Source organism: uncultured Pseudomonas sp. (assembly GCF_913774235.1).
GTDB lineage: Bacteria > Pseudomonadota > Gammaproteobacteria > Pseudomonadales > Pseudomonadaceae > Chryseomonas.
The window spans coordinates 168820-396983 of the sequence record NZ_CAJYDW010000005.1; the positions used below are offsets into that span (position 1 = coordinate 168820).

196 protein-coding genes and 2 tRNA genes (2 of these 198 only partly in view) are annotated in these 228164 nt (G+C 66.5%); 86 read left to right on the forward strand and 112 right to left on the reverse strand.

Going from position 1 to position 228164, the window contains the following annotated elements; all coding sequences use genetic code 11:
* A protein-coding gene (locus QZ471_RS03275) for a CmpA/NrtA family ABC transporter substrate-binding protein (RefSeq protein ID WP_295460854.1) crosses the window boundary here: on the reverse strand, positions 1-92 show its 5' portion. It extends 1105 nt beyond the left edge of the window; only the first 92 of its 1197 coding nucleotides appear in the window; the start codon lies at positions 90-92; its stop codon lies off the left edge, out of view.
* A 191-nt stretch (positions 93-283) separates the two neighbouring features.
* A complete protein-coding gene (locus QZ471_RS03280) occupies positions 284-2656 on the reverse strand; it encodes a penicillin acylase family protein (protein WP_295460855.1) in 2373 nt (790 codons plus the stop codon).
* A 147-nt stretch (positions 2657-2803) separates the two neighbouring features.
* Between QZ471_RS03280 and QZ471_RS03285 the strand changes: the two genes are divergently transcribed.
* On the forward strand, positions 2804-3181 hold the full coding sequence (locus tag QZ471_RS03285; RefSeq protein ID WP_058761167.1) for a nuclear transport factor 2 family protein: 378 nt from the start codon (positions 2804-2806) through the stop codon (positions 3179-3181).
* 13 nt (positions 3182-3194) lie between these two features.
* Here the strand turns inward: QZ471_RS03285 and QZ471_RS03290 are convergent, their stop codons facing one another.
* Together QZ471_RS03290 and QZ471_RS03295 are read right to left on the reverse strand one after the other, a co-directional pair.
* Complete coding sequence (locus QZ471_RS03290) at positions 3195-3974, reverse strand: hypothetical protein (protein ID WP_295460856.1); 780 nt, start codon at positions 3972-3974, stop codon at positions 3195-3197.
* Positions 3975-4017: 43 nt separating this feature from the next.
* Positions 4018-4986, reverse strand: a complete 969-nt coding sequence (locus tag QZ471_RS03295; RefSeq protein WP_295460857.1) for an alpha/beta fold hydrolase — start codon at positions 4984-4986, stop codon at positions 4018-4020.
* 134 nt (positions 4987-5120) lie between these two features.
* Here QZ471_RS03295 and aroC point away from each other — a divergent pair, with 134 nt between their 5' ends.
* From aroC to QZ471_RS03360, 13 genes are all read left to right on the forward strand, one after another.
* Positions 5121-6212, forward strand: a complete 1092-nt coding sequence (gene aroC / locus QZ471_RS03300) for a chorismate synthase (protein WP_295460858.1) — start codon at positions 5121-5123, stop codon at positions 6210-6212.
* A gap of 228 nt (positions 6213-6440) precedes the next feature.
* The gene (locus QZ471_RS03305; RefSeq protein WP_295460859.1) at positions 6441-7604 is read left to right on the forward strand and encodes an MFS transporter; all 1164 of its coding nucleotides are present in this window, start codon (positions 6441-6443) and stop codon (positions 7602-7604) included.
* 123 nt (positions 7605-7727) lie between these two features.
* Entirely contained in the window at positions 7728-8342 is a 615-nt protein-coding gene (locus tag QZ471_RS03310; protein ID WP_295460860.1) for a methylthioribulose 1-phosphate dehydratase, read from the forward strand.
* A complete protein-coding gene (locus tag QZ471_RS03315; RefSeq protein WP_295460861.1) occupies positions 8339-8890 on the forward strand; it encodes an acireductone dioxygenase in 552 nt (183 codons plus the stop codon). The genes QZ471_RS03310 and QZ471_RS03315 overlap by 4 nt, the downstream gene beginning before the upstream one ends.
* Entirely contained in the window at positions 8887-9573 is a 687-nt protein-coding gene (gene mtnC / locus QZ471_RS03320) for an acireductone synthase (protein WP_295460862.1), read from the forward strand. The genes QZ471_RS03315 and mtnC overlap by 4 nt, the downstream gene beginning before the upstream one ends.
* Before the next feature lie 102 nt (positions 9574-9675).
* On the forward strand, positions 9676-9891 hold the full coding sequence (locus tag QZ471_RS03325) for a PLD nuclease N-terminal domain-containing protein (RefSeq protein WP_132832139.1): 216 nt from the start codon (positions 9676-9678) through the stop codon (positions 9889-9891).
* A gap of 96 nt (positions 9892-9987) precedes the next feature.
* Complete coding sequence (gene speE / locus QZ471_RS03330; RefSeq protein WP_295460863.1) at positions 9988-10839, forward strand: polyamine aminopropyltransferase; 852 nt, start codon at positions 9988-9990, stop codon at positions 10837-10839.
* A 103-nt stretch (positions 10840-10942) separates the two neighbouring features.
* Positions 10943-11284 carry a ribonuclease E inhibitor RraB gene (locus QZ471_RS03335; RefSeq protein ID WP_295460864.1) on the forward strand — a complete coding sequence of 114 codons (342 nt, stop codon included), beginning with the start codon at positions 10943-10945 and terminating at the stop codon, positions 11282-11284.
* 257 nt (positions 11285-11541) lie between these two features.
* Complete coding sequence (locus QZ471_RS03340) at positions 11542-12951, forward strand: circularly permuted type 2 ATP-grasp protein (protein ID WP_295460865.1); 1410 nt, start codon at positions 11542-11544, stop codon at positions 12949-12951.
* Between the two features lie 62 nt (positions 12952-13013).
* Complete coding sequence (locus QZ471_RS03345) at positions 13014-13967, forward strand: alpha-E domain-containing protein (RefSeq protein WP_295460866.1); 954 nt, start codon at positions 13014-13016, stop codon at positions 13965-13967.
* Positions 13964-14767: a transglutaminase family protein gene (locus tag QZ471_RS03350; protein WP_295460867.1), complete on the forward strand. Its 804-nt coding sequence runs from the start codon at positions 13964-13966 to the stop codon at positions 14765-14767. Before QZ471_RS03345 ends, QZ471_RS03350 begins: the two co-directional genes overlap by 4 nt.
* A gap of 113 nt (positions 14768-14880) precedes the next feature.
* The gene (locus QZ471_RS03355) at positions 14881-15618 is read left to right on the forward strand and encodes a proteasome-type protease (RefSeq protein WP_295460868.1); all 738 of its coding nucleotides are present in this window, start codon (positions 14881-14883) and stop codon (positions 15616-15618) included.
* Between the two features lie 535 nt (positions 15619-16153).
* A tRNA-Ser gene (locus QZ471_RS03360) sits at positions 16154-16243 on the forward strand.
* Between the two features lie 71 nt (positions 16244-16314).
* Here QZ471_RS03360 and QZ471_RS03365 read toward each other — a convergent pair.
* The 3 genes from QZ471_RS03365 to QZ471_RS03375 form a co-directional block, all read right to left on the reverse strand.
* The gene (locus tag QZ471_RS03365; protein ID WP_295460869.1) at positions 16315-17127 is read right to left on the reverse strand and encodes an HDOD domain-containing protein; all 813 of its coding nucleotides are present in this window, start codon (positions 17125-17127) and stop codon (positions 16315-16317) included.
* 183 nt (positions 17128-17310) lie between these two features.
* The gene (gene lpxH, locus QZ471_RS03370) at positions 17311-18039 is read right to left on the reverse strand and encodes a UDP-2,3-diacylglucosamine diphosphatase (RefSeq protein ID WP_295460870.1); all 729 of its coding nucleotides are present in this window, start codon (positions 18037-18039) and stop codon (positions 17311-17313) included.
* Complete coding sequence (locus QZ471_RS03375; RefSeq protein WP_058794534.1) at positions 18036-18530, reverse strand: peptidylprolyl isomerase; 495 nt, start codon at positions 18528-18530, stop codon at positions 18036-18038. Before QZ471_RS03375 ends, lpxH begins: the two co-directional genes overlap by 4 nt.
* 148 nt (positions 18531-18678) lie before the next feature.
* Here QZ471_RS03375 and QZ471_RS03380 point away from each other — a divergent pair, with 148 nt between their 5' ends.
* Both QZ471_RS03380 and cysS read left to right on the forward strand, forming a co-directional pair.
* Entirely contained in the window at positions 18679-20367 is a 1689-nt protein-coding gene (locus tag QZ471_RS03380; protein ID WP_295460871.1) for a glutamine--tRNA ligase/YqeY domain fusion protein, read from the forward strand.
* On the forward strand, positions 20367-21752 hold the full coding sequence (gene cysS, locus QZ471_RS03385; RefSeq protein ID WP_295460872.1) for a cysteine--tRNA ligase: 1386 nt from the start codon (positions 20367-20369) through the stop codon (positions 21750-21752). The genes QZ471_RS03380 and cysS overlap by 1 nt, the downstream gene beginning before the upstream one ends.
* A 296-nt stretch (positions 21753-22048) precedes the next feature.
* Here the strand turns inward: cysS and QZ471_RS03390 are convergent, their stop codons facing one another.
* Positions 22049-23365, reverse strand: a complete 1317-nt coding sequence (locus QZ471_RS03390) for a DEAD/DEAH box helicase (RefSeq protein WP_295460873.1) — start codon at positions 23363-23365, stop codon at positions 22049-22051.
* 138 nt (positions 23366-23503) lie between these two features.
* On the opposite strand from QZ471_RS03390, the gene QZ471_RS03395 reads away from it, so the two are divergent.
* Complete coding sequence (locus tag QZ471_RS03395; RefSeq protein WP_295460874.1) at positions 23504-25393, forward strand: alkaline phosphatase family protein; 1890 nt, start codon at positions 23504-23506, stop codon at positions 25391-25393.
* Here QZ471_RS03395 and QZ471_RS03400 read toward each other — a convergent pair.
* On the reverse strand, positions 25390-26622 hold the full coding sequence (locus tag QZ471_RS03400; RefSeq protein ID WP_295460875.1) for a TIGR03862 family flavoprotein: 1233 nt from the start codon (positions 26620-26622) through the stop codon (positions 25390-25392). The two genes, QZ471_RS03395 and QZ471_RS03400, sit on opposite strands and share 4 nt — an antisense overlap.
* 960 nt (positions 26623-27582) lie before the next feature.
* Here QZ471_RS03400 and QZ471_RS03405 point away from each other — a divergent pair.
* Complete coding sequence (locus tag QZ471_RS03405) at positions 27583-31314, forward strand: autotransporter domain-containing protein (protein WP_295460876.1); 3732 nt, start codon at positions 27583-27585, stop codon at positions 31312-31314.
* A 153-nt stretch (positions 31315-31467) separates the two neighbouring features.
* Here QZ471_RS03405 and QZ471_RS03410 read toward each other — a convergent pair whose 3' ends face one another.
* The 5 genes from QZ471_RS03410 to QZ471_RS03430 all read right to left on the reverse strand — a co-directional run bounded on the left by QZ471_RS03410 (position 31468) and on the right by QZ471_RS03430 (position 36821).
* The gene (locus tag QZ471_RS03410) at positions 31468-32709 is read right to left on the reverse strand and encodes a zinc-dependent alcohol dehydrogenase (protein ID WP_295460877.1); all 1242 of its coding nucleotides are present in this window, start codon (positions 32707-32709) and stop codon (positions 31468-31470) included.
* 154 nt (positions 32710-32863) lie between these two features.
* Positions 32864-33637 (reverse strand): NYN domain-containing protein, encoded by a 774-nt coding sequence (locus QZ471_RS03415; RefSeq protein ID WP_295460878.1) that lies wholly within the window; start codon positions 33635-33637, stop codon positions 32864-32866.
* A 12-nt stretch (positions 33638-33649) separates the two neighbouring features.
* Entirely contained in the window at positions 33650-34576 is a 927-nt protein-coding gene (locus tag QZ471_RS03420; RefSeq protein WP_295460879.1) for a histone deacetylase, read from the reverse strand.
* Complete coding sequence (locus QZ471_RS03425; RefSeq protein WP_295460880.1) at positions 34573-35205, reverse strand: exopolysaccharide biosynthesis protein; 633 nt, start codon at positions 35203-35205, stop codon at positions 34573-34575. Before QZ471_RS03425 ends, QZ471_RS03420 begins: the two co-directional genes overlap by 4 nt.
* Positions 35202-36821 (reverse strand): histidine kinase famiy protein, encoded by a 1620-nt coding sequence (locus tag QZ471_RS03430; RefSeq protein ID WP_295460881.1) that lies wholly within the window; start codon positions 36819-36821, stop codon positions 35202-35204. The genes QZ471_RS03425 and QZ471_RS03430 overlap by 4 nt, the downstream gene beginning before the upstream one ends.
* Before the next feature lie 170 nt (positions 36822-36991).
* On the opposite strand from QZ471_RS03430, the gene tesB reads away from it, so the two are divergent.
* The 3 genes from tesB to QZ471_RS03445 all read left to right on the forward strand — a co-directional run bounded on the left by tesB (position 36992) and on the right by QZ471_RS03445 (position 39809).
* The gene (tesB, locus tag QZ471_RS03435; RefSeq protein ID WP_295460882.1) at positions 36992-37852 is read left to right on the forward strand and encodes an acyl-CoA thioesterase II; all 861 of its coding nucleotides are present in this window, start codon (positions 36992-36994) and stop codon (positions 37850-37852) included.
* 114 nt (positions 37853-37966) lie between these two features.
* Positions 37967-39415, forward strand: a complete 1449-nt coding sequence (locus QZ471_RS03440; protein ID WP_295460883.1) for an ATPase domain-containing protein — start codon at positions 37967-37969, stop codon at positions 39413-39415.
* A 25-nt stretch (positions 39416-39440) separates the two neighbouring features.
* Positions 39441-39809, forward strand: coding sequence for a response regulator (locus QZ471_RS03445; RefSeq protein WP_295460884.1), 369 nt, complete (start codon positions 39441-39443; stop codon positions 39807-39809).
* Between the two features lie 79 nt (positions 39810-39888).
* Here QZ471_RS03445 and QZ471_RS03450 read toward each other — a convergent pair whose 3' ends face one another.
* Entirely contained in the window at positions 39889-40140 is a 252-nt protein-coding gene (locus QZ471_RS03450; RefSeq protein WP_295460885.1) for a CsbD family protein, read from the reverse strand.
* Between the two features lie 136 nt (positions 40141-40276).
* On the opposite strand from QZ471_RS03450, the gene QZ471_RS03455 reads away from it, so the two are divergent.
* The 3 genes from QZ471_RS03455 (at position 40277) to cadR (ending at position 42671) form a co-directional block, all read left to right on the forward strand.
* The gene (locus QZ471_RS03455) at positions 40277-41677 is read left to right on the forward strand and encodes a hypothetical protein (protein WP_295460886.1); all 1401 of its coding nucleotides are present in this window, start codon (positions 40277-40279) and stop codon (positions 41675-41677) included.
* Between the two features lie 170 nt (positions 41678-41847).
* Positions 41848-42027, forward strand: coding sequence for a hypothetical protein (locus QZ471_RS03460; protein WP_295460924.1), 180 nt, complete (start codon positions 41848-41850; stop codon positions 42025-42027).
* A 173-nt stretch (positions 42028-42200) separates the two neighbouring features.
* Positions 42201-42671, forward strand: coding sequence for a Cd(II)/Pb(II)-responsive transcriptional regulator (cadR, locus tag QZ471_RS03465; RefSeq protein ID WP_295460925.1), 471 nt, complete (start codon positions 42201-42203; stop codon positions 42669-42671).
* On the opposite strand, the gene rimO is transcribed toward cadR, so the two are convergent.
* A complete protein-coding gene (gene rimO / locus QZ471_RS03470) occupies positions 42668-43993 on the reverse strand; it encodes a 30S ribosomal protein S12 methylthiotransferase RimO (protein ID WP_295461454.1) in 1326 nt (441 codons plus the stop codon). The genes cadR and rimO overlap by 4 nt on opposite strands.
* Positions 43994-44299: 306 nt before the next feature.
* Here rimO and QZ471_RS03475 point away from each other — a divergent pair, with 306 nt between their 5' ends.
* Positions 44300-46141 carry a potassium transporter Kup gene (locus QZ471_RS03475; protein ID WP_295461455.1) on the forward strand — a complete coding sequence of 614 codons (1842 nt, stop codon included), beginning with the start codon at positions 44300-44302 and terminating at the stop codon, positions 46139-46141.
* 164 nt (positions 46142-46305) lie between these two features.
* On the opposite strand, the gene QZ471_RS03480 is transcribed toward QZ471_RS03475, so the two are convergent.
* The 5 genes from QZ471_RS03480 to QZ471_RS03500 all read right to left on the reverse strand — a co-directional run bounded on the left by QZ471_RS03480 (position 46306) and on the right by QZ471_RS03500 (position 51164).
* Entirely contained in the window at positions 46306-46611 is a 306-nt protein-coding gene (locus QZ471_RS03480) for a hypothetical protein (protein WP_295460927.1), read from the reverse strand.
* A 106-nt stretch (positions 46612-46717) separates the two neighbouring features.
* Positions 46718-47992, reverse strand: a complete 1275-nt coding sequence (locus QZ471_RS03485; RefSeq protein ID WP_295460928.1) for an AcvB/VirJ family lysyl-phosphatidylglycerol hydrolase — start codon at positions 47990-47992, stop codon at positions 46718-46720.
* 7 nt (positions 47993-47999) lie between these two features.
* Positions 48000-50657, reverse strand: a complete 2658-nt coding sequence (gene mprF / locus QZ471_RS03490; RefSeq protein WP_295460930.1) for a bifunctional lysylphosphatidylglycerol flippase/synthetase MprF — start codon at positions 50655-50657, stop codon at positions 48000-48002.
* Between the two features lie 193 nt (positions 50658-50850).
* Positions 50851-50927, reverse strand: a tRNA-Met gene (locus QZ471_RS03495).
* 90 nt (positions 50928-51017) lie between these two features.
* Positions 51018-51164, reverse strand: coding sequence for a hypothetical protein (locus tag QZ471_RS03500; RefSeq protein WP_295460932.1), 147 nt, complete (start codon positions 51162-51164; stop codon positions 51018-51020).
* Between the two features lie 172 nt (positions 51165-51336).
* Between QZ471_RS03500 and QZ471_RS03505 the strand changes: the two genes are divergently transcribed.
* From QZ471_RS03505 to dinB, 3 genes are all read left to right on the forward strand, one after another.
* Positions 51337-51654, forward strand: a complete 318-nt coding sequence (locus tag QZ471_RS03505) for a hypothetical protein (RefSeq protein WP_295460934.1) — start codon at positions 51337-51339, stop codon at positions 51652-51654.
* A 33-nt stretch (positions 51655-51687) separates the two neighbouring features.
* Positions 51688-51921: a hypothetical protein gene (locus QZ471_RS03510; protein ID WP_059227509.1), complete on the forward strand. Its 234-nt coding sequence runs from the start codon at positions 51688-51690 to the stop codon at positions 51919-51921.
* Between the two features lie 92 nt (positions 51922-52013).
* Positions 52014-53111, forward strand: coding sequence for a DNA polymerase IV (gene dinB / locus QZ471_RS03515; RefSeq protein ID WP_295460936.1), 1098 nt, complete (start codon positions 52014-52016; stop codon positions 53109-53111).
* 5 nt (positions 53112-53116) lie between these two features.
* On the opposite strand, the gene QZ471_RS03520 is transcribed toward dinB, so the two are convergent.
* Positions 53117-55885, reverse strand: coding sequence for a response regulator (locus QZ471_RS03520; protein WP_295460938.1), 2769 nt, complete (start codon positions 55883-55885; stop codon positions 53117-53119).
* A 209-nt stretch (positions 55886-56094) separates the two neighbouring features.
* Between QZ471_RS03520 and QZ471_RS03525 the strand changes: the two genes are divergently transcribed.
* The 5 genes from QZ471_RS03525 (at position 56095) to mazG (ending at position 62533) form a co-directional block, all read left to right on the forward strand.
* Entirely contained in the window at positions 56095-56985 is an 891-nt protein-coding gene (locus QZ471_RS03525; RefSeq protein ID WP_295460940.1) for an alpha/beta hydrolase-fold protein, read from the forward strand.
* Between the two features lie 80 nt (positions 56986-57065).
* On the forward strand, positions 57066-57965 hold the full coding sequence (gene cysM / locus QZ471_RS03530) for a cysteine synthase CysM (RefSeq protein ID WP_295460941.1): 900 nt from the start codon (positions 57066-57068) through the stop codon (positions 57963-57965).
* Positions 57952-59316, forward strand: coding sequence for a 23S rRNA (uracil(1939)-C(5))-methyltransferase RlmD (gene rlmD / locus QZ471_RS03535; protein WP_295460942.1), 1365 nt, complete (start codon positions 57952-57954; stop codon positions 59314-59316). The genes cysM and rlmD overlap by 14 nt, the downstream gene beginning before the upstream one ends.
* A 63-nt stretch (positions 59317-59379) precedes the next feature.
* Positions 59380-61620 (forward strand): GTP diphosphokinase, encoded by a 2241-nt coding sequence (gene relA / locus QZ471_RS03540; protein WP_295460944.1) that lies wholly within the window; start codon positions 59380-59382, stop codon positions 61618-61620.
* 67 nt (positions 61621-61687) lie between these two features.
* Positions 61688-62533: a nucleoside triphosphate pyrophosphohydrolase gene (mazG, locus tag QZ471_RS03545; protein WP_295460946.1), complete on the forward strand. Its 846-nt coding sequence runs from the start codon at positions 61688-61690 to the stop codon at positions 62531-62533.
* Between the two features lie 148 nt (positions 62534-62681).
* Here mazG and QZ471_RS03550 read toward each other — a convergent pair whose 3' ends face one another.
* Entirely contained in the window at positions 62682-62996 is a 315-nt protein-coding gene (locus QZ471_RS03550; protein ID WP_295460947.1) for an EscU/YscU/HrcU family type III secretion system export apparatus switch protein, read from the reverse strand.
* Complete coding sequence (locus QZ471_RS03555; RefSeq protein ID WP_295460949.1) at positions 62993-64573, reverse strand: flagellar hook-length control protein FliK; 1581 nt, start codon at positions 64571-64573, stop codon at positions 62993-62995. Before QZ471_RS03555 ends, QZ471_RS03550 begins: the two co-directional genes overlap by 4 nt.
* 121 nt (positions 64574-64694) lie before the next feature.
* Between QZ471_RS03555 and ccmA the strand changes: the two genes are divergently transcribed.
* From ccmA to QZ471_RS03605, 10 genes are read left to right on the forward strand one after another with little or no spacing between them, the layout of a single operon-like run.
* Positions 64695-65300: a cytochrome c biogenesis heme-transporting ATPase CcmA gene (gene ccmA, locus QZ471_RS03560; protein ID WP_295460950.1), complete on the forward strand. Its 606-nt coding sequence runs from the start codon at positions 64695-64697 to the stop codon at positions 65298-65300.
* Positions 65297-65968 (forward strand): heme exporter protein CcmB, encoded by a 672-nt coding sequence (ccmB, locus tag QZ471_RS03565; RefSeq protein WP_295460952.1) that lies wholly within the window; start codon positions 65297-65299, stop codon positions 65966-65968. Before ccmA ends, ccmB begins: the two co-directional genes overlap by 4 nt.
* 10 nt (positions 65969-65978) lie before the next feature.
* Entirely contained in the window at positions 65979-66725 is a 747-nt protein-coding gene (locus tag QZ471_RS03570) for a heme ABC transporter permease (RefSeq protein WP_295460953.1), read from the forward strand.
* Positions 66722-66898, forward strand: a complete 177-nt coding sequence (gene ccmD, locus QZ471_RS03575) for a heme exporter protein CcmD (protein WP_295460954.1) — start codon at positions 66722-66724, stop codon at positions 66896-66898. The genes QZ471_RS03570 and ccmD overlap by 4 nt, the downstream gene beginning before the upstream one ends.
* The gene (gene ccmE / locus QZ471_RS03580) at positions 66895-67350 is read left to right on the forward strand and encodes a cytochrome c maturation protein CcmE (RefSeq protein ID WP_295460956.1); all 456 of its coding nucleotides are present in this window, start codon (positions 66895-66897) and stop codon (positions 67348-67350) included. Before ccmD ends, ccmE begins: the two co-directional genes overlap by 4 nt.
* A complete protein-coding gene (locus QZ471_RS03585; RefSeq protein WP_295460957.1) occupies positions 67347-69302 on the forward strand; it encodes a heme lyase CcmF/NrfE family subunit in 1956 nt (651 codons plus the stop codon). Before ccmE ends, QZ471_RS03585 begins: the two co-directional genes overlap by 4 nt.
* Positions 69302-69835: a DsbE family thiol:disulfide interchange protein gene (locus tag QZ471_RS03590; RefSeq protein WP_295460958.1), complete on the forward strand. Its 534-nt coding sequence runs from the start codon at positions 69302-69304 to the stop codon at positions 69833-69835. The genes QZ471_RS03585 and QZ471_RS03590 overlap by 1 nt, the downstream gene beginning before the upstream one ends.
* Entirely contained in the window at positions 69832-70284 is a 453-nt protein-coding gene (locus QZ471_RS03595) for a cytochrome c-type biogenesis protein (protein ID WP_295460959.1), read from the forward strand. Before QZ471_RS03590 ends, QZ471_RS03595 begins: the two co-directional genes overlap by 4 nt.
* Entirely contained in the window at positions 70281-71468 is a 1188-nt protein-coding gene (gene ccmI / locus QZ471_RS03600) for a c-type cytochrome biogenesis protein CcmI (protein WP_295460961.1), read from the forward strand. Before QZ471_RS03595 ends, ccmI begins: the two co-directional genes overlap by 4 nt.
* A 34-nt stretch (positions 71469-71502) precedes the next feature.
* Positions 71503-72417 (forward strand): hypothetical protein, encoded by a 915-nt coding sequence (locus QZ471_RS03605; RefSeq protein WP_295460963.1) that lies wholly within the window; start codon positions 71503-71505, stop codon positions 72415-72417.
* On the opposite strand, the gene QZ471_RS03610 is transcribed toward QZ471_RS03605, so the two are convergent.
* Entirely contained in the window at positions 72343-74454 is a 2112-nt protein-coding gene (locus QZ471_RS03610; RefSeq protein WP_295460965.1) for an NAD(P)-binding protein, read from the reverse strand. The two genes, QZ471_RS03605 and QZ471_RS03610, sit on opposite strands and share 75 nt — an antisense overlap.
* Positions 74455-74701: 247 nt before the next feature.
* On the opposite strand from QZ471_RS03610, the gene QZ471_RS03615 reads away from it, so the two are divergent.
* Both QZ471_RS03615 and QZ471_RS03620 read left to right on the forward strand, forming a co-directional pair.
* The gene (locus QZ471_RS03615) at positions 74702-81301 is read left to right on the forward strand and encodes a response regulator (protein WP_295460966.1); all 6600 of its coding nucleotides are present in this window, start codon (positions 74702-74704) and stop codon (positions 81299-81301) included.
* A 6-nt stretch (positions 81302-81307) separates the two neighbouring features.
* The gene (locus QZ471_RS03620) at positions 81308-82222 is read left to right on the forward strand and encodes a diguanylate cyclase (protein ID WP_295460968.1); all 915 of its coding nucleotides are present in this window, start codon (positions 81308-81310) and stop codon (positions 82220-82222) included.
* A 5-nt stretch (positions 82223-82227) separates the two neighbouring features.
* Here QZ471_RS03620 and QZ471_RS03625 read toward each other — a convergent pair whose 3' ends face one another.
* The 8 genes from QZ471_RS03625 to QZ471_RS03660 form a co-directional block, all read right to left on the reverse strand.
* The gene (locus QZ471_RS03625; RefSeq protein WP_295460969.1) at positions 82228-83250 is read right to left on the reverse strand and encodes a PleD family two-component system response regulator; all 1023 of its coding nucleotides are present in this window, start codon (positions 83248-83250) and stop codon (positions 82228-82230) included.
* Positions 83251-83346: 96 nt separating this feature from the next.
* Positions 83347-84384, reverse strand: a complete 1038-nt coding sequence (gene cheB, locus QZ471_RS03630) for a chemotaxis-specific protein-glutamate methyltransferase CheB (RefSeq protein ID WP_295460970.1) — start codon at positions 84382-84384, stop codon at positions 83347-83349.
* Entirely contained in the window at positions 84381-86570 is a 2190-nt protein-coding gene (locus QZ471_RS03635) for a response regulator (protein WP_295460972.1), read from the reverse strand. Before QZ471_RS03635 ends, cheB begins: the two co-directional genes overlap by 4 nt.
* Positions 86567-87094 carry a chemotaxis protein CheW gene (locus QZ471_RS03640; RefSeq protein ID WP_295460973.1) on the reverse strand — a complete coding sequence of 176 codons (528 nt, stop codon included), beginning with the start codon at positions 87092-87094 and terminating at the stop codon, positions 86567-86569. Before QZ471_RS03640 ends, QZ471_RS03635 begins: the two co-directional genes overlap by 4 nt.
* Entirely contained in the window at positions 87091-88332 is a 1242-nt protein-coding gene (locus QZ471_RS03645) for a CheR family methyltransferase (protein WP_295460975.1), read from the reverse strand. Before QZ471_RS03645 ends, QZ471_RS03640 begins: the two co-directional genes overlap by 4 nt.
* Positions 88329-88790 carry a chemotaxis protein CheW gene (locus tag QZ471_RS03650; RefSeq protein WP_295461457.1) on the reverse strand — a complete coding sequence of 154 codons (462 nt, stop codon included), beginning with the start codon at positions 88788-88790 and terminating at the stop codon, positions 88329-88331. The genes QZ471_RS03645 and QZ471_RS03650 overlap by 4 nt, the downstream gene beginning before the upstream one ends.
* Positions 88791-88792: 2 nt before the next feature.
* Positions 88793-90598 carry a methyl-accepting chemotaxis protein gene (locus QZ471_RS03655; RefSeq protein WP_295460976.1) on the reverse strand — a complete coding sequence of 602 codons (1806 nt, stop codon included), beginning with the start codon at positions 90596-90598 and terminating at the stop codon, positions 88793-88795.
* A 220-nt stretch (positions 90599-90818) separates the two neighbouring features.
* Positions 90819-91019 (reverse strand): general stress protein, encoded by a 201-nt coding sequence (locus tag QZ471_RS03660; protein ID WP_295460978.1) that lies wholly within the window; start codon positions 91017-91019, stop codon positions 90819-90821.
* 635 nt (positions 91020-91654) lie between these two features.
* Between QZ471_RS03660 and QZ471_RS03665 the strand changes: the two genes are divergently transcribed.
* Genes QZ471_RS03665 through cysE form a run of 3 tightly spaced genes read left to right on the forward strand, consistent with a single transcriptional unit; the run spans position 91655 to position 93580 of the window.
* A complete protein-coding gene (locus tag QZ471_RS03665; protein WP_295460979.1) occupies positions 91655-92197 on the forward strand; it encodes an XRE family transcriptional regulator in 543 nt (180 codons plus the stop codon).
* A 10-nt stretch (positions 92198-92207) separates the two neighbouring features.
* A complete protein-coding gene (locus QZ471_RS03670) occupies positions 92208-92777 on the forward strand; it encodes a GNAT family N-acetyltransferase (RefSeq protein ID WP_295460980.1) in 570 nt (189 codons plus the stop codon).
* 14 nt (positions 92778-92791) lie between these two features.
* Positions 92792-93580 (forward strand): serine O-acetyltransferase, encoded by a 789-nt coding sequence (gene cysE, locus QZ471_RS03675; protein WP_295460982.1) that lies wholly within the window; start codon positions 92792-92794, stop codon positions 93578-93580.
* On the opposite strand, the gene QZ471_RS03680 is transcribed toward cysE, so the two are convergent.
* On the reverse strand, positions 93562-94302 hold the full coding sequence (locus QZ471_RS03680) for an NUDIX domain-containing protein (RefSeq protein ID WP_295460983.1): 741 nt from the start codon (positions 94300-94302) through the stop codon (positions 93562-93564). The genes cysE and QZ471_RS03680 overlap by 19 nt on opposite strands.
* A 2-nt stretch (positions 94303-94304) precedes the next feature.
* Positions 94305-96827: a mechanosensitive ion channel domain-containing protein gene (locus QZ471_RS03685; protein WP_295460984.1), complete on the reverse strand. Its 2523-nt coding sequence runs from the start codon at positions 96825-96827 to the stop codon at positions 94305-94307.
* A 471-nt stretch (positions 96828-97298) separates the two neighbouring features.
* On the opposite strand from QZ471_RS03685, the gene QZ471_RS03690 reads away from it, so the two are divergent.
* From QZ471_RS03690 to QZ471_RS03700, 3 genes are read left to right on the forward strand one after another with little or no spacing between them, the layout of a single operon-like run.
* Entirely contained in the window at positions 97299-98384 is a 1086-nt protein-coding gene (locus tag QZ471_RS03690) for an ABC transporter substrate-binding protein (protein WP_295460985.1), read from the forward strand.
* Entirely contained in the window at positions 98365-99357 is a 993-nt protein-coding gene (locus QZ471_RS03695) for an ABC transporter permease subunit (RefSeq protein ID WP_295460986.1), read from the forward strand. Before QZ471_RS03690 ends, QZ471_RS03695 begins: the two co-directional genes overlap by 20 nt.
* Positions 99358-99392: 35 nt before the next feature.
* Entirely contained in the window at positions 99393-100142 is a 750-nt protein-coding gene (locus QZ471_RS03700; RefSeq protein WP_295460987.1) for an ABC transporter ATP-binding protein, read from the forward strand.
* A gap of 17 nt (positions 100143-100159) precedes the next feature.
* On the opposite strand, the gene QZ471_RS03705 is transcribed toward QZ471_RS03700, so the two are convergent.
* Together QZ471_RS03705 and QZ471_RS03710 are read right to left on the reverse strand one after the other, a co-directional pair.
* Positions 100160-101194, reverse strand: coding sequence for an AraC family transcriptional regulator (locus QZ471_RS03705; protein ID WP_295460989.1), 1035 nt, complete (start codon positions 101192-101194; stop codon positions 100160-100162).
* The gene (locus QZ471_RS03710; protein ID WP_295460991.1) at positions 101191-102213 is read right to left on the reverse strand and encodes a carbon-nitrogen hydrolase family protein; all 1023 of its coding nucleotides are present in this window, start codon (positions 102211-102213) and stop codon (positions 101191-101193) included. The genes QZ471_RS03705 and QZ471_RS03710 overlap by 4 nt, the downstream gene beginning before the upstream one ends.
* A gap of 196 nt (positions 102214-102409) precedes the next feature.
* Between QZ471_RS03710 and QZ471_RS03715 the strand changes: the two genes are divergently transcribed.
* The 3 genes from QZ471_RS03715 (at position 102410) to QZ471_RS03725 (ending at position 107043) form a co-directional block, all read left to right on the forward strand.
* Positions 102410-104464, forward strand: coding sequence for an NADPH-dependent 2,4-dienoyl-CoA reductase (locus tag QZ471_RS03715; RefSeq protein ID WP_295460993.1), 2055 nt, complete (start codon positions 102410-102412; stop codon positions 104462-104464).
* 323 nt (positions 104465-104787) lie between these two features.
* Positions 104788-106101 (forward strand): chromosome partitioning protein ParA, encoded by a 1314-nt coding sequence (locus QZ471_RS03720; RefSeq protein ID WP_295460994.1) that lies wholly within the window; start codon positions 104788-104790, stop codon positions 106099-106101.
* A gap of 18 nt (positions 106102-106119) precedes the next feature.
* Positions 106120-107043 (forward strand): pyridoxal-phosphate dependent enzyme, encoded by a 924-nt coding sequence (locus QZ471_RS03725; protein WP_295460995.1) that lies wholly within the window; start codon positions 106120-106122, stop codon positions 107041-107043.
* Here the strand turns inward: QZ471_RS03725 and QZ471_RS03730 are convergent.
* Positions 107016-107900, reverse strand: coding sequence for a DUF1853 family protein (locus QZ471_RS03730; protein ID WP_295460997.1), 885 nt, complete (start codon positions 107898-107900; stop codon positions 107016-107018). The genes QZ471_RS03725 and QZ471_RS03730 overlap by 28 nt on opposite strands.
* Before the next feature lie 135 nt (positions 107901-108035).
* Between QZ471_RS03730 and QZ471_RS03735 the strand changes: the two genes are divergently transcribed.
* Genes QZ471_RS03735 through QZ471_RS03745 form a run of 3 tightly spaced genes read left to right on the forward strand, consistent with a single transcriptional unit; the run spans position 108036 to position 110745 of the window.
* On the forward strand, positions 108036-108920 hold the full coding sequence (locus tag QZ471_RS03735) for an NAD(+) kinase (protein ID WP_059226153.1): 885 nt from the start codon (positions 108036-108038) through the stop codon (positions 108918-108920).
* Positions 108920-109879: a metallophosphoesterase gene (locus QZ471_RS03740; protein WP_295460999.1), complete on the forward strand. Its 960-nt coding sequence runs from the start codon at positions 108920-108922 to the stop codon at positions 109877-109879. Before QZ471_RS03735 ends, QZ471_RS03740 begins: the two co-directional genes overlap by 1 nt.
* Complete coding sequence (locus QZ471_RS03745; RefSeq protein WP_295461001.1) at positions 109876-110745, forward strand: rhomboid family intramembrane serine protease; 870 nt, start codon at positions 109876-109878, stop codon at positions 110743-110745. The genes QZ471_RS03740 and QZ471_RS03745 overlap by 4 nt, the downstream gene beginning before the upstream one ends.
* Here QZ471_RS03745 and QZ471_RS03750 read toward each other — a convergent pair whose 3' ends face one another.
* Positions 110746-111063 carry a hypothetical protein gene (locus tag QZ471_RS03750; RefSeq protein WP_295461003.1) on the reverse strand — a complete coding sequence of 106 codons (318 nt, stop codon included), beginning with the start codon at positions 111061-111063 and terminating at the stop codon, positions 110746-110748.
* 86 nt (positions 111064-111149) lie between these two features.
* Positions 111150-112046, reverse strand: coding sequence for an alpha/beta hydrolase (locus tag QZ471_RS03755; RefSeq protein WP_295461005.1), 897 nt, complete (start codon positions 112044-112046; stop codon positions 111150-111152).
* Positions 112047-112149: 103 nt separating this feature from the next.
* Here QZ471_RS03755 and QZ471_RS03760 point away from each other — a divergent pair, with 103 nt between their 5' ends.
* The gene (locus tag QZ471_RS03760; RefSeq protein WP_295461006.1) at positions 112150-113046 is read left to right on the forward strand and encodes a LysR substrate-binding domain-containing protein; all 897 of its coding nucleotides are present in this window, start codon (positions 112150-112152) and stop codon (positions 113044-113046) included.
* On the opposite strand, the gene QZ471_RS03765 is transcribed toward QZ471_RS03760, so the two are convergent.
* Positions 113015-114781 carry a thiamine pyrophosphate-requiring protein gene (locus QZ471_RS03765; RefSeq protein ID WP_295461008.1) on the reverse strand — a complete coding sequence of 589 codons (1767 nt, stop codon included), beginning with the start codon at positions 114779-114781 and terminating at the stop codon, positions 113015-113017. The two genes, QZ471_RS03760 and QZ471_RS03765, sit on opposite strands and share 32 nt — an antisense overlap.
* Positions 114782-114892: 111 nt before the next feature.
* Between QZ471_RS03765 and prmB the strand changes: the two genes are divergently transcribed.
* Both prmB and QZ471_RS03775 read left to right on the forward strand, forming a co-directional pair.
* Positions 114893-115807, forward strand: a complete 915-nt coding sequence (gene prmB / locus QZ471_RS03770; RefSeq protein ID WP_295461010.1) for a 50S ribosomal protein L3 N(5)-glutamine methyltransferase — start codon at positions 114893-114895, stop codon at positions 115805-115807.
* A 49-nt stretch (positions 115808-115856) separates the two neighbouring features.
* Positions 115857-117170: a DEAD/DEAH box helicase gene (locus tag QZ471_RS03775; RefSeq protein WP_295461011.1), complete on the forward strand. Its 1314-nt coding sequence runs from the start codon at positions 115857-115859 to the stop codon at positions 117168-117170.
* A gap of 13 nt (positions 117171-117183) precedes the next feature.
* Here QZ471_RS03775 and QZ471_RS03780 read toward each other — a convergent pair whose 3' ends face one another.
* The 4 genes from QZ471_RS03780 to QZ471_RS03795 all read right to left on the reverse strand — a co-directional run bounded on the left by QZ471_RS03780 (position 117184) and on the right by QZ471_RS03795 (position 122697).
* A complete protein-coding gene (locus tag QZ471_RS03780) occupies positions 117184-119016 on the reverse strand; it encodes an EAL domain-containing protein (RefSeq protein ID WP_295461012.1) in 1833 nt (610 codons plus the stop codon).
* 103 nt (positions 119017-119119) lie between these two features.
* The gene (egtD, locus tag QZ471_RS03785; RefSeq protein WP_295461014.1) at positions 119120-120082 is read right to left on the reverse strand and encodes an L-histidine N(alpha)-methyltransferase; all 963 of its coding nucleotides are present in this window, start codon (positions 120080-120082) and stop codon (positions 119120-119122) included.
* Between the two features lie 3 nt (positions 120083-120085).
* Positions 120086-121369, reverse strand: a complete 1284-nt coding sequence (egtB, locus tag QZ471_RS03790; protein ID WP_295461016.1) for an ergothioneine biosynthesis protein EgtB — start codon at positions 121367-121369, stop codon at positions 120086-120088.
* A gap of 98 nt (positions 121370-121467) precedes the next feature.
* Positions 121468-122697 carry a carbohydrate porin gene (locus tag QZ471_RS03795; protein WP_295461017.1) on the reverse strand — a complete coding sequence of 410 codons (1230 nt, stop codon included), beginning with the start codon at positions 122695-122697 and terminating at the stop codon, positions 121468-121470.
* 206 nt (positions 122698-122903) lie between these two features.
* On the opposite strand from QZ471_RS03795, the gene QZ471_RS03800 reads away from it, so the two are divergent.
* Both QZ471_RS03800 and QZ471_RS03805 read left to right on the forward strand, forming a co-directional pair.
* Positions 122904-123848, forward strand: coding sequence for an NAD(P)-dependent oxidoreductase (locus tag QZ471_RS03800; RefSeq protein WP_295461018.1), 945 nt, complete (start codon positions 122904-122906; stop codon positions 123846-123848).
* A gap of 53 nt (positions 123849-123901) precedes the next feature.
* Complete coding sequence (locus QZ471_RS03805; RefSeq protein ID WP_295461020.1) at positions 123902-128257, forward strand: DEAD/DEAH box helicase; 4356 nt, start codon at positions 123902-123904, stop codon at positions 128255-128257.
* A gap of 15 nt (positions 128258-128272) precedes the next feature.
* Here the strand turns inward: QZ471_RS03805 and QZ471_RS03810 are convergent, their stop codons facing one another.
* Both QZ471_RS03810 and QZ471_RS03815 read right to left on the reverse strand, forming a co-directional pair.
* Positions 128273-129490, reverse strand: a complete 1218-nt coding sequence (locus QZ471_RS03810; RefSeq protein WP_295461021.1) for an EAL domain-containing protein — start codon at positions 129488-129490, stop codon at positions 128273-128275.
* Between the two features lie 409 nt (positions 129491-129899).
* Positions 129900-130625 (reverse strand): TorF family putative porin, encoded by a 726-nt coding sequence (locus QZ471_RS03815; protein ID WP_295461022.1) that lies wholly within the window; start codon positions 130623-130625, stop codon positions 129900-129902.
* A 473-nt stretch (positions 130626-131098) separates the two neighbouring features.
* Between QZ471_RS03815 and QZ471_RS03820 the strand changes: the two genes are divergently transcribed.
* Positions 131099-131230: a hypothetical protein gene (locus tag QZ471_RS03820; protein ID WP_295461024.1), complete on the forward strand. Its 132-nt coding sequence runs from the start codon at positions 131099-131101 to the stop codon at positions 131228-131230.
* 76 nt (positions 131231-131306) lie between these two features.
* Here the strand turns inward: QZ471_RS03820 and QZ471_RS03825 are convergent, their stop codons facing one another.
* From QZ471_RS03825 to QZ471_RS03845, 5 genes are all read right to left on the reverse strand, one after another.
* Complete coding sequence (locus tag QZ471_RS03825; RefSeq protein WP_295461025.1) at positions 131307-132071, reverse strand: ATP-binding cassette domain-containing protein; 765 nt, start codon at positions 132069-132071, stop codon at positions 131307-131309.
* A gap of 34 nt (positions 132072-132105) precedes the next feature.
* Positions 132106-133218 (reverse strand): succinylglutamate desuccinylase/aspartoacylase family protein, encoded by a 1113-nt coding sequence (locus tag QZ471_RS03830; RefSeq protein WP_295461027.1) that lies wholly within the window; start codon positions 133216-133218, stop codon positions 132106-132108.
* Between the two features lie 36 nt (positions 133219-133254).
* Positions 133255-133965 carry an ABC transporter permease gene (locus tag QZ471_RS03835; RefSeq protein WP_295461028.1) on the reverse strand — a complete coding sequence of 237 codons (711 nt, stop codon included), beginning with the start codon at positions 133963-133965 and terminating at the stop codon, positions 133255-133257.
* Entirely contained in the window at positions 133962-134699 is a 738-nt protein-coding gene (locus tag QZ471_RS03840; RefSeq protein WP_295461030.1) for an ABC transporter permease, read from the reverse strand. The genes QZ471_RS03835 and QZ471_RS03840 overlap by 4 nt, the downstream gene beginning before the upstream one ends.
* A gap of 101 nt (positions 134700-134800) precedes the next feature.
* The gene (locus QZ471_RS03845; RefSeq protein WP_295461031.1) at positions 134801-135580 is read right to left on the reverse strand and encodes a transporter substrate-binding domain-containing protein; all 780 of its coding nucleotides are present in this window, start codon (positions 135578-135580) and stop codon (positions 134801-134803) included.
* 413 nt (positions 135581-135993) lie between these two features.
* On the opposite strand from QZ471_RS03845, the gene QZ471_RS03850 reads away from it, so the two are divergent.
* On the forward strand, positions 135994-136494 hold the full coding sequence (locus QZ471_RS03850) for a hypothetical protein (RefSeq protein ID WP_295461033.1): 501 nt from the start codon (positions 135994-135996) through the stop codon (positions 136492-136494).
* Here the strand turns inward: QZ471_RS03850 and QZ471_RS03855 are convergent.
* The 3 genes from QZ471_RS03855 to QZ471_RS03865 are packed head-to-tail and all read right to left on the reverse strand — an operon-like array spanning position 136434 to position 140269.
* Entirely contained in the window at positions 136434-137528 is a 1095-nt protein-coding gene (locus tag QZ471_RS03855) for an FUSC family protein (protein WP_295461035.1), read from the reverse strand. The two genes, QZ471_RS03850 and QZ471_RS03855, sit on opposite strands and share 61 nt — an antisense overlap.
* Positions 137529-137531: 3 nt before the next feature.
* The gene (locus QZ471_RS03860) at positions 137532-139253 is read right to left on the reverse strand and encodes an ATP-dependent DNA ligase (RefSeq protein ID WP_295461036.1); all 1722 of its coding nucleotides are present in this window, start codon (positions 139251-139253) and stop codon (positions 137532-137534) included.
* The gene (locus QZ471_RS03865; protein ID WP_295461037.1) at positions 139250-140269 is read right to left on the reverse strand and encodes a ligase-associated DNA damage response exonuclease; all 1020 of its coding nucleotides are present in this window, start codon (positions 140267-140269) and stop codon (positions 139250-139252) included. The genes QZ471_RS03860 and QZ471_RS03865 overlap by 4 nt, the downstream gene beginning before the upstream one ends.
* A gap of 274 nt (positions 140270-140543) precedes the next feature.
* Here QZ471_RS03865 and QZ471_RS03870 point away from each other — a divergent pair, with 274 nt between their 5' ends.
* The 11 genes from QZ471_RS03870 (at position 140544) to QZ471_RS03920 (ending at position 154236) form a co-directional block, all read left to right on the forward strand.
* Complete coding sequence (locus tag QZ471_RS03870; RefSeq protein ID WP_295461038.1) at positions 140544-141983, forward strand: undecaprenyl-phosphate glucose phosphotransferase; 1440 nt, start codon at positions 140544-140546, stop codon at positions 141981-141983.
* A 71-nt stretch (positions 141984-142054) separates the two neighbouring features.
* Complete coding sequence (locus QZ471_RS03875; RefSeq protein WP_295461039.1) at positions 142055-142966, forward strand: glycosyltransferase family A protein; 912 nt, start codon at positions 142055-142057, stop codon at positions 142964-142966.
* 6 nt (positions 142967-142972) lie between these two features.
* Positions 142973-143785 carry a polysaccharide biosynthesis/export family protein gene (locus tag QZ471_RS03880; protein WP_295461040.1) on the forward strand — a complete coding sequence of 271 codons (813 nt, stop codon included), beginning with the start codon at positions 142973-142975 and terminating at the stop codon, positions 143783-143785.
* Positions 143782-145785: a lipopolysaccharide biosynthesis protein gene (locus tag QZ471_RS03885; RefSeq protein WP_295461041.1), complete on the forward strand. Its 2004-nt coding sequence runs from the start codon at positions 143782-143784 to the stop codon at positions 145783-145785. The genes QZ471_RS03880 and QZ471_RS03885 overlap by 4 nt, the downstream gene beginning before the upstream one ends.
* 2 nt (positions 145786-145787) lie before the next feature.
* Positions 145788-146978 carry a glycosyltransferase gene (locus QZ471_RS03890; protein WP_295461042.1) on the forward strand — a complete coding sequence of 397 codons (1191 nt, stop codon included), beginning with the start codon at positions 145788-145790 and terminating at the stop codon, positions 146976-146978.
* Complete coding sequence (locus tag QZ471_RS03895) at positions 146965-148278, forward strand: beta-xylosidase (RefSeq protein WP_295461043.1); 1314 nt, start codon at positions 146965-146967, stop codon at positions 148276-148278. Before QZ471_RS03890 ends, QZ471_RS03895 begins: the two co-directional genes overlap by 14 nt.
* A gap of 7 nt (positions 148279-148285) precedes the next feature.
* Positions 148286-149521, forward strand: a complete 1236-nt coding sequence (locus tag QZ471_RS03900) for a glycosyltransferase family 4 protein (RefSeq protein WP_295461045.1) — start codon at positions 148286-148288, stop codon at positions 149519-149521.
* Positions 149512-150600 carry a glycosyltransferase family 1 protein gene (locus tag QZ471_RS03905; protein ID WP_295461047.1) on the forward strand — a complete coding sequence of 363 codons (1089 nt, stop codon included), beginning with the start codon at positions 149512-149514 and terminating at the stop codon, positions 150598-150600. Before QZ471_RS03900 ends, QZ471_RS03905 begins: the two co-directional genes overlap by 10 nt.
* Entirely contained in the window at positions 150597-151997 is a 1401-nt protein-coding gene (locus tag QZ471_RS03910; protein ID WP_295461048.1) for an O-antigen ligase family protein, read from the forward strand. The genes QZ471_RS03905 and QZ471_RS03910 overlap by 4 nt, the downstream gene beginning before the upstream one ends.
* On the forward strand, positions 151994-152815 hold the full coding sequence (locus tag QZ471_RS03915; protein ID WP_295461050.1) for an acyltransferase: 822 nt from the start codon (positions 151994-151996) through the stop codon (positions 152813-152815). The genes QZ471_RS03910 and QZ471_RS03915 overlap by 4 nt, the downstream gene beginning before the upstream one ends.
* Before the next feature lie 8 nt (positions 152816-152823).
* Positions 152824-154236, forward strand: coding sequence for a lipid II flippase MurJ (locus QZ471_RS03920; RefSeq protein ID WP_295461052.1), 1413 nt, complete (start codon positions 152824-152826; stop codon positions 154234-154236).
* A gap of 4 nt (positions 154237-154240) precedes the next feature.
* Here the strand turns inward: QZ471_RS03920 and cobA are convergent, their stop codons facing one another.
* From cobA to QZ471_RS04060, 28 genes are all read right to left on the reverse strand, one after another.
* The gene (gene cobA / locus QZ471_RS03925) at positions 154241-154993 is read right to left on the reverse strand and encodes a uroporphyrinogen-III C-methyltransferase (RefSeq protein ID WP_295461054.1); all 753 of its coding nucleotides are present in this window, start codon (positions 154991-154993) and stop codon (positions 154241-154243) included.
* Between the two features lie 241 nt (positions 154994-155234).
* A complete protein-coding gene (locus QZ471_RS03930) occupies positions 155235-156035 on the reverse strand; it encodes an ABC transporter ATP-binding protein (protein ID WP_295461056.1) in 801 nt (266 codons plus the stop codon).
* Between the two features lie 12 nt (positions 156036-156047).
* On the reverse strand, positions 156048-156893 hold the full coding sequence (ntrB, locus tag QZ471_RS03935) for a nitrate ABC transporter permease (RefSeq protein WP_295461057.1): 846 nt from the start codon (positions 156891-156893) through the stop codon (positions 156048-156050).
* Between the two features lie 27 nt (positions 156894-156920).
* On the reverse strand, positions 156921-158246 hold the full coding sequence (locus QZ471_RS03940) for a CmpA/NrtA family ABC transporter substrate-binding protein (protein ID WP_295461059.1): 1326 nt from the start codon (positions 158244-158246) through the stop codon (positions 156921-156923).
* A 241-nt stretch (positions 158247-158487) separates the two neighbouring features.
* Positions 158488-159732, reverse strand: a complete 1245-nt coding sequence (locus QZ471_RS03945) for a nitrate- and nitrite sensing domain-containing protein (protein WP_295461060.1) — start codon at positions 159730-159732, stop codon at positions 158488-158490.
* Between the two features lie 63 nt (positions 159733-159795).
* Positions 159796-161466, reverse strand: coding sequence for a bifunctional protein-serine/threonine kinase/phosphatase (locus tag QZ471_RS03950; protein ID WP_295461062.1), 1671 nt, complete (start codon positions 161464-161466; stop codon positions 159796-159798).
* A gap of 73 nt (positions 161467-161539) precedes the next feature.
* Positions 161540-163573, reverse strand: coding sequence for a M13 family metallopeptidase (locus tag QZ471_RS03955; RefSeq protein WP_295461063.1), 2034 nt, complete (start codon positions 163571-163573; stop codon positions 161540-161542).
* A gap of 153 nt (positions 163574-163726) precedes the next feature.
* Entirely contained in the window at positions 163727-165178 is a 1452-nt protein-coding gene (nuoN, locus tag QZ471_RS03960; protein ID WP_295461065.1) for an NADH-quinone oxidoreductase subunit NuoN, read from the reverse strand.
* 7 nt (positions 165179-165185) lie between these two features.
* Positions 165186-166718, reverse strand: coding sequence for an NADH-quinone oxidoreductase subunit M (nuoM, locus tag QZ471_RS03965; RefSeq protein ID WP_058793300.1), 1533 nt, complete (start codon positions 166716-166718; stop codon positions 165186-165188).
* A 27-nt stretch (positions 166719-166745) separates the two neighbouring features.
* Entirely contained in the window at positions 166746-168593 is a 1848-nt protein-coding gene (gene nuoL / locus QZ471_RS03970; RefSeq protein ID WP_295461068.1) for an NADH-quinone oxidoreductase subunit L, read from the reverse strand.
* Positions 168590-168898 carry an NADH-quinone oxidoreductase subunit NuoK gene (gene nuoK, locus QZ471_RS03975; protein ID WP_007158894.1) on the reverse strand — a complete coding sequence of 103 codons (309 nt, stop codon included), beginning with the start codon at positions 168896-168898 and terminating at the stop codon, positions 168590-168592. Before nuoK ends, nuoL begins: the two co-directional genes overlap by 4 nt.
* Before the next feature lie 25 nt (positions 168899-168923).
* The gene (nuoJ, locus tag QZ471_RS03980) at positions 168924-169436 is read right to left on the reverse strand and encodes an NADH-quinone oxidoreductase subunit J (protein ID WP_058793298.1); all 513 of its coding nucleotides are present in this window, start codon (positions 169434-169436) and stop codon (positions 168924-168926) included.
* Between the two features lie 9 nt (positions 169437-169445).
* Complete coding sequence (gene nuoI, locus QZ471_RS03985; RefSeq protein WP_058764039.1) at positions 169446-169994, reverse strand: NADH-quinone oxidoreductase subunit NuoI; 549 nt, start codon at positions 169992-169994, stop codon at positions 169446-169448.
* A gap of 10 nt (positions 169995-170004) precedes the next feature.
* A complete protein-coding gene (gene nuoH, locus QZ471_RS03990; RefSeq protein WP_058793296.1) occupies positions 170005-171015 on the reverse strand; it encodes an NADH-quinone oxidoreductase subunit NuoH in 1011 nt (336 codons plus the stop codon).
* Positions 171012-173729 carry an NADH-quinone oxidoreductase subunit NuoG gene (gene nuoG / locus QZ471_RS03995; protein ID WP_295461076.1) on the reverse strand — a complete coding sequence of 906 codons (2718 nt, stop codon included), beginning with the start codon at positions 173727-173729 and terminating at the stop codon, positions 171012-171014. Before nuoG ends, nuoH begins: the two co-directional genes overlap by 4 nt.
* Positions 173730-173866: 137 nt before the next feature.
* Positions 173867-175216, reverse strand: a complete 1350-nt coding sequence (gene nuoF / locus QZ471_RS04000; RefSeq protein WP_295461077.1) for an NADH-quinone oxidoreductase subunit NuoF — start codon at positions 175214-175216, stop codon at positions 173867-173869.
* Entirely contained in the window at positions 175213-175713 is a 501-nt protein-coding gene (gene nuoE, locus QZ471_RS04005; RefSeq protein WP_058793293.1) for an NADH-quinone oxidoreductase subunit NuoE, read from the reverse strand. Before nuoE ends, nuoF begins: the two co-directional genes overlap by 4 nt.
* Before the next feature lie 2 nt (positions 175714-175715).
* Positions 175716-177500: an NADH-quinone oxidoreductase subunit C/D gene (gene nuoC / locus QZ471_RS04010; protein ID WP_288478158.1), complete on the reverse strand. Its 1785-nt coding sequence runs from the start codon at positions 177498-177500 to the stop codon at positions 175716-175718.
* Positions 177501-177550: 50 nt separating this feature from the next.
* The gene (locus tag QZ471_RS04015) at positions 177551-178225 is read right to left on the reverse strand and encodes an NADH-quinone oxidoreductase subunit B (protein WP_059226202.1); all 675 of its coding nucleotides are present in this window, start codon (positions 178223-178225) and stop codon (positions 177551-177553) included.
* A gap of 10 nt (positions 178226-178235) precedes the next feature.
* Positions 178236-178649 (reverse strand): NADH-quinone oxidoreductase subunit A, encoded by a 414-nt coding sequence (locus QZ471_RS04020; RefSeq protein WP_059226203.1) that lies wholly within the window; start codon positions 178647-178649, stop codon positions 178236-178238.
* A gap of 258 nt (positions 178650-178907) precedes the next feature.
* Positions 178908-179669: a secretin N-terminal domain-containing protein gene (locus QZ471_RS04025; RefSeq protein WP_295461083.1), complete on the reverse strand. Its 762-nt coding sequence runs from the start codon at positions 179667-179669 to the stop codon at positions 178908-178910.
* A complete protein-coding gene (locus QZ471_RS04030; protein WP_295461084.1) occupies positions 179666-180196 on the reverse strand; it encodes a histone acetyltransferase HPA2 in 531 nt (176 codons plus the stop codon). Before QZ471_RS04030 ends, QZ471_RS04025 begins: the two co-directional genes overlap by 4 nt.
* 11 nt (positions 180197-180207) lie before the next feature.
* Positions 180208-181386, reverse strand: a complete 1179-nt coding sequence (locus QZ471_RS04035; protein ID WP_295461086.1) for a cupin domain-containing protein — start codon at positions 181384-181386, stop codon at positions 180208-180210.
* 58 nt (positions 181387-181444) lie between these two features.
* Positions 181445-182815 carry an adenylosuccinate lyase gene (gene purB / locus QZ471_RS04040; RefSeq protein ID WP_295461088.1) on the reverse strand — a complete coding sequence of 457 codons (1371 nt, stop codon included), beginning with the start codon at positions 182813-182815 and terminating at the stop codon, positions 181445-181447.
* A gap of 87 nt (positions 182816-182902) precedes the next feature.
* The gene (gene hflD / locus QZ471_RS04045) at positions 182903-183523 is read right to left on the reverse strand and encodes a high frequency lysogenization protein HflD (protein ID WP_295461090.1); all 621 of its coding nucleotides are present in this window, start codon (positions 183521-183523) and stop codon (positions 182903-182905) included.
* The gene (gene mnmA / locus QZ471_RS04050) at positions 183520-184629 is read right to left on the reverse strand and encodes a tRNA 2-thiouridine(34) synthase MnmA (protein WP_295461091.1); all 1110 of its coding nucleotides are present in this window, start codon (positions 184627-184629) and stop codon (positions 183520-183522) included. The genes hflD and mnmA overlap by 4 nt, the downstream gene beginning before the upstream one ends.
* Before the next feature lies 1 nt (position 184630).
* Entirely contained in the window at positions 184631-185083 is a 453-nt protein-coding gene (locus tag QZ471_RS04055) for an NUDIX hydrolase (RefSeq protein ID WP_295461092.1), read from the reverse strand.
* Positions 185084-185212: 129 nt separating this feature from the next.
* On the reverse strand, positions 185213-187444 hold the full coding sequence (locus QZ471_RS04060; RefSeq protein WP_295461094.1) for an NADP-dependent isocitrate dehydrogenase: 2232 nt from the start codon (positions 187442-187444) through the stop codon (positions 185213-185215).
* 423 nt (positions 187445-187867) lie between these two features.
* On the opposite strand from QZ471_RS04060, the gene QZ471_RS04065 reads away from it, so the two are divergent.
* The gene (locus QZ471_RS04065) at positions 187868-188077 is read left to right on the forward strand and encodes a hypothetical protein (protein ID WP_295461095.1); all 210 of its coding nucleotides are present in this window, start codon (positions 187868-187870) and stop codon (positions 188075-188077) included.
* A gap of 432 nt (positions 188078-188509) precedes the next feature.
* On the opposite strand, the gene QZ471_RS04070 is transcribed toward QZ471_RS04065, so the two are convergent.
* The 3 genes from QZ471_RS04070 to QZ471_RS04080 form a co-directional block, all read right to left on the reverse strand.
* Entirely contained in the window at positions 188510-189976 is a 1467-nt protein-coding gene (locus QZ471_RS04070) for an inorganic phosphate transporter (RefSeq protein WP_295461096.1), read from the reverse strand.
* An 82-nt stretch (positions 189977-190058) separates the two neighbouring features.
* Positions 190059-190415 (reverse strand): 6-carboxytetrahydropterin synthase QueD, encoded by a 357-nt coding sequence (queD, locus tag QZ471_RS04075; protein ID WP_295461098.1) that lies wholly within the window; start codon positions 190413-190415, stop codon positions 190059-190061.
* A gap of 106 nt (positions 190416-190521) precedes the next feature.
* Positions 190522-190779 (reverse strand): hypothetical protein, encoded by a 258-nt coding sequence (locus QZ471_RS04080; protein WP_295461099.1) that lies wholly within the window; start codon positions 190777-190779, stop codon positions 190522-190524.
* Between the two features lie 175 nt (positions 190780-190954).
* Between QZ471_RS04080 and QZ471_RS04085 the strand changes: the two genes are divergently transcribed.
* Positions 190955-191512, forward strand: a complete 558-nt coding sequence (locus QZ471_RS04085) for a hypothetical protein (protein WP_295461101.1) — start codon at positions 190955-190957, stop codon at positions 191510-191512.
* Here the strand turns inward: QZ471_RS04085 and QZ471_RS04090 are convergent.
* The 3 genes from QZ471_RS04090 to QZ471_RS04100 all read right to left on the reverse strand — a co-directional run bounded on the left by QZ471_RS04090 (position 191467) and on the right by QZ471_RS04100 (position 194943).
* Complete coding sequence (locus tag QZ471_RS04090; RefSeq protein WP_295461102.1) at positions 191467-193338, reverse strand: ABC transporter ATP-binding protein; 1872 nt, start codon at positions 193336-193338, stop codon at positions 191467-191469. The two genes, QZ471_RS04085 and QZ471_RS04090, sit on opposite strands and share 46 nt — an antisense overlap.
* Positions 193339-193434: 96 nt before the next feature.
* Positions 193435-193986, reverse strand: coding sequence for a peptidylprolyl isomerase (locus QZ471_RS04095; RefSeq protein WP_295461104.1), 552 nt, complete (start codon positions 193984-193986; stop codon positions 193435-193437).
* Between the two features lie 66 nt (positions 193987-194052).
* Positions 194053-194943, reverse strand: coding sequence for a LysR family transcriptional regulator (locus tag QZ471_RS04100; RefSeq protein ID WP_295461106.1), 891 nt, complete (start codon positions 194941-194943; stop codon positions 194053-194055).
* 173 nt (positions 194944-195116) lie between these two features.
* Here QZ471_RS04100 and QZ471_RS04105 point away from each other — a divergent pair, with 173 nt between their 5' ends.
* From QZ471_RS04105 to rarD, 3 genes are all read left to right on the forward strand, one after another.
* A complete protein-coding gene (locus QZ471_RS04105; RefSeq protein WP_295461108.1) occupies positions 195117-195701 on the forward strand; it encodes a DUF3060 domain-containing protein in 585 nt (194 codons plus the stop codon).
* A 73-nt stretch (positions 195702-195774) separates the two neighbouring features.
* Positions 195775-196626, forward strand: coding sequence for an EamA family transporter (locus tag QZ471_RS04110; RefSeq protein ID WP_295461109.1), 852 nt, complete (start codon positions 195775-195777; stop codon positions 196624-196626).
* A complete protein-coding gene (gene rarD / locus QZ471_RS04115) occupies positions 196623-197531 on the forward strand; it encodes an EamA family transporter RarD (RefSeq protein ID WP_295461112.1) in 909 nt (302 codons plus the stop codon). Before QZ471_RS04110 ends, rarD begins: the two co-directional genes overlap by 4 nt.
* On the opposite strand, the gene QZ471_RS04120 is transcribed toward rarD, so the two are convergent.
* From QZ471_RS04120 to puuE, 4 genes are read right to left on the reverse strand one after another with little or no spacing between them, the layout of a single operon-like run.
* Positions 197528-198028, reverse strand: a complete 501-nt coding sequence (locus QZ471_RS04120) for an ureidoglycolate lyase (protein WP_295461114.1) — start codon at positions 198026-198028, stop codon at positions 197528-197530. The genes rarD and QZ471_RS04120 overlap by 4 nt on opposite strands.
* Positions 198025-199032 (reverse strand): allantoicase, encoded by a 1008-nt coding sequence (gene alc / locus QZ471_RS04125; protein WP_295461116.1) that lies wholly within the window; start codon positions 199030-199032, stop codon positions 198025-198027. The genes QZ471_RS04120 and alc overlap by 4 nt, the downstream gene beginning before the upstream one ends.
* Before the next feature lie 25 nt (positions 199033-199057).
* Positions 199058-199570 (reverse strand): 2-oxo-4-hydroxy-4-carboxy-5-ureidoimidazoline decarboxylase, encoded by a 513-nt coding sequence (uraD, locus tag QZ471_RS04130; protein ID WP_295461117.1) that lies wholly within the window; start codon positions 199568-199570, stop codon positions 199058-199060.
* Positions 199567-200475 (reverse strand): allantoinase PuuE, encoded by a 909-nt coding sequence (gene puuE, locus QZ471_RS04135; protein WP_295461119.1) that lies wholly within the window; start codon positions 200473-200475, stop codon positions 199567-199569. Before puuE ends, uraD begins: the two co-directional genes overlap by 4 nt.
* A 218-nt stretch (positions 200476-200693) precedes the next feature.
* Between puuE and uraH the strand changes: the two genes are divergently transcribed.
* On the forward strand, positions 200694-201065 hold the full coding sequence (gene uraH, locus QZ471_RS04140; protein WP_295461121.1) for a hydroxyisourate hydrolase: 372 nt from the start codon (positions 200694-200696) through the stop codon (positions 201063-201065).
* A 60-nt stretch (positions 201066-201125) separates the two neighbouring features.
* On the opposite strand, the gene QZ471_RS04145 is transcribed toward uraH, so the two are convergent.
* Positions 201126-202172, reverse strand: coding sequence for an SGNH/GDSL hydrolase family protein (locus tag QZ471_RS04145; RefSeq protein ID WP_295461122.1), 1047 nt, complete (start codon positions 202170-202172; stop codon positions 201126-201128).
* A 421-nt stretch (positions 202173-202593) separates the two neighbouring features.
* A complete protein-coding gene (locus QZ471_RS04150; protein WP_295461124.1) occupies positions 202594-202917 on the reverse strand; it encodes a helix-turn-helix transcriptional regulator in 324 nt (107 codons plus the stop codon).
* A gap of 92 nt (positions 202918-203009) precedes the next feature.
* Between QZ471_RS04150 and QZ471_RS04155 the strand changes: the two genes are divergently transcribed.
* The gene (locus QZ471_RS04155; protein ID WP_295461126.1) at positions 203010-204107 is read left to right on the forward strand and encodes an NADH:flavin oxidoreductase/NADH oxidase; all 1098 of its coding nucleotides are present in this window, start codon (positions 203010-203012) and stop codon (positions 204105-204107) included.
* Positions 204108-204737: 630 nt separating this feature from the next.
* Here QZ471_RS04155 and QZ471_RS04160 read toward each other — a convergent pair.
* Both QZ471_RS04160 and QZ471_RS04165 read right to left on the reverse strand, forming a co-directional pair.
* On the reverse strand, positions 204738-205790 hold the full coding sequence (locus tag QZ471_RS04160; RefSeq protein WP_295461127.1) for a M48 family metallopeptidase: 1053 nt from the start codon (positions 205788-205790) through the stop codon (positions 204738-204740).
* Positions 205787-207157, reverse strand: a complete 1371-nt coding sequence (locus tag QZ471_RS04165) for a YjgN family protein (protein WP_295461129.1) — start codon at positions 207155-207157, stop codon at positions 205787-205789. The genes QZ471_RS04160 and QZ471_RS04165 overlap by 4 nt, the downstream gene beginning before the upstream one ends.
* Positions 207158-207294: 137 nt before the next feature.
* Here QZ471_RS04165 and QZ471_RS04170 point away from each other — a divergent pair, with 137 nt between their 5' ends.
* Positions 207295-207444: a hypothetical protein gene (locus QZ471_RS04170; protein WP_295461131.1), complete on the forward strand. Its 150-nt coding sequence runs from the start codon at positions 207295-207297 to the stop codon at positions 207442-207444.
* 113 nt (positions 207445-207557) lie between these two features.
* Here QZ471_RS04170 and guaD read toward each other — a convergent pair whose 3' ends face one another.
* The 4 genes from guaD to xdhA are packed head-to-tail and all read right to left on the reverse strand — an operon-like array spanning position 207558 to position 213537.
* Entirely contained in the window at positions 207558-208868 is a 1311-nt protein-coding gene (gene guaD / locus QZ471_RS04175) for a guanine deaminase (protein ID WP_295461459.1), read from the reverse strand.
* A gap of 16 nt (positions 208869-208884) precedes the next feature.
* The gene (gene xdhC / locus QZ471_RS04180; RefSeq protein WP_295461132.1) at positions 208885-209709 is read right to left on the reverse strand and encodes a xanthine dehydrogenase accessory protein XdhC; all 825 of its coding nucleotides are present in this window, start codon (positions 209707-209709) and stop codon (positions 208885-208887) included.
* Complete coding sequence (gene xdhB / locus QZ471_RS04185) at positions 209706-212105, reverse strand: xanthine dehydrogenase molybdopterin binding subunit (protein ID WP_295461134.1); 2400 nt, start codon at positions 212103-212105, stop codon at positions 209706-209708. Before xdhB ends, xdhC begins: the two co-directional genes overlap by 4 nt.
* A complete protein-coding gene (gene xdhA / locus QZ471_RS04190) occupies positions 212098-213537 on the reverse strand; it encodes a xanthine dehydrogenase small subunit (protein ID WP_295461135.1) in 1440 nt (479 codons plus the stop codon). Before xdhA ends, xdhB begins: the two co-directional genes overlap by 8 nt.
* Before the next feature lie 306 nt (positions 213538-213843).
* On the opposite strand from xdhA, the gene QZ471_RS04195 reads away from it, so the two are divergent.
* Complete coding sequence (locus QZ471_RS04195; RefSeq protein ID WP_295461137.1) at positions 213844-216408, forward strand: EAL domain-containing protein; 2565 nt, start codon at positions 213844-213846, stop codon at positions 216406-216408.
* 72 nt (positions 216409-216480) lie between these two features.
* On the forward strand, positions 216481-216948 hold the full coding sequence (locus QZ471_RS04200) for a hypothetical protein (protein ID WP_295461138.1): 468 nt from the start codon (positions 216481-216483) through the stop codon (positions 216946-216948).
* A gap of 87 nt (positions 216949-217035) precedes the next feature.
* On the opposite strand, the gene QZ471_RS04205 is transcribed toward QZ471_RS04200, so the two are convergent.
* The 8 genes from QZ471_RS04205 to QZ471_RS04240 all read right to left on the reverse strand — a co-directional run bounded on the left by QZ471_RS04205 (position 217036) and on the right by QZ471_RS04240 (position 225499).
* A complete protein-coding gene (locus QZ471_RS04205; RefSeq protein ID WP_295461139.1) occupies positions 217036-218481 on the reverse strand; it encodes an aldehyde dehydrogenase family protein in 1446 nt (481 codons plus the stop codon).
* Between the two features lie 65 nt (positions 218482-218546).
* Positions 218547-219734, reverse strand: a complete 1188-nt coding sequence (locus QZ471_RS04210; protein WP_295461141.1) for a hypothetical protein — start codon at positions 219732-219734, stop codon at positions 218547-218549.
* Between the two features lie 22 nt (positions 219735-219756).
* The gene (locus QZ471_RS04215) at positions 219757-220377 is read right to left on the reverse strand and encodes a hypothetical protein (protein WP_295461142.1); all 621 of its coding nucleotides are present in this window, start codon (positions 220375-220377) and stop codon (positions 219757-219759) included.
* An 11-nt stretch (positions 220378-220388) separates the two neighbouring features.
* Positions 220389-221867 (reverse strand): aminotransferase class III-fold pyridoxal phosphate-dependent enzyme, encoded by a 1479-nt coding sequence (locus tag QZ471_RS04220; protein ID WP_295461143.1) that lies wholly within the window; start codon positions 221865-221867, stop codon positions 220389-220391.
* Positions 221868-221875: 8 nt separating this feature from the next.
* Positions 221876-222532, reverse strand: coding sequence for a class II aldolase/adducin family protein (locus QZ471_RS04225; RefSeq protein WP_295461145.1), 657 nt, complete (start codon positions 222530-222532; stop codon positions 221876-221878).
* Positions 222529-224163, reverse strand: coding sequence for an FGGY-family carbohydrate kinase (locus QZ471_RS04230; protein ID WP_295461147.1), 1635 nt, complete (start codon positions 224161-224163; stop codon positions 222529-222531). The genes QZ471_RS04225 and QZ471_RS04230 overlap by 4 nt, the downstream gene beginning before the upstream one ends.
* Before the next feature lie 10 nt (positions 224164-224173).
* Entirely contained in the window at positions 224174-225058 is an 885-nt protein-coding gene (locus QZ471_RS04235; protein WP_295461149.1) for a TorF family putative porin, read from the reverse strand.
* A 21-nt stretch (positions 225059-225079) separates the two neighbouring features.
* Complete coding sequence (locus QZ471_RS04240; RefSeq protein WP_295461150.1) at positions 225080-225499, reverse strand: DUF2147 domain-containing protein; 420 nt, start codon at positions 225497-225499, stop codon at positions 225080-225082.
* 145 nt (positions 225500-225644) lie between these two features.
* Between QZ471_RS04240 and QZ471_RS04245 the strand changes: the two genes are divergently transcribed.
* Positions 225645-226292: a TetR/AcrR family transcriptional regulator gene (locus tag QZ471_RS04245; RefSeq protein WP_295461152.1), complete on the forward strand. Its 648-nt coding sequence runs from the start codon at positions 225645-225647 to the stop codon at positions 226290-226292.
* Between the two features lie 89 nt (positions 226293-226381).
* Here QZ471_RS04245 and QZ471_RS04250 read toward each other — a convergent pair whose 3' ends face one another.
* The 3 genes from QZ471_RS04250 to QZ471_RS04260 form a co-directional block, all read right to left on the reverse strand.
* Entirely contained in the window at positions 226382-226672 is a 291-nt protein-coding gene (locus tag QZ471_RS04250; protein WP_295461153.1) for a hypothetical protein, read from the reverse strand.
* A 138-nt stretch (positions 226673-226810) separates the two neighbouring features.
* Positions 226811-227503: an NYN domain-containing protein gene (locus QZ471_RS04255; protein WP_295461155.1), complete on the reverse strand. Its 693-nt coding sequence runs from the start codon at positions 227501-227503 to the stop codon at positions 226811-226813.
* A gap of 85 nt (positions 227504-227588) precedes the next feature.
* Positions 227589-228164 carry the 3' end of a methyl-accepting chemotaxis protein gene (locus tag QZ471_RS04260; protein ID WP_295461156.1) on the reverse strand. It continues 1386 nt past the right edge of the window, so the window shows 576 of its 1962 coding nt (coding positions 1387-1962); the start codon falls outside the window, past its right edge; it ends in the stop codon at positions 227589-227591.

Consider the following 228164-nt stretch of genomic DNA (forward strand, 5'->3'; position numbering starts at 1 on the left):
GGCAGGAAGCCCAGGTTGAGTTCGGGTTTTTCCGGGGCGTCCGAGCCGGCTACCCAGAGGTGCGCGGCGGACGAGGGGGACGAGGCGGGCATGGGGTCTCCGGCGGCTGACTTGGGCATTCACACGACCTTTCGTGAGCCATTGTGGGGACAGGCACGCGGGCAGCGTCAAGCCTTCCATGCGGGGCGCGTATCCCGCACGGCAGACTACCTGGCTGCAGCGGCTGCCTCGCCCAGGGCCTGCGGCAATGGGACGAACCCGCGATGGGGCTCGTCCCTGGCATTCACTTCTGCGGTATCAGCAGCAGGCGGTCGCGGCCATAGACGCGTTCCAGGTTCTGCGGTTGCAGCGGCAGACTCTGGTATTGGCCCTTGACCCAGCCATTGCCCGGGGTACCGGCCTGGCTAGCCTGCAGCGGCTCGGTCAGGCCGAAGTCCACCACCAGGCGCAGCGCCGGCGCCAGCCAGACCTTCGAGTCACCGCCCCAGTGGCTGGCGGTCAGGTCCAGGGTGGACGCATCGCCGCCGGAGGCAGCACCGGCCAGGCGATGCAGGCGACCCCACTGCCAGGCGGCGCGGTCGCTGCCCAGTTGCGCCACGCAGCGGTCGATGGTGGCGGCCAGCGCGCGGGCGAAGACGGCGGGCTTGCCCGCCTGGGGGCCGTCGCCCCAGTAGGGGCTGTCGTCCCGTGCCAGCAGGTGGTCGACGACGGGGTTGTAGCCGGTATCGCTCAGCGTGGTGAAGGCGTGCCAGGCCGGGCTGTCGGTCCCCCCGAGTGCCTTGGCGAAGGTCTGCTCGGCCAGGACCTGAAGGAAGGTCTCGTAGATCGCCGCATCGGCCGAGCTGGCTGTCAGGCGACCGTCGAAGGCCAGCAGGCGGCTCAGGGCTTCTTCCGCCGCGCGGCGCTGGTCGGCGGGCAGGGCGGCGATGGCCTGGCGCAGCGGGGTGGCAAAGCCGGGGGCGCCGAGTTGGGTCTTCAGCTTGGCGGCCAGGGTAGTGGTCTGGTCCTGCTGCAGGGCCATGGCATCACGGGAGTCCAGGCGTGCGGAGCGGCCGGCCAGTTGCGCCAGGCGCTCCTGACGCTCGGGGCCGGCCCAGCTACTGGAGAGCTGCATGCCGTAGCCACGCGGTACCACCCGGTTATTGGCGGTGCCGAGCCAGCCCTCGGCAGGGTCCTGGTCGTAGGGGTGCAGCATGGGATCGGCGTAGCCGTCCCAGGCGTAGCGCTCGTCCCAGCCGGGCGAGGGCAGCAGGCCAAGGCCGCTGCGCCGGTTGGGGTAGCGGCCGGTCACCTGCCAGCCGATGTGCTCGGCGTCGGCGAACACCAGGTTCCAGTCGCTGGCTCGCAGGTCCCGTGCCAGTTCGAAGGCGCGCTCCACGTCCTTGGCGCGCGAGAGGTCGAAGAGGGCATCCAGACTCTTGTCGGCTTCCAGGCGACTGCTGCGCAGGGCCAGGCCATAGCCATTGGCGTCCGGCGCCAGCGCCAGGTTGAGCAGCGGGCCGCGTGGACTGCTGTAGAGGGTTTCCCGGCGCGGCTTCTCGCCGCGGATGAAGAAGGTTTCCACCCGCTCACTGGCGGGCTGCCACTGGCCGTTGCTCTGTACCTGCAGGCGACCGCCCTGGCGTTGCAGGCGCTCCAGGTAGAGATCCTGGCTATCGCCCATCAGGGTGGCAGCGCCCCAGGCCAGCTTGCCGTTGTAGCCATCCAGCAGCAGCGGCAGACCGGGCAGGGTGGTACCCACCGCCTCGAAGCGCGGCGCTCTCAGGGTCACCAGGGTGAAGGGCGACTGGCCATCGAAGGCGCTGACCTTGTCCACGCCCAGCAGGCTGCGGCCGCTGCGGGTATGGCCGGGCGTCGCCGCCCAGGCGGTGCCGGTGGGGCCGCCGAAGGGTGCGAGCTGGGCCAATTGCCGCTGGACGTCCAGCAGGGCCTCGAGACCGGGTACCTGGCCACGCAGATTAAGGCCACGCAGCTTGGCTGTCTCTTCGTCGGGCAGGGGTTCGTCGGGATAGGTGGGCAGCAGCCAGGCCAGGCGCTCGGGGCCGACCTGGGCCGCCAGGGCCAGGGCCGCGGTTTCCTTGCGCAGGTCCACGGCCTGGGCGAAGTTGAGCAGCTCGAAGAGCAGGGCGCTGTCTTCGGGTTTCCAGTACTCGGTGCGATAGTCGTGCCCGTTCAGTTCGACCCGCTCGCCGGCCCGGTAGAGATAGGCGTTGACGCCGCGGGCATAGACCTCGAAGAAGGTCTTCAGTCGCGGCGAGGCGTTGGCAAAGGCCACCTGGGCGGCCTTGCGCAGGTCCACGGCGCGCATGAAGCGGTCGGTATCCAGCCGGCTGTCGCCATAGGCCTCGGCCAGCCGGCCCTGGGCCAGCAAGCGCAGCTCGATCATCTGCGGCAGCCGTTCGCTGGCGTGGACGTAGCCCAGGGCGAACAGAGCGTCGTGGAAGGTGGTGGTCTCGATCAGCGGCTGGCCTTCGGCGTTGCGCCGCACCGAGGCGGTCTGCGCCAGGCCGCGCAGCGGCAGGCTGCCCTTGAGTTGCGGCTGGCCGCGGGTCGGCGATTCCTCGGCGAAATACTGGCAGCCGGCGAGGGTGACCAGTAGCCCGAGGGCGGCGAGGCGCAGGGGCGCGCGCTGGCGAAGGCGAAGGGACGAGACCATGAAGAACGGGCACTCCGGTGGGTGGATACCAAGGGTGCGCTACGTTAGCAGGGTCCACGTCGGGGGCAAGTCTGCCGACGCTGGTCGGTAGTTACAACCGGCCCGATGAGCGTATCTTTGCCTGATCCCTACCCAAGGATAGATACCATGTCGCGTACGGAAGAACTGGAGCGCTACGAGCAGCGTCTGCGCGAGGCTATGCTCGCTGGCGCTGTGGCTGAGCTAGACGACCTGATCGATGATGACCTGGTGTTCACCGGGCCTACCGGGGAGGTACTGTCCAAGGCGCAGGATCTCGCGGCCCACCGTGACGGAATTCTGCGAATCACGCGACTCGACCTCTTCGAGTCGCGGCTGCACGCCGTGGGTGACCTCGTCATCGCCACCACCCAGGCGAGGCTCGAAGCGACCTATGCCGGCCATCCGGTATCGGGCATCTTCGCCTACACCCGTATGTGGCACGAGACTACCCAGGGCTGGCGGGTCGCCGCCGGCCAGTGTGCCAGGCTCGGAGACTTGGCCTAGGTCACTGCTGACGTCATCGCAACGCCATCCAGATCAGCAGGGCCGCCTGGAACAGGCAGAAGACCGCCAGGCAGCCGATGGCGAATCTCAGGGAGACGTCATCGCGGCGATAGAGGGCGATGCGATCCTCCAGCTGGCGCAGGCTGGCGTCGCGCTCGTCGATCGCCCGGTCGCACTGCTCCAGCAGGGCGGCGCCGTCCAGCACCGACAGCGCCTGCACCTTGTCGGTATTCCAGTCGTCACGCAGTTGGCTGACCCGGGCGGCCCGGCAGAGCAGCTGTCGCTCGTCGTCCGCTGAGTGCTCGACCACGAAGCCCTGGCTGGTAAGAACGTGATCGCGGCGTGTGCGGCTCTCCTCATCGAGGGCATCCCGGCGCGCCAGCAGCAGGTCGCGCACGCCGTAGTGGCCCCAGCGGGGCTTGGCCCAGGCCGCCGCGCGAGCGAGCAGGAAGCGGCCCAGCCCGCGCTCCTCGGGTTCGATCTGCAGGCCGCGCTCCGGGCCTAGGCGGATCTCGCCGAGCCGGTGATCGACCCAGACTTCCAACACGTTCACTTCCCGGTGCAACAGTTGCCCGGGAATCTGCACCGTCAGTCGCAACAGACTCTCGTCCGCGCCATGGCGCTCCACCTGGCCGAGTTGCACGAAGCGCAGGGGGCGGGGCCCGACCCGCCGATCCACCGGCAAGGGCATCAGCCGCAGCAACTGGAAGCGCTCGGGCGGCAGGGTGGCCCAGGGATGGGGCTCTTGGGGGGCGGGCTCGACGGCCGGAGATTCTTGTTCGGGGGCTTCCACAGGCAGGCTCCAGGTAGCGCGCCTTCTGGGCGCCTTTGCCGGCTTATCGGCCGTTGGCTACGGAACCTGAGCGTTCGACGAAATTGGCTACCCGTTCGATGAGTTCGCGCGCCAGCGGCCGATCGGGATCGTCGTAGGTGGGCAACTGCGCCCGGAAGTCCGCCGGGGCGATGCGCAGGACGTGATTCATGCCGGGGATGATGGCCAGTTCGGCGTCCGGCTTGGCGCGCTTGAGCGCCTGGGCATCCTCGACGTCCACCTGGACGTCATGGGTGCCCTGGACGATCAACGCCGGCGCCCGGATGGCCGCGAAGGCTTGGGACGGATGCTGGCGGAACAAGGAGATCAGATAGGGCTGCACGCTGGGACGCAGCAGCACCAGCAGTTCACGCGGTACCTCGGGCACCGGGGTACCGCGCAGCAACTGGTCGATGATCCATTGGGCGCTGGCCAGGGCGGCGGGCGACAGCTTGCCGGCCAGTTGTTCGCGCAGCACCACGTCGATGGGGCGCCCGCTGCCGGCCAGGGTCACCACCCCGGCGACGGGTACCTGATCGGCGGCGAGACTGGCGATCAGGGCGCCCTCGCTGTGGCCGAGCAGGATCACCCGGGAAAAGCGCGGATCGGCGTTCAGCAACCTGATCCAGGCGACCAGGTCGGCGACGTAGCGTTCCACGCTGAGATGGCTTTCGTCCGGCTCGGCCCCACGGCTGGCGGCGACGCCCCGCTTGTCGAAGCGCACGCTGGCGATGCGTCGCTTGCCCAGCGCCTCGGCCAGCCGCTGCAGGGCGGCATTGCGGGCACCGGGCCCATTGCCGTCACGGTCGGTAGGCCCCGAGCCGGAGACGAACAGCACCAGCGGTTGCGGCCGCTCGCTACGCGGCAGGATCAGGCTGCCCTGGAGCACGCCGCTGCCGGTATCGAGCTGAATGGGACGGTACAGCACGGGATCGGCCGCCTTGGCGAGGGAGGGAAGGGCGAAGCTCAGCAGGATCGAAAACAGCAGACGCATGAGGACGAGAGCACCGGAAGCACAGGGCGTGTGGGGCCTATCCCGCACACAATCCGTTTAAAAGACAACGACTCGTGTAAAATCGCCCAATTAAGTTGCATCCATACCTTTCACCCGTAGCGCGGAGCCCTCGCATGTCCGGCAATACCTTCGGCACGCTGTTCACCGTCACCACCGCCGGCGAGAGCCATGGTCCGGCGCTGGTCGCCATTGTCGATGGTTGCCCCCCCGGACTGCCGCTGGATACCGCCGACCTGCAGCGCGACCTGGACCGGCGCAAGCCCGGCACCAGCCGCCACACCACCCAGCGCCAGGAGCCGGACGAGGTGGAGATCCTCTCGGGGGTCTTCGAAGGAGTCACCACCGGTACCCCCATCGGCCTATTGATCCGCAATACCGACCAGAAGTCCAAGGATTACTCGGCGATCAAGGACCTGTTCCGCCCGGCGCACGCCGACTACGCCTACCACCACAAGTACGGCCTGCGCGACTACCGCGGTGGCGGTCGCAGCTCGGCGCGGGAAACCGCCATGCGTGTGGCGGCCGGCGCCATCGCCAAGAAGTACCTGGCCACCCAGGGTATCCGGGTGCGCGGCTACATGAGCCAGCTGGGCCCCATCGAGATCCCCTTCAAGACCTGGGATAGCGTGGAGGAGAATGCCTTCTTCAGCCCCGATCCGAGCAAGGTGCCGGAGCTGGAGGCCTACATGGACCAGCTGCGCCGCGACCAGGATTCGGTGGGCGCGCGCATCAGCGTGGTCGCCGACGGTGTGCCGCCGGGCCTGGGCGAGCCGATCTTCGACCGCCTCGACGCCGAGCTGGCCTATGCGCTGATGAGCGTCAATGCGGTGAAGGGCGTGGAGATCGGTGCCGGCTTCGCCAGTGTCGCCCAGCGCGGCACCGAGCACCGTGACGAACTGACTCCGGAAGGCTTCCTGTCCAACAACGCCGGCGGCGTGCTGGGTGGCATCTCCTCCGGCCAGCCCATCGTCGCTCACCTGGCGCTCAAGCCCACCTCCAGCATCACCACCCCGGGTCGCTCTATCGATGTCCACGGCAATGCCGTCGACGTCATCACCAAGGGGCGTCACGATCCCTGCGTGGGCATTCGCGCCACCCCCATCGCCGAAGCCATGATGGCTCTGGTGCTGATGGATCACCTGCTGCGCCACCGCGCGCAGAACGCCGAGGTGCGGGTCAGGACGCCCGTCCTGCCCCAGCTCTGAGCCCCCTTCATGCTCAGCTGTGCGTCGGCCAGACGGCGTTGAAGATGCCGGCAAAACGCCCGTCTATCCCAAGTAGATTCGAGCGCGAGTCCGATTCGTCGCTCAGGCCTCTGCTTCGCTGGCGCTCACCCTCCAGGCCAGCCGTTGGCTGTTACTTCCGCTGGGCGCTGCGCCTTGTCCGACTCTAGCTCGCAAGATCCTGCACAGGCACCGAGTGCCGGCCGGACGATGGCGGTGCCCTATTGGCGCCTGTCGGGCTTCTACTTCGCCTACTTCGCGCTGCTGGGAGCCACGGCGCCCTACCTGGGGCTCTACTTCCACCACCTGGGCTTTTCCGGCACCGCCATCGGCCAACTGGTGGCCATCCCCATGTTGATGCGGGTGCTGGCACCCAATCTTTGGGGCTGGCTGGCCGATCGCAGCTGGCGCCGCCTGAGCATCGTCCGCCTCGGCGCCGCCTGCACCCTGCTGTGTTTCTCCGGCATCTACCTTGGCCAGGGCTTCGCCTGGCTGGCGCTGATCATGGCCGGTCATGCCTTTTTCTGGCACGCCGTCTTGCCGCAGTTCGAAGCCATCACCCTGGCCCACCTGCGCGACCAGCCACAGCGCTACGCGCGTATCCGCCTCTGGGGCTCCATCGGTTTCATCGCCGCCGTGGCGGGGCTCGGCTGGGCCTTCGAATTCGTCAGTCTGGATCTCTATCCCGCCTACCTGCTGCTGGTGATGGCGATTATCCTGCTGGCGTCCCTCGCGGTGCCGGGGGTGAAGGTGGACCCCGGTCAGCGCCCCGAGGCGCCGGCAGAGCCCTTCCTGACCACCCTGCGCCAGCCGCGGGTGCTGGCCTTCTTCGTGGCGGCCGCGCTGATGCAGCTGTCCCACGGTCCTTACTACACCGTCTTCACCCTGCACCTGGAAGAACTCGGCTATGGCCGCGGCGTCATCGGCCAGCTGTGGTCGCTGGGCGTGATCGCCGAGGTGGTGATCTTCCTGGTCATGCCGCAGTTGCTGGCCCGGATCGCCCTGACCAGACTGCTGGTCGCCGCCTTCCTGATCGCCGCCGGGCGCTGGTTACTGCTGGGCGCCCTGGCCGATCACCTGGCGGTACTGCTGTTCGCCCAGTTGCTGCACGCGGCCACCTTCGGTTGCTTCCATGCGGCCGCCATCCAGTTCGTGCAATCCCATTTCGACCGCCGTCGCCAGGGCCAGGCCCAGTCTCTCTATGCAGCGCTTTCCGGGGCTGGCGGTGCGCTCGGCGCCCTGTATGCTGGCTATGCCTGGCAGGTGTCCGGAGCCCTCGCGGCCTTCGTTGGCGCCAGCCTGGCGGCGTTGGTAGGCGCCTTCCTCATCCTCTTGTCCGTTAGGTCCAGTACGAAAAGTGCCTGCGCTCGGTGATGCTTCGTTGAAAAACCCTTCGGAATGCTCATTTACCAGTCGTAAACTCCGCTTCCTCAGAATTTTTCGCCTCGCCTGACCGTCGCTCGGCGACTTTTCGTACAGAACCTAGGAGAACCCTCCATGATCCAGCAGCGTGAGCAACTGGCCCAGGAAATCATCGACGCCGGTCGCTTCCTCTATGGTCGCGGCTGGTCGCCGGCCACCAGCAGCAACTACTCGGTACGGCTGTCCGACAGTCGTCTGCTGCTGACCGTCTCCGGCAAGCACAAGGGCCAGTTGGAGCTGGACGACGTCCTCGCCACCGACCTCGACGGTACCCCGCTGGAAGCGAAGAAGCCCTCCGCGGAGACGGCGTTGCACACCCAGCTCTATCGCTGGCAACCCGAGATCGGCGCCGTGCTGCACACCCATTCGGTGAACTCCACGGTGCTCTCCCGCGAACTCCAAGGCGACCGCCTGCTGTTGGAAGGCTATGAGTTGCAGAAGGCGTTGCATGGCGTCACCACCCACGAGGTGCGGGTGGAGGTGCCGGTGTTCGACAACGACCAGGACATCCCACGCCTGGCCGACCAGGTACAGACCTGGCTCGACGTGCATCCCGACTGCGTGGGGTACCTGATCCGCGGCCACGGCCTCTATACTTGGGGGCCGCGCATGGCCGATGCCCTGCGTCACGTGGAAGCCTTCGAATTCCTCTTCGAGTGCGAACTCAAGACCCGGAGCCTGCGAGCATGAGCCGACTGACCGTCTATCACGATGCCGAACCCAATCAGCCGCTGAAGGTGATCAGCGACGGCGAGCACATCGCCGCCACCCTGGCCGAGGTCGGGGTGCGTTTCGAGCGCTGGCAGGCCTCCGCCCCGGTGGCGCCCGGCGCCAGCCAGGAGGAGGTGATCGCCGCCTACCGGCCGGAGATCGACCGCCTGATCGAAGAGCGCGGTTACCAGACCGTCGACGTCATCAGCATGCATCCCGAGCATCCGCAGAAGGATGCCTTGCGTGCCAAGTTCCTCGAAGAGCACCGCCACAACGAAGACGAGGTGCGCTTCTTCGTCGCCGGCCAGGGGCTCTTCACCCTGCACATCGATGATCACGTCTACGCCGTGCTCTGCGAGAAGAACGACCTCATCTCGGTGCCGGCCGGTACGCCGCACTGGTTCGATATGAGCGAATCGCCGTCCTTCGTCGCCATCCGCCTGTTCGACAATCCCGACGGCTGGGTCGCCCACTTCACCGGCGTCGACATCGCCCGGCGCTTCCCCCGTCTGGAGGTCGAGGCGTGACCATCAAGGGCATCCTCACCGATATCGAGGGCACCACCAGTGCCGTGAGTTTCGTCTTCGACGTGCTCTTTCCCTATGCCCGCGAACATCTGCCGGCCTATGTCCGCGCCCATGCCGGGGAGCCCGCGGTGGCCGAACAGCTCGATGCCGTGCGCGCCGAAGCCGGCGAGCTGGACGCCGACCTGGAGCGGGTGATCGCCATCCTGCTGGAATGGCTCGCCGCCGATCGCAAGGCCACGCCGCTCAAGGCCCTGCAGGGTCAGGTATGGGAGGAGGGCTATCGCGCCGGGACGCTGAAGGGCCACGTCTACCCCGACGCCGTCCAGGCGTTGCGCCAGTGGCACGCCGCCGGGCTGCCGCTGTACGTCTATTCCTCCGGTTCGGTGCAGGCGCAGAAGCTGATCTTCGGCTGCTCCGAACACGGCGATCTCACGCCGTTGTTTTCCGGATATTTCGATACCCTGACCGGCGGCAAACGCGAGCCTGCGTCCTATGCGCGCATCGCTTCGGCCACCACCCACGCGCCGGCGGAGCTGCTGTTCCTGTCCGACGTGGTGGAAGAGCTGGACGCCGCGCGCCAGGCGGGCCTGCCGACCTGTGGCCTGGTCCGCGCCGGTGGCCAGCTGGGCGACCACCCCTGCGTTGCGTCCTTCGCCGACATCGATCTGGCTCGCTTCGGTTGAGCGCCTGGCCGGCGCCGCTGCCCAAGCGAGCCGGCCGAACTAGCCGCCGTCGTCGCCAGTCCCAAGTGACGAGACCTGTGTCCTCGTAACGGGAGTCGCGACATGATCAATTCCACCATTGGCGGTGTACTGGGCTTCATCGTCTTCCTGCTCGACATCTGGGCCATCGTCAACGTCATCCGCAGCGACAGCACCAACAACGCCAAGATTGGCTGGACGGTGCTCATCATCGTGCTGCCGGTGATCGGCCTGATCGCCTGGGCGGCTGCCGGCCCGCGCGGTAATCGCTCGGCCACCGCGCCCACCCACAAGGGGTAGGCTGCACAGCGCTGGAGCCTGTCACATCCAGCTCTTACAATGCCCGGCTTTTGGCCGGGCATCGTTCGTTTCGGCCTGCCACCTGCGGAGAGCGACATGAGCGACTATCTGGAAACCCTTTACGACGGCTACGGCCAGAGATTCACCGTCGAACGCCTGCTCCACGAGGTGCGCACCGAGCATCAGCACCTGGTGATCTTCCAGAACGCCGTGCTGGGCAAGGTGATGGCCCTGGATGGCGTCATCCAGACCACCGAGGCCGACGAGTTCATCTATCACGAGATGCTCACCCACGTACCCCTGCTGGCCCATCCGGCACCAAAGCGGGTCCTGATCATCGGCGGTGGCGACGGCGGCATCCTGCGCGAAGTGGCCAAGCACCGCGGTGTCGAGCACATCACCATGGTCGAGATCGACGGCTCCGTGGTGGAGATGTGCAAGGAACACTTCCCCGGTCATTCCGCGGGTGCCTTCGACGATCCGCGGCTGAACCTGGTGATCGACGACGGCATGAACTTCGTCGCCAACACCACCGAGCGCTACGACGTCATCATCTCCGACTCCACCGATCCCATCGGCCCGGCCGAGGTGTTGTTCTCGGAGAACTTCTACCAGGCCTGCCATCGCTGCCTGAACGACGGCGGCGTGATGGTCGCCCAGAACGGCACGCCCTTCCTGCAACTGGACGAGGTCAAGACCACCGCCAGTCGCATGGCCGGGCTGTTCGCCGACTGGCACTTTTATCTGTCGGCGGTGCCTACCTACATAGGGGGCGTCATGACCCTCGCCTGGGGCAGCAAGGACACGACCTTGCGTCGGCAGAGTGCCGAAACCCTGGCGCAGCGCTACAGTGATATAGGCATCCAGACCCGTTACTACACCCCGGAGCTGCATGCTGCTGCCTTTGCTCTACCTCGATACGTGCTGGAGGCCATCGGCAAGGCGTAAGCCCTGGCGGTCGCGGCACCCTTCGAGTTCTCAGCCGCGACTCGGCGGGCGTCGGTACGACGTCCCGTCGAGAAGATCATCCGAACCAGAGGAGGGAAGTCCTATGTCCTTGTCGTTTGCCGATGATGTGAGCTTGAACCTGCTGCAGCGGATGAAGGAGGGCGGTTTCGACTTCGCCCGCTTCCACCCGATCGACTTCTTCGCCATCTTCGCCGACGAACGCAGGGCCCGCCTGGCGGCGGACCAGTTCCATGGCGAGTCCCTCAACACCCAGGTGATGCCCCACGAGGACGGTGGTTGGCATCTGCAGGTCAGCAAGGTGATGTTCGCCACCCATGCCACCATCGATGACTTCGAAAGCGATCTCGAAGCCGTGGTATTACCGCTCGGTGGTCAGCTGGACGGCTGGGGTGTCACCCAGGAAGTCACCCGTACCCACGCCTGATCCGTTCTCCTCGCAACCGGGCTGCCGCGAGGCAGTGCCGGTTGCTTTTTGCCGTTCCTCCTCCCACCTGGCACCGCACTTTCCGCGGCGCGCACCGTCTTAGCCACAACACCGGAACGTAACGGTGCACGGGCAATGCAGCGTGCCTGAATCTGGTGCAGGGTCGAACCGCCGGGCTGGCGAAGTCCAGGGTTTGACGGCTTGCGCTCTGGCACGCGGCTTGCGACGCTCGCTAGGCGAGTGATAAGGAGATCGGCATGAGCCGCCCACTGTATAACGAGATGTATGACGTCCAGGCGCAGTGTCGGCCGCATTATGGTCGCTATGCCAAATGGCTGAGTGAAACCCCCCCTGAACTCCTGGCCCAGCGGCGCCGTGAAGCCGACCTGCTGTTCCACCGTGCCGGCATCACCTTCACCCTCTACGGGGACGAGCAGGGCACGGAACGCCTGATTCCCTTCGACGCCCTGCCGCGGGCGATTCCCGCCAGCGAATGGCAGGTCATCGAGCGTGGCTGCATCCAGCGCGTTCAGGCGCTGAACCTGTTCCTCCACGACCTCTATCACGACCAGCGCATCATCAAGGCCGGGGTCATTCCGGCCGAACAGGTGTTGGCCAACGACCAGTACCAGCTGGCGATGCAGGGGCTGGACCTGCCCAATGGCATCTATGCCCACATCGCCGGGGTCGACCTGGTGCGCGATGGCGATGGCGCCTACTACGTGCTCGAAGACAACCTGCGCACCCCGAGCGGGGTGTCCTACATGCTCGAGAACCGCAAGATGATGATGCGGTTGTTCCCCGAGCTGTTCACCCTGGAGCGCATCGCCCCCATCGATCACTATCCCAACCTGCTGCTGGACACCCTGCGCAGCTCCACCCCGGTCAACAACCCGACGGTAGCGGTGCTCACCCCGGGACGCTTCAACAGCGCCTACTTCGAACACGCCTTCCTGGCCCGGGAGATGGGCGTGGAACTGGTCGAAGGCGCCGATCTGCTGGTGCGCGACGAGCAGGTGTTCATGCGTACCACCTCGGGCTTCCAGAAGGTCGACGTCATCTATCGCCGCCTGGACGACGCCTTCCTCGATCCGTTGGCGTTCAACCCGGACTCCATGCTCGGCGTCCCCGGGCTGCTGGCCGCCTACCGGGCGGGCAACGTCATCCTGGCCAACGCCATCGGCACCGGGGTGGCCGACGACAAGTCGATCTATCCCTATGTACCGGAGATGATCCGCTTTTACCTGAGCGAAGAGCCCATCCTCTACAACGTGCCCACCTGGCAGTGCCGCAAGCCGGAGGAGCTGTCACACGTGCTGGCCAACCTGCCCGAGCTGGTGGTCAAGGAGGTCCATGGCTCCGGCGGCTACGGCATGCTGGTCGGTCCCGCGGCCACCGCCGCCGAGATCGAACTCTTCCGCGCCAGGCTCAAGGCCAACCCCAGCGCCTACATCGCCCAGCCGACGCTGTCGCTGTCCACCTGCCCGACCTTCGTCGAGAACGGCATTGCCCCGCGCCACATCGACCTGCGGCCCTTCGTACTGTCCGGTCGCAAGACGCGCCTGGTGCCCGGTGGCCTGACCCGGGTCGCGCTGCGCGAAGGTTCCCTGGTGGTGAACTCGTCCCAAGGCGGCGGCACCAAGGACACCTGGGTGGTCCAGGACTAGACCGCCATGAATCAGTGGCCGCTACGGCGGCCCCGCAAGGACTTTTGAAAGGCGACCCCACCATGTTGAGTCGTACCGCTGCCGATCTGTACTGGATGTCCCGCAACCTGGAGCGCGCCGAGAATCTCGCGCGGATGCTGGACGTCAGCTATTCACTGTCGATGATGCCGCAGAGCGGGCAGGGGGGAGGGCTGGACGAACTGGCCATGCCCCTGCTGATCACCGGTACCCTGGACGACTACCGGGAAAAACACGGCGCCCTGCATCCCGAGCAATTGCTGCACTTCTTCGCCCTCGACGAACGCAATCCCGGCAGCATCTATTGCTGCCTGCAGGCGGCTCGCGCCAACGCCCACGCCGTGCGCGGTCGCATCACCGCCGACATGTGGGAGAACGTCAACGCTACCTGGCTGGAGATGCGCGAGATCGCCGTCACCGGCCTGATCCGCTTCGGTATCAGCCGCTTCTGCGAATGGGTCAAGGAGCGCTCCCACCTGTTCCGTGGTGCCACCGTCGGCACCATCATGAGGAATGATGCCTACCGCTTCATTCGCCTGGGCACCTTCGTCGAACGCGCCGACAACACCTTGCGCATGCTCGATGCGCGCTACCAGGTACTAGGGGAAGAGGAAGCCGAAGCCATCAGTGACTCCTCGGCGCGCGGCTTCTATCAGTGGAGCGCCCTGCTGCGCGCGCTGAGCGCCTTCGAGGCCTACACCGAGCTGTATCGCGATGCCCTCAACGTGCGCAACGGTGCCGAGTTGCTGTTGTTGAAGGAAGACCTGCCGCGCTCGCTGCTGTCCTGCGTGATCGAACTGCACCGCGTCCTGGCCAGCCTGCCGGGCGAGAACGGTCGTGAGGCCAAGCGCCTGGCCGCCGGCCTCGAGGCCCGACTGCGCTATACCAGCATCGACGAGGTGCTGGGAGAAGGCCTGCATCCCTGGATCGGCGATTTCATCGTCCACATCCGCCAGCTTGGCAGCGCCATCAACACCGCTTACCTGGAGACCGTATGAGACTCGCGATCCACCATGAAACGCTGTATCGCTATGCCGACCAAGTCCGGGCGAGCATCCAGTACCTGCGGCTCACGCCCCAGTGTGACGCTCACCAGAAGATTCTGGACTGGGAGCTGTCGCTGCCGCGTCCGGCCCGTGCCCAGCGCGATCCCTTCGGCAACATCCTGCACGTGTTGACCCTGGACACCCCGCACGACGCCATCACCATCACCGCCAGCGGCCAGGTGGAGATCGATGAAGACTTCGAGTCCGAGCCTTGCCAGGCCTCGCCCTTTCCCTTCCTGCGCCAGACCCGGCTGACCGAGGCCGACGAGGCCCTGGCGGACTTCGCCCGCGAGGTCTGTGACGGCAAGCGGGATCGTGCAGCCTTGATCCAGCTCATGGAGCGACTGCACGAGCGCATGGCCTATCTGCCTGGCTCCACCGAGGTGGATGGCAACGCCGCCCAGGCCTTCGCCAAGGGTGCTGGCGTCTGCCAGGACCACGCCCATGCCTTCCTCGCCTGCGCCCGCAGCCTGGGCATCCCGGCGCGCTACGTGTCGGGCTACCTGTGCACCGATGACAGCGAGCACCTGTCCAGCCATGCCTGGGCCGAAGCCTGGCACGACGGCGCCTGGTACAGCTACGACGTCACCAACCGCCTGGCTCGTCCGGAACGGCACCTGCGGCTGGCCATCGGCCTGGATTACCTGGACGCCTGCCCGGTGCGTGGCATGCGCCGCGGCGGCGGGGTGGAGCAGATGGAAGCCAAGGTGCTGGTCGAGCCCCTGCAGCAGGTGCAGCAACAGCAACAATAATCTGCGACAGTTATCCGAGGAGACGAGGCCGCCACTGTGCGGCCTCGTCGTCTGGCGGTGCGGCTCGTGGCCGTCAGAGCTACGGCAATCCGTCTTTTCCGCCCGAGGTTCGCATGACCTATTGCGTCGCCATGAAGCTGCACGACGGCCTGGTGTTCGTCGCCGATTCCCGGACCAACGCCGGCGTCGACAACATCGCCACCTTTCGCAAACTGCATCTGTTCAACGTGCCCGGTGAACGCCTGATCGCCATCCAGTCGGCGGGTAACCTGGCCACCTCCCAGGCGGTGATCAGTCTCTTGCGCCAGCGGCTGGACAGCGAGCACGCCAACCTGCACGACGTACCCACCCTGAACCACGCGGCCGTGCTGCTCGGGCAGACCCTGAGAGAGGTTCTGCAGCGAGAAGCCCAGGACGCTCCCAGTGGCCACGGTCTCGACCTGAGTTGCTCATTCCTGCTGGGGGGCCAGATCAAGGGGGCGGAGCCGGAGCTGTTCAACATCTATCCCCACGGCAACTTCATCAGCGCCACCGAGGACACGCCCTTCTTCCAGATCGGTGAGAGCAAATACGGCAAACCCATCCTGGATCGCGCCCTGACCTTCGATACGCCGCTCGAGGAGGCGCTGCGCTGCGCGCTGCTGTCCTTCGACGCGACGATACGCAGCAATCTGTCCGTCGGCCTGCCGCTGGACCTGGTGGTTCTGCCGCGGGATCGACTCGAGCGGGTGAACAGCCACCGCATTGACGAGCAGGATGACTATTTCCTGGAGCTGCGCCGGGGTTGGGGTGAGGGGCTACGCGATCTGCTCGCGGCCCTGCCAGCACCTCCCGGCGATTACTGGCGCTGAGGGATCAGCCGAAGAACCGCGATAGATTGGGGATGACCAGCACCACGGTGGTGACAATGAGCACGAAACTCGCCTGGCGCCACTTGGGAATGGGATTCTTGAACATGACTTGGGGGCCTTTATTGTTAGCTGTTTGAAGCCTTCACGTCTTCCGGGGAGAGCGCTTGCGCAAGAACGGCATGCAGCTACTGATACCCGCAGGCTTGAGCACTATCCAGTAGCTATAGAACATAAATTTCAGTTTTGTGGCGGTTCCCGACCGGCCGGTTATCAAAAATGTCGCTCCGACTGATTTCTTCCATGATTTCAGTCGATTACAGAATCGCGTGCGACGCTACCGTTGGTCGGGGTCTTGTTCGTCACTGCACCGGGCGGTGGCGACCGACCGGTCATCCCGTGAACGGTCCTTAGGCGACCTCTCTCCAGCTTCCTCGTGCAAATGCATGAATAGATTGAAGAAAAAGCTTGCCATCGAAAACGCCTTTGCCTATAGTTGCGCGCCTCGGTGATGCAGACGCAGATGCCGAGCAAATCTGGTGAGGTGTCCGAGCGGTTGAAGGAGCACGCCTGGAAAGTGTGTATAGGAGAAATCTTATCGAGGGTTCGAATCCCTCCCTCACCGCCAGATTAAGAAAACCCCTGAGGGCTACGCCCCAGGGGTTTTTTGTTGCCCGGCGTTCGCTAGTCTCTTCGGGCTCAGGCGGCCTGGCAGAAGGTCGCCGCGGTGTCCCGGGCGCTGGGCAGCGTCGAAACCAGTTGTTCGAGATCGATACTGGCGAACAGCGGGCCACTCAGGTCCAGCACCCTGCTGTCACCGGCGCTCTCGTGCAGCACCTCGGCCACGGCGACCGCCTGGGCCACGATCAGGGCATAGCCGTTGCCCTCGGGCGCCTGCAGCGGGCGAGCCTGGAAGGCGATTGCATCGCGTAGTACCTGCGGTAGCTGCCAGCGGCGCGCGAGTTCAGCACCTACTTCCGGATAGCCGAAGCCCAGTTGCAGGGTCTCGTCGGCGGCGCGATGGCTGCTGGCGGTGCCCGGTCCGGCCAGGCTTGGCGCCAGTTCCGGCGCGCCGCTCTGGATCAACAGCTCGCCGATGTCATGGAGCATGCCGCAGGTGAAGGCGGTCTCCTGGTCCAGGCCGGCCTGCTTGGCCAGTGGCTTGCACAGGCTGGCGACCAGAAAGCTGTTGTACCAGAAGGCCTGCAGGTCGAAGCCGGGCGCGGCCTTGAAGCCACCGGTGAAGGCCGAGGCCAGGACCAGGGTACGCAGGGTATTGAAGCCCAGGCACAGGGCGGCGTCTTCGATGCTCGTGGATTCGCGGGCGCCGCGGAAGCGCGCCGAGTTGGCCAGGCGCAGCACCTTGGCGGCGATGACCGGGTCGCGGGCCACGGTGCGGGCGAGTTTTTCGATGCTGGTATTGGGGTCGTCGAATTGCTGGATGAGGATCTGCGCCACCTCGGGAACGTTGGGCAGATTGTGCAGCTGGTCAAACAGGGTTTCGAGTTGCATGAACGGTCTCCGAGGAATGGATATATCTCCTTACATCCTCATCATCGGTCGCTCTTGCAGATTTCTGAAATCGCTATGTGACGATCGGTCGCAGGGGCTCTGGGGCGGCGTTTTCGAATATCCGAAAAACCTTTTACTGCCAGAGGGTTAGCGAGGTCGCAAGAACCTCGTCTGGACGTCTGACTACCGTTCGTCGAGGGCGAAGCTCCGTTGCGTCAGGCCGGCGGGAGTGGCTTCCAGCACCCAGCCGCGGCTATCCCAATCACCCAGGACCAGGCGTTGTGCGGCCTGGCCGTTCACCTGCAACTCGTGGGTAGCGGGTCTGTGGGTGTGTCCGTGGATGAGGGTAGTGACCCCGGCAGCACGCATTTCCCGTTCGACTTCGGCTTCGGTGACATCGGTGATGTCCATCGCCTTGGCGCGAGTCTGCTGGCGGCTTTCATTGCGTAACTTGCGCGCCAGCTTCTGGCGGCTGGCCAGCGACAGGTGGCGCAGGACGAAGAGGGTGAGGGGATTGCGCAGGATGCGGCGCAGTTTCTGGTAGCCCTCGTCACGGGTGCACAGGGTATCGCCATGCATCAGCAGCACGCTCCGGCCATGGAAGTCGGCGATGTGGCGATCCGGCAACAAACGGCAGCCGGCCTGGCGACAGAAGGCCTTGCCAATGAGAAAGTCACGATTGCCATGCATCAGGTAGATGGCCGTACCGCTGTCGGCCAACTGGCGCAGGGCGGTGGCGATCTCTCGCTCGAAAGGCCCCATGGCATCGTCGCCGATCCAGGCTTCGAACAGGTCGCCGAGAATATAGAGCGCCTCAGCGCCACGGGCACGCGTCTCAAGAAGATGCAAAAACGCCCGGACGATGTCCGGGCGTTGCGGTTCGAGATGCAGGTCGGAGACCAGTAGGATCACTCGACGATCTCGGCCTTCTCGATGATGACGTCTTCGCTCGGCACGTCCTGGTGACCGGCCTTGCTGGTGGTGGCGACGCCCTTGATAGCGTTGACCACGTCCATGCCCTCGACCACCTTGCCGAACACCGCATAGCCCCAACCCTGGCTGGTGGGCGCGGTGTGGTTGAGGAAGGTGTTGTCGGACACGTTGATGAAGAACTGCGCCGAGGCGGAGTGCGGGTCCATGGTCCGGGCCATGGCAACGGTACCGACCGCGTTGGAAACGCCGTTGTTGGCTTCGTTCTTGATCGGGGCGCGGGTGGGCTTCTGCTTCATGCCCGGCTCGAAACCACCGCCCTGGATCATGAAGTTGCCGATCACGCGGTGGAAGATGGTGCCGTCGTAGTGACCGCTCTTGACGTATTCCTTGAAGTTGGCCGCGGTTTCGGGCGCCTTGTCCTCGAACAGTTCCAGGGTGATGACGCCGTGGTTGGTGTGCAGCTTGATCATGGCAGCGAATCCGTAAGCTTGAGGGAGACAGCATCCAGACCCGGCGAGGGCCTCAAGGGTTTCGCCGGGACTTGACGGGTTGGGCTATGATACGGGTTTACCTTTGCCCGGCCTACCCTGGCCGTGCGCCTGCCCAGTTAAGGATCCCATGAGCAAGCCGACTTCCGACTCGTCCACCGCCGCCAAAGCCGCCCCCGCGCATTTCCTGCGGCAGATCGTCCAGGCCGACCTGGACGCCGGCAAGCAGGCCAAGATCGTCACCCGTTTTCCCCCGGAGCCCAATGGCTACCTGCACATCGGCCATGCCAAGTCGATCTGCGTGAACTTCGGCCTGGCCAAGGAATTCGGCGGCGACTGCCATCTGCGTTTCGACGATACCAACCCGGCCAAGGAAGACCAGGAATACATCGATGCCATCAAGAGCGATGTGCACTGGCTGGGCTTCGATTGGGCCGGTGAGGTGCGCTACGCCTCCAGCTATTTCGACCAGCTCTATGCCTGGGCCGTCAACCTGATCGAGCAGGGTCTGGCCTACGTCTGCGACCTCACCCCCGAGCAGGCCCGCGAATACCGTGGCAGCCTCACCGAGCCGGGTCGCAACAGCCCCTTCCGCGACCGTTCGGTGGCCGAGAACCTGGACTTGTTCGCCCGCATGAAGGCCGGTGAATTCAAGGATGGCGAGAAGGTGCTGCGCGCCAAGATCGACATGGCCTCGCCCAACATGAACCTGCGCGATCCCATCCTCTATCGCATCCGCCATGCCCATCACCACCAGACCGGTGATGCCTGGTGCATCTACCCGAGCTACGATTTCACCCATGGCCAATCCGATGCCATCGAGGGCGTGACCCACTCCATCTGCACCCTGGAGTTCGAGGACCATCGTCCGCTCTACGAGTGGTTCCTGGCCAAGCTGCCGGTGCCGGCCGAGCCTCGCCAGTACGAATTTGCTCGCCTTAACCTGAACTACACCGTCACCAGCAAGCGCAAGCTCAAGCAGCTGGTGGACGAAGGCCATGTGAATGGCTGGGACGACCCGCGCATGTCGACCCTGTCGGGCTATCGCCGTCGCGGCTACACCCCGGCGTCCATCCGCAACTTCTGCGAGATGATCGGCGTGACCCGCTCCAACGGCGTAGTCGATGTAGCCATGCTGGAATTCGCCATCCGCGAGGACCTGGACCAGAACGCCCCCCGCGCCATGTGCGTGCTCAAACCGCTCAAGGTGGTGATCACCAACTACCCCGAGGGCCAGGTGGAGAATCTGGAACTGGCGCGCCATCCCAAGCAGGACTTGGGCGTGCGGCAGCTGCCCTTCACCCGCGAGCTGTACATCGACCAGGGTGACTACGAAGAGAATCCGCCCAAGGGCTACAAGCGTCTGGAGCCGGGTGGTGAAGTACGGTTGCGCGGCAGCTATGTGATCCGTGCCGATGAAGCCATCAAGGACGCCGACGGCAAGGTCGTCGAACTGCGCTGCAGCTACGACCCGGACACCCTGGGCAAGAACCCCGAGGGCCGCAAGGTCAAGGGCGTGATCCACTGGGTGCCAGCCGAGGGCAGCGTGGAGTGCGAGGTGCGCCTCTATGATCGGCTGTTCCGTTCGGCCCAGCCGGAGAAGAGCGAGGAGGGCGGCAGCTTCCTCGACAACATCAATCCCGAGTCCCTGGTCGTGCTCCAGGGCTGCCGCGCCGAGCCGTCGCTGGCCCAGGCGGAGCCGGAAGACCGCTTCCAGTTCGAGCGTGAAGGCTACTTCTGCGTCGATCTCAAGGATTCGACGCCCGGCAAGCCGGTGTTCAACCGCACCGTGACCCTGCGCGATTCCTGGGGGCAATGATGGCGCTGCACCTCTACAACACCCTGACCAAGACCAAGGAAGCCTTCACCCCGCTGGTGCCGGGCCAGGTGCGCATGTACGTCTGCGGCATGACCGTCTATGACTACTGCCACCTGGGTCATGGGCGCAGCATGGTGGCCTTCGACGTCATCACCCGCTGGTTGCGCCATAGCGGCTACGACCTCACCTATGTGCGCAACATCACCGACATCGACGACAAGATCATCAATCGCGCCAATGCCAACGGCGAGCCCTTCACCGACCTGGTAGGCCGGATGATCGAGGCCATGCACGAGGACGAGGCACGGCTGAACATCAAGAAGCCCGATCAGGAGCCGCGCGCCACCGACCATATCGGCGGCATGCACGCCATGATCCAGACCCTGATCGACAAGGGTTACGCCTACGCCCCAGGCAATGGTGACGTCTACTACCGGGTCAATCGTTTCGCCGGCTACGGCAAGCTGTCGCGGCGGCGCATCGAGGACCTGCGCATCGGTGCCCGCATCGAGCCGGGCGAGGCCAAGGAAGACCCGCTGGACTTCGTGCTGTGGAAGGGCGCCAAGCCGGGCGAGCCGAGCTGGGCGTCGCCCTGGGGCGAAGGCCGGCCGGGCTGGCACATCGAGTGCTCGGTGATGTCCACCTGCTGCCTGGGCGAAACCTTCGACATCCATGGCGGTGGCAACGACCTGGAATTCCCGCACCACGAGAACGAGATCGCCCAGAGCGAGGCGGCTACCGGCAAGACCTACGCCAACGCCTGGCTGCACTGCGGGATGATCACCATCAATGGCGAGAAGATGTCCAAGTCGCTGGGCAACTTCTTCACCCTGCGCGAGGTGCTAGAGAAGTACCACCCGGAGGTGGTGCGCTACCTGCTGATCGCCAGCCACTACCGCAGTCCGATCAACTATTCGGAAGACAACCTGCGCGAAGCCAAGGGTGCTCTGGAGCGCTTCTACCATGCGCTCAAGGGCCTGCCCCAGGCGCCGGCCCAGGGTGGTGAGAACTACGCTGAGCGTTTCGCCCAGTGCATGGACGACGACTTCAACACCGCCGGTGCCTGTGGCGTGCTGTTCGAGCTGGCGCGCGAGATCAACCGCCTGCGGGAGAGCGATCCCGCCGCGGCGGCTGGTCTGGCCGGGCGTCTGCGTGAGCTGGGCGAGGTGCTGGGCGTGCTGCAACTGGAGCCGGAAGCCTTCCTGCGCGCCGATGCGGCGGGTCGGGTGGATGCGGCCGAGGTCGAGGCGCTGATCCAGGCTCGTCTTGCGGCTCGTGCGGAAAAGAACTGGGCGGAATCCGACCGCATCCGTGATCAGCTCACCGCCCTGGGCGTGGTGCTGGAAGACGGCAAGGGCGGCACCACCTGGCGCCTGGCGGAGTAAGCGACGCTAGCAGCGGATAACGGCGCAGCCTTTTTCACGCGTCGAAGTTGTATCGCGGCCATGTCGGTCCGCCGATGCGGCCGCTCCTACAGGTACGGATTCTCTTGTAGGAGCGGCCCATGGCCGCGATTAGCAGAACACCAGAGCCCCTAGGCGTAGCCGCATTGGCGAACCGCCATGGCCGCGACCAGCGCGTGGTGTGATCACGGCGCTAGCCTCATCCCATCCCTGCGACAAGTTGCAAGGCCGCCCCCGGAAAACGCTCCGCGGTTTTCCAGACTACGGGGCTCGCTGCCTTACGGCTTCTTGCGCGCCTTGCCGAAACCGGGCGATTTACGCACGGACTTGACCTTGGGCTTGCCGTCTTCGACCCAACGACCCAGCGGCTTGTCCGACACCGGCGCCCCGACCTTGGGCTTTTTCGGCTTCTTGGGCTTCTTCACCACCAGCCCATTGGGCCGGGTTTCCGGGACACGGTGATCGGGGATGAAGTCCGGTTCGTCGCGGCGCTGCAAGACCTGACCGATTAGCGTCTCGATGGCCGCCAGTTGCTCCACTTCATCCGCGCAAACCAGCGAGACCGCTTGGCCCTGGTTGCCGGCGCGCCCGGTCCGGCCAATGCGGTGGACGTAGTCCTCGGCGACGATGGGCAGGTCCAGGTTGACCACCAGCGGCAGGTCCTGGATGTCCAGGCCACGAGCGGCGACGTCGGTGGCCACCAGGATGTCCGCCTCGCCAGCCTTGAAGCGGGCGAGGGCGCGCAACCGCGCGGGCTGGGGCTTGTCGCCATGGATGGATTCCGCCGCCAGGCCCTCGGCCTGCAGCGCCTCCACCAGTTGCTCCACACCCTTGCGGGTCTTGGCGAACACCAGCACCTGGCCATGGCGACCGCTGCGATAGAGGTGCAGAAAGAGCTCGGTCTTGCGCTTCTTGTCGACCGGTACCACCCACTGCTTGACGGTGACGGCGGCCGTGTTGCGCGGACTGACGTCGATCGTCTGGGGATCGCGCAGCACCGGGGCGGCCAGCTGGCGCACGGCGTCGGAGAAGGTCGCCGAGAACAGCAGGGTCTGGCGCTTGCGCGGCAGCATGACGAACAGCTCGCCCAGTTGCCGGGAAAAGCCCAGGTCGAGCATGCGATCGGCTTCGTCCAACACCAGCACCTGCACCTGGTCGAAGCGCACGGCGTTCTGGCTGAACAGGTCGAGCAGGCGCCCTGGTGTTGCCACCAGCACGTCCACGCCCTTGCGCAGCTTCATCATCTGCGGATTGATGCTCACGCCACCGTAGGCCACCGCGGTGCGCAGCGGCAGGTGCTGGGCATAGTCGCGCAGACTGGCATGGACCTGTTCGGCCAGCTCGCGGGTGGGGGTGAGGATCAGCGCACGGATATGGTTGGGCGCCACCGCCGGGCCTTCCTGTACCAGCCGCTGCAGCAGCGGCAGCCCGAAGGCACCGGTCTTGCCGGTACCGGTCTGGGCGGCGGCCAGCAGGTCGCGACCGGCCAGCACCGCCGGGATGGCCTGGCGCTGGATGGGAGTGGGAGAGCTGTGCTCGAGGGCGGTGAGCGCCTGCAGCAGCGGATCTATGAGGCCGAGGTCGGCGAAGGTCATGACGGGCCCGGATGGCGACGAAAAGGGAGCGAATTCTAGGCCGACTGTGAGGCGCGCTCAAACTTTGTAGCCAAGCGGCGGCTGCACGCGGAATCCCGCCACGGCATAGTGGTCTGTCCTGCATCCCTAGGAGAATCCATGATCGCTACGCCTCCCTTGCCTCCGGTGCTGGCTGGCCCGCTGCTGCGGCGTACGGAAGGCTCGCGGTTGCTGCTCTGGCTGGTGACCACCGCGGCCGAGGCGCCTGTCCCGCGGCTCTGGCAAGGGGAGGCCGAGCTGCAGGTGCAAGGCGAGATCCAGTGCCTGCGCCTGGGTGAGCGGGCCTATCTGCAACTGATCGAGGTAAGGCCGGCCGCCGAATTGCCGGTGGATACCTTCCTCCACTATGACCTGCAATTGTCCACAGGTGGAATACGCGACTGGGCGCCGCACCTGCTGACGGAGCAGGGCGCGCTGCCAAGTTTCGTGCTGCGGCGGCGCTACGATCATCTGCTCCACGGCTCCTGTCGCAAGCCTCATCATGCCTCGGCCGATGGCCTGGTGGCGGTCGATCGCCTGCTGCAGGGCTGCACGACGCCCGAGGAGCGGCCGGCAGCCCTGTTGCTGACCGGCGATCAGGTCTATGCCGACGACGTGGCCGGCCCCATGCTGCTGGCCGTGCAGGCGCTGATCCGCCGCCTTGGGCTGTATGGCGAGTTCCTCGAAGGTGCGGTGGTGGCAGACAGTGATGCCCTGATGGCCCATGCCGCCAATCTCTATCATCGCGAGGATCTGCTGCCTGCCTTCAAGTCCAACCGGGCACTGCGCGAGCGTTTCTTCGGCGGAGTGGAGAAGCCCATCTTCACCTCGACCAATGCCCACAATCATCTGGTGACCCTGAGCGAGGTGCTGGCGCTCTATCTGCTCTGCTGGTCGCCGACGCCCTGGACGCTGATCGAGGCAGAGCCTCCCGCGCTCGACGACCAGGACCGCGAGCGTTATGCGCGGGAGTCGCGTTGCATCGAGGGGTTCGTCTCGACCCTGCCTCAAGCGGCGCGGGCCCTGGCCAGCGTGCCGACGTTGATGATCTTCGACGACCACGATGTCACCGACGACTGGAACCTTTCCGCCCGCTGGGAAGAGACCGCCTACGGCCATCCCTTCTCGCGTCGCATCATCGGCAATGCGCTACTGGCCTATCTGCTCTGCCAGGCCTGGGGCAACGCGCCTGAATCAGTGGCCGAGCCGCTGGCGGCTACGGCTCGTCTGCTGGAAACGGCGGGGGATGATGGCAAGCTGGATTGCCCAGTGCAGAACGCCTGCATAGACGAACTGCTGGGCTTCCAGGGCTGGCACTACGTCCTGCCGACCGAGCCGCCGCTGATCGTGTTGGATACCCGCACCCGCCGCTGGCGCAGCGAGCGACGGCTGGAGCACCCCTCGGGTCTGATGGACTGGGAGGCCCTCTGCGAGCTGCAGCAGGATCTGCTGGATCATCCTTCGGCAGTGATCGTCTCGGCCGCGCCCATGTTCGGCGTCAAGCTCATCGAGGCGGTGCAGCGAATCTTCACCTGGTTCGGCCAGCCGCTGATGGTGGATGCCGAGAACTGGATGGCCCATCCCGGCGCGGCCAAGACCATGCTCAACATCTTTCGCCATCGCCGCACCCCAGGCAACTACGTGGTGCTCTCCGGCGACGTGCATTACTCCTTCGTCTACGACATCCGCATCCGCGACAGGCGCGGTGAGCCGCGGCTCTGGCAGATCACCAGCAGCGGCATCAAGAACGAATTTCCGCCACGCCTGCTGGCGACTCTGGACCGGCTCAATCGCTGGCTCTATGCGCCTTGGTCGCCGCTCAACGGCTTCACCAAGAGGCGCAAGCTGGAGCTGCAACCACGCCTGCCGGATCGACGCGATGCCGGCGAACGGCTGTGGAACGGCGCCGGCATCGGCCAGGTGCTGCTGGATGGGGAAGGGCGGCCGGCGGTGATCCGCCAGCACAATGCCGACGGCTCGCCGGCTACCGAATTCGTCGAGCGTTCCTAGCGCTGCTCCAACCAGCGCAGCACGCCTTGTCCCGCCGCACGACCACTGGCGAAGCAGGCCGTGAGCAGATAGCCGCCGGTAGGCGCTTCCCAGTCGAGCATCTCACCGGCGCAGAAGACGCCGGGCAGTTGTTTGAGCATCAGCCCTTCGTCCAGAGCCTCCAACGGCACGCCACCGGCGCTGCTGATGGCTTCGGCCAGCGGTCGCGGCCGGACCACGGTCAAAGGCAAGGCCTTGCAGGCCTGGGCCAGCCGGGCCATGTCTTGGAACGCCTCTGCTGGGGCCAACTCGCGGAGCAGGGCGGCCCGGGCACCCTCGATCCCGGCGTGGCGGCGCAGATGACTGGCGACAGACTGGCTGCCCCTTGGCCTGGCCAGGGCGCGACCGAGATCGGCGAGATCTCGCTGCGGGGCGAGGTCCATGGTCAGGGTCGCCTGGCCATCGCGGGCGATGGCTCCGCGTATCTCTGCCGACAGGGCATAGACCAGACTACCTTCGATCCCCGTTTCGGTCAGCACGAACTCACCCTGGCGCGGCGGCAGTCCGGGTAGGGCGAGCGAAGCGGGCTTGATGGGGGCACCGGCATGGCGCTCTTTTAGGAAGTCGCTCCAGCCGGCGACCTCGAAGCCACAGTTGGCCGGCTCCAGGGCGCGCAGTTCGACGCCGCGTTCCGCCAGCAAGGCCTGCCAGGCACCATCCGAGCCCAGCCGCGGCCAACTGCCACCGCCCAACGCCAAGACGCAAGCTCGGGGCTGGATAGCTCGTTCACCCTCCGGAGTGACCAGGCGTAGGCTGCCGTCGGCATCCCAACCCAGCCAGCGATTGCGGGTATGGATGCGCACGCCCTGGTCACGCAAGCGATGCAACCAGGCGCGCAGCAGGGGCGCGGCTTTCATGTCTGTGGGGAAGACCCGCCCAGAGGTGCCAACGAAGGTGTCGATGCCCAACCCATGGATCCAGGCACGCAGGGCGTCGCTGTCGAAGCTATCGAGCCACTGGCCGACCCCTGTTTCGCGCTCGCGATAGCGTTGGCGAAAAGCGGTCTGGCCCTCGGCATGGGTAATGTTCATGCCCCCGACACCCGCCAGCAGGAACTTGCGGCCCACCGAGGGCATGGCATCGAAGAGATCTACTGGAATGCCCGCAGCGGCCAGGGTCTCGGCCGCCATCAGACCGGCAGGGCCACCTCCGATGACAGCGACGGTGGCGGTGGCAGAGGAGAGAGGCATGGCGGCATCCAGCAGAACGGAAAACCGCCATTGTACGCGAGGCAGTTAGAGTCTGTTCAGCCGCTGTTCCCTTGTTTCAATCTTATTGCTCTACCTAGTCGACCCCCGATGAAAAAGCGCAGTAGAACTTCCAATGGCTTAACAACTGCAGGTGAGATGTCACGCCGTGCCTGTAGGGAGATTTTACTGAGTGCGTACTGGGCTCGTGCTAGATATTATCTGCAAAAGTTTTTTTCTGAGGTTTCGAGTTTTCTTGGGTCATGGCTTTTTGTTCGGGCTTCCTCTATGTTTGAAAGAATTTTCTGATGCGGCGGAGAGGCAGCTAGGTTTGGCTCATAGGTGCTTGTAATTGCTGATGGCTGGCTTGTTGTCTTTGCATTAGTGTTGCTTGTAGATGGGTGGTTCTTGCTCTTTAGCCTCCGAACTATAGGTTTCGAAAGTTTTTCCGGCGCTTATTTTGGGTATTTTGATACTCGCCTGATTGCACACTGATTTCAGAGCGGCTCCGAATATGACCGTTGTGATGGGCGTTACGGCGACCAGAGGAATGAGGTTTCGGGAGGCGATCAATGTACTGGTGCTGGCTGATCGAAGTACCAGAACGCTCATTCGCGCGCAAGCTGTAATGAACAAGCCTGTGCCGCTTTACATTGCCTGGCGGTGTCAGGGCAATGCTCCCACCTATCCATTGAGGTATTCTAAATTACCCTCTGTCGCCTTGGCTTATCGGTGGTAGTAAATTACCTTTTTCTCCTTGATAGACTTCAAGTCTGCCGTTTCGCTGCCGATGACTCATGAAGAAATCATTGGCTTTAAAAGGATTTTCTTGTGAGCTCCTCTTTTGAGCAGTTTGGCCCCTCGTGGCACGCCAGCATCGTTTCGAGTGAAAACACCCTGAGAACAATTAGATTTCTCTGACTTGATAGTGGTTGTGGTTTAAATTCGAACTCTGGGTGATAAATGGCGCGCGCAACCTTCCAGCAACGGCTCTTTCTCGGCCTGGCTACACTTCTTTCGACCGTCTTCTCTGTGCCAGCGGCTTTCGCGCTTTCGAACGGCTGCGCCACGGTTAACAACCTATCGGGCTCGACATCGCTGTCCTATCAGTCCAACCGGTACCCCGCTGCGGATTTTCTACCTGGCGATGCACTGACGCTGACGTTCACCGATAGCGGTGCAGGGGCTGGCATGCCTCCCATGAATACCGACAGTGTCAGCCTGGCCCGCTATGACCTTTCAAATGGTCAGACGTACAACGCGACGAACTCCACGAGTAATACATCCCATACAGTCAGCATCACCGTTCCAACCGGTAGCCTTGAGGCGAACGGCCTGGCCGTTCGCGCCAATACCTCGCATGGCCAAATCAGCAACCTGGTATTCAACTGCACCAGCGTCTCTCAGGTATCCACCGACGCCACGCTGTCGGGTCTGGCACTTTCGGCCGGCACGCTGTCTCCCGGCTTCTCCAGCAACACGACCAGCTACACGACGTCCGTTAGCAACGCGACGACCTCCATTACCGTACGGCCTACTGCGACCGACAGTGGCAGCACCATTACCGTCAACGGGAATGCAGTCGTTTCGGGTAGCAACTCCGCCCCGATCAACCTGGCGGTTGGCTCCAACAGCGTGTCGGTCGTGGTCACGGCAGCCGATGGCCAGACCATCAAGTCCTATGCCATCAGCGTGACCCGTGCCGAAGCCGCGCCGGTGGCCAACAACGTCTCCGCCACGGTCGCCGCCAACAGCTCTAACAATGCCATCACCCTGTCGATCACCGGCACGGCCACGTCCGTCGCTGTCGCCTCCGCGGCGAGTCATGGCACGGCCACTGCGTCGGGAACCAGCATCACCTACACCCCAACGGCGGGCTACTCGGGTAGCGACTCCTTCACCTACACCGCGTCCAACGGCTCCGGTACCTCCGCGGCCGCCACGGTTACCCTGACCGTGTCTCGTCCAACATTGACCGTCACACCCGCTTCCGGGGCGTTGCCAGGTGGCCAGGTCGGTACCGCCTATAGCCAGACGATCACCGGTTCCGGCGGCTCTGCGCCCTATACCTATTCGGCTACGGGGTTGCCTGCGGGCCTTTCGCTGAATACCGCCGCGGGGACGATCAGCGGCACACCGACTGCGTCGGGTAGCTATACGCTTTCAGTCGTCGTCACTGACGCCAATGGGGCAACCGGCTCGGCCAACTACACGCTGTCCATAGCGGTGCAGCCCCCTGTGGCGGGACCTGTCTCGCTGAGTGTGGCCTCCAACAGCCGTAATAATCCCGTGACGCTCAACCTGTCGGGCGGCGCCGCTACCAGCGTTGCAGTGGCTAGCTTGCCGACCCATGGCACGGCAACAGTGTCGGGGCTTTCGATCACCTACACACCTGCCTCGGGCTACGCGGGAGCGGATAGCTTCAGCTATACCGCAACCAACGCCTCGGGTACGTCGGCGGCAGCTACTGTCACCTTGAGCGTCTCCGCGGTCGCACTCACCTTTACTCCGGCCTCGGGGGCGCTACCAGCCGGCCAGGTCGGTAACGGCTACAGCACCTCGCTCCAAGCCAGCGGAGGTACCGCACCTTATCGTTATGCCGCCACCGGCTTACCGGCTGGCCTCAACCTCGATGCCGCGAGCGGGCAGCTCAGTGGCACACCTACCGCTGCGGGTACCTACAGTGTGTCGGTCACGGCGACCGACAATGTCGGCAACACCGGCTCGGCGAGCTATAGCCTGACCATCGGGGTTGCAGCCCCTGTGGCAGCGGCGACTTCCGTGACGGTTGCGGCCAACTCCTCGAACAATGTGGTGACCCTGGCGTTGTCGGGCGGCGCGGCGACGTCGGTCGCCGTCGTGTCCGCTCCGAGCCATGGTGTGGCCGTGGCCAGCGGGACCAGCATTCGCTACACCCCCAACGCGGGTTACGCGGGCAGTGACAGCTTCACCTACAGCGCCAGCAATGCCAGTGGTACCTCGGCTGCCGCCAGTGTCTCGATCACCGTGACTGCCAGCGCGCTCGTGTTGTCGCCGGCTGCCGGCGCCTTGCCTGCTGCCAGCGTTGGTAGCGCCTACCGCCAAGTCTTCAGTGCCAATGGCGGCGTCAGCCCCTACAGCTTCAGCGCCGCTGGGCTACCGGCGGGGCTTAGCCTGGACGCGAGCTCCGGTAGTCTGTCCGGTACACCGACGAGCATGGGCAGCGCGTCTTTCTCGATCGCCGTCACCGATGCCAGCGGTACGCGGGCAAGTGCCAGTTACTCGCTCACCACCAGCGGTGTATCGCCCAAGGCGGCAGACACGACCATCGCGGTCGCCGCGGGTCAGAGTGTCAGCCTGGACCTGAGCGCGGGGGCCACGGGCGGTCCCTTCACGTCGGCGACGCTGCTGGATACGCCAGCACAAGCACTGGGCAGCGCGCGCTTGACTGGCACGGCGCTGGAGTTCACGGCGGCAGCCAGGGCCAGTGGCACAGTGGCTCTGCGTTTCACCCTGACGAACGCCTGGGGTACCTCGCAACCGGCCACTCTGACGTTGCAGATCAATGCGCGCACCGATCCCAGTCGTGATGCGGAGGTCGCTGGGGTCTTGAGCGCTCAGACGCAGAGCGCGCAGCAATTCGCCCGGGCGCAAATCAGCAATTTCACCGACCGTCTGGAGCAGCTGCATAGCCTCGATGGCCATCGCAATGCCTTCAATCTGCGCTTCAACCCCACTCAGGCCCAAGCGCGGACACTGCGGAATCCCACGTATGTCGACGACAACCAGACTGCGCTCGACCCTCTCGCCAATGTCCAGGCGCTGACGGATAACCAGCAGCCGGTAATGCACGCCTCTTCCGCGGAAAGGGGTAGCCAGCCGCTGCCCAACGGTAATCTCTCGCTGTGGACGGGGGGCTATGTAGACTTCGGCAGCACGCGCAATAGCGGTGAAAAAGTCAGCAACACCACCGTTGGCATTAGCAGTGGCATCGACGTTCGCCTGAGCAATGCATTCACGCTTGGCGTGGGTATCGGCCTCGGCAACGACAAGAGCGACATCGGGTCGTCTGGTAGCAACAGCCGTGGGACCTCCTACAGCGTGGCGGCCTATGGCAGCTATCATCCCAATGCGGTGTTCCTAGATGGCATGCTGGGCTACAGCAGGCTGCAATTCGACAGTGAGCGCTTCGTCACCGATAGCGGTCGGTATGCCAAGGGCAGGCGCAATGGCGACCAGCTGTTCGGCTCCCTGAGTTCGGGCTACGAAGTGAAAGGCCCCAACTGGCTGGTCTCGCCCTATGGTCGTGTGGATACCTCCACCACCTGGTTGCGTGGGTACAAGGAATCGAATGCCGACAGCTACAACCTCGACTATGCCGAGCAGCGTTTCTCGCTGGTCTCGGGTGTGGCCGGTGTAAGAGGGCAGTACGGTGTACCCCTGAGCTGGGCCTATCTCACCTTGCGCTCGCGCCTGGAGTTCAGCCACATCTTCAACTCCGACTCCACCGCCCGGATGGGGTATGTCGACGTCGGTGATTCGACCTATTCGATCACTACGGAGGGATTCGGCGATAACAGATTGTCGACCTCGCTCGGCGTCGATCTGTTGTGGTCTTCGGGACTGAGTACGGGGATCGGTTATCAGGGAACACGCGCGATTGGTGAGCAGTCGCGGTCGGATGCGCTTTCATTGCGGGCGGCCTATCGGTTCTAAGAAGCGAAGGCAGCAATATCTTGTGCCGGAAGCCTTCCCAAGACCTCGATTAGTACCGATAGCCAGGATGCTGGTGGTCGGCAAAAAAAGAAGGTGAGCGCCTCGGGGCTTTTCGACCAAGGCCCCCGAGGCGTTGTGGCTTCTAGACCGCTGTCAAACCGCGCCGGCCTGCCCTATCGGCGCTGCCAGAGGTTCTTCCAGCTTCTCTGGAATCAAAGGCTCGGTCCGCCCCGGAGTGAGGATCACCTTGCGGCAGTCCTCCTGCTTCTTGTCGAAGATCTTGTAGCCGTCGACCGCCTGCTCCAGGGACAACCGGTGGGTGATGATGGCCTCTGGCGCCAGGTCGCCGCGCTCGATGTGGTCGAGCAGTTCCGGCAGATAGCGCTGCACGTGGGTCTGGCCCATCTTGAAGGTCAGGCCCTTGTCGAAGGCATCGCCGAACAGGAAGCCGTGGATGAAGCCGGCATAGACCCCCGGCACACTGACACTGCCCCCACGGCGGACCGCCGCGATGCACTGGCGCAGCGCTTTGCCACTGCTGCCTTCCAGCTTCAGGTTGGCGAGGATGGTCTCGGTGGTGCTGCCCTTAGCTTCGAAGCCCACCGCATCCACCACGCCGTCCACGCCACGCTTGCCCGGTGTCTGCTCGATGATGGTGGCGGCCGGATCGTCGTCCTCGTCGAAGTTGATCGGGATGACGCCGTAGGTCTGCTGAGCATAGGCCAGGCGATAGGGGTGGTGATCGACCATGAAGATGCGCTCGGCGCCGAGCATCCTGGCGCAAGCCGCCGATAGCAGGCCTACCGGGCCGGCGCCGTAGATGGCGATGCTCGATCCCTGGCCGATGCCGGCATTGAGCACGGCCTGCCAGGCGGTGGGCAGGATGTCGGAGAGGAACAGCACCTTCTCGTCGGCCAGGGTGCCGGGCACCTTGAAAGGGCCGGTGTTGGCCTTGGGCACCCGTACGTATTCGGCTTGGCCGCCTGGTACGCCGCCATAGAGATGGCTGAAGCCGAACAGCGCCGCGCCCGGCGGGATCTGCTTCTTGTTGAGGATGGCGCCACGCCCCGTATTGGTAGTCTCGCAGGCGGCGTAGAGATCCTGGTTGCAGAAGAAGCAGCTGCCACAGGCGATGACGAAGGGGATCACTACCCGGTCGCCTTTCTGCACGGCGGTAACCGCCGGCCCGGTCTCCTCGACGATACCCATGAATTCGTGGCCGAAGATGTCGCCGTGCTCCACGGTTGGAATCTTGCCGCGATACAGGTGCAGGTCCGAGCCGCAGATGGCCGTAGCGGTCACCCGCAGGATGATGTCATCGGCGTCCTGGATGGTCGGATCGGGTACGGTATCGACGCGGACATCGTGGGCACCGTGGTAGGTCAAGGCTCGCATGGCGGTCTCCGTTAGGTAACTTTCACCTAGGGTGGAGGCCGCCTCGATAGGTGCGGTTCCTATACGTCTGACCGGTGGTATATCGGCAAGATGGTCGCTTTTCGCGATTTTTCGACGCCTTTCCGCAGGCTAGAGCCTGGCAGGCGCAACGGCGTCAACGATTGCGGATATACACCGCCTTGCCGGCGCTGCCATCGGCCGGATCGCGCTCCTGCACCTCGAAACGGTCGCTGTGGGCCTTCACCAGGCCACTGAATTTGCGATGGCCGTAAAGGCGGGCGTCGAAGTCGGGACGGACCTTGCCAAGGTTGGTGCCGACCAGACCGAGGTTGGCCCAGCCGCCCTCGTCGGAGGCATCCTCCACCGCCTGTTCGATCAGCTTGAGGATGGCGCTCAGCTTGGGTTTGCCGCGATTGCTGGTGCTGGCCTTCTCGGTCGGTACCGCTTCGCGATTATCCTCGCGCGGCTTCGACCTAAGGATCTCGGTATAGATGAATCTGTCGCAGGCCGAGACGAAGGGGTCCGGGGTCTTTTCCTCGCCGAAGCCGTAGACCGTCAGCCCTTCCTCGCGCAGTCGCGCCGCCAGGCGGGTGAAGTCGCTGTCGCTGGAGACCAGGCAGAAGCCGTCGAAGCGGCGGGTGTAGAGCAGGTCCATGGCATCGATGATCAGGGCGCTGTCGGTGGCATTCTTGCCCTTGGTGTAGCCGAATTGCTGCACCGGCTGGATGGAATGGTCGAGCAGTACCTTCTTCCAGCTGTTCAGTTGCGGCTGGGTCCAGTCGCCGTAGATGCGCTTGACGCTGGCCACGCCGAAGCGGGCGATCTCGGCCATGAGACCGTCGACGATGGCGGCCGGGGCATTGTCGGCGTCGATCAGCACGGCCAGGCGCGCCTGGCTGGATTCGGAAGGTTTGGCGGTCTTGCTCATGGAAACTCCCGTTCAGTTCAGCCCCAGCTCCTGCCAGACCTGGGTCGCGGTGTGATGGAGGATGCCGTGGCGGCGGGCCAGGGCGGTACGATCGGCCGAATAGCCACCGCCGATCACCCCTACCACCGGTATATCCGCCGCCAGGCAGCGTCGCAAGACCAGGCCGTCGCGGGCGGCGAGGCCGGTATCGGTCAGATCGAGATAGCCCAGAGCATCGTCGCGATGGACGTCCACGCCAGCGTCGTAGAGCACCACGTCCGGCTGGTAGAGCGGCAATAGGTAGTTCAGGGCGTCGTCGAGCACCCTTAGGTAGCCGGCGTCGTCGAGACCGCGGGGCAGGGGAATGTCCCAGTCGCTCGCGGCCTTGCGTGCCGGATAATTGGTGGCGCAGTGCAGGGAGACGGTCACGGCGTCCGGCACCTCGGCAAGGATGCGGGCGGTGCCGTCGCCCTGGTGGACGTCGCAGTCGAGGATCAGCACCCGGCCAGCGCGGCCGCTTTCCAGCAGCGACAGGGCCAGGATCGCCAGATCGTTGAAGATGCAGAAGCCGGCTGAATAGTCGTGATGGGCGTGATGGGTGCCGCCGGCGAGATGACAGGCCAGGCCATGGCGCAGGGCCAATTCCAGGGTCAACAGGGAGCCGCCCACGGCGCGGATGGTCCGGCGCACCAGTGGCTCGCTCCAGGGCAGCCCCAGTTGGCGCTGCAGCGGCGGTGCCAGCTCGCCGGCCTGGAAGGCGCGGATGTAGTCAGGGGCGTGGGCCAGGGCGAGCAGCTCGTCCGGGCAGAGCTCGGGGCGGTGCCAATTGTCCGCGCCCAGGATACCGCTGTCGCTCAGGTGCTCCTGCAGCAGGCGGAATTTTTCCATCGGAAAACGATGGCCGGCAGGGAAGGGCGGACTGTAGTCCTCGTGGTAGACCAGCGGCAGGCGCGTGCTCAAAACACCAGGAGCTCCAGGATGAACCAGAGGATACCGGTGCAGAAGCCCAGCGCCAGCAGGAACAGCAGGCCGTCACGGGCGATGAGCGACAGCGCGAAGGAGGTCAGCGCCAACCCCGCCGTGGTGTTGGCGAAGGGCACCAGGTCCAGCACCGGCATGGTCGCGGCGATCAGGATGCAGAGCAGGGCGGTGACGAAGTGCGCCGGGCGCGAGGTCAGCACCCGCAGGCGCGACTTGACCACCTTGTCGACCCAGCGGGCGGGCTTCTGCAGCAGCCGTAGTGACTTGCGCAGCTTGCGCCGCGAGACGTTGCGTTCCAGCACCCAGCGCGGCAGCCAGAAGTGGTCGCGCCCGAGCAGCAACTGGCCACTCACCAGCATCACGAAGACGGCGATGGCCGTGGCGATCCCCGGAATGCCGGTCAGTGGCGAGATGGCCAGCACACCGGGCAGCAGGATCATGGGGCCGAAGGAGCGACTGCCGATGGCGTCGATCAGATGATGCACCGACACCTGCTCGGGGCTGTTGCCCACCCGCTCCAGGCAGGCGAGGAAGCTCTGGAGGTCGACCGGCCCGTCCTGCCCGGTGTCACAGCTGACCGGCTCGCGCTCCAGGGCCTCGTCCTTCATGGACGGGGGACATCCAGCATGCGGCGGATCGAGCGCGTCAGATCCTGGCGGCCATAGGGCTTGTTGAGGATGGGGAAGCGTTCGCCATTGCCTTCTTCGAGTTCGAGGGCATTGTTGGCGTAGCCAGTGGTGAGCAGGATGCGCAGGTTCGGCTGGCGCCGTTGCGCCTCCTTGGCCAGCATCACCCCGTTCATGCCACCCGGCATGATCAGATCGCTGAACAGCAGGTCGATGGACGTCTCCCGCGCCAGCAGGTCCAGCGCCTGTTGGCCGTTGTGGGCGACGCATACCTGGTAGCCAGCCTCTTCGAGAATGGCCTGGGCCAGGGCCGCCACGTCGGGGCGGTCGTCCACCACCAGGATGGTCTCGGAGCCGCCACTGTCCTCGTGCGGGGTCGGCAGCGGCACCGGATGCTCGCGGGCCTCGTCTTCCGAGACCGGGAAATACAGGCGCACTGAGGTACCGACACCTTCTTCGGAATAGAGCCGGACTAGGCCGCCCGATTGCTTGAGGAAACCATAGACCATGGACAAGCCGAGACCGCTACCCTGGCCTTCTTCACGGGTAGTGAAGAAGGGGTCCAGGGCCCGACCGAGGATATCGGTGGACATCCCGCATCCGGTATCGGTCAGGGCGATGCAGACGTAGTGCCCCTGCGACAGCCCGCCGTGGGCCAAGTCCTGGCCGGTGACCTCCACATTCAGGGTCTCCAGCGTGAGGGTGCCGGTGCCCCGTTCCAGCATCGCCAGCCGGGCGTTGTCGACGATATTGAGCAGTGCCGTTTCCAGCTGGATCGGGTCCAGGCGGCAGTTCCACAGAGCCGGCGCAGGACGGAAGATGAAGCGGAAGGGTGCACCCAGGGCCTGGGCCAGCCGTCCCTGACGCCCGTCGATGAGTTTGTTCAGGTCCACGGCGCGGCCGGTCAGGCGCTGCTTGCGCGCGAAGGCGAGCAATTGCTGCGTCAGGGTCGCGGCGCGATTCACCGCGTCCCGGGTGTTGTCGACGTGGCGCCTGGCCTTATCACGATCCAACTCAGGCCGATCCAGGTTGATGCGGAGAATGTCCAGGTAGCCGACCATCACCTGCAGCAGGTTGTTGAAGTCGTGGGCGATGCCGCCGGTGAGCTGGCCGAGGGCTTCCATCTTCTGCGCCTGGCGCAGGGCATCCTCGGCGTCGCGTCGCCGGGACACGTCCAACTGCGAGGCGAAGTAGTAGATGAGTTCGCCCTGGGGATCGAGCACCGGTGAAATGAACAGCGCATTCCAGAAGGTGGTGCCGTCCTTGCGATAGTTCAGCAGCTCGACGTTACAGTCTCGCTGCTCGTGCAACGCCTGGCGAATCTCGGCGATATGATCCTGGCGGGTGTCGGGACCTTGCAGGAAGCGGCAGTTGCGCCCCAGCACCTCGTCCAGCGCATAGCCGGTGGTGCGCAGGAAGGCCTCGTTGGCGAAGATGATGGGATTGTCCGGCTGATGCGGGTCCGTCACGATCATCGGCATCCGGGTCTTCTTCACCGCAGCGAAGAAGATGTCGTTGTGTCCGAGACCCTTGCCCAATTCCGCGATCAGCGAGGACGCGGATGGGGCGGAAGACGAGGTGGCGGAGGTTTCGGTCATGAAGGGACGCCTGCGATGGGACAGCGGTACCCTCATTGTGACCATTATTCCGCCGACATGCTCCACCAATCGTCGTCATACGATGACCACGTCGCGTCGATCGAGCGCCGGCGCCCTGGGCCTGACCGGTTTTGCGTATGATGACGGCTCTCTGTCAAGGAACCCTCCCCATGAGCAAGGTGCTGGACAACCTGGTCGATCTGCTGACCCTCGAATCCCTGGCTCCCGATCTGTATCGGGGCGGCAGCCAGGACCTCGGCTTTCCCCAGCTCTTCGGTGGCCAGGTCCTGGGCCAGGCGCTGTCGGCGGCCAGCCAGACCGTGGTGGCGGAACGGCGAGTGCATTCCCTGCACGGCTACTTCCTGCGCGCGGGCTCGGCGGTGGAGCCGGTCACCTACCAGGTGGATCGCATCCGTGACGGCGGCAGCTTCTCCACCCGCCGCGTCACCGCCTTCCAGGGTGAGCAGCCGATCTTCTTCTGCAGCGCCTCCTTTCATATAGAAGAGCCGGGCTTCGAGCACCAGACGACCATGCCGGACGTGCCGGCACCTGAGACCCTCCAATCGGAGATCGCCCACGCGCAGAAGTACGCCGAGCTGATTCCTGCGCCCTTGCGGGATAAGCTGCTGGGGCCGCGGCCGATCGAGATGCGGCCGGTGGTCTTTACCGATCCCTTCAAGCCCGAACCGAGCGAACCGGTCCGCCACGTTTGGTTCCGCGCTACCGGTGACCTGCCCGACCAGCCGGCCCTGCACCGCTATCTGCTGGCCTACGCCTCGGACTTCAATCTGTTGCCCAGCTCGCTGCTGCCCCATGGCACCAGCTTCTGGGACCGTTCGCTGCAGATCGCCAGCCTCGATCACGCGGTGTGGTTCCACCGCGATTTCCGCTTGGATGACTGGTTGCTTTACGCCATCGACAGCCCCTGGGCCGGCGGTGCCCGTGGCCTGTGCCGCGGCAGCATCTATGATCGAGCTGGCCGCCTGGTGGCCTCCGTCGCCCAGGAGGGCCTGATTCGCAAGCGTGGTTGAGATCGACCCGTCTAGCTGGCTATTTGGGCGGTACGCTTATAGGCTCTTGCCTGCGAAGGACCGGATGCCCGTCCGCTGGGCGTCCAGACACATTTTATTGTTGAGGCATCGTTCTTGAATCGACTCGAGCGCGTCGTAACCGGTATCCAGGGGCTGGATGAGATCTTGAAAGGAGGCCTGGTCGCAGGTGCCTCCTATGTCATCCAGGGCAGACCGGGCTCCGGCAAATCGATCATGGCCAACCAGATCGCCTTCAACCACGTGCGTAATGGCGGCCGGGTGCTCTTCGCCACCATGCTGTCGGAAACCCACGAGCGGATGTTCCAGTTCTTCTCCACGCTGGATTTCTTCGACCGCTCCTGCATCGGCGACCAGGTCCAGTACCTCAGTGCCTTCGATACCATGGAAGGCGAGGGGCTGGACGAGGTGGTCCGCCTGCTACGCCGGGAAATCAGTCGGCAGAAGGCCAGCCTGCTGGTGGTGGACGGTCTGCTCAATGCCCGTTCGCGCGCCGAGACGCCCATAGATACCAAGAAATTCATCGCCGAACTCCAGGGCCATGCGGCCTTCGCCGGCTGCACGGTGATCTTCCTCACCAGCGCCCGCTTGGAAGATGGCAGCCCCGAACACACCATGGTCGACGGGGTGCTGGATCTGCACGAGGAAGAGATCGGCAGTCGCAGCATTCGCCGCTTGGCGCTGCGCAAGACCCGCGGCAGCGGCGCCCTGCCGGGTTTCCACGAATTCATCATCTCCCAGGCCGGCATTACCGTCTTTCCGCGCCTGGAAACCCTCTATCGCGATCCATCAGCGGGTGCGACCTACAAGGTCAGCAATGCCCGGGTGACCAGCGGCATACCGTCCCTGGACACCATGGTCGACCAGGGCCTGCCGGAGAGTTCGACGACGTTGCTGATAGGGCCCTCGGGCGCGGGCAAGACCTCTCTCTGTCTGAACTTCCTCGCGGCCTCCACTGCCGAGGCGCCTGGGCTGATGTTCGGCTTCTACGAGCCGCCGGAGCGCCTCTATCTCAAGGCCGGCTCCCTCGGACTCGATCTGGCCGGGCGCGTGGGGGAGGGAGCGGTGCATGTGCACTGGCAGCCCACCACGGAGTTGCGCATCGACGACGTCGGCCACCAGCTGCTGGCGCTGATCAAGCAGCATGGCATCAAGCGTCTGGTGATCGACAGCCTCGGCGCCATCGCGCGCTTCGCCATCCCGCAAGGACGGCTCATCGAATACTTCAGCGCCCTACTGAACGAGCTGCGTACCCAAGGCGTCACAGTTCTAGCCACCTGGGAACTGCGCGACGTGTTTGGCGCGGACATCTCGGCGCCGGCGCCCGAACTTTCCAGCATGGTGGACAATCTGATTTTGCTGCGCTTCGTCGAGGCCGAAGCGGAGATCAAGCGGGTCCTGTCCATCCTCAAGGTGCGGGACAGTCTCTACGACCCGTCACTATGCGAACTGGTGATAGGCAACTCAGGAATCGAACTGAAAAAGGCGTTCAAAGACATGGTGAAGGTTCTTTCAGGTTCAGCCATGCCCTCAGCGCAACCATGATCGCGTCGGAGGGGAGAGTTTCCGCATGACGACGATACTGGTAGTCGACGACGAATTTCTGATAGCGGACATCCTGGCCTTCGCCCTCGAGGACGAAGGCTACATGGTGGTCAAGGCGAGCAACGGTCGCCGGGCGCTGGACGTATTCGATCGCGAACTACCGTCACTGGTCATCACCGACTTCATGATGCCGGTCATGAACGGCCGCGAACTGGCCGAAGCGCTGCGCGAGCGGCAAGGTCTGCAGCACCTGCCGATCATCCTTATGAGCGGTGCCCAGGCGCATCTGGCCCAGGAAAGTTCCGAGTTGTTCGACGCCGTCTTCCAGAAGCCCTTCAACATCGGGGAAATCGTCGACACCGTGCGCCGGCACCTGCTGACCGCAAACGAGTGAACGCCCTCAATGCAAAAGGCCTGCACGAGCAGGCCTTTTGCATTGAGGGCTGGCGTGGTTGCCAGCCCTGCGTTCGCTATCAGGAACGCGAAAGCAGTACGCCGAGTACGAAGCCGATGCCACCGGCGACGGCCAGGGCGGTGAAGGGCTTGTCGGCGGTCACGTTGCGTGCGGTGTCGATGGCCTGACCATACTGCTGCTGCAGTTTGCCCTCCAGTTGCCGCGCCTTGCCTTCGGCTTGCCAGTCGGCATTGCCGGTCGCGGCGCCGAAGCTGTCCTGGATCTTGCCGGTGGCGTCTTTGGCATTGCCTATGATTTGATCGGTATTCATGAATGCACCTCGTGTTGTGGAAACGGAAGAGGTCATGCCAAGCGGCATGCTTCCTCTATTGATCCGCGCCAGACGCATTTCGTTCAGGTCAATTTGCTGTTCGCGACCTCCATCGCGGTTCCTGCCGAGAGGATCCATGACCCCGAGCCGTCTTTCCGCCCTCTGTCTGCTCTCCCTGCTGGCCGGCTGTACCACCCAGCAGCCCCCTGAAACCGCCCCCGACGCCGATGGCCTCTTCGCCCGGCCAGTAGTCGCCGGGAGCGCCCTGCGCGACGGCTCCCGTCTGCAGGTGGCGTTGGCCCTACCGGAGGGTGGCAGCGCCCTGGTGGCCCTCGACTGCGCCCGAGACGAGGCGCGCCTGCTCTATCTAGACGGTGCCCAGCGCGTTTATCCCGGGCGGGTGAATGGCTATGCCGCACCGCTGGCCCTGAGCGCCGCGAAGGTCGCGGCACTCAAGGCCAATCCCGAGGTGCAGGCGCTCTGCGCGCAACCGGCCAGTACCGACTGGCGCACTCTGGCCACGGCACCTGGGGGCGATGCGCTGGTACTGGACCGCAACAGCCTCGTCGATGCCGGTGGTGTGCGCCGCTTCTGGGGTGGTCAACAACTGGCCGCGACGATCCAGACACCGCGCTATGGCGCTCCCGTGCGCCTGTGGCGGGAATCCCTCGCCGCGGACTGCACCGCGCGGCGGTACGTCCTGCTCGCCCGTTACGGTCTCGATGAGGGCGGGTTGATCACCGACAGCCAGTCGGCAGATCTGACCCAGGAAGCCTTCGCCGCCGCGCCAGTGGAGCGCCGTACTCTCCTCGAAACCGCCTGCGATCGCCGGGAGGCCCTGCTGGCCGCACCACGGTCGCGCGCTGTCACTGCGCCGGCTGCAGCGCCTGTCGTCGCGTCGCCGCTGGCCGAGCTGCCGGCTGTCCAGCCGCAGCCGATGCAGGCACTGCAGGCCCTGACCCTGCCCGCAGCGCGAAGCGGGGTGCAGCGCTACGTGGAGGAGGGGGAAAGCCGCTACGACGGCCAGACGCATCCCTATCGAGAGGAGGTCCAGGTCAAGGCGGCGGGTACGTCCGGCCTACTGCGGCTGACCGCGGCGGGCAAGCGGGCGCGGGTGGATGCGCTGAACTGGCGCGGTCTGCTGGATCTGGTACGTCGTACCCGGGTCGACAACGGCAGCCTGCCGGTCGAAGAGCTGGCCGTAATCGAGCAACTGAGCTTCACCGGCGACTGGCGTACCCTCGCGGTCGGCAGCCAGGTCGGTTACCAGGCACGGCAGGCGCTGAGCGGCACCCTCAAGCAGGCCGAGCGCCGCGAACTCAAGGTGTCCTGCCAAGTGGTGAGCGAAGGCGATGCACGCCAGGTCCTGGCGTCGTTGAGCGGTCGCGCCAAGCGCCTCGATTGTCGACATGGGGACGCGAGCGACGGGCCCCGCAGTCGCTGGGTATACCTGCAGGACTATGGTTTCTTCCACATGACCAGCGTCGGCGCAGGTGGTCCCATGGGGTTGGAAAAGCACCTGACCGACTTGCAATAGCCCGCGTCAGAGCGGCGGGTGGAGCAGAAGAAGCTGAGGACGGACTTAAAAGTTTCCTGGATATTATTTCCTGGCAGGTAAATATCACTCTCGAAAAGGCCACTTTTTAGCGAATTGGTACCAGTAGTACGCTGTGTCTATCGAAGCAGCACAACCAAGAGGTATTCGCTATGAAAGTCTTAGGTATCCCGGCGCTCGTTGCCATCGTCTTCATGGGCTTACTGTCGGGTACGGCATCCGCCGCCAGCCGTGACGTGTCCAACAAGTCGATCCGCGCCAATGCTCAGGCCCAGTTCCAGTCCGAGCATCCGGCCCGGACCTCCGCGCTCTACCAGAACAACGCCAACTGATACTGGCGCCCGCTACGACGCCCCCTGCGATCCACTCATCGCCGGGGCGTCGCCTTATCCGCTCTCCGCTCCTGTCGACCTCGACTCTACCTCTCCATCGCCACCATCGTCTTGATCCCTGCCGCCGCTCCCGTCAGGCTATCTCCAGTGAAGCTATCGAGTGATATACGGCCATGAGAATCGGCGAGCTGGCCAGTCTTACCGACTGCGCCGTCGAAACCATTCGCTACTACGAGCGGGAAGGCCTGCTGAGCCCGGCAGCGCGCAGCAGCAGTAACTACCGCCGCTACGACCAGAGCCATGTCGAGCGGCTGGTGTTCGTTCGCCACTGCCGATCGTTGGACATGACGCTGGGTGAGATCAAGGCACTGCTGGCGTTGCGCGATAGCGGCGAGCCAGGCTGCGATCAGGTCGACGCCCTGATCGGCGCCCACCTGCATCATGTGGAAGTCCGCATCCGCGAGCTGAACCAGCTGCGCGAGCAACTGGTGACCTTGCGCCACCAGTGCCAGGGCGAGGGGGCCGGTGATCGTTGCGGTATCCTACGCGAGCTCAGCCAGCCGGCAGCGCCGTCACCCATCACTGCCCAGTGCAGCGCGGCCGGGCACGCCCATGTGCCCGGTACGCACCGGCTACAGGATTAGATAGCTTCCGCCCAGAGGTCGTATTCGTCGGCGTCGGTGACGCGCACCCAGACCTTGTCGCCGGGTTGCAGCGGCGTCGCGCTGTCGACATAGACGTTGCCGTCGATTTCCGGCGCATCGGCGTAGGAGCGGCCGATGGCACCCTGTTCGTCCACCTCGTCGATCAGCACCTCGATCTCACGACCGATCTTCAGCTGCAGGCGTGCCGCGGAAATGGCCTGCTGGTGCGCCATGAAGCGCTCCCAGCGGTCCTGCTTGACCTCGTCCGGAACCGGGTCCAGGCCCAGCTCGTTGGCGGGTGCGCCCTCGACCGGCGAATACTGGAAGCAGCCGACGCGATCCAGCTGGGCTTCGGTGAGCCAGTCCAGCAGGTACTGGAAGTCTTCCTCGGTCTCGCCGGGGAAGCCGACGATGAAGGTGGAGCGGATGGTCAGCTCCGGGCAGATTTCCCGCCAGCGCTTGATGCGCGCCAGGGTCTTATCCTCGAACGCCGGGCGTTTCATGGACTTGAGCACCTTGGGGCTGGCGTGCTGGAAGGGGATGTCCAGGTAGGGCAGCAGCTTGCCGGCGGCCATCAGCGGGATGACGTCGTCGACGTTGGGGTAGGGGTAGACGTAGTGCAAACGGACCCAGACGCCCATGCCCGACAGCGCCTCGCACAGCTCCAGCATACGCGTCTTGACCGGCTGGCCGTTCCAGAAGTCCAGCTTGTACTTGAGGTCGACGCCATAGGCGCTGGTGTCTTGCGAGATCACCAGCAGCTCCTTGACGCCGGCCTTGACCAGCCGCTCGGCCTCGGACAGCACGTCGCCCACCGGCCGGCTGACCAGCTTGCCGCGCATGGAGGGGATGATGCAGAAGCTGCAGCTGTGGTTGCAGCCTTCGGAAATCTTCAGGTAGGCGTAGTGACGCGGGGTCAGCTTGATGCCCTGGGGTGGCACCAGGTCGATCAGCGGATTGTGCTCTAGCTGCGGCGGCACCACCTCGTGGACGGCGCTGACCACCTGCTCGTACTGCTGCGGACCGGTCACCGCCAGCACGCTGGGGTGCACGCCGCGGATGTTGCCCTCGTCCACGCCCATGCAACCGGTGACGATCACCTTGCCATTCTCGGCGATGGCCTCGCCGATGGCGTCCAGGGACTCGGCCTTGGCGCTGTCGATGAAACCGCAGGTGTTGACCACCACCACGTCGGCGTCTTCATAGGTCGGTACGATTTCGTAGCCTTCCATGCGCAGCTGGGTGAGGATGCGCTCGGAGTCGACGGTGGCCTTGGGACAACCGAGGCTGACGAACCCGACCTTGGGGGCGGACGTTTGGATGGACATGGGCTAACCTCGGCGGGCGCTCAGGAGGCGCCTTGATCAAAAAACGCGCGATTCTAGCCATCTCTGCCGCTGCTTGGAAGGGGCAGGCGGGCTCTATCGATGGCACAGAGCTTTTTGCCGACCAGAGAGTCTATGGAGCGTGAGGCGCTGCGCTGAGCGGTTGCTCTGGCTGCGTCCCTGGCCTTTTCAACTTGATCCCGGCGCCGCTTCGGCGCAGGATGCGCCGATTTTCGACTCTAGGAGCCCTGCATGAGCCGTCCGGAACACGAGCACGGTGGTAAAGCCCCTTCGGCACTGGGAATGATCGTTCTCGCGACCGGTGTGGTGTATGGCGACATCGGGACCAGTCCTTTATACACCCTCAAGGAAGTCTTCTCGCCGCACTACGGCTTGCCGCTGAACCATGACAGCGTGCTGGGTATCCTGTCGCTGATCTTCTGGTCGCTGATCTGGGTCGTTACCCTCAAGTACATCACCTTCGTGATGCGCGCCGACAACCAAGGCGAGGGTGGCATCATGGCGCTCACCGCGCTGGCTCGCCGTGCCGCCCAGGGCTCACCGCGCCTGGCCACCACCCTGGTACTGCTCGGCCTGTTCGGCGCGGCGCTCTTTTACGGTGACAGCATGATCACTCCGGCGGTCTCGGTGCTTTCGGCGGTGGAGGGGCTGGAATTGGCCTTCGATGGCCTTGAGCCCTGGGTCGTGCCCATCTCGCTGGTCATCCTGGTCGGTCTTTTCGCTATTCAGAAGCGAGGCACCGCGACCATCGGCAAGTTCTTCGGGCCGGTGATGGTGCTCTGGTTCACCTCGCTCGGTGCCCTGGGCGTCTACGGCATCGTCCAGCAGCCCGAGGTGCTCAAGGCGTTCAACCCCTACTGGGCGGTGGAGTTCTTCGCGGCCAACCCGATCAAGGGCTTCATCGTGCTCGGTGCGGCGGTCCTGGCGCTGACCGGTGCCGAGGCGCTCTACGCCGACATGGGCCACTTCGGTCGCAAGCCTATTGCTCGCGCCTGGCTGCTGCTGGTGCTGCCGGGCCTGGTGCTCAACTACTTCGGCCAGGGCGCGCTGCTGCTCGCCGACCCTGCCGCCGTGCGCAATCCCTTCTATCTGCTGGCACCGGAATGGCTGCTGCTGCCGATGATCGGCCTGGCCACCCTGGCGACCGTCATCGCCTCCCAGGCGGTGATCACCGGGGCCTTTTCCATGACCCGCCAGGCCATCCAGCTGGGCTACATCCCGCGCATGCAGATCCAGCACACCTCCAGCCAGGAGCAGGGGCAGATCTATATCCCGCTGATGAACTGGGTATTGATGCTGGGGGTGATCTTCCTGATTCTCACCTTCCAGTCTTCCGCCAACCTGGCCGAGGCCTACGGGGTAGCCGTGACCGGTACCATGCTGATCACCAGCTGTCTGGTGTCGGCAGTGATCCTGCTGCTGTGGAAGTGGCCACGCTGGGCCATGGTGCCGCTGTTGACCGGCTTCGTGTTGGTGGACCTGCTGTACTTCTCCGCCAATGCGCCGAAGATTTTCTCCGGCGGATCCTTCCCGGTGATCGCCGGCATCATCATCTTCATCCTGCTGACCACCTGGAAGCGTGGTCGCCAACTGGTGGTCGATCGCCTGGACGACGGGGCGCTGCCGCTGCCGATCTTCATCAGCAGCATCCGCGCCCAGCCGCCGTTTCGCGCCAAGGGCACCGCGGTTTTCCTCACCGCCCGGACCGACGTGGTGCCCCATGCCATGCTGCACAACCTGCTGCACAATCAGGTGCTGCACGAGCAGGTGGTGCTGCTCACGGTACGCTACGAGGACCGGCCGCGGGTATCGCGTGCGGAGCGCATGGAGGTCGAGGACTTCGGTGATGGCTTCTTCCGGGTGGTGCTGCACTACGGCTTCATGGACGAGCCGGACATTCCCCTGGCGCTCAGCCACTGCCCGCACCAAGGGCTGGACTTCACGCCGATGCGCACCACCTACTTCCTCAGCCGGGAAACGGTGATCGCCTCCAAGCGCCTGGGCATGGCGCCCTGGCGGGAGAATCTGTTCGTCTTCCTGATGAAGAACGCCAACGGCAACCTGAGATTCTTCAAGCTGCCGGTGAACCGGGTGATCGAGCTGGGTACCCAGGTCGAGATCTGATCGCAGGCGACATGAAAAAGGCTCCTTCGGGAGCCTTTTTCATGTCTGCAGATCGGCTTCGGCAGCCAAGTGCTGATGCATCGCGCCGGCTATGCAGGCGGCTGGTTTCGTTCGGTTCAGGTAGAGCGCTTGCGCTCTGGTTCGGGGAACGCCAGGACCAGGCTTCAGTTGAAGACCGGTGGAGGCAGGGCGTCGGGATCGGTGATGAAGGGCATTTGCCAGCTGTCCAGGATCTGGCCACGGCTTTCCAGCTCGGCGCGTACCGTGCCGATGTAGCCCGCCAGCCGCAGGGGATCGCGATAGTCGGTTTCGCTCAGCTGCTCTTCGGTATAGAGCGTCTTGCCCTTGGCATCGACCACACCCAGGGCGAGATCGTGGCCGTCCGCACCGCAGGACACCACGCAGCCCAGGGGTTGAAAGGCGTCCACCAGGATCTTGCTGGCGGCGTCGGCGGAAAGCGGTGTGGTCATGACGGGTCTCCGTGGCTGTTGCAGCCATAGACCGCCAGAGACTGCCTGGTTGTTCCGGCCGTGGGTCCGGGCCCGCAGGCCCGGACGAACGGCCGGACGCTGCACGCTATTGCGGCGTGCGGGCCTCGATGGCCTTGACCATGAAGTCGGCCAGGTTGTCGTAGTTCTCGTCGAAGTGGTGGCCGCCCGGGCGCTCCAGCTTCTCGCCCGCCATGCCAGGCTCGGTGCAACCGCTCTCGTCCTTCTCTTCGGCGCCATAGACGCAGTACAGCTTCGCTGCGGGAATGCGCTTGGCCTCGGGCAGGGTGTCGGCTTCGTCGCCCGGTTTGCCGAGCCAGCCTTCCACGGCGATCTCGAAGTTGCTCTTGCGGCTGTAGGCCAGCAGCAGCAGGGTCGAGATCTGGTCCTGATCAGCCTTCGGCAGGCGGTTGTAGACCGCGGGCAGGATGTCGGCGCCGAAGGAGTAACCGGCCAGCACGAAGTGCTTGGCACCCCATTTCTCGCGATACTCCTGCATCAGGTTGGCGAGGTCGGCGGCGACCTGTTCGGGGCTCTTGTGCTGCCAGAAGTAGCGCAGGGCATCGACACCCACCACCGGGTAGCCGGCCTCGTTCATGGCTTGGGCCGAGAGGCGGTCGATGTCGCGCCAGCCACCGTCACCCGAATAGAAGATGGTGACGATGTCCGGGTGACCGGGCTTGACGTCCGGGTCGGCTGGCATCTCGATGGTCGGGATGTCGTTGTGCTGGCCCAGCAGGCGCGTCTTCAACTGCTCGCGCAGCACTACCGGCAGGGCGGTGCCGTAGTCGGCGATGGTGAGGTCGGCATTGCTCTGCTGGCGCACGAAGATCGCCGATTCATCGGTGGGATGATCGTTCCAGGCGATATGCCACTGGCCCGCAGCGGCCTTGGGCGGCAGGGCGTCCGGGCAATCCAGGGTATCCAGGTTGAAACCGACGCTGAGGGCGGCGGCCTTGGCGTCACTCTGGGTGGCCAGCCAGCGCCAGGCACGGGCCGCGCCCGGGCCGATGCCGCCGACGAAGGTCGGGGCGCCACTGAGCTCCTTGGCCGCACTGGCGAAATCGTCGGCCTGGGCCTGGCAGCTGTTGAGTACCTTGATCTCGTACTGGACGATCTCGGCACCGGTGTTGGTGGCAAGACTCAGCAGATCGGCGTCCGCCAGTTGCAGGTCGGGCGGGGTGGCCAGGACCACCCGGGCATGGGGCTCGCCCTTGGGCGCGGCCATGGTCAGCAGGCGACCATCCGCCTGTGCCTCTACCTTGACTACCGGCGCCGATGGCCAGCGATGGAACCACCACCAGCCGAGGCCCACGGCGATCAGCAGGACGATGAGCAGTACCGCGAGTACGCGTTTCAGCATAGGGATCTCAACGTTTGACCAGGCCGGTATAACCCCCGGCGATAAGGGCTGCAGTGTCGGCGAAGGCGACCAGCGGGTCCAGTCCTGCCGGCACGGCCATGTAGCGCGGCTCCCACTCCGGATCGAACTTGTCCTTGAAGCGCCGCAGTCCCTGGAAGTTGTAGAACTGCTCGCCGCGTCTGAACACCATGGCGCCCAGGCGCTGGGTGATGGGCGCGCCGCGCCGCGGGTGCAGGCCGGCCAGCGGTACCATGCCGAGGGAGAAGCGCGCGTAACCCGCCGCCTTGAAGTGCAGGATCAGCCCGAGCATGAGGAATTCCATGGTCTGCTTGGGTGCATCCGCGGTGACCCTCATGAGGTCGATGCTGGCGAGATCGGTACGCTCGGTCTCCAGCAGGTTGGCGAAGGCCACCGCTCGGTCCTGGAAGCGCACCACGGCGATGCGGAAGTGGCGCAGGTAGTCGGGGTCGAAGCGGCCGAGGGAGAAGCCCTTCTCGCGTACCTGCTTGCTTTCCAGCCAGACGTCGGAGATGGCCTTGAGTTCGTCGAGGGGAGCCTCCCCCGGCGCGTGGAACTCGATGGACAGGCCGTCGCGCTGACCGCGATTCCAGGTGTATCTCAGGTCTTTCTTGCCTTTGCTGTCGAGGTCGAAGGCATGCAGGTCGACCCGTGCTTCTTCGCCGAGCTTGAGCGCGGTGAGGCCAATGTCCATGTAGAACGGCAGGTTCTCGGCACGGACCTGATAGAACACTGGCCGGGCATGGTGCAGGTCGCAGAGATCGCGGAATTTCCAGATCAGCTCGGCGCGTGGCTGGGAGCGGCCGATCGGATCGAAGAGGGCGATCAGGCTGCGGCCGCGACGACCGTACATCAGGAAGGCGGCGTCGCTCTCATGGAAGAGCAGGGCCTTGTCGCCGGTCATCACCAGGCCGCCATCCGGCTGGCTGGATTTACGGACGATGTCGAAGGCGCGCTGCAGGTCTTCGCTGGTGGGCGCCTCGATGGCCGGTGGAGCGGCCCGCAACAGCCAGCCCAGGGCGATGATCAGCAGCAGCACCGAGCTGCCCAAGGCGGCGCGCAGACCGCGGGGCGCATCGGCGTCCAGGGCGAACTGCCACCAGAGGCGCGTCTCGTAGGGGACGTCCTGGTAGGCGAACAGCAGCAGCCAGACCGAAGCCGCCACCACGCAGATGCTGGCGGTGACGTACAGCGGCGAGAAGGGCTGTTCCATCAGGCGGCTGCGCCGATAGAAGGACTTGCGGAAGATGGCCAGCAGGGCGGCCGTCATCGCCAGGATCGAGGCTTCCTCCCAGTCGAAACCTTTCAACAGGGACAGCAGGGAGCCGAGCAACAGCAGGATCAAGGTCACCGCCCAAGCCGCGGACAGGCGCCGACGCAATCCCTGCGCCAGCAATAGACAGACGACACCGATCAGGCTCGCGCCCAGGTGAGAGGCATCGATCAACCGCTGGGGAAGCAGGAAGTCCATGCCTTCCAGACGGGTATCTATTTCAGGGGTGACCCCAGAAAAAAGCAGGACCACCCCAGAGAGAAAAACCAGGATGGCCAGGATGGGCGCGGCGAGGCCCGAGGCCACACGCACCGCCGGACTGTTCGACAGCAGGCGCCGGCCTTCGCTGAACAGCAGTACCAGGCAGGCGATCACGAAGGGCAGCAGGACGTAGAACAGCCGATAGACCACCAGCGCCGCGGCCAGCTGGGCGGCACCCAGCTCGTTGGCGAAGGCTGCCAGCAGCACCGCCTCGAAGACGCCGACACCGCCCGGCACGTGACTGAGGACGCCAGCGGCCAGGGCCAGCAGGTAGACCAGCAGGAAGGCGCCGAAGGGCGGTGCCGTCGGCAACAGCAGATAGAGCACCATCGAGGCGGCGACGACGTCGAGGATGGTGATGGCCAGCTGCAGGACCGACAGTCGCAGCGTCGGCAGACGTAGCGCACGCTTGCCGATGCGGAAGTGCAGTGCGTGAGCGCATGGCTGTTCCGGTGCGCGCCAGCGGCGCAGGGCCAGGATGCCCACGGCGTAGCCCGCCAGGATCAGCCCGGCTACGGTGACGATCACCGACTCAGGCACGCGTAGCGCCTGGGTGGAGGCATCCAGGTTGGTGAGGGCGGCGATGGCGGCCAGGGGCGGCAGCGCGGTGCCCAGCGCCAGGCTGGAGAAGACCGTCATCTGCGCCACTTCCAGGGCGCTCAGCCCCTTGCGCGCATAGAGGCGATAACGCACCGAGCCGCCGGACAGCATGGACAGGCCGACGGCGTTGCCGATGGCGAAGGCCGTGAAGCCACCCAGGGTCCAGGTCTTGGCCGGCAGCTTGACGTCGGCGAAGCGCATGGCCGACCACTCGTAGCCCAGCAGGATGGTGAAGCCGGCGGCCGCAGCGACCAGCGCACCGATCAGCGCCGAGTGCGGGATATCGCGCAGGGCATCGTGCAGGGCCTCGCCGTCGATGCTGCTCAGCAGGTGCCAGCAGACCATCAGGGCGATGGCGAACAGCACCAGGGTGAACCCCAGTTCGAGGGGTTGCCGGTAGGCGGTCAGCTTTTCCAGAAGGCGCCAGGGCAGGGCGGGAGGCGGCGAAACAGGATGCTCCGAAAGGGATGCCGGCTTCGAGGAGACCTCTTTGGCTGGATCAGGTGCAGTCATGCAAACTCCTCTGAACGGGAAACGCGCGTCAGATTACTGGTCGCGTGCGGTTTGCCAAGCCTTGTACAGGTAAAAAAAGCTCTGTTCCAATCTTTGTAGCCGTTCCGGCTACAGAGTTCGCGCCTGTGGTTATGACAGGAGGGCCAAATTCCGCGCAAAAAAAAACCACTCAAGAGAGTGGTTTTTTCGGAATTGGTTGCGGGAGCTGGATTTGAACCAACGACCTTCGGGTTATGAGCCCGACGAGCTACCAGACTGCTCCATCCCGCGTCCGATGGGGCCCAGTATAGGGCCGAAAATTAAATCGTCAAGAAAAATTTAATATTCATCAAGGAGTTATTTCGCGGCGCAGGGGCGAGGTCATTTGTCGCCGTCGTTTTTCTGCATCTGGACCGAGGCCTTTTCACCACTGGAACGGTTCTGCTGGTCCGACTGATCACGGTCGAAGCAGCCACCGAGCACCAGGGCGATGAGTAGGGTGGAACTGAGGAGCAGGGGGCGTTTCATGAGAGGTCTCCTGGTTGTACGTGCTCAGTCGACCGGGTAGGGAGGAAAAGGGTCCGGAAAACCGATGAGAGTCCAACAGCACGCCAAGTGAGACGGTGATAGCAAATTGCCGGGCGGCCTGTGGGGTGAGTGGTGGCCATGTGCTATCTTGGCGCGTGGCACGGAGAACCCTATGACCCCTTCCCAGGAATCGAGCTGTCTGGACCAGCGCATCATGCGCGTGATGGAGCAGGACGTGGCGGCGCTCGTCGCGCACCTGTGCAACCTTTCCCTGGCCCTGACGGGCAGCAGTGCCAAAGGTGCGGGCGACATGGCACTTCAGGTCGTGGAAAAAGTCGAATTACTCGTCGATGACATGAAGACGCTCAGCGCCGCGGCGCAAGAGCTGCTGGATATGACCTCCCGCCCCGTGCGACCGGGCCATCCGGATGAACGTATCGTCGCCGGCAACGACGAGGATGCGCCCTTCGACGATGGGCAGCGCGACTGAGCGGTTCGACCAGGACAGTCCGAAGGGGCCATCATGAATCTCTTGCTGGAAACCTTGCTCGATCATCTCCGGAGCCTGGGGCGGATCGAGTTCCACGAGCGGAGCGAGCATTTCGCTCGACTGATGATCATCACCCCGGATGGCGTCATCGCCGAGCGCGACCTGTACTACGACCAGTTGCACCATGCCCACGATCTCAAGGCGCTGGTGGACGAGCTGCGTGAAGAGGTACTGCATCGCCAGCGGTTGCTGCAGGACGTCGGCTGAGTTCGCTTCGTCGTCCGTCGTGGACAAAATCGTCCAAGCTTGGCTTACTGTACGGATAATCAGCTGCCATGCCCGGCCCGGCATCTCTCTCCATGGCTCCGGACAGTTCTCCCGCCCAGCTTTCGCCCAAGCGTCAGCGCAAGATCGTCCATGTCGACTGTGACTGCTTCTATGCGTCCATCGAAATGCGCGACGATCCGCGCCTGGGCGGCAAGCCGCTGGCGGTCGGCGGCACACCCGATCGGCGTGGGGTGGTCGCTACCTGCAACTATGAGGCGCGGGCCTTCGGCGTACGCTCGGCCATGTCCTCTCACCAGGCGCAGAAGCTGTGTCCCGATCTGATCTTCGTCAAGCCGCGCTTCGACGTCTACAAGGAGGTGTCCCGGCAGATCCACGGCATCTTCCAGGACTACACCGAGCTGATCGAGCCGCTGTCGCTCGATGAGGCCTACCTGGACGTCACCCATTGCGAGCTGTTCAACGGCAGCGCCACCCTCATCGCCCGTGACATCCGCCGGCGCGTGTGGGAGGAGCTGAATATCACGGTGTCCGCCGGGGTCGCGCCCAACAAATTTCTCGCCAAGATCGCCAGTGACTGGAAGAAGCCCAACGGGTTGTTCGTCATTGCGCCACACGAGGTGGCCGACTTCGTCGCCGCCTTGCCGGTGGCCAAGCTGCACGGGGTGGGCAAGGTCACCGCGGACAAGCTCAAGCGGCGCGGCATCGTGTTGTGCCGCGACCTGCAGAGCTGGTCGCGCTTCGACCTGTTGCGCGAGTTCGGTGGCTTCGGCGAACGCCTCTGGTCCCTGGCGCACGGGATCGACGAGCGCCAGGTGAAGGTGGACAGCCAACGGCAGTCGGCCAGCGTGGAGCGTACCTACGATCAGGACCTGCCCGATGCGGCGGCCTGCGTGAAGGAGCTGCCGGAATTGCTGGCCAAGCTCGAGGAGCGACTGACGCGCCTGGCGGATCGCTATCGTCCGGAGCGGCCCTTCATCAAGGTCAAGTTCCATGACTTCACCCAGACTACCTTGGAGCAGCAGGGCGCCGGTCGTGACCTGGACAGCTATCGCCGCCTGCTGGAACAAGCCTATCGCCGTGGCAACCGGCCGGTGCGCCTGCTTGGCGTGGGGGTGCGCCTGCTCGATCTGCGCGAGGCCGCTCTGCAGCTGCGCCTGTTCGAGGATTAGGGCGCCTAGAGCGGACTCTTGGCCTGGGCGGACAGGTTGACGATGGCGGCGTCCAGTTCCTCCAGCGCCGGACTGGAGGTCGGCGCGCCTTGCTTGAGCAGGGTTTCGCTGTGCTGGCAGGCGGCGCGCAGTTGCGGTACGCCGCAATAGCGGGTGGCGCCGTGCAGCCGATGGACGCGCTCGATCAGGGCGATGCGGTCGCCATCCTCGCGGGCCTGGCGGATGGCCTGGCGATCCGCTGCCAGGGAGGCGAGCAGCATGCTCAGCAGGTCCTTGGCCAGGTCCGGCTTGTTAGCGGCCAGGCGCAGGCCTTCGTCCGGGTCCATCACCGGCAGGGTGGAGATGTCCTGGCCGCCGCTGCTGAGGCTGGTCACCTCGGGCGCCGAGCTGTGCAGCAGGCGCAGGCCGGTCCATTTGAGGATGACCTGGGCCAGTTGCCGGTCGCTGATGGGCTTGGTGAGGTAGTCGTCCATGCCGCTCTGCAGCAGGGCGCGCTTCTCGTTGGCCATGGCGTGGGCGGTAAGGGCGACGATGGGTACCGGAGTGCCGCCTTCGCTGGCTTCCCAGTCACGGATGGCCTCGGTGGCCTGGCGGCCGTCCATGCCGGGCATCTGCACGTCCATGAACACCAGGTCGAAGCGCTCCTGCTGCACCGCTTCCACCGCGGCATAGCCGCTGTCGACGGCGGTGACCTGGGCGCCGAGGTCGGTCAGCAGGGTTTCCACCAGCAGCAGGTTGGCCGGGTTGTCGTCGACGCAGAGCAGGCGCGGCGGACGATCGGTGATGCCCAGGCCACCACTCTCGTTGCGCTGCGGCCGCTGGTTGAGCAACTCCGCCACCGCCTGCTCCAGCTTGCGGCTGCAGGCCGGCTTGGAATGCAGCTGGCAATGGACGTCGGGCAAGGAGGCATGGAACACCGCCTGGTCGGTGGTGGGGCAGTAGACCAGGGTGTTGCAGTCCAGTCGGCCCAGCTCCCAGATGCGCTCGGTGAGCAGATCCGGCGGAATGCTGCGGGCGCTCACACCGAGGACGGCGAGGCTCACCGGCAACTTGCCGGAGACCGGGTGAGCGACGGCCTCGCTCAGTTGTTCGAGGGTCTCGAACAACTCCACGCTCAGTCCGCATTCTTCCAGTTGGTGCTGCAGCGCCTGGCGGGTGAGCGGGTGGGGTTCCACCAGGCCGACCCGGCGGCCGGCCAGGGCGATGCGCTTGTGGCTGTCGATGCTGCCGTGGGCCTTGGGCAGATTGAGGGTGATCCAGAATTCCGAGCCTTCGCCCGGTACGCTTTCCAGGCCGATCTCGCCGCCCATCTGCTCGATCAGGCGCTTGGAGATGACCAGGCCGAGGCCGGTGCCACCCGCCTGGCGGGTCAGGGAGTTGTCGGCCTGGGAGAAGGCCTGGAACAGCAGCTGGCGGTCTTCCTCGGCGAGGCCGACGCCGGTGTCCTGGACACTGATGCGCAGTTGGGCGTGGTCGTCGGTCTCTTCCTCGACCATGGCGCGCACGGCGATGGTGCCGGAATGGGTGAACTTGATGGCGTTGCTGACCAGATTGGTAAGGACCTGGCGCAGGCGCTGCGGATCGCCCACCAGGTGGGTCGGCGTATCGCGGTAGACCAGGCAGACCAGTTCCAGGTGCTTTTCGTGGGCGGAGGGCGCCAGGATGGTCAGGGTGTCCTGGATCATGTCGCGCAGGTTGAACGGCAGATTCTCCAGGACCAGCTTGCCAGCCTCGATCTTCGAGAAGTCGAGGATCTCGTTGATGATGCCCAGCAGGCTTTCCGCGGAATTCTGGATGGTGCTCAGGTAGTCCTGCTGGCGTGGGGTCAGTTCGCTCTTCTGCATCAGGTTGGTGAAGCCAATGATGCCGTTGAGCGGGGTACGGATTTCGTGGCTCATGTTGGCCAGGAATTCCGACTTGATCCGGCTGGCCTCCAGGGCGGCCTTGCGTGCCAGGTCCAGCTCGATGTTCTGGATCTCGATGGTTTCCAGGTTCTGGCGGACGTCCTCGGTGGCCTGGTCGATGTTGTTTTGCATCTCGAACTGGGCATTTTCCATGGCTTCGGCCATGCGATTGATGCCGGTCGCCAGTTCGTCGAATTCGGGGCTGCCGAGCTGCAGCGGCAGGCGCGTCTCCAGGCGGCCCTCCTGCAACTGGCCGACGCCTTGGGCGATCACCTGCAGCGGGCGGTTGATCCGGCGGCCCATGCGGACCGCCACGAAGGCGGTGAAGGCCAGCCCCAGCAGGATCAGCAGCAGGCCGGCTACCAGGTTGCGATAGCCGCGCAGCAGGGTGGCGTGATGGGAGAGTTCGAGCTGGATCCAGCCCAGGGTCTGGGGGGTGGCGGGAGTGCCGTCGCTGCGGGTGAGGCGCAGGTCGTGGGTCTGTACCGGCAGGTTGAAGTGGGTGATGTCCAGTCCCGACCTCATGCTGATGGTCTGGAAGTCACGGCCGCTCAGTTCGAGGGTCATCGAGGGGCCGGCGTGGGCTAGGACGTTGCCGTCGGCATCCAGGAAGCTGATGGCGCGGACGTCGGCCTGATCGAGGGCGCGCTGGGCGATGCGGTTGAGCTGGTCGTTGTCGCCGGTGCGCATGGCCGGCGCGATGAGGGGCGCCATCTGCTGGGCGACCAGTTGGCCGTGCTCGATCAACTGGCTGCGCATGTCGGACAGCTGGACCCAGCTGAAATAGACCCCCAGCAGAGCTGCCATGCAGCAGGTGGGGAGGACGCTCAGCAGCAGAATGCGCCCCTTGAGTCCCAATTCGTCCAGCACGGCTCATCCCCCGGGAAATTGGCAAGTCTAACCCCTTTACCAAATGTAAAGAGAGTCTTTGCGAAAGGGGTCGCACCCCCTTGAACGCTGATCCGCGAAAATTCGCGAACAATGCCACGGCGCGCGGCCGCGGTGCACAACCATCGCTCCCGAAGGTGGTCTGGTAGGGATTGCCGGTCACTCCGGCGTGGTTCGTTCGAGGAGATCCTTTGAAGAAGAGTTGCAGTCTGCTGCTGTTGGGCGCCCTGGTGCTGGGTACTGGCTGGACCGTGGCGGCCCAGGCCCTGGAGCCGCGCAAGACCACGCTGGTGGAGCGGGGCTCGATGTACTACAGCTTCGAGACGCATCTGCTTGATTCGGCGGACGGCAAGCGCCGCTATCGGGTCTATATCGGCATACCCAAGCAGCCGGCGCCGATGATGGGTTATCCGGCGCTGTTCCTGCTCGATGGCGATGCCGCTCTGGCGCAGTTGCAGGATGTCTGGTTGTCGCCCCATAAATTGAAGAATCCGCCGGTGCTGGTGGCCATCGGCTACGCCGACGCGGCCGACGCCACCCAGGAGCGCACCTACGACTACACCCCCGCAGTGGGCAATGGGCGCAATCGCGACGATGTGCGCAAGGACTGGCCAGCCGGCGGTTCGCGCGCCTTCCTCGAGCTGATCGAGCAGCGCATCAAGCCGCTGCTGACCCAGAGCGTGCCGGTGGATCCCAATCGCCAGACGCTGTGGGGCCATGGCTATGGCGGGCTGTTCGTACTCGATACCCTTTATCGGCAGCCCCAGGCGTTCCAGCGCTATGTGGCGAGCGACGTGGCCTTCGGCTGGCAGCAGGGTCACATCCTCAAGCGGGCGCAGGAGTTCCAGGGCGTGGGTGGCGCCCGGCCAGTGCACCTCTGGCTGTTTTCCGGCAGCGAGGACCTGACCCGCAAGGTCGCGCCCGAAGCACCCAAGCGGCTGGCCGAGCGCCTGGCCAGTCTGCCGGGCCTGCAGGTGACGCCCCAGGTGCGTCCCAACCTGGGACCGGAAGCCATCCTCTCGCTCAGCCTGCCCGCCGCCCTGGAAGTGGCCAGCGACGGAGCGACCGCGCCCAGGCCATAGTCCGGCGCCTCATGGGTAGGGTCGGCGCGGGTTTGGGGGTATCATGGACAGCTTTCACCCCTGGCGGAACGAGCTGATCCATGAGTCTGCACTATCCCACCATCGCCGATTGCATCGGTAACACGCCGCTGGTTCGCCTGCAGCGCCTGGCCAGCGATACCCGCAATACCGTGCTGCTCAAGCTGGAAGGCAACAATCCGGCGGGGTCGGTGAAGGACCGGCCGGCGCTGTCGATGATCCGCCAGGCCGAGGCCCGCGGTGACATCCAGCCCGGCGATACGCTGATCGAGGCCACCTCCGGCAATACCGGCATCGCCCTGGCCATGGCCGCCGCCATCATGGGCTACCGCATGATCCTGATCATGCCCGACAACTCTAGTGCCGAGCGCAAGGCGGCGATGACCGCCTACGGTGCCGAGCTGATCCTGGTGAGCAAGGACGAGGGCATGGAAGGTGCCCGTGACCTGGCCACCCGCATGCAGGCCGAAGGCCGCGGCAAGGTGCTCGACCAGTTCGGCAATGGCGACAACCCGGTCGCCCACTACCTGGGGACCGGGCCGGAAATCTGGCGCCAGACCCACGGCAGCATCACCCATTTCGTCAGCTCCATGGGGACCACCGGGACCATCATGGGCACCTCGCGCTACCTGAAGGAACAAAATCCCAAGGTGCAGATCGTCGGTTTGCAACCGGAGGAGGGCGCAGCCATTCCCGGCATCCGCCGCTGGCCCGAGGCCTATCTGCCGAAGATCTACGACGCCAGTCGCGTGGATCGCATCATCGACATGTCGCAGCAGGAAGCCGAGGACACCATGCGCCGCCTGGCGCGCGAAGAAGGCATCTTCTGCGGCGTGTCTTCCGGCGGTTCGGTGGCGGGCGCCCTGCGCATCGCCCGGGAAGTGGACGATGCGGTGATCGTCGCCATCATCTGTGACCGAGGCGATCGCTACCTGTCGACTGGCGTCTATGACCCGCGCTAAGCGAGGCAGCGGCGGACTGCGCTTCCAGCCCGCCGGCGGCGCCCGTACCGCGGCGGTGCCGACTGGCAAGCGCCAGGTACTGGGCATCGAGCGGCTGTCCCACGACGGCCGCGGCATTGCCCACGAAGGCGGGCGGACCTGGTTCGTCGCCGGCGCCCTGCCTGGTGAGCGCGTCGAGGCGCGAGTGCTTGGCGCCCGCAGCCAGGTGGTGGAGGCGCGCACCCTCAAGGTGCTGGAGGCCAGCCCGCTGCGGCGTACGCCGCCCTGCAGCGTGGCCGATCGCTGCGGCGGTTGCACCCTGCAGCACCTGCCCCATGCCGATCAGTTGAGCCTTAAGCAAGAGTCGCTGGCAGAACAGTTCCGCCGCCTAGCGGGGGTGCAACCCTCGTCCTGGGCCGCGCCCATGGTCGGTCCGGAGTTCGGCTACCGCCGCCGCGCCCGCATCGCCGTGCGTTGGGATGAGCGTCAGCAACGGCTGGAAGTCGGTTTTCGCGCCGAAGCCAGCCAGGACATCGTCACGCCCGACGACTGCCTGGTGCTGGTGCCCGAGTTGCAACCGCTACTGAGTGCGCTGCCGGAACTGCTGGGCGGACTCGAGCGCCCCCAGGTCATCGGTCATGTCGAACTCTTCCAGGGCACCGCGACGGCGTTGCTGGTGCGTCATACCCAGGCCCTGCTGCCAGTAGACCAGGCGCGCCTGCGCGACTTCTGCGCGGATCGCGAGGTGCAGCTCTGGTGGCAAGGCAAGGGCGAGCCGACGCCGGATCGGGCGGACGCCGTCCTGGGCTACGCGCTGGCGGCTTGGGGGCTCACCCTCGGCTACCAGCCGGGCGACTTCGTCCAGGTCAACGCCGCCATCAACGAGGCCATGGTCGCCCAGGCCCTCGACTGGCTGGCACCGACCGCCACCGACCGGGTGTTGGACCTGTTCTGCGGTCTGGGCAACTTCTCCCTGCCGCTGGCGCGCCGGGCCCAGGCGGTCACCGGTATCGAAGGCGTGGCGGCGATGACATCACGGGCAATACAAAATGCACGTGACAACGGCATCGGCAACGCGCACTTTCTACAGGTGGACCTGTCGAACCCGCTGCCTGCCGAGCTGGACGCCCATTCGCTGGCGCTGCTGGATCCGCCGCGCGATGGCGCGCTGGAAGTGGTCCGGCAACTGGGTCGGCTTGGCGTACGACGACTGGTCTATGTGTCCTGCAATCCGTCCACCCTGGCACGGGATGCCGGTGAGCTGGTGCGGCAGGGCTATCGCATGACGCGGGCGGGGATTCTCGACATGTTCCCGCAGACCGCCCATGTGGAAGCCATGGTGTTGTTCGAAGCGGGCGGGATGCCCGGGTAACGACGGCTCGCCAACCAACGCGAGCCAATCCGGCGAGAAGGCTACGCCGTGAGGAAGGGGTAGATGGTACAGGTCAGAGCGCATCAGCCAGTCAACGTCGATGGCAGCATCAACCTTCACGCCTGGCTGGATCACATCCAGAGCGTGGATCCGAATCTCGATCGCGAGGCCTTGCTGGATGCCTGCGGTTTCGCCCGCACGGCGGAAGAGAACTCGGGGCAGATCGAGCATACCTGGGCCGAAGGGACTTCCAGTTTCCATACCGGTCTGGAGATGGCCGAGATCCTCGCCGATCTCAAGCTGGACCAGGACAGCCTGATCGCGGCCATCGTCTATCGCGCGGTACGCGAGGGCAAGGCGACGCTGGAATCCGCGGCCGAGCATTTCGGGCCGGTGGTGGCCAAGCTGATCGAGGGCGTGCTGCGCATGGCGGCGATCAGCGAGAGCCTCAATCCGCGCAAGTCCATGGTGCTGGGCAGCCAGACTCAGGTCGACAACCTGAGGCGCATGCTGGTGGCCATGGTCGACGATGTCCGCGTCGCCCTGATCAAGCTGGCCGAACGTACCTGCGCCATCCGCGCGGTGAAGAACGCCACCGAGGAGCGCCGCAACCGGGTCGCTCGCGAGGTGGCCGACATCTATGCGCCCCTGGCCCATCGCCTGGGCATCGGCCATATCAAGTGGGAGCTGGAGGATCTGTCCTTCCGCTACCTGGAGCCCCAGCAGTACAAGCAGATCGCCACTCTGCTGCACGAGCGGCGGCTGGATCGCGAGCAGTACATCGCCGACGTCATGCAGCAGTTGCGTGACGAGCTCACCGCCACCGGCATCAAGTCCGACATCAGTGGCAGGGCCAAGCACATCTATTCCATCTGGCGGAAGATGCAGCGCAAGGGCCTGGAATTCAGCCAGATCTACGACGTCCGCGCCGTGCGGGTCCTAGTGCCCGAGGTGCGCGACTGCTACACCGCGCTGGGTATCGTGCATACCCTCTGGCGGCACATTCCCCGCGAGTTCGACGACTATATCGCCAATCCCAAGGAGAATGGCTACCGTTCCCTGCACACCGCGGTGATCGGTCCGGAAGGCAAGGTGCTGGAGGTGCAGATCCGTACCCACGCCATGCACGAAGAGGCCGAGCTGGGGGTCTGCGCCCACTGGCGCTACAAGGGTACCGACGTCAAGTCGGCGTCCAATCACTACGAAGAGAAGATCTCCTGGCTGCGTCAGGTGCTGGAATGGCACGAGGAACTGGGCGACATCGGCGGCCTGGCCGATCAGCTAAGGGTCGACATCGAGCCGGATCGGGTCTACGTCTTCACCCCCGACGGCCATGCCATCGACCTGCCCAAGGGCGCGACGCCGCTGGATTTCGCCTATCGGGTGCACACCGAGATCGGCCACAACTGCCGCGGCGCCAAGATCAACGGCCGCATCGTGCCGCTGAACTACCAGCTGCAGACCGGCGAGCAGGTGGAGATCATCACCGGCAAGCAGGGCTCGCCCAGCCGCGACTGGCTGAACCCCAACCTGGGCTATGTCAACACCTCCCGGGCGCGGGCCAAGATCGTCCACTGGTTCAAGTTCCAGGCGCGTGACCAGAATGTCGCCGCCGGCAAGGCCATGATCGAGCGGGAGCTGGGTCGCCTGGCGCTGCCGCCGGTGGACTTCGACAAGCTGGCCGAGAAGGTCAACTACAAGGGTGCCGAGGACATGCTGGCGGCCCTGGGTGCGGGTGACCTGCGCCTCGCCCACGTGATGCACGCGGCCCAGCAACTGGTGGAGCCGGACAAGGGCCAGGACACCCTCGACCTCATCCCGCGCAAGCCCACCAACAAGCCGGGCAAGCGCGGCGATGTGCAGATCCAGGGGGTGGGCAACCTGCTGACCCAGATCGCCGGCTGCTGCCAGCCGGTGCCGGGCGACCCCATCGTCGGCTACATCACCCTGGGCCGCGGCGTGACCATTCACCGGCAGGACTGCGCCAACGCCCTGCAGCTGGCCAGCCGCGAGCCGGAGCGGACCATCCAGGTCAGCTGGGGGCCGGTGCCGGTGCAGACCTATCCGGTCGACATCCTCATCAAGGCCTTCGATCGCTCGGGCCTGTTGCGTGACGTCTCGCAGATCCTGCTCAACGAGCGGATCAACGTGCTGGCGGTGAACACCCGCAGCAATCGCGAAGAAAACACCGCCAACATGCTGTTGACCATCGAGATCCCCGGCCTGGATGCCCTCGGCCGCCTGCTCGGGCGCATCTCGCAACTGCCCAACATCATCGAAGCCCGCCGTAACCGCGCGGCCTGAGTGGTGTGACGATGATCCTCACGAGGCGCTCCGGCGCCTCGCTCTTTTTTACGCGACAGGATTCCCCATGTACCAGCTCGACGACCTCCTGCACCTCATGGCCCGGCTCCGCGATCCCCAGCACGGTTGCCCCTGGGATCTGCAGCAGGACTACGCCAGCATCGTGCCCCATACCCTGGAAGAGGCCTACGAGGTGGCCGATGCCATCGCCAAGCGCGATTTTCCCCAGGTACGCGACGAGCTGGGCGATCTGCTGTTCCAGGTCGTCTACTACAGCCAGCTGGGTCGGGAAGATGGTCATTTCGACTTCGCCCAGGTGGTGGATGGCATCACCCGCAAGCTGGTGCGCCGCCATCCCCATGTCTTTCCCGACGGCGACCTGCACGGCCCGCTGGACCTGCCACGGCTCGACGAGGCGACCATCAAGCGGCGCTGGGAGGAGATCAAGGCCGAGGAGCGCGCGGAAAAGGCCGCGGCGCCCGAGCAGCTGTCACTGCTGGATGACGTGCCGGCCGCCCTGCCGGCCCTGAGTCGCGCGGCCAAGCTGCAGAAGCGCGCGGCCAACGTCGGCTTCGACTGGGCCGATGCGACGCCGGTGGTGGCCAAGATCCAGGAGGAGCTCGACGAGGTGCGCGAGGCCATGGCCAACGGCCAGGCCGCTCAGGTGGCGGAAGAGGTCGGGGATCTGCTGTTCGTGATGGTCAATCTGGCGCGCCACCTACGGGTCGATGCCGAAGATGCCTTGCGCCAGGCCAACGCCAAGTTCGAGCGGCGTTTCCGCTATATCGAAGAGGCCCTGAAAGCCCAGGGGCGCACGCCCCAGGCGGCGAGCCTGGAAGAGATGGATGCGCTCTGGGATGCCGCCAAGGTGACAGAGAAGGGCGACGTCGGGCATTCGTTGCAGCGGGGGTAGGGGGATTTTGCCGGTTTAATCGCGGCCATGCCGGTGCGCCGTAGCGACAGCACTGACTTGGACTATCGCGGCCATGGGCCGCTCCTACAAAAGCATCACTCCCTGTAGGAGCGGCCCATGGCCGCGATAAGAGGGTTGAGCTGGATATCTACGGCATCCGCTCCCAACCGGGCGAGAGGTCCGGCTGGTCGGCCAGGTGCGCCGGGCATTTGCCCTTGAGGTGCCAGGCGAAGGCGATGATCTCGGCCAGGGTGCGATAGAGCGCTTCAGGAATTTCCGCGCCCAGCTCCAGCCGCGCCAGGATGCGCACCAGGTCGGCGTTCTCGTAGATGGGCACCTCGTGCTCGCGGGCGGTGGCCAGGATGAGTTCGGCCAGCTCGGCGTCGCCCTTGGCCGAGAGGATCGGCGCGCTGCTGCCGTCGTAGGAGAGGGCAATGGCCTGGCGGGGGGCGGATGTGCTCATGCGGTATCGTCGATCCAGCGTTGTTCGAGGGCGGTACGCGGATTGCGGGCGGGGCGGCCCTGGCGGCTGCTGAGGTCGCCGACCACGAAGCCGGCGGCCAGCAGCCGTTCGCGCAGATGGGGCAGTTCGGTGTCGATCAGGACGGCGGTAGCCCCCTTCTCCGCCCAGAATTCACTGGACAGGCGGCCACTGGCGAGCTGGGCCTTGACCTGCAGCGGACCGAGCGGCGCCAGGTCGAAAGCCAGCTCCACCTTCCACAGGCTGTCGCGGGCTTCGCCGCGGGCGTCCGGCGGGGGGCGTTCCTCCTGGAAGCGCACCTGCACCGCGCCGAGGCGCTCGCCGTCGCGCCAAGGGATTTCGGTTTGCCAGGTGGAGAGGTAGTAGCCATCCGGCAAGACTTGGGTCTGGGCCAGGCTGGCGAGCTGGTGGGTCTGCAGCCGGGCGATGACGCCGGTGGCCAGTTGCAGTAGTTCGTCGAGTTCGGCATTGGTGGCGGCCAGGCCGCGGCCATCGCGTTCGCCCAGGGGAAAGTCGAGGGCGCTGGGCTGGCGGCTGACGCTAGCCGCGCCACCCAGGGCGCGGCGCAGGGCATCGGGCAGGTTCTGCTGGGCGGTCTGGGCCAGCACCTGGGGATTGCGCAGCGGATCGCCTGGCGCGCTGGCCAGCAGGCGGTCCACCAGGCGCAAGAGGTTGGCCTTGAAGTCTTCGCCGATGTCGGGCCCGCTCCGGTCCAGCAGTTGCTGTTCCAGCTGCAGTCCACTACGCGCCAGGGCGCGGGCCCAGCCCTGGGGGGTGGTGAGGGTCTCGCTGTCTTCCAGATTGGCCAGCAGCGCCTTGAGCGCGGCACCCACGGTCGGGGGCAATTCCTGCTCGGGGAGGGCCTCCTGCAGCCATTGCAGCAGGCCGTTCATCGACAGCTGGCGCTGACCCTGGCTTTGCAACTGGCGGTCGATGTCGAGCTGGTCGAGGCGCTGGGCCAGGGGCAGGACCGCGACTTCCTGGCTGTCCTTGATCACCACGGTGAGCAGACTGCCCACCGGCACCGGACGGGGCGACTCCAGCTTGAGCTGGCGACCTTCGAGGCTGGAGGTGAGCGCCTTGGCGAGCACCTCGTAGCTGGGCGCTGCGCCTGGCATCTGTTGTAGCAGGCTGCTCAGCACCCGCAATTGCAGGGTGGTACCCACCGGCAGCTGGCGCAGGTCCAGTTGCTGCAGTGGCGGAGGCGGGGCTTCGCCGCCATCCAGGCTCTGCAGCAGTACGGCCAGCTGGGTGGAGCCCAGGGTACTCACCAACAACTGGCTGCCCACCGGCAGGTTGTTGGTCGGACTCTGGGTGGTGAGCAGCACACTGCCGCCCTGGGCGAGCTGCAGTTGCAGGAGGAATTGGAAATTCTGCCCGGCCGGGCGCGTGGCCAGCACCTCGGCGGTGGCCGTGGTGCCTGGCGGGATGAGGTCGTCGAGGGACTGCAGGGCCTGGAGGATCTGCGCGCCGGCATCGGACGCCTGCGCCGCCGCGGCCCGGACGGGCAGGGTGGGCGTGACGCCGGTGCTGGGCGGGATCGCGGAGATGGAAGTCATCGGCAGGTCCGAAAAAGTCGCCTCTGTGCTGCCTATGTATAATGGCAGGCTTGCCTTCAGGGGTGTGTGCCGGGTTAACGGCCGCTCCCCGACCGACTTTAGTCCCGTGGAATCTCATGCCGTGAACCCGCCCCTGCTCGACGCCGTCGCGCTCCGTTGCGAACGGGGCGATCGCCTGTTGTTCGACGGCCTCGACCTGAGCGTGCGGCCCGGCGAGCTGCTGCAGATCGCTGGCGTCAACGGCAGCGGCAAGACCAGCCTGTTGCGCATCCTGGTGGGATTGTTGCCGGCCGATGGCGGGCACGTCCAGCGCCCCCTGGCGACCGATCTGCTCTGGCTAGGCCATGCGCCGGGCATCGCCGATGGCCTCAGCGCCCTGGAAAATCTAAGGTCGCTGGCCTGTTTGCGGCAGCCGCTCAGGCGCGCGGCCGCCCTGGCGGCCCTGGCTGCCATGGGCCTGGAGAGCTGGGCGGACGACCCCTGTGCCCAGCTGTCCGCCGGGCAACGGCGTCGTGTAGCCCTGGCCCGTTTACATCTCCCCGAGCCGCCGCGGCTGTGGCTGCTGGATGAGCCCTTCACCGCGCTGGATGCGGCAACCTGCGTGGCCTTGGAGCAGCGGCTGGCGGAGCACTGCGCCCAGGGCGGCGCCGTGGTGCTGACCAGTCATCGGGAGCTGCAAATCCCCATCGCCGGTCATCGCCGCCTGCTGCTGGAGGGTGGTCGATGATCGCGGCCTGCCTGGCGGTTCTTCAGCGGGAGTGGCGCCTGGCCTGTCGCCGGCCCGCGCAGTGGCTCACGCCGCTGGCCTTTCACGCCCTCGTCGTCACCCTGTTTCCCCTGGCCTTGGGACCGGACGGCCGGCAGTTGTCGCTGCTGGCGCCGGGCCTGCTGTGGATCGCCCTGCTGTTGGCCTTGCTGCTCGGCCAGGAGGGGCTGTTTCGCGGCGACTGGCAGGACGGCTCCCTGGAGCTCTGGCTGCTGGCGCCCCAGCCACTGGCGCTGCTGGTGCTGCTCAAGCTGCTGGTGCACTGGTGTTTCAGCGGCCTCGCCCTGGTGGCCCTGACCCCTTTGCTGGCGCTGATGCTGGGCCTGCCTGCCGCGGCCTTGCCGGCGATGCTGGCGGCCCTGACCCTGGGCAGTCTGACCCTGACCCTGATCGGCGCCATCGGCGCCGCCCTGACGGTGGGCCTGGCGCGTGGCGGCCTGCTGCTGGCGCTGCTCAATCTGCCGCTGCAGATTCCGGTGCTGATCCTGGGCACGCTCAGCCTGGACGCCGCGCGCAGCGGCCTGCCGGTCACCGGCTACCTGCTGTGGCTGGGCTGTCTCACCCTGCTGGCCCTCACCCTGGCGCCCCTGGCAGTGGCCGCCGGCCTGCGCATCGGCGCCGCCCAATGACGAGGAACCCATGAACTGGACCTGGCTGCACCGCCTGGGCTCGCCCGCCATCTTCTATCGCCTGACCGGCCGGCTGCAGAGGCCGTGTCTGGCCCTGGCCGGGCTGCTGCTGGCCGTCGGCCTGGTCTGGGGGCTGTTCATCGCGCCACCGGATTACCAGCAGGGCGACAGCTTTCGCATCCTCTATGTGCATGTGCCAGCGGCCTTCCTGGCGCAGTCCTGTTACCTGTTGCTGGCCATCGCCGGGGCCGTCGGCCTGGTCTGGCGCCTCAAGCTGGCCGACGTCGCCCTGCGTGCCGCCGCGCCCCTCGGCGCCTGGATGACGGTGATCGCCCTGGCCACGGGGTCGCTGTGGGGCATTCCCACCTGGGGTACTTGGTGGATCTGGGATGCCCGGCTTACCTCGATGCTGGTGTTGCTGTTCCTCTACCTGGGCGTCATCGCCCTGGGGCAGGCCATCGGTCCGCGGGAGAGCGCCGCCCGTGCCTGCGCCCTCCTGGCGCTGGTGGGCTCGGTGAACCTGCCGATCATCAAGTACTCGGTGGAATGGTGGAGCACCCTGCACCAGCCGGCCACCTTCAGCCTGGTGGAGCGTCCGCCGATGCCGCCGGCCATGTGGTTGCCGCTGCTGGTGATGGTGCTGGGCTTCTATCTGCTGTTCGCCGGGTTGCTGTTGCAGCGGATGCGCCTGGAGTTGTTACGCCGCGAGTGGCGCAGCCGCTGGGTACGGGCAGAACTGGGCGAGGGTGAGGCATGAGCGAGCTGGATTGGGCGCAGGCCCTGAGCATGGGCCGTCATGGCCTCTACGTCTGGCCGGCCTTCGGTCTCACCCTGGTCATCCTTGGCGGCCTGCTGCTGCACGGCTGGCAGGCGCGCCGGCGGGTGGAGCGTGACCTGCGCCAGCGCTGGCGGCGGGAGCGCCAACCATGAATGCCGTCCGCCGTCGTCGGCTGCTGTGGGTGCTGGTACTGCTGCTCGGCGTGGGTGGTGCCGCGGCGCTGGCCCTCAGCGCCCTGCAGCAGAACCTCAACCTCTTCTATACCCCAAGCCAGATCGCCCGGGGCGAGGCGCCGCGGGACACCCGTATCCGCGCTGGTGGCATGGTGGAGAAGGGGACCCTGGTGCGCGCCGCGGATTCCCTGGCGGTGACGTTCGTCATCACCGACTTTCAGCGCGAGGTGCGGGTGAACTATGCCGGCATCCTGCCGGATCTGTTCCGCGAGGGGCAGGGCGTGGTCGCCCTGGGCCGACTCGACGACCAGGGCCGCCTGGTGGCCGACCAGATCCTCGCCAAGCACGACGAGAAATACATGCCACCCGAGGTGAGCCAGGCGCTGCGCCAGGCCGGCCGGCCGCTGGATGGCACGAGGCCGGCGCCATGATTCCCGAACTCGGCCACCTCTGCCTGCTGCTGGCGCTGGCCATGGCTCTGGTGCAGGGCACCCTGCCACTGCTCGGCGCCTGGCGGGGCCAGCTCGACTGGATGCGCCTCGCACGCCCGGCCGCCTTTGGCCAGTGCCTTTTCCTGGCGCTGGCCTTCGCGGCCCTGGTCTGGGCCTTCTTGCAGGATGACTTCTCGGTGGCCTATGTGGCGGCCAATTCCAATAGTCGCCTGCCCTGGTACTACAAGGTCAGCGCCAGCTGGGGCGCCCATGAGGGCTCGCTACTGCTCTGGGCCTTGACGCTGTCGGCCTGGAGTCTGGCGGTGGCGGTCTTTTCGCGGCAGTTGCCCCAGGCCCTGCTGGCCCGGGTGCTGGGCATCCTCGGGCTGGTGGCCCTGGGTTTCCTGACCTTCCTGGTGGCCACCTCCAATCCCTTCGCCCGGTTGCTGCCGCAATTCCCGCGGGAGGGCAATGACCTCAATCCGCTGTTGCAGGACCCTGGGCTGATCCTGCATCCGCCGATGCTCTACATGGGCTACGTCGGCTTCTCGGTGGCCTTCGCCTTCGCCCTGGCGGCCTTGCTTGAAGGGCGCCTCGACGCGGCCTGGGCACGTTGGGCGCGGCCCTGGACGCTGCTGGCCTGGGCCTTTCTCGGCTGCGGCATCGTGCTGGGCTCCTGGTGGGCCTACTACGAGCTGGGCTGGGGTGGCTGGTGGTTCTGGGACCCGGTGGAGAATGCCTCCTTCATGCCCTGGCTGGTGGGCACGGCGCTGCTGCATTCCCTGGCGGTGACCGAGAAGCGCGGCCTGTTCAAGGGCTGGACGGTACTGTTGGCCATCGCCGCCTTTTCGCTGAGCCTGCTGGGGACCTTCCTGGTGCGCTCGGGGGTGCTGACCTCGGTGCATGCATTCGCCAGCGATCCGAGCCGCGGGGTGTTCATCCTGGCCTTCCTGCTGTTGGTGGTGGGCGGTTCCCTGACGTTGTTCGCCTGGCGCGCGCCGGCTCTCAGCGGCGCGGCGACCTTTGGCCTGGCGTCGCGGGAAGCGCTGCTGCTGATCAACAACCTCATCCTGGTGACGGCTGCGGCGACGGTCCTGCTCGGTACTCTTTATCCGCTGATCATCGACAGCCTCACGGGCGCCAAGCTGTCGGTCGGGCCGCCATATTTCGATCTGCTGTTCGTGCCCTTGATGGCGCTGCTGATGCTGGCCCTGGGTGTCGGGGTGCTGGTGCGCTGGAAGCACAGCCCAAGTCGTTGGTTGCTTAGGTTGCTGGCGCCGATCCTGCTGGCCTGCGCGGCCTTGGCGGGCCTGGCCGCCTGGTGGCTCGACCAGCCTCGGGCGGCTATCCTGGCGGTGCTCGCGCTGGCGGCCTGGGTCGTGCTGACCGCGCTGCGCGATGTCCTGGGCAAGACACAGGCCCTAGGCTGGCGGCGCGGCCTGCGCAGCCAGCCGCGCAGTTACTGGGGCATGCAACTGGCGCACCTGGGCTTGGCGATCCTCGCCCTGGGCGTGGTGCTGGCCAGCCAGTTGGATGTGCAGCGCGACCTGCGCCTGGCGCCGGGCGAGCACGTCGAACTCGCTGGCTATCGCTTCGGCTTCGCCGGCACCCAGCACTACGAGGGACCGAACTTCACTGCCGAACGGGCCCTGCTGCAGGTGGAACGCGACGGCCGCGTGGTGGCGTTGCTGGCGCCGGAAAAGCGGCGCTATCTGGCGGGTGGTGCGGTCATGACCGAAGCCGCCATCGACGCCGGCCTCACCCGCGATCTCTACGTCGCCCTGGGCGAGCCGCTCGGCGAGGGCGCCTGGGCGGTGCGCCTGCAGATCAAGCCCTTCGTCCGGCTGATCTGGCTGGGTGGCCTGCTCACCGCCCTGGGTGGCCTGCTGGCGCTGGCCGATCCGCGCTACCGGCGCCGCCGGGCGGCGCCTATCCCTGCGGAGTCTTCCTGATGCGTCGTCGCCTGCTGCTCGGCCTACCGCTGCTGGTCTTCCTGGTACTGGCGGGTTTTCTCTACCGCGGCCTCTATCGTGACCCCCAGGCGTTGCCCTCGGCGCTGGTCGGCCAGCCGTTTCCGGTCTTTTCGCTGCCCGGCGTGCAGGACGAGCGCCTGTTCAGTCGCCAGGACCTGCTCGGCCGCCCGGCGCTGGTCAATGTCTGGGGTACCTGGTGCGTGGCCTGCCGCGAGGAGCACCCCGTATTGAATCGTCTCAAGGCCCAGGGCGTGGTCATCCACGGCATCAACTACAAGGACGACAACGTCAGCGCCCGCCGCTGGCTGGCGGAATTCCACAATCCCTATCAGCTCGACATCCGCGACGACGAGGGGCGGCTGGGACTCGACCTGGGGGTCTATGGCGCTCCGGAGACCTTCCTGATCGACGCCCAGGGCGTGGTGCGCTATCGCCACGTCGGGGTGCTCGACCAGCGCGTCTGGGATGAGGAAGTCGGTCCGCGCTATCGCGCCCTGGTGAGCGCGCCATGAGGATCCGGCTGCTGGCACTCCTGCTGCTGGCCTGGTCGGTTCTGGCCGGTGCCGCCATCGACACCTATGGCTTTCGTGACGAGGCCGAGCGGACGCGTTTCCAGACCCTGACCCGCGAACTGCGTTGTCCCAAGTGCCAGAACCAGGACCTGGCGGATTCCAACGCGCCCATCGCCGGCGATCTGCGCCGGGAGATCCAGCGGCTGATGGCGGCTGGGCAGAGCGACGAAGAGATCATCGCCCACCTGGAGCAGCGCTATGGCGAGTTCATCCGCTATCGTCCGCCTTTCGAGGGACGCACGCTGCTGCTCTGGACCCTGCCGGCGCTGGGGCTGCTGGGTGGTGCCGGGGTGCTGCTGGTGCTGACCCGGCGGCGTCGCGTCGAACCGGCGCTCAGCCCCGCAGAGCGCGAGCGGCTGGCCGCGCTACAGCGGGAGGAGGAGCCATGAGCCTGACCTTCTGGGGCCAGGCCGGGTTGCTGGCGATGCTCGCCGCGCTGATCCTGCTGGTACCGCTCATGCGGGGCGCGCGAGTGGAGGGCGATAGCCGCGAGGCGATCAATCGTGCGCTCTATCGGGAGCGCCTGGCGGAAGTGCGTCGGCGTGCCGCTCAGGGCGAGCTGGATGCCCAGGCACTGGCTAGCGCCGAGGCGGAGGCCGCGCGGAGTCTGCTCGCCGACAGTCCGGTGGGTGAGCGGTCGGCTGCCCGGCGCGGCCGACGGTTTGGCCTCGCCGTCGCCCTCGCCGTGCCTGGTATGGCCCTGGGACTCTATCTGTGGCTCGGTGCCTTGCCGGCGTTGCAACTCAGCGAGCGACTCGCCACGCCGCCGCCGTCACCCCAGGCGCTGCTGAGCAATCTGGAAGAGGCCACGCGGCTGCAACCCCAGGCCGCCGACAACTGGTACCTGCTGGCCCGGGCCTATGCCGGCCTGGGACGCTACGACGCGGCGGTGGGCGCCTTCGAGCAGGTAGTGCGCCGCGATGGGCGGCGCCCGGAAGTCCTGGGTCAGTTGGCCCAGGCCCGCTTCTTCGCCGCCGGCCGCCAGCTCGATGCCCAGACCCAGGCATTGGCCGACGAGGCGCTGCAGGCCAATCCGGCCGAACCCACCACCCTGGGGTTGCTGGGCATCGCCGCCTACGAGCGTGGCGACTACGCCCAGGCGGCCGCCCGCTGGCGTCGGTTGAGCGCCGGCCTCGATCCGGCGGACCCGCTGCGCCAGGCCCTGACCGAGGGCATAGCCCGCGCCGAGCGGTCAGCCCAGGCGGCGGGGCAGGACGTGACCCCGTCCGGATTCGCCGTGGAGGTCAGCCTGGCGCCGGAAGTGGCGCGGCGGGTGCGGCCCGAGGATAGCGTCTTCGTGTTGGCCCTGGCGGTCGACCAGCCCGGTCCGCCGCTGGCGGTCCGGCGTTTGCGAGTGGCCGACCTGCCCCAACGAGTATGGCTCGGTGACGCGGAAGCGATGCTGCCGCAACGGAAGCTCTCTGATCACCGCCAGGTACGCCCCGTGGTGGTGATCGCCCGCGGCGGCGACCCGCTCAAAGGCGACTGGCGCCATGAGGGAGCGCCGCTGGAGCTACCGACCGCCACAGTCGGTCGAGTGCGCGTGGAAGCGGGGGATGCCACGGCGCCATGATGCGTTAGCGAAATCCAATCAGGACAGGGATGCCATGAATACCTACCCGGTAGTGAAGACCTACGAAGAAGCCGTCGCCGTGACCCAGGCCCTCTGCGACGCCATTCGCGACAACCCGCAGGCGCGGCGGGCAGTCCGCGAGTCCTTCTATGAGCAATTCGGCGATGCTGACAACGATGGCCTGAGCTACGGCGATTCGGAGCTGGCCTTTCTCGATTGGGAAATCCGCGCCGGGGTACTGGAGCCGGAGACCGGTAGCCACTGGTGGCGCAACGTCAACCTGAACTTCATCTATCTATCGGAACTGGCTGGCTGCCTGGCGCAGAATCAGCTACCGGGCGATCAGGCGACCTTTCCGACGCGCTGCTGGCTCGATTTCATCGCCGAGCCCACGCCGCGCCATTGGTATCGAGCCCACAATGCCTCCATCCTCGCTGGCTTCCATCTTTATGAAGACGATGCCCGGCTGGAAAACGCCATTGGCCAGGAATTTCTCAACATCACCCTCTATCGGCTGATGTTCGCCCAGGCGTTGGTGGAGGATGCGACCATCTTCGGTGAGATAGGCGCCTGGCTGGCCGATCCGCGCGGATTTTCTGTGACTTTGCTGGTGCATCTGGCGGACTTCTATCCGCCGCACTATCCGCTCACCGAGGCGGATCGTCCCATCATCGAGGGTAAGGGCAAGGGCCTCGAGGAGACGGCCGTGCGTCTGATGGATGGCTTGATTCGGCATTTCCTGCGCGAGCTGTATCAGGCAGCGGCCGCCTGGAACCAGGCGCCCGAACTGCTGAACTACCTGGACGGTAACAAACCGGCCTATCCACCCGCCGCGGGCCACCGCGAAGCCCTCGCGGCGGCCCAGGCGGTGGCGTCACTGGAAGGCGTCCTCGCCGGGCAGGACGTCGCTGTGGCCGAGGATGGCGCGAGCGGTTTGCAGGCCGGATAGGGTCGCCGACTCCACGCAGCCCATGTTGAAACCGTTGCGGATCCAATCACCGGTTAGATAGAGGTTGCTGCAGACGCTGCCATCGGTGGCCAGCCGGTGGCGGCTGCTGCCGGCCACGCTCTGCACGTAGCGTTCGCTGGGATCGACATTGGCGCGCCAGTACTGATAGTCGAAGCGCGCCACGCCACTGACGTCGGCAGGGGCCAGCAGGTACTCCCAGTGATAACCCTGGTCGGTGCCGGCATTCGGCCAGTAGTCGCGCAGGTTGCCGTTCATGAAGTCGATGAAGGCAGCGTGCACCTCCCGTGCCTGGCGCTGCGGATAATCGTTCTTCTCGCCGATGGGCGGCGCGGGTTCGGCGGCGAAGACGCCGCAGAAGTAGCTGATGTCCTGGGGTGGGGTGCCGCTCGACCAATCCTCGCGGTCCACCAGATAGCTGACGTCGGCCCAGGAATCCATCGCCTGGGCAGCGAAGCCGAGCAGCTCCGGTGCCTGGCCGCCTTTGGGCGAACCGGTCCAGCCCAGTTGCCAGACATCCCGACTCTGCCACAGCTGGACCGCCTGGGTCGCCACGGTCGCGACCTTCTGGGTCATCTGGGCGAAAGCTGGATCGAGGGCGCAGAGGCTGGGTGAGAGATCCGCCAGGCCGGCGACGGAGATGCCCAGCACCACCTCATGGAAGTCGTGACCGACTACCAGTTCCAGTTGCTCGACGCCTGCCCAGCCGCTCCAGTTGGATTCCAGATTGATGTTCTGCTCCTGCAACTGCTGGGCGATGTCGTCCTGGATCTGGTCATAGAGCGGTGTCGACGGCCAGCAGGGCAGGCCCTTGACGTCCACCAGCGGCTGATAGGGTTCCTGCTTGAGCGGTACCTGGCGCTGGATCTGCAGACGGGTGACCCGCGGCCCGTGACCGAGGCCGTCGTCGGCGGCCTCGATGCCGGTCACCTGATGGAAGAACTGGAAATTCACCCCGCGCTTGGCCAGCACCTCGTAGTAGGGCGCGAACACCACGTCGCCCATACCCGCCTGCATGCGCCAGATGAAGGAGCCCTTGGAGGTGGTCAGCGCCAGCAGGGCGGCGCGCAGCACGGTGCCGGCCTCGACGTCGGGTTTGTCCAGGTCGCCGTCGCGATAGGCGAAGATGCCGCCATGCAGCGACTTGACCACCGCGCCATCCAGGGTAGCGGCGCTGGCGCCATGGCGCTCCAGCCAGGACAGGAAGGTTTCGTCGTTGAGCGACTCGAAGCCCTTGGCGTAGACCTCGTCATCGAGCATGCCGATGAGCACCGTGAGGCCGAAATCCATCAGCAGCCACAGCCGGTGCGCGACGACGCTGGTCTGGCGCTGTCCGTTCAGCGCCTTGGCCAGCAGACTGCGGGCTTCGCGCAACAGCCAGAGCAGCAGCGGATGGTCTTCGGCCTCGGGCAGTGCCGTGCGCGCCTTGTGCAGGTGCCGCTCCGCCTCGCCGAGCGCCAGCGCCTGGAGTTCTTCGTTGCAGTGGGCGCGCAGGCGGGCGAACAAGCCCTCGGGCGCCGTCGAGGCGCCGGTCTGCTCGGCTTCACCCAGGCGCAGCAACCATTCGAGCAGATCGCCCAGGGCGGTCATGAACGGCTTGGGATTCCAGCCTTCGCCAGGCTTGCCGGGTAGCGCCAGGGTATCGATGGGCCAGGTGGTCCAGTGATTCTGGAAAAGGTCGGCGAAGGCGGTGTGGGAGTGGGCGAAGAAGGCCTCGTCGAGGGTCGCCAGGGGCGCGCCGGCGGGACGTCCGAGTTCCTCGTAGCACTGCCTCAGGCTGTGGAAGGCGTTGTAGTAGAAGCCGAACCAGACATGGATGCCGTGTTCCTCGATGCGCTGATGGTCCGCGGCGTTGCGTCCGCTGGCCCCCTTGCCGCCGAGACGCCAGCCCTGCTGGTAGAGCGTGATCTGGTAGCGATCCTGCCAATGGGGCTCGCTGGTAAGACGAAAGGCCGCGGTAATGGCGGAGACACCGCCGCCCAGGATGGCGATCTTTCTGACGAGGGGTAGGGCTTCCATGCAGTTTGCTCCGAAGTGTGCAATTTCTTGCGCGAGTGGACGAATAGCCGGTGATGGCTAAGGTAATATCACTGTATCGAAAAGTTCCCTTGAGACTTTAGGGTCTGGCTGAAAAGTACTTGCGTAGCGGCGGGGTGACGTCCCGCGTCGGCGCGCTCGACCTTCGCCTGGCGGCTCGTCATGCAGGGCAATAGGTTACAGTTGAGGCGACGACCCGGCGGGGCGTCCCAGGATCGAGGCGAACGCGGTGTTGAGGATTCCAGGCTATAGCTGCAAGGCCAAGGTGAGCGAGAGTCGCCATGCGCTGATCTACCGGGGCACCCGTCTGGACGACGGTCAGCCGGTGATTCTCAAGCTGCTGGCTGCGGACTATCCCACGCCCCAGGCCCAGGCCGGATTGCGCCAGGAATTCGAGCTGACCCGCCGGGCCAGCGCCAGTGGGGCAGTGAGCGCGGCGCTGGACCTGGTCGACTACGACGGGCGCCAGGTGCTGGTGCTCGAGGACATCGGCGGTACCGATCTCGCCGCGCTGCTGGACCGGGGGCCGCTGGCCCTGGAGGATTTCTTCGACTGGGCGCTGGCCATCGTGCGCGCACTGGCGCGGCTGCACCGCCTGCGGATCGCCCACAATGACCTCAACCCGCGCAACATCGTCTGCAATGGCGGCACCGGTACCTTGCGCCTCACCGACCTGGGGATCGCCACCGAGTTCGGCGCCGTGGGCAGCGGCGAGATCCGCCTGGAAGGCTCCCTGACCTACCTCGCGCCCGAGCAAAGTGGCCGGACCGGTCGGCACCAGGACTACCGCAGCGACTTCTACGCCCTCGGCGTGACCTTCTACGAGATGCTCTGCGGCGAGCCGCCATTCCGCGCCCAGGATCCGCTCGAACTGGTGCATGCACACCTGGCCATGCGTCCGCCGGCCCTGGCGGAGCGGGTACCGGGCATCTCCGCCGGGCTGGTGGCCGTGGTGGAAAAACTGATGGCCAAGGCCGCGGAGGAGCGCTACCAGGGCTGCTTCGGCATCCTCCGCGATCTGCAGCGTTGCCAGGCGAACTGGCAGGCCGGGCGCGACGAGGCGTTCGTGCCGGGCAGCGAAGATCCGCCCGCACGCCTGGTGATGTCGCGCTCGCTGCAAGGCCGGGCCACCGCTTTGCGCCTGCTCGACGAAGCCCTGGCGCGGGTTACCCTCGGCCAGGTCGAGGGGGTGTTCGTCCGGGGTGCCTCCGGGGTTGGCAAATCGGCCCTGATACAGGCCTTCGTGCGCCACCACGGCGAGCGGATGATCGTGGTCCACGGCAAGTTCGAGGCCCTGGGCAGCGCGGTGCCCTACAGCGCTTTGCGCCAGGCGGTGAAGGAGCTGGTCGAGCTGGGCCAGACGCTGGGCGCGGACTTCGCCGAACGTCTGCTCGGTCTGCTGGAAGGCAATGCCGTCGTCCTCACCGATGTCTCGCCCGAATTGGCCGCCTGGCTCGGTCCCCAGCCGCCGGTGGCCGAGTTGCCGCCCCTGCAGGCCGAGCAGCGCTTCGACGATGCCGTGAGTGCCCTGTTGCTGGCCTTCGCGACGCACGACCGTCCTCTGCTGCTCTGGCTGGATGACCTGCAATGGGCGGACGCCGCTTCGCTGCGGCTGATCGAACGCCTGCTGTCGCGCCGGCATCCGGGCTCCCAGTTGCTGGTGGCGACCCTGCGCGACGAGCACCTGGCCGACAGCCCGCTGGGGCGCCTGGTGACGACGGCGCCGATTCGCAACCTGACGCTGGGACCGCTGTCCCGCGAGGACATCGAACGGCTGATCGCCGACATCCTGCCGGCTCCGGCTGCCGACCAGGCCGCCCTGGCAGGACTCTGCCTGGACAAGACCCTGGGCAATCCCTTCTTCATCGAGCAATTGCTGCGCAGCCTGCAACAGGAAGGCCTGCTGGAATTCGATGGCGAGCACGGCCAGTGGCACTGGGAGCTGCCACGCCTGCAGGCATTGGACGTCTATGACAACGTGGTCGACTTCATGGTTGGCAAGCTGCAGGACCTGCCGCCGGCCACCTCGCAATTGCTGCAGTGGGCCGCCTGCCTGGGTACGGTGTTCTCCAGCGAGCGCCTCGCCGCGCTGATCGCCGAGGAACCCGCGACGATCCGTCGCCTGTGCCAAGTACTGGTCCAGGAAGGACTGCTCACCGAAGCCGGGGCCGGCGGCGACGGCGCCCCGACCTTCTTCAGCTTCCCCCACGATCAGGTGCGCCACGCCGCCCATTCGCTGTTGCCACCCGACGAGCGCCAGCGCGTCCATCTGCGAGCGGGCCAGCTGTACCTCGCCGAAGGCGGGAAGGCGCGGCTGGAGGCGGTATCCCACCTCAACCTGGCCCTAGCGTTGATCGAGACCTCCGCCGAGCGGCTGCAACTGCTGGAGCTCAATCTGGAGGCCGCGCGCCGGACCCGGCAGGCCAATGCCTACCCGGCGGCGCTGGAGTTCCTGCGCACGGCGGTGACGCTGATCGACGAAGCCGCCTGGAGCGGACGCCATGTGCTGCTGTTCCAGCTGCATCGCGAGTGGGCGGAACTCGCCCATCTCTGCGGCGACGCCCTGGAGGCGCTGCGAATCTGCGAACTGTTGCTGCCGCGGGCGCGGACGTCCCTCGAGGAGGCGGGCGTGCGCGCCCTGCAGATCGACCTGTTCAGCGGGCTGGGACGTTTCGCCGAGGCCCTGGCGGTGGGGGTGGCGGGCGTCCGGGCGCTGGATGAGCCCTGGCCGGAAGACCCGGCAGACATCAACCAGGCCATCGGCGCCGACAGTGCCGAGGTCGACGCCTGGCTCGCCGCGCGGTCGCCGGCGGCGCTGCTCGACCTGCCGACCATGGACGATCCGCGTGCCCAGCTGTTGATCCGGCTGCTGGGGCTGCTCTGGGGACCGGCGATCAACGTCGACCTGCCCATGAGCCTGCTGGCGGTGATGCGCATCGTCAAGCTGTCGATCCAGTACGGCAACGGCGATCTCTCACCCTTCGGCTATGCCAACTATGGGTCGCTGCTGTCGGCCTTCCACGGGCGCTACGAACTGGGCTACCAGGTCGGGCGCCTGGCCGTCGACCTGGTGGACCGCACCGGCAATCTGCCGCTGAAGTGCAAGGTCTACACCATGTTCGCGGTGACCAACAGCCCCTGGTCGAGTCCCATCGCCGATAACGTTCCCCTGTTGCGCGAGGCCCTGGCGGCTGGCCAGTGCACCGGTGAGATCATCTTCACCGCCTACAGTGCCTTCCACATTCTCAAGCATCTGCAGCACGCCGGGGCGCCGCTGGACGATATCCTCGCCGAAGCGACGCTGATCGAGCCGATTCTGCAAGGGATCGGCGATCCGAACACCCTGGAGATCTTCACCATCCTGCGCCAGACGTTGCGTCTGCTGCAGGGACTGACACCGAGCCAGGAGCGTTGGGACGAGGAGGGGCAGGACGAAGCCGCGCTGGTTCGCCAGATGCAGGACAGTGGCCATGTGCTCTGCCTGAACTACTACGATTTCAACAAGATGCAGGCAGCCTTCCTGTTCCGCCGGCTGCCCGCCGCACGACAGCATGCCGAGGCCATGGAGGCTTCGCTGGCGGCCACCTTCGGCTGGTTCAGCATCGCCGAGCATGCCTTCTATCAGGCGCTGATCCTGCTGGCCGGGGATGAGCTGGCGGAAGCGGAGTTGGCCAAGGTCGAGGCTGCCCGCGAGCGGCTGGCCGGCTGGGCGACGCACTGCCCGGAGAATTTCGCCCACAAGCGCGACCTGGTAGACGCCGAGCTGGCGCGCCATGCCGGCCGCACCGAGGCGGCCATGGACCGCTACGAGCAGGCCCTGGAGTCGGCGCGGGTGCACGGCTTCCGTCAGGGCGCGGCGCTGGCCGAGGAGCTATACGGCCGCTTCTGGCTGGCGCAAGGCCGTTCGCGCCTGGCCCGTACCTACCTGCAGGATGCCCAGCGCAGCTACCTGCACTGGGGCGCGGCGGCCAAGGCGGCGGCCCTGGAGAACGAATTCCCGCACTGGCTGCGCGTGGCGGAAACCCGTTCGCTGACGGTGCAGCGTACCCATGACCAGACCACCGGCGAGATGATGCGCCTGGACTGGCTGTCGGTACTCAAGTCGCTGCAGGCCATCTCCAACGAACTGGCTCTGGACCAATTGCTGGCGCGGATGATGCGCATCATCCTCGAGGAAGGCGGTGCCCAGCGTGGGTTGTTGCTGCTGCCCGAAGGCGGCCGCTGGCTGGTGCAGGCCTCGGTGTGCGGCGGCGCGGCCGAGCCCGAGGTGCTGCAGGGCCTGCCCGTGGCGCTGGGCGAGCAGGACATCGGCGAAAGCCTGGTGCCGCTCACCCTGGTCTCCCATGTCATCCGTAACCGCGAGGCGGTCATTCTCGACGATGCCGCCAGTGCCGGACGCTTCGTCCGCGACAGCTACATCCGCGCCCGGCGGCCGCGCTCCATCTGCTGCATGCCGGTGTTGCGCCAGGGCCGCCTGATCGGCGTGCTTTATCTGGAAAACAACCTGCTGGCCCAGGCCTTCACCCCCGGCCGGCTGCAGGTGCTGAGCATCCTCGCCACCCAGGCGGCGATTTCCCTGGAGCATGCGCAGATCTACGAGACCCTCGAACAGCGCGTCGCCGAGCGGACCCTCGAACTGGATCAGGCACGCATCCGTGCCGAGGAAGCGGCCACGGCCAAGTCGCTGTTCCTGGCCACCATGAGTCACGAGATCCGCACCCCGCTCAATGCCGTGATCGGCCTCAGCCGCCTGACCCTGGGCACCCGGCTGTCCGGCGAGCAGCGGGGTCATGTCGGCAAGATCCTCGATTCCGGCGAGAGTCTGCTGGGCGTCATCAACGACGTCCTCGACTATTCCCGCAACGAGGCCGGCGGCACCCGGCTCGAACAACTCGCCTTCAACCTGGGCAAGGTGCTCGAGCGCACCCTGAACCTCTGTGCCCTGAAGGCCCACGAGAAGGGGGTGGAGCTGGTGCTGGACTGCGGGCCGGACATTCCCCTGCAGCTTGAGGGCGATCCCCTGCGGCTGCAGCAGGTACTGGTCAACCTGCTGAGCAACGCGGTCAAGTTCACCGAGGCCGGGCATGTGCTGATCCGTGTCGGCGCCACGCGCGAAGGGGCGCGGGCGCGGCTCAGCATCGCCGTCGAGGATACCGGCATCGGCATGACCGAGGCGCAGCTGGGCCAGTTGTTCCAGCCCTTCACCCAGGCGGACGGCTCCATTAGTCGCCGCTATGGCGGCACCGGCCTGGGCCTGGCCATCTCGCGCCAGCTCACCGACCTCATGGGCGGTTCCCTGGAGGTCCACAGCGAGGCGGGCCGCGGCTCCTGCTTCACCCTGCAACTGACCCTGCCGGTGACCGGCGAGCCGGAGCGGTTGCCCAGCCAGCTGGCGCGTCGGGTGCTGTTGGTGGACGACCACGCCCTCGCGCGGCGCATCCTCGGCCAGCGCCTGCGCGAACTGGGCATGCAGGTTCGCGAAGCGGAATCCGCGGCCCAGGCCCTGGCCGCGGTGACGACCGGGAACGAGGCGTTCGAGCTGGCCATCGTCGACTGGCGCCTGGGCGCCGAGGACGGCCTGGTATTGGCGCGGCGCCTGCGCGAGTGCCAGCCGGGGCTGCCCCTGGCCATGCTGGCCTCGCCCTACGAGGCGGAAGAGCTGCGCAGCCTGGGCGAGGACATCGTCGGCCTGGAGCTGCTCGACAAGCCGATCACCGCGCCCGTGCCCCAGCGGCTGCTGGCCGGTCTGGGGCTGGCGCCGGCCATGGCGCCGACGCGGGGGCAGACGGCGATCGACCTGCAGGGCATCCGCCTGCTGCTGGTGGACGACAACGCCATCAATCGCCAGGTGGTGATCGGCTTCCTGCAGGGCACCGGCATTCACATCGAGGTGGCGGAAGACGGCCAGGCGGCGCTGGATCGGCTGGAGCACGAGACCTACGACCTGGTGCTGATGGACGTGCACATGCCGCGCCTGGATGGGCTCTCGGCGACCCGCCTGCTGCGCGGCCGGCCGGCGCTGGCGCGGCTGCCGGTGATCGCCATGACCGCCAACGGCCTGCCGGGCGACCGGGAGCGCTGCCTGGAGGCCGGCATGAACGATCATCTGGTCAAGCCGCTCGATCCCAACGAACTGTTCCGCATCATCGCCGCCTGGGCCAGCCTCGAACAGCTGGAGCGTGCCGAGCGCAAGGCGGTGGCGGACGTCAACCAGGCGAGCCTGCTGACGCGGGCGCGCGGCACCGCGGCGCTGGAGCCCGAGTCGGCGCTGCGCCTGTTGCGCGGCAACACCGAACTCTATGAGCAACTGGTCCGGGACTTCCGCGCCCAGCAGGCCGATCTGCCCGGGCGCATCGCCGCCTGGCGCGCCGCGGACGACGTGGCCGGTCTCTTCGAATGCGCCCATGCGCTGCAATCCTCCGCCGCCTACGTCGGCGCGACCGCTCTGCAGGAAGCGGCCCAGCGCCTGACCAAGCGCATTCGCCTGGCCCAGCCCCTCGGTGAGGAAATTCGCCTGCTGCAGGTCGAGGCCGAGCGCTGCCTGGCGTCCCTGGACGAGTTGCTGGTCGAGGACGAACAGCAGCGACCCGAGGCCTCCGCGGAAGGATTGGAGGCCATGCTCGAGGGCCTGGTCGGGCTGTTGCGGGCCTCGGACTTCGCGGCGGAAGGGATGTTGGACAGACTCGTCGAGCGCTGCGCGAGCACGCCCCATGGCGCCGATGTGACGCGGATCCGCGAATGGGTGGATGACGTCGAATTCGAACACGCTGCCGATGCCACTCTCGATCTGCTCCGCCGGGTGCGGCAGAGCGGTCAGCGCTCGGGCTGAGGGCCGATGGAGGCAAGGGGTAGCGATCTACCGCTGATTCTGATCGTCGACGATCAGAAGAGTAACCTGCGCGTCCTCGCCGACCTGCTGCGCGACGAGGCCCGTATCATGCTGGCCAAGAGCGGGGTGCAGGCGCTGACCAAGGCAGCCCGCGAGCACCCCGATCTCATCCTGCTGGACGTGGTGATGCCGGGCATCGACGGCCTGCAGCTGATCCAGCTGTTCAAGCGGCGGGCCGAGACCAGCGCCATTCCGGTCATCTTCATCACCGCGGCCAACGACCTCAATCGCGAGGTCGAATGCTTCGAACTGGGCGCCAGCGATTTCATCCAGAAACCCTTCAATCCCCTCGCCGTATTGGCCCGGGTCCGGCTGCACCTGCAACTGGCCCGCCAGCGCCGCCTGCTCGAAGAGCTGGCGCACATGGATCCCCTGACGTCGGTGGGCAACCGGCGGCGCTTCGACGAGCAACTGGCGGTGGAGTGGCAACTGGCGGTCAACCGCGGGCGGCCCATCGCCATCGCCATGCTCGATATCGATTACTTTAAGCAGTACAACGACACCTACGGCCATGCCGCGGGCGACCAGGCGCTGTCACGGGTGGCCCAGGTGCTGGAGCAGCGCATCCGTGAGCGTGACTGCCTGGCGCGCTATGGGGGCGAGGAATTCGTCCTGTTGCTGCCGGGCGCCTCCCAGGCCTCCGCCGAAGCGGTGCTGGAGCGCTGTCGGCAGGGGATCGCCGAGTTACGTATCGCCCATCCACTAGCGGACGATCGTCTTTGGCTGACGGTGAGCATGGGCCTGGCCTGTTGCCATCCGACCGCGGAGCAGGAGCCGCACTGGCTGCTCAAGTCGGCGGATTCCCTGCTGTATCAGGCCAAGGCGGCCGGGCGCAATCGGCTGGTCAGCGCCGGCCTGTAGCGGATTCAGGCATCGTTGGCGGACCCGTTCACCAGTTCCACCCGGTTGCGGCCGCTGGCCTTGGCCTGGTAGAGCGCCTGGTCGGTCCGCTCGATGAAGGCTTCGTGGTCGTCACCGCTTTGCGGCTGGATGCTGCCGACGCCGATGGAAATGGTGACGATCCCCAGTTCACTGCCACTGTGGGCCACCTGCAGGCGTTCGACCCCGGCACGGCAGGCTTCGGCGACCTTGCGCGCGCCTTCGGCGTCGGTGTCGGGCAACACCATGGCGAATTCCTCGCCACCGTAGCGGGCCACCAGGTCCGCCGGGCGCTTGAGCTGTTCGGTCAGCACCGCGGCCACCTTCTTCAGGCAGAGATCGCCGCTCAGGTGGCCGTAGGTATCGTTGTAGCGCTTGAAGTGGTCGACGTCGCAGAGCAGCAGGGCCAGCGGCTGGCGACTGCGGCGGGCGCGCAGCCATTCGCCTTCGTAGGTCTGGTCGAAATGCCGTCGGTTGTTGATGCCGGTGAGGCTGTCGATGGCGACCAGTTTCTGCAGCTGGATGTTGGCCTCGGCGAGTTGCCGCTGGCTTTCGCGCAGGAAGCGAAAGGCCTCGTCGCGCTGGGCGCGCAGGACGTAGGCTTCGGAGTGGTAGCGCACCCGGGCCAGCAGCTCCAGCTTGTCGGGCAGCTTGACCAGGTAGTCGTTGGCGCCGGTGGCGAAGCTCTGTGCCTTGACCTGGGGGTCTTCCTTGGAGGAGAGCACCACGATGGGCACGTCGCGCAGCGCCGGGTCGGCGCGGAAGCGGCGGACGGTTTCCAGACCATCGATCTCGGGCATGATCAGGTCCTGCAGCACCACGGTGGGCTTGAGCTGCTGCGCCATGGTCACCGCCTGGTGGGCATCCAGGCAGTAATGCAGTTCGATGTCGGGCTGATCCGCGATCATCCGCCGCAAGGCCTCGATGATGATCAGCTGATCGTCCACCAGCAGCAGTCGCACCTTGGGGGCGATCAGGCTGTCCGGGGGGCTACCCTCGTGCGTGGCCATTACTACGAGTCCTTCTGCGCGCGGGGCCGGGCGTCCCGCATCTCAACTTGGCCGATCCCTGCCGCTGCATCGTCCAACGCTCCTGTTGGCGACCTGTCATATCGGGCTCCGCGAGCCAGTGCCGAAGCGCCGTTGCAGCCAGGCGCCAATCTGCGCAGGGCTGAGCACCCGTTCCACCGCACCCATTCTAACCGCAGCTGCAGGCATGCCGTATACGGCACAACTGGCCTCATCCTGGGCCAGGGTCGGGCAGCCGCTCTGGCGCAGGGCATACAGCCCGTTCGCGCCATCGCGGCCCATGCCGGTGAGCAGGATGCCGAGAGCGTTGCGACCGCGCTGTGCATGACCGGCGAGGCCGGTGAAGAAGACGTCCACGGAGGGCCGATAGGGATAATCGACCGGCTCGGCGGTATAGGTGAAGCGCCCCTGGTCGTCCAGCAGCAGGTGGTCGTCGCCCAGGGCGACGCTGACCTGGCCGGGCTGGGGCAGGGCACCCGGCATGGCGGCCAGCACCGGCCAGGCGATCTGGGTGCCGAGCCAGCCGATGAAGCTGGGTGCGAAGCGCCGGTCGATGTGCTGGACCAGCACCACGCTGGCCTGGGGGGTCGGTGCCCAGCCGTCGAAGAGGGTCACCAGGGCCGCCGGACCGCCGGTGGAGGCGCCGATGGCCACCAGCGCGCCGGGTGCCTCGCGCGGCGTGTCCGTGGGCTTGGCGGCCGTCGGCAGCGCCGGCTGGGCGGCCCGCTCGGGAAGGCGCACCAGGGGTTCGATACGGCTGATCTTGCGCAGCAGGGCGCCACCGTCGGCGCCCCCGGCGAGGGCCGGGGTGGCGGTCACGTCGAGGGCACCGGCGCCCATGGCGCGGAACACCCCTTCGCAATCGTCCGGAGTAGCGGTGACCACCAGGATGGCGCAGGGCGACTGCGCCATGATCCGGCGGGTCGCCTCGATGCCGTCCAGGCGCGGCATCTGCAGGTCCATGAGGATGAGATCGGGTCTATCCTCGGCGCAGCGCGCCACGGCTTCCTCACCATCGTGGGCGATCCAGGCCACCGTGTGACGCCCATCGCTGGCCAGCAGGCGGCGCAGGGCCTCGGTGGCCAGCAGCAGGTCGTTGACGATGGCGATTCTCATGGGGCTCCGATGAAGTCCTGCACGGCGGTGATCAGGGCGTCATCATGGAAGCTGCCCTTGGTCAGATAGTAATCGGCACCGGCCTGCATTCCCTTGAGCCGATCTTCCGGGCGGTCCTTGTAGGAGACGATCATCACCGGCAGGGCGTGCAGGCGGGGATCGCGGCGCACCAGCTCCACCAGCTCGATGCCGTTCATGCGCGGCATGTCGATGTCCGAGAGCAGCATGTCGAAATCGCCGGCGCGCACGGCGTTCCAGCCATCCATGCCGTCCACCGCCACCTCCACCTGGTAGCCCTGGCCCTCCAGCAGCTTGCGCTCCATCTCGCGCACCGTGAGGGAGTCGTCCACCACCAGGATGCGTTTGACCCGCCGGCTGTCGGCGACCTGGCTGCCCTGCACCTGGCGCAGCCGGCCTTCGCCCAGCAAGCGCTCGATGCCGGTCAGCAGGTCGGCCACGTCCAGCAGCAGCACCGGGCTGCCATCGTCGAGCAACGCACCGGCGGTGACCGAGCGCAGCTTGCCGAAGATGTCGTCCAGCGGCTTGAGCGCCAGGCCCTGCTCGGTGCGCAGACGATCCACTACCAGGCCGTAGCGCCGTTCACCGCTGCCGATCACCAGCACCGCCAGGTCATCGCCAGGAGGGCCGGCGTCGAGTTCGAGCAACTGATGGGCCGACACCAGGCCCAGGCGATCCGCGCCGAGCAGGAAGAAGGCCTTGCCCTCCAGGGTATGCACCTCGTTCGCGGCGAGGCGCAGCACCCGTTCGATGCGGTTGACCGGCAGGGCGTAGGCTTCGCCGGCGATGTCGACGATGAGGGCGCGGACGATGGAACGGCTGACCGGCACCAGCAGATGGGTGCTGAAGCCTTCACCCGGACGGGTTTCCAGGCGCACCTCGCCGTCCAGGGCGCGGATGGCATCGGCCACCACGTCCAGGCCCACGCCGCGTCCGGACAGCTCAGTAACCGTTTCCTTGAGGCTGAAACCGGGCAACAGCAGGAACTCCAGCAACTCGGCCGGGCTCAGCGAGGCAGCGACCGGGGCCGGGCTCAGGCGGCGGGCGATCACCGCGGCCCGGATGCGCTCCAGATCCAGGCCACGACCGTCATCATGCAGGCTCACATGCAGGCGGCCGGCGACGTGGCGGGCTTCCAGGCGGATCTGGCCGCTCTCCGGCTTACCCAGGGCACGGCGTTCGGCCGGGGTTTCCAGGCCATGATCGAGGGCGTTGCGCAGCAGATGATTGAGCGGACTTTCCAGACGCGCGAGCACCTCGCGGTCGATCAGGGTATCGGCGCCGTCCACCTGCAGGGTGGCGTCCTTGTCGAGGCTCCTGGCGAGATCGCGCACCAGCCGCGGAAAGCCCTGCACGGCGTCGCGCAGCGGGCGCATCCGCACCCCGAGCACCTCGTCCAGCAGGCCCTGGCAGACACCGAGCAGGCGGCGTTCGTAGGCTTCCAGGGCCTGCAGCTGTTGCTGATAGCGATCCAGCAGCCCCTCCTGGCGCTGGCGCAACTCGTTACTTGCCGCCGCTGCCTGGCCGAACAGCGCCTGCAGTTCGCCGCGATAGCCCTGGAAGCCCTGCACCAGGCCATGCAGGCCAAGGCCCATCACCCGGGCCTCGCTGGTGAGGGCGAGAATCTCGTTGAAGCGGCCACTGTCGACCCGCAGGGGGTCCCGGGCGCGCTCGGCCTCGGGCGGCTCTTCCACGGCGGCCGCGACGGTGGACGTCGGCAGGCTGGGCGGCGTTGCTGCCGAGCTCGGCGCCACGTCGGCGTCGGCGGCGCTCAGGGCCTGGGCCAGGGCGCGTTGGGCCTCGCGCTGTTCGCGCTGCCAGCGTTGGCTGGCGGCCTCATCCAGGCGGCTGACCTCGCCGAGGACATCGACGCAGCGGAACAGTTGGTCGATAGCGGCGGCGTCCAGACGGCGCTGGCCGGCCTGCACGGCCACCAGGCAATCCTCCATGGCGTGGGCCAGTTCGACCAGGCCATCCAGGTCGACGATGCGGGCGGCGCCCTTGATCGAGTGGGCTGCGCGCATCATCGGCTCGATCACGGCGATATCGGCGGGATCGCGCTCCAGGCGCAGCAGGCCGGCGTCCAGCGCCTGCAGGTGGCTCTGCACCTCGCTGGCGAAGAGGTCGTACAGCGACATCTCGCGCACGTCGCGCGGGGGCTGGCTCATCGCAGGGCCTCTTCCAGGGCGCGCTCCAGGCGCGCCGGCTCGATCAGTCCGACCTGGTGCGGACCTTCGCGATAGACCCCGCCGAGATAGCTGAGCAACTCGCCGCCGAGGGTCGCCGGCGGCGCCTGCACCTCGGTCGGTGCATAGCGTTGCAGGCCCAGCACCTCGTCGACCTGAAGCGCCCAGTCGCGGCGGCCGATACGGATCAGCAGCAGGCGCGGAAAGCCCTGGCGGTGGCTGGCGGGAGCAACCGCGAGCAACAGGTCCAGGGCGATGCAGGGATACAGCTGGCCGCGCACCGGCACGATGCCGCGCAGCAGCGGCGAGCGGCGATGGGGCACCCGATGGGCGGCAGTGGGCTCGGTGGCCGTGACCAGGCAACTGCCCGGCAGCCCCAGCCATTCCCCGCCGAGGCGAAACACCAGGGCGCTGAGCGAGCGCGCCTGGGTATCGGCCAGGGGCGCCGCATAGCGCTCGGCCCAGGCGGCCCGCTCGGTATCGGCCAGTTCGCGGTCCAGGCTCATGCCCGATCCCCGGCAGCGGGCTGGATGCGCGCTGCCCGCTCACGCAGGCGGCCGGCTTCGTCGAGACGTCCGGCGCGCTCGCAGATCAGCGCCAGCCGGCACAGCGCAGGGTAGTGTGCGGGCTCCAGGTAGAGCGCCTGGCGCAGCGCCCGCTCGGCTTCGGCGGCGCGTTCGTCGGGCAGGATCAGGGCGAGCAGGAAATGGGCACCGGCCTGGCTGCGATCCTGTTCGAGTAGGGCGCGTAGCAGGGCTTCGGCTTCGGCACCGCGGCCGGCATCGGCCAGCCGCTGCGCCTGCTCCAGGGCCGGCGGTGGCGCAGGTGGCGCGGGGGCGTCGACGGGCAGCGCGCGACTGCGCGGCGGCGCTGGCGCACGGGGCGCTGGGGCCTGACGGGGTGAGGCTTTGCGCCGTGGCGGGGCGGCGACGGTCGGGGAGCGGACGGCATCCGCTACCTGTGCCTGGCGCTTGACCAGTGCCGAGGCCTGGGCCACGCCCAGGCTGGCGAAGCCGTGGCGCATGGCGCTGACCATTTCCGAGCTGCCGACGCAGAGCAGACCGTCGTCGTGCAGCAGGGCGGCCAGGTGGCTCAGGGCGCGGCCCTGGGTCTGGTCGTCGAAGTAGATCAGCAGGTTGCGGCAGAGCACCACGTCGAAGAGGGCACCGTCACGCAGGCTGCCGAGCTGGAGGATATTGCCCTGACGAAAGCGCACCTGGGCACGCACCGACTCGGCCAGGCGGTGCCGATCACCCTCGGCGCTGAAATAGCGCTCGCGAAAGCCCAGGTCCTTGGCGCGGAAGGAGTTGCGGCCGTAGAGGCCGCGCCTGGCCCGTTCCAGGGAAGGTTCGTTGATGTCCACAGCGGTCACCTGGAAGGCGCTGGCCGGCAGGCCGACATCGAACAGCGCCATGGCCAGGGTGTAGGGTTCCTCGCCGGTGGAGCAGGGCAGGCTGAGCAGCCGCACGGGGCGACCGCTGCGCGCGTGGCGCTCCTGGGCGAAACGGGCCGCGTGGGTGATGGCCTGGGGATCGCGGAAGAACCAGGTCTCCGGGATGACCAGCAGCTCCAGCAGGTCGGCGAATTCGCCTTCATCGTCGAGGATGCGCGCCATATAGGTCTCCGCATCACTTTCCTGGCGCTCGCGCAGCCGCTGGCGAATGGCGCGTCCCAACATGTCGTCGGCGATGGCCAGGCCCGTGCGGGATCGCACCAGGGGCGCCAGACGCGGATCGAGTCTCACGCGGCCTCCTGGAACAGCAGCGCGGCCAGGCTGGGCGAGAGCAGGCGTGGCAGGTCGAGCCAGAGCCAGAGGCCCTCGGGGGTTTCCAGCACCTCGCCCAGCCAGGGGTAGTCGGGCAGTGGGATACCCGCCGGCCGTGGCGGGGTGGCCGTCACTCGGCGTACGCCGGCGACGCCTTCCACCACCAGGCCAAGCGGCCGGCTGCCGCCGCCCGGCGTGGACAATGGATAGTCTACCAGCAGGATGCGGGTGTCCTGCCGCGCCCGGGCGCCGCGTCCGCCGCTCATGGCGGTGAGGTCGACTACCGGCACCGCCGCGCCATGCAGGTTCATCAACCCGGCGACCCCGGCAGGCGCCGCGGGAAAGCGGGTGAGCTGCAGATAGGGCAGTACCTGGCGGATGACCGCCGTCGGCAGGGCCGCGGCCGCCTCGGCCAGTTGGAAGGCCAGGATCTGCATCGTCACCGGTTGACCGAGAAGGTGGCGACGCTGCTCTGCAGGTCCTGGGCGGCCTGCTGCAGATACTGGACCGCCTCGCTGGTGGCCTTGAGCGCCTCGGTGGTCTGTTGGGTACTGTCGTTGAGCTGGGTGATGGTCTCGGCGATCTGGACGGCACCCACTGCCTGGGACTGCATGCCCTCCAGCACGATGTCGAACCGCGCCGGCAGTTTCTGCACGTCCTCGATGACCTCGGCCAACTGGTCGCTGACGCTGGCTACCTCCTGGACGCTACGGCGGATCTCCTCGGAGAACTTGTCCATGCCCATGACGCTGGCGGAAACCGCGGAATTCATGTCCTTGAGCATTTGCTCGATGTCGTCGGTGGCGGCGGTGGTCTGGTCCGACAGCCGGCGGATCTCGGTGGCCACCACCGAGAAGCCGCGACCTGCCTCACCGGCCTTTTCCGCCTCGATGGCGGCATTGAGCGACAGCAGGTTGGTCTGGTCCGCCACCTTGGTGATGGTGGTCAGGACCTTGTTGATGTGGCTGGACTTTTCCGACAGCGCCGCGAGCTTGGCGTTGATCGAGTCGGTCGCGGCGACCATGCGCTGCATGGTGGTGTCCATGCTCGCCAGGTTGCTGCGCGCCTGGACCGCACCGTGGGTGGTCTCGTCGGCCACCTGCACGGCTTCCTCCATGGTCTTGAGCAGGGCATTGGCGTTGGCGGCGATTTCCCGCGTCGTGCTCAGGACTTCCACGCTGGTCTGCGCCTGTTCGATGCTGGTGGCTTCCTGCTGGCGGGACGAAGCGGCGATCTCGGTGGTGGAGGAGGTTACCTGGATACCGGCGCGCTGGACCTTGGTGAGCATGCCGCGCAGGTCCTCGATCATCTTGCCCAGGCCACGGGCCAATTGGCCGATGGCGTCGTCGCCGCTGACCGAGGTGCGCCCGGTGAGATCGCCTGCGGCGGCCTTGTTGACCACCCCCAGCAGGTCATCGACGTCATCGCGCAGGCGCTGCGTCAGCGCCTGTTCGCGGGCGTGGTCATCCTGGATCTGCTGCGCCATCTGGTTGAAGGCCAGGCCCACCTGGCCCAGCTCGTCCCGACCCCGTACCTGGACGCGGGCGCCACCTTCGCCGGCGGAAATCCGCGCCACGGTGTCGGTCAGGCCCCGAATCGAACGCAGCAGGCCATGGGACAGGACCCAGGCGATCAGCGCGGCGAGCACGACGCACAGCGTTCCGCCGGCCAACAGAGTCCAGGTGAGGCGATTGCGGGTGCTCTCGGTATGCCCGGCCCGCTGCGCCGTCAGCTTGCGCTCTTCGTCGGCGATGCTCTGGATCTGCTGGCGGATGTCGGCGACCTGGGTATTCAGGGCCGTGATCAGGGGCTCGTTGGCCAACTGGGTTGGCGTCAGGTTACCGGTCTCGCGCAGGCGCAGCAGGGTGTCGAAGGTATTCCGCCGCCAGTCGTCGAGACTCGCTGCCAGGCGGGCGAAGCGCTGTTGTTGCTCGGGATTGTCCTGGGTCAGCTGCTGGGGCGTACGCAGGGCGCTGGCCAGTTGCGGCAGGGCTTGACGCGCCGTATCGGCGTCGGCGGGTGCACCGGAATACCAGTAGGTGCGCAGCTTGGCGCGGGTCTCGAGAAGGTTGTTGTCCAGCGCCGTGACTGCCAGCAGGACCTCGGCGGTGTGGCGATCCCAACGATTGGCGTCGACCAGGCTCTGCAGCGCGGCGTAGGTCAGCCAGAGCAGCAGCACGACCAGGGCGATGATGGCGGCGAAGCCGGCGAAGAGTTTGTTCTGGATGCGGATGTTATCGAGCATGGGCACCGGCACGCGCGGACGGAAGGGGAAGGAGCGAACCCGGGAGGAACACCCTGACTATCCGATAAAAGTAGCACGGTCATGCAGTTATGTGAGTTGTGACGCTTTGGGCAATGGCCGGAAGGCCGGGGACGCTGATTCGGAGACGTCGGGCGCGAGCTAGGGCAGACAGCCTCCCACGATGTCGGATACCAGGAGGCTGCCGGTGGATCAGGCTACCTCAGGTCGGCGCCGCCTCGCTCGTCGCCTCGCTGCGACGAGTACCGTGGCTGTTCTGGCCTCCCTTACGTCCAGCTTCCGAGGCCCGTGTGGGATTGTTGGCGAAGTTGCCACCACTGGCCCGACCACCTTTGCGGCCGGCTTCTGCGGCGCGCTCGCGGTTGTTGGCGAAGTTGCCTGGATTGCTGCTCTTGTTAGCCATAAGAACTTCTCCTGAGTGCAAAGGAAAGAATCCGAACGCCGTGCCCCAAAGACTAAGCGATCCGCTAATTGAGAGTAGCGCCAATGGAAGCGAGTTCTGGATAAGCGATAGAGGGGAGTTTTGTTAGACCGGGTTCAGGTTCGATATAACTTTGAGTGGATGATCTTAGGGTCTAGAGCCCTTCGTAGAATGCTGTACAGGGGCTGTAGAGGTTTTCGTTCAAGGATTTCGCTCAGGCAGTGGGAAGTCTGGGTGCCTATGTGAAACATTTTGAAATATCTTGCTGCAAGGCTCTTAAATCCTGGGTTTTGCATGCATCAGATGAGACGGCGAAGGCGCAATAAGGTTCTTGGCAGGATGCCGGCGAGGCCCGCGAATAGTCGATAGCCTCAGCGGCTTAATAACTTCTTTCGTGGTGAAGGTAATTTAGCGAAAAGAAGAGAATGGCTAAGGATTTTTGAGCGAATTTCACAAGGCACGCCGAGTGCCTGAATAGCGGAAGGAATTTCGAATACTTCCTCCGATAAAGTTTAAGGCGATAGAGGGATTCAGCTTCTTGCTTTTTGTCTGGCAACCAACCGGGGTTGCAAGGGTTTCCCGTTTGTGGGAAAAATTACCAAAAATGGGAGAAAGGCATGCTCGACGAACACCTGGCCCTCAGACTCAAGGCACTCCGGTTGGAGCAGGGCCTCTCACTGGAACAGCTTGCCAGCCGCAGTGGCGTGAGTAGGGCCACCCTGTCGCGGCTGGAAAATGCCGAGGTCAGCCCGACCACGGCGGTCCTCGGCCAGCTCTGCACGGCCTATGGCCTGACCCTCACCCGGCTGTTGCATAGCGTTGAGGCCGGTTTTCCAGCCCAGGTACCCCGGTCGGCACAGCAACTTTGGGCCGATCCCGTCCAGGCGTTCACCCGCCGCTCAGTATCGCCGCCGTCCCGGGCGTTGGCGGGGGAGGTGATCGAGAGCCAACTGGGTCCGGGCGTGGACATTCGCTACGAGAGTTCGCCCCGTCCCGGCCTCGAACACCATCTGCTGATGCTCGACGGCGAGCTGCAACTCTGGGTGGAGGAGCAGCACCATCGCCTCGGCGTGGGTGACTGCCTGCGTTATCGGCTCTGGGGTAGCAGCCGTTTTCTCAGTGGCAAGGCCGGTGCCCGTTATCTGCTGTTTCTCGTCTGAGGGGTAAGTCATGTCTGTCAGGTTTTCCATCGAGCAGCTCGACGCTACGCGCTTCAATGCCCATCTGGAGGATTTCCAGCGACTACTCGCCGCCTGCGTGACCGAGGGCGCGAGCATCGGCTTCATCCTGCCGCTGGCCGCGGCCGTCAATAGCGGCTTCTGGCAGGACAGCGTGGCGCCAGGCGTCGCGCGCGGCGCTCGGCTGCTGTTCGCCGCGCTCCACGAGGAGCGGGTGGTCGGCAGTGTCCAACTGGTGCTCGACACCCCGGCCAACCAGCCGCATCGTGCCGAGGTGGTCAAGCTGCTGGTCCATCCCGAGTATCGCCGCCTGGGCATCGCCCGGCAGCTGATGCAACGGCTCGAAGACGCCGCCCGCGCCCATGGCCGGGAGCTCCTTACCCTCGATACCCGTAGCGACGACCACGCCGAGCCGCTCTATCTATCCCTGGGCTACCAGGTAGCGGGCAGGATTCCCGGCTATGCCCTGGATGCCCGGCAGCCCGAGCGGCGCGACAGCACCACGCTGATGTACAAGACGTTGCCGGCCATGCCCGCTAAGCTTGACGACCCTCTTCTCTAGGAACGCTGTCCGCCATGCCTCCTCGCTCCGCTTCCGAACTCTGGCAACTTCTGCGCGCCCAGGCCGAGGCGGGGCGCCATGAGGCACCGGCCCTGGCCGATGGTCTGGCGCGGGCGCTGCTGCAGCCCGACGATCTCGCCAGCGCCCTGGCGCGCCGTTGCGCCGACGCCCTGGCGGAGGACCCGCGCCAAGCCGAGCAACTCGCCTGGCGCTTCATGGCCTTGCATGCCGAATTGCCGGACCTGGTGCTGGCCGCCTGCGCCGACCTGGAGGCAGTACTGGCGCGGGACCCGGCCTATGCCAGCCTGCTGGAGATCTTCCTCTTCTCCAAGGGCTTCCTGACCTTGCAGGCCCATCGCCTGGGCCATGCCCTCTGGGCCTGCGGCGAGCGCCTCCTCGCCCTGCACCTGCAGGCGCGTTGCAACCGGCTGCTGGCCATCGACATCCATCCCGCCGCGCAGCTGGGCCGGGGCATCATGCTCGACCATGGCACCGGTATCGTCATCGGCGAGACCGCGGTGGTGGAAGACGACGTGTCCATCCTCCAGCAGGTGACCCTCGGTGGCACCGGCAAGGAGCAGGGCGATCGCCATCCCAAGGTGCGCAAGGGAGTGATGATCGGCGCCGGGGCGAAGATCCTCGGCAACCTGGAGATCGGCGAAGGCGCCAAGGTCGGTGCCGGCAGCGTGGTGTTGCATCCCGTGGCGCCCCACACCACCGTGGTGGGCATCCCCGCCCGGCCGGTTGGGCACCCGCGCGATGCCCACCCCGCCGAGAGCATGGATCAGTCCTTCGACGACTGAGCGAGAAAGACCTCGGCCTTGGGATAACGCTCGCTGTTCAGGGTACTAGGGGCTAGCCCCTCGCCCCGGGCCAGGCTGCGCACCAGCTCGCGGTTGAAGGCGCTGTTGCCCGGGTCCGTCAGGTAGTCGGGCAACGCCAGCCAGCGGGCATCCTCGATCTCCGCCGGGTCCTGGATGGCGATGTCCGCGCTCAGCGGATCGAGGCGGCAGACCACATAGAGGTTGGCCTTGCCGAAGCGGTAAGGATGGGTGGTCACCAGACCGACCACGGCGCGGAAGGCGCTGTGGATGCCGGTCTCCTCCCAGACTTCGCGGATCACCGCGGGCGCCAGGTCCTCGCCCAGCTCGACGTGGCCGCCCGGCAGCTTGTAGCCCTGACTGCCGCGCTCACGGATCACCAGTAATTCGTCCCGGTCGTTGAGCACCAGGCCACCCACGCCGAGGCTGTGGGTGGGGACGAAGGGCGCGAAAGCGGTCGGCGTGCCGCGCCAGACCAGCGTCAGCTCCTCTTCGAGACAATTGTGGAAGACGAAACCCGCCGCCGTGGCGACGCCGACCAGTTCGCCGAGGGCCAGTGGCAGGGTGAGCCAGACCAAATTGCGCCCTTCGCGACGCGCCTGATCGAGCAGATCGGCAAGCGCCGGGGCGAAGGCCTCGCGGTCGGGTGGCAGCGAGGTAGCGTCGATGATGAGGCCATTGAAGGCGTCCAGGCGATAGTGCACGGTCACTCCGTAGGGCGTGGCTGGATGGGGGCCGAGGGCACAGCGCCGGTCTCGCTCGGCAATAGCAGACTGGCGCGCGGATTGGCGATCTCGATGCCGCGTTCGCGGAAGCGTTCAAGGATGCGCCGGTTGAGTTCGCGCTGCACGCCCCAGCGGCCCTTGTCGATGCACCTCATCTGCCCGGCGAGGGTGACCATGGAGCCGTCGACGGCATCCACGCCCCAGATTTCCAGGTCGGCCAGGATCAGGTCCTTGAAGGCCTCGTCGGCGCGCAGGCCGGCCCCTATGTCCTTGAGTTCGGCGATGGCGCGCTCGATGTCTTCCCCGTAGCCCACGCTGATGCGCAGGGCGGCGTTGCCGATGCCGCGATTGATGTTGTTGACCGCTGACACCGAGCTGAAGGGCACGATGTGCAGCGAGCCATCCCCGGCACGCAGCCGCACGGTGCGGATCGACAGGTATTCCACGGTACCCGAGACCCCGGCCACGGTGACCCAATCGCCTACCTGCATAGCGTTCTCCAGCAGCAGGAAGATACCGGTGATGAAGTCCTGCACCAGCTTCTGCGAGCCAAAGCCCAGGGCCACGCCGATGATGCTGGCGCTGGCCAGCAAGGGGGTGGTGTTGATACCCAGTTCGCTCAGGGCGGTGAGGCCGACGATGAGGGCGACCAGGATGAACAGGCCGGTGCGCAGCATGGGCAGCAGGGTGCGCAGGCGCGCCGCGCGGACGGTATCGCCACGCTCGGTCCAGCTGCTCAGGCGGCGGTTGACCGCCACATTGGCGCCTTCCCAGATCGCCACGGCGATGAGTGCAGCGATCAGGATGGTGAGGAAGGCGGACAGCAGACTGCGCCCGATGCTGCCATCCTCGAACCAGTCCACCACGTTCCAGCCCCAGGACTGGAACAGGGCCAGGGCGGTGATCAGGGTGACGATCACCCCCACCAGCCAGCGGGCCAACGGATAGTAGCGCTGCAGATTGGCCGTCGGGGGAGCGCTCTCGTCACCGCTGGCGGGCTGGAAGAGGCGTCCCAGCAGACCGAGCAGGAACACCGCCGCCAGCCGTCCGAGGATGACGATGCCGGCCGACAGCGCGATGAAGTTCATCAGGCGCGGCAGGCCGTCCTCGATGTCCAGTGCCCACATGGTCCAGCCGCCCATGACGAACACGGCGGCGAACAGCGCCCAAACCTGGCCCAGCCAGGCGCGCAGCACGGTCAGGGCGCCGCTGCCGTCCTGGCGCCCGGCGATGCGGGCGGCGACCGGGCGGCGGATGTGGAAGATCAGCCCGACCACCAACAGGTGCGCCAGCAGCGACACCAGCTTGACGATGGCCTCGCGGCCGGCTTGGTTGGCGCCGAGGATGTCCGCCGCCTGGGCCAGGGCCAGGCCGAAGGTGATCAGGGCGACGAAGGCGTGCAGCCAGCGCAGCAGGGTGCAGGCCAGGGCTGCCTTGACCTTGAGCAGGCGGATGCCATGGGCGGCGGGGTCGATGAGCAAGCGGGTGACGATCAGGGCGAGGCGGGTGGTGAGGTAGGCGCCGAGGAAGCCACCGACCAGCTCGCGCAGGCTGGCATCCGACCCCACCAGATAGTGGATGAGCAGCGCCGCCATGGCCCAGAAGGCCAGTAGCGGCAGCGTTTCCAGCACCAGCAGCCCCAGGGCGAAGGGCAGATGCCGCAGGGTGGTCCAGTGCTCTTCGCCGCTGCGCCGGGCGGGCCTGGCGGGTGCTGGGTCGGTCGGGGCGGAGGCGGGCGCCGGCTCATCGGGCACGGGTGCAGCGCTATCGGCCGGCGCGATGGGCACCGCTTCGAGCTGATCCACCCCATCGCGCTGGGTCTTGACCAGAGCCACCGCGGGCTCGGCCGGGCGGGTGGCAGCCTCCTCGGCAGCGGCTGCCGAGGTCGCCGGCGGCTGCTGGGCCGCTGCCTGCTGGGCTTGGCGTCGGGCGCGACTGTCGGCGTGATCGGCATGGCGCTGCAGTCGTTGCCGGGGTTGCCGGAGCGCCCGGCGGATCAGCCATTCGACGACCAGGCCGGCGGCGAACAGGGTGGCCAGGGTCAGCAGGGCCTGCAGCAGGGCCCGGCGCCCCGCTTCGGAAGTGAAGCTGGCGCGCGACCAGTCCGGCAGGGTGCGTACCGCCCGCTGCACCTGATTCAGTTCGCTGCCCAGGTTGTCCGCCCAGCGACCGACGCGACTGAGCGTCTGGGCGATCAGGCCATTGGCCTCCAGGGGCACCAACGCCTTTTCCTGACCCGCCGCCGGGGTGGCAGCCGTGGCCGGCGCAGTGGCGGTTGCCGCGGTTGCCGGCGCCGTGTTCTTTCCGGCCGCGCTCGCCGGCTGGCTGGCGATGGCCTGCAAGGCCAGGATCAGCTCCTGGCGGCGTTGCGGATCCTGCAGCAGGGCCGCGACCTGGCGCGCCTGCTGGGGATCGAGGCTGGCCGGTGCGGTGGCGGGCGCGTCGGCGGCGTGCAGCCTGGTACCGAGGGTCAGGAGGAACAGGGCGAGCAAGGCTTTGAACATGGTTAAGACCTGAGCGATGCCGGAAGACGGGTCTGGCCACATAGACTCGTCAGGCTGCGTGATGACTCCCCGGCGGCTGACGACGCCAGGTGCCGGCGTACCCTGAGCTCGATTCGCATTAGATGTCCATTTTGCATATTAGATTAGCTCTAAATTGAATTTTACCGAGGCACCTCCGGTGCTTTACCGTCGCGCTGCTGGCTAGCTTTGCTGCGATTCCTCGCGGTCTTCCGGCACAGCCCACCGTGCGGAGATTGGGTGAGCGAACGGGCGCCGTGCGCCTGGCCTGGGATCGCATAGACCGCTCTGGCACGGCCTTATGCTAAAGCGCGCCGCGGGCGAAATCATACCTCTCGGGGATGGCCGGATGCGGCTTGCCGCGGCCGTCGCAGCCTTGGTCGACCGCTTTACACACTCATCGGCACGCCACCCGACGCTGTGGAGCCTGCCCGAACACGTTCAGGAGGCTTCATGACCATTCATACTTTCAATCGCCGCCGGCTGCTCGGCATGGCGGGCGTCGCTACCGCCGCCGCGCTGGTCGGCCGGCTGGGCTTCGCCGCCGAGGCGGGCGCTGTCCATGCAGGGCACGCCGGCCATGGGGCGGCGACCGCGGCCAGCCCGGTGGATTTCCTACGGGACACCGCCCGCTGGGCCTTGCCGGAGCCGCGCAAGGTGCGGCTGGCGGTCAATCTCAACGCCGTCTGCCTGGCACCGGTGACCGTCGCCGATACCCAGGGCATCTTCAAGCAGCACAACCTGGACGTGGAATTCGTCAACTTCGGCAACTCCACCGAGGTGCTGCTGGAATCCATGGCCACCGGCAAGGCCGACGCCGCGGTGGGGATGGCCCTGCGCTGGCTCAAGGCGCTGGAGCAGGGCTTCGACGTCCAGCTCACCGGCGGCACCCACGGCGGTTGCCTGCGGCTGCTGGCGCGGGAGGGCGGCCCCGCTGACCTGGCGGCGCTCAAGGGGGCCACCATCGGGGTCACCGACATGGCCGCGGCGGACAAGAACTTCTTCGCCCTGATGCTCAAGCGCCATGGCGTCGACCCCAGCCGCGACATCACCTGGCGGGTCTATCCGGTGGACCTGCTGGGCCCGGCGCTGGATAAGGGCGAGATCCAGGCGGCCAGCGGCTCGGACCCCATGATGTATCGCGTCAAGCAGCGGCCTGGCATCGTCGAGCTGTCCAACAACCTGACGGAAGACTATGCCAACCTGAGCTGCTGCGTGATCGGGGTCAGTGGCACCCTGGCACGCCAGGACAAGCCGGTGGCAGCGGCCATCTCCCATGCCATCCTGCAGGCCCACGCCTGGGCCGCGCAGCATCCCGAGGCGGTGGCCGAACGCTTCCTGCCGCTCACGGTGAACAGCTCGCGGGAGGAGTTGCTGGCCATCCTGCGGGAGCACACCCATGCCCACTATTCGGTGGGCGAGGCCTTCGTCAAGGAAATCGCCGTCTACGCCCGCGACCTCAAGCAGATCGAGGTCCTGCGGCCGCGGACCGACCCCCTGGAATTCGCGGAGAGCATCCATGCCGACGTCTTCGCTTGAGCGCCTCCAACCGGTCCAGGCGACCGCGCTCACCTGGCGGGGTGGGCTGCTGGCCGCGGCGGCCTGGCTGGCCCTGGCGCTGTTCCTGCCGTTCTATCCCGAGCACGGACGGCCCTGGCCCTTCACCCGCGAACTGGCCGTGGCGGCCACGGTGGTCGCCGCGCTCCTGGCCCTGCTGGCGCTGCTGTCCGGACGCAGCGAACGACTGCTGGCGAGGCTGCGGCGCGCGGGTCCCTGGCTGATCGCGCTACCCCTGCTGCTGGGCCTCTGGACCCTGGTGACGGCCAAGCTACGGTTGCTGCCGGTGCCCTTTTTCGCCCCGCCCCAGGCACTGGTCGAGGTGTTCGTCGACGACTGGCCGCGACTGGGCCTGAGTCTGGCGCACTCCCTCTGGCTGTTGCTCAACGGGGTCATCGCCGGTGCCCTCTGCGGTTTTCTCGCCGGTCTCGCCATCGGCTGGTCCCAGCGCATCGGCTACTGGGTGCATCCGGTGCTGCGCCTGCTCGGTCCCATCCCGTCCACCGCGTTGCTGCCGATCTGCTTCTTCTTCTTTCCCACCAGTTGGAGCGCGAGCGTCTTCCTCATCGCCCTGGCCACCTGGTTCCCGGTCACGGTGCTGACCTGGTCCGGCGTCGCCAGCGTCGACCGCGCCTACTACGAGGTGGCGCGTACCCTGGGGGCGAGCAATGCCTTCCTGATTCTGCGGGTGGCGATCCCGGCGGCCTTGCCCCAGGTCTTCGTCGGCCTGTTCATGGGCTTGGGAGCGTCCTTCTCGGTGCTGGTGGTGGCCGAGATGATGGGGGTCAAGGCCGGCCTGGGCTGGTATCTACAGTGGGCCCAGGGCTGGGCGGCCTACGCCAACATGTATGCGGCGCTGCTGGTGATGGCGTTGCTTTGCTCGGGATTGATCACCCTGCTGTTCGCCATCCGTGACCGGGTGCTGTCCTGGCAGAAGGGGACGATGAAATGGTGAGTGCAACGGCTTCCCTGGTCCGCGAAACAGCGGGAATGAGTCTGGAGGTACGCGGCCTGAGCCATGCCTTCGAACTGGCGGATGGCCCCCTGCCCGTGCTGGAGCGGGTCGATCTGCACCTGGCCGCTGGCGAGAGCCTGGGGTTGCTGGGCCCCTCGGGCTGCGGCAAGTCGACCCTGCTGCGTCTGGTGGCAGGCCTGGAGTCGGTGCAGAGTGGCAGCCTGCTGGCCGACGGTGCTGCCATCCCTGGGCCGCATCACTCCCGCGTCCTGATGTTCCAGGACCCCACCCTCTACCCCTGGCGCCGCGTCTGGGACAACGTCGCCCTCGGCCTGCAGGCCCGGGGGTTGCTCGCCAGCCAGCGCGCGCGGGTGGACGAGGCCCTGCGCCGCGTCGGTCTGCTGGAGTTTCGCCACGCCTATCCGCGCCAGCTGTCCGGGGGCATGGCTCAGCGCGCGGCCCTGGCCCGGGCGCTGGTGAACGAGCCGCGGCTGCTGCTGCTCGACGAGCCCCTGGGCAAGCTGGATTCCCTCACCCGCATCGCCATGCAGAGCGAGCTGATCCGCCTCTGGCAGCAGCAACGCTACAGCGCCTTGCTGGTGACCCATGACGTCGAGGAGGCCCTGTTGCTGTGTGACCGGGTATTGGTGTTTTCGGCGCGCCCGGCCCGGGTGCTGGCCGAGATCGTCGTCGACCGGCCGTATCCCCGCCGGCGCGACGATCCCCGGCTGCTGGAATTACGCCACCACGCCCTGGACCTGTTGGGGCAGGGCAGCGACTGGTAGAGCGCTGGAGCGAGACGTCAGGCGAGGCGAGAGTGGCGCCGCCAGTCCCCAGGCGTCTGCTCGGTCCAGCGTTTGAAGGCACGCTGGAAGGCGGCGGGAGAGGCGAAACCCAGCAGGTAGGCGATCTCGCCGAAGCTGGCTTCGGTGTCGCGGATATAGGCCAGGGCCAGGTCGCGGCGGGTCAGATTGAGCAGGGCGCGGTACTGGGTACCTTCGTCCGCCAGCTTGCGTCTCAGGGTCCAGGGCGGCAGGCGCAGGCGGCTGGCGATCTGCTCCAGGGTCGGCTCGCCATGGCGCAGCAGCGGGCCCATGACCTCCACCACCCGTTCGGTGAGGCCGCGGGTGCGGGTCAGACGTTCATGTTCGGCGGCGCTGAGGGCCAGCAGCTGGCGCCAGGTGGCGGGGCAGTGGTCGGGGCCGGGCAGGGCCAGGGTCGCGGCGTCGAGCGACAGGGCGTTCTCCGCTGCGCCGAATTCTACCGGGCAACCGAAGGCGGCCTCGTAGGGGGAGAGGTCGGCGGGCGCTGGGTATTCGATCAGCACACGGCGTGGATACAGGGGTGCGCCGGCCACGCTGCCCAGCAGCGCCAGCCAGGCGCTGAGCACCACGTCGACCACGAACCTGTTGTAGCCGTTGTAGGGGCTGATGCTATAGAAGTGCAGCCAGGCGTCGCGCCCTGCGGCGGCCCAACGCGAATGGCCACGGTAGTTGCGCCCATAGAGTGGCTCCAGGTGCAGCAGCGTCTCTGCCGCGTGGCGCACGTCCGGGGCCTGGGCCACGGTGACCCCGGCGAGGCCGAGAAAGGCAGGGCGCATCGCCCGGCCCATGGCCAGTCCCAGGGCCGGATCGCCGGTCACTTCCAGGGCGGCGTGACCGAGGCGCATGTAGTGGGGAATCGACAGCCTCCCACCAGGCTCGGCCAGCCGCGCCGCGGTGAGACCGAAGCGACTCAGCAGGCTTTCGGCATCCGCACCGCGCGCCGTCACCGCGGCAGCCAGCGCCAGCACGAAGCCGGTGGACAGATCGCCTAGGCGTAGCGCCGGACCGCTCATAGCCGCAGGTTGATCAGCTTGGCGCCACCGTGGGCCGGATCGGTCGCCGCTGTCGCATCCGGGGTGAAGCCCTGGCTGGCACCGTCGGCACGCCATTCCCACAGCCGGCCGTGCAGCCGGACTTCCAGGGCGGCGCGGATGCCGGCCGCCCGCAGGCGCTGAGCATCGAAGGGCGCTGGCGCCGGGGTCGCCCCCGAGGCCAGGGCAGGAATGGCCAGCAGGTCCACCTGGGGATCGTCCAGCACCCCGGCACGGGTGGTATCGCTGCCCTGGATAACCCCCAGGCGGCCCAGAGCGGTGTCCAGCCGCAGTAACGGCGGGCTGAGGTCTTCGCCCCCTTGCTGGCCGGGCAACGGCCGCACCAGCGCCGGCCCGAGCGGTTGACCCTGGGGACCGAACACCAGGGTGACGTTGCGCAGAGGGCCGGTGCCGACCTGGAGTTCTCCCTCCACCAGGCTCGGACTGGGGAGGACGATGGAGCCGGCCACCAGAATGACCTGGTAGCGGCGGGCAAGGCCGGCGAAGAGTTGCTGGTAGGCGCTGGCCATGTCCCAGGCCTTCATGCGCAACAGGCTGTCGGCCAGGCGCTGGTCCCCTTCGGCCTGGAACCAGGCGCGGGCGAAGCGCAGGGGATTGCCCAGCATCAGCCAGTGGAAGGCGTCTGCGGTCTGGGTCGCGGCATAGACCTCGGGCTTCTCGCCCATCAGCGCCAGCGGGGTGCCCAGGTGCTCGGGCAGCACCACCACGGTGTGGGCGCCGAGCAGGCCCAGGCGCCGGGCATTGTCCAGGTAGGCATCGAGCTTGAGCCTCAGGCGCTCGGGATTGCCGTAGTCCAGGGCGAACAGCTCGGGCTCTATGCCCAGCAGGTTGCCGGTGCTGGCCGCGGTGGGCGTGGTGGCCAGGTCCACCGCCAGGCTGCTGCGCAGATCCGACAGGTAATGGAAGGCTGGCCGCTGGGCCACCCAGCCCGCCAGCACGGCGAACAGGGCGATCAGCACCAGGAACACGAGCTTGCGCATTGACACTCCGCAGCGGGCCCGGCGTGCGGCCGGGCGAAACAAAGGTGCTCAGGGTAGGAGACCTGGACGCCTCTGCCAAGCCACGGCTGTACATTTGGGTAAAGAGGTTGTCATTTGCGGTGATTGAGACCTGGGCGCAGGGCTCCTATCGTGACGGCAGGCCCTCCTGAGAAGGGCCAACCGACCGGAGACCGCCATGATCGACCTCGCCCTCAGTAATACCACCCCTGAAGATACCTATCCGCATCTGCTCGAACCCCTGCAGCTGGGGTCGATCAGGTTGCGCAATCGCGTGGTAATGGGGTCCATGCACACGGGGCTGGAAGAGCGTCCGGGCGGCTTCGCCCGCATGGCGGCCTTCTTCGCCGAACGGGCGCGGGGCGGGGTGGGGCTGATCGTCACCGGCGGCATCGCACCCAACGAAGAGGGCGCGGTGGCCAAGGGCGCCGCCAAGCTGACCACTGCCGAGGAAGCCGAGCATCATCGTCCGGTGACGGACGCGGTGCACGCCGCCGGCGGGCGCATCTGCCTGCAGATCCTGCATGCCGGCCGCTATGCCTACAATCCGCAGCTGGTGGCACCTTCGCCGCTGCAGGCCCCGATCAATCCCTTCACGCCCCGCGAACTCGCGGACGCCGAGGTGGAAGCCCAGATCGACGCCTTCGTGCGCTGCGCGCAGCTCGCCCAACAGGCCGGTTACGACGGTGTCGAGGTGATGGGCTCGGAAGGCTACTTCATCAACCAGTTCATCGCCGCGCGGACCAATCATCGTAGTGATCGCTGGGGTGGCGACTTCGCCAATCGCTGCCGCTTGCCGTTGGCCATCGTCGAGCGCATCCGCGCAGCGACCGGGCCGGATTTCCTGATCATCTTCCGCCTCTCGCTACTGGATCTGGTGGAGCAGGGCAGTACCCCCGAGGAGTGCCTGCAGCTGGCGCTCTGGCTGGAGGCCGCGGGCGTCAGCCTGATCAACACCGGCATCGGCTGGCACGAGGCGCGCATTCCCACCATCGCCACCCTGGTGCCGCGCGGAGCCTTCGCCGCCGTCACCGCCCAGCTCAAGGGCCGGGTGGGCGTGCCGCTGATCGCCACCAACCGCATCAACACCCCCGAGGTGGCCGAGCGCATCCTTGCCGCCGGCCAGGCCGACCTGGTGTCCATGGCGCGCCCCTTGCTGGCCGATGCGGACTTCGTCGCCAAGGCCGCCGCTGGCCGGGCCGACGAGATCAACACCTGCATCGCCTGCAACCAGGCCTGCCTGGACCACACCTTTGCCGGCAAGCTGACCAGTTGCCTGGTCAATCCCCGCGCCTGCCATGAGACCGAGTTGCAGATCCTGCCCACCGCCGAGCCGCGCACCTATGCGGTGGTCGGGGCCGGACCGGCCGGCCTGGCCGCTGCCTGCACCCTGGCGGAGCGCGGCCACCAGGTGGTGCTGTTCGAAGCCAGCGAGCGCATCGGCGGCCAGTTCAACGTCGCCAAGCGCATTCCCGGCAAGGAAGAATTCGGCGAGACCCTCAGGTACTTCCAGCGGCGTTTGGAGCGGCTGAACGTCGAGGTGCGTCTCAACCAGCGGGTGAGCGCTGCCGAACTACAGGCCCAGGGCTTCGACTCGGTAATCCTGGCCACCGGGGTCACTCCGCGGATTCCCGCCATCCCCGGCGTCGATCATCCCAAGGTGCTGGGCTATCTGGACGTGCTGTTGGAGCGCCAGCCAGTTGGGCGAAGAGTCGCTCTGATCGGCGCCGGTGGCATCGGCTTCGACGTCGCTGACTTCCTCACCCACGGCCACCAGGACGCGGAACCCATCACCGCCTTCTACCGGGAGTGGGGCATAGATCCGACGTTCAGCAGCCGCGGCGGCCTGGCCCCGGCGGCACCACCGGCCGTGGAACGCGAGGTCTGGCTGCTGCAGCGCAAGCCGGGCAAGCCCGGCAAGGGCCTCGGTAAGACCACCGGCTGGATTCACCGGGCGCGCCTGCAGCGTCGTGGAGTGCACGCCTTCGGCGGGGTGGAGTACCTGCGCATCGACGATGCCGGTCTGCACCTGCGCCTGCCCGATGGCACCGAGCAACTGCTGGCGGTGGACAACGTGGTGCTCTGCGCCGGGCAGGAGTCGCTGCGCGAGCTGGAGAGCGAGCTGCTGGGCATGGGAATGGCGGTGCATCGGGTGGGCGGGGCCGACGTCGCGGCCGAGCTGGATGCCAAGCGTGCCATCGATCAGGCCACGCGACTTGCCGCTCAGCTGTAACTCTTCGTTGCAAAGCGGGAAGATTTCTGTGACCTGTCTCTCATAACATCCTTTCCAAACCGACCGCCGTCCCATTGTCCGGTCCAGGCCCCGTCGCGCCACGCAGGATTGGCTAAGCTGCCGTCCTGCCGCGTCGGTTGGGCGATCCGCCTGCCGGCGCACCAGGTAGCGCGGAGGATGCATTAGTGCTCCGTCGGCCGGCCGGGAGAGGTAGGATGCACCTCCAGTCGCATCGACCCCTCGCCCTGCCTATGGCTGAGCGAGTCACGGGGACGGACGCTGGCCTCGGTATTCATGTGGGATCGACAGGGCAAGCGGCACAGATGGCAGAGACGTTTAACGAAGAGGCGGTACTGACCCCGGTGGTGCTGGGGTTCGGCGACCAGGGCGTGAACCGCGCCTTGCTGTTTCCCGATTTCCAGGCGCTTTGGCGCGGCGAGGGGCCGCTGCTGGACTGCGCCGGCCGGCGCCATCGCTTCGTCTATCTGCTGCTTGACGACCATCGCCGGGTCAAGGCCGCGGTGTTCTTCCTGCTGGCCTTTGACGCCCAGGGTTGCCCGCTGCCCGAATGGGATCTGCCGCTGATGGAGTTGGCCGAGCGTGGCGGCGTCGGTCCCGATCTCGGCGCTGGGCCGATCCGCCTGGCCAGCCGCAGCCAATGCGCCATTTCCTGGCACCAGGGTGATCTCTGGGACCCGCGCAGCGATGAGGAGCACGACGACTGGCAGGCGATTCGCGACTGCCTGGGTCTGGTCGCGCCACGCGATGGCGAGGTCGAGCTAGCCGGGGAATACCATCCCAGCGCCGCCGATGGCATCGACGTCGAGGCGCGCCTGGAGCGGGTCCGCCGCATCCTCGCCCAGGAACACCAGGAAGCGCTGGACAAGCTCATCGCTGGCCAGCGCACCCGCCTGCTCACGCTCACTCGGCAGCACCAGGAAGACCTGGCACGGCTGCAGCGGGATGCCGACGAGCTGCGCACCGCCAAGGCCGAGCTGGAGGTGCGCTATGCCGCCCTGGCCCAGCACCTGGAGCAGCAGAACGACCTGGCCCGCCAGCAGCGCGAAGAACTCAACGAACAGATGCGCACCCTGGAGCGCAACGCCCTCTACAAGATCGAGGCGCTGCGCATCCAGGCCGAAGCCGAGAGTGAAGCGCGGGTGGCCGCCGCGGTGAATGAGCTGAAGAACCAGCTGGCGATCCGCGAGGTGGAACTCAAGTACCGCGATGAACTGGACGGCCAGTTGCAGGACGACATCCGCCAGCTGCGCGAGCGTTGCGCCCAACTGGTCGCCGACAGTAACGAGGGCCAACTGGAGCGCCTGGCGCGCCAGGGTATCCTCTTCGTCACCTTCCAGCCCGGCGCCGGCCATCTCATCCTCGGGCGCCAGGATGTGCCACGTTTCAGCGCCGACCCCCTGGGTTTCGTCGCCGAACACTGCAAGGTCAGTCGCGAGCAATACCAGCGTTGGCTGGAGCATCACCAGCAGCCGGTGTGCCAGGCCGAGGTGGACGGCGAGCGCTGTGGTCGTCCGGTGGCCCGGGTCGAGCATCCGGCCCAGTTCGATCCCCTGCGTTCGACGCGCTGTGCCGAGCACCGCGGCGACGACAGCGATGGCGACGTCGCCAATCTCTGAGCCTGCGTCGTCACCGCCATGACCATCCTTACCCCCGCTGCGCTCCAGGAGGTGCAGCTTGCGCTTCTGGCCGCACGCGACCTGCGCCTGGCCGTGCTGCGTCTGGACCAGCGTCCGCCCGCTGCCAACGGCAACAAGGGCTACAAGCTGCGGCCCTGGCGCGAGCGACTGCGCCGGGGTGAAGGTCGGGGCCTCATCAGCCTTGGCGGCGTCCACTCCAATCACCTGCATGCGCTGGCTGCCCTCGGTCAGCAGGAAGGTTTCGCCACTGTCGGCCTGCTGCGCGGCGAGCCCTGCCAGACGCCCACCGTCCAGGACCTCCAGGCCTGGGGCATGACCCTGCACTGGCTCGGCTATGGCGGCTATCGCCGTCGCCATGACCCCGACTTCTGGCAACCCTGGCAGGCCCGCTATCCGGACCTGCTGCCCGTTCCCGAAGGGGGATGTGATGAAGCGGCGGTGCTTGCCTGCGCCGGGATCGCCGCCGAGTTGCGCCAGGGCCTCACTGCCCTGGACTGGCCGGACTGCCAGCAACTCTGGCTGGCGGCCGGCACTGGCACCACCCTGGCCGGAGTGATCCGCGCCGCCGAGCCGGCCTGGCAGGTGGTGGGTGGGCTGGCTGTACCGCCGGGGCAGGGCGTCGAGGCCAATCTGGCGACCCTGCTACCGCGGGGAACCACGACGGACTGGCGCCTGGTGGATGCCTGTCGCGGCGGCTTCGGCCGGATCGATGCCGAGCTGGCCCGGGCCATGGCGGACTTCGAGACGCAGACCGGTATCGCCCTCGATCCGCTCTATACCGGCAAGCTCTGGCTGGCGCTCCGGGATGAAATCCAGCGGGGCGCGGTGGCCCCGGGCAGCCGCCTGGTGCTGGTGCACAGTGGCGGTCTGCAAGGCCGTCGGGCGCTGGAGACTCAGCTGGCGGCCTTGGCCGCGGGTTGAGTCGGCCAGCCTGGGGGCACCAGGAACAACCGCGCGGCTTCGTCGCCCCGGTCATCGCGGCGGACCAGCAATTGCGGCCAGATCGGCTCGCCCTCCGGCAACGGCAGGCAGGGCGTGCTCGCCACGGCCGGCGCCAGCCAGTGGCCCTTGGGCAGCACCTCCCAAGGGCCGTCGGGCAGTCGCGAGCGTTGGCACCACAGCGGCGGTTGCGCCGGTGGCAAGGCGCCGGTGGGCCAGGGCAGGGCGGCGGCGAGCGGCTGGAACAGATAGCCCCCCATCCAGAAGGCGGCCCGCGGCGGCGCGATGTCCCGCGCGGCCAGGTTGGCTCTGGCCAACGGGGTACTCGACAGCGGCAACTGCCGCTCGCGCAGATGGGCCAGCTTGCGCGCCAGTTGGTCCTCGCCGCCCGGTCCCAGCCAGCGCGGTGCGGTGGGCACGCCTTCGCCCAGGTAGAACTTCACCGCCAGTTCCAGGTGATGGATACCCTCGTCATCCGCCACCAGCAGGTCCAGTTCGCCCAGGGTTCGCTCGCCTTCGCGCAGCGGCAGGTTGGCGGCCAGCAGCCGCACCCCGGGCGCGCGATCCAGGGCGAATTGCCAGAGTCTTTCGTATTGCCGCCCCAGGCGCCGGTCGCTGCCCTGCGCCAGCCAGGCGGTCAACTCGGCCGGTGCCGCGTCCTGTTGCCGCAGCCAGTCCGCCAGCCGCTCGGGGTGGGCCGCCCAGTCGCTGGCGACCAGGGGATGGCGGGTGTCCTCGGCCACCAGCAGCGGCGGCGCGCTCAGCGTCCAGGCGAGGGCGCGCACCTGGGGCTGGCTCAGGCGGCGTTGCAACGCGCACAGCTCGGCGAAGGGCGTCATGGCGCCAGCATAGGCCAAGGACGGGGTGGCGGATCAACCGAGGCGACCCGTGGTCGGATGCAGGCGGTTTGCCGCTGCCACGGGCTTTCGCCCATACTTTCCGCCCAATCCAGCCAACGGGGCCGCCGGCGCGACATGGACTCCTTTCGTAACATTGGCATCATCGGCCGACTCGGCAGCACCCAGGTGCTGGACACCATCCGCCGGCTGAAGACGTTTCTGCTGGCGCGGAACCGCAACGTCATCCTGGAGAACACCATCGCCGAGGTGTTGCCCGGCCATGGCCTGCAGACGGTGTCGCGCAAGCTCATGGGCGAGATCTGCGACCTGGTGATCGTGGTCGGTGGCGACGGCAGCCTGCTCGGCGCCGCCCGCGCCCTGGTGCGTCCGCGCGTACCGGTGCTGGGCATCAACCGCGGCAAGCTCGGCTTTCTCACCGACATCCGCCCCGACGAGCTGGAGACCAAGGTCGCCGAGGTGCTCGACGGCCAATACCTGATGGAGACGCGCTTCCTGCTGGATGCCTTCGTCGAGCGCGGCGGCGAGATCATCGGCCAGGGCGATGCGCTCAACGACGTGGTGCTGCACCCTGGCAAGTCCACCCGGATGATCGAATTCGAGCTGTACATCGACGGTCAGTTCGTCTGCAGCCAGCGCGCCGACGGCCTGATCGTCGCCACCCCCACCGGCTCCACCGCCTACTCGCTGTCGGCCGGCGGCCCCATCATGCATCCCAAGCTGGACGCCATCGTGGTGGTGCCCATGTACCCGCACACCCTGTCCAGCCGGCCCATCGTGGTTTCCGGCGACAGCACCCTGTCGATCCTGGTGTCGCCGAACATGACCATCTATCCGCAGGTCTCTTGTGATGGCCAGAATCATTTCACCTGCGCACCCGGCGATACCGTGACCATTCAGAAAAAGCCCCACAAGCTCAGGCTGATCCATCCGCTGGATCACAACTACTACGAGATCTGCCGGACCAAGCTCGGCTGGGGCAGTCGGCTGGGAGACGATTGATGCCGCTGGGCTACGATCTCATCGGTGACCTCCACGGCTGCGCCCATACCCTGGACCTGCTGCTGGAGCGCCTCGACTACCGCCAGGTGGACGGCGTCTGGCAGCACCCCGAGCGCCAGGCGATCTTCCTCGGCGACCTGGTCGACCGCGGCCCGCGCATCCGTGGTGCACTGCGGCGGGTCCGCGCCATGGTCGAGGGCGGCCATGCCCACTGCATCCTCGGCAACCACGAACTCAATGCCCTGGCCTGGCATACCCCGGCCACGCCCGGCAGCGGCCAGACCTGGGTGCGTGAGCACACCCCGCGGCATCGCCAGCTCATCCAGGAGACCCTAAGCGCCTTCGCCGACCATCCCGAGGAGTGGCAGGATCACCTGCGCTGGCTCTACACCCTGCCGCTGTGCAAGGACTTCGGCCACTTCCGCATCGTCCATGCCTGCTGGGATCAGCGACTGATCGACGAATTCCTGCACCACTATCCGGATGCCTGCATCGACGAGGATTTCGTTCGCCAGTCCATCCGCGCCGGCAGCCTGCCGAGTCGGGTCGCCTCGCGGCTGCTCAACGGCGTCTCGCTGCCCTTGCCCCATGGTCTGCGCCTCACCGGCAGCGACGGCTACGTGCGGGCGCGCTTTCGCACCAAGTTCTGGGAGAGCGATCCCCAGACCTATGGCGACGTGGTCTTCCAGCCCGATGCCCTGCCGGCGGAGATCGCCTGCGAACGCCTGAGCGACGAGGAAAAGGCCGGGTTGCTCTGCTACGGAGAGGACCAGCCCATGCTGTTCGTCGGCCACTACTGGCGCGACGGTCATCCCGAACCCCTGCGGCCCAACCTGGCCTGCCTGGACTACAGCGCGGTCAAGTACGGCAAGCTGGTGGCCTATCGTCTCGACGACGAGCGCCAGATCGATCCGGAGAAGTTCGTCTGGATCGACGTGCAGCGGGAGGAGGGCCGATGAACCAGCCGCAACCCGTGCTCCGGGTACCCCTGGGCCGAGACCTGCTGGGCTTCACCCAGCTCCTGCGCCGTTTGCAGATTCGCCACCGCGTGGTGGAAGAGGGCGACAGCCAGGTGCTCTGGGTGCTCGATCCGGCGCGGGTCGAGGAAACCCGCTCTCTTTACGAGCGCTACCCCGATGGCGACCCCCAGGGCCAGGTCAAGGCTGCGCCGCGCTCGGCTGGCGTGGGTCTGCTGACCCAGCTCAAGGCCAGCCCGATCAGCGCGCTCTTCCTGATAATCACTCTAGCGTTGGGCCTGGCGACCGAGTTCGGCGACAACCTGGCGTTCATCCATTACCTGACGCTGCAGGACTTCCGCCTGATCGATGCCGACCACATCGCCTTCCTCGATCTGGACGTCAGCCTCTCCCGTGGCGAATGGTGGCGGCTGGTCACACCGATCTTCCTGCACTTCGGGGTGCTGCACCTGGCGATGAACGCCCTCTGGTTCTGGGAGCTGGGCCGTCGCATCGAATTTCGTCAGGGCGGCCTGATGCTGCTGCTCCTGACCCTGGTGTTCGCCGCCGGCGCCAATCTCGTGCAGTACGCCTGGAGCGGACCGGCCTTGTTCGGTGGCCTTTCCGGCGTGCTCTACGGGTTGCTCGGCCATTGCTGGCTGTTCCAGTGGCTGGCGCCCAACCCGGCCTATCGCATGCCCCGTGGCGTGGTGGCCATGATGCTGATCTGGCTGGTGATCTGCCTCACCGGCGTCTTCGATCTGCTCGGCTTCGGTTCCATCGCCAACGGTGCCCATGTCGGCGGACTGCTACTGGGCTGCGCCACCGGCATCATCGGCGGCGCGCTGGCGCGACTGCGCCAGCGCTGATCAGCGCCGGCGCTTGAGTTCCGGGGCCAGGCTGAGGGAATTACGATAACGCCAGCGCCGCTGGCTGCGCAGGCGGAGCCAGCGGCCCAGGAGCATCAGGAGCGCACCACCGCCCAGCAAGCCCAGGGCGACGTCGCGTTCCAGGACCAGATAGGGAGCCAGCGCCGGCAGCTCCAACAGGGCGCTCCCGCCAACCAGCACGGCGGCCAGGCCGGCCAGCACCGACAGCAGTCCTAGGCCGGCGGTCAGCCTGGTGACGAAGGGCTGCCGCAAACGCAGCGGCGGTGGATCGAAACGGTCTTGCTCGGGCAACTTCATCTTCATACCCCAGGATGCGCATCAGGCTGCCGAGGTTATACGCCTCGGCGCGCCTTAGCGAGCCTGGGTCGCTCTGGAGCGCCTGTCTAGTCACCTGAACCACAGAAGTCCAGCAGCGCCTCGGCGATGAGCGTGGGAGCTTCGCGGTGGGGAAAATGGCCCACCCCGGCGAGTACCCGTCGCTCATAAGGTCCTTGGAAGAAGGCTTCCCGGCCGGCCGAGGTAGCGGGGTGATTGCAGGTATCCGCCTCCCCGTGCAGCACCAGCGTGGGCAGACTCAGGACCGGCGCGGGTCGTTGGCGACGCTCCTCTTCGGCATAGGCCGGATCTCCCGCAGCGAAACCCCAGCGGTGACGATAGGAATGCAGCACCACCGCCAGCCAGTCGTCGCCCTGGAAGGCGTCGGCCGCGGCAGCGAAGTCGGCTTCTGAGTACCAGTTATCCGGTGGTGACCAGGTGTCCCACATCAGCCGGGCGAAGGCAGTCCGATCTTCCGCCAGTGCCTGGGCACCGCGGGGCGTCGCCAGGTACCAGTGATACCAGTAATTGCGTGCCTGCAGCAGGTCAAGGGGCTGGTCCGGCGCATTGGTGCCATAGCCTACGGACAGCAAGACCAGGTGAGTGGCGAGAGGGTCTTGCAGGCCACAGGCGATGGCGGCCGCGCGTGCACCCCAGTCGTGACCGACCAGCACCGGTCGCTCCAGTTGCAGGGCAGCGATGAAATCCAACAGGTCCCGGCCAAGGGCGGTCAACTGGCCGGTGCGGGGCGTGGCGTGGTGACGGAAGCGCGTCGGGGCGAAACCACGCAGCGCCGGGGCCAGCACCCGGTAGCCTGCCGCGCTCAGGCGCTCAGCCACCTCCTGCCACCCGCGGGGGCTGTCCGGCCAGCCATGCAGCAGAACAGCGGTGCAGCGTCCGGCGGGATTCCATTCCAGATAAGCGATGTCGAGCAGGGCGGTGGTGACGTGGCGATAGGGTGGCATGGAAGTATCTCTCGTGGGTGGTAAGGCCCAGCCTAGGTGGACGAGTCATGCCGATTGGCGAACAATGGCGGTCCATTGATGATGTTTCGTGTCGAGTCAGCCCATGACCACTCTTAGCCCAGATGGATCGCCCCTGGATACGCTGCTGCTGCGGACCTTCGTCGCGGTGGTGGACCACGGCAGCTTCGTCGCGGCGGCGGATCGCCTCGCCCTCACGCCCTCGGCGATCAGCGGCCACATTCGCCGGCTCGAACACATGACCCAGGCGAGCCTCTTGCTGCGGACCACCCGGCGTCTGGAGCTGACCCAGGCCGGGGACACCCTTTACAGCTATGGTCGCAACATCCTGGAGTTGGAGCGCGAGGCCCGGGCACGGCTGCGTGGCACGCCCCTGAGCGGTCGTCTGCGGCTGGGCGCCTCAGAGGATTTCGCCAGCGCCTGGCTGCCGCAGGTACTGCAGCGCTTTCAGCGCGAACATCCGGCGGCGACGCTGGAACTCAAGGTGGGTATCACCGCCGATCTGCTCCGCCAGCAGGAGCGCGGACGCCTGGATCTGGTATTCGGCAAGCGTTGCCAGCGGATCGAGGAGGATGGCGAGCTGCTGTGGGAAGAGCCGCTGGCCTGGGCCTTCGCCAAGGACCGATCCCTGTCCCTGGAAGAGACGCTGCCCCTGGCGTTGTTTCCCGAATCCTGTGTGTATCGCGAGGCGGCTGTCGAGGCGCTCGGTCGGAGCGGTCATTCCTGGCGCGTGGTGTTCGAGAGCAGCAGCATGGCGGGTTGCCTGGCGGCGGCCCGGGCCGGCTTTGCCTTGACCGTCATCACCTATCGGCAGTGCGAAGAAGGGCTGCGCCTGCTGGGCCAGGACGAAGGTCTGCCGGAACTACCCAGGGCACGCTTCTATGCCTTCGTGGCCAAACCCAACCCGGCGGCCGCGCGTCTCATCGAGGCGGCGCGGCACGCCGGTAGCCTCAACGCAGCAACTGCCGCGCGCCCTGCTTGAGCATGTCCCAGCCATTGGCATCGCCGCGGGCGATGGAGCCGAGGAACGCCCGTGCCTGTTCGAAGCTGATGTGCGGCGGCAGCGGCGGTACGCTGGGGTCGGTGACGAATTCCAGCACCACCGGCCGATCCGCTTCGAAGGCCTGCTGCCAGGCGTCGGCCACCTCGTCCGGGCGATGGATGCGCAGGCCTTTGAAACCCAGCAATTCGCCGTAGCGGGCATAGGGGAAATCGAGCACGTCCTGGGCCGGGGCGAACTTGGGATCGCCGGCCAGGGCACGCTGCTCCCAGGTCACCTGGTTGAGGTCGCCGTTGTTGAGCACCATGACGATGAAGGTCGGATTGCTGAATCTCTTCCAGTACTGCTGCAGGGTGACCAGTTCGGCATTTCCGTTCATCTGCATGGCGCCGTCGCCCACCAGGGCGATCACCGGGCGATCCGGATGGGCGAACTTGGCCGCGATGGCATAGGGAATGCCGCAGCCCATGGTCGCCAGCTTGCCCGACAGCGACCCCAGCATCTGTCCGCTCATGCGGATGTCGCGGGCGTACCAGTTGGTGTGGGAACCGCTATCGCCGCAGAGGATGGCGTCCGGCGGCAGCTGGCTGGAGAGTTCATGGAACACCCGTTGCGGATTGATCGGATCGGCCGGCGCCAGGGCTCGCTGCTTGATCGACTTCCAGGAAGCGGCCACGCTCTCTTCGATTCGCGTCCGCCATTTCGCGTGGGGCTTGCTCTCCAGCAGCGGCAGCAGGCGCCTCAGGGTTTCCGCGGCGTCGCCCAGCAGGGGCTGCTCGATGGGATACCTCAGGCTGATGTTGCGCGCGTGCAGGTCGATCTGCACCGCCCTGGCCTGGCCTTCCTTGGGCAGGAATTCGGTGTAGGGAAAGGTCGAGCCGACGATCAGCAGGGTGTCGCATTCCTTCATCAGCAGGTCGCTGGCCTCGGTGCCGAGCAGGCCGATGGAGCCGGTGACATAGGGCAACTCGTCCGACAGTACCCCCTTGCCCAGCAGCGCCTTGGCCACCCCGGCGCTGAGCCTCTCCGCGACGGCCATCACCTCGCTACGCGCCTGCAGGGCGCCGGCGCCCACCAGCATCGCCACTTTCTGGCCGGCGTTGAGGATATCGGCGGCGGCCTGGAGATCGTCTTCCTGGGCATAGGGCCGCGGCGGGATGGCGCCGGCGCCGGACAGCACATTGGCGTGCTGGTGCGGTGGGCTTTCCACCGCCGGCAATTGCTGGATGTCGTTGGGGATGATCACCGTCGCCACCTGGCGCTCGGCGATGGCCACGCGGAAGGCGCGGTCGAGGACATGGCGCAGCTGTGCCGGGTGCACCACCGTCTCCACATAGGCGGAGACGTCCTTGAACAGACTGTGCAGATCGACTTCCTGCTGATAGTCGCTGCCCAGTGACGAGGCCGCCTGCTGGCCGACCAGGGCCACCACCGGCATATGGTCCATCTTGGCATCGTACAGGCCGTTGAGCAGATGGATGGCGCCCGGCCCGGAAGTGGCCAGGCAGACGCCCACCTCGCCGGTGAACTTGGCGTGGGCGCAGGCCATGAAGGCGGCCATCTCCTCGTGGCGCACCCGCACGTAGTCGAACCGGTCGGCCACCCGGCCCAGGGCGCCCATGATGCCGTTGATGCCATCGCCCGGATAACCGAAGACGCGTTCGACGTTCCACTGGCCAAGACGGTCCCAGAGATGGTCGGCTACGGTCTTGTTCATGATGTTCTCCTCGCTGAAGGTCTAGGGTTAGGAAGAAAGCCTCCGACGTTAAGTTCCTGCAGCCGGACCGGGCGCGGGTTAGAATGCGCGGCTGATCATCCGGAGCCTTTCATGAGCGAATCCCGCCTGCGCACCTTGCGCGACCACATCCGCTGGGCCGTCAGCCGTTTCCATGCCGAAGGGCTGTTCTTCGGCCATGGCTATGACAATGCCTGGGACGAGGCCCGCGCCCTGGTGCTGGGCGCCGTGCACCTGCCCTGGGACACCGCCGACCGCTACCTGGATTGCGCCCTGGAAGACGACGAGCGCTACGAACTCGGCGTGCTCCTGCACAAGCGTATCCAGGAGCGGGTGCCCACCGCCTATCTGCTCGGCGAGGCCTGGTTCTGCGGGCTGCCCTTCGTGGTCGACGAGCGGGTGCTGGTACCCCGTTCGCCCATCGGCGAGTTGATCGACGCCCGCTTCGAACCCTGGCTGCCGGCCGCGCCAGCGCGCATCCTCGATCTCTGCACCGGGTCCGGTTGCATCGGCATCGCCTGCGCCTATGCCTTCCCCGAGGCCGAGGTGGCCCTGGGCGATCTCTCCTACGACGCCCTGGAAGTGGCCTGGCAGAACATCGAGCGCCATGGTCTGGAAGACCGCGTCTACACCGTTCAGGGTGACGGCTTCGCCGGTCTGCCGGGGCAGCGCTTCGACCTGATCGTCAGCAATCCGCCCTATGTGGATGCCGAGGACTTCGCCGACATGCCCGCCGAATACCAGCACGAGCCCGCGCTGGGTCTGGCCTGTGGCGACGACGGCCTGGACTTGGTACGGCGGATGCTGGCCGAAGCGGCCGATCATCTTACCGAGCAGGGCATCCTGATCGTGGAAGTAGGCAACAGTCAGGTCCACGTCGAGGCGCTCTATCCGGAGGTCGATTTCACCTGGCTCGACTTCGAGCGTGGCGGCCATGGCGTCTTCCTGCTCGCCGCTGCCCAGTGCCGCGAGCACCAGGCGCTGTTCCGCAGCCGTCTGCTTCCCTGATCACCCGCGGTCGCCCGCGGCGGCCGCCTTTCGTTACCGAGGTTTACCCGTGTTTACCGAACTCGCTTTGCACGAGCGCCTGCTCAAGGCCCTCGACACCCTGGGCTTCAAGACGCCCACCCCGGTCCAGGCCGCCGCCGTGGGCCCGGCCCTGGCAGGTCATGACCTGCGTGTCACTGCGCGCACCGGCAGCGGCAAGACCGCCGCCTTCCTGCTGCCGCTGCTGGATCGCCTGCTCAAGGACCCCAAGCCCAAGTCTGGCGCCCGCGCCCTGATCCTGCTGCCGACCCGCGAGCTGGCACAGCAGACCGCCAAGGAAATCGAACGCTTCGGCCAGTTCACCTTCCTCAAGGCCGGCCTGGTGATCGGTGGCGAGGACTTCCGCGTCCAGGCCGCCGGCCTGCGCAAGAATCCGGAGATCCTGGTGGCCACTCCCGGCCGCCTGCTGGAGCAGCGCAACGCCGGTAACGTCGACCTGAAAGACATCGAGATGCTGGTGCTGGACGAAGCCGACCGCATGCTCGACATGGGCTTCTCCGAAGACGTGCTGCAGATCGCCGCCAGTTGCGAGCGTGAGGGTCGCCAGACCCTGCTGTTCTCCGCCACCGGCGGCGGCAACGCCCTGCGCCAGGTGGTCGAGCAGGTGCTGCGCGAGCCGCAGAATCTCCTGCTCGATCGTACCGGCGAACTGAACGAAGCCGTGGTGCAGCAGGTGATCCTGGCCGACGAGCCGCCGCACAAGGAACGTCTGCTGCAGTGGCTGCTGGCCAACGAGACCTATCGCAAGGCCATCGTCTTCACCAACACCAAGGTGCAGGCCGATCGTCTCACCGGGCGCCTGATCGCCGAGGGCCTCAAGGTCTTCGTGCTGCATGGCGACAAGGACACCAAGGATCGCAAGCTGGCCGTGGAGCGGCTGCAGAGCGGCGCGGTCAAGGTGCTGATCGCCACCGACGTGGCCGCCCGCGGCCTGGACGTCGAGGGCCTGGACCTGGTGATCAACTACGACCTGCCGCGTAGTGGCGATGAGTACGTCCACCGCATCGGTCGTACTGGCCGAGCGGGCGAGGCGGGGCTGGCGATTTCCTTCGTCACCCATGGCGACTGGAATCTGATGTCCAGCATCGAGCGCTATCTCAAGCTCAGATTCGAGCGCCGCCAGTTGCCGGGTCTCAAGGCCAGCTATAGCGGCCCGAAGAAGCTCAAGGCCTCGGGCAAGGCGGCGGGCGTCAAGAAGAAAAAGACCGAGGGCAAGAAGGACGGCAAGGCCAAGGCCAAACCCAAGTCGGAGCGTCGCCCGGGTGCCCTGGTACCCACCTCGGCCGATGGCTTCGCCCCGCCGCGCAAGCGCACGACGGAGTGAGGCTCGGGAGCGGTCAGTGCTTGGCCGCGCCGTCGAACAGCTGGAACACCGGCGCCCGGCGCGCCGGGCGCTGCAGGTCGGGTTGCTGTACCAGCAGCCAGGCCTGCAACTCGGGTTCGGCCATGGGCTTGCCAATCCAGAAGCCCTGACCCTCGTCGCAGCCCATGGCGAGCAGGCTGGCCAGGGCTTCGGCGGTCTCGATGCCCTCGGCGGTGATGCGGAAGCCCAGGTGATGGGACAGTTCGATCAGCGAGCTGACGATCAGCCGATCCTTGTCGCGATGGGGTAGCTCGCGCACGAAGCTGCCGTCGATCTTGATGGTGTCGGCGGGCAGTTCGCGCAGGTGCGACAGGTTGTTGTAGCCGGTGCCGAAGTCGTCGATGGCGATGCCGATGCCCAGCTCGCGCAGGGTGGCGAGCTGGCGATGGATCAGGGTGTCGTCACCCAGCAGGGCGTTCTCGGTAACTTCCAGCTCCAGCCGCCGCGGGCTGACCGGATAGCGCTGCAACAGCGCCACGGCCTGGTCGGCGAAGTCCGGATCGTTGAGGTCGTGGGCGGAAATGTTAATCGCCATGCCCAAGGTGCGGCCTTCGCGCTGCCAGCCGTAGGCCTGGGTGATGGCGGTGCGCAGCACCCAGCCACTCAGGGCAGTGATCAGCGCGGTCTTCTCCGCCAGCGGGATGAATTCCGCCGGGCTGACCGGGCCCAGGTGCGGATGCTGCCAACGCAGCAGCGCCTCGACGCTGTGGCAGCGCCCGGTGGCCAGGTCGATACGCGGTTGGTACACCAGGCTCAGCTGACCCTCACTGCGCAGGGCCTGGGGCAGGGCGCTAAGCAGGGCAAAGGCGCGGCGATAGGCGGCGTCATGCTGCGGATCGAAGTGGCGGCAGCCACGCATCTCGGCGCGGGCATCGTCGGCGGTGGCGATCAGGGCGCGCAGCCAGTCGGTCGGATGATCGTCGGTGAGGGACATCACCCCCAGCCCGAGGCGGGTCTGGATCGGGATGCCGTTGTAGTCGATCACCCCGGTCAGCTGCTGTTGCAGGTTTTCCAGCAAGGCCTGCTGGGCTGCCTCGTCGGTGTCGTGCAGCAGGAAGCCGAAGCGCGCCACACCCAGGCGATACAGCGGCTGGCCGTTGGGCAGCAAGCGCCGCAGGTGCTGCTTGATGGCCCGCTCCAGGCCATCGAGATGGGCCTGGCCCATGGCCTTGATGAAGTCGTTCAGATAGCTCTGGGCGAACAGGTCCGCAGCTACCGCGATCACCGCCTGGCCGTCGCGGGTCAAGGCTTCCGCGTCCTGGATGAAACGCTGGCCGTTGGGCGACTGGGTGACCGGGTCCCAATAGGCGCCCGTGCGCAGCAACTCGATGTGCTGGGCGGCGAGGTCCGCCAGTTGTTGCAGGATGAGCAGGCGGTCGGCGGGCAGGGCGGTACGGGGCTGCTGGGCGAAGAGGCACAGGCTGCCCAGCATCAGCCCTTCGGCGGTGCGGATCGGTGCGCCCAGGTAGAAGCGCACCTTGAGCGATTCGGTCACTGCCGGCAGGTGGGCGAAGCGCTCGTCGAGGGTGGTGTCCTCCACCTGCAGCGGCTGCGCCCGACCTTGCAAATGAATGCAGAAGGACGCTTCCCGGGGGACGGAGAACGGGCGGCAGCCGACCGTTGCCCGACAGTGCACGTCCTGGCCATCGAGGAAGCAGATCATGGCGTAGGGGGTATCGAACAGCTTGGCCGCCAGTTCCGTGATGTCCTGGAAGGCGCGGTCCGAAGGACGGTCGATCAAGGCAAGGTCGCGCAACAGGGCGAGACGCTGGCGTTCGTTGGCTGCAGTCAGAGGTGCAGGCTCCATGGCGTCTTCCCGATACGCTGTAGTAGCAGATTGCTACTTAGAGCGTGATCGGGTCGAGAGTTCCCTTGCGTCGGCCGTCACGGCAACTGGTTTCCCAGGCAGCTCAGGCGGCGAAGTAGAAGACGGCGAACAGCTGGGCCGGGTCCGTCCAGACCCGCAGCTGTCTAAACCCAGCGTCTTCGGCCAGGGCGCGGAACCCCTCCAGGCTGTATTTGTAAGAATTTTCGGTATGCAGTCGTTCGCCGGCGCGGAAGGTGAAACGGCGGTCCTCCAGACGCACGGTCTGGTCGCGGGTACTGACCAGGTGCATCTCGATGCGCGAGGCGACGGGATCGAAGAAGGCCAGATGACGGAAGCGGGTCGGGTCCAGGTCGGTATCGAGTTCGCGGCGGATGCGTTCGAGCAGATTGAGGTTGAACTGGGCGGTGACTCCGGCCGCATCGTTATAGGCCGCGTCCAGGCGCGCCTGGTCCTTGATCAGGTCCACGCCGATCAGCAGGCCGCCCGTTTCTGGCAGCATCCGATGCAGGTTGCGCAGGAAGACACCAGCCTCTTCGGGGGTGAAGTTGCCGATGCTGGAACCGGGAAAGAAGGCCACCGGACGCAGCCCGTCGAGGCTGTCGGGCAGAGTCATCGGCCGGCAGAAGTCGGCGCAGGCGGCGCTGACGTCCAGCCAGGGATAGTCCGCGGCCAGGCGCTGGGTGCTGGCCAGCAGGAAGTCCCGGGAGATGTCGATGCCCAGGTAACCCACCGGGCGCATGGCTTCCAGCAGCAGGCGCACCTTGCGACTGGCGCCACTGCCCAGTTCCACCAGGGCCGCGTCGCGTCCGGCCAGGCGAGCGATCTCGCCACTGGCCGCCGTGAGGATGGCCTCCTCGGTGCGCGTGGGGTAGTACTCGGGCTGGCGGGTGATGGCCTCGAACAGCTCCGAGCCGCGCTGATCGTAGAAGTACTTGGGCGGCAGCGCCTTGGGGGTCTGGGCAAAGCCCTGAAGCACATCGTCCCGCAGCGAGCTGTCGGCGACGTCCACCGGTTGCTGATCGAAGAAGCGCACGGCAAGGGCCATGGGTCAGACCTCTCTGGCCAAGCGCAGACCGGAGAACTGCCAGCGCATGGTGGGATAGAAGAAGTTGCGATAGGAGGCGCGCACATGGTCCTGAGGGGTCGCACAGCAGCCGCCGCGCAGGACCATCTGGCCGGACATGAACTTGCCGTTGTATTCGCCCAGGCTGCCCGGCAGCGGCTTGAAGCCGGGATAGGGGCGGAAGGCGCTGCCGGTCCACTCCCAAACGTCGCCGAATAGCTGACGCATGCCCTGGCCCGCGCTGGCGATGGGCTGCAGGTGATCCTGGTCGACGAAGTTGCCCTGGATCGGTTGGCGCGCCGCCACGGTTTCCCATTCCGCCTCGGTGGGCAGCCGGGCTCCGGCCCAGCTGGCGTAGGCATCGGCTTCGTAGAAGCTCAGGTGGCAGACCGGTGCGGACGGGTCCACCGGGGTCAGGCCACCCAGGGTGAAGTTATGCCAGACCCCGTCCAGCTTCTCCCAGTACAGCGGCGCCTGCCAGCCGAGGGTGCGGATGGCCGCGGCGCCATCTGACAGCCAGAGATCGCTGCGGGAGTAGCCGTTGTCCTCGATGAAGGCCAGGTATTCGCCATTGGTGATCAGTCGATCGGCCAGCTGGAAGTCGTCGACGAACTGCCGATGCACCGGCGTCTCGCAATCGAAGGCGAAGCCGTCGCCGCCATGGCCGACATGGCGAACGCCGCCCGGATGCGCTTCCCAACCCAGGGGCGCGACCGCGGCCGCGGGGCCCTTGGCCAGGTCGGCGCGATAGACCGGGTGCAGGGGGTTCTGCGCCAGGATGTGCTTGATGTCCATGAGCAGCAATTCCTGGTGCTGCTGCTCGTGGTGCAGACCCAGCTCCAGGCGCCGGGCGATCTCGGCGGCATGCTCGGCCGGCGGAGCGCTGAGCAACTCGGCCATGGCCTCGTCGACCGCGGCGCGAAAGCGATAGACGTCGTCCACGCCCGGTCGCGACAGGTGCCCGCGGGCCGCCCGGGGGAAGGGCTTGCCGTGGGTCTCGTAATAGGAGTTGAACAGGTAGTCGTAGGCCGGATTGGGCGTCTGGTAGTCCTTGAGGAAGGGCTTGAGGATGAAGGCCTCGAAGAACCAGGTGACGTGGGCCAGGTGCCATTTCGGCGGACTGACGTCGGCCATGCTCTGGATGACGTAATCCTCGACGGTGAGCGGGGCGCAGAGCGCCTCGCTGGCCCGGCGTACGCGCTGGAAGCGCTCGAGCAGGGTGTTGGCGGTGTCACTCGCTGCGGGCAGCTCGCGGGCGAGAGGATTCATGGCGTTCTCCCTGGTCGGCCTTTTGGTAGTCAGGAAACCGACCGGGCGGCATAAGTTTAGTTCGCCCGGTTATGACGGGCGGTCTCGCTTACGCGGGCTTACCACCAGGTTTCCAGCTGCACGCCGAAGTTGTTGCCATGGCGGGCGTCGCCGAAGGCGCCGCTGTCGGACAGCGCCGTACCGGCCACTGCAGCATCCTGGGCACCGCGGTTCCAGCTGGCGTAGGTCCAGTAGAGGCGGATCTCCGGACGGTCCATCAACCCCATGCCGCCCAGCGCCAGGGTCGGGGCGACGGTGACCTTGTTCAGCTTGCGGGTGGCGCCGCTGTCGGGATGGATCTGGTCATGGCCGAATTCCACCTGCAGCTTGAATAGCCGGGTGAAGGCGTAGCTGGGCCGCACACCGAAGGAATACCAGGTCTGGCCGCCATCGCCGGGGGCGCGGTCGCGCTGGTAGAGCGCCAGCAATTGGCCACCGAAGCGCGGGGTGAGTTGCCAGCGCGGCGATTCGAGGATGCGCAGGCTTTCGTAGTCCCGGTCGGCGGTCAGGCTGCCGGTGGCACCCAGGCCGGTACCCGGACCGCGGCCGTATTGCACGGTGAAGACGTTGACCCCGCCAAAGAATTGCGCCTGCTTGTGCTCGGCGGTGGCCGACCAGCCGCTGTGGGCGTTCTGGACCTGGCCCGCGCGCTGGATGTAGGACAGCCCCAGTTCGATCTCGCCACCGGGATTGGTCTTGATGCCGCCCAGGTTCAGGTCGTGGCGGTTGGCCTTGTCCGGCTGGTCGATGTTGTCCTCGCGACTGAAGGCGTAGCTCAGCCGCAGGCCGCTGTCGCCCAGACCGTAGTCCTCCACGCCGAAACCGGTACCGCTCGGATTCCAGTAGTAGAAGTCGTTGATATGGATGTCGTGACGCTTGTAGTAACGGCGCCCGGCCCAGAGGCCACCGCCATTGAGCGCCGGCAGGCTGAGACTGGTCCAGAGCTGCGGCAGGCGCACGTTGCCGTTGTCGCCACTGAAGGTGGGGGTCTGGTCGTAGACGTTGTAGAGGCTGGCCATGCCGTGCACCTTGAGTTCGGTGCCATCGACGCCCTTGTACAGCGTCTGGTGCAGTTCGAGTTCCCAGTAGGTCTCGCATTCGTTGCCCAGGCGGTACTTGGCCGGTGCCCCGGGCAGCTGGAAGCAGCTCTGCTTGCCGCCTTCGGCGGAACCGCCGACGCCCACCCGCCCGTAGCCGCTGAATTCCAGCGCCGTGGCGGTCAGCGGCAGGCTGCCGGCAAGGAAGGCAAGACAGCAGGTGGTGCCGGCCTGGCGGAGAACTCTGGTCATCCCGAAAATCCCTGTGTGGTTGGCGGACGCCGATCGGACCTGGGTAAGGTTCGACAAGTTGCGCTAATTTCCAAGCCGATCAAGGACTTGGCTTGGTTCGGAGGCACTGACGAAGACCGCCGAAAGCGGCAGCCTAAAGAGAATGGTTGACGACCACGGCTCCTGCTGGCGACGCTTGGGTTTTCGGCCAGGGAAAGTGTTGCAAGATGAAACCGACGTTGCTGATGGCCCCGCAATTGCCTCAGGGGCTGGTCGCCCAGCTCGAAGCCCACTACCGGGTGCTGGGTCCCTTTCCCTCCGCCGATCCCGCGGCGCTGCCGGCGGGGGCCGAGGAGGCCGTGGCGCTGCTGACCATCGGCGGCCTGCCGACCCGCGCCGCGCTGCTGGACGCCCTGCCGGCGCTGCGGCTGGTGGCTTGCTACGGTACCGGCTACGAAGGGGTGGAACTGGATGCCTGCCGCGCCCGTGGCATCGCCGTGACCACCGCCGGCGACGCCAATGCCACCGCCGTGGCCGAGTTCGCCTTCGGTCTGATCCTGGCCAGCGCGCGGCGCCTGCTGCAGGGCGATGCCTTCGTCCGCAGTGGCCGCTGGCAGGGCAACGCCGTCGAGCGCATGCCCCAGGTTCCGGGCCTGGCCGGCCGCCGGCTGGGTATCTATGGCCTCGGCGAGATCGGCCGGCGCATCGCCCGGCGCGGCGAGGCCTTCGACATGGAGATCGGCTATTTCAACCGCTCGCCCCGTGTCGATTCGGCCTATGCCTATCACGGCAGTCTGCTGGAGCTGGCGCGCTGGAGCGATGTGCTGGTGGTGGCGGTCCGCGCCAGCGCCGAGACCGTCGGTGCGGTGAATGCCGAGGTGCTGGCCGCGCTCGGCGCGGAAGGCCATCTGGTCAATATTTCCCGCGGCAGCGTGGTCGACGAAGACGCCCTGGCCGATGCCCTGGAGCAGAAGGTGATCGCCGGCGCGGCGCTGGACGTCTTCGCCCGCGAACCCGAGGTGCCCGAGCGCCTACGCCAGCAGCCCAACCTGGTGCTCAGCCCCCATGTGGCCGCCAACGCCGCCTCGGCCCAGCAGGCTCAGCAAGAGGTGATGCTGGCCAATATCGCGGCCATGCTCCAGGGCGGTGAGCTGCGCAATCGCATCGCCTGAGCCGCCGGTCGGCTTGGGTTGTGGCCCCTGGTGGCCACTCCCATATTGGGTGCATGACCTCGAACTCGCCTGCCGCCGTCCTGGCGGACTTCCACGAAGCGCCCCGCAGCTGGTTCACGATGCGCTTTCCCGCCCCGACCGAGGCGCAGCGGCAGGCTTGGCCGGCCATTCGCGCCGGCGCCTCGGTACTGGTGGCGGCGCCGACTGGCTCGGGCAAGACGCTGACCGCCTTCTTCGCCGTGCTGGATGGCCTGGTGCAGGAGGCGTTGCAGGAGGGCGGCCTGCCCGAGGCCTGCCTGTGGCTCTATGTGTCGCCGCTCAAGGCCCTGTCCAACGACATCCGCCTCAATCTCGAAGAACCCCTGGCCGGTATCAGCGCAGCGCTGGAATCGCGGGGGTTGCCGTCGCTGGCGTTGCGTACCGCGGTACGCACTGGCGATACCCCGCAGAAGGAGCGGGCCGCCATGCGCCGTCGGCCGCCCCATCTGCTGGTCACCACGCCGGAATCCCTCTACGTATTGCTCGGCTCGGATTCCGGTCGACGAATGCTGGCCAGCGTGCGCGGCGTCATCGTCGACGAGATTCATGCCATTGCCGATGGCAAGCGGGGTAGTCACCTCACGCTCAGCCTGGCGCGCCTGGAGGCCCTCACAGGTCGTCCGCTGCAGCGCATCGGCCTGTCCGCCACCCAGAAACCCCTGGCCGCCGTGGCCGCCTTCCTGGTCGGGCGCGATGCCCAGGGGCAGCTCCGCCCCTGTACCGTCATCGATATCGGCCACCAGCGCGCCCGCGACCTGGCGCTTGAAGTGCCGCCCATTCCCCTGGCGGCGCTGCTGTCGACCCAGGCCTGGGAGCTCATCTACGACCGTCTGGCCGAGCTGGCCGAGACGCACCGCACCACCCTGGTGTTCGTTAACACCCGTCGGCTGGCCGAGCGCATGGCGCGTCAGCTGTCGGATCGCCTCGGCCCTACCCAGGTCGCTGCCCACCACGGCAGCCTGGCCAAGGAGCAGCGGCTGGACGCCGAGCAGCGCCTCAAGCGCGGCGAGTTGCGCCTGCTGCTGGCGACCGCCTCCCTGGAGCTGGGCATCGACATCGGCGATGTCGACCTGGTCTGCCAGATCGGCTCTCCAGGCTCCATCGCTGCCTTCCTGCAACGGGTCGGCCGCGCCAATCACCAGGTGGGCGGCCTGCCCAAGGGACGGCTGTTTCCCACCTCCCGCGACGACCTGGTGGAATGCGTGGCCCTGCTCGACTGCGTACGGCGTGGCGAGCTGGATACCCTGCACATCCCCGTGGCGCCCCTGGACGTGCTGGCCCAGCAACTGGTGGCCGAGGTCGCCTGCCAGGAGTGGTCGGAAGCAGGCCTGCTGGCCGTGCTGCGCCAGGCCGAGCCCTATGCCGAGTTGAGCGAGGCCGACTACCGGGCCGTCGTGGAGATGCTCAGCCAGGGCTATACGGATCGGCGCGGTCCGCGCGCTGCCTATGTGCATCGGGACGCGGTCAACGGCCTGCTGCGCGGTCGCCGCGGCGGCAAGGCGACCGCCGTGATGAGCGGCGGCACCATCCCGGAGAGCGGCGACTTCAGTGTGCTGCTGGAACCCCAGGGCCATACCGTCGGCAGCGTCAACGAGGATTTCGCCTTCGAAAGCCTGGTGGGCGACGTCTTCCAGCTGGGCAACACCGCCTACCGCATCGTCAAGATCGAAGGTAGCAAGGTGCGGGTGGAGGACGCCAAGGGGCAGCCGCCCAACATTCCCTTCTGGCACGGCGAGGCCCCGGGGCGTAGCGACGAATTGTCGGCCGGTCTCGCCCGCCTGCGAGCGGAGCTCGAACCCCTGCTGCCCGCTCAGGACGAGCCCCCGGAACCTGCCATCGCCCGCATTAGCGCGGCCTATGAACTGGAGGAGGGCGCTGCCCGCCAGCTGGTGGATTACCTGGGACGAGCGCGCCAGGCACTGGGCGCCTTGCCGACCCAGCAGACCCTGGTGATGGAGCGCTTCTTCGACCAGGCCGGCGGCATGCAACTGATCATCCATGCGCCCTTCGGCAGCCGCATCAACCGCGCCTGGGGCCTGGCCCTGCGCAAGAGATTCTGCCGCCACTTCAATGTCGAGCTGCAGGCGGCGGCGACCGAGAACGCCCTGATCCTGTCGCTGGCCACCAGCCACAGCTTCGTGCTCGACGAGGTCTGGCGCTACCTGCACCCGGCCACCGCGGAGCAGGTGCTGATCCAGGCGCTGCTCGATGCCCCCCTGTTCGCCGTACGCTGGCGCTGGAACGCCACCACGGCCCTGGCCCTGCCGCGCTTCAGCGGCGGGCGCAAGGTGGCTACCCAGGTGCAGCGCACGCGCAGCGAAGACCTGCTGGCCACGGTCTTTCCCGATCAGGTGGCCTGCCTGGAAAATCTCGCTGGCGAACGCCAGGTGCCGGAGCATCCGCTGGTCCGCCAGACCCTCGACGACTGCCTGCACGAATCCCTCGACAGCCGCGGCTGGTTGGCCTTGCTGGAGCGCATCACCCAGGGACAACTGACCCTGCTGACCCGGGATCTGCCGGGGCCTTCGCCGCTGGCTGCCGAGGTGCTCACGGCCAAGCCCTATGCCTATCTGGACGACGCGCCTGTCGAGGAGCGCCGGACCCTCGCCGTGCACAATCGCCGCTTCGGCGGTGCCGATCCCGATGACCTCGGCGCCCTGGACCCGGCGGCCATCGCGCTGGTCCGGGAGGAGGCCTGGCCGCGGGTGGAGACCGCCGATGACCTGCATGAAGCCCTGCTGGGCGTAGGTTTTCTAACCGAGGCGGAAATGGCGTCGTATCGGCCCCAGGCCAGGCAACTGACCAAGGCCGGGCGAGCCGGTTGCCTGCAGTTGCCGGAGGTGAATCTCTGGATCGCCGCGGAACGCCTGCCGCTGTTCCAGCGGCTGTTTCCCGCGGCGTCCATCGAGCCGGCGCTCAGCTCACCGCCAGGTTTCATGGCGCCCGCCGATGCCGAGGCGGTCTTGGTGGAGCTGATGCGCGCGCGGCTTACCGCGTTGGGACCGGTGGCCCAGGTCGACTTGGCCGCGAGCCTTGGCCTGTCGCCGGAGCACCTCACTCCCGCGCTGCTGGCGCTGCAAGGCGAGGGATATGTATTGCAGGGCCACTTCACCGCCGAGACCCAGGCGGTCGAATGGTGCGAGCGTCATCTGCTGGCGCGTATCCATCGCTATACCCTGGGCCGCTTGCGCAAGGCCATCGAACCTGTGGCCCTGGCCGACTACCTGAGATTCCTGCTGGAACATCACCATCTGGCCGGGCCGGCCACCTTGCGTGGTGGCGAAGCCTTGGAGCAGGTCGTTGGCTTGCTGGAAGGCTTCGAAGTGGCTGCCGCGGGCTGGGAAGGCGAGATCCTGCCCAGTCGCCTGCCGGACTACCTGTTCACCGGTCTCGACGACCTCTGCCGTACCGGGCGGGTGGTCTGGCTGCGCCTGCCGCAAGCGGGCCGAGGCGGCGGACCGGTCAAGGGTTCGCCCATCGTCCTGCTGCCGCGGCGGCACCTGGCGGACTGGAGCCGCCTGGGTGCACCGCCCGCCCCCGACGCGCTGTCACCCAAGGCGCAGCGAGTGCTGGAAATACTGACCCGCCGGGGCGCATCCTTCTTCGACGAACTGCTGAGCGAAGCACGGCTCCTGCGCAGCGAGCTGGAAACGGCCTTGGGCGAGCTGGTTGGCGCCGGCGCGGTCAACGCCGACAGCTTCGCCGGTCTGCGGGCCCTGCTGCTGCCGGCGGCCAAACGGGGCAGCCGGACCGGTTCGCGCCGCGGACGGATGCCGCTCTACGGAGGCATGGACGACGCCGGTCGTTGGGCTGCCCTGCGGCCAGCCGAGGCACCGATCGAAGAGCGGCTGCCGGAGGCCCTGCTGGAACGCCTGGTATGGGTATTGTTGCATCGCTATGGCGTGCTCTGCTGGCAGTTGCTGCAACGCGAGAGTGCGGTGCTGCCACCCTGGCGCGATCTGCTACGCGCCTGCCATCGTCTGGAGGCTCGGGGCGAGATTCGCGGCGGTCGCTTCATCGCCGGTCTTTCCGGCGAACAATTCGCCGATCCCGTAGCCATCGCGCCCCTGCGGGAGTGGCGCCAACGTCCGGCAGCGGACAGTTGGGTGACCGTTTCGGCGCTGGACCCGCTCAATCTCGTAGGCACCCTGTTGCCAGGCGCCAAGGTGCCGGCCATGGCCGGCAACCGGCTGCTCTATCGCGATGGCGTACCCGTAGCGGCGCGCATCGCCGGCGAGGTCAGGTGGCTAGTAGAGCTGTCGCCCCAGGACCAGACGCGGGCGCGGCAGGCGCTGCAGCAACTGGGGCGGGAACGGTCGCGCAGCGACGCCCTGGGCCGCCCGGCACTGGGCGTGCCGAGCAGCGGCTGACCAGCGCGTGCAGGTTCAGCCCGTGAGCGCCAGGGCGTCGGCCTCTGCCAGGGGCTTGCCCAGCAGATAACCCTGGGCGTAGTCCACCTGCAGGTCACGCAGGGTGGAAAGTTCCTCCGCCGTTTCCACGCCCTCTGCCACGACCTGGGAGCCGATCTCATGGGCGAAGCCGACCAGGCCTTTCGCCAGGGCGCGGCGGTTGCGGTCTTGGTGGATGCCGCGAGTCAGGCTCATGTCGAGTTTGATGAGGTCGGGTTGCAGCTGCAGGATGTGCTTCATGCTGGAATAGCCGGCACCGGCATCGTCCACCGCCAGGCGTATGCCCTGCTGCCGCAGGGGGGCGAGGGCGTTGGTAAGCGCGGTATAGTCTTCGATGATGGCATGCTCGGTGATCTCCAGGGTGATGCGGGACAGGTCCTGCACCTCCTGGAACAAGGGCAGCAGATGTGGCGAGGTCAACAGCTGTGGTGAGGCGTTGAGATTGAGGACGTAGGGCGCGGCGAACGTCTCCAGGTAGGCCAGGCTCTTGCGCAGCACCCGTTCTTCCAGGCGCACGCCGATACCCGCCTGGGCGGCCTGGTCGAACCATTTGTCTGGCGAGCGCTGTGGCTCCACCTCGAAGCGCGACAGGCATTCGAAGCCATGCAGTCGCAGGTCGGCCAGCTGGAAGACCGGCTGGAAGACGATTCGGGGCGCACCCTGGGCCAGGGCCGCCTCGATTTCGTCGATCACGGTCTGGCGCACGCGCCGGTCGCTCTCTACCTCGTACAGGCGCAACGCCAGGATTTCGGCGAAGGCACGCAGCATCTGCAGATCGCGGTCGCCCAAGCTGGTATTGGGCTTGAAGCCGAAACAGCACAGGGTGCCATAGATGTGGCCGTTCACCTGGATGGGCACGCTCATGTGCGAGCCGATGGGAATCGACGCGGTCGCTGGTATCCGTTGCGTCGCCGGTATTCGCGAGGTGTCCGGGATCAACTCGGGCAGATCGCCGTTGACCACCTTCTGGCAGTAGCCTTCGGTCAGGGGAATGATCTGGCCCTCATGGATTGGGCAATCCACGGGGCCATCCACCTGTTCCAACACGCGATCCTTCTTGCGGAAGCGTGCGAGAAAGGCTACGTCCATCCCCAGATACTGGCGTACCACCCTCAGGGACTCACGCAACTCACGCTCACCGATGTCGTGGGACAGCAGCTTGAGTAATGGATGACTCTGATCAGCGACCAACATACAGCACTCCTTGTCGGCAAAGGCTGGCTTCAGATAGCGACAGCCGGCTCAGTTCAGCCACTGTCGGAGCCTAGGATCGCCAATTCAGGTCTGTTCCAGCAAGGCATGTGGCAAGATCGAACCGCTCTGCCACGCCACTCTCTGGCTATGGGGCCAGGGTGCGCGGTGCAGCTGGGGACGCCAGGAGCACCCGACCACTTCCTTCGATCACCGCGTGTTGCGAAAGAGAGCTTGCTGCCAGGCCTCGAAGGGTAGCAGTCGACCAGGCGTCACTCGCCGCCGCTGGATCACCGGGACCCAGTGCCGCGACGAGTCGATCAAGTCAGTCGCGTCGCGGACTTGGCAGGGCCTGCAGATCGCCAAGGCGGCGCACCAGGATGGCAAGCGGGAATGGACGAGCAATCGGACGCTAGAAGAAGGGATGCGAGGCCTTGAGCATCAGGGCGTTGTCGCAATAGGTGTTGTGCCCCGAATACACCGAACAGTCGGCGCCTCTCAGGCTGGTGCCGCTGTAGCTGAGGTTGAACAGGGTGTTCACCCACTTGCGGCTCAGGTTGACCGACCAGTCGTTGAATCGGCGCACCAGGCCGCCGCTATCGACGGTTGCCGGAGTATCCAGCACATAGTTGGTGTACTTCAGGGACACGCCGGTCTTGAACAGCGGCAGCGTGCCCAGATCGGCGTAAAGCGAGGCATTCTGGCGACCCGGATCGTTGGCGAAGGCCGCGCCCAGGCGCTTGCCGAAGACCGTCATGCCGGAATACAGCTCGCGGCTGGGCTCGACGTTCTGGATCAGGTTGCTGTAGTTGATCACCCCGAATTCGTAACCGTAACCCGGTGCGAAGCGATGCTTGTAGCCGGCGTAGGTATCCATCTCCAACACGGGGGTATCGGCGGAGGAGGCGTTGTTGGTGGTCCATTGGCCGAAGTACAGGCCGCTGTCGTGGGTCAGGTCGAAACCGCCACCCATGCCGGCCGAAGTCGGCGCCACCAGGCCTTGGGCCATGCTGCGGGCAGGCGCCGTGCCCATTTTCAGATCGAAATCGCCGACCTCGCGCTGCATGCCCCAACTGGCAGCCAGCACCGGACTGCTGAGCAACCCGAGCACGATGAGACAAGGCAACGATCTGTTCATGGAAGCACTCCCGCCGTGCCGGTGAATTCGATGAGAAGGGCAGAGATATAGGGATAACAACAAGCAGGGAATACATCCGAGTGAGAACACCCAGATGACTTCGTTGTTATTGGATGAGATACAGCGGCTAACCCGTTCTTGCCCTTTGATGATAACGAACGATAGCGGCGTTTTTTCGCCACTCGTCAGGTAGTTTTCGATAAATTGAACTAGAGCCGGGTCGCGCGACCGTGAAATTTGATATGAGTTCTGATATCAGCGGTGACGGAGGGCGATCACCGGCAGCCGGCTGAAACCCGCGCCGGAACAGGTCAGGCGACATATTTATTGACAAAGGGCAGGCCCAGTGCGACGAACAACCGCGGGTGGGTGGATTGAATCGAGCCGGAATGACTCAATATGGTAGCGAGAGGGGTAGCGAGTGCTACCCCGAGGTGGCTGTCCCCGATTGAGCGCTGGCTCGAGGAGTTTCCATGAACGACCGTATACAAGCCCTGGTGCTGGACCTGCTCGCCCGACTCGGTCTGGTGAAGGCTATCCCGATCCCCAGCCGCGAGCGTGAAAGACTGGCCGCCCAGCGTCGCGCCCAGCAGCAGCGGCGCTAAGCAGCAGCCATTGCGAGCATGAACCGCAGGGCCCACGCTCTGCGGTACATCCCAGACCTCTGGGAGGAGCTTGGGGCTATTTCAGATTGCCGCTAAGGAACTGTCGCAGGCGTTCGCTGCGCGGCGCGACCAGTACCTCGCTTGGCGGACCTTGCTCTTCCACGACGCCCTGGTGCAGGAAGAGTACCTGGGTAGACACCTCCCGGGCGAAAGCCATCTCGTGGGTCACCATGAGCATGGTGCGGCCTTCTTCAGCCAATGCCCTGATTACCTTGAGCACCTCGCCGACCAGTTCGGGGTCGAGCGCCGAGGTCGGCTCGTCGAACAACATGATCTCCGGCTCCATTGCCAGCGCGCGGGCGATGGCCACCCGTTGCTGCTGGCCGCCGGAGAGGAACGCCGGGTACTGATCGGCGACGCGTGCCGGCAGACCCACCTTGTCCAGATACTTGCGCGCCCGGTCTTCGGCTTCTGCTTTGCTGATACCTAGTGCCTTGCGCGGTGCCAGGGTGATGTTGTCCAGCACGCTCAGATGGCTCCAGAGATTGAAGTGCTGGAACACCATGGCCAGGCGAGTACGCAGGTTTTGTAGCTGGGCCGCGTCGGCCACCCGGACGGCACCGCGGTCATCGGCCATGCGGATGGTCTCGCCATCCAGGGTCATGGTCACGGCATTGGGCTGCTCGAGGAAGTTGATGCAGCGCAGGAAGGTGCTCTTGCCCGAGCCGCTGGCACCGATCAGGCTGACCACGTCGCCGGTCTTGGCCTGGAGCGAGACGCCCTTGAGCACTTCGTGGTCGCCGTAACGCTTGTGCAGGCCTTCGACGGTCAGTTTGTACATGGATAGGGATTCCACAGCTGAAAGAGGGTAGGGATCACGGCGACAGCAGGTAGCCGCTGCGATAGGCCTCGGTACCCGCCACGTGGGCGATCACCATGCCGGCCGTGGCCATGCGGCGATTCGAGCGCGCGTAGAGGACGCCGGCGACGGCGCTACGCACGTCCTCGACCTGATCGGTGATGGGGTCTATGACTTGGGCCAGTATCTGGCCGGCCTCCACGACTTCGCCTACCTGCGCCTTGAGTACCAGCACGCCACCCTGGCGGGTCGCCACGGGTTCGGCCGCGGCCAGCGGGGTCGCGGGCTGGCGCAGCGGTGGCAAGGGCGCCGCGGTGCCGGACAGGAAGCCCTGGTGACGCAGGTAATGAATGATGGCCTCGGCATCTGCGCTGGCGAGGTCGTCGCGCACGTCCAGCTGGCCACGCAGTTCCAGGGTGACGGACAGACTGCCCAGGGGCAGGCGCGCGCCGAAGCGCTGGTTGAGATTCCACCAGAGCAGGGTGAAGCATTCGTCGAAGGACTGGCCGCCGGAATCGGTGGCGAGCAGGCTCGCCTCCGAACCGAAATAGCGCGCCAGGGGCTCGACCTGGGGCCAGGCTTCCGGGGTGGTGTAGAGATGGGCCACGGCGTCGAAGTCGCAGTGCAGGTCGAGCACCACCTCGGCGTCGCAGGCCAGGCGCTGTAGGGTCAGACGCTGACTGTCGAGCTGGGTGGTGGCGGTCTCCGCGGCCAGGGCGTCGCGGAAGGCCGTGCGCACCAAGGCCTGGTTGGCGGCTGCGTCGTCACCCAGGCGCTCGGCCACGGCGGCCTCTACTTGGGCGGTCATGTCGCGGAAGCGGCGGTTGAAGTTTTGCCCGCTTTCCAGCTCGTAGCGGCCGAGGTGGACGTCGGCGACCTGCTGGTCCTGGCCGATGGGATTGGCCACCGGCACCAGTACCACTTCCGCCAGGAGTTCGCCGGCGGCTTCCAGCGCCTTGAGGCGCTGCTTTAGGTGCCAGGCGGTGAGCATGCCGGGCAATTCGTCGGCGTGCAGGGAGGCCTGGATATAGACCTTGCGGCCACTGTCGGCGGGGCCGAAGTGGAAGCTGTGGATGCAGCGCTCGGTCCCTGGGACGGGCGCGACGAGCGGATGGGTGAGGTGGCGCATGACAACTCCGGGGCCGCGCCGGGCGCGGCCGCTTGGTCAGTGGGTCGGGCCGAGGAAGGCCAGCCAGCGGCGCTCCGCCAGGCGGAACAGACCGATCAGGATGAAGGACACCGCCAGGTACAGCAACGCGGCCAGCCCGAAGGCCTGGAAGGTCAGGAAGGTGGCGGTGTTGGCGTCGCGGGCGATCTTGAGCAAGTCCGGCACCGTGGCGGTGAAGGCCAGGGTGGTGGAGTGCAGCATCATGATCACCTCGTTGCTGTAGAAGGGCAGCGAACGGCGCAGCGCCGAGGGCAGGATCACGTGCACGTACAGGCGCCAGCCGTCCAGGCCATAGGCCTTGGCCGCCTCGACCTCGCCATGGGGGGTGTTGCGGATGGCCCCGGCGAAGATCTCGGTGGTGTAGGCGCAGGTGTTCAGGGCGAAGGCCAGGATGGTGCAGTTCAGGCCGTCGCGGAAGAAGCTGCCCAGCATCGGCTGGTCACGTACGAAGCCCAGGCTGTAGATGCCGGTGTAGCAGATCAGCAGCTGCAGATAGAGCGGGGTGCCGCGAAAGACGTAGGTGTAGAAGCCGATCGGCCAGCGCAGCCAGCGCCGCTCCGAGACCCGGGCCACCGACAGCGGCACCGAGACGAGGAAGCCGATCACCACCGAGGCCACCAGCAGCCAGAGGGTCATGGCCAGGCCGGTGATGTGGTAGCCATCGGTCCACAGCAGGGGTTTCCAGTATTGCTGCAGGAGTTCGATCATCGCTTGGCCTCCCGCACGCCGACGTGATAGCGCCGCTCCAGCGCGCCGAGGATGGCGTTGGTCACGGCGGTGATGAGCAGATAGATGACGCCGGCGACGATCAGGAAGTAGAACAGCTTGAAGGTGCCCTTGCCGGCTTCCTGGGAGGCGCGCACCAGATCGGCCAGACCGATGATGGAGACCAGCGCGGTGGCCTTGAGCAGCACCTGCCAGTTGTTGCCGATGCCGGGCAGGGCGAATCTCATCATCTGCGGGAAGGTGATCAGGGTGAAGGTCTGCCAGCGGCTCAGGCCGTAGGCCAGGGCGGCTTCACCCTGGCCGCGCGGCACGGCGAGGATGGCGCCGCGGAAGGTTTCGGTGAAATAGGCGCCATAGATGAAACCCAGGGTGGCGATGCCGGCCGCCATGGGATCGATGTCGATGTAGTCCCAGCCCATGTAGTCGGTAAGGGCGCCCAGCCAGTTCTGCAGGCTGTAGAAGATCAGCAGCATCAGCACCAGATCGGGTACGCCACGGATCAGGGTGGTGTAGCTCTGTGCGATGAAGCGCAGCGGCGTGAAGCGCGACAGCTTGGCGGAGGCGCCGAGCAGGCCGAGGATGACGGCTACCACCAGCGCGAAGCCGGCGAGCTTGAGGGTCGTCAGGGTGCCTTCCAGGATCAGGGGGCCGTAGCCGTGCAGGCTGAACGCGCCCAAGCCGATGGACTGCAAGAAGGAGTCGAAGGAATTCTGCATGCGTCTAGGAGAATCGCCTGGTGAGACCGTGGGCGCGGTGGGCGCCGACGGTCATACGTAAAACGCCCCCGGTGGCACCGGGGGCGTCGACCGTGCGGACCTTACTTGGGATCGTAGAGGTTCAGGTCGCCGAAGTACTTCTTCTGGATCTTGTCGTAGGTGCCGTCGGCATGGATGGCCGCGATGCCCTTGTTGACGAAGGTCTTGAACTCGTCGTTGCCCTTGCGGATACCGATGGCGGTATCGGCCGGCAGCAGCTCGTCGTGGATGGCGGTGTTCACGTAGCCCTTGCCCTGGGGCGACTTCATGAAGCCACCTTCGGCCTGCAGCATGTCCTGCATGGCGACGTCGATACGGCCCGATACCAGGTCGGCATAGACCTGATCCTGGTTCTGGTAGCTCTGGACGTTGACGCCGTTGGGCGCCAGCTTCTGCTTGGCGAAGGTTTCCTGGATGGTGCCCTGCTGGACGCCGACAGTCTTGCCCTTCAGGCTTTCCGCGGTGGCCTGCAGGTTGGCGCCTTCCTTGGTGACCATGGAGGAGGGGCCCGACCACAGCAGGTCGGAGAAGTCGATCTGCTCGGCACGGGCCGGGGTCTTGGTCAGCGAGGACAGGATGCCGTCGAACTTGCGCGCGCGCAGGCCGGGGATCAGGCCGTCGAAGTCACTCACCACCCACTTGCACTTCACTTCCAGCTTCTGGCAGATGGCTTCGCCCAGCTCGATGTCGAAACCGACGAAGCTGCCATCGGCGGCCTGGGACTCGAAGGGCGGGTAGGTGGTGTCCACACCGAAGCGGATCTCTTTCCATTCCTTGGCCATCGCCGAACCGGCGGCCAGGCACAGAGCGAGCGCAGAGAGAGTCAGCCAGCTTTTTTTCATGTTGGATCCTAGTGCGAATGTGGATGAAGTCATGACGCCAGTACGGCGCCCGTGCCCTCGCGGGAGCAATAAGCTTACCAGTCGGGGAATATCGTCCCAAATCTGTACGCAGTTGCCGCGCTGGTTACATCTGGTAGCAGGTGGAAGCGGTGCGCGGCGCGCATTATGCACCGGAAGAATGCGGCTTTCCTGCATGGTGCGGACGAACGCACCACTTTGGGTCTAAAAAGATGCGATTTCACTTCGGGTGGGCAAAAAGGTAGCAAAACCTGATTCGCCAGCGAGACGTCGGACCTGGTCGGTAGCAATGGCCGCAAAGGCTGGGTGTAAAGGAAACGGGGGAGGGCAGGTGAGATGAGATTCAGCGAAGGTGGTACGGCGGGCGCGGCTACTGGCATTAAAGAGCTGGCCGGGTGACCGTCCGGGAATGGGGCCTGGCGCTGAGTCGGCTGGGCGTCCTGGTCGGTCTGGCAGCGCTCTATGGTGCCCTGCACGATCAATTGAGCTACGGCATCGGTCCGGAGTATTTCACCTGCCTGAAGTTTCCCCAGTTCGGTCTGCTCGACGAGTCCATCGCGCCGCGCTGGCGGGTAGCCCAGGTCGGGCTGTTGGCCGGGGCGGCGGCCGGCCTACCGCTGGGATTGGTGCTTTGCTGGTGGGTACGGCGCCGGGGCGGTACGAGCAGGTTGCTCTGGCGGGGCGCCGCCTGGGTCGTGCTGGGCGCGATGCTCCTGGCGACCCTCGGCCTGGCCTTCGGCTGGCTGGCGCTACATCTCGCCAGCGTTCAACGGGTGCCGGCCTGCGTGCAGGACGCCCAGGGTTTTCTGCTGGCGGCCTGGATGCACGACGGCAGCTACCTGGGGGCCCTGGCCGGTCTGCTGGCCTTCTTCTGGCGCAGTCGTCGCCAGCGCTGAAGGCTTGCGAGCCGGCGTTCGATGCCGCCTTCGAGGGCGAGGAAGGCCAGGGCGACCCCGCCACCGAGCAGCGTACTGCCCAGGCGTTCGCGGGCGACACTGGCCTCGGGGGCGCCCGCCAGGGCGACCATCAAGACCGTGGTGCCGGTGATGAACAGGGTCTGCAGCGAATAGCGGCCATCCTGCAACAGGTAAGCGCCCAGGGCGCAGACCAGGCAAGCCGCGGCCAGCACGACGGGTGTGGCGTCGATCCAGACCACCGCGCCCGCCAGCAGGCAACCGGCCAGGGTACCGCCCAGCCGACCCAGTCCTCGGCGCCAGGTATCGTCCAGGCGTGGCTTGAGTACAAGCAGGGCGGTCATCGGTGCCCAATAGCCATGGCCGTAGTCGAGCGCGCTGCTGAGGAGTTGGCAGAGGGCGACCACGGCGGCGGCGTAGAAACCGTAGCGGCCCAGGCGAAATCTGTCTTCGAATAGCGCCACGACAGTGTGCAGATGCTGCCTGAGCGAGCCGCTGTGCAGGCGCCACTGGGAGCGGTAGAGCGCCTTCTGCAGCAGGGCGAAGAGCAGCAGCTGCAGCAGGCCTCCGGCGAGCACCAGGCCGCCGCGCAGCAGCGCCTGCTGTCCATCGCCCGGAAAGCCGCCGGCTACCAGCAAGGCCACGGTCCATTGCTGGGTGATCCACCAGGGGCCGTTGCCGACCGCGAACAGCCAGGCGCAGCAGGCGGCCCAGAGCGCACCCGCCAGGACCAGGGCAGGCAGGTAGTGACCCAGCAGCGAGCCCACCACGGCGGAAGAGGCCATGCCCAGTGCGGCCACCAGCATGGGCGCCAGGGGCTCGTCGGCGAAACTCTTGTAGGCGCCGAAGCCAACGGTATAGGCGCCGCCCAGGGCCACCACGCAAGGCAGCCAGGCCTGGGTTAGCAGCCCGAGCAGCAGGATCGCCGCCAGGGCCGGCAGGCAGGCGAGCGCCAGCGTCCAGCGGGGTTCCCGCGGTGCGCCGGGGATGCCGGCGGCGGTGGCTTCGTCACCCATCGCCTAGAGCAGCAGGTTCTGCAGGATGTCGAGGGTATCCGCCTCGGCCACCGGCTTGTCGTGGCGCCAGCGCAGCATGCGCGGGAAGCGCACGGCGACGCCGCTCTTATGGCGCTTGGACAGGGCGATGCCCTCGAAGCCCAGCTCGAACACCAGGGTCGGCTCGACGCTGCGCACCGGGCCGAATTTTTCCACGGTGGTGCGGCGGACGATGGCGTCGACCTTACGCATCTCTTCGTCGGTCAGACCGGAATAGGCCTTGGCGAAGGGCACCAGAGTGCGTTCGCTGCTCTCTGGCGGACCATCCCAGACGGCGAAAGTATAGTCGGAATAGAGGCTGGCGCGCCGGCCATGACCGCGCTGGGCATAGATGAGCACCGCGTCCACCGAGAAGGGATCGACCTTCCATTTCCACCAGGTGCCCATGTCCTTGGTCCGGCCAACGCCGTAGAGCGAGTCCTGCGCCTTGAGCATCATGCCTTCCACGCCCAGGGTGCGCGAGGCCTCGCGCTGGCGGGCGAGATCCTGCCAATCGCGACCGTACAGCAGGGGCGAAGGGCGCAGTAGAGGGCTGGCGCAGCTGGCCACCACCCGCTCCAGCTCGGCACGGCGCTGCCGTTGCGGCTGGCTGCGCAGGTCATGGCCTTGCCATTCCAGCAGGTCGTAGGCGAGCAGGATGACCGGCACGTCTTCGAGGATCTTCTTTCCCAAGGTCGTGCGGCCGATACGCTGCTGCAGCAGGGTGAAGGGCTGGACGCCGAAGGGGATGGGGGCAGATGGATCGCGGGCGTCCTGGTGCTCGCTGACTTCCTCGCTGCTGAGCAGGGTGTCGGGTGCGGCATCTTCCTTCCAGACCACGATCTCGCCGTCGATCACGGTGCCATCGGGCAGCAGGGCTGCCAGGGGATGCAGCTCGGGAAAGCGGTCGGTGACCAGGTCTTCGCCTCGCGACCAGAGCCACAGGCGGCCATCGCGCTTGACCAGCTGGGCGCGGATCCCGTCCCACTTCCATTCCACCTGCCAGTCCTCAGCCGGGCCGAGTTGCGCCTCGAATTGCTCTACCGGCAGTTGCAGGGCGTGGGCAAGAAAGAAGGGGTAGGGCTGGCCGCCGCGCTGGGCGTGCTCGTCCGGGCTCTCCGGGGCGACCAGCCGGGCGTAGCCCTCGGCGGTGGGGCGATGGGAAAGATCCGTGTAGCCCACCAGGCGCTGGGCGACCCGCTTGGGATCGAGGTCGGCCAGGGTGGCCAGGGCGCGAGTTACCAGCAGCTTGGAGACACCGACGCGGAATTCGCCGGTGATCAGCTTGATACAGACCATCAGACTCTGACGATCCAGTTGGCCCCAGAGCGGTGGCAGGCGCTCGGCCAGCTCTTCCGGTGGCAGGCCGCGCAGCGGCAACAGGTACTCCTCCAGCCAGAAGGCCAGGCCCTCGGCATTGGCGGCATCGGCGGTGGGAATCAGCAGCGACATGGTCTCGGCCAGGTCGCCCACCGCCTGGTAGCTCTCCTCGAACAGCCATTCGGGCAGGCCGGACAGGGCCATGGTCAGGTCGCGCAACTGGCGGGTCGGCACCAGTCGGCGCGGGCGTCCGCCGGCGAGGAAGTAGACCGCCCAGGCCGCGTCTGCGGCCGGCGCGCTGCCGAAGTAGTCCACCAGGGCGGCCAGCTTGGCGTTGCTGGAGGTGGTGGCGTCGAGGCGGGCATAGAGTTCGGCGAAGGCTCTCATGCCTGGGCCTCCGCGGTGACCAGCGTATCGTCTTCCTCACCGTATTCGGTGGTGAAACCCTGGGCATCCAGGCCCTGGTCACGCAGGTAGCGCACCAGGATGGCGACCGAGCCGTGGGTGACCATCACCCGTTCGGCGCCGGTCTGTTCGATGGCCCACAGCAAGCCCGGCCAGTCGGCGTGGTCGGAAAGCACGAAGCCGCGATCCACGCCGCGCCGGCGGCGGGTGCCGCGCAGCATCATCCAGCCGCTGGCGAAGGCGTCGCTGTGCTCGCCGAAGCGGCGGATCCAGGTGCTGCCGCCGGCCGAGGGCGGGGCGATGATCAGCGCCTGGCGCAGCAGCGGATCGCTTTTCTTGAAGTCGCCGGCGTAATGGGTCTCGGGGATGCGGATGCCGGCCTCGCGATAGACCCGGTTTAGCGGTTCCACCGCGCCATGGGCGAGGATGGGACCTATTTCGGGATCGAGGCCGTGCAGCAAGCGCTGCGCCTTGCCGAAGGCATAGCTGTAGAGAACGCTGGCCAGGCCCTGGGTCTGGTTGGCCCGCCACCAGGCGTTAACTTCGGCGAAGATCTCCGCCTGCGGCCGCCAGCGATAGATCGGCAGGCCGAAGGTGGATTCGGTGATGAAGGTATGGCAACGCACCGGTTCGAAGGGGGTGCAGGTGCCATCGGGCTCCACCTTGTAGTCACCTGAGGCCACCCAGACCTCGCCCCGGTATTCCAGGCGCACCTGAGCCGAGCCCAGCACATGGCCGGCCGGATGGAAGCTCAGCTTGACCCCGTGGTGGTCGATGACCTCGCCGTATTCCAGGGTCTGGAGGTTGATGTCGGCACCCAGCCGGGCGCGCAGGATGCCGGCGCTGCCCAAGGTGGCGAGATAGTGGCCGTTGCCCACCCGGGCATGATCGCCATGGCCATGGGTGATGACCGCGCGCGCCACAGGATGCCAGGGATCTATATAGAAGTCGCCCGGCGGGCAATAGAGGCCGTCGGGGCGCGCAATGACGAGATCCATGGGCAAACGTCCTTAACGGAGTATGGGTTAATTGGCGCCAAATTGCCGTCCTTTTCAGGGCTTCATGGCAGAAGGCGGCAAATAGCTGACGAAAAGCCATGAGGTGATAGTGCTTTGATATCGGAACTGGTTCACAATTTGTCTGTGAAGTGAATCGGTTATTCCCGTTCCGGGTGATAGCGGTTTCCGGTGTCGTCTGTTTGGACCGGTGGCGTAAAGGCCCGGTTCGTTCGACGTGGGACTGCCAGGTGGCAGGGATATTTCTGGAGCGAGCATGGACGGTGTCGAGTCGAGCTGCGCCAAGGATGGAGCCCTCCAGCGGCTGTGGTACGGCTGCGCCGGGCGCACGGCCTATCTGGTGCTGATTACCCGGATACTCCAGGCGCTGGTGGTAGTCGGCGTGGGCGCCTTCTTCTATCCCGTCGGCGAGCATTGGAAGGCCCATGGCCTGCTGGTGCTGCTGGTGCTGGCGGTGTTCCAGGCCGCCGGGCTGTACGGCGATCTGCTATTCAGCAACCTGCTGCGCTTCCGGCGCCTGACGCTGGCCTGGCTGACCGCCTTCGTGCTCTGCCTGTTCGTGCTGCAGCAGATCCACCCCTTTTCCCTGGAAGAACAGCGCGAGCCGCTGCTGAAGTGGTTCTTCGGCGCGCTGCTGGCACTGCTGCTGATGCGGCTGCTGATTCTTTCCTCCTATAACTGGCTCAGCCAGCGCGGGATCTACCTGCAGCGGGCGGTGATTCTCGGCGCCACCGAGAATGGTCTGCGCCTGGCCAACCACCTGCTGGTCCGTCAGGACTTCCGTTGCGGACTGGTGGGCATCGTCGACGATCGTTCGGTGAATCGCCTGCCTGAGCACCTGGCCGGACTGCCCTGGCTCGGCGGTACCCGGGACCTGCGCGTCCTCATCGAGCGGCTGCGGCTGGACACGGTGTTCATCGCCCTGCCATGGACCGCGGAGCGCCGGATCGACCAGGTGACCCGGGTGCTCAAGCGCCTGCCGGTGAACGTGCTGCTGGTACCGGACCTGGTGGCGCTGCGCTACGCCCAGTCCCCGCTGGCGGAGGTCGCCGGCGTGCATCTCTTTCGGGTCTCGCGCCAGGCGTTGAGCGGCTGGGCGCCGCTGTTCAAGCGCTGCGAGGACCTGCTGCTGGCAGGCCTGGTGCTGCCCTTCGTGGCCTTGCCCATGCTGCTGATCGCCCTCGCCATCAAGCTGGATTCTCCGGGCCCGATCCTCTTTCGCCAGAAGCGCTACGGCTACAACGACCGCCTCATCGAGGTGTGGAAATTCCGCACCATGTTCGCTTGCCAGGCCGACCAGGATGCCGCGCGCCAGACCACCCAGGATGATCCGCGGGTGACCCGGGTGGGCCGCTGGCTGCGGCGCTTGAGCCTCGACGAATTACCGCAGCTGCTCAACGTGCTGGGCGGCAGCATGTCGCTGGTGGGGCCGCGCCCCCACGCCACCGCGACCCAGGCCGCCGGCCTCAGGTTCGAGGAGGCGGTCATGGAGTATTCGGCACGCCACCGGGTGAAGCCCGGCATGACCGGCTGGGCGCAGGTCAACGGGCTGCGCGGCGAAACCGACACCCTGGACAAGATCGAGCGCCGCACCGAGTACGACCTGCGCTACATCGAGGAATGGTCGCTCTGGCTGGACCTGTACATCCTCTGCCGCACGCCGTTCTCGCTGCTCTGGAGCCGAACGGCCTATTAAGCCAACCCTCAGCTTAGCCAACCCATTATCCGGATCGTTGTTTCATCGTCGTATCGCACGGGAGTGCCTTGATGAAGACCGCGCTGATCATTCCGACTCGCAATGCCGAGCGGTATCTCGACCGCCTGTTGCCGGCCTTGGCCGCCCAGACGCTGCAACCCGACGAACTGCTGGTGGTCGACACCCAGTCCCAGGATGCCACCGCAGAGCGGTTCCGCGCTTTCGGCGCGCGCGTCGAGGTGATCCAGCCGCAGCAGTTCAATCATGGCGGTACGCGGCGCTGGGCCAGCCGGCAGGTGGATGCCGAGGTGCTGCTCTTCCTCACCCAGGACGCCATTCCCGCCAATCCGGACTGCCTGGCCAATCTACGCGACGGGCTGTTCGCCGCGCCGGATATCGGTGTCGCCTACGGCCGCCAGTTGCCGCACCTGGATGCCGGCATCCTCGGCGCCCAGGCGCGGACCTTCAACTACCCGGTCGAGAGCCGCATCAAGCGCCTTAGCGACGCGCCTCAGCTCAAGGTCAAGACCTGCTTCAGTTCGAATTCCTTTTCCGCCTATCGGCGCAGTGCGCTCAAGGATGCCGGCGGCTTTCCCACCGACGTGATCGGCAGCGAGGACGCCTACACCGCGGCGCGCATGCTGCTGCGCGGCTGGGCGGTGCACTACGTGGCCGAAGCCCAGGTGCGGCACTCCCACGACTACCGGCTGCTGGAGGAATTTCGCCGCTACTTCGACATCGGCGTCTTCTACGGTCGCGAAGACTGGATCGCCTCCGCTTTCGGTGGGGCGGCGGGCGAGGGGCGGCGTTTCGTCGAGGCGGAGATCCGCGCCCTGCGCGCCGCCGGCAAGCCCTGGCGGATTCCCGAGGTGCTGCTGCGCAGCGCCTGCAAGCTGCTCGGCTATCGCCTCGGCCATCGGGAGCGGCTGCTGCCCAATGCGGTGAAGCGGCGCATCAGCATGTTTTCCACCTACTGGGCCTGATCCCCTATGAATCGTCGTTTTTTCCGCGGCCTGGCGTTCGGGCCGTTGCTCCTGCTGCTGGGCGCCTGCGGCACCCCGGCCAAGATCGGCCTGCCCGATACTCGCACCCTGGAGGCGGGGCATGCCGCCTATGCGCAACTCGCCCTGCAGCCGGCGCCGCCGGTACTGGTGCAACCGGGCGATACCCTGCGCATCTCCCGGGATGCCCGCAGTCCGGCGGAAGAGGATCGCCAGACGCTGTTCGTGGTCCAGCCGGACGGCTACATCCACTATCCCTACGTCGGTCGCCTGGCGGTGGCCGGGCTGACCCCGGACCAGGTCTCCCAGCGGCTGACCGCGGCGGGCGCCCAGCTCTACCGCGAGCCCCGGGTCACGGTGAACATCGCCGTGGCACCGAGCAACCGCATCTTCGTCGGGGGCGAGGTGCACAACCCCTCGGTCTACGAACTCAATGGCCAGGCGTCGGTGGAACAGGCCCTGATCGGCGCCGGCGGCCTGCTGCCCAGCGCCGATAGCGGCAATATCGCCCTGGTCCGGCGGGATGCCAGCGGGCGCTACCAGCGCTATTTCTTCGCCTTCAGCGATCTGCTCAGCGGCAATCTGCCACCGGTGGCGCTGCAGCGGGGCGATCTGATCTTCGTGCCCAAGTCGGGCATCGGCAATGCGGTAGAGGCGGTGGACATGTACTTCACCCGCCTGATTCCGATCAACAAGGGCATCGGCGTGGGCCTCAACTACGACCTCAACCAGCGTGACATCAGTAATAGCGGCAACACCAATATCCGTACGGTGTGCAGTGCCGGAGCGAATTGCCAATGATCGAGATCCGTTCCCTGCGCGACCTGCTGCGGCTGTTCTTCATCTTCCGTCGCGAATTCCGCCTGGCCTTCTTCGTCACTGTGGTGGTGGCCATCCTTGGCGCCTTCCTGCTGCCGCGGCAGTACGAATCCAGTGCCCGCCTGCTGGTCAAGCCGGGCCTGAACAATACCTTGCCAATCGAGGCCAGCGACCGGCAGACGCTGGTGGCGCCCAGCACCCAGCGCGATCCCATCCTCGACGAGGAACAGCTCTTCACCGGCCGCCCCATCGCCCTCAAGGTGGCCGCAAGCTATCTGCAACTCAATGCCGGCGCCCGGCCCGATGGCCTGTGGAAGACCATCAAGTGGCAACTCAAGCAGGCCCTCAACGGGGTGAAGGACGGCCTGCGCGCCATCCTGCAGAGCCTTGGGCTGGCCGAAGCCCAGAGCCCTGAGGAGCGCCTGGCGGACGAGCTGATCAAGCGCATGAGCGTCACCCACGAACCGGGTTCCTCGGTGATGGTCGCCAGCCTGCGCTGGGACGATCCGGCCGTGGCGCAACGGCTGGTCCAGGTGTGGGTGGATGCCTATCTGGAATCCCGGACGACGAGTCTGGAGCGTAAGAGCCTCTATGCCTTCTATCAGGAGCAGACCGCCAGCACCGGACGCCGGGTGGAGCAGCTCAAGGTACAACTTGCCGGCTACCTGGGCCGGATCGGCAGCAGCAGCGTGCAGGACTACCTGCATGACCAGAGCAACGCTCTGCAGCGCATGACCGCGGAGCGCTTCCAGACCAGTACCGAGATCGCCAGTCTCACGACCTCCCTGAACAGCGCCCGGCAGCAGATCGCCGCCCTGCCGCAGCAGGTGATCACCGAGGAATCCAGCACCCTCAATCCGGATCGCCTGGACCTGCAGCGGCAGCTCAATGGCCTGGTGGTCGAGCGCGAGCGCCTGCTGCGGGTATTCCTGCCGGGTACCGAGCCGCTCAAGCAGATCGATCAGAACATCGCCGAACTCCGGCAACAGGTGAACCAGCAGGCGGAGCACGTCAAGAGCAGCACCAACCGGGCGCCGAACGGCATCGTGATCAATCTCAAGCAGCAGTTGGCCGACGGCACCGTGCGCCTCGCCAGCCTCAAGGCCCAGCTGGCCCAACAGGACCTGCAGATCAACGGGGTGCGCGCCGAGTTGGAGAAGGTCATGGCCGAGGAGCCGGAGATCAGCCGGGTCATGCGCGAATTGCAGGTCGCCCAGCAGAACTTCCTGCTCTACGCCGACAACCTGGAAAAGGCGCGGATCGATAGGGCACTCGACACTAGCCGCATTAGCAACATCGCCATCATCGAACAGCCCACCTTCAATCCCAGCCGGGTATTTCCCAAGAGCCTGTTGATCATCCTGCTGTGCATCCCGGCGGGCCTCGCGGTCGGCCTGCTGGTGATCTACCTGTGCTACCTGCTCGATCAGCGCATCCACGACGGCGGGCGGTTGCAGGCCCGCTTCGGGATACCGCTGTGGACCACCTTGCAGGAGCTGGACGATCCGCAACGCGACGATCCGGCTTTCATCGCCAATCTCTACCGGCTGCTGAGCCAGCTGCCGCTGGAGCGCATCCGTGAGCAGGGGCTGCGGCTCGGGCTGACCTCGGCGCGGCACGGCGAGGGCTGCAGCTTCGTCGCCGAGCGGCTGGCCAGCCTGCTGCGCGACCAGGGTTTCCGCGTGCGGGTGCTCGATAGCGCGCGGGACGCCCCGCCGGAGTCCGTGGACGTCGAACCTGGCGAGGTCGTGCTGCTGGTGGCCTCGGCCCTGGCGGCCAACAGCCAGGCCTTCCTCTATCTGCACCAGGCCGATCTCATCGCCCTGGTGGTGCGGGCACGCTCGGGCACCGTGCCGATGCTGGAAAGCACCCTGGCGCTGCTCGACACCGCCTTCAAGCGCACCGACGGCATCATCGTCAATTTCCGCCGCTTCGAGGTGCCGTCGCGGCTTCTCGATTTCCTGCATCGGACCCGGGGGTAAGCATGCGAATAGCGCTCTTGGCGCCCCTCCCGCAGGAGCGCAACGGCATCGCCGACTACGCGGTGCACTTCCGGCGGGCCCTGGAAGAGGAGGGGATGGAGGTGCTCATCCCGTTGCGCCATCCGGAGCAGGGCGGCCGCCCCGCGCGACGGCTGACCGACTTCGACTGGCTCAGCGTGGACGTGGTCCATGCCGAACTGGGCGGCGGCCGGGTCCGGGAGTACGAGACCCTGCTGCGGTTACGCCAGCGCTATCCGCGGCTGCCCATCACCGTCACCGTGCACGATCCGGAACGCCTGGTGTGGCGGCGCCGGCAACAGCCCTGGCCGCTGAGCCTGCTCGTGCAGCAGCGTTCGCCCTGGCCACAGGTGGCCACCGTCCTGGGCGATCCCTTCACCCTGCGCGAGGAGCGGGCCCTGGCAGCGAGTCTGACGCAACTGGTGACCCTCACCGAGACCGGCGCCGAGGCGTTGCGCCGCCGCCTGCGCCTGGCACCGGCCAAGGTCTCCGCCGTACCCCATGGCAACGCCGCACTGCCCTGGGTCCCGTTGCCCGCTCGCGAGCCCCTGCGGCTGCTCTACTTCGGCTTCATCTATCGCGGCAAGGGCATCGAGGATCTGCTGGATGCCTTCGCCACGCTACTGACCCAACGCCCCGACTGGCGCGGTCGCATCCGTCTCACCCTGGCCGGGGGAACCGCGCCGGAGATCACCTTCGCCGCCCAGAGCGATTACCTCGGCGAGCTGCGCGAGCGCGCCAGTCGCCGTGGTCTGGACGACTGCCTGGATTGGCAGCTGGACGTTCCGGAGGACGCCATCGCCCCGACCATCCAGGCCCATCACCTGCTGGTGCTGCCCTACCGGGAGTCGCGCAAGCTGGCGATCCTTGGCGCCCAGCGGGGCACCAGCGGCGTACTGTCCTGGGCCCTGGCCTGTGGACGCGGGGTGATCGCTTCCGACGCTCGCGCCTTCGCCGAGGAGCTGTCCCATGGCAATGGCGTCACCTATCCCCAGGGCGACGTGGCCGCCCTGACGCGGCGCCTGTGCGAGCTGGTCGACCAGCCCGCCTGCCTGGACGCCTGGGCGGAGCAGGCCGCGCGGCTGGGGCATGAGCGCCAGTGGCGGTTCACCGCCCATCGTTTCCGCCAGGTATTCGAGCAGGCCAGTCGAGGGCATACCAGTGCGCGTCATTAACAAGGGCGGTTTGGTGGTGGCTTGCGTGCTGGCGTTGCTCGGCGCCACCCAGGTGTTGGCCGAGCAACGGCTGCAGGGGCCGCGGCCGGTGGTCTGGCGGGATTTCCTCGGCGTCAACGCCCACTTTCTCTGGTTCAGCCCGGAGCAGTACCAGCGGCAGATGGACCGTCTGCAGGACCTCGGCCTGGAATGGACCCGCGTCGACCTGCACTGGGACATCATGGAGCCGGAGCAGGGCCGCCTGCGTACCGCGGAGCTGGATCAGCTGACCCAGGTCATGAGCGCCCGCCAGCTGAAGACGGAAATGTACCTGGTGGGTAGCCCGGACTTCGCCAGTAGCGGTCCGTTCGGCATCGCCAATCGCGGCGCCTATCCCCCCCGGGACCCGGCGCTCTATGCCGCGAGCCTGGTGAAGTTCGCCCAGCGCTATCCCTCGGTGCAGGCCTGGCAGGTGTGGAACGAACCCAACCTGCCCAGCTTCTGGCAACCCTTCGAGGACCCGGAACGGTATGCCCGCCTACTGCAGGTCAGTACCGCTGCGCTGCGCGCCGAGGCGCCTGGCCGCCAGGTGGTGATGGGCGGCATGGCCTACTACAGTCAGATGCCGATCCGGGGCGGGCTGATGCTCGAGGCCCTGGGCAAGCTCGGGGTAGCCCAGCTGGGTACGGTCATCGCCTACCACCCGTACTCGCAGTACCCCGAAGGCGACGATCCCAAGGCGCGCGACTTCGTCGAGCGTGCCCAGTTGCTCAATGCCCGGTTGCGCGCTATCCAGCCGCCGGCGATCTGGGCGGACGAATGGGGCTGGTCGAGCTATCCCGGGCCCAAGGAAGAGCAGGACATCATCGGCGAACAGGGGCAGGCGGACTTCGTCCTGCGCCGCCTGGCCTTGATGAGCGCCCTGGACTACGACCGTATCTTCCTCTTCGCCCTGAGCGACCTGGACAGCCGCGCTAGCCCTCGCGACCAGCACTATGGCCTGTTGCGGCTGGATGGCAGCCCCAAGCCGGTGTACCAGGCCCTGCAGCGCTTCCTGGCCCTCACCGGGCCGCGCCTGCTGCCCGAGACGCCGCCCACCCTGGTCGGGGCGCCCGACGACCTCTACAGCATCGCCTGGCGCCGCGATGACGGCAGCCGCATCTGGCTGTTCTGGTCGCCCGGGCAGGAACGGGTCCATCTACCGGGCATCACCCAGGCGACGCTGCACGATCCCCTGACCGGCGAAAGCCGCGAGCTGAGCGGGGCCGACGGCATCGACGTCCAGGCCAAGAGTAGTTTGCAGATGCTGACGTGGAAATGAGCCTGCCATGACCTTCGCCTGTCGCGAGTTACGCATCCTTTGGGTACTGCCCTATCTGCCCTGGCCGGTGTCCAGCGGGGGCAAGACCCGCGTCTACCATCTGCTGCGGGCCCTGGCCCAGCGGGGGCATCGCATCACCCTGCTGGCGCAGAGCAAGACCCCGGCGGACGCCAACGCCCGGGCCGCCCTCGAACCCTGGCTGGAGCGCCTGGTGATCCTGCCGCGGCGCCCCTTGCATCATCCACGGACGTTGGCCGCCATCCTGTTTTCGCCCTGTCCGCTCCTGGCGGGCGTCAACGGCTTTTCCAAGGTCGCCCGGAAGACCTTCGGCGAGTTGCTGGAAGAGTCGTGGGATCTCGTCCATATCGATCATAGCTACAGCTGCCAGCCCTATCTGCCGCTGCTCGATAGCCATACCCAGCCCTGGGTGCTCATGGAGCACAACCTGGAATCCGCCCTGGGTGGCGCTACCTACGGCCAGCTACCGCGGGCGCTCGCCGGCTTCGCACATTATGACCAGTGGCGCTATCGACGTTGGGAGCGCCGTGTACTGGGCGCCGCCGACCAGGTAGTGGCGGTGACCGACGACGATGCACGACTGCTGGCGCAGGTGACCGGCTGCTCCGTCCCGGTGGTGGTCAATGCCGTGGATACCGCCCGTTTCGCCAGCGTAAATCCCGATTTCGGCAGTCAGCGTCTCCTCTTCGTCGGCAACTTCGAATACGCCCCCAATCTGGATGCGGTGGAGTGGGCGGTGCGCGAGATCATGCCGCGGCTCTGGCAACGCTTTCCGCGGGCGCGCCTACAAATTTGCGGTCATGCCATGCCCGCACACTGGCCGCAGACCTTCAGCGATCTACGTCTGGAGTGGTCCGGCTTCGTGCCCGACCTGCGTGATGCCCAGGGGCGGGCGGCGATATTCCTGGCGCCGTTGCGCCAGGGCGGGGGCTCCAAGCTCAAGGTGATCGAGGCCCTGGCGGCGGGACTGGCGGTGGTCAGTACCCGGCAGGGCGCCTCGGGTCTCGCGGTTCAGCCGGGACGAGAGCTGCTGCTGGCGGACGATGCGGCCGGCCTGGCCACGGCCCTGGCGGAGCTGCTCGCCCAGCCGACCCGAGCGGCGGCCCTGGGCGAGGCCGGCCGGACCTATGCCCGTGCCCGGCATGATTGGCAGACCGCTGCCACCCAGTTGGAAACCGTCTACGCGGAAGTCCTGACGCAATGGGAGGGGGCAAGGTGCTCGTAGGTCTGGATTATCGTCCGGCGCTGATCGCGCCCCATTCCGGCATCGGCCGCCAGGTCCTGGCGCTGGAAACCTACCTGGAGCAGTTGCCGGGAGTCGAGCTTCGCCGCTTCGGTTGCCTGCCGGTCGGGCACCCCCTGCGCGGGCAGGTGGAGACGCCGGTCCAGGACATTCCCCTGATCGGTCAGCACCGGCCGCGGCAGCGCCTGGCCTTCGAGGCGGGCTTTCTACCTGGACGCCTGCGGCAACTCAAACCCGACGTCTATATCGCGACCGCCAACATGGGCCTGCCGTTGGGGCGCGTACCCGGGGTGCGCCAGGTGGTGCTGATCCATGATCTCTTCCAGCTGACCCAGGTCAATCGCCACGCCTCGGCCTGGCGCGCCAAGGCCTATCGGCTGATCGACCGGTCTTCCATCGCCTATTCGCTGGCGAGGGCGACCCGCATCTGGACGCCCTCGGCCTTCACCGCGGCAGAGGTCGCCGCGCTTTTCCCACGGTTTGGCCAACGAATCCGCCTGCTGCCCAATCTGGTGCAACCGTCCCCAGGTCCCGCTGAAGACGTACCTGGGCTGCTGCCAGGCTACTGGCTGGCGGTGGGCACCCGGGAGCCGCGCAAGAACATCGCCCGGCTGGTGGCGGCCTGGCAGGCGGCGCGCACCCTCGCTGCCGTGCCGAACCTGGTCCTGCTCGGCGAGGAGGTCGACCTGCCGCCCGAACTGCGCGGGCTGCCCGGACTGATCTGCCTGGGCGGCCTCGACGAAGGCCAGCTCAAGGGCCTCTATCGCAACGCCGATCGCCTGTGGCAACCCTCCTACGCCGAGGGCTTCGGTCTGCCGGTGGTGGAAGCCCTGGCCATGGGCACGCCAGTGGCCTGTGCCTGGGGCTCGTCGCTGGATGAGGTGACGCCCCCCTGGGCACCGCGTTTCGATGCCTTCGACGTAGCGGCCCTCAGCCGCCTGATGGTCGAGCTGGCCGCGCCAGCACCTCGGGACGAGCAGGGGCCGGCCTGGTTCGCGCGCTTCGCCGGTCCGGCCTATGGCGCGCGGCTGGCCGAGGCGCTGCAGGAGTTGCTGCGGTGAATCGGCTCGGCACCCTGGTCGCCCTGGTCGTCGGCGTGCTGTTCGGCGCCTTGCTGTGCTTTTTGCCGGTGACCAAGGTGGCCATCGTCGCCGCCGGGTTCGTCCTGCTGCTGGTGCTGCTGCAGCACCCCTTGCTGGGATTGCTGCTGTTCGCCGTGACGGCCACCGCGATTCCCTACACCACGGTGGAGGTGGGGGTGCGTACCACGGTAAGTGAGGCGCTCTTGGGCATGACCTGGCTCGGGGTGGCGTGGCAGGCCTTTCTCGGCCGCTACGACCGGCAGTTGCGCTGGCTGTCGACCGAGCGGGCACTGCTGGCGCTGATGCTGTTCAGTGCCGTGCCCTTCGTGGTGGGGCAGGTGATCATCGCCGCCCCTGGTAGCGGGCCGGTCAACTGGGTGCGCTGGCTGCTGAATCTCTCGGTGCTGTTCCTGGTGCCCCTGCTGCTGCCCGACGAGCGCGCCCGCGATCGCCTGCTGGTCGCCCTGTTGCTGGGCAACCTGCTGATGCTGGTGGTTTCCATCGGCTACTTCCTCAAGGACCGCAACGCCCTGGGCATGCTGCCGCTGCTCACCTCCCTGAAGTACGCCCACCCCGAGGCGGTCAAGGACATCTTCTCCGGCAACTACACCCGCATGGCCTCGCCCTGGGTCCATCCCAACCTGACCGGTGGCGCCCTGGCGCTGTTCATTCCCCTGGCGCTGTTCTATGGCTGGACGCAGGCCGGCTGGCGGCGCTGGCTGGGCTTCGCCGTGGCGCTGCTGGGCTGCGCCGGTCTGCTGCTGAGCATCTCGCGGGGCGCCATCCTGGCGCTGGCGTTGGTGCTGCTCTGGCTGAGCTCGCGCAAGGTGCCCTACAGCGGTCGCATCATCGGCCTGGCGATTCTGGTTGGCGTGCTGTTGGTGGCCGCCTATCCGCCGCTGCAGGAGCGGCTGGCGACCATGTTCTCCGCGACCAACGCCAGTACCGAGGTGCGGATGGACGAGTACACCCATTTCCCCGAAGTCATGACCCGTTATCCGCTGGGCATCGGCTTCAAGGTCGACCCGCCGGTGCCGGGCAGCGGCCTGCTGGGCATCTCCAATCTCTGGCTCAACTTCATCTACAAGATGGGCATTCCCGGCATGCTGCTGTTCGTCGTGGTGACCCTGCGTTGGTGGCGCGAATGCCGGCCGCGCGGGCCCATCCCCCAGGTCACGCGGGAGAATGCCCTCTGGTTGGGCAGCAGTTGCGGGGTGGCGGCGGCCCTGCTCACCGGCCTCTTCGATCACTATTTCAGTTTCACCAACGTGCTGATCGCGCTGTTCTGGTTGCTGCTGGCTCTGAGCCTGCAGCAGGCCCGCGCCCATCCGGAATTCGCCGGCCCCGAGACCCCGCCACGGACGACCCCACCATGAAGCATCGCGTTGCCATACCCCTGGATCTGCGCGCCGAGCTGGCGCAGGAAGCCCGCGCGCTGGGCGTTGACGAAGCCCAGCTGGCCGAGGCGCTGGCCTGGATGCTGGCGCACGACGTGGCCTTCGAGGAAGGCGAGGGCCAGGCCCGGCGCTATTCGATCTGCTCGGTGGACATCGAGCCACGCATCGCCCATCCCCTGGCGCAACGCTGGTATGGCCGACTCAAGCGCATGGTGCCCGCCAGTTTCGTGCCGCTTTATGGCTACAACCTGGCCACCCTGCGCGATCGTGGTCTGCGGGTCTGGGAACAGCTCTACAACATCTTCATCAACAAGATTCCCAGCCATAATCTGCGCCTGGCCTGGCTGCGCCTGGGGGGCGCGAAGATCGGCAAGGGCTCTTCCATCTGGCGCAACACCGAGGTGCTCGGCATCGAGAACCTGCGCATGGGGGATGACAGCGTCATCGCCTGGCACTGCCAGGTGGATGCCCGCGCCGGGCTGATCATTGGCGATCATGTCGCCATCGCGTCCCATGTGCTGATCATCGCTGGCAGCCACGACCTGGCCGCGCCGGAGTTCTGGTCGGTGTCGGCGCCCATTCGCATCGACGACTATGCCTGGATCGCCTCCCGCGCCCTGGTTGGCCATGGCTCCCACATCGGCCGGGGCGCCGTGGTCACCGCCAATACCGTGGTGGCCAAGGTGGTGCCGCCCTACAAGATCGTCGGCGGCAGCGGCGCCAAGGTGATGGGGGAGCGGCCCCACGAACTGAACTATCGGGTGGGCGGCAAGGGCCTGTTCACCTTCCTGCACTGAGGATCGCCATGTTCGGCTCCACGCTCTGGTTGACGCTGGCCACCCTGGCCGGGCTGGTCCTGGGTTTCGCCCGGGAGTGGCTGCTGGTGCACGCCTGGGGCGCGGGCCTGACCAGCGACGCCTTCCTGGTCGCCCTGTTCCTGCCCGAGGCGGTGCGGACGGCCCTGGCGGCGGGCTTGCTGAGCAACGCCGCGCTGCCGCTCTACCAGCAACGCCTGGGTATCGAGCGGGCGCGTTGGCTGGAGGCACTGGCCCCGAGCATGCTGTTGCTGGGCGCGGGGCTGGCCCTGGTGCTGACGCTGGGCGCGACGGCCTGGACCGGCGTGGTGGGCGCCGGTCTCAGCGAGGCGGGGGGTGAGCTGGCCGCCGAGGCGCTGAAGATCCTCGCCTGGTGCCTGCCGGGACTGCTGCTGCATGGCCTGTTCGGCGTGGCGGCGCTCACCCGTGAGCGCTATCTGCTCACTGGCTGCGGCTCGCTGCTGTTCAACCTGCCGCCGGTGGCCTGCCTGCTGCTGCGCGGCAGTGCCGTCTCGGTCGAGGAGCTGGCCTGGAGCTGCGTGGCCGGCAGTCTGCTGATGCCGCTGTCGTTGCTGCCCACGGCCTGGCGCGAAGGCTGGCGGCCCTGGCGCTGGCCGGACCCCGGCGCCGTCGGTCGTGAGCTGGCCGCGCGCCTGGGGCCATTGCTGGCCAGTGCCCTGGCCAGCAATGGCCTGGCCTTGCTGGAGCGCATGGTGGCGTCCTGGCTGGGGGAGGGCGTGGTGACCTGGGTCAACCTGGCGCGCAAGCTCATCAACCTGCCACTGGTGGCCCTGATGAGTCTCAACCAGATCCTCATGGCGCTGATGAGTGGCCGCGTCTGGGATGCCCGCCTGGCCCTGCTGCGGGTGGGGCTGCAGTGCGCCGTGCTGCTGACGGTGCCGGCCATGGTCGGCATCGTCACCACGGCGCCGGCGCTGGTGGCCCTGTTGCTGCCGACCCAGGCTGGCAGCGAACGCCTGGCCTTGTTGCTGGTGTGGTTTTCGGCACCCCTGGCGGTGGGCGCCTGGAATGCCATGCTGGCGCGCTATGCCTATGCCGGCGGGGATACCCGTCTGCCGCTGCGTTGCGAGCTGGCGGGCAATCTGGTCAATGCCCTGGCGCTACTGGCGCTGCCCAGTGTGCTGGGCACGGCGGGCATCGCCGTGGCTGCCTTGTTCGGGCTGCTGACCACCACGGTCTGTCTGCTGCGGCGTCTCGAGCTGTTCACCGAGGTCGCCTGGCGCGATCAGGGGCTACTGGCCTTCTGCAGCTTCTGCGTGGCGCTGTTGCTGGGGGATTGGTGGCGTGCCCTGCCCAGCCTGCCTCTGCTGGCGCTCGGCAGCCTGGCCGGGGCCGTCCTGCTGGGCGCCCTGGCCTGGCGTTGGAAGCCCTGGCGCGCCTGAGGATTCAGGCGCTGGCCTGGTCGGCGAAGCTCAGTGCCTGCTGTAGCGCCGCCTGGCCCACCACCTCACCGATCACCAGGATCGCCGGGCTTTTCAGCTGGAAGAGGGCGGCGTCCACCTGCAGGTCCTGCAACGTCGAACGGCATTCGCGTTGGCTGGGCAGGGAGGCGTTCTCGATCATGGCCACCGGGGTGGTCAGTGCCAGGCCGCCTTCCAGCAGGCCCTGCTGGATTTCGGTCAGGCGGGCCACGCCCATGTAGACCACCAGGGTGGTACCGGTCGCCGCCAGGGCGGGCCAGTTGGGTACGCTGTCGTCCTGGGTGTGGGCGGTGACCAGGGTCACGCCGCGGGCCACGCCTCTCAGGGTCAAGGAGATGCCGCAGGCGGTGGCACCGGCCAGGCCGGCGGTGATGCCGTTGACGATTTCGCTCTGCACGCCACTGGCGGCCAGCCATTCGGCTTCCTCGCCAGCGCGACCGAAGATGCAGGGATCACCGCCCTTGAGCCGGGCCACGCAGCGACCCTGGCGGGCGTAGCGCAGCATCAGGCGATGAATAAAGGCCTGGGGTGTGGAGCGGCAGCCGCCTCTCTTGCCCACGCGGATCACCCGGGCACTGGGGCAGTGTTCGAGGACGGCCGGATTGACCAGGTCGTCGATCATCACCACCTCGGCCTCGCCCAGGGCGCGCACGGCCTTGAGGGTGAGCAGTTCGGGATCGCCAGGGCCGGCGCCGATCAACCAGACTTTCCCGCTCATGGGGTTACCTCTCGTGTTCAGGGGGTGACTGTAACGCAAAAAAAAGGCGTCCCGCTGCATGCAGCTGGGACGCCTTTGTCCTGGAGCGCCTTTCCTCGCCGTTGAAGAAAGACCTATGTTGTCTGGGGATTTGCAGGCTTCGTGCCAGTTGTCCAGGCGAGTGAAACCGCGGCTTTACGCGCGCAGTGTTCCACAAAATCGCCCCGTTTCGAGGCAAGGCGCCTCGAAACGGGGCGAATCCTCAGGCCACGGCGCCGGGGTGGCTGTGCTTCTCGTAGAGGAAGCTCAGCACCGCGTGGCGATAGCCGTTGTAGCGCGGATCATCGACCAGGGTGATGCGATCGCGCGGCCGCGGCAGATCGATGGTGAGGATCTCGCCGATGGTGGCCGCCGGGCCGTTGGTCATCATGACGATGCGGTCCGAGAGGAGTACCGCCTCGTCCACGTCGTGGGTGATCATCATCACGGTGTTGCACAATTCACTCTGGATGCGCATCACCTCGTCCTGCAAATGCGCCCGGGTGAGGGCGTCCAGGGCGCCGAAGGGCTCGTCCAGCAGCAGCACCTTGGGCTCCATGGCCAGGGCGCGGGCGATGCCGACCCGTTGCTTCATGCCGCCGGAAATCTCGCTGGGCCGCTTGTGCAGGGCATGGCTCATGTTGACCATTTCCAGGTTGTGCAGCGTCCAGGCCTGGCGCTCGGCCTTGCTCTTGGTGCCCTTGAACACCTTGTCCACCGCCAGGGCGACGTTCTCGTAGACCGTCAGCCAGGGCAGCAGCGAATGGTTCTGGAACACCAGGCTGCGCTCCGGACCGGGACCGCGGACCTCGCGGTTCTCCAGCAGGATCGAGCCGGAGGTGGGTTCGATCAGGCCGGCGACGATGTTGAGCACCGTCGACTTGCCGCAGCCGGAGTGGCCGATGATGGAGATGTACTCGCCGCGCTCGATCTTGAGGTTGACGTCGCGCAGCACCGTGGAGGTCATGCCGTTGCGGGTGAAGCTCTTGTCGACGTGCTCGATGCTCAGGTAGGGCTGGGCCATGGTGGGAATCCTTTAGTTCGCGGTGCCGCGGGTGACCAGGCGACCGATGAGGGCCACCAGGCGGTCGAGCAGGAAGCCGATGACGCCGACGTAGACCAGCGCCAGGATGATGTCGCTGATGCGCGAGGCGTTCCAGGCATCCCAGATGAAGAAGCCGATGCCCACGCCGCCGATCAGCATCTCGGCGGCGATGATGGCCAGCCACGACAGACCGACGCCGATGCGCAGGCCGGAGAAGATGTAGGGCGCCGCCGCCGGCAGCATGATCTTCTGGAAGTATTCCCAGCCGTTCAGGCGCAGCACCCGCGCCACGTTGCGGTAGTCCTCGGGGATGTTGCGGATGCCCACCGAGGTATTGATGATGATCGGCCAGATGGCGGTGATGAAGATGACGAACAGCGCCGAGGGGTGGCTGTCCTTGAAGCCGGCCAGGGACAGCGGCAGCCAGGCCAGTGGCGGCACGGTGCGCAGTACCTGGAACAGCGGGTCGAGGCCGCGCATGGCCCAGGCCGACTGGCCCACCAGCACACCCAGGGCGATGCCCACCACGGCGGCCATAAGGTAGCCGTAGGCGACGCGCTCGAGGCTGGCCAGCAGCTGCCAGGCCATGCCCACGTCGTTGCCGCCATTGTCATAGAAGGGCTGGGTGATCAGCTCCCAGGTGTCGCTGACCACCTGGCTCGGTGGCGGCAGGGCCGCGCCCGGGCGACTGCACAGCAACTGCCAGACGATCAGCAGCACGGCGCCCACCACCAGCGGGGGCAGGCCGTTGCGCAGCACCTGCTGGCCGAAGCGACGCAGACGGGTTTGCGGGCGAAAGGTCGCGAGGGCCTTGGGCGGCCGGGTATGGGCGTTCATGGGCGGCACTCCTAGGGGATGGGGACGTCAGGCCTTGAGCGTCAGGCTAGCGAGATAGGCTTTGGGATCGGCGGGATCGAACACCTTGCCGTCGAAGAAGGTTTCGGTGCCGCGCGAGTTGCCGGTGGGGATGTCGCCGGCCGGGACGCTGATCGCCGCCGCCGCTTCGCGCCAGAGATCGGCGCGGTTGACCTTGGCGATCAGGCCTTGGGCATCCAGGTCACCGGGCAGATAGCCCCAACGCTGGTTCTCGGTGATGAACCAGAGGTCGTGGCTCTGGTAGGGGAAGGAGGCGTGTTCGCTCCAGAACTTCATCAGGTGCGGACTGTTCTGCACCACCCGGCCGTTGCCATAGTCGAAGGTGCCCTGCAGGCGGCCGACCACGTCTTCGGCGGGGGCACCGATCCAGCGGCGCTTGGCGCAGATCTCGGCCACCTTGGCCTTGTTGGCCGCAGCCTCGCAGTATTGCTGGGCTTCCAGCACCGCCTTGAGCAAGGCGACGGTGGCCTTGGGGTTGGCCTGGACGTAGTCACCACGCAGGGCCAGGGCCTTCTCCGGATGATTGGCCCAGAGCTCGCCGGTGGTCAGGGCGCTGTAGCCGATGTTCTGCTTGACCAGCTGGGCGTTCCAGGGCTCGCCCACGCAGAAGGCGTCCATGTTGCCCACCTTCATGTTGGCGACCATCTGCGCCGGCGGTACCACCAGGGTGGTGGTGTCCTGATTGGGATTGATGCCGTTGGCCGCCAGCCAGTAGCGAATCCACAGATCGTGGGTGCCGCCGGGGAAGGTCATGGCGGCCGAGGTCTTCTTGCCGGCGGCCTGGCGGGCGGCCAGGGCGCTCTTGAAGCCGCTGGCGTCGAGGCCGATCTTCTGGTCCTTGTAGTCGTTGGACAGCGAGATCCCCTGGCCATCGACGTTCAGCCGGGCCAGCAGCGCCATCGGCAGCGGCTGGCCGTTGGGGGTGATCTTGCCGGAGGCCAGGTGATAGACCATCGGCGTGAGGATGTGCGCCCCGTCGATGCCATTGGCCGCCGAGCCCAACACCAGGTTGTCGCGGGTGGTGCCCCAGGAGGACTGCTTGAGCACCTCCACCTCGGTCATGCCGTACTTGGCGAACAGCCCCAGCTCGTCGGCGACGAACAGCGGCGCGGCATCGGTGAGGGCGATGAAACCGAGCTTGGCCTTGGGCGTCTCCACGGCGTCGCTGCCGGCTGCCCAGGCGGCGGACCTCAGGCCAGGCGGCAGTAGCGTGAGTGCGGCACCAGCGCCGAGCACACCGAGCGACTGCTTGAGGAAATTGCGGCGGGGGAGTCCGCGACCGGCCTGGTCATCGTTACGGGAGCTGTCGTCCATCGTCCTATCCTTATTTCTCGGGCACAAAAAAAGGCATCCACTCTCGGCAGCTTTGGCTGCGAGCGTGGACACCTTCGTCCGGGGATTGCTGTGGGAGCGCCAGGCGCTCGACAGGACTTTTGCAGGGACTGTGCCAAGCCGGCAATCGCGGCCGATCCAGGCCCTTTACTGGTCTCGGGCGCACAGTCGCGGGGCGTTCTGGTGCCTGGGTGCGCCCTGGCGGCGCATGGGTAGTGTCGACCTAGAGGTCCTGGCCGAGCAGTTGCCGGACCAGCTCGGGCAATGGCCGGCCGCTGCGCATCGCCAGCTGCTGCAAATGCTGGTGGGCGTCTGCCTCCGGCAGTTGCAGCTGTTGCATGAGTTGCTGCTTGGCCCGTTCCAGCAGCTTGCGCTCGACCAGGGAGCGACGGGTTTCCTGGAGTTCCGCCTCCACTTCGTGCAGGCGCCGGGTCTGCTCGTGCAACAACTCGAGGATGCCGGGCTGGCCTTCGCCCGGCCGGGCTTCTCCCAGCGGATTGGCGGTCAGGCTGAACAGTAGCGGCGTGCTCGGTTCGCGGTCCAGCTCGGCCAGGCGCCGGGACAGCTTGCGATGGCTATCCAGGTCGGCCTGGGCCTGGGCGATGCTCTTCGCACAGCGCGCGCGGAGTTCCAGTACCAGGTGCTGGGCGACCTCCTGCATGGCGTCCAGGCGACGGGTATTGAGTTCGAACCAGAGTTCGGCGAGCGCCGGCTCCACTTGGGCGCTCGCCGAGGTGCGCTGGGCGACGCCGCGCAGCCGTTCGATCTGCTGCCGCGAGGCGCAGTCCTGCACCTCGTGCCAGAGGACCAGGGCCTGGGGATCGGCATGGTCGAGGAAGCCGGCGAAGCAGCGGGCCTGGCCACTGTCCAGGTCGTCGAGCCGGGCCAGCAGGACGGCATCGAAATGGCCCTGGGTGAAGCCGACCACTCCGGTCGCCCGGGCCTGGCCCGCCAGTTCCTTGCCCTGCATGAAGTTGAACAGCGCCACCAGGGCCCGGCTGAGACCGGGGTCGCTCGCCGTGTCGGCAGCCTCGAAGATGACCGCCAGCAAGCCACCGATCAGGTGCGAAAAGGCCGCGGTGGCCTCTTCCATTCCCAGGCGCCGGTCGAGAATGCCGCGCCTAAGGCCGGGCAAGCCATCGAGCAGATGCAGGACGCAGGCGATGCGGTTGAGTAGACGCGGGCGATCCTGGGCCACGCTGGCGTCGAGGGTGTCCAGGCACTCGCGCAGACGCGTCTCGCTGCTGCGCGCCGTCGCCGAATGCTGCTCCAGGGCGCTGCGATAGCGGTCGCTGCCTGTCCCCAGCAGGATATTGCTGAAGCCGCGTTCGCGTTGCAGGTCATGTATCAGCGCGCTGGCGCCCTCCACCAGTTCGCAGGTCAGGGTGAGACCCTCCAGTTGCTGCAATTCGCAACGGCGGGCCGCCAGCATGAAACGCAGGGCAGGGGGCATCTGGCGATCGGGCATGGCGCAAGACTCGAACAGGAGGCTGGCCAATGGCCTGCAAAAGCTGCTCCAGCCTGGGCTATCTCACGGGCGATAGAGCCACAGCAGCCCGAGCGCCAGATTGCCGAGCAGCGACAGGGCGGCGACCACCTGCCAGGTGCGCAGCGGATCGCGGTGCAGCAGCGGCAGGGCGCGGGCCGCGGGTTGCCGCTCGCCCTGTTCCAGCCGCAGCAGGGCTTCCTCGGCGGTCTCGAACCGCTCCTTTGGGTCGACCGCCACGGCGCGCTGTAGCCAGTCCTCCAGCCAGGCTGGCGCATCGGGGCGCCGCCGCAACACGCTGGCGGGGGTGCCGAAGCGCGGTCGCTGGAAAGGCTCGACCTCGCCATAGGGATAGCTGCCGGTGAGCAGCTCGTAGAGGGTCACGCCGGCGGCATAGAGATCCTGGGCCGGGCTCGGGGCGGCGCCCTCGAAGGACTCGGGGGCCCGATAGCTCGGGGTGCCGGGAGTGTCCTGCAGGTCCTGGGACAGCTGGGGACAGTAGGCCAGGCCGAAGTCCAGCAGGCGCAATTCGCCATCCTGGCCGCGGTGCAGGTTGTCCGGCTTGATGTCGCGGTGGAGGATGTTGCGCCGGTGCAACTGGCCGAGGGCACGCAAGAGGCGGGAGGCGACATCCAGCCAGTCGGCCAGCGCCAGCGGGCCTTCGCTGCGCAGCTGCTGCGCCAGGGTGCGGCCGGAGTATTCCCGTTGCACGAAGTAGAGATGCGCTCGCCGTGGCAACGGATGCACCTCGACGAAGGCGCGCCCGGCCACACGGCGCAGGAACCATTCCTCCATCAGCAAGGCATGGCCGGCGAGGGTATCGTGCTGCAGATTGGCCGGCAGCGTCTTGAGCAGCCAGGAGCGACCGCTGTCGTCCTGGACTCGGTAGAGCAGCGACTGGCGCGATTCGCCCAGCCGCTCCAGGACCTTCCAGCCCTCGAAATGCTGGCCGGGCTTGAGGGCGGGTAGCGGCGGCCAGGTGTCGGCGCTGGCCAGGGTATCGGCCAGGGACACGTCGGGCAGCCGGTCGACGCGTACCAGCAGGGCGCTGGCGTTGTCCTGGCCACCGGCATGCAGGGCCCCGGCCACCAGCGCCTGGACGGTAGCGTCCGGGTCGCTCACGCCATCGGCGAGGATGCGCCTCATGCTGTCCTCGCCCAGGGCGGCCCAGACGCCATCGCTCACCAGCAGCAGGGTCTCGCCGGCTTCCAGTTCGCCTTCGCGGAAGTCCACCACCAGGTGAGTCTCCAGCCCCAGGGCCCTGGTCAGCACATGCTGCATACCGGTCTGCTGCCAGACATGATCGACGGTGAGACAGGTCAGCTTGCCGCCGTGCCAGCGATAGGCACGGCAATCGCCGACATGGGCCAGGGTGAAGCGCCGACCGCGGATCACCAGGGCGGTGAGGGTGGTCAGCAGCGGCTGTCCGTTGCCGGCGGCCTGCAACCAGCGATTCTGCGCCAGCAGCAACCGTTCCAGGGCCTGGGCCACCGGCCAGGTTTCCGGGGTGGAATAGTAGTCCTGGGCCAGGGCCTGCAGGGTGGCGCGGGCGGCCAGGCCACCGTCCGGGCAACCGCTGACGCCATCGGCCAAGGCGAACAGATGCCCCTTGGTCGCCGCTAGCGCCGCACTGGGCTGAACGCTGCGCAGGGCATCCTGGTTTTCCTTGCGCGGGCCGGTCGCGGTGGCTTCGGCGGTGACGAGTTCTAGGGGCATGGGCGGGGCGCCGAAGAGAGTGGATACAAGGCGATGCAAAAGCGATACCCGTCGTCCAGGCGTCCCGCCCCCATCACCAGATTTCCACGCGCTGGTCCGCCGGCCGCACCATGGCGTCGCCGGCCTTGCAGCTGAACGCCTGGGCGAAGGCCGGCATGTTGGATGGCGCCCCGATGGCGCGGAATTTCATGGGCGCATGGGGATCGGTGTTGAGCGAGAGTCGCAGCTGTTCCTCGCGGACCGAGCTGCGCCAGACCCGCGCCCAGTTGAGGAAGAAGCGCTGCTGCTGGGTATAGCCGTCGATCTTCCGGGCAGCGTCTGCCGGCTGCTTGGCCAGCGCCAGCTGCAAGGCGTCGTAGGCCGCATTGATGCCGCCGAGGTCGCCGATGTTCTCGCCCAGGGTGAGCTTACCGTTGACGTGCAGGTCTGGGTGGTCCGGCAGCGGGTGATAGTTGTCGAATTGCTCGACCAGCTTGCCGGTGCGGGCCTCGAAGGCTTTCCGATCAGTTGGTGTCCACCAGTCCACCTGGTTGCCGGCGCCGTCGAACTTGCTGCCCTGGTCGTCGAAGCCATGACTGGCCTCGTGACCGATCACCGCGCCGATGCCGCCGTAGTTGATGGCATCGTCACCGTCCGGATAGAAGAACGGCGGCTGCAGGATGGCGGCCGGGAAGTTGATGGTGTTGTCGGTGGAGCTGTAATAGGCGTTCACCGTCTGCGGGTACATGCCCCATTCCTGGCGGTCGGTGGGCTTGCCGATCTTGGCCAGGTCATGGTGATAGTTGAAGCGCGAGGCGGCCTCCAGGTTGGCGTAGAAACCTTGGGGCTGCAGCGTCAGGCCGCTCCAGTCGCGCCAGCGCTCCGGATAGCCGATCTTGGGCAGGAAGCTGTCCCACTTGGCCAGCGCCTTCTGCTTGGTCTCGGGGCTCATCCAGTCGAGCTTCTCGATGCGCGCCCTGAGCGCCTGCATCACGTTGTCCACCAGCTCCTGGGCGCGGGCCTTGGCCTGGGGCGAGAAATGCTCCTGCACATAGAGCTGGCCCAGGCCTTCGCCCATGGCGCCGTTGACCGCGCGCAGCACGCGCTTCCAGCGGTCGCTCTGCTGCTGCTGGCCGCTCAGGGTCTGCTGGTTGAAGGCGAAGCTCTCCTGCTGGAAGGGCTTGGACAGCCAGGGTGCGGCGTCATCGATCACGTGGGCGCGCAGATAGGCCTGCCACTGCTCGATGGGCGTATCCGCCAGCATCCGGTCGAATTCGGCGAAGAAACCCGGCTGGGACAGCGAGAAACCCTGCTGGCCGGTCACGCCCTGGCTGGCGAAGAAGGCCGGCCAGTCGAAGTGTGGCGTTACCTGGTTCGCCTTGGCGAAGCTCAGATAGTGATACTGGTTTTCCGGATTGCGCAGGTCCACCGGCTTGACCGAAGCGCGGGCCAGGCGACTCTCGAAGGCCAGCACCAGCTCGGCCTGGGCGGCGGCCTGAGCCTTGGGTACGCCGGTCAGGACCAGCAGCCGGGCGATATGCCCCAGATAGGCCTGGCGCAGCTTGGCGTAGTCGGCCTCGGTGTAATAGTCGGGTGTCGGCAGGCCCAGGCCGCCCTGATAAACATAGGCGATCTGCTGCTTGGCATTCTGGTAGTCGGCACCGGAGCCGAAGGAGAACACCTGCATGTCGCCCCGGGCGAAGCTCTGTTGCAGGTACTTCACCACATCGGCCGTGGTGCGTAACCGGTCGATGGCGGCGAGCTGCGGTTGGATGGGGCGATAGCCGGCGCGGTCGATGGCGGCCTCGTCCATGCCCGAGCGATACAGCCAGCCGATTTTCTGCTCGACCGAGCCGGCCGGCGCACGATCCGCTTCGCGAGCGGCGCGCTGGAGGATGGCGTGCTGGTCGTTAAGGGATTTTTCGCCCAGCGCCATGAAGGAACCCCAGCGCGACTTGTCCGGCGGAATCGGGTTGGCGGCGACCCACTTCTGGTTGACGAAGAGGTCGAGGTCGCTGCAGGCGGTGGCGGGGTCACCCAGTTCGGTGACGTCGAAGACGGGGGCGGCGAGCGCCTGGCCGCCGAGTAGCAGGCCAATGACGAGGGACAGGGGTTTCAACGCAGGCATGGGAGAAAACGTCTCCAGAAAAGAACGAATGAGGAGCGGGGTAGGGCGTCGGCAGGGTAGCGGGCCGTGGATGGCCCTGCCAAGGACACCGTTCTCGCTGGGTCCAGAAACGACGATCCCCGCCGAAGCGGGGACCGTGGGCAACACTCTGGATCAGAACACCGTCAGCTGCGCCAGTTGCAGCAGCGGCTGCGGATAGACGCCGAGGACGAAGGTGGCGATGGAAATGGCGATCAGCATCACGCCACCGGCGCGCTGGCCCCAGTTCATCGGTGCATCATGGCGCTGCAGGCCCTGCTCGGTCAGGTACAGGGTGACCATCACGCGCAGGTAGTAGAACAGGCCGATGGCGCTACCCAGCACGATGGCTGCGGTCTGCCACCACATGCCCGCTTCCACGCCCACGGTGATGACGTAGAACTTGCCGATGAAGCCGGCGGTGAGCGGGATACCGGCCAGGGACAGCATCATCACGGTCAGCGCCGCGGTCAGGTACGGCCGACGCCAGAACAGGCCGCGGTACTCGAACAGCGCATCGGCGTCACGCTGGCCGTTGCTCGGGCTGGACATCAGGGTGATCACGCCGAAGGCGCCCAGGCTGGTGAAGACGTAGGTCACCAAGTAGACGGCCACGGCCTCCATCGACAGGCCTTCGCCCGAGGATACCGCCACCAGTAGGTAGCCGAAGTGAGAGATGGAGGAGTAACCCAGCAGGCGCTTGAGGTTGCTCTGCATCAGCGCCAGCAGGTTGCCCACCAGCATCGAGGCGATGGCGATGAAGGCGATGGTGTCGTGCAGCCAGCCGTCCTGGGAGGCCATGGGCATGGTCTGGAACACCCGTACCAGCACGGCGAAGACGGCGACCTTGCTGGCGGTGGCCAGGAAGGCGCCCACCGGCGCCGGCGAGCCTTCGTAGACGTCCGGCGTCCAGAGGTGGAAGGGCACCAGCGACAGCTTGAAGCCGAGACCGACGATCAGCATGCCGAGGCCGATTTCCATCAGCAGGCCGGTGCTGGCCGGGGCGTCCATCTGCATGCCGATGTCGGCGAAGTTCAGGCTGCCGGACTGGGCGTAGAGCAGCGCCATGCCGAACAGCAGGATGGCCGAGCCGGCGGCGGACAGCACCAGGTACTTCATGCCGGCTTCCAGGGAGCGGCGGTTGAAGTAGCTGTAGGCCACCAGGCCGTAGACCGGCACCGACAGCAGTTCCAGGCCGATGAACAGGCCGGCGACGTTCTGCGCCGCCACCAGCACCAGACCACCGGTGGCGGAGATCAGCAGCAGCAGGTACAGCTCTTCGCGATTGCCCGGATAGCCTTCCATGTAGGCGTGCGACAGCGTCATGCAGGCCAGGGTGGCGATCAGGATCAACGCCATGTAGAAGCAGGTGAAGCCGTCGATGCGCAGCAGCGGGGTGACATCGATGGCGCCGACGCCGAGGGCCGGGATGCAGGACAGCAGGGCCAGGTTGAGACCGATCACGCCCAGGGTCGGGATGATGGTGTGATCCCGCCGCCAGGCGATGCCCAGCATCACCACCACGGCGGTGAAGCCGGTGATGATGATCGGCAGGAGGGCGATGAAGTGTTCGTAGGTAAAGGTCATGGCGCTCTTACCGGGCGGAAACGAGAGAGGAGAAGGCTTCGCCGAGCCACTGCTGGACACCGGCCATGCTCGCGGCCGAGGTATCCAGCACCGGCTGCGGATAGACGCCGAGCAGCACCAGCAATACGCCAAGCAACAGCAGCATCGACAGCTCCCGCGCATTCAGGCCTTGTAGCGCCCCTTCGGCCTTGGCGGGGCCGAAGTAGGCGCGGTGGATCATGATCAGCGAATAGACCGAAGCGAACACCAGGCCGAAGGTGGCGATGACGGTGATCATCGGCACCACCGGGAAGGCTCCCAGCAGGATCAGGAATTCACCGACGAAGTTGCCGGTACCCGGCAGGCCCAGCGACGCCGAGGCGAAGAACAGACTCAGCGCCGGCAGATAGGGCAGCCGCGCCCAGAGACCGCCCATCTGGCGCATGTCACGGGTGTGCAGCCGCTCATAGAGCTGGCCGCAGAGGATGAACAGGCCGGCGGCGGAGAGGCCGTGGGCGATCATCTGCACCACCACGCCCTGCAGCGCCTGGGGGCTGCCGGAGTAGATGCCGATCAGCACGAAGCCCATGTGCGAGACGCTGGAGTAGGCCACCAGACGCTTGATGTCGGTCTGGGCGAACGACAGGATGGCGCCGTAGAAGATGCCGATGATGCCCAGCCACATGGCGATCGGCGCGAATTCCGCCGAGGCGTTGGGGAACAGCGGGATGGCGAAGCGCAGCAGGCCGTAGGCCGCGGTTTTGAGCAGAATACCGGCGAGGTCGACGGAACCTGCGGTGGGGGCCTGGGCGTGGGCGTCCGGTAGCCAGGAGTGCACCGGCACCACCGGCAGCTTCACCGCGAAGGCAATGAAGAAGCCCAGCATCAGCAGGTATTCCAGCTTCGGATCCAGTTGCAGTTGCAGCAGGTCTTCGTAGTCGAAGGTCAGGACGCCGGTGGCACCGTAGTTCACCAGCACCAGGGCGATGATCGCCACCAACATGATCAGGCCGCTGGCCTGGGTGAAGATGAAGAACTTGGTGGCAGCGGTGATGCGGCTCTTCTTGCCGTCCGCGGAGCTATGGCCCCACAGCGCGATCAGGAAGTACATCGGCACCAGCATCATTTCCCAGAAGAAGAAGAACAGGAACAGGTCGAGCGCCAGGAATACCCCCACCACGCCGCCGATGATCCACAGCAGGTTGAGGTGGAAGAAGCCGACGTGGCGCTGCACTTCGCGCCAGGAGCAGGTCACCGCCAGCACACCGAGCAGGCCGGTGAGCAGGATCATCAGCAGCGACAGGCCGTCGAGACCGAAGTGCAGGCTGATGCCGAAGCGCGGAATCCAGTTCATCTGGAATTCCGCGGTCCAGGCGGTTTCGGCGCCGGGGGCCGGGGCCAGGCTGTAGTCGCCGTGGGCCCACAGCCACAGGCCGAGTACCAGCTCCAGCAGCATGGTGAACAGGGCGATCCAGCGGGGCACCAGCGGACCGGTCTTTTCCGTGAGGAAGCAGAGCAGGCCGCCGATGAAGGGGATCAGGATTAGCCAGGGCAGAAGCATGACGTGTACTTATCCTTAGTCAGGGGGTCAGGCCAGCAGCAGCGCGCCGAGCAACAGCACGGCGCCTCCCACGATGGACGCCGCGTACCAGCGCAGACGGCCGTTCTCGGTGATGCTCAGTGCCAGGTTGCCACCGCGCGCCAGCAGCGGGATCAGGCCGATGCCCTGGTCGATGGGATCGCGACGCAGCAGGCGGGCCAGCAGCAGGTACGGCTTGACGAAGATCAGGTCGTACAGCCAGTCGAAGCCCCAGGCGTGGTACCACCAGGTGCCGAAGAAGCGACCCGGTGCGCTCTTGGCCAGGCCGCTCACGAAGGAACGCTTGCCAAGGAAGAGCAGCGCGGCTAGCAGGATACCGGCGATGGCGATGGCGCCCGAGGTGATCTCCAGCGCGTGCTGGCCTTCGCCACCGGCATGGCCGACCGATTCCGGCAGTACCCCGGCCAGCGGCGGGGTGATCAGCGCGCCGACGAAGGTCGACAGCACCAGCAGCACCGCCAGCGGCAGGTTGTGGGCGATACCGTGACCGGCATGGGCCTCGGTGTGGGCCTGGCCGTGGAAGGTGATGAAGATCAGGCGGAAGGTGTAGATCGAGGTCAGGAAGGCACCGGCCAGGCCTGCGTAGAGCAGGTAGGTGTGACCGCTGGCGAAGGCCTCCCAGAGGATCTCGTCCTTGGAATAGAAGCCGGCGGTGACCAGGGGCAGCGCCGCCAGGGCCGAGCCGCCCACCAGGAAGCTGGCATAGGCCAGGGGGATCTTCTTCCACAGGCCGCCCATCTTGAAGATGTTCTGCTCGTGGTGGCAGGCCAGGATCACCGAGCCCGAGGCGAGGAACAGCAGGGCCTTGAAGAAGGCATGGGTCATCAGGTGGAAGATGGCCGCCTGCCAGGCACCGACGCCCAGGGCCAGGAACATATAGCCGATCTGGCTCATGGTGGAGTAGGCCAGGATGCGCTTGATGTCGGTCTGCACCAGGGCGGCGAAACCGGCCAGCACCAGGGTCACGGCACCGACGATACCCACCAGGTGCAGGATCTCCGGCGCCAGCAGGAACAGGCCGTGGGTGCGGGCGATCAGGTAGACGCCCGCGGTCACCATGGTCGCCGCGTGGATCAGGGCCGAGACCGGGGTCGGACCGGCCATGGCGTCCGCCAGCCAGGTCTGCAGCGGCAGTTGGGCCGACTTGCCCACCGCGCCGCCGAGCAGCGCCAGGGTGGCCAGCACGATCAGCGGATCACCGCTGGCGAAGACGTCGGGTGCCTTCTGCAGCAGCTCCTGGATGTCCAGGGTGCCCAGGGTCATGAATAGGATGAACAGACCGAAGGCCATGAAGACGTCGCCGACGCGGGTGACGATGAAGGCCTTCAGGGCCGCGTTGCCGTTGGCGCGCTCGCTGTAGTAGAAGCCGATCAGCAGGTAGCTGCACAGGCCCACGCCTTCCCAACCGAAGTACAGCAGCAGCAGGTTGTCGCCGAGGACCAGCAGCAACATGCTGAAGATGAACAGGTTGGTGTAGGCGAAGAAGCGCGAATAGCCCTCTTCACCACGCATGTACCAGGACGCGAACAGGTGGATCAGGAAGCCGACGCCGGTGACCACGCCGAGCATGGTCAGCGACAGGCCGTCCAGATAGAGGGCCATGTTGGGCGCGAAGCCCTCCACGTTCATCCACTGCCAGAGGACGATGGTCAGGTGACCGTCGGCGGGCGGCGCGACGTGGAAGTTCCAGCCGACCCAGGCGGCGACCAGCGCCGCCAGGCCCACCGAACCCACGCCGATCAGTGCGGAGAGATTCTCCGACAGCCGACCGCGGGAGAAGGCCAGCAGGAAATAGCCGACCAGGGGAAAGGCGAAGGTGAGGGGTAGCAGGTTCATCCGTGCATCTCGCTGGCGGCATCGACGTCGAGGGTGTGGAAGCGGCGATAGAGCTGCAGCAGGATCGCCAGGCCGATACTGGCCTCGGCGGCGGCCAGGCTCAGCACCAGGATGAACATCACCTGGCCGTCGGGAGCGCCCCAACGGCTACCCGCGACCACGAAGGCCAGGGCGGCGGCGTTCATCATGATTTCCAGACTCATGAGCACGAAGAGGATGTTGCGGCGGACCATCAGGCCCACCAGGCCAAGGGCGAACAGGGCGCCGGCGAGGGCCAGGCCGTGTTCCAGAGGTATGGCGTTCATTGGCTGTTCTCCAGTCCTTGGCGACTCACTCGCCGATCCCGTCTTTGACGTCGCTGCGACCCAGGTGATAGGCCGCGACCAGGGCACCCAGCAGCAGCATGGAGGCCAGCTCGACCGCCAGCAGATAGGGTCCGAACAGGCTGATGCCCACGGCCTTGGCTTCCACCGAGGTATGGCCGATGGTGGCGCCGCCCGGGGTACGCGAGAGCACCACCAGCAGTTCCACCAGCAGCGCCGCGGCGAGGATCGACGGACCGATCCAGACCTTGGGCGTCAGCCACTTGCGTTCCTGGTCGGAGACCACCGGGCCGAGGTTGAGCATCATCACCACGAAGACGAACAGCACCATGATGGCGCCGGCGTAGACGATGATCTCCAGGGCCCCGGCGAAGGGCGCGCCCAGGGCGAAGAACACCATGGACACCGCCAGCAGCGAGATGATCAGGTACAGCAGCGCATGCACCGGATTGGTGTTGGTGATCACCCGGAAGGTAGCCAGCACGGCCACCCCGGCGGAGAAATAGAAGGCGAATTCCACGACAGCTCCTTAGGGCAGCAGGCTCTTCACGTTGATCGGCTCTGCCTCGCTCTGCGCGGCACCCTTGGGCTTACCCGCGATGGCCATGCCGGCCACCCGGTAGAAGTTGTACTCCGGATACTTGCCCGGGCCCGAGATCAGCAGGTCCTGCTTCTCGTACACCAGCTCCTGGCGATTGAACTCGGACATCTCGAAGTCCGGGGTCAGCTGGATGGCGGTGGTGGGGCAGGCCTCCTCGCACATGCCGCAGAAGATGCAGCGAGAGAAGTTGATGCGGAAGAACTCTGGGTACCAGCGGCCGTCCTCGGCTTCGGTCTTCTGCAGCGAGATGCAGCCGACCGGACAGGCCACGGCGCACAGGTTGCAGGCCACGCAGCGCTCCTGGCCGTCGGGGTCACGGGTGAGCACGATGCGACCGCGGTAGCGCGGCGGCAGGTACACGGGCTCCTCGGGGTATTGCAGGGTGTCGCGCTTGCGGAAGGCGTGACCGAAGATCATCACCACGCTACGCAACTGGGTGTAGGTGCCATGCAGGACGTGCAGGATTTCCTTGATCATGACGGATACCTCACTGGCCGATGGCCGGCTGGGCGTTGTAGAGCACCACAGCGCCGGTCACCAGCAGGTTGATCAGGGTCAGGGGCAGGCAGAACTTCCAGCTGAAGGCCATTACCTGGTCGTAGCGCGGACGGGGGACCGAGGCGCGCAGCAGGATGAAGATCATGATGAAGAAGGCGGTCTTCAGGGCGAACCAGAAGAACGACAGCCAGGGCAGGGTATCCAGGAAGGGACCGTGCCAGCCGCCGAAGAACAGGGTCACCAGCAGCGCCGAGATCAGCACGATGCCGATGTACTCGCCGACGAAGAACATGCCCCACTTCATGCCCGCGTATTCGATGTGATAGCCGTCGGCGAGCTCCTGCTCGGCTTCCGGCTGATCGAAGGGATGACGGTGGGTGACGGCGATACCGGCGATGAAGAAGGTGCAGAAGCCGAAGAACTGGGGAACGATGAACCACCAGCCCTGATGCTGCGCCTCGACGATATCCCTCATGTTGAAGGAACCGGTCACCGCGACGATGCCCATCACCGACAGCCCCATGAACACCTCGTAGGAGAGGGTCTGGGCCGAGGCGCGCATGGCGCCCAGCAGGGAGAACTTGTTGTTGCTCGCCCAGCCGGCGAAGAGCACGGCATAGACGTTAACGCCGGCCATGGCGAAGAAGAACAGCAGGCCGATGTTCAGGTCCGCCACGCCCCAGTAAGGGGTGATGGGGATGATCGAGAACGCCACCAGCAGCGACCCCATGGCGATCACCGGCGCCAGGGCGAAGATCATCTTGTCGGCGAACGGGGGCGTCCAGTCCTCCTTGAAGAACATCTTCAGCATGTCGGCGCCTAACTGGAAGGCGCCGAAGGGGCCGACCCGGTTGGGACCGTAGCGATCTTGCCAGAGGCCCAGCAGACGCCGTTCGACGAAGCTCAGCAGCGCCCCGCAAATGACGACCGCCAAGAGGATGACGATGGCCTTGAGGATGCCGATGACCACGGCGATGAGGGTGGGGGTGAGCCAGGTCATGCCGCGGCCTCCTGCAGTCCTTCCACGGTCAGGCCGGCGAAGTCCACCGGAATCCCTTCGAAGCCAGCCGGCAGACCGACCAGGCCAGCCGACAGCTCAGGCTTGATCTGCAGCGGCAGACGCAGTTCCTGGCCGGCGACCTGCAGGCGCAGCAGCGCGCCTTCGTTGACGCCCAGGCGGTCGGCATCGGCCTTGGCCAGCGCCACATAGGCGGCCGGGATGCGCTCGCGCACCGGCTCGGCACGGGAAGAGGTCTCTTCGCTACCGAACAGGTGGTACAGCGGCACGGCCTGGAAGCCACTTTCGGTACCCCGTACGGCAGCAGCCGGGACGGCGAACCAGCTCAGGCGATCGCCCTGGGATTCGATCAGGCGGACACCCGGATCGCCAGCCCGCAGGTGGCCACCGACTTCGTCCTGGAACTTGTTCCAGGCCTGGGGCGAGTTCCAACCTGGCGACCAGGCGAAGGGGATCTGCTGCCGCGGCTCGGCGCTGCCGGCATAGCCTTCCATGGAGAAGGCGAAGGCGGTGTCAGCGTCCTGGGGCGCGCGTGGCTCGTGCACGCTGAGGTTGGCGCGCATGGAGGTGCGACCGCTGTAGCGATGCGGTTCGCGGGCGAGTTTGAGACCCTTCACCCGGAAGCTGGCGTTGGGCGCCGCGTCGCGGATGGCGCTCAGTTGCGGCGCGGCCACGGCCACGGCGTCGGTGACATGGTCCAGCTGCGTCCAGTCCACCGGACGGTTGTCCAGGGTATTGCGCAGGGCGTGCAGCCACCGCCAGCCTTCGCGGACCAGGCTGGAAGGATCGTAGTAGCTCGGCTCATAGACCTGGAAGAAGCGCTGGGCGCGACCTTCCTGGCTGACCAGGGTACCGTCGCCTTCGGCGAAGCTGGCTGCCGGCAGCACCAGGTCGGCGCGCTGGGCGGTAGCGGTGCGCTGGTGATCCAGCACCACCAGCACCTGGGCGCGGGCCAGGGCCTGATCCACCTGCTGGGCAGGGGCGCGGCGATAGAGATCGTTCTCCAGCACCACCAGGGCGTCGGCCTGGCCATGTTCCAGGGCGGCGAAGGCGGCTTCGACGGACTCGCCGCCATAGAGCGCCAGGCCCAGGCTGTTGGCCTCGGGCACCACCAGGCTCAGGGAGCCGGCCTTGCCCTTGGCGGCCAGGGCCTTGGCCAGGTTGGCGGCGGCTTCGATCAGCGCGGGCTCGCCCAGGGAGGTACCGGATACTACCAGCGGACGTTCGGCGGCCAGCAGGGTCTCGGCTAGCAGGCGCGCCTGCTCGGCGACCTCGTCACTCAGGCCGTCGACGGCTGGGGCACTGGCATCGATGGCATGGGCGACGGCATGGCCAAAGCGAGCCAGCTCCAGCGGCGAGCCATGCAGACGGGCGTCGGCGACGTCGTCCAGGCGGGTGGCGGCGACGCTGGCGATGAACAGCGGATTGCGTTCGCTCTGGCCGATGTTCTGCACGGCCGCGTTCAGCCAGGGCTGGATCTTCTGCGCCGCGGCCATGGCCTCGGGCTTGCCTTTGACGGCCTGGCGCAGGGACAGGGCCAGGCGGGCGGCAGTCTGGGTCAGGTCCTCGCCGAGGACGAAGACGGCGTCGTGCTTCTCCATGGCGCGCAGGGTCGGGACGGGCAGGGGACTGTCCTTGAGCACCTGCAGGACCAGGCGCACGTTGGCCAGGTCACGGGCGCTCATGCCGCTGTAGAAATTCTCGGCGCCGACCAGTTCGCGCAGGGCGTGGTTGCTTTCCAGGCTGGCGCGGGGCGAACCGATGCCGATGACCTTCTTGCCGCGCAGCAGCAGGGCGGCGCGATCCAGGGCGGCGTCGATGCCGGTCTCCAGGCTGCCATCTTTCAGCAGGGCCTGGCGCGGACGATCCTTGCGATTGACGTAGCCATAGCCGAAGCGGCCACGGTCGCAGAGGAAGTACTGGTTCACCGAACCGTTGAAGCGGTTCTCGATCCGGCGCAGTTCGCCATAGCGCTCGCCGGGGCTGATGTTGCAGCCCGAGGAGCAGCCATGGCAGATGCTCGGGGCGAACTGCATGTCCCACTTGCGGTTGTAGCGCTCGGAGTGGGTCTTGTCGGTGAACACCCCGGTCGGGCAGACCTCGGTCAGGTTGCCGGAGAATTCGCTCTCCAGGGCACCGTCCTCGACGCGGCCGAAGTAGACGTTGTCGTGGGCGCCGTAGACGCCCAGGTCGGTACCGCCGGCGTAATCCTTGTAGTAGCGCACGCAGCGATAGCAGGCGATGCAGCGGTTCATTTCGTGAGCGACGAACGGGCCGAGGTCCTGGTTCTGGTGGGTACGCTTGGTGAAGCGATAACGGCGCTTGTTGTGGCCGGTCATCACCGTCATGTCCTGCAGGTGGCAGTGGCCGCCTTCTTCGCAGACCGGACAGTCGTGGGGATGGTTGGTCATCAGCCATTCGATGACGGAGCTGCGGAATTCCTTGGCTTCGGCATCTTCGATGGAGATGTAGGTCTTGTCGCTGGACGGCGTCATGCAGGACATGACCAGGCGCCCGCGGGTGTCATTCTCGTCGGCGAACTGCTTCACCGCGCACTGGCGGCAGGCGCCAACGCTGCCCAGCGCCGGGTGCCAGCAGAAATAGGGGATGTCGAGCCCCAGGGACAGGCAGGCTTCGAGGAGGTTGTCCGCCCCGTCGACCTCGTACGTCTTGCCGTCTACATGGATAGTGGCCATAGGGTTTTCTTCTCACCCGCGCAAGGCGGGTCTGGCTAATGGGAAAACGTTCGCGCCGCCCTGGTATCGCCAGTGGCAACGCCGGCCGGGTCGTGCCCGGCCAGAAAGCTGTGAAGAAGGCCCCGTGGGGCCAGTCTTCAGGTCACGGTCGCGGAAGCGGTCGGACGCGGCTCGCTGGGCGCCTTGCTTACACCGGCCTCGAACTCCTCGCGGAAATACTTGATGGCACTACCCAGGGGCTCGACGGCGCCCGGTGCGTGGGCACAGAAGGTCTTGCCCGGGCCGAGGAAGTTGACCAGTTGCAGCAGGGTGTCCAGATCGCCCTGCTGGCCTTCGCCCTTCTCTAGGGCGCGCAGGAGCTTGACGCTCCAGGGCAGGCCATCGCGGCAGGGGGTGCACCAGCCACAGGATTCGCGGGCGAAGAACTCTTCCATGTTGCGCAGCAGCGAGACCATGTTGATGCTGTCGTCCACCGCCAGGGCCAGGCCGGTACCCATCCGGGTGCCCACCTTGCCGATGCCGCCGGCATACATCTGCGCCGAGAGGTGCTCGGGCAGCAGGAAACCGGTACCGGCGCCACCGGGCTGCCAGCACTTCAGCTTGAAGCCGTCGCGCATGCCGCCGGCGTAGTCTTCGAACAGCTCCTGGGCGGTGATGCCGAAGGGCAGCTCCCAGACGCCGGGATTCTTCACCTTGCCGGAGAAGCCCATGAGCTTGGTGCCCATGTCTTCGCTGCCTTCGCGGGCCAGGCTCTTGTACCAGTCGACACCGCCCGCGACGATGCCCGGCACGTTGCACAGGGTCTCGACGTTGTTGACGCAGGTCGGCTTGCCCCAGACGCCGACGGCGGCGGGGAAGGGTGGCTTGGATCTCGGGTTGGCGCGGCGGCCTTCCAGGGAGTTGATCAGCGCGGTCTCTTCACCACAGATGTAGCGCCCGGCACCGGTGTGGACGAACAGCTCGAAGTCGAAGCCGCTGCCGAGGATGTTCTTGCCCAGTAGGCCGGCGGCCTTGGCTTCTTCCACGGCGCGCCGCAGGTTGGCGGCGGCGTCGACGTATTCGCCGCGCAGGAAGATGTAGCCACGGTAGGCCTTGAGTGCCCGGGCGCTGATCAGCATGCCTTCCACCAGCAGGTGCGGCAGCTGCTCCATGAGCAGGCGGTCCTTCCAGGTGTTGGGCTCCATCTCGTCCGCGTTGCACAGCAGGTAGCGGATGTTGAGGGACTCGTCCTTGGGCATCAGGCCCCACTTCACGCCGGTGGGGAAGCCCGCACCGCCGCGGCCCTTGAGGCCGGAGTCCTTGACTTCCTGGACGATGGCATCGGGAGCCAGCTCGGTCAGCGCCTTGCGCGCCGCAGCGTAGCCGTTCTTGGCCTGGTATTCCTCCAGCCAGACCGGGGCGCCGTCTTCACGCAGGCGCCAGGTCAGCGGATGGGTCTCGGGAGTACGGGCGATGCTGTTGGCAGGCCCGAAGGAGGTCAGTCTCATGCGTATCCCTCCAGCAATTTGGCCACGCCCGCGGGTTGGACATCGCCATGGGTGTCGTCGTCGATCATCAGCGCCGGGGCCTTGTCGCAGTTGCCCAGGCAGCACACCGGCAGCAGGGTGAAGCGGCTGTCGGCGGTGGTCTGGCCGAGGCCGATGCCCAGTTGCCGCTGGATCTCGCCAACCACGGATTCGTGGCCGCCGATGTAGCAGGTCATGCTGTCGCACACGCGAATGATGTGGCGACCGACCGGCACGCGGAAGATCTGGCTGTAGAAGGTGGCTACGCCCTCGACGTCGCTGGCAGGGATGCCCAGCACTTCGCCGATGGCGTAGATGGCGCCGTCCGGCACCCAGCCACGTTCCTTCTGGACGATCTTCAGGGCCTCGATGGACGCCGCGCGCGGATCCTCGTAGTGGTGCATCTCGTGTTCGATGGCCGAACGCTCGGTGTCGCTCAGGACGAAACGGTCGGTTTGGATCAGGGTGTCGGTGCTCATGCTCAGCGGTCCACGTCGGCCATGACGAAGTCGATACTGCCCAGGTAGGCAATCAGGTCGGACACCATGCTGCCGCGGATGACGGCCGGGATCTGCTGCAGATGCGGGAAGCTCGGCGTCCGGATGCGGGTGCGGTAGCTCATGGTGCTGCCATCGCTCGTCAGGTAATAGCTGTTGGCGCCCTTGGTCGCCTCGATCATCTGGAAGGCTTCGCCGGCCGGCATCACCGGACCCCAGGACACCTGCAGGAAGTGGGTGATCAGGGTCTCGATGTGCTGCAGGGTGCGCTCCTTGGGCGGCGGCGTGGTCAGCGGGTGATCCGCCTTGTACGGGCCTTCGGGCATGTGCTGCAGGCACTGCTCGATGATGCGCAGGCTCTGGCGCATCTCCTCGACACGCAGCATGCCGCGGTCGTAGCAGTCGCCGTTGTGGGCGATGGGTACTTCGAATTCGAAGTTCTCGTAGCCGGAGTAGGGGCGGGCCTTGCGCAGGTCGAAGTCCAGGCCGGTCGCACGCAGGTTGGGACCGGTGACGCCCCACTCGAGGGCTTCCTTGGTGTTGTAGACGGCGACACCCTTGGTCCGGCCGACCAGGATGCTGTTCTTCATCGCGGCCTTTTCGTACTCGTCCAGACGCTTGGGCATCCAGTCGAGGAATTCGCGGACCAGCTTGTCCCAGCCGCGCGGCAGGTCGTGGGCGACGCCACCGATGCGGAACCAGGCCGGGTGCATGCGGAAGCCGGTGATGGCCTCGATGACCTTGTAGGCGCGCTGACGATCGGTGAAGGTGAAGAACACCGGGGTCATGGCGCCGACGTCCTGGATGTAGGTACCCAGGTACAGCAGGTGGCTGTTGATGCGGAAGAATTCGGCCATCATCACGCGGATGAAGTCGACCCGCGACGGCACCTTGATGCCGGCGAGCTTCTCCACCGAGAGGACGTAGGGCAGGTTGTTCATCACCCCGCCCAGATAGTCGATCCGATCGGTGTAGGGGATGTAGCTGTGCCAGGACTGGCGCTCGGCCATCTTTTCGGCGCCACGGTGGTGGTAACCGATCTCCGGCACGCAGTCGACGATTTCTTCACCGTCCAGCTGCAGGATGATACGGAAGGCACCGTGGGCGGAGGGGTGGTTCGGGCCCAGGTTGAGGAACATGAAGTCGGAATTCTCCGCATGCTCCTTCATGCCCCATTCCTCGGGCTTGAATCTCAGGGTTTCCTGCTCGAGATCCTGCTTGGCGGCATTCAGCGCATAGGGGTCGAACTCGGTGGCCCGCGCCGGATAGTCCTTGCGTAGCGGGTGACCCTGCCAATTGTCGGCCATCAGCATGCGCTTGGGCAGCGGGTGACCGTCGAAGTGGATGCCGTACATGTCCAGCACTTCCCGCTCGTACCAGTTGGCATTGGGGAAGATGCCGGTGGCGGTCGGCAGGCGCAGGTCATTGGCGGACAGCGCCACCTTGAGCATCACATCGCTGTTACGGTCGATGGACAGCAGGTGGTAGAAGACGGTGAAGTCCGCATTGGGCAGGCCACGGCGGTGGGTCCGCAGGCGTTCGTCCACGCCATGCAGGTCATAGAGCATGACGTAGGGGCGGGGCAGGTTGCGCAGGAAGCGCAGTACTTCGATGATTCTTTCGCGCGCCACCCAGATGACCGGCATGCCGGTACGGGTGTCTTGCAGGGTCAGGGCGTCGGCGCCGAATTGGCCCTGGAGTTCGCCAACCACCGACGCTTCGCCGGCAGGGGCGAGCGCAGAGGCGGACAGAGCGGTGTCTGCGGTCATGATGTTCCGTCGCTATCGATCGTCGTCAGCGTGCAGGTCCCGAAGGGGACTTACACTTCGTCTGGGCTGCGCAGGTTGGTGACCTGGATGCGGCGCTCGCGGTTCTGCTCGCGCTGCGAAGGCATCTCGGCGCGGTAGATCCCCTGGTCACCCACCACCCAGGACAGCGGGCGGCGCTCTTCGCCGATGGAGTCCTGCAAGAGCATCAGGCCCTGCAGGAAGGCTTCGGGGCGAGGCGGGCAGCCAGGCACGTAGACGTCGACGGGCAGGAACTTGTCCACGCCCTGAACGACCGAGTAGATGTCGTACATACCGCCGGAGTTGGCACAGGCACCCATGGAGATCACCCACTTGGGTTCCAGCATCTGCTCGTACAGGCGCTGGATGACCGGGGCCATCTTCATGAAGGGCGTCCCCGCGATGACCATGAAGTCCGCCTGGCGTGGCGATGCCCGGATGACCTCGGCGCCGAAGCGGGCGATGTCGTGGGGCGCCGTGAAGGCGGTGGTCATTTCCACATAGCAGCAGGACAGGCCGAAGTTGTAGGGCCAGAGGGAGTTCTTGCGTCCCCAATTGACCGCGCCCCGCAGAACATCTTCGAGTTTGCCCATGAAGATGCTGCGGTTGACCTGACTTTCGACGGGGTCGGCGACGGTTTCCCGCTCGCCGGCCGGATAGCGGTCTACTGCCGCATCGGGATCGATCCGGGTAAGTTTGTATTGCATTGCCAAAGCCTCATTGTTTCGACTTCGCCTGCCGCTGGCGACGACTCGCAGGCGCCCAGTCGAGCGCTCCGATTCGCCACAGGTAGACAAGACCCGCCAACAGAATTGCTATGAAAATGGAGGCTTCCACGAAGCCGGCCCATCCCGATTCACGGATGGACACCGACCAGGCGAAGAGAAAGAGGGCTTCGACGTCGAAGATCACGAAGAGCATCGCGACCAGGTAGAACTTGGCAGAGAGACGGAGTCGGGCACCCCCGGTGGGGACGATGCCGGACTCGAAGGGGTCGTTCTTGCTGCGACCTACGGCCTTGCTGCCGAGGAGGCTGGAGACTCCGAGCATGAAGCCGATCAGACCGACCACGCCCAGGAGGAATACCGCGAAGCTCCAGTTGTGGGTCAGTAGGCTGATCGACTCAGACATGCTTTGAATCCTTAATTATGGGTATCAGGCGCAATCGCTGCGACACGGTGTCGCAAGGCGAACAGATTTTATGCTCCATCGATTCATTCTGTAAATTTATAAGCTTAAAAAGATTCTATTTGACTGCTTTGAATCAAATTAAACGGAACTCTGGCTTTATTTGAGAATGAATATAGGAATTATTCTCGAATGGAGTGACGGAGAGCATGCACCCTAGATTGTGCTAGGTGACGAGAGTTCTACCGCGTGCCGATTTTGTCAGTCGATCAGGTCGGCGCGGATACTCAACTGACGGTCCTTGCGACCTTCGGTGGAGTAGTACTGGGTGAGACCCGAGCGATCCTCGTCCACCTGTTGGCGAAAGCCACCCAGATCCAGCCACTGGCCCAGAGGACCACTGATGCGGGTGGCGGCGCTCTGGGTCTGGACGGTGCCGGGCCGCATCGCAGCGGCGCGGTCGTCGACACTGTTGATGTCCAGATACACCAGATTGCCGCTCAGCCGGGCGGTGACCTGGAAGCCGCGCTCCAAGCGGCGGTAATCGGTCTGGGCATAGCTCTGCCCATAGGGCGAGGTCTGGTAGGTGGTCACGGGAACGTCTTCGCCGAAGCGGATGAAGGCGGGGTAGCCCTCGGTGACCTGGACGCGCTGGGCGCCATCCTCGCGTTGGTCGGTGCTGTTCTCGATGATGCGCACTTGGGGTGAGCGAGCGTTACCGGACACGCCATAGTCCTGTCCGGCACCGCTGCTGCCAGCGCGGGTGGCGAGGGTGATCAGCAGGCGCCGCGGCTGGGTATCCAGTTGCGCCAGCAGATTCTTGATCTCGGCCAGCTTCGCGGGCTCGGCGTTGACGATCAGTTGGTTGCCATAGACGTTGATTTTGCCGTCGGCGCCAAGTACCGACTGCAAGGTGGGCAATAGGTCGTCGGCCGTACGGTACTGCAGCGGAATGACTTCGGTTCGCGGCGCTGCCCAGACGCTGGCGCTCAGCAGCAGCAGGGAAACCAGTAGGCGTTTCACAGCACCATCCTCCGTAATTCCTGATCCGGCTGGCTAATCGCCCAGAGACGGTCGAAGACCTGTTGCTGGACCTTGACCGCTGCCCGGTCGCCATAGCGGACGAAGCCGTTGGGGGCGCTGCCGGTGCGGCGCAGCAGGGCCAGGTCGTCGACGATGAGGCAGGCGCCTTCCGGCCGTTGCTCGGTGGGCGGGCGACGGATCAATAGATTACTGGTCAGGCGTTGCGCCAGGGCGATGAGTCGATGGCCTTGGCGCATGGCCAAGGTGCTGTCGTTGATCAGGATGCGGACCTGATGCCGGGGATTGCCCAGCAGCAGATGCTTGATCGCCGCTTCGACGGTGAGATTGTCGTAGAGCGGTGCTTCCAGGTCGGGCGTCTGGATGCTCAGTTGGCGGCTGGCTTGGCCGATGAGGCGGACACCATGCTCACGCAGGGCGTCCAGGCCTTCGAGGCGCAGCGCGAGATCCTCGCCGAGCCGGGGCTCGGGCAGGCCGTCCAGGGTCAGATCGGCAAAGGACTCGTCCATGGCAGCTCCTGTCAGTCGTCTTCGTCTTCTCCGGCAAAAATCAGGCTGCCCTGCTGGAGCAGTTCGCGGATCAGGCGCATGGCATCCTCGTCCTGTAGCCAGGGCGCGAGATTGGCCTCGTGCAGGACGTCCGCCGAGCATAGCAGGTCGAGCAGCGGTTGCAGCCGCATGGGCAACAGGCGACTCTGGCCGCTGGCGAAGACCATCACCTCGTCTTCCAGGCGACTCCAGGCGATGCGGCCACTCGGGTTGCGCATCAGCAGGGCGCCTTCATCGAGTTCCTTGCGCAGCTGCTTGGCGCTGAGGTTTTCCCCGGCGACGCGCTCCGGGTAGCGCGGCTCGGTCATGTGCTGGCCGAACCAGGCCAGCAGCAGGCGATCGTCGCTGAGGTGGCGCTCCATCAGGCCGCGCAGGCGCTCGATGGCTTCGGGCGGGATCTCCGCCGGATGCTCGTTGGCCGGGGCGCAGCCGGCGTCGCTGTAGCGCTCGTCTTCGGGGATGAACTGGTTGAGGAAATCGGTGAAGTGGGTGAGCACCTCGCCGGCACTGGGTGCGCGGAAGCCGATGGAGTAGGTCATGCACTCGTCTTCGGCGATGCCGTCATGGGCGATACCCGGCGGCAGATAGAGCATGTCGCCCGGCTCCAGCACCCACTCGTCGGTCTGCTGGAAGTCGGCGAGGATCTTCAGCTCCAGGCCGTTGATCAGCGGGCTGTCGGCAGTGCACGGCTGGCCGATGCGCCAGCGGCGGCGACCATGGCCCTGCAGCAGGAAGACGTCGTAGTGATCGTAGTGGGGGCCGACACCGCCACCGGGGGCGGCGTAGCTGATCATGACGTCGTCGACGCGCCAGCTGGGCAGGAAGCGGAAGGGCTCCAGTACCTCGGCCACCTCGGGAACGAACTGGTCCACCGACTGCACCAGCAGGGTCCAGTCGCGCTCGGGCAGGCTGGCGAAGGTGTCTTCCGGCAGCGGGCCGCGGCGCAGCTCCCAGGTACGGTCCTTGCCGATGATTAGGCGAGATTCGATTTCCTCTTCCAGCGACAGGCCGGCCAGTTCGTCGGGTTCCAAGGGATTCTGGAAGTCGGGGATGGCCTGGCGGATCAGCAGGGGTTTCCGCTGCCAGTAGTCGCGCAGGAATTCACGGGCGGTGAGGCCGCCGAGCAGTTGCAGGGGTTGATCCGGGTTCATGCACACCTCGCGCAATGAAAAACGCCCGGCGGTGCCGGGCGTGAGAAAGAAAGCAGCCTCAGACCCGACGAGCCTGCTCGGCGGCATTGCCGATATAGCCGGCCGGAGTCAGCTGGCGCAGTTCGGCCTTGGCGGCTTCGGGGATTTCCAAGCCGTCGATGAAGGTCTGCAGGGCGCTGGCGCTGATGCCCTTGCCGCGGGTCAGCTCCTTGAGCTTCTCGTAGGGATTGGCCACGCCATAGCGGCGCATCACGGTCTGCACCGGCTCGGCGAGGACTTCCCAGCAGGCGTCCAGGTCTTCGGCGATGCGCGCGGCGTTGAGTTCGAGCTTGCCGATGCCCTTGAGCGTGGCCTCGTAGGCGATCACGCCGTGGGCCAGGCCGGTGCCCAGGTTGCGCAGCACGGTGGAGTCGGTCAGGTCGCGCTGCCAGCGGGAGATCGGCAGCTTGCTGGCCAGGTGCTGGAGGATGGCGTTGGCGATGCCCAGGTTGCCTTCGGAGTTCTCGAAGTCGATGGGGTTGACCTTGTGCGGCATGGTCGAGGAGCCGATTTCGCCGGCCACGGTCTTCTGCTTGAAGTAGCCGAGGGAGATGTAGCCCCAGATGTCCCGGTCGAAGTCGATCAGGATGGTGTTGAAGCGGGCGATGGCATCGAACAGCTCGGCGATGTAGTCGTGCGGCTCGATCTGGGTGGTGTAGGGGTTCAGGGTCAGGCCGAGGTCGTCTTCGATGAAGGTACGCGCATTGGCTTCCCAGTCGACATCCGGGTAGGCGGACAGGTGGGCGTTGTAGTTGCCCACGGCGCCGTTGATCTTGCCCAGCGGGCGGATGGCGGCGATCTGCTCGATCTGGCGCTCCAGGCGATAGACCACGTTGGCCAGTTCCTTGCCCAGGCTGGTGGGGGAGGCGGGCTGGCCATGGGTGCGCGAGAGCATGGGCACGTCGGCGAAGCGATGGGCCAGCACGCGGATCTCACCGGCGATCTGGCGCATCAGCGGCAGCAGCACCTGGTCACGGCCTTCACGCAGCATCAGCGCGTGGGACAGGTTGTTGATGTCCTCGGAGGTGCAGGCGAAGTGAATGAATTCGCTCACCGCGGCCAGTTCCGGCAGCTTGGCGACCTCTTCCTTGAGCAGGTATTCGATGGCCTTGACGTCGTGGTTGGTGGTGCGCTCGATGTCCTTGACCCGCTGCGCCTGCTCGACGCTGAATTCGGTGGCCAGCTTGTCCAGCAAGGTATTGGCCTCGTCGGAGAAGGGCGCGACCTCGGGAATGCCCGCGTGGGCGGCCAGGCGCTGCAGCCAGCGGACCTCGACCTGGGCGCGGAAACGGATCAGGCCGAATTCGCTGAAGATGGGGCGCAGGGCGGCGGTCTTGCCGGCGTAACGGCCGTCGATGGGCGATACGGCGGTGAGCGAGGAGAGCTGCATGGGCATTCTCTTGGTAGCGGGGGAGAAAGGGGCGGAATTCTACACGCAAAGGCCGGGGCTTTAGTACCGCCGCCGGCCGGTCCGGGATCAGCCGTTGCGCAGGGGATAGAGGTTGTCGAGCAGCTTGCGGCGATTGAGCACCAGTTGCCAGCGATGGCCGCCGAGTTGCCGCCACAGGCGAGCGGAGCGGATGCCGGCCAGCAGCAGGGCGCGCACCCGGGAGGCAGTGGCGGATTGCTGCAGGTAGCGCATTTCACCATGCACCTGGATGCGTTGCTTGAAGGTGCTCAGGGTGTCCTCGTAAAGACCCCCGCAGGCGGCGATCACATTTTCGTGGGCTACCCCGAAGTGCTCGACCTGAGTCTGGATCTGGGTGAGGCGGCGGCCGATCAGGTCGAGCAGATCGCCGCGCTTTTCCAGCTTGCGCTCCAGGGCGGTCATCGCCAGGGCATAGCGCAGGGGCTCGCGCTGCAGGCTGTTGGGGTTGCGCTCCAGGGTGCTGGAGAGGGCGCCAAGGCCCTCGCGCAAAGGCGTGACACTGCCGCCGTAGACCTCCAGGGTACTGCCGGGATCCCGCACCAGCAGGCTGCCGAGCAGGCAGGCCAGGGGCTCTTCCGGGACCTGGCCGGTACGCGCCAGCTGATCGACCAGCACGGCGGCCTGGAAGACGCCGCCCAGGGCGATGAGTTGTTCCTGGGTGCGATTCATGCGGCAGGGGCCTCGGCGCAGGCAGGTTGGTAGTGTTCGATCACGCCACCGCCCAGGCAGACGTCTCCGTCGTAGAAGACCACCGACTGGCCGGGGGTGACGGCGCGCTGGGGTTCGTCGAAGACCACCCGGTAGCCGGCGCCCTGGCGCTCGATCTGGCAGGGCTGGTCCTGCTGGCGATAGCGGACCTTGGCGGTAAGGCGGCGCGGTTGGGCAAGCTCCAGGTCATTGACCCAGAACATCTCGCCGACGGTCAGGGCCTCCGCGAACAGCCAGGGGTGGGCATTGCCCTGGCCAACGATCAGCACATTGCGGGTCAGGTCCTTGCTCAGCACGTACCAGGGATCGTCACCGGCATCTTTCATCCCGCCGATGCCCAGGCCCTGGCGCTGGCCGATGGTGTGGTACATCAGGCCGTGGTGGCGGCCGATGACCTCGCCGGTGGTGGTCTCGATGTCGCCCGGCTGCGCCGGCAGGTACTGCTTGAGGAAGTCGCTGAAACGGCGCTCGCCGATGAAGCAGATGCCGGTGGAATCCTTCTTGCGCGCCGTGGCCAGACCATGCAGCTCGGCGATGGCACGCACCTCGGGCTTTTCCAGTTCGCCTACCGGGAAGAGGGTGCGCGCCAGTTGCTCGCCACCCACGGCGTGGAGGAAGTAGCTCTGGTCCTTGTTCGCATCCAATCCCTTGAGCAGCAGGGTCTGGCCGTCGATATCGCGGCGGCGCACATAGTGACCGGTGGCGATCAGGTCGGCACCCAGGGCCAGGGCATAGTCGAGGAAGGCCTTGAACTTAATCTCGCGGTTGCAGAGGATGTCCGGATTCGGCGTGCGGCCGGCCTTGTATTCGGCGAGGAAGTGCTCGAAGACGTGATCCCAGTACTCGGCGGCGAAGTTGGCCGTGTGCAGCTTGATGCCGATGCGGTCGCAGACTGCCTGGGCATCGGCCAGGTCTTCCTTGGCGGTGCAGTACTCGGTGCCGTCATCCTCGTCCCAGTTCTTCATGAACAGGCCCTCGACCTGATAGCCCTGCTCCTTGAGCAAGAGGGCCGAGACCGAGGAATCCACTCCGCCGGACATGCCGACGATGACGCGGGTGCCGTTCACTTCAAAAACCTCTCATATCTACGATCATCGACAGGGGATAGCGGTGGCCGTCCAGGTATTTCTCGATGGCGTCCAGCACCAGCGGACTGCGCAAGCGCGCCTGCTCTGCGCGGATCTCATCGAGCGTCAGCCAGACCGCGCGGGTGATATCGGCATCCAGGGCGCGCTCCGGCTCGTGGGCCAGGGGGCGGGCATGGAAGGCCGTGCGGTAGTAGGTGACGCCATTGGCCGGGGCGACATAGAGGCCGATGCCGATCACGCCCAGGATTTCCACCTGCCAGGCGGTTTCTTCCAGGGTCTCGCGCCGCGCCGCCTCGACCAGGCTCTCACCCGGTTCCAGGTGCCCGGCCGGCTGGTTGAGCACCAGGCGACCCTGTTTCTCTTCCTCGACCAGCAGGAAGCGGCCGGCGTCTTCCACCACGGTGGCCACGGTGACGTGGGCGTGCCAATCCATCTCGGACTCCGCTATCGGTAATCGCGCAGTATACGCCTTAAGCTTTGTCGGTCCCAAATGCAGCGAACCCCGGCCGAGGCCGAGGTTCGCTGTGATCACCCGTTCAGGCTGCGAGCGCAGCCCTCAGGTTCAGCCCTTGAGCTGGGCCAAGGCGGCGTTGAGCGTGGCGCTCGGACGCATGGCCTGGCTGGTCTTGGCCTGGTCGGGGTGATAGTAACCACCGATGTCCACCGGCTGGCCCTGGACGCCATTCAGCTCGGCGACCACCTTGGCTTCGTCGGCGGTCAGCGACTTGGCCACGGGCTCGAACTGGGCCTTCAGCTCGGCGTCGTCATTCTGCTCGGCCAGGGCCTGAACCCAGTACAGCGCCAGGTAGAAGTGGCTACCGCGGTTGTCCAGTTCACCGGCCTTGCGCGACGGCGACTTGTTGCTGTCGAGGAACTTGCCGTTAGCCTGGTCCAGGGTCTTGGCCAGCACCTTGGCCTTGGCGTTACCGGTGGTCTCGCCCAGGTGGTTCAGGGATTCGGCCAGGGCCAGGAACTCGCCCAGGGAATCCCAGCGCAGGTGGTTTTCCTGCACGAATTGCTGGACGTGCTTGGGCGCGGAGCCGCCGGCACCGGTCTCGAACAGGCCGCCGCCGTTCATCAGCGGGACGATGGACAGCATCTTGGCGCTGGTGCCCAGTTCCATGATGGGGAAGAGGTCGGTCAGGTAGTCGCGCAGGACGTTGCCGGTCACCGAGATGGTGTCCTCGCCTTTACGGATACGCTCCAGGGAGACGCGGGTGGCGTCCTCGGGCGACAGGACGCGGATGTCCAGGCCGTTGGTATCGTGGTCCTTGAGGTAACGCTCGACCTTGGCGATGACCTGGGCGTCGTGGGCGCGGTTCTGGTCCAGCCAGAAGATCGCCGGGGTGCCGCTGGCGCGGGCACGGTTGACGGCGAGCTTGACCCAGTCCTGGATCGGTGCGTCCTTGGTCTGGCACATGCGCCAGATGTCACCGGCTTCGACCGGGTGCTCGAAGATCACCTTGCCCTGGTCGTCGGTCACGCGCACGGTGCCGTCGGTGGGGATCTGGAAGGTCTTGTCGTGGGAGCCGTACTCCTCGGCCTTCTGCGCCATCAGGCCGACGTTGGGCACGCTGCCCATGGTGCTGGGATTGAAGGCGCCGTTCTTCTTGCAGTCCTCGATCACCACCTGGTAGACGCCGGCGTAGCAGCGGTCGGGGATGATGGCCTTGGTGTCCTGCAGGTTGCCTTCGGCGTTCCACATCTTGCCGGAGTCACGGATCATGGCCGGCATGGAGGCGTCGACGATGACGTCGCTCGGCACGTGCAGGTTGGTGATGCCCTTGTCGGAGTTGACCATGGCCAGCGCCGGGCGCTGGGCGTACTGGGCATCGAAATCGGCCTTGATGGCGGCCTGGGTGGCTTCCGGCAGGCTGGACAGGCGAGCGTAGAGGTCGCCGATGCCGTTGTTGCGGTCGAAGCCGGCTTCCTTCAGGGCGGCCTCGTGCTTGGCCAGCACGTCCTTGTAGAACTCGCCGACGATGACACCGAACATGATGGGGTCGGAGACCTTCATCATGGTGGCCTTCAGGTGCACGGAGAACAGTACGCCCTGGGCCTTGGCGTCTTCGATCTGGGCGGCGATGAAGCTCGCCAGGGCCTTGCGGCTCATGGTGGAGGCATCGACGATCTCGCCGGCCTTGACTGCGGTCTTCTCTTTCAGGACCTTGCTGCTGCCGTCCTTGCCGATCAGTTCGATCTTCAGGCTGCCGGCGTTCTCGATAGTGGCCGAGCGCTCGCTGCCATAGAAGTCATGGGCGTCCATGTGGGCGACGTGGGACTTGGAGTCGGCACTCCAGGCACCCATGCGATGGGGGTGCTTGCGGGCGTAGTTCTTGACCGACAGCGGGGCGCGACGGTCGGAGTTGCCTTCGCGCAGGACCGGGTTAACGGCACTGCCCTTGACCTTGTCGTAGCGCGCCTTGACGTCCTTTTCCTTGTCGTCCTTGGGCTCGTCCGGGTAGTCCGGCAGCGCATAGCCCTGGCCCTGCAGTTCCTTGATCGCGGCCTTGAGCTGCGGGACCGAGGCGCTGATGTTGGGCAGCTTGATGATGTTGGCTTCGGGAGTGGTGGCCAGTTCGCCGAGTTCGGCGAGGTGGTCGGAGATGCGCTGCTCTTCCTTCAGGTACTCGGGGAAGAGGGCGATGATGCGGCCGGCAAGGGAGATGTCACGGGTTTCGAGGGCGACGCCGGACGAGGCGGTGATGGCCTCGACGATGGGGAGCAGCGAATAGGTCGCCAGGGCGGGCGCTTCGTCGGTCAGGGTGTAGATGATCTTCGACGTGGTGGACATGTCTTGCTTTAACTCCTCTTTATCACAGCTGTGGCGCGAAGCCGGGCGAGCGAGGATCGACCCTGGAGTCGATAGACGCCCCAAGAAGGCGTTATCGGGCCGCGCGGCAGGCGCGGCGGCGATGGACGTGCGATGCGACAAAGCGTCGCTGCGGAAATAGCGCGGTCGGCCGATACAGCCAGCGGAACCGGCAGGGCCTGCAGCGACCCGTCAGTCGCGGAAGTATACCAGCGCGGCGCCTGGCGTGCATTCGTGGTGCCGCAGGAGGATTGCCCGGAGTGGGCGCCGGTCTAGGCAGCGGGAAGGGGGATGCTTGGCACGCCGGTTGGGCGGGTCAACGGCCTTGACCAATCGACGACCGGCCCTGCCCGGAAAAAGCTTAAGGGACTACACTATCGCCCCTCAGAATTTCACGAGGTCGTTATGAAAACCAAGGACAATGCGTCCAAAACCCGTTCCTGGGCCATCGTCGGGCTGGAAACGCTCGTTATCGTTGCCCTGTCGCTGTACATCGCCTTTGGCGTCGGCCTGTTCATCAAGCACCACTGCTGGGATACCCTCACCCCGCAGCAGCAAGACCAGATCCTCGAGCAGATGAGCCGCAGCGCTCAGGAAAGCAGCCTGCTCACCTGATTCGTCCGAATCACCGCTTCTCGAACAATCACAAGAATCTTCCTTTTTCCTCGCCATCCGCATGCCATTCGGCGTATTGGAAGGCTGGCCTGTGCCCAGCGTTCGACCGAATCAGAAAGCCAGGTGCTTGCGGGTCGCCACTGGCGAAGACGTGCCCATCTTCCGGGTAAGCCTAGGCAGGCTGGTTGGGGAGGGGCGAGCGCGGCGCGCCAGGCGCAGCATGGCCCAGAGAACGGCCAGCGACAGGGCCAGCCAGCCAAGCACGAGAAGGAGGATGTAGGTCGCAGGACTCATTGACGTTCACCGTACGGCTGTCTCGGAAAAGTATCGGTCGGACACATTTCACTAGACTCGTCAATAGCTGTCCTGTTCGGGGTTTCCCGACGAGGGGTTCGCCCGGACGCTAAGCGTGCAGCGCCCGGGCGGTATAGATCACAGGAACAGGTGTGCCAGCCAGAACAGGCCGGCGGACAGGGCCATGGAAGCAGGCAGGGTCAGCACCCAGGCCATGAGGATGTTGCGCACCGTGCTGCCCTGCAGGCCACTGCGGTTGGCGACCATGGTGCCGGCCACGCCCGACGACAGCACATGGGTGGTGGAGACGGGTAGGGCGAAGACGTTGGCCATGCCGATGGCGGCCACTGCCGTCACCTGGGCGCTGACGCCCTGGGCATAGGTCATGCCCTGGCGGCCGATCTTCTCGCCGACGGTAAGGACCACGCGGCGCCAGCCGACCATGGTGCCGATGCCCAGGGCCAGGGCCACCGCGATGATCACCCAGAAGGGCGCGTATTCGGTGGTGCTGGTGAGGTCCTTGCGCAGACGGCTGAGGTCATCGCGGTCCCGGGCGGTGAGCACCGGCAGCTTGCTGACTTTCTTCGCGGTGTCGTCCAGGCACAGCAGGTGGCGGCGTACCTGCTGGCGATGATCGTCGCTCATGGCGCGGTAGTCGGTGATGCCTTCCAGATCGACCAGCAGCGCCTTCAGCGTCGGCAAGGTCATGTGCGGGGCGCAGCGGAATTCCTGGGGCAGATCGCGATTGCCGGGCACTTCGGCGAGGAAGTCCTTGAGATTGTCGCCCTGGCGTTCGTAGAACTGGCCCAGGTGGATGGCGGCATCGCGGGTGCGCTCGATCTGGTAGGTGGTGCTGTCCAGGTCCAGTACGAACTTGGCCGGGACGATGCCGATCAGTACCAGCATGATCAGGCCGATGCCTTTCTGGCCATCGTTGGAGCCGTGCACGAAGCTCATGCCCATGGCCGAGAGCACCAGCATCAGGCGATTCCAGAAGGGCGGGTGCTTCTTGGCATCCACTTCGCGGCGCTGTTCCGGGGTCTTGTGCATCTTCGACAGCGGCCGCCAGCGCTTGAGGGCGAGCAACAGCAGACCGGCGACGGCGAAGCCGGCCAGCGGCGAGAAGATCAGCGACAGGCCGATGTCGATCGCCTTCTGCCAATTCACGCCTTCGCTCATCGGGATGCCGGTCAGCAGGGCATTGGTCACGCCGACGCCGAGGATGGAGCCGATCAGGGTGTGGGAGCTGGAGGCGGGGATGCCGAAGTACCAGGTCCCCAGGTTCCAGGTGATGGCCGCGGCGAGCAAGGAGAACACCATGGCCAGGCCATGACCGGTGTTGACGTTGATCAGCAGCTCCACCGGCAACAGGTGGACGATGGCATAGGCCACGCCGACGCCGCCGAGCAGCACCCCGAGGAAATTGAAGATACCGGAGAAGAACACCGCGAGGTGCGGCGGCATCGCTTTGGTGTAGATCACCGTGGCAACGGCGTTGGCGGTGTCGTGGAAGCCGTTGATGAATTCAAAGGCCAGCACGAAGGCCAGGGCCAGGACGAGGCTGATGGCGACCCAGGCGTGGAGTCCGCTGAAAAGTTCGAACATGGGGATACGTCGACAGTTGGCAGGCGCGAATTATGGCAGAAAAATGACTGCCACCATCGCCGCCTTGGAATGGGAGGGGAAATTAGTCGCCGCGGTAGATGCAGCCGCTGGTGCAGGTCTCGTGGATACGAACCTGGCTGAGTTCCGGCAGGAGCGGCTTGAGCTGCTGCCAGATCCAGCGGGCGAGCACCTCGCTGGTGGGGTTTTCCAGACCCGGGATGTCGTTCAGATAATGGTGGTCCAGGCGCTCGTACAGCGGCTTGAACACGGCCTTGATGTCGGCGAAATCGCGTACCCAGCCGGTGTGGGGGTCGAGGTTGCCCTCGATGTGCAGGGCGACCTTGAAGGAATGCCCATGGAGACGTCCGCACTTGTGGCCCGCTGGAACATTGGGCAGGAAGTGTGCGGCTTCGAAAATGAACTCTTTAAAGATTTCCACGATAACCACTCGCGTTGGGCCACGGGGTGTGGCGGCTGCGGGCCGGCAGTCTACCAGCTCGACAGCGCCTTGCCGAACCTCGCGGCCATGGCCTGCTGAGGTGACCCTAACCGGGCATGGACCAGGGTTCCAGCGCCTGGCCGTCGCGCGCCAGTTCCAGGCGCGTCTGCTCGATCAGGGCAGCGAGGTGGCCGGCATGGCTGTACTGGCTGCGGGCGACGTGGGCGACCGAGGCCAATACCTGGCTGCCGTCGGTGACCTTGAGGGAGAAGCTGGCATCGCTGGCGTCCTGCTGGACCTCGCCGTGCAGCGGCAGGAAGACCTTCTCGACGATCTGGATGGCGCGGGGAAGGTCGATGGTCATGGGTGGACTCCGCGAGGGCTGACCTTCGATAGAGCCTGATGGCCGGGAAAAATTCGCGTTTGCCATCGCCGCTGGGCTTAGGCAGTCTCCCGGGTTTTGCTTGGACGAACTTCCTATGCGCAGCGCCAATCCCCGCACTTTCTGGGCCCTTCTCGGACTTTCTGGCGTCCTCGGCTTGGCCGGCCTGATCGGTAATCGGGTGGGTTGGGACCGGCTGGAAATCGGCTATAGGACCGTCCCGTCGCCCAGCGGACTGGACATCGGCGTCGCGGGCCAGGTCATCACCGGGCTGCCGGCGCTGTGCATCGCCCTGGCCCTGGTGACGGTGGTGACCGCCCTGATCATCCGTGGCGGCCAGCGCTTCCGCGCGCGGTTGCCGCTGCCGGTGACCGCGGCCATTCTTTGGCTGATGCTGGCGACCTTGCTGGTGCTCTTCTATCCCAGCACCCTCGCGTTCCAGTGGGAAAATCACCGCAGCGCTGCGGAAATCGATTTCTATATCCTCCAGGAGCGCCATGGTCCCTTCCAGGGTACGGCGCAGAAGAGTCAGTTGCTGACCTACTACCGCGACTGTGGCCAGGCCGGGCAGGCGGCCTGTCCGGTATTCGACTGCGTGGTGGAGCGGCGCAGCTGGCTGGGTGGCTTCCAGAAGATCGAAGGCTTCTATCCCGGCCTCGACCAGGACCATCAATTGGAGCTGCTGCGCACCCGCTGCCTGCCCGGTACGCCGTGACCGACGAAGCCGCCGGTCTGGTGGCGCCAGAGCCGGGCGTAGAGACCGTTGTAGGCGATCAACTCGTCGTGGGAACCCATCTCGACGATCTGGCCGCGTTCCATCACCACCAGGCGATCCATGCGCGAGATGGTCGAGAGGCGGTGGGCGATGGCGATCACCGTCTTGCCTTCCATCAGGGTTTCCAGGCTTTCCTGGATGGCCGCTTCCACCTCGGAGTCGAGGGCGGAGGTGGCTTCGTCCAGCAGCAGGATGGGCGCGTCCTTGAGCAGCGTGCGGGCGATGGCGATACGTTGGCGCTGGCCGCCGGAGAGCTTGACGCCGCGTTCACCCACCTGGGCATCCAGGCCGGTGCGGCCATGGGCGTCGGTGATGCGGGCGATGAAATCGTCGGCCTTGGCCTTGCGCAGGGCGACGTGCAGCTCTTCGTCAGTAGCTTCGGGACGGCCGTAGAGCAGGTTCTCGCGAATCGACCGGTGCAGCAGCGAGGTGTCCTGGGTCACCACGCCGATCTGGCATCTCAGGCTTTCCTGGGTGACGTGGGCGATGTCCTGGCCATCGACCAGGATGCGCCCGCCTTCCAGGTCGTAGAGACGCAGCAGCACGTTGAACAGGGTGGACTTGCCGGCGCCCGACGGGCCGACCAGGCCGATCTTCTCGCCCGGGGCCACGTCCAGGGTCAGGCCTTCGATGATGCCGGCGCCCTTGCCGTAGTGGAATTGGATGTCGTCGAACAGCACCGCGCCGCGAGTCACCTGTAGCGGTTTGGCGTCCGGGGCGTCACCGACCTGGCGCGGCTTGGCGATGGTGCTCATGCCGTCCTGCACCATGCCGATGTTCTCGAAGATGCCGTTGACCACCCACATGATCCAGCCGGACATGCTGTTGATGCGGATCACCAGGCCGGTGGCCAGAGCGATGGCGCCCACGCTGATCACGCCCTGGTGCCACAGCCAGAGGGCCAGGCCGGTGGTGCCGGCGATGAGGAAGCCGCTGAGGATGGCGATGGTCACGCCCATGGCGGTGATCAGCCGAGCAGCACTCTCGGCCTTTTCCGTTTGTTCTTCCATGGCCTGGCGGGCGTATTGCTCCTCCTGGGCCGAGTGGGAGAACAGCTTGAGGGTGGAAATATTGGTGTAGCCGTCGACGATGCGCCCGGAAAGTTGCGAACGGGCTTCGGAGGCGATGGCCGAGCGCTCCTTGGTCTGGGGTACGAAGTACCAGAGGGCGATGACGTAGCCGATGATCCAGAGGACCAGGGGCACCATCAGCCAGACGTCGGCCTGAGCGAACAGGATCAGCGAGGTGACGGCGAAGATCAGCACGTGCCAGATGGCATCCACCGCCTGCACGGCCGAATCGCGCAGGGACACGCCGGTCTGCATGATGCGGTTAGAGATGCGCCCGGCGAAGTCGCTGTGGAAGAAGCCCAGGCTCTGCTTGAGCACGTAGCGATGGTTCTGCCAGCGGATCAGGGTGGTGAGGCTGGGGGTGATGGTCTGGTGCACCAGCAGGTCGTGCAGGCTGATGAACAGCGGGCGGAAGACCAGGGTGACCACCGCCATCCAGATCAGGGTGCCGCCGTGTTCCTGGAAGAACACCGTGCTGTTGGGCGCGCTGCCGGCCAGGTCGACGATTTGGCCAATGAAGTTGAACAGCGCTACCTCGATCAGGGCGCCGATCAGGCCGACGACCAACAGCAGGGCGAAGGCTGGCCAGGCTTGCTTGAGGAAGTGGAGATAGAAGGCGCCGACGCCAGTGGGCGGCATTTCGTCGGGGGCTTCCCGAAACGCATCGATGATGCGTTCGAAGCGGCGAAAGATCATGCGGGGTCCTTGTGAGGAGGAGACGGCGTCTCGCACTGGGGCCTCGCCTGGCTTACCGGACGACCGCCAGCGGATCGTCCGGCAGGACGGGTCGGCTTACAGCCGTTTGGCAGCGAGAATCATCACCGGTTCACGGGGAATGTCGCGCAGCATGCCCTGGCGGGTGGTCTGGACGCCGGCGATCTGGTCGACGACTTCCATGCCACGCACGACCTTGCCGAACACGGCGTAGCCGAAGTCACGCGAGCCGTGGTCGAGGAAGGCATTGTTCTCGACGTTGATGAAGAACTGGCTGGTGGCGGAGTTGACGTCCGAGGTGCGCGCCATGGCCAGGGTGCCGCGCAGGTTCTTCAGGCCGTTGTCGGCTTCGTTCTTGATCGGCGCGCGGGTGCGTTTTTCCTGCATGTCGCGGGTGTAGCCGCCGCCCTGGATCATGAAGCCGGGGATGACGCGGTGGAAGAGGGTGCCCTTGTAGAAGCCGCTGTCGACATAGGCCAGGAAGTTCGCGGTGCTGACCGGTGCCTTGGCTGCATCCAGCTCGACTTCGATGTCACCCTTGTTGGTGCTGATGAGTACGTGCGGATTGTCCGCGGCCCAGGTGGTGGAAGCGACGAACAGCGCGCAGGCGGCAAGCAGGGCTTTGAACATGATGAATCCTTGAGTGGACGGAAACGACTGGCGAACGATAGCAATCCGGCGGACACCCCGCCACGGTCAGCGCGGCAGGGCGTGCTGGCGCAGCAGGTTCATCAGGATCTGCGAGGCCGGACCCAGCTCGTGCTGGCGGGTCTTGTAGAGCTGGAAGGGGTGGAAGCGCTGGGCGCCCTGTTCCAGGGGCAGCGGCTTGAGCAGGCCCTGGTCGAGATCGCTCTGGATGGCATCCCGCGGTAGCCAGGCGAAGCCCAGGCCGTCGCGTAGGAAGGTCGCCGCCGTGCTGATGCTGCCCACCGTCCAGCGCTGCTCGGCGGCCAGCCAGCCGGCGTCCCTGGGCTGGGCGCGGCCGCTGTCGCGGATGACGATCTGCAGCTGTTCTTCCAGATCAGCGGTCACCAGGGTGCGCTGCAGCTGGTGCAGGGGATGCTCGGGATGGGCGACGGCGACGAACTCCACGGTACCGAGGGAGGCACCCAGATGGGCGGCGATCACCAGGCCGGTGATCGCCAGGTCCGCGGAGCCGTCGAGCAGGGCTTCTTCCACCCCGGACAGCACCTCTTCGCGCAGGCGCACCCGGCAGCCGCGACTCTGCGGCATGAACTCGCGCAGGCAGCGCAGCAACTGGCGGGTGGGGTAGGCGGCATCCACTACCAGGCGTACCTCGGACTCCCAGCCCTGCTCCATGTGATAGGCCAGTTCTTCCAGCTGGCTGGCCTGCTGCACCAGGCGGCGCGAACGGCGCAGCAGCACGGCTCCGGCGTCGGTCAGCACCGCGCGGCGGCCTTCCAGGCGCAGCAGGGGGACGCCGAGTTGCTCCTGCATGCGGGCGACGGTGTAGCTGACCGAGGATTGGGAGCGGTGCAGCACCTCGGCAGCCTGGGCGTAACCGCCATGATCCACCACGGCCTGCAGGGTGCGCCATTGGTCGAGGGAAACGCGGGGAGTCTTCATCGAGAGCGTCGTGGCTACGAAAGCGGGCATGTTAGAGCGTGGCGGGGCAATGGGAAAACGCGGCGTGATTCACGGGATGAAAAAAAGCCGCGGCGCTCGTCAAACGCGGTGCAGACCCGAGGCTCGAAGCAAGCCGATGAGTTTTCCCACTTCAAGCGAGACAAGGAGTCACCATGTCGTCATTCAAGGCGTTGCTGGGTTGCTGTCTGCTCGTCGCTCCCCTGCTGGTCCATGCCGAAGAGCGGACCGCCGAGCCCCTCGAGATCGAAGGCCTCAACCTGACCCGTACCCTCGATTGCCAGGGCCGAGACGTTTCCCTCTCCGGCGAGGGCAATACCCTCACCCTCAAGGGCCAGTGTGGCGAGGTGTCCATCTATGGCAGCCATCACCGTCTGGTGATCGATAGTGCGCAGACGCTGGCCATCCATGGCCTGGGCAGTGTCACCACGGTCAAGGGTTCGGTGGCCAATCTGAGCATCGGTGGCGGCTACCAGCAGGTGCAGGCAAACGTGCGGGCCGGCAGCGAAGGCCTGGCCAAGGTCGATGCCTACGGCTACGGTGCCAAGGCGCGCCTGACCTTGCTGAGTCCTGCCGACATCGCCGTGGGTGGGTCCAACCAGCAGGTGTACTGGTCCCGGGCGGCAGGCGTGGCCGAGCCGAAGACGCTGGTTTCCGGCGCCGACAATGTACTGCAGGCCAACCAGTCGATGGCAGCGATCACCAGTGGTGATCCGTCGGGGCTGAACGCCAATCGATAGACCGCGGCGAGCGGGGCTTTTCCTCCGGCGACGGGCGCGTTAAGGTCGCGCACCTTTTTCGTGCGTCGCCGTCATGCCCTATCTCCTGCTCGTCACCCTTATCTGGGCCTTTTCCTTCAGCCTGATCGGGGAATACCTCGCTGGCCGCGTCGACAGCGACTTCGCCGTGCTGGTGCGGGTGGCCATCGCCTTCGTCCTCTTCTTGCCGTTTACCCGCTGGCGCGGCGTGCCGGGGCGTTTCGCCCTGGGGCTGATGGCAGCGGGTGCGCTGCAGTTCGGTATCACCTACCTGTGCCTGTACCGCAGCTTCGCCGTGCTGACGGTGCCGGAGGTGCTGCTGTTCACCGTGCTCACGCCCATCTATGTAACGCTGCTGGACGATGCCTGGCAGCGTCGCTTCCGCCTCTGGTCACTGCTGGCGGCCGTCGTGGCGGTGGGCGGTGCGGCGCTGATCCGCTTCCAGCCGCTGACCGGTGACTACCTGCTGGGCTTCCTGCTGCTGCAGGTAGCCAACCTGACCTTCGCCGCCGGGCAGGTGCTGTGCAAGCACCTGGGGCACGCCTTCGCCGGGCAGGGCGCGCTGCATCGCTACTTCGGGCTGTTCTTCCTCGGTGCCCTGCTGGTGGCAGCGCTGTCCTTCCTGCTGTTCGGCAATCCGGCGCGGTTGCCCAGCACCCCGCTGCAATGGGGCGTGCTGATCTGGATGGGGGTGTTCGCCACGGCGCTCGGGCTCTATTGGTGGACGCTGGGCTCGCTGCGGGTCAACGGCGGCACCCTGGCGATCATGAACGAAGCCCATGTGCCGGCGGGCCTGCTGGTCAGCCTGCTGATCTGGCAGCATCCGGCCGACCTGCCTAGGCTGTTGCTGGGTGGCGGCATCATCCTGCTGTCGCTGTTCATCAATCGCCAGGGGCGTCGGTCATGAGCGTGCTGTCGGGCAAGGGCCTCGGCCTGTCGGTGCTGTCGTCGGTGCTGTTCGCGCTGATGCCGGTGTACTTCGCCTGGCTGGCGCCCCTGGACGGTCTGCAGGTGGTGGCGCTGCGGGTGGTCTGGTCGCTACCCATGGTGCTCCTGCTGGTGGTGCTGCTGCGCGAGGGCAAGGCGCTTTGGGCGACGCTCAAGCGGCTGGTGCGTGAGCCGCGGCTGTGCCTGGCGATCCCGGCGGCGGCACTGCTGATGGGTATCCAGTGGTGGGTGTTCGTCTGGGCGACCATGAATGGCGAAGCCATGGCCATGTCGCTCGGCTATTTCCTGCTACCCCTGGCGATCGTGCTGACCGGGCGCCTGGTCTATGGCGAACGGCTGCGGCCCTTGCAGCGCCTGGCTGTAGTCTGTGCCTTGCTGGGGGTGATCAACGAGGTCTGGGTGACCGGGGCGCTGTCCTGGGTCAGTCTGCTGCCGGTGGTGGGCTATCCGCCGTACTTCGTGCTGCGCCGGTGGATGGCGGTGGATGCCCTGTCCGGCTTCGTGCTGGAGATGATCTGCCTGCTGCCCTTCGCGCTGCTCGCCCTGCATTGGTTCTCGCCGAGCCAAGCCTTGCAGCAGGCACCCTGGCTCTGGGCACTCTTGCCGGGGCTGGGTCTGCTCAGCGCCATCGCCTTCGCGGCCATGCTGGCGTCAAGCCGGATGCTGCCCTTGAGTCTGTTCGGCATCCTCAGCTACGTGGAGCCAGCGCTGCTGGTGTTCGTGGCGCTCTATATGCTCGGTGAACAATTGCCGGAGGGTGCCATCTGGACCTACGGCCCCATCTGGCTGGCGGTGGCCTGGGTCTGCCTGGACAGCGCGCGCCTGCTGCGCAAGCAGCTCAGGCGCGCATCGGCCAACCCTTAAAGCACCAGAGTTGCGGTCTCGTCCGCGGCGAAAAAGTGCTCGTCGCAGTTGGGCAGCTCGCCACGGCGGTCGACGATGAGGAATTCATCCTCGTCGCGCAGGGCCAGGACCGGGTGATGCCAGACGCCCGCGTGGTAATTGATGCCCTGGCGGCCATCGGTGCGGAAGACGCGAATGGCGCTGGCATCGGGCTGCGGGCCGGGCGGCGCCACCACCACCAGGAAGGGTTCGCCGCGCAGCGGCACGAAGGCCTGGCTGCCGTGGGGATGGCGTTCCAGCATGGCGATGGTCAGCGGATAGTCCAGGCGGCGGGCGCGGAAGATGCTGATGATCGCCGCGCCGTCGGCCGGACCGGTCTCGACTCGCGCCAGGGCATGGAACCTCTGGGTCGAGCCATTGTTGATGGGAAACCAGTCGCGACCCTCGGTCTCGATGACGTCGCCGAAGGGCGCGAAGCCCTCGGCGGTCAGAGGTTCGATGACGAGTTGGCGACTCATGCCTGGCCCCGGGCGACCTTGCCGAACAGCCGCAGTCGGCTGACGCCACCGTCGGGGAAGATGTTCAGGCGCACGTGGGTGATGGGGCCGAGGTCGCGCACCTGTTCGCGGAAGCTGTGCTCCTGGTGCATCTGCAGCTTCTGCGGCGGCAGCAGTTCCTGCCAGAACAGACTCTGGGTTTCGATCTGCCCGTCGGTGCCGCCGCGTACATAGGCGCCCTGGATCTGGCAGCTGTCCGGATAGTTGCCCTTGAAGTGCAGGGTGTCCACCAGGATTTCCTCGACGATACCGGCGTGGCCGAGGGCGATGATCACCCAGTCGTTGCCCGGGGTGCGACGGCGGGCGGTTTCCCAGCCATCGGCCATGCTGGCCGCGCGGCCCGGGTTGAGGATGTTGCTCATGCGCCCGTAGTGCTCGTCGTTGCAGGCCAGGGCGCGACCGCCATTGAGAGCGGCGGCGAGATCCAGCACCTCGTCGTCGGCCTGGGCCGACCAGTCGCGATGGGGGATGCCGTAGACGCGCAGACGAGCGACGCCACCGTCGGGATAGATGTTCAGCCGCAGATGGGTCCAGGGACGATCATCGCTGATGGCATGGTAGTGGTGGCTGTTGCCCTGCATCTCGATGGCCGGCAGCACCTCGGTCCAGGCGGCATCGTCAGCCGGATCGCCTTCGGCGCAAAAGCAGGCTTCCAGGGAGGCGGAGGGCGGGTAGTTGCCGGTGAACCAGCGGGTGTCGATGTCGACGCCCTTGATCGAGCCGGGTACGCCCAGGCGGATCACCGCGTGGTCATAGCCTTCGAACCTCTTGCGGCGCGACTCCCAGCCGTCCATCCACTTGCCGTTGTCGTCATAGACGCCTTCCTTCCACTCGGGTTCGTGGGGCTGGAGCATGCGGTCGGCGGCGGCGAACCAGTCATCGGTGACGCTGATGACCCGGGTGCCGAGGCGGGCGTCGGCGAGGTTGAGGTACTTCTCGAAGGGGGCGGCGTAGGTACGTTTCATTGGGGGACTCGTATGCGGACTGAGGTCAGAGGGTCTGGAGACGGAAGAGGGCGATGCGGTCGATCTCGGCCAGGGCCCGCTGGAATTCCTGCTCCGGGGTATTGGGCAGGCGCTCCTCGAAGGCGGCGAGGATCAGGTGTCGATTGCTGCCCTTCACCGCCATGATGAAGGGGAAGCCGAACTTGGCGCGGTAGGCATCGTTGTAGCGGGTGAAGCGCTCCAGCTCGTCGGCGTTGCACTGGTCCAGGCCGGCGCCGGCCTGTTCGCTGGTGCTGGCGGCGGTCAACTGACCGGCCAGCGCGGCGCGGCCGGCGAGATCCGGGTGGGCCTGGATCAGCGCCAGTTGCTCGGCCTGGCTGGCGCGGGCCACCTGGGCGGACAGCCGCTGGTGCAGCGCCTCGATGGCATCCGGCAGGGGCTGGCCCTCGTCGAAGGCGCGTTCGGCGACCCAGGCGGAGTGTTCGTAGATGCCGCCGAAGGCCGCGACGAAGGCGGCGCGATCCAGCTGGCTCGGGGTCAGGGTCTGGAAGCTGCTCATGCCGGCGGATGCTCCTGGTACCAATGACGGGCGATGTCCACCCGGCGGGCGAACCAGACGCCCTCATGTCCCTGGGCGTATTCCAGGAAGCGCTTCAGGCCCACCAGGCGCCCAGGGCGGCCGATCAGCCGGCAATGCAGGCCGATGGAGAGCATCTTCGGCGCCGTGGCGCCTTCCTCGTAAAGGGTGTCGAAGGCGTCCTTGAGGTACTGGAAGAACTGCTCGGCGGTGTGGAAGCCCTGCACCTGGGTGAACCTCATGTCATTGGTATCCAGGGTGTAGGGGATCACCAGGTGCGGCTTGCCGGTCGGGGTATTGGGCTCCCAGTAGGGCAGGTCGTCGTCGTAGGTATCGCTGTCGTAGAGGAAGCCGCCTTCCTCCATCACCAGGCGCCGGGTGTTCGGGCCGGTGCGGCCGGTGTACCAGCCCAGGGGGCGTTCGCCGGTCAGTTCAGTGAGGATCTCGATGGCGCGCTGCAGATGGGCGCGCTCCTCGGCCTCGTCCATGTACTGGTAGTCGATCCAGCGATAGCCGTGGCTGCAGATTTCGTGGCCGGCCTGGACCATGGCGCGGATGACCTCGGGATGGCGCTCGGCGGCCATGGCCACGGCGAAGATGGTCAGGGGCACCCGATGCTTGGCGAACAGCTCCAGGATGCGCCAGACGCCAGCGCGGCTGCCGTATTCGTAGAGCGACTCCATGGCCATGTTGCGCACGCCCTGTAGCGGCTGGGCAGCCACCATCTCGGACAGGAAGGCTTCGGACTCCTTGTCGCCGTGCAAAATGTTGCGCTCGCCACCCTCTTCGTAGTTGAGCACGAAGGACAGGGCGATGCGGGCGTTACCCGGCCAGCGGGGGTGGGGTGGCTGGGCACCGTAGCCGATGAGATCACGGGGATAGGTCATGGAAGAGGCATCCTGGCGGTCGAGATGTTTTGTATACAATGTTTGAAGACCTTTGCCGAGTCCCAGCAAGAATCTTGCCTAACTGGTCTGACCGGTCTGATCGCTGTTTAGGCTTCGAAAGAGCGCGATGGGACAGATCGCCGGGTAGCTCGGGCTGTATACAATCGGCGGCGCGAAAGCTGCTAGGCTGGTCCATCTTTCCTTGCAGGAGCCTGCCGATGTCCGTTTCGTCTTCTTCCGGTTACCTGACGACCCATGTCCTGGATACCGCGGCGGGCTGCCCTGGCGCAGGTATCGTCGTGCGTCTGTATCGTCTGGCCGAAGGGGCCCGGCAGGCGCTGGGGGAGTTGCGCACCAATATCGACGGTCGCAGCGACGCACCGCTGCTACAGGGTGAGACCTTCCAAACCGGCCACTATGAGCTGGAGTTCGAGGTGGGGGATTACTATCGGCAGCGCGGCGTGGCCTTGGATGAGCCGGCCTTTCTCGACACGGTGATCCTGCGTTTCGGCATTGGCGATGCGACGGCGCACTATCACGTACCTCTGCTGGTTTCGCCCTATAGCTACTCGACCTATCGCGGGAGCTAGCCGCTTCCGCCCCGCTGCGGTGCGAGCGGGGTAAGGAGGGCACCAGTCTGGGGCGTCGGCTCAGTGATAGGTCGGCTCGGTCGCCAGGCGCGCGGTCATTAGCAGCGGCTTGTCCTGGGCGGCGCTGCCGGGCCAGGTCTGGGCGATGCGTTCCAACACTACCTGGGCCAGCATGCTGTGGGTGCGGCTGGCGAAGTGCCCTCGCGCACCGAAGATATAGGCCTGGTCGGCACCCGGCTCGACATAGCTGTCCGGGTCGCAGAACTCCCGGCCGGGGAGGCAGGCATCGCCCTCGGCATGGGTGAAACCGTAGTTGCCGTAATGGGCGAAGACTTCTTCCATCACCCGGTAGGCGTCCACCAGCAACAGGCGGTCGCTGGCCGGCAGGTTGGCCTGCAGGGTCTCGTTGTAGAGCTTCACCAGATCGTGGTTGCGCTGCGCCAACTGCTCGGTCCAGGGCTCGAGATAGGGCGCCTTGCCATAGTCGGTATTGTTGAGGACCACCAGGCGCTGGGCGCCGAGACCCAGCAGGTAGCGCAGCAGCTTGACCTCGTTCATCGCCGTATGACGGATGCGGGATTCGACCTGCTCGCGGACATCCGGGGGCAGCGGCGCATCGGCCATCAGGGCGGCTCGGAGTTTCTTGTCATAGAAGGGGCCGATGATGTCATTGCCGCCGATCTGCACCAGCACCAGATCCTGCTGGCGGAAGCGGCCGTGCTGCATCTCGAAGTTGCGAATCTGCTGGGAGAAGGCGAGGGGCGCTTCGTTGTGGTCGAAACCGGGCTCGGTGAAGCTGCCGGTCACGGCGCCGCCTTCGGCGTAGCAGAGGCCGTCGGTATCGACCGTACCCTCATGGCCGTAGCCTTCCGCTTGCCGGTTGGGGCCGAGTTCGATGCCGTAGGCTTCGGCGATTTCCTGGGGGTAGGTGCGTCCGGGATTGGTGGCGTAGATGTGACCGAAGGTGCCGCAGTCCATGAGGCTGTCGCCGAAGGCGATCACCCGCTGGATGCCTCGCGCCTCGGCGACGGGTTCAGGGCTGGGTACCAGCGCGAGCAGCGCTGCGACGCCGACCAAGGCACTGGCCAATCCCCAATTTCTGCCCATAGCCCACCTCCCGGCAGCACCCTGGATGGGCGCTACCCACGACTTTTGCAACCTTCATACCGGGAAGAGAGAAAAATGCCGTCGAGAGTTCCCCCAGGCTTGTAATAGAGCAATTTCCGCTTGATGACAAGCGTGCGAGGCGGCGTTGTCGCCAGAGGGGAAAGGATGGTCGTAGAGGGCCTGGTGCGGCTGGATTGGCGCGGATTTCCAGCCGCTATTCGACGAAGTCAGACCAGGCGCAACAGCTGCCTGGCGGGCAGGAGCGAGGCGACGAAAGGACGGGGCGTGCACCAGGACACTGCGGTCCTGGCTGGGGTGGGCGAAGGCTGCGCCAGAGCTGTGCGGGCAGGTCGAATGAGCGAGACTTGGGGCTCATTGGCGGCGAGGAGCGATGGCTGCCCAGCTTGTCAGCGGATTCGCGTCAGGCGGGCTCGCCGACCGTTACCGACGACTGCGCCAGGATGGCATCGAGCAGACCGGGGAAGCGGCTGTCCAGATCCGCCCGCCGCAACTGGTTCATGTGCGTGGTGCCGGCATTGCGGGTGTGCACCAGACCGGCATCGCGCAGGACGCGGAAATGGTGGGACATGCTGGACTTGGGCCGACCGCCATCCAACTCGCCGCAGGTGGCTTCGGTCACCTGGGCCAGGTAGCGGACGATATCCAGGCGTACCGGATCGCTGAGCGCGTGGAACAGGCGTTCGAGGGAAAATTCGTCAGGACTGGGGTGTTTGAAAGGGCGCATGGGCCAATCATACACCGGGGGTTGGCGATCACGCTATGTTCGATTAGTATCGAATTAACGAACCAACAGTCATCCTCTTGGAGACCGCTCAGATGTCCGCATTGTTCCAACCCTTCACCCTCAAGGACGTGACGCTGCGCAACCGCATCGCCATTCCGCCCATGTGCCAATACAGCGCCGTCGACGGCGTGATCAACGACTGGCATCAGGTGCACTACGCGGGCCTGGCGCGGGGCGGTGCCGGCGTGGTCATCGTCGAGGCCACGGCGGTGTCGCCGGAAGGCCGGATCACTCCCGGTTGCGCCGGTATCTGGTCCGATGCCCAGGCCCAGGCGTTCGTGCCGGTGGTGCAGGCGATCAAGGCGGCTGGTTCGGTGCCTGGTATCCAGATCGCCCACGCCGGGCGCAAGGCCAGTGCCAACCGTCCCTGGGAAGGCGACGACCACATCGCCGCCGACGACAGTCGTGGCTGGGACACCATCGCCCCGTCCGCCGTGGCCTTTGGCGCCAACCTGCCCAAGGTACCCAAGGCCATGACCCTGGACGACATTGCCCGGGTCCGCCAGGATTTCGTCGATGCTGCCAAGCGTGCCTATGAGGCCGGCTTCGAGTGGCTGGAGCTGCACTTCGCCCACGGCTACCTGGCGCAAAGCTTCTTCTCGGTGCACTCCAACCAGCGCGACGACCAGTACGGTGGTGACCTCGCCGGCCGCAGCCGCTTCCTGCTGGAAACCCTGGCCGCGGTGCGCAAGGTCTGGCCGGAACATCTGCCGCTGACTGCCCGTTTCGGCGTGATCGAATACGACGGTCGCGACGAGGAGACCCTGGCCGAGTCCATCGAGCTGGCCCAGGGCTTCAAACGCGAAGGCCTCGACCTGCTGAGCGTCAGCATCGGTTTCTCCACCCCGACCGCCAACATCCCCTGGGGCTCGGGCCTGCTGGCGCCCATCACCGAGCAGGTGCGCAAGGCCACCGGCCTGAAGGTGGCCTCGGCCTGGAACATCGACACCCCGGCCCTGGCCAACCAGGTAGTGGCCGACGAGCAGCTGGACCTGGTGATGGTGGGCCGCGCCCACCTGGCCGATCCGCACTGGCCCTACTACGCCGCCAAGGCCCTGGGCGTGGACAAGCCGTCCTGGGTGCTGCCGGCGCCCTATGCCCATTGGCTGGAGCGTTATCGCAGCAGCTGAGTCGGCTCCTGCCAAGACGAGACGCTATCCTTCGGGGTAGTGCCCGTCAGTCGAGGTGCTGAGCGCAGCCACTTGCAGCCGCCCGGGTGGGCACAAAAAACGCCGCGTCCTCTTCACGAGGACGCGGCGTTTTTCTTAACTGACCGGCGTGTGGCCAAGGTCGGGCTGCTCAGGGCCGCAACTTGGTCCTCTGTCGTTGCTGCTCCATCGCGGCCATGGGCCGCTCCTACAGAGGTTGATGCTTTTGTAGGAGCGGCCCATGGCCGCGATAGTCCAAGTCAGAGCGGTCGCTACGGCGCACCGGCATGGCCGCGATAAGACAGTGGCTCCTCCAGGGGTGGATGCTTTTGTAGGAGCGGCCCATGGCCGCGATAGTCCAAGTCCGAGCGGTCGCTACGGCGCACCGGCATGGCCGCGATAAGACTGTTGCTCCTCCAGGGGTTGATGCTTTTGTAGGAGCGGCCCATGGCCGCGATAGTCCAAGTCAGAGCGGTCGCTACGGCGCACCCGGTATGGCCGTTATAAGACAGTTGCTCCTGCAGTCAGCGCATCGCCGTAAGAGCGGACCTGTCCATCGTCCCCAAGCACTGGGGTCTAGGTTATGGCCCCTCGGGGTGGCTTTCTCGTGGCTCACTGCAAGGCCTGCTGACGTTCGGCCGTGCTGGGGTGAGTGGAGAGGTAGCTGGCCCAGCGGCCGTCGGGCGAGGCGTCGGGGCATTCCTCGTGAGGCTTGGTACAGCCGTTGGCCTGCTCCAGGCGCTCGAGCAGAGTGGTCAGCCGGCTGGCCGGGATGTGCTGCGCCGCCAGCGCCTGGGCGGCGTAGCGATCCGCCTCGTATTCGAAGGCGCGGGAATAGCCCAGCTCGGTGAGCACGACCGGGATGGCCGAGACGCTGGCGCTGATCGAAGAGACATCGCCGGTGACCACCAGGATGACCAGCCCGAGGCCCGAACTCTGTAGCACCTGGCGCAGGGCGTGCCGGCGCGCGAGGTGGCCGAGTTCATGGGCCAGCACGGCAAGCAGCTCGTCGTCGTGCTCGGCGAGATTCACCAGTTGATCGGTGAAGACCAGGGTGCCCGAGGGCAGGGCCAGGGCGTTGGCGCCCAGGCTGCGGGCGGCGTCGCGGAACTGGATGTCCACCTCAAGGCTGGGGTCCGTCGCCTGGGCGAAGGCCAGGAAGCGGGCGCGCAAGGCTTGCTGGCGGGCGGCAGGCAGGGTTGAGGGCTTGAGCGCCGCGCGGTCGAGCAGGGCCAGGGTGCCGTCGCCCAGGTGGGTGCCGACGCTGGCGGGCAGGCGGAAGGCTAGGGTCTCGGCCAGGGCCGGAATGCCGTAGCGGATACCACCCCAGGCGAAGGCGATCGCCAGGACCAGCGACAGCAGGACCAGTCGCCAGCTGGATTCCAGGCGATAGGCCAATCCCTGGTGCGCGTCGGTATCCCGCAGCAGGTCGTCGATGGCATCGTTGTGCAAGGTCTCGAAGCGGCCGGCGCCGGGGAAGTCGAGAAAACGCGGCGTATTGCCCAGGCGGGAGGACAGCTCGATCGCCGTCACCGGACTGGGTCCGGCCAGGAGTTGCCCATCGTCCGTGGTCACGGCCCACTGGCCGGCGTCCACCTCCAGGCGCGCGGGGACGCGCCGGGAGGTATTGCCGTCGAAGAACCAGCCGGTCAGCTCGGGCGTCACAGCCCCAGGTCCACACCGAATAGCTCGGCCGCTTCGCCGCCGGTGGCCGAGGCGCCACCGCGCTGATCGGCGATGAAGGCCTCGACGTCGCCCTCGGCTTCCAGGGTGATGTGCTCGGCGGCGTAGCGCGCGGTACGGACTCGGGCCCAGGGATAGAACAGACCGAGGGTCAGCACCATGCCGATGAGGTTGGTCAGGACCAGCAGGCTGTAGGAGCCCAGGCCGTAGTGGGCGCCCAGGCGGACCACGCCGGCGCGGGTGCTGCGGTAATACAGGTTGGTCAGGGTGACCTTCACATAGACGAAGATCAGTTGGTAGGTCAGCAGCATCACGATGATCGATGCGATGGGCGAGCCTACCGGCGATGGAGAAACGTTGGCGAAGATGGCGAGTAGGTCCAGGGCGATGTTGGCGATCATGCCGAGCACGGCGAGGGCGATGATGCCTAGGACCATGCGGTAGTAGCGCCCGACGCCGGCCTGGAAGCTGAAGCCCTGGGTGCCGAAGCGGCTGTGGCTGGCGATGAACGCCTGCTGACGCTGTATTGCCATCGGATAGAGGATGCCGAGGGTCAGGATGCCGAGCAGCGGCCAGCCTATGAAGACCTTGATGGCTTCGCCCAGGCGCGCCTCGAAGCCGAAGCGTACGCCGCGCCAGGCGGAGTTGTGATGGTGGAAGCTCAGGGCGCGGACTACGATCCAGGGAGTGGCGATCAGCAGTGCCAGGCCCGCGAAGGGCTTGATCAGGGGGACGTAGAGACTGAGTACGTAGTAGCCGGCCAGGAGTGCGACCATCAGCAGCCGACCCTTGAGGATGGCGCGCGGATCGGCCAGGTACTCGAAGGCGTTACCGTCCAACCGGGTGTTGCCATAGAAGTACCTGAGGGTGCGGACCTTGGCCCAGGCCGAGTAGATGCCCAGGGTCAGGACGCTGAGGACCAGGTTGACGATCCAGATGCGGAAGAATTCGCCGCCCTGGCCATGGAATTCGAGGGGGAGCCGGCGGGGTTCGTCGTCCTGTACCTGGGGGCGGGCCTGGATTGGCGCTGCGGGCGGTTGCTGGGGGACGAGGGTCAGCGGGGCAGTGGGGGTCGCCACGGATTGGGCACTGGCAGGGGGCTCCACTACGTCGCCCGTCGAGCTTTCCAGGCGCGCCAGGGCGCCGATCTGGCTGAGGCGCTGCAGGTAGCCTTCGGCTTCCTTGCGGCCGATGTCGCGCTTGATGACGACGGGCTTGGCGCTGAACAGCTGTTCCAGGCGCTCGGTGCTCAGGCCGTAGGCATCGGCGAAACGCCGCTTGACCTGTTCCAGATCGAAACCGTCGGCGATTTGACCGGAAAACACCACGCTATAAGTTGGGCTGGGCATCTACGCATCCTTTCGTAGGGGTTCAGGTGACGGGGACTATAGCCAGGACGCCGGTCTGGGGTGACATCGGCAGGGGATATGCGGTCGTCTCGGGTGGCCGGACGGCCATTTCCGTGGCGTTGAAATGAGAGCCGCGCATGAGCACTGGATACCGAGTCACCGTCGGCTTGCCGGAGGAGATGAAGGCCTTCCGCGAAGCCTTCGTTGCGGTGCTCAAGGAGCCGGCCGTGCTGGCCGGGCTCGCGCCCCTGGAACGTCGAGGCGAGCAGCTGGCGCAGCTCGCCTGACTTGTCGAAACGCGCTGATAAAGCCGGTGCCGGGTGGGCAACGGCGTAGCCTTATCTACCCTGCCACGAGCCTGCCAGTGGAAAACGCTGCGCGGTTTTCCACGCTACGGGTGTCAGGCGTCGCGGTGATGTACCCGGCGGCCGGCCGCGTGGGTCTCGCGTACCACGCGATCGTCGGCGAGGGTGGTGAGGACGAAAAGAGTTTCCTCCAGGCTTTTGGACTGCTGCAGGCGGTAGTCCAGCAGCGGGGTGGCCTTGAGGTCGAGCACCACGAAGTCGGCGTCGTGGCCGGGAGTCAGGCTGCCGATGCGGTCGTCCAGGCGCAGGGCGCGGGCGCCGCCAAGGGTGGCGAGGTACAGCGACTTGAAGGGATGCAGGCGGTTACCGCGCAGTTGCTGCACCTTGTAGGCCTCGCCGAGGGTTTGCAGCAGCGAGAAGCTGGTGCCGGCGCCGACGTCGGTGCCCAGGCCGACGTTGACCTTGAAGGCTTCCATCCGCTGGAGGTCGAACAGACCGCTGCCGAGAAAGAGATTGGAGGTGGGGCAATGCGCCACCGCCGAACCTGTGTCGTGCAGGCGCTGGCATTCGGCGTCGCAGAGGTGGATGCCGTGGGCGAACACCGAGCGCGGGCCGAGCAGCTGGAAGTGGTCGTAGACGTCCAGATAATTGCTCCGCTCCGGGAACAGTGCCTTCACCCAGTCGATCTCTTTGAGGTTCTCGGAGAGGTGGGTGTGCAGGTAGACGTCCGGATGCTCGGCCAGCAGGCGTCCGGCGGCTGCCAGTTGCTCTGGCGTGCTGGTGGGCGCGAAGCGCGGGGTGACCGCATAGTGCAGCCGGCCCTTGCCATGCCAGCGCTGGATCAGCGCCTTGCTATCGGCATAGGCGGACTCGGCCGTGTCCTGCAAGTAATCCGGGGCGTTGCGGTCCATCAGTACCTTGCCGGCGATCATGCGCAGGTCGAGGCGTTCGGCGACCTGGAAGAAGGCCTCCACCGATTGCGGATGGACGCTGCCGAACACCAGGGCGGTGGTGGTGCCGTTGCGCAGCAGTTCGCCGACGAAGATCTCGGCCACCTCGGCGGCCTTGGCCGGATCGGCGAAGGCGCGCTCGGTGGGGAAGGTGTAGGTGTCCAGCCAGTCCAGCAGCTGCTCGGCGTAGCTGGCGATCATGCCGGTCTGCGGATAGTGGATATGGGTGTCGATGAAGCCGGGGGTGATGAGGGCGTCGCGATGTTCGATCACCTCGGTGCCGGCGGGCAGGGTGGGCAGCAGCTCGGCGGCCGGGCCCATGGCCTGGATGCGGCCGTCCTCGATCAGCAGCAGGCCGTCGGCATGGTATTCATAGGAGGCGTCCAGCCCCACCTCGGCCGGGTCGGCGAGGCTGTGGAGCAGGGCGGCGCGATGGGCGATAGCGGTCATAACGATCTCGAATGGTAAACGACTAACTAGGAGTAGCGGTGACCAGGCGCAGCGGCGTATCCGCCTGCTGGGCCTGGCGGCCGTAGTGGGCGATGACCTCACCAGCCACGGCGATGGCGATTTCCAGGGGCAGCTTGCCCTGGACCTCGGGCAGACCCAGGGGGCAGCGCACCGTGGCCAGGCGCTCGGCGCCGTGACCTCGGGCCGTGAGGCGGTGGCGGAATTTGGCCCACTTGGTCTTGGACCCGATCAGGCCGAAGTAGCCATGGTCGCCACGGGCGAGGATGGCATCGGTCAGCTCCAGGTCCAGCGGGTGATTGTGGGTCATGACGATGTAGTAGGCCCCGGCCGGCATCCGGGCGATCTCGTCGACCGGCTCGTCGGTGACGATCTTCTCGACGCCAGCGGGCAGCGGATCGGGAAATTCCTGGGGGCGCGAGTCGACCCAGCGCACCGCGCAGGGCAGGCCGGCCAGCAGGGGCACCAGGGCGCGGGCGACATGGCCGGCGCCGAAGACGATTACCGGGACGTCCTGGGCCAACAGCGGCTCGAACAGCAAGGTGGTGACGCCGCCGCAGCACTGGCCGAGGCTGGCGGCCAGGGAAAAGCGCTCCAGGCGCGGCTGGCGGCTGCCGGCCGCGAGCAGCTCGCGGGCGATCTCCACGGCGCGGTATTCCAGGTGGCCGCCGCCGATGGTCAGGTGCTGCTCGGTCCGACCCACCAGCATCTTGGTGCCGGCGTCGCGGGGCGTGGAGCCCTGTTCATCGGCCACGGTGACCAGCACGCAGGGTTCGCCGCGCGCCTCAAAATCAGCCAGCAACGCCAGCCAGCCGCGTTTCGGGGTCATGCCGGTTCCTCCGTGGCGGACGTCGCTACGGCCTGGGTCTCAGCGGCCAAGCGGCGCATCCGCTCCACGCCCCAGAGCACCCGCTCGGGGGTGGCCGGGGCGTCCAGCGCCGGGTGGAAGCGGTAGTCGGCCACGCTGGCCACCGCGTCCTGCAGGGCGCACCAGACCGAGATGCCGAGCATGAAGGGCGGCTCGCCCACGGCCTTGGAGTGGAACACTGTGGCCTCGGGATTCTTGCGATTTTCCACCAGGCGGACCCGCAGGTCCGGCGGCACGTCGCTCACCGCCGGGATCTTGTAGGTGGAAGGACCGGCGGTGAGCAGCTTGCCGGCGTCGTTCCACACCAGTTCTTCCATGGTCAGCCAGCCCAGGCCCTGGACGAAACCGCCTTCGACCTGGCCGATGTCGATGGCCGGATTCAGGGAGGCGCCGACGTCGTGGAGGATGTCGGTGCGCAAGAGCCGGTATTCGCCGGTGAGGGTATCGATCAGCACCTCGGAGCAGGCGGCGCCGAAGGCGTAGTAGTAGAAGGGCCGGCCGCGGGCCTGATCGCGGTCGTAATGGATCTTCGGCGTGCGGTAGTAGCCGGTGCTGGAGAGCGACACCTGGCCGACGTAGGCCAGCTGGATCAGCTCTTCGAAGCTCAGCAGCCGGTCACGCACCTTGACGTGGCCGTTGCGGAAGTCGACCTCCTCTGGCCCCACATGGAAGTGCCGACTGGCGAAGTCGATCAAGCGATCCTTGATGGTCTGGGCGGCGTTCTGCGCGGCCTTGCCGTTGAGATCGGTGCCGCTGGAGGCGGCGGTGGGCGAGGTGTTGGGCACCTTGTCGGTGTTGGTGGCGGTGATCTGGATGCGGGCTATGTCGACCTGGAAGACCTCGGCCACCACCTGGGCGACCTTGGTGTTCAGCCCCTGGCCCATCTCGGTACCGCCGTGGTTCAGGTGGATGCTGCCGTCGGTGTAGACGTTCACCAGGGCGCCGCCCTGGTTGAGGAAGGAGGAGGTGAAGGAGATGCCGAACTTCACCGGGGTCAGCGCCAGGCCCTTCTTCAGCACCGGGCTGTTCCGGTTGAAATCGCGGATGGCCGCGCGGCGGGCCTGGTAGTCGCTGCTGGCCGCCAGGTCCGCGGTCATCTCGTCGAGCAGATTGTCTTCCACCACCTGGTGGTAGTGGGTGACGTTGCGGGTCTCCTTGCCGTAGTAGTTGCGGCGGCGCACCTCCAGCGGATCGAGGCCGCGGTGGCGGGCGATGGCGTCCATGACGTTCTCGATGGCCAGCATGCCCTGGGGCCCGCCGAAGCCGCGGTAGGCGGTGTTGGAGGCCAGGTGGGTCTTGCAGCGGTGGCCGGTGACCTGGGCATTGCCGAGGTAGTAGGCGTTGTCGGCATGGAACATGGCGCGGTCGATGATGGCATTGGACAGGTCCGGCGAATAGCCGCAGTTGCCCGCCAACTCGAAGCGAATGCCCAGCAGGCGGCCGTCGTCGTCGAAGCCGACGTCGTATTCGACATGGAAAGGATGGCGCTTGCCGGTCATGTGCATGTCTTCGCAGCGCGGCAGGCGCATCTTCACCGGGCGTCCGGTGAGGCGCGCGAACACCGCGCAGAGCGCCGCCGGCATGCCGGCCTGGCTCTCCTTGCCGCCGAAGCCGCCGCCCATGCGTCTCATGTCGACGGTAACCTTGTTCATCGAGACGCCCAGCACCTCGGCCACCTGCTTCTGCACCTCGGTGGGATTCTGGGTGGAGGAATAGACCAGCATGCCGCCATCCTCGGTGGGCATCACCGAGGCGACCTGGGTTTCCAGGTAGAAGTGTTCCTGGCCGCCGATGGCCAGCTCGCCCTGCAGGCGATGGGGCGCGGCGGCCAGGGCGGCGGCCGCGTCGCCGATGTGGTGGCTGTGGCTGGGGGAGATGAAGTGCTCGCGTCTGAGCGCTTCCTTGACGTCGATGATGGCCTCTAGCGGCTCGTATTCGACGATGGCCGCCTGGGCGGCGCGGCGGGCGGCGTCCAGGCTGCTGGCGGCCACGGCCAGTACCGGTTGGCCGAGGTACTGCACCTCGCCATCGGCCAGCAGCGGATCGCCCGGCAGCACGGCGCCGATATCCAGCTGACCGGGTACGTCGGCGGCGGTGATGGCCAGGGCCACGCCCGGTATCTCATAGCAGGGCGACAAATCGATACGCAGGATGCGCGCATGGGCGTGCTCACTCATCCGCGCATAGACGTGCAGCTGGTTGGGGAATTCCAGGCGGTCGTCGATGTAGATCGCTTCACCGCTCACATGCTTGTCGGCACTCTCGTGCTTGAGCGGCTTACCGACGCCGGTGGTGAGACCCGCGGCGAAGGCGGCGGCCATTTCCTCGGGGGTACGGACGGGGAGGCTGCTAGACATGGGCGGTGACCCTCGTGGCGAGCGTGGGCTGGGTGGTCTCCAGATGACATTTGCGCAGCAGGTTCTGCGCCGTCAGCAGGCGATATTCGCGACTGGCGCGGAAATCCGACAGCGGGGCGAAGTCGTTGGCGAGGGCTTGGGCGGCGCGCTCGACGGTAGCGGTGTTCCAGGGTTGGCCTAACAGTGCCTGCTCGCAGTGAGCGGCACGCTTCGGAATGGCCGCCATGCCACCGTAGGCGATACGTACCGCCGCGACGCGCCCCTCGTCGAGTTCCAGGGCGACGGCGGCGCAGACCGCGGAGATGTCGTCGTCCAGGCGCTTGGACACCTTGAAGGCGCGGAAGATAAGGCCCTCGCGCGTCCGGGGCACCCGTACCGCCTGGATGAATTCACCCGGCGCCAGGGCGGTCTTGCGGTAGTCGAGGAAGAAGTCGTCCAGCGGCAGTTCGCGCAGGCGCTCGCCCTGGCGCAGCAACACGCTGGCACCGAGTGCCAGCAGCAGCGGTGGGCTGTCGCCAATGGGCGAAGCATTGCCGATGTTGCCGCCCAGGGTGCCCTGGTTGCGGATCTGCAGGGAGGCGAAGCGCTGCAGTAGGGCGCCGAAGTCGGGGTAGTCGGCCGCCAGGGCGGCGGCGCAGTCGGAAAGCGGCGTGGCGGCGCCGATCTCGATACTGTCCTCACCGACCGTCACGTAACGCAACTCAGGCAGGTTGCCCAGGTAGATCAGCGTATCCAGGCGGCGATGATTCTGGGTCACTTCCAGGGCCAGGTCGGTGCCACCGGCCAGCAGGCGCGCCTCGGGATGGGCCAGGTAGAGACTGGCCAGTTCGCTTAGGGTGGTGGGGCTATAACTCTGACGACCGGCGCCTTCGAGACGGGGCTCGGGTGCCGGCGCCAGGGCCTTCAGGCGCTCCAGGGTCTGCTGCTCGCGGGCATCGAAGTGGTCGGGCTGACGACTGGCGCAGGCCTGTTCGGCGGCGGCCAGGATCGGTCGGTAGCCGGTGCAACGGCAGAGATTGCCGGCCAGGGCCTCATGGGTGGCGGCGCTGTCCGGCGCGGCGACGTTCTTCTGCAGGGCGAACAGCGACATGACGAAGCCCGGTGTGCAGTAGCCGCACTGGGAGCCATGGCAGTCGACCATGGCCTGCTGCACGCTGTGCAGGCGGCCTTGGTGCCTGAGGTCTTCCACACTGATCAGTTGCTTGCCGTCCAACGCCGCGACGAAGGTCAGGCAACTGTTGACGGTGCGATAGCGCAGCCGGTCGCCATCCGCCTCGGCCAGTACCACGGTGCAGGCGCCGCAGTCGCCGGAGGCGCAGCCTTCCTTGGTACCGGTCTTGCCGCAGCGCTCGCGCAGGTACTGGAGCACGGTGAGATTGGGATCGAGCTGCTCTTCGACGCGCAGCTCCTGGTCCAGCAGAAACCTGATCAAGGCCGCTCTCCACTTGAGGTTGGGTTGCTTCGATGGTGGGTAAAGCTGACCGATAGGTCAACAAATCTCCGGGCGAGTGGACGGCGATTGTCGTTTTTGGGCAAGGCCGTCGGGGAGGGAATATAACGCCTGCGCGACCTTGGGGCAGACATTGGCGACATGCACGGCCGTAGTGCAAAAAAGCCGCAGTTCGGCGTCGACGAAAGGCATACTTTTGCGATCAAGCCGTTAGTGCGATTGCCGATATCCAGAGCTATGGGTATGGCCCCCAATGCGGGCCCTGCCTTTTTCCGTTCCTCTGCGTGGATGTCCGTCGTGTCTGCCAAGTTGAATCATGTCGCCGGCCAGGCGTCTTCGGGTTTCTTCTCGCTGATCGCCGTGGTCTTCGCGGCCGCGGGCCTGATGCTGGTCGCCCTCTGCGAGCGTATCGACGAGCAGCAGCGGCAACACAGTGCGAGCGATGCGCAACGTGCCCTGTCCATCCGCCAGGCCACCCTCGGCAACGTGCTGGCCGACTACGCCTTCTGGCTCGAAGGCTACGTGAGGACCGACAAGCGGGTCGATACCGCCTGGGCCTATGACGAGGACAACATAGGTCCCTCTTTGCACAGCAGCTATGGCCTGGAAGGCGCCTTCATCGTCGGCCCCACCGGCAGTACCCGCTACGCCGTGGTCGAGGGTGCCCGCAGCGCTCTGGAACTCGAAGACTGGCTGGGTAGGGACGAGGCGCCGCTGCTCGCCCTGGCGCGCGCCCGTTCACCGCAGAATGGCTATGCCCAAGGCTATTTCCTAGTGAACGGCCAGCCCGCGCTGGTGATGGCCGCCGTCATCCGCCCGGAGGCGTCCTACCAGGATTTCCAGCGCCTGTCGTACCTGGTGTTCGTCGATGTGCTCACGCCAGCCAAGGCACGGGCGTTGGGCGAGACCTTCGATCTGCAGGAGCTGCGGATAACGGCCGCCAGCGACGCCATCGTCGCCCCGCCCAGTCTGGTGGTGCGCCTGGAGCTCGGTATCTCGCTGCTGCTGCAGTGGCGCTTCCAGGCCTTGGGCGCCGAGCTGCGCGCGACCTTCCTGCCGTTGCTGGTGGTGCTCTGTGGTGCCGCCTTGTTGCTGGTCTGGTATCTGCGCCGACGTATAGCCCGGGCCGCCTGGCACATGCAGGAGGCCGAGCAGGCGTTGCGGCAGAGCGAGCAGCGCTTCCGCTCGGTGTCGGAGGCGGCGTCGGACTGGATCTGGGAGACGGACGCCGCGCAGCGCCTGGTGTATCTGTCGGAGCGCTTCATCGACGTGACCGGCCTGCATCCGCAGCTGTGGCTGGGCCGGCCGCTCTACGAATTGCTCGACTATGAACCGGCGCGGGCGGCCGAGTTGGCTCAGGCGCCGGCCTTCCTGCAACGGGCGCGGCGGACCCTGCGCTGCGAGATGCGCGACGCCCGGGACAACCAGCGTTATTGCCAGCTGTCGGCCCAGGCGATCTTCCGCGACGAGCGGCTGGTCGGCTTTCGCGGCACCGTGTGCGACGTCACCGAGGAGATCCAGGCCAAGGCGCGCATCGAGTATATCAATCAGCACGACACCCTCACCGGACTGGCCAATCGGCGCCACCTGCAGCGTTATCTGGAGCATCGCTTCGCCGAGGGCTTCACCGACGGTCCGCCGCTGCACCTGCTGGCCCTCGACCTGGATCGCTTCAAGCCGGTCAACGACTCCCTCGGCCATGCGGCAGGCGACCAGGTGCTCGCCCAGGTCGCCCGGGTACTGCGCCACAGTATGCGCGACGGCGATCTGGTCGCCCGCATCGGTGGCGACGAATTCGTCATCGCGGTGAATGGCGCGCTGGCGGCCGAGCAGGTCAGCGGGCTGTGCCAACGGATTCTCGAGGGTATCGGCCGCTCGATGACGATCAACGGGCACGACGTCACCATCGGTGCCAGCATCGGCATCGCCACGGCGCCGCGGGACGGGACGTCCGCCGAGGATCTGCTGCGCTATGCCGACATCGCCCTGTACGAGGCCAAGGCGGCTGGGCGCAACACCCTGAGATTCTACGAGCCGACCATGAACCAGCGCATCCTGGCACGGCGGCAACTGGAGACCGAGTTGCGCCAGGCGCTGCAGCGCCAGGAGTTCGAACTGGAGTTCCAGCCACGCTTCGATGCCAGCGGCCAGCGACTGCTCGGCGCCGAAGCCCTGGTGCGCTGGAATCACCCCGAGCGTGGTCGGTTGGCACCGGCGCATTTCATTGCCATGGCGGAGGAGACCGGCCTGATCCTGGCGCTGAGCGACTGGGTGCTGCAGGACGCCTGCAGCCAGGCGCTGGGCTGGGCGCCGCACCTGCTGGTGTCCATCAACCTTTCGCCGTTGGAGTTCCAGCGCGACGACCTGGTCGCCCGCATCCAGGGGGTGCTGGAGCGCACCGGTATCGCTCCAGCCCGGGTCGAGCTGGAGCTGACGGAGAACGTCCTGCTGGACGATGCCGCCGGTGCCCTGGAATTGATGACCCAGCTCAAGGCCCTGGGCGTGCGCCTGTCGATGGACGACTTCGGCACCGGTTATTCCTCGCTCAATTACCTGCGCACCTATCCCTTCGACTGCCTGAAGATCGATCGCAGCTTCGTCGCCCAGATGGAGGAGAGCGCCAGCAACGCGGCCATCGTCGAGGCCATCGTCAGCATGGGCCGGGCGCTGTCGCTGACGGTGGTCGCCGAGGGCATCGAGACCGCCGGCCAGTTGGCGCGGATCGCCGATCTCAAGTGCGACCAGGCCCAGGGGTTTCACCTGCAACGGCCCTTGTCTAAGGCGAGTTTCGCCAGGTTGCGGCAGGAGGCGGCGATGCAGTCCGCGGGCGAGCTGGTGACCTCGGACCGGTAGCGGCGGCCGTTGGCTGTCGCCAGCTTGTCATGGCCGTCGGCTTGAATGGCCGCTTTCAAGCCGGGAGCTGTCATGGCGCTGATCGCAGAAAGGGTTGAACTCGCGCGGGCGGGGCAGAACGCCAAGGTCATTCGTCGGTTGCGCTCGGGCTGGGCGGTAATGGGCGACGTGCAATTCCTGCCCGGCTACTGCCTGCTGCTCGCCGATCCCGTGGTGCCCAGCCTGAATGTGCTGGGGGAGCAGGCTAGGCAGCAGTTCCTCAGCGACATGACGCGGCTGGGCGATGCCCTGCTGGCGGTCACCGATGCCTTGCGCATCAACTACGAGATCCTTGGCAATGCGGAGCCGGAGCTTCACGCCCATCTCTTTCCCCGCTATGCCTGGGAGGTCGACAGCGCCAGGCGGATGCCGGCGTGGTTCTACGACTGGCAGAACGCTCCGGCCTATAGCGCCGAGCTCCACGGTGCCTTGCAGGCGGCATTGGCGGAGCGGTTGGTGGCCATGGGGGGGTTATGGTCCGAGCCGGTGCCTTCGAGATGATCAATAGGGTCCAGGGCCGGATGAGTGGTGGCTAACCTCGATATCTTCATCGGCCTGGCCTCGCGCCCCGCGGGCTGAGGCTTTGTCTCAGCCCCGCCCAACCAGGCGCGTGACCCATCGCGCCAGACGCAACTTGGCGGGCGAGTAGGGCGGAAACAGCAGCCGGATCGCCAGCAGGGGGCCCGCCGTCATCACGCTGCGTTCGTGGGAGAAGGCGCGGAAGCCGGCCAGGCCGTGGGCGCTGCCCAGCCCGGAATGGTTGACGCCACCGAAGGGCAGGTTGACCTGGGTGTACTGCTGCATGCAGAGGTTGATGCCCAGGCTGCCGGAGCTGGTGCGCGACGCGACGCGCCGGTGGATCTCGCGGTCCTGGCTCCAGAGGTAGAGCGCCAGCGGCTTGGGACCGGCGTCGATCCGCGCGAAGACCTCGTCCAGGTCGTCGTAGGCTATGACGGGCAGCAGCGGGCCGAAGATTTCCAGCTCGTCCAGGGCGCTGCTCACCTTCGAGCAATCCAGCAGGGTGGGGCCCAGATAGCGCTGGGCGACGTCGTGATCGCCGCCGTGGATCAGGGTGGCGCCGGCGGCCTGGGCCTGTTGCAGCACGAGTGCAAGGTTGGCGGCGTGACGTTCGTGGATGAGGCGGGCGTAGTCCGAACTGCGGGCGGGATCGCTGCCGTAGCGGCGTTGCAGCAGGGCGCGGCAGCGCTCCATGAAGGCGGGCTGGATGGCGCGGGCGACGAACAGGTGGTCGGGCGCGACGCAGGATTGCCCGGCGTTGAAGAACTTGCCCCAGAGCAGCAGCTCGGCGGCGGCGTCCAGGTCGGCGCTGGCATCGACGATGGCGGGCGACTTGCCGCCCAGCTCCAGGGTCACCGAGGCCAGGTGAGTGGCGGCGGCCTGCATCACCAGGCGACCCACGGCCGGCGAGCCGGTGAAGAAGAAGTGATCGAAGGGCAGCGCCAGCAGTGCCTGGGCCGTCTCCACGCCGCCTTCGCAGAAGGCCACGGTATCGGGGGTGAAAGCCTCGGCGATCACCTCCCGCAGCACGGCGTTGACCGCCGGGGTGAATTCCGATGGCTTGAGCACCACGGTGTTGCCCGCGGCCAGGGCGGATACCAGGGGCCCGAGCAGCGTCGAGACCGGATAGTTCCAAGGCCCGATGATCAGGCAGCGGCCGCGCGGCTGGCAGTGGATCTCGGCCGGGCAGCCCAGCGAGGTCAGGGTCGCGCTGACCCGGCGTGGCTTCATCCAGCGGCGCAGATGGCGGCGCGCATGCTGGAGCTCTTCCAGCACCGGCATGATCTCGGACAGCTCCACCTCTACCTGGGGCTTGCCGAAATCCGTGCGGAAGGCGGCGTAGAGAACCTCGCGCCGGGCGACCAGGGCCTGGTGCAGGCTGTCCAGCAGGGCGCGGCGCTCCTCGGCGGCCGAGCTGCGCAGGGCCAGCGCCCGGGCGGCCTGGTCGCTGAACAGCCGTTGTGGCGTGGTGACCGCCAAAGTGGGTAGGACAGGATCGAGCAGGGGGGCAGGCATGGTGAGGTCCGCACTGGAGTCGAGAGGCTGGGTAAGGGTAGTGGAGCCGGGCGCGGGCGTCCTGCTCAGCCGGAACGCCGCAGGCGTCCACGGCTGGGCAGGCGGCTGGTTCTTTCGCTGACGCCGAGCAAGCCGAGCAGGCCCAGGGCGAGCAGGCTCAGCAGGGCGCTGGCGAGGGCGGCGGGTCTTACCTCGGCGCCGTTCAGCCAGAGCGACGCCAATGCCGGCCCGGCCGCGCAGCCGAGCAGCTGCAGCGACGGCACCAGGGTGGCGGTGCGCCCGCTGGGATCGAGGCTCAGCGCCAGGCCGATCTGGAAGGGCGTCAGGGTCTGCCAGATAAAGGTGAACAGCAGGCATGAGCCGACGAAGGCTAGGTGTGCGCCAACCGGCAGGCCGTGGATCAGGGTGGCGAGGCTGCCCAGCAGCAGGGTCGCCACCACCAGGGTGCCCCGTGCCGGCAGGCGGCTCACCAGCCCGGCGCCGGCCAGGCCGCCGAGCAACTGGGCGCCGAGGCTCAGGGCAATCAGCGACTGAGCCTGGCCGGGCGGCAGGCCGAGGGCTTCGCCATAGGGTTCCAGATAGGCCCAGAGCGCGCCGATCGCGGCCAGTTGGGCACCGACGCAGGCCAGCAGCAGACCGCGGGGTAGCGTCCAGCCCGGGCTGGACGGGTTGCTGGTTTGGCCTGCGACCGGCGCCAGGCGCCGTGGCAGCACGATCAGCAGCGGCAGGGCGAGGGCTGTCACCGCCGCCAACAGCAGGAAGCCGCCGAGGATGCCGGCGTTGGGCAGTACCCAGAGCGCCAGGGCAGCCGCCAGCAGTCCCTGGCAGAAGGTCTGCAAGGCCATGAACAGGCCGGAGAGCCATTCGGCCCGGGGTTGGCGGACCATCAGTGCCACCGCCGCCCAGAGCAGCAGGCCTTCGCCCAGCCCGGCCAAAGCGCGCAGGCCGAGCAGGGGCAGGTCACCGACGGCCTGGGCGCTGAGCAGGTCGGTGCCGGTGGCCAGCAGTATCGCCGGCAGCAGCAGGTGCGGCAGCTCCAGGCGCTGGCCCAGGACCTCGCCGAGCATCACGCCCAGGCCGAGGGCGACGATCTCGCCCATCGCCACCAGGCCCAGGCCGTCCAGGCTGGCCCGGCCGCTGGTGAAGAGTTCACCGAGTAGCAGCGGTTGCAGGCCGAGGATGAGCAGGGCCAGGGAGCCCAGCAGCAGGGCAGCGGCGACCTGGAGCGGCGGCGAGGGAGGCGTGGCGGTCATGGGACTGGTCTCCAGATCTCGGTCAGTAGCCGCGGCTTTCGGCCGGCAGCTCGCCGCTGGCGAAGGCCAGGGCAGCGTGGCGCTGGTCGCGTTGGAGGCGGCGCGTGGCGATCAGCACCACCCACCAGGGCAGGCGGGTAAGCGTGGCACCGGTCGCCTGGGCCAGGGTGTAGGCCTTGGCGCATTTCTCGAACAGTTCCGCGTTGAGCGCCGCGCGGCTGGCGGTGGTACCCAGGCACAGCGGCCGCTCCGCCAGCAGCAGGACGTTGCCGCCGCCGACGAGGGCGTCCGGCAGGCGGCTGGCATCGCCCACCGCCGCGGCCATGCGGCCCAGGTGGCGCGCCTGCTCGTCGAACAGCACGGGCATGCAGCCTCCGAACGATGCCACGAGCGGCCCGTAGCTGCCCGCGCCCTGGATGATCGCGCCGACGTCCGGGCGCGCGCGGTAGATGACCGCATGGTCAGCGGCATCCGGCAAGGCCTGGCCAAGCGATGTCTCCACCGGCTCGGCATCCGCCAGGGTACCGAACCAGAGGGTGCCGGTGCCCGGTACCCGGAGCGACAGCGTGACCGCCGGGAGTTCGCCGCGGCGTACCAGACGCTGCTGCAGGTCGAGCCACTGTTGATGGAGGGCGAGGCGCATGGGCAGGGGCCTCATACCAACTGGAAGACGCGGTCGAAGCGTTCCAGGGCGTCATCGATCACCGCATCGGTGTCGGCCAGGCTGGTATAGATGCGGCTGCCGGCCAGGGTGATCAGCCCGTGGGCGGTGTAGGCGGCGCCCATCTCTTCCATCATGTGTTTGCGCGCCTTGGCCTCGTTGCGCAGGCGCAGCAGCTTGAGCGGGTTGCTGGTGTCGAGCAGCAGCACCCCCGAGGTCTGCAGGTGCACGATGGAGCCGAGGTTATAGGCTACGTAGGGCAGATTGCGGCGCTGGATGATCTCCTCCAGCCCCTGGCGCAGCCGGTCGCCGGCCCGGCCGGCCTGTCCGGCGGCGTCGAGGCGCTGGATTTCCTTGAGGGCGTAGTAGCCGGCCACGCAGCACAGCGGATTGGCCGACAGGGTGCCGCCGACGAAGGCCCGCTTCGACGAGGTGCCGATACCGCCCACCAGCAGTTGCATGACCTCGGCCTTGCCCCCCAGGGCGCCGGCCATGGGGTAGCCGCCGGTGAGACATTTGCCCAGCACGGTGAGGTCGGGCAGCACCTTGAAATAGGCCTGGGCACCGCCCATGCCGGCGCGAAAACCGGTCACCACCTCGTCGAAGATCAGCAGGGCACCGAATTCGTCGCAGAGTTTGCGCACTTCGCGGTTGAAGTGCGGATGCACCGGGCGGGTGCCGCTTTCCGGACCGAAGGGCTCCACCAGTACCGCGGCGGTGCCGCCACGCACGCGATTGAATTGCAGGCGGCGGCGCAGGGCGTCGAGGTCGTTCGGCGGGCTCTCCTGGGTGTGGGCGGTGGCGCCGCGGGGAATGCCGAGGGCCTCCATGCGCCCGGTGCCGGGCAGGCGCATGCCGTACACCAACTGGTCGCTCCAGCCGTGGTAGGCACCCCCGATCTTGATGAGCCAGCGGCGGCCGGTGTAGGCCCGCGCCAGGCGCACCGCGGCCATGGCCGCCTCGGTGCCCGAGCCGAGCAGCCGTACCTGGTCGATGCCGGGCACGCTCTGGCAGACCAGTTCGGCGAGCTTTACCTCGTACTCGTGCAATAGCCCGGTGACCGGTCCGCACTCGGCTAGGATGCGCTGCACCTGGTCGCGTACGCCGGGATGGTTGGAGCCGAGCAGGGTGGGACCGCCCGCCTGCAGGAAGTCGATGTAGCTGTTGCCATCCACGTCGGTGAGATGGGCACCCTCGGCCTGGGCGATGGCCAGGGGGAAGGGATGGTTGAAGGCCAGGTTGTGCTGCACGCCCCCCGGAATGAATTGCTTGGCGCGCTCGGCCAGGCGCCGGGAGCCCTGGCAGCGCTCGTCGAAATAGCCCATGACCTTGGCCAGGGCATCGCGGCGCAGCGGGCGCATGGGTTGCCTGACCAACTCGGCGAAGCGGCGATAGAGGGTGTCGGTATCCGGCCAGGCGGTGATCGCGGGCGGGCTGGGCAGTTGGGGGGGCGTGGTCAGGGGCTGGTTCATGGCGGACCTCAGGACGGGTAGGAGGCGGTGAGGGTGGTCAGCAGGCGCTGGCGCGCCAGGCTGTCGGCGGAGGAGAGAACGGGACGGTTGGCGATGCGGCGGACGAGGTAGTGCTCGCAGAAGGCTTCCAACTGCTCCAGCACCGCCAGGGTCTGGCGGGCGCTGGCGCCGTAGCAGAGCACCCCGTGGTTGCGCAGCAGATAGGCCGGGCTCTCGGCGCTCAGGGCCCGATCCAGGCGCTTGGCCAGCCAGCCGGTGCCGGACGGGGCATAGCCCACCAGGGGCAGCCGGCGACCCAGCGCGGGCCAGCGCCCGGGGTCGTCGATGGTCAGGGCTTCGCCCAGCAGGGTGCAGGCACTGGCCAAGGGCTGGTGGGTATGCAGGCTGCAGCCGGCGGCGGGAAAGCGCCGCAGCACCCGGGCGTGCAACCCGGTTTCCACCGAGGGCGCGCGATTGCCTTCGAGCTGGTGCAGATCGGCCAGGCGCAGGATGCAGACGTCTTCCGCGCCCATCTGGTAGTAGTCGAGGGCAGACGGGGTGACCGCGATGCGCTCGGCGTCCACCCGCAGCGCCAGGTTGCCGCCGGTGGCGGCGAAGAAGCCGCGGCGCACCAGGTGCAGGCAGAGATCCACCACCTGTTGGCGCACGTCGAGGGTATCGCTCATGGTCGGGCTCCCTGGTTGGGGTTGAGTCGCCGGTACAGCGGCGCCAGCCGCCGGCGGACTTCGAGAAAGGAGGCGTAGCTGTCGTCGTAGCGCGCCCGCGCCTGAGGGCAGGGCTCATAGAGGCGCGGCGGCCGTTGCAGCGCGGGCACGTCGCTGAAGGCGAGGGCGCCGATGCCGGCGGCGGCGATATAGGCCGAGCCGCGGGCATTGGCCTGGATGGGTGCATCGGGCTGGGCGATCACCTGGCCGGTGACGTCGGCCATGATCTGGCACCAGAGATTGGACTGGGCGCCGCCGCCCACCGCCGTGATGCGCTCGGGTCGGCGGCCAAGGAAGCGGCCGAAGGGCTCCAGCATCCAGCGGGTGTTGAGTGCCACCCCTTCGAGAAAGGCGCGGATGATGTCTTCGCGGGTGTGCTCCAGCGACAGGTTGATCAGCGCCGCGCGCAGGCTGGGATCGTCCACCGGGCTGCGCTCGCCATAGAGCCAGGGGGTGTAGAGCAGCCCACGGGCGCCGGCCGGCACCCGGGCGGCGATGCGGTCGAGCAGGGCATAGAGGTCCGGGTGCTGTTCGTCGCTGAGGAGTTCGTCCGGGTGGTAGAGCACCTTGTCGCGCAGGAACGACAGGTTGGCGCCGGCCGCGGTCTGTAGTGCCATGGCCAGGTAGCGGCCCTTGACCGCACTGGGTACGGCGGCCATGTGGCGCAAGACATCGGACTTCTTGAAGGGCACATGGGCGCCCAGCCAGGAGGAGGTGCCGAGATAGAGGTGCGGGGCGAAATCCTCCACCGCCGAGCCCACCGCCACTGCCGAGGTGTCCACCGAGCCGGCCACCACCGGGGTGCTGCGCGGCAGACCGAGCTGATCGGCCACCGCGCCGGTCAGGGTGCCGATCACCTCCGCCGAGTCCACCAGGTCCGGCAGCTTGTCGCGGTCGAAGCCCAGGGTGCGGATGAGGCTGGCGTCGTACTTTACCTGGCGAGAATCGCGGTTGTCGGTGATCCAGGCGGTGCAGATGGAGTCCGCGGTGGCGCAGCAGCGCCCGGTCAGCCGCAGGTTCATGAAGTCGAGGACGTTGAGAAACTTCACCGTCCGCTCGTAGCGCTCCGGCTGGTGGTCCTGCAGATAGGCGATGTGCCCGGCCGAGTCCTTGCCCGACAGCGACGGCGCGCCGCCGGTCAGGCGAATCCAGCGCCACAGCTTGAAGGGTGAGTAGCCGGCCACCTTCAGCCGACCCCCACCGACCCGGCGCGCCACCGACTCGGCGCCGCGCATGTCCAGCCAGAGCAGGGCGCGGCCCAGGGCCTGGCCATTCGCATCGACGCAGACAGTGCCTTCGGTCTGGGTGGAGCAGCACACCGCCACCACTCGCCGCCGGCGCGCCGGATCGGCGGCGAGCAATTCGCCGGCGCCGCGCAGGAAGGCCTGCCACCAGTCTTCCGGCTCCTGCTCGGCGCTGTGCCCCTCGATGTGCAGGGTGACGCCATGGAAGGTCCAGGCGACCACCTCGCCACCCAGGGTGACCAGGGCGCTCTTGCAGCCGGAAGTGCCCAGGTCCACCACCAGCACCAGGCCGTCGAGGGCGGTGGCCTGGGCTGGGGCCGGCGGTGTGGCGAAGACGTGAGGTTTCATGGGCGCGGGCTCAGAAGGGGCGGGCCACGGACAGCACCCAGCGGGCCTCGTCCGTCGCGCGCTGATGGTCACCGTCTTCGGCGATGTAGAGTTCGCGTGCCCGGGTATGGGGGCTGACGTAGTCCAGCCCGAAGTCGAAGCCCCAGTGGCGATGCACCAGGCCAACCCCGTAATCGCTGAAGTTGGCCTCGGAGAAGTTGCGGATCTGCTGGTAGCCGGCGTGCAGCTTGAGGCTGGTGCGCGGCGTCAGCTCGTAGCGATAGTCCAGGTCGTAGAGCAGGCTGCCACGGGAGTCGTGGTCGCCCTTGGCATAGCACTCCAGGCCCTTGGTGGGATCGGCGTTGAATTGCAGCTGGGCGCCGCAGACCCCGGCGGTGTTGGCACCGCGGTAGTTTTCCGAGAGCACCTTGAGGATGCGCCCCTGGAGGGCGCCATAGCCGATCTCCAGCACGGCGAATTGGCTGTTGTAATTGGTGCTGCGATAGTCGTCGGGCGCGCCGGTCTCCGGATCGATCCGGCTGGGTGCCTTGAAATGGGCGCCGGGAAAGAATTCGCCAGCCAGGCCTACGCCGAAATGCCAGGCGTCGGGATCGCCGAAGCGGTAGCCGCCGGCCAGCAGCACGTTGGCGCCGTCGCCGTCGAGAAACTGCTTCTTGCTCACGGTGCCGAATTCGGCCAGGCCGATCAGGCCGCTCTCGTGGGCCAATTCCAGGGTGACCTTGGCCCCCGGCCGGTTGAGCGAATCCGAGATGCTGCGGTTGCGGACATCCGAGAGCAGCCGCGGGGTCACGGTCAGGGAGTAGCTGGCCAGGTCGTCGTCGGCCTGGACCGCTGCGCTGGCGAATGCCAGGCACGCTAGGGCCGCCGCCTGGGTGCGGTGAAGAGTCCGGTTCATGGGGTCGCTCCTGGCGGTGGCTTAGCTGCAGCGAGGGGTGGCGGGGAGGGCGCTCAGCGGGGTGAGCTGTTCGGTCTTGCCGAGTACCTCGGTGCCGACGTAGGCCCGGATGTTCAGGTCGTCGCCCTTGCGGCGGACGTAGCCCTTGTACTTCTTGCCATCGCGCGGATCGAACACCCAGCCGTCCCGCCAGGTGCCCGCGTCGTCGCGGGTCATCTGCAGGATGCGCGTACCGCAGGTGTCGTGGGCATTGCCGGCGTCCTTGTCCCAAACGATGGTGCCGCACAGGGCCGTGGCATTGTCCGGGCAGGGCTCCACGCGCACCGCCGCGCCCTGATCGGCCGTGAGCCACAGGCCCTGGACCGGCGCGGGGCTCGCCGCCTGGGCGAGCGGGAGCTGAACGGCGAGAAGGAAAGCTGCGAGCGCGAAGGACGATTTCATGGTGAGACTCCCGCTGATTGTTGTGCTTGTGGCTGGAGGCAGTTCAAGGTCGCTTTAGCTGTTATGATAGTCATCGCTACACGATAGTTATAACTATCATTTTTGCGCCTCGCAAGGGGTTTTTCCGTCTCATCAGGAAGCGTTCATGGCTGCCAAAGATCCTGCGTCAACCTCTCGCGCCACGCCCAAGGCCCGCCCCAGTCAGCAGCGCGCGGCGGAAACCTACGAGCGCATCCTCGCCGCGGCGGCCGAGGTCCTCTGCGAGGTTGGCATCGAACGCCTGTCCACTAACCTGGTCTGCGAGTGCGCAGGGCTGACGCCTCCTGCGCTGTATCGCTACTTCCCCAACAAGTACGCACTGCTGGAGGAACTGGGGCGGCGTCTGCTGGAGAAGCAGAACGCGCAGATCGCCCCCTGGATCGATCCGGCGCTGCTGGCCGGGCCCCTGGAGCCGGTGGAAGAGGCACTGACGGGCTTGTTGCTGGACACCTACCGCGTCACTGCGGAGACGCCGGGAGGGATGTGGATTCTCAAGGCATTGCGCGCCGTGCCGTCGCTCGAGCACGTGCGGCTCGATTCGCATCGCCGGGTCGCGGCGCAGCAGGCCGAGTTGCTCTCGGCGATCCTGCCGCAGGTGCCGGCGGAGGACATCGCCCAGGTCTCGCGCATCGTGGTCGAGCTGATCCACTCCACCGTGGAGCTGCTGTTCGACGAGGAACTGCCGGCGCAGCGCACCTGCCGGACGGTGTCGGCCATGCTGACCGGGCATCTGCAGCGGCTACGGGGTGGATGAAGGTACCCTGGGGCGAACGCCGATTTTCGTTGTGATTTCGCGGGCTATCCAGACTGACCAGGATGCTGGGTGACAAGAGCGTGACCCTTTCAGGCGCCGCTTCCAGTCCTTTTTTCCAGCCAAAGCCAGAGCTCGAACAGCCAACGAACGGCATGGGCGATGCAGGCAATACCGGCGAACAGCACATGCAAGAGGGGGATCAATAGGCTCCCCGGACCATCGGCTTGCCTCATACTGAGTTCCAGGCTCGCAATATCCACTGCTATGAAGCCGACAATCCCCAGTAGATAGGATCCCCAACGTCTGGGGATCGCGCTAAGAATGGCTAGAACGATGAGCGATCCCATCCACAGCAGAGCGATAGCGATGGAAAGGGTCATGGTCGGTCCAATGTTCGTCCATGGGGGTGAAGGCCTGCCTCCTAGAATGACGGGAATCTGAGGCTTGTCCAATCAGCATCGGCTGCTGCCAGGTCCAGGCGCTGGCCCAGGAGTGTGGCTGGCGAAGCTTATCCCTGGCTACCTGGCGATGGCCGCCTCGATATCCTTGAACTCCACCACCCGCACATAGGGGGCGATCTCGCCACTGATGGAGAAGTGGGCGCCGATCACCGTGACTTCGACGCCCTCGTTTTCCACCAGATACTGGACGACCTCATGGAAGTCGCCATCGCCAGCGACGAGATACAGCTTCCTCCAGCCGCGCTTCGCGTGGGAGCGCATCAGGTTGAAGGCCAGGCCCACATCGACCCCTTTCTGACTTTTCGTCGTGTACTGCTCGCCCGTCACGGGATGCAGTACTGGCCCGCCGCCCGCGGAGCTGGGCCATTCGTGGGCCTTGCTTTGCAGCCAGTAGAGCTTGACCCGCAACCCGGCGCCCTTGGGCGGGGCCGAACTGAGAAACTTGTTGAAGCCGGTCTGGGCGATGGTTGGCGGGTCGCTGTCACAGTTGAAGTAATAGGCGTCGCCGATACGCTCGCCTGCATCTTCCTCGATGAATTGGCGCAGCTTGAGATAGTCGAATTTGGCGCCGGAGACGGAGCCGTTCCAGGCGCTCAGGGCGTAGGCGCCGTCGACGAACCAGGCCACACCCTGTTGCTTTGTCGTTGCCATCGTATTGCGGGACCGAGCCTTGTAGCGTTGATGGGCATACACCCGCACGCGGGATGCGCAGTCGTACATTGTGAGCGCAATTGCGTCTTTGCGCTGCATTTCCTGAGATCGAGGGCCGGCGCCGCTTGGCGAGAGCGGTTGCGCGGCGCCGGCGCTTAGCGACCGACGCCCGCGCCGGACCCGCTCAGGCGACCCGGAAGCGCCCCACCAGGGCTTGCTGTTGCTCGGCCAGGCGGGCCAGTTCGCGGCTGGTGACGGCGGTCTGCTCGGCACCGGCGCTGACCTGGATCACCAGGTCGTTGATGTCGTTGACGTTGCGGTTGATCTCTTCGGCGACCTGGCTCTGCTGCTCGGCGGCCGAAGCCACCTGGATGTTGCGGTCGTTGATCAGCGTCACGCCCTCGGCGATCTCACCGAGCAGTTCGCCTGCGCGCACCACCTTGCTGGCGCCGGCCTGGACCTGGTTTAGGGTTTCCTGCATGGCCTGGGTGGCGCGATCGGAGCCGCCCTGCAGATGGCTGATCATCTGCTGGATGCTGCCGGTGGATTGCTGGGTTTTCTGCGCCAACTGGCGCACCTCGTCGGCCACGACGGCGAAGCCGCGGCCCGCCTCGCCTGCGCGGGCGGCTTCGATGGCCGCGTTGAGCGCCAGCAGGTTGGTCTGCTCGGCGACGCCACGGATGACGTCCAGCACCGAGGAGATGGCGTCGCTCTCGTGCTTGAGTTCGGCGATGATCTCAGAGGTCCGTTCGGCCTGCAC

Bases quoted from the DNA above. Each gene is read 5' to 3' on its own strand.
- QZ471_RS03280 (WP_295460855.1), bottom strand. From the start codon at position 2,656: ATGGTCTCGTCCCTTCGCCTTCGCCAGCGCGCGCCCCTGCGCCTCGCC.
- QZ471_RS03285 (WP_058761167.1), top strand. From the start codon at position 2,804: ATGTCGCGTACGGAAGAACTGGAGCGCTACGAGCAGCGTCTGCGCGAG.
- QZ471_RS03295 (WP_295460857.1), bottom strand. From the start codon at position 4,986: ATGCGTCTGCTGTTTTCGATCCTGCTGAGCTTCGCCCTTCCCTCCCTC.
- aroC (WP_295460858.1), top strand. From the start codon at position 5,121: ATGTCCGGCAATACCTTCGGCACGCTGTTCACCGTCACCACCGCCGGC.
- QZ471_RS03305 (WP_295460859.1), top strand. From the start codon at position 6,441: ATGGCGGTGCCCTATTGGCGCCTGTCGGGCTTCTACTTCGCCTACTTC.
- QZ471_RS03310 (WP_295460860.1), top strand. From the start codon at position 7,728: ATGATCCAGCAGCGTGAGCAACTGGCCCAGGAAATCATCGACGCCGGT.
- QZ471_RS03315 (WP_295460861.1), top strand. From the start codon at position 8,339: ATGAGCCGACTGACCGTCTATCACGATGCCGAACCCAATCAGCCGCTG.
- QZ471_RS03325 (WP_132832139.1), top strand. From the start codon at position 9,676: ATGATCAATTCCACCATTGGCGGTGTACTGGGCTTCATCGTCTTCCTG.
- speE (WP_295460863.1), top strand. From the start codon at position 9,988: ATGAGCGACTATCTGGAAACCCTTTACGACGGCTACGGCCAGAGATTC.
- QZ471_RS03335 (WP_295460864.1), top strand. From the start codon at position 10,943: ATGTCCTTGTCGTTTGCCGATGATGTGAGCTTGAACCTGCTGCAGCGG.
- QZ471_RS03340 (WP_295460865.1), top strand. From the start codon at position 11,542: ATGAGCCGCCCACTGTATAACGAGATGTATGACGTCCAGGCGCAGTGT.
- QZ471_RS03345 (WP_295460866.1), top strand. From the start codon at position 13,014: ATGTTGAGTCGTACCGCTGCCGATCTGTACTGGATGTCCCGCAACCTG.
- QZ471_RS03350 (WP_295460867.1), top strand. From the start codon at position 13,964: ATGAGACTCGCGATCCACCATGAAACGCTGTATCGCTATGCCGACCAA.
- QZ471_RS03355 (WP_295460868.1), top strand. From the start codon at position 14,881: ATGACCTATTGCGTCGCCATGAAGCTGCACGACGGCCTGGTGTTCGTC.
- QZ471_RS03365 (WP_295460869.1), bottom strand. From the start codon at position 17,127: ATGCAACTCGAAACCCTGTTTGACCAGCTGCACAATCTGCCCAACGTT.
- QZ471_RS03375 (WP_058794534.1), bottom strand. From the start codon at position 18,530: ATGATCAAGCTGCACACCAACCACGGCGTCATCACCCTGGAACTGTTC.
- QZ471_RS03380 (WP_295460871.1), top strand. From the start codon at position 18,679: ATGAGCAAGCCGACTTCCGACTCGTCCACCGCCGCCAAAGCCGCCCCC.
- cysS (WP_295460872.1), top strand. From the start codon at position 20,367: ATGGCGCTGCACCTCTACAACACCCTGACCAAGACCAAGGAAGCCTTC.
- QZ471_RS03390 (WP_295460873.1), bottom strand. From the start codon at position 23,365: ATGACCTTCGCCGACCTCGGCCTCATAGATCCGCTGCTGCAGGCGCTC.
- QZ471_RS03395 (WP_295460874.1), top strand. From the start codon at position 23,504: ATGATCGCTACGCCTCCCTTGCCTCCGGTGCTGGCTGGCCCGCTGCTG.
- QZ471_RS03400 (WP_295460875.1), bottom strand. From the start codon at position 26,622: ATGCCTCTCTCCTCTGCCACCGCCACCGTCGCTGTCATCGGAGGTGGC.
- QZ471_RS03405 (WP_295460876.1), top strand. From the start codon at position 27,583: ATGGCGCGCGCAACCTTCCAGCAACGGCTCTTTCTCGGCCTGGCTACA.
- QZ471_RS03410 (WP_295460877.1), bottom strand. From the start codon at position 32,709: ATGCGAGCCTTGACCTACCACGGTGCCCACGATGTCCGCGTCGATACC.
- QZ471_RS03415 (WP_295460878.1), bottom strand. From the start codon at position 33,637: ATGAGCAAGACCGCCAAACCTTCCGAATCCAGCCAGGCGCGCCTGGCC.
- QZ471_RS03425 (WP_295460880.1), bottom strand. From the start codon at position 35,205: ATGAAGGACGAGGCCCTGGAGCGCGAGCCGGTCAGCTGTGACACCGGG.
- QZ471_RS03430 (WP_295460881.1), bottom strand. From the start codon at position 36,821: ATGACCGAAACCTCCGCCACCTCGTCTTCCGCCCCATCCGCGTCCTCG.
- tesB (WP_295460882.1), top strand. From the start codon at position 36,992: ATGAGCAAGGTGCTGGACAACCTGGTCGATCTGCTGACCCTCGAATCC.
- QZ471_RS03445 (WP_295460884.1), top strand. From the start codon at position 39,441: ATGACGACGATACTGGTAGTCGACGACGAATTTCTGATAGCGGACATC.
- QZ471_RS03450 (WP_295460885.1), bottom strand. From the start codon at position 40,140: ATGAATACCGATCAAATCATAGGCAATGCCAAAGACGCCACCGGCAAG.
- QZ471_RS03455 (WP_295460886.1), top strand. From the start codon at position 40,277: ATGACCCCGAGCCGTCTTTCCGCCCTCTGTCTGCTCTCCCTGCTGGCC.
- QZ471_RS03460 (WP_295460924.1), top strand. From the start codon at position 41,848: ATGAAAGTCTTAGGTATCCCGGCGCTCGTTGCCATCGTCTTCATGGGC.
- cadR (WP_295460925.1), top strand. From the start codon at position 42,201: ATGAGAATCGGCGAGCTGGCCAGTCTTACCGACTGCGCCGTCGAAACC.
- QZ471_RS03475 (WP_295461455.1), top strand. From the start codon at position 44,300: ATGATCGTTCTCGCGACCGGTGTGGTGTATGGCGACATCGGGACCAGT.
- QZ471_RS03480 (WP_295460927.1), bottom strand. From the start codon at position 46,611: ATGACCACACCGCTTTCCGCCGACGCCGCCAGCAAGATCCTGGTGGAC.
- QZ471_RS03485 (WP_295460928.1), bottom strand. From the start codon at position 47,992: ATGCTGAAACGCGTACTCGCGGTACTGCTCATCGTCCTGCTGATCGCC.
- mprF (WP_295460930.1), bottom strand. From the start codon at position 50,657: ATGACTGCACCTGATCCAGCCAAAGAGGTCTCCTCGAAGCCGGCATCC.
- QZ471_RS03500 (WP_295460932.1), bottom strand. From the start codon at position 51,164: ATGAAACGCCCCCTGCTCCTCAGTTCCACCCTACTCATCGCCCTGGTG.
- QZ471_RS03505 (WP_295460934.1), top strand. From the start codon at position 51,337: ATGACCCCTTCCCAGGAATCGAGCTGTCTGGACCAGCGCATCATGCGC.
- QZ471_RS03510 (WP_059227509.1), top strand. From the start codon at position 51,688: ATGAATCTCTTGCTGGAAACCTTGCTCGATCATCTCCGGAGCCTGGGG.
- dinB (WP_295460936.1), top strand. From the start codon at position 52,014: ATGGCTCCGGACAGTTCTCCCGCCCAGCTTTCGCCCAAGCGTCAGCGC.
- cysM (WP_295460941.1), top strand. From the start codon at position 57,066: ATGAGTCTGCACTATCCCACCATCGCCGATTGCATCGGTAACACGCCG.
- rlmD (WP_295460942.1), top strand. From the start codon at position 57,952: ATGACCCGCGCTAAGCGAGGCAGCGGCGGACTGCGCTTCCAGCCCGCC.
- relA (WP_295460944.1), top strand. From the start codon at position 59,380: ATGGTACAGGTCAGAGCGCATCAGCCAGTCAACGTCGATGGCAGCATC.
- mazG (WP_295460946.1), top strand. From the start codon at position 61,688: ATGTACCAGCTCGACGACCTCCTGCACCTCATGGCCCGGCTCCGCGAT.
- QZ471_RS03550 (WP_295460947.1), bottom strand. From the start codon at position 62,996: ATGAGCACATCCGCCCCCCGCCAGGCCATTGCCCTCTCCTACGACGGC.
- QZ471_RS03555 (WP_295460949.1), bottom strand. From the start codon at position 64,573: ATGACTTCCATCTCCGCGATCCCGCCCAGCACCGGCGTCACGCCCACC.
- ccmB (WP_295460952.1), top strand. From the start codon at position 65,297: ATGATCGCGGCCTGCCTGGCGGTTCTTCAGCGGGAGTGGCGCCTGGCC.
- QZ471_RS03570 (WP_295460953.1), top strand. From the start codon at position 65,979: ATGAACTGGACCTGGCTGCACCGCCTGGGCTCGCCCGCCATCTTCTAT.
- ccmD (WP_295460954.1), top strand. From the start codon at position 66,722: ATGAGCGAGCTGGATTGGGCGCAGGCCCTGAGCATGGGCCGTCATGGC.
- ccmE (WP_295460956.1), top strand. From the start codon at position 66,895: ATGAATGCCGTCCGCCGTCGTCGGCTGCTGTGGGTGCTGGTACTGCTG.
- QZ471_RS03585 (WP_295460957.1), top strand. From the start codon at position 67,347: ATGATTCCCGAACTCGGCCACCTCTGCCTGCTGCTGGCGCTGGCCATG.
- QZ471_RS03590 (WP_295460958.1), top strand. From the start codon at position 69,302: ATGCGTCGTCGCCTGCTGCTCGGCCTACCGCTGCTGGTCTTCCTGGTA.
- QZ471_RS03595 (WP_295460959.1), top strand. From the start codon at position 69,832: ATGAGGATCCGGCTGCTGGCACTCCTGCTGCTGGCCTGGTCGGTTCTG.
- ccmI (WP_295460961.1), top strand. From the start codon at position 70,281: ATGAGCCTGACCTTCTGGGGCCAGGCCGGGTTGCTGGCGATGCTCGCC.
- QZ471_RS03605 (WP_295460963.1), top strand. From the start codon at position 71,503: ATGAATACCTACCCGGTAGTGAAGACCTACGAAGAAGCCGTCGCCGTG.
- QZ471_RS03610 (WP_295460965.1), bottom strand. From the start codon at position 74,454: ATGGAAGCCCTACCCCTCGTCAGAAAGATCGCCATCCTGGGCGGCGGT.
- QZ471_RS03620 (WP_295460968.1), top strand. From the start codon at position 81,308: ATGGAGGCAAGGGGTAGCGATCTACCGCTGATTCTGATCGTCGACGAT.
- QZ471_RS03625 (WP_295460969.1), bottom strand. From the start codon at position 83,250: ATGGCCACGCACGAGGGTAGCCCCCCGGACAGCCTGATCGCCCCCAAG.
- cheB (WP_295460970.1), bottom strand. From the start codon at position 84,384: ATGAGAATCGCCATCGTCAACGACCTGCTGCTGGCCACCGAGGCCCTG.
- QZ471_RS03635 (WP_295460972.1), bottom strand. From the start codon at position 86,570: ATGAGCCAGCCCCCGCGCGACGTGCGCGAGATGTCGCTGTACGACCTC.
- QZ471_RS03640 (WP_295460973.1), bottom strand. From the start codon at position 87,094: ATGAGCCTGGACCGCGAACTGGCCGATACCGAGCGGGCCGCCTGGGCC.
- QZ471_RS03650 (WP_295461457.1), bottom strand. From the start codon at position 88,790: ATGCAGATCCTGGCCTTCCAACTGGCCGAGGCGGCCGCGGCCCTGCCG.
- QZ471_RS03655 (WP_295460976.1), bottom strand. From the start codon at position 90,598: ATGCTCGATAACATCCGCATCCAGAACAAACTCTTCGCCGGCTTCGCC.
- QZ471_RS03660 (WP_295460978.1), bottom strand. From the start codon at position 91,019: ATGGCTAACAAGAGCAGCAATCCAGGCAACTTCGCCAACAACCGCGAG.
- QZ471_RS03665 (WP_295460979.1), top strand. From the start codon at position 91,655: ATGCTCGACGAACACCTGGCCCTCAGACTCAAGGCACTCCGGTTGGAG.
- QZ471_RS03670 (WP_295460980.1), top strand. From the start codon at position 92,208: ATGTCTGTCAGGTTTTCCATCGAGCAGCTCGACGCTACGCGCTTCAAT.
- cysE (WP_295460982.1), top strand. From the start codon at position 92,792: ATGCCTCCTCGCTCCGCTTCCGAACTCTGGCAACTTCTGCGCGCCCAG.
- QZ471_RS03685 (WP_295460984.1), bottom strand. From the start codon at position 96,827: ATGTTCAAAGCCTTGCTCGCCCTGTTCCTCCTGACCCTCGGTACCAGG.
- QZ471_RS03690 (WP_295460985.1), top strand. From the start codon at position 97,299: ATGACCATTCATACTTTCAATCGCCGCCGGCTGCTCGGCATGGCGGGC.
- QZ471_RS03695 (WP_295460986.1), top strand. From the start codon at position 98,365: ATGCCGACGTCTTCGCTTGAGCGCCTCCAACCGGTCCAGGCGACCGCG.
- QZ471_RS03700 (WP_295460987.1), top strand. From the start codon at position 99,393: ATGAGTCTGGAGGTACGCGGCCTGAGCCATGCCTTCGAACTGGCGGAT.
- QZ471_RS03705 (WP_295460989.1), bottom strand. From the start codon at position 101,194: ATGAGCGGTCCGGCGCTACGCCTAGGCGATCTGTCCACCGGCTTCGTG.
- QZ471_RS03710 (WP_295460991.1), bottom strand. From the start codon at position 102,213: ATGCGCAAGCTCGTGTTCCTGGTGCTGATCGCCCTGTTCGCCGTGCTG.
- QZ471_RS03715 (WP_295460993.1), top strand. From the start codon at position 102,410: ATGATCGACCTCGCCCTCAGTAATACCACCCCTGAAGATACCTATCCG.
- QZ471_RS03720 (WP_295460994.1), top strand. From the start codon at position 104,788: ATGGCAGAGACGTTTAACGAAGAGGCGGTACTGACCCCGGTGGTGCTG.
- QZ471_RS03725 (WP_295460995.1), top strand. From the start codon at position 106,120: ATGACCATCCTTACCCCCGCTGCGCTCCAGGAGGTGCAGCTTGCGCTT.
- QZ471_RS03730 (WP_295460997.1), bottom strand. From the start codon at position 107,900: ATGACGCCCTTCGCCGAGCTGTGCGCGTTGCAACGCCGCCTGAGCCAG.
- QZ471_RS03735 (WP_059226153.1), top strand. From the start codon at position 108,036: ATGGACTCCTTTCGTAACATTGGCATCATCGGCCGACTCGGCAGCACC.
- QZ471_RS03740 (WP_295460999.1), top strand. From the start codon at position 108,920: ATGCCGCTGGGCTACGATCTCATCGGTGACCTCCACGGCTGCGCCCAT.
- QZ471_RS03745 (WP_295461001.1), top strand. From the start codon at position 109,876: ATGAACCAGCCGCAACCCGTGCTCCGGGTACCCCTGGGCCGAGACCTG.
- QZ471_RS03750 (WP_295461003.1), bottom strand. From the start codon at position 111,063: ATGAAGTTGCCCGAGCAAGACCGTTTCGATCCACCGCCGCTGCGTTTG.
- QZ471_RS03755 (WP_295461005.1), bottom strand. From the start codon at position 112,046: ATGCCACCCTATCGCCACGTCACCACCGCCCTGCTCGACATCGCTTAT.
- QZ471_RS03760 (WP_295461006.1), top strand. From the start codon at position 112,150: ATGACCACTCTTAGCCCAGATGGATCGCCCCTGGATACGCTGCTGCTG.
- QZ471_RS03765 (WP_295461008.1), bottom strand. From the start codon at position 114,781: ATGAACAAGACCGTAGCCGACCATCTCTGGGACCGTCTTGGCCAGTGG.
- prmB (WP_295461010.1), top strand. From the start codon at position 114,893: ATGAGCGAATCCCGCCTGCGCACCTTGCGCGACCACATCCGCTGGGCC.
- QZ471_RS03780 (WP_295461012.1), bottom strand. From the start codon at position 119,016: ATGGAGCCTGCACCTCTGACTGCAGCCAACGAACGCCAGCGTCTCGCC.
- egtD (WP_295461014.1), bottom strand. From the start codon at position 120,082: ATGGCCCTTGCCGTGCGCTTCTTCGATCAGCAACCGGTGGACGTCGCC.
- egtB (WP_295461016.1), bottom strand. From the start codon at position 121,369: ATGAATCCTCTCGCCCGCGAGCTGCCCGCAGCGAGTGACACCGCCAAC.
- QZ471_RS03795 (WP_295461017.1), bottom strand. From the start codon at position 122,697: ATGACCAGAGTTCTCCGCCAGGCCGGCACCACCTGCTGTCTTGCCTTC.
- QZ471_RS03800 (WP_295461018.1), top strand. From the start codon at position 122,904: ATGAAACCGACGTTGCTGATGGCCCCGCAATTGCCTCAGGGGCTGGTC.
- QZ471_RS03805 (WP_295461020.1), top strand. From the start codon at position 123,902: ATGACCTCGAACTCGCCTGCCGCCGTCCTGGCGGACTTCCACGAAGCG.
- QZ471_RS03810 (WP_295461021.1), bottom strand. From the start codon at position 129,490: ATGTTGGTCGCTGATCAGAGTCATCCATTACTCAAGCTGCTGTCCCAC.
- QZ471_RS03815 (WP_295461022.1), bottom strand. From the start codon at position 130,625: ATGAACAGATCGTTGCCTTGTCTCATCGTGCTCGGGTTGCTCAGCAGT.
- QZ471_RS03820 (WP_295461024.1), top strand. From the start codon at position 131,099: ATGAACGACCGTATACAAGCCCTGGTGCTGGACCTGCTCGCCCGACTC.
- QZ471_RS03825 (WP_295461025.1), bottom strand. From the start codon at position 132,071: ATGTACAAACTGACCGTCGAAGGCCTGCACAAGCGTTACGGCGACCAC.
- QZ471_RS03830 (WP_295461027.1), bottom strand. From the start codon at position 133,218: ATGCGCCACCTCACCCATCCGCTCGTCGCGCCCGTCCCAGGGACCGAG.
- QZ471_RS03835 (WP_295461028.1), bottom strand. From the start codon at position 133,965: ATGATCGAACTCCTGCAGCAATACTGGAAACCCCTGCTGTGGACCGAT.
- QZ471_RS03840 (WP_295461030.1), bottom strand. From the start codon at position 134,699: ATGCAGAATTCCTTCGACTCCTTCTTGCAGTCCATCGGCTTGGGCGCG.
- QZ471_RS03845 (WP_295461031.1), bottom strand. From the start codon at position 135,580: ATGAAAAAAAGCTGGCTGACTCTCTCTGCGCTCGCTCTGTGCCTGGCC.
- QZ471_RS03855 (WP_295461035.1), bottom strand. From the start codon at position 137,528: ATGGGTGACGAAGCCACCGCCGCCGGCATCCCCGGCGCACCGCGGGAA.
- QZ471_RS03860 (WP_295461036.1), bottom strand. From the start codon at position 139,253: ATGAGAGCCTTCGCCGAACTCTATGCCCGCCTCGACGCCACCACCTCC.
- QZ471_RS03865 (WP_295461037.1), bottom strand. From the start codon at position 140,269: ATGGATCTCGTCATTGCGCGCCCCGACGGCCTCTATTGCCCGCCGGGC.
- QZ471_RS03870 (WP_295461038.1), top strand. From the start codon at position 140,544: ATGGACGGTGTCGAGTCGAGCTGCGCCAAGGATGGAGCCCTCCAGCGG.
- QZ471_RS03875 (WP_295461039.1), top strand. From the start codon at position 142,055: ATGAAGACCGCGCTGATCATTCCGACTCGCAATGCCGAGCGGTATCTC.
- QZ471_RS03880 (WP_295461040.1), top strand. From the start codon at position 142,973: ATGAATCGTCGTTTTTTCCGCGGCCTGGCGTTCGGGCCGTTGCTCCTG.
- QZ471_RS03885 (WP_295461041.1), top strand. From the start codon at position 143,782: ATGATCGAGATCCGTTCCCTGCGCGACCTGCTGCGGCTGTTCTTCATC.
- QZ471_RS03890 (WP_295461042.1), top strand. From the start codon at position 145,788: ATGCGAATAGCGCTCTTGGCGCCCCTCCCGCAGGAGCGCAACGGCATC.
- QZ471_RS03900 (WP_295461045.1), top strand. From the start codon at position 148,286: ATGACCTTCGCCTGTCGCGAGTTACGCATCCTTTGGGTACTGCCCTAT.
- QZ471_RS03915 (WP_295461050.1), top strand. From the start codon at position 151,994: ATGAAGCATCGCGTTGCCATACCCCTGGATCTGCGCGCCGAGCTGGCG.
- QZ471_RS03920 (WP_295461052.1), top strand. From the start codon at position 152,824: ATGTTCGGCTCCACGCTCTGGTTGACGCTGGCCACCCTGGCCGGGCTG.
- cobA (WP_295461054.1), bottom strand. From the start codon at position 154,993: ATGAGCGGGAAAGTCTGGTTGATCGGCGCCGGCCCTGGCGATCCCGAA.
- QZ471_RS03930 (WP_295461056.1), bottom strand. From the start codon at position 156,035: ATGGCCCAGCCCTACCTGAGCATCGAGCACGTCGACAAGAGCTTCACC.
- ntrB (WP_295461057.1), bottom strand. From the start codon at position 156,893: ATGAACGCCCATACCCGGCCGCCCAAGGCCCTCGCGACCTTTCGCCCG.
- QZ471_RS03940 (WP_295461059.1), bottom strand. From the start codon at position 158,246: ATGGACGACAGCTCCCGTAACGATGACCAGGCCGGTCGCGGACTCCCC.
- QZ471_RS03945 (WP_295461060.1), bottom strand. From the start codon at position 159,732: ATGCCCGATCGCCAGATGCCCCCTGCCCTGCGTTTCATGCTGGCGGCC.
- QZ471_RS03950 (WP_295461062.1), bottom strand. From the start codon at position 161,466: ATGCCCCTAGAACTCGTCACCGCCGAAGCCACCGCGACCGGCCCGCGC.
- QZ471_RS03955 (WP_295461063.1), bottom strand. From the start codon at position 163,573: ATGCCTGCGTTGAAACCCCTGTCCCTCGTCATTGGCCTGCTACTCGGC.
- nuoN (WP_295461065.1), bottom strand. From the start codon at position 165,178: ATGACCTTTACCTACGAACACTTCATCGCCCTCCTGCCGATCATCATC.
- nuoM (WP_058793300.1), bottom strand. From the start codon at position 166,718: ATGCTTCTGCCCTGGCTAATCCTGATCCCCTTCATCGGCGGCCTGCTC.
- nuoL (WP_295461068.1), bottom strand. From the start codon at position 168,593: ATGAACCTGCTACCCCTCACCTTCGCCTTTCCCCTGGTCGGCTATTTC.
- nuoK (WP_007158894.1), bottom strand. From the start codon at position 168,898: ATGAACGCCATACCTCTGGAACACGGCCTGGCCCTCGCCGGCGCCCTG.
- nuoI (WP_058764039.1), bottom strand. From the start codon at position 169,994: ATGATCAAGGAAATCCTGCACGTCCTGCATGGCACCTACACCCAGTTG.
- nuoH (WP_058793296.1), bottom strand. From the start codon at position 171,015: ATGACCTGGCTCACCCCCACCCTCATCGCCGTGGTCATCGGCATCCTC.
- nuoG (WP_295461076.1), bottom strand. From the start codon at position 173,729: ATGGCCACTATCCATGTAGACGGCAAGACGTACGAGGTCGACGGGGCG.
- nuoF (WP_295461077.1), bottom strand. From the start codon at position 175,216: ATGAGACTGACCTCCTTCGGGCCTGCCAACAGCATCGCCCGTACTCCC.
- nuoE (WP_058793293.1), bottom strand. From the start codon at position 175,713: ATGAGCACCGACACCCTGATCCAAACCGACCGTTTCGTCCTGAGCGAC.
- nuoC (WP_288478158.1), bottom strand. From the start codon at position 177,500: ATGACCGCAGACACCGCTCTGTCCGCCTCTGCGCTCGCCCCTGCCGGC.
- QZ471_RS04015 (WP_059226202.1), bottom strand. From the start codon at position 178,225: ATGCAATACAAACTTACCCGGATCGATCCCGATGCGGCAGTAGACCGC.
- QZ471_RS04020 (WP_059226203.1), bottom strand. From the start codon at position 178,649: ATGTCTGAGTCGATCAGCCTACTGACCCACAACTGGAGCTTCGCGGTA.
- QZ471_RS04030 (WP_295461084.1), bottom strand. From the start codon at position 180,196: ATGGACGAGTCCTTTGCCGATCTGACCCTGGACGGCCTGCCCGAGCCC.
- QZ471_RS04035 (WP_295461086.1), bottom strand. From the start codon at position 181,386: ATGAACCCGGATCAACCCCTGCAACTGCTCGGCGGCCTCACCGCCCGT.
- purB (WP_295461088.1), bottom strand. From the start codon at position 182,815: ATGCAGCTCTCCTCGCTCACCGCCGTATCGCCCATCGACGGCCGTTAC.
- hflD (WP_295461090.1), bottom strand. From the start codon at position 183,523: ATGAATCGCACCCAGGAACAACTCATCGCCCTGGGCGGCGTCTTCCAG.
- QZ471_RS04055 (WP_295461092.1), bottom strand. From the start codon at position 185,083: ATGGATTGGCACGCCCACGTCACCGTGGCCACCGTGGTGGAAGACGCC.
- QZ471_RS04060 (WP_295461094.1), bottom strand. From the start codon at position 187,444: ATGTCCACCACGTCGAAGATCATCTACACCCTGACCGACGAAGCGCCC.
- QZ471_RS04065 (WP_295461095.1), top strand. From the start codon at position 187,868: ATGAAAACCAAGGACAATGCGTCCAAAACCCGTTCCTGGGCCATCGTC.
- QZ471_RS04070 (WP_295461096.1), bottom strand. From the start codon at position 189,976: ATGTTCGAACTTTTCAGCGGACTCCACGCCTGGGTCGCCATCAGCCTC.
- QZ471_RS04080 (WP_295461099.1), bottom strand. From the start codon at position 190,779: ATGACCATCGACCTTCCCCGCGCCATCCAGATCGTCGAGAAGGTCTTC.
- QZ471_RS04090 (WP_295461102.1), bottom strand. From the start codon at position 193,338: ATGATCTTTCGCCGCTTCGAACGCATCATCGATGCGTTTCGGGAAGCC.
- QZ471_RS04095 (WP_295461104.1), bottom strand. From the start codon at position 193,986: ATGTTCAAAGCCCTGCTTGCCGCCTGCGCGCTGTTCGTCGCTTCCACC.
- QZ471_RS04100 (WP_295461106.1), bottom strand. From the start codon at position 194,943: ATGAAGACTCCCCGCGTTTCCCTCGACCAATGGCGCACCCTGCAGGCC.
- QZ471_RS04105 (WP_295461108.1), top strand. From the start codon at position 195,117: ATGTCGTCATTCAAGGCGTTGCTGGGTTGCTGTCTGCTCGTCGCTCCC.
- QZ471_RS04110 (WP_295461109.1), top strand. From the start codon at position 195,775: ATGCCCTATCTCCTGCTCGTCACCCTTATCTGGGCCTTTTCCTTCAGC.
- rarD (WP_295461112.1), top strand. From the start codon at position 196,623: ATGAGCGTGCTGTCGGGCAAGGGCCTCGGCCTGTCGGTGCTGTCGTCG.
- QZ471_RS04120 (WP_295461114.1), bottom strand. From the start codon at position 198,028: ATGAGTCGCCAACTCGTCATCGAACCTCTGACCGCCGAGGGCTTCGCG.
- alc (WP_295461116.1), bottom strand. From the start codon at position 199,032: ATGAAACGTACCTACGCCGCCCCCTTCGAGAAGTACCTCAACCTCGCC.
- uraD (WP_295461117.1), bottom strand. From the start codon at position 199,570: ATGAGCAGCTTCCAGACCCTGACCCCGAGCCAGCTGGATCGCGCCGCC.
- puuE (WP_295461119.1), bottom strand. From the start codon at position 200,475: ATGACCTATCCCCGTGATCTCATCGGCTACGGTGCCCAGCCACCCCAC.
- uraH (WP_295461121.1), top strand. From the start codon at position 200,694: ATGTCCGTTTCGTCTTCTTCCGGTTACCTGACGACCCATGTCCTGGAT.
- QZ471_RS04145 (WP_295461122.1), bottom strand. From the start codon at position 202,172: ATGGGCAGAAATTGGGGATTGGCCAGTGCCTTGGTCGGCGTCGCAGCG.
- QZ471_RS04150 (WP_295461124.1), bottom strand. From the start codon at position 202,917: ATGCGCCCTTTCAAACACCCCAGTCCTGACGAATTTTCCCTCGAACGC.
- QZ471_RS04155 (WP_295461126.1), top strand. From the start codon at position 203,010: ATGTCCGCATTGTTCCAACCCTTCACCCTCAAGGACGTGACGCTGCGC.
- QZ471_RS04165 (WP_295461129.1), bottom strand. From the start codon at position 207,157: ATGCCCAGCCCAACTTATAGCGTGGTGTTTTCCGGTCAAATCGCCGAC.
- QZ471_RS04170 (WP_295461131.1), top strand. From the start codon at position 207,295: ATGAGCACTGGATACCGAGTCACCGTCGGCTTGCCGGAGGAGATGAAG.
- xdhC (WP_295461132.1), bottom strand. From the start codon at position 209,709: ATGACCCCGAAACGCGGCTGGCTGGCGTTGCTGGCTGATTTTGAGGCG.
- xdhB (WP_295461134.1), bottom strand. From the start codon at position 212,105: ATGTCTAGCAGCCTCCCCGTCCGTACCCCCGAGGAAATGGCCGCCGCC.
- QZ471_RS04195 (WP_295461137.1), top strand. From the start codon at position 213,844: ATGTCCGTCGTGTCTGCCAAGTTGAATCATGTCGCCGGCCAGGCGTCT.
- QZ471_RS04200 (WP_295461138.1), top strand. From the start codon at position 216,481: ATGGCGCTGATCGCAGAAAGGGTTGAACTCGCGCGGGCGGGGCAGAAC.
- QZ471_RS04205 (WP_295461139.1), bottom strand. From the start codon at position 218,481: ATGCCTGCCCCCCTGCTCGATCCTGTCCTACCCACTTTGGCGGTCACC.
- QZ471_RS04210 (WP_295461141.1), bottom strand. From the start codon at position 219,734: ATGACCGCCACGCCTCCCTCGCCGCCGCTCCAGGTCGCCGCTGCCCTG.
- QZ471_RS04215 (WP_295461142.1), bottom strand. From the start codon at position 220,377: ATGCGCCTCGCCCTCCATCAACAGTGGCTCGACCTGCAGCAGCGTCTG.
- QZ471_RS04220 (WP_295461143.1), bottom strand. From the start codon at position 221,867: ATGAACCAGCCCCTGACCACGCCCCCCCAACTGCCCAGCCCGCCCGCG.
- QZ471_RS04225 (WP_295461145.1), bottom strand. From the start codon at position 222,532: ATGAGCGATACCCTCGACGTGCGCCAACAGGTGGTGGATCTCTGCCTG.
- QZ471_RS04230 (WP_295461147.1), bottom strand. From the start codon at position 224,163: ATGAAACCTCACGTCTTCGCCACACCGCCGGCCCCAGCCCAGGCCACC.
- QZ471_RS04235 (WP_295461149.1), bottom strand. From the start codon at position 225,058: ATGAACCGGACTCTTCACCGCACCCAGGCGGCGGCCCTAGCGTGCCTG.
- QZ471_RS04240 (WP_295461150.1), bottom strand. From the start codon at position 225,499: ATGAAATCGTCCTTCGCGCTCGCAGCTTTCCTTCTCGCCGTTCAGCTC.
- QZ471_RS04245 (WP_295461152.1), top strand. From the start codon at position 225,645: ATGGCTGCCAAAGATCCTGCGTCAACCTCTCGCGCCACGCCCAAGGCC.
- QZ471_RS04250 (WP_295461153.1), bottom strand. From the start codon at position 226,672: ATGACCCTTTCCATCGCTATCGCTCTGCTGTGGATGGGATCGCTCATC.
- QZ471_RS04255 (WP_295461155.1), bottom strand. From the start codon at position 227,503: ATGCAGCGCAAAGACGCAATTGCGCTCACAATGTACGACTGCGCATCC.